Genomic DNA, 230686 nt, shown 5'->3' with positions numbered 1-230686 from the left:
CGTTTCGTCCACAAGAGAATGTTTCCCTGTTCCAGCCCGTTGCGTCGAAGCCTGCGAGGTAGGAGATCTCCGGGTACATGCCCTCCAGTACGTACAGACGATGGTGCAGGGTTCCCATGAGCTTGAGCGCTTCGGTGACATCGACGCCGGGATATGCGCAGTCCGGGCAAGCCGAGGGTACTACGCTCATATCCGTCAAGCTCGTGTTCTTGCGTATCCGGTGCAACAAGGAACGGTCAATCAATCGCTCGTGGCCAGCGGGACAGCGCACTTGAGCTGTGAGCTGGCCCGCTTCGTACCTGGGTGAACCGAGCACGGCAAACTTGAACCCCGCGAGCGCGTCGGAAAAATCCTTGACATACTCAGGAAACAACGTCGCATGGTTGACTGCGACGCCAGAACGGGCACTGATGCATGCCGGGCAATTGAAGACGCCGGCGCTGACATGCCGCAGGGCGGACGTGCAACTATGCAGGATGGTCAAGTGATCGGCCTCGCAGCGATACAGGTAGCGGTTTGAATCATCGAACTCCATCCGGTCAATCACCGAAGGGGGCAGGCCTTGAGCAACCCACGCGCTGAGCGCCTCAGCCCGGCGTTGTTGGGAAGTGACCGCGTCCTTGCATAGGGGACAGTACTTGCGCACCCTTCCCGCAACCAGGCCCTTCGCCTGAGCAGTGTTCAGTTCGTTGCAATGGCCGCATTGATATACGACCATGCAATCCTTGTTCACCTTTGCAATTTCGTGCGAAACCAGCTTGTGATGGCCAAGATTCCTTAGCAACGCCTGCTGAAATTCTTCGAGAGGATTCGCGCAAATCTCATTCCAACGGCTAGTGATCAGCTCCAGGCTTGGATTGGGAACCGTGGGCACGAGTCCTGCCTGGCCGACGAGCTCCTGGATACAGGAAAGGAAGGCTGCTGGAGCCAACGGTCTATCTTTCATCTCGATCAGCGTTACGCCTGCCTCTACGCACCGCGTCCGCTTCTCGGCGTCCCGCTGAACCTGCGCGACGTGGGCTGCCAGGTCCTCGGCGCTCTGAGAGCGCGGCTTGTAGTGGTGCATGCCGTGATATTCGAGAGCCAGCTGCTGACTGGGGCTGTAGGCGTCAAGTTCAAGTCGATGCCCGTTATCTCTCAGGAGGAAAGCCGGGCGAGAGGTGCGCCGCCAGTCATGGGCGGGGAACAAGTGGGAAATGACGATGAGAGCGAGTGACTCGCCGCGCCGAAACCCAGATTGCCCCCATGCCTTCTCCTCGGCGCGCCATCGCGTGTCGAGATGATAGAAACCCGTGCGGCTACGGTAGAAAATCAAAAATCCGCCACCTTTTCCTGGACTCCATTCGAACGAGACCTCTGTTGCCATGTGCTGCTTTGCTCGTTCGAGGAGGTGGGCGCGGAGTATCGAATCCTTGTCCTCTTGAAGCACTGCCTTGCGTACTGCTGCACGCGACATGCAGCTATCCTCAAGAGGTGCACGCAGTAGCCGCGGCCCGGACTTCATGCTGAAGAATGGACCTGGCGACGTGTTCTCTGGATGTTGACGATGGGCGAACCGAAGTGTCCCCAAAGGGAAGGCACGCGTGAATTCTGACTGCAGTTCCACGAAGTCCTGATAACGACCCTGCACCGCCTCATTCGGCAGACGATGTCGCCGCAGCGCGCTCCTGACGGCCGCGATACCGATTGAGGGCATGGTCCATTCGAAATCTTCAGGCAAGGCCCATATCAAGGGCCGCACGTTGAACCTCAATCCAGCGGGGTTGGGAGAACCGCTTTCAGGCGTGCACAACGTCAGCGTGTGGTCGGAGAACGCCGATTTGAATTGGTCGATCAGACGGCCGACGCTTTTGCAGACTGGGCAGCCTTGCGGCGACAGGCGCACGTTGTCGTAATAAGTAATCCAGCTACCGTCCTGGCCCGCTCCGCAATCCAAGCACTCTACCGACAACCTGCGCTTCGATCCGCGTTCCGCAGGTTCACGGTCATGCAAGCGAAGTCGTCCGGATCTGCCTGGCTTGCCATCGAGTGCGGCGAGGACCCGGTTTCTAGCGTCTCGCCAAGCATCCCAGTTGGCGGGGCCTGAACGAAGCAGGCGCGGCTTTTTCGATGTACATCTCGTGCGCTCGATACTTTCCGGCATTTTTTTTCGCGGCAAAGGGACTGTCGAAAGTGCTTTCGGTGCTGAACGAATGCATGACTGTTGGAGCTGCTGATACGCCGCCAGGCGGCGCGGTTGCCCGCGGGAAATTATAGGGATACGGGAAACCACGCCAGCCTCGCAGCTGCAATTATCGCTAGTCGCGCGCAAGCACCGTTGACCGCGGCGTGGCATCCACGGAGGGCCTTGGGCAAGGGGACTGTCAGTTGGCCACGACGGATTCTTTTCATGCCTGTTCAGCTGTTGCGCGGCTAGCGCCGCACCCCGTACCAGATCGGAAAAGATGACAGCTAGAACAGCACGCCATCCTGCGGCGACAACGGCGGCAGCAGATTCTTGTCGCCCAGCAACTCCCCGACGTTGATCTCGATGCCGCGGCACAGGGCATCCAGGGGCAGGTTGTTGGGCAGGCGGTCGAAGGGTTCCTCGATCTGTTCGCCCAGGGCGTCCAGCCCGAAGAACGTGTAGGACAGCACGCCCACCATGAAGGGCGTCACCCAGCCTATGCTGCCGACCAGGCAGAACGGCAGCAGCAGGCAATAGATGTAGACGGTCCGGTGCAGCAGCAGGATGTAGGCAAAGGGAATCGGCGTGCTGCGTATCCGCTCGCAGCCGCCGCCTATGTATGACAGCCGTGTGATCTGGCCATCGATGTCCGCGAGCAGGATGCTGTCCAGCCGCCCTTCTCGCCGCAACTGGGCATAGGCCTGGCTCAAGTCGCCCAGAAGCACGCTGGGCGGATTCGCCGCATGCATGATGCGGGCCGCAGTAGCGGCGGGCAACCAGCGCTGCAGGTCTTCCTTGGGATCGCTCTGCCTCAGCATGTGCCGCAAGGCATGGGCATAGGCGATGAGGCCATGCGCCAATTCACGCTGGCGCGCGGCGGGCAGGCCGTCGGGAAAACTCAGCGTCTGCCGCGTCAGGTTGCGGATGACGATGAGCAACTCGCCCCAGAGCTTGCGCGCCTCCCACCAGCGCTCGTAGGCCACGCTGTTGCGGAACCCCAGGAAGATGGCCAGGGTCAGCCCGACCAGCGTCAAGGGCACGGCGCCCAGCCCGACCCCGCTCAAGGGCAGCCGGTGCTCCGCCAGCACCACGGCGGTGGCCAGCAGCATCATGGCGACGACACGCTTCCAGATGATGGAGACAATGGATCCCTTCAGCGTGAACAGCAGCAGCCAGGGAGAGCGCGAGGCGGGGCGGACGATCATGACGGCTTACGCTTGGGCGCCCCCCTGCGCGGCTTTGCGGATGCGCACCGGTATCGACTTGTAGGAAGGCGTGCCGCATTCCTTGTCGATATAGTCCAGCGGAACCAGGACATTGGCCTCGGGATAGTAGGCCGCGACCGAACCTCGCGCGATGCTGTATTCAATCGCGGTAATGCCTGCCAGCCGCAGCGTCCGGTTCCGCGACACGGTTTCTATGTCCACCAGATCACCGTGTTCCAAGCCCTGCGCGGCCAGGTCTTCCGGATGCATGAAGAGCACGTCGCGGCGGCCGAAGACGCCGCGGTAGCGGTCGTCCAAGCCGTAGATCGTGGTGTTGTACTGGTCGTGGCTGCGTATGGTCACCAGCCGCAACACCTCGTCCGGCCAGGGCTCATAGCGCTCGCGCACGCCGGGGAACACCGAGAACATGGCCTTGCCGGTGGGCGTGTTCCACTTGCGCTCGGTCGGCGGCAAGGGCATGCGAAAGCCGCCGGGCACGCGGATGCGCGCGTTGTAATCGTCGAAGCCCGGAATCGTGCGCTCGATCAGGTCGCGGATGCGATCGTAGTTTTGCACCAGCCCCAGCCAGTCCACCTTGCTGTGGGGCAAGGTCGCCCGGGCCATGGCGGCGACGATGGCCGGTTCCGAGCGCAGCTCGGCGGATGCCGGCTTCAGCTTGCCCGCCGAGGCGTGGACCATGGACATCGAGTCCTCCACCGTCACTGATTGCGGGCCGTCGGCCTGGACGTCCAGCTCGGTGCGCCCCAGCACCGGCAACAGGAAGGTCTCGCGCCCCACCAGCAGGTGCGAGCGGTTGAGCTTGGTGCCCAGATGCACGCTCAGCGTCAGTTCCTTCATGGCCGCGAAACAGAGTTCGGGATCGGGCAAGGCCACGGCGAAGTTTCCGCCCAGGCAGATGAGCGCCCGGGCCGAGCCGTCGACCATCGCTTCCATGGCCTGCACCGCGTCATGGCCATGGCCCTGCGGCGGCGTGAAGCCGAACTCCGCTTCCAGCTTTGCCAGGAACTCCGGGCTGGGCTTTTCCGTGATGCCGACCGTGCGGTTGCCCTGCACATTGGAGTGACCGCGCAGCGGGCAGATGCCGGCGCCGGGCTTGCCGAAGTTGCCGCGCATGAGCAGCAGGTCGGCGATCAGCTTGACGTTGGCCGTGCCCGTGTTGTGCTGGGTGATCCCCATGCCGTAGGTGACGATGGTGGCGTTGGACTTGGCGTAGGCCTCGGCCACGTGCTCCAGGTCCGCGCGGTGCAGCCCGCTTTCGGTTTCGATGTCGGCCCAGGAGGTTGCCTCCAGGTCCGCGGCCAGCGCGTCAAAGCCCAATGTGTGTTGCGCGATGAACTGGCTATCCAGGACGTTCCCGCGCTGCGCTTCCAGCGCCAGCAGCGCCTTCATGATGCCCTTGAGCGCGGCCGCGTCGCCGCCCGCCCGGACCTGATAATAGGTCGAGGCGATATTGGTCGAGCTGAAGGTCGCCATTTCCACGATGCTCTGCGGATCGGCGAAGCGTTCCAGCGCGCGTTCGCGCAAGGGATTGAAGACGATGATGGGAACCTTGCGGCGCGCCAGTTCGTGCAGCGTGCCCATCATGCGCGGGTGATTGGTGCCGGGATTGTGGCCAATGGAGAGAATGAGCTCCGCATGGTCGAAGTCCTCCAGCGAGACCGTGCCCTTGCCGATGCCGATGGACTGCGGCAAGCCCACGCTGGTCGCCTCGTGGCACATGTTGGAACAGTCCGGGAAATTATTGGTGCCGAACTCGCGCGCAAACAGCTGAAACAGATAGGCCGCCTCGTTGGAGGCCCGTCCCGAGGTATAGAACTCGGCCTGGTCAGGCGCGTCCAGGCTGCGCAGCGCCTCGCCGATGCGTTCGAACGCGGCATCCCACGACACGGGAACGAATTTGTCGGTGGCCGCGTCGTAGGTCATCGGGTGAGTCAGGCGGCCGAAGTCCTCCAGTTCATAGTCCGACAGCGCCAGCAATGAAGACACCGTGCGCTGGGCGAAGAAATCCGGCGTCACGCGCTTGCTGGTCGCCTCCCAGGTGACCGCCTTGGCGCCGTTCTCGCAGAACTGGAACGTGGAGCGGTGTTCCTTGTCCGGCCACGCACAGCCTGGACAATCGAAACCCGCGGGCTGGTTGGTGCGCAGCAGGACGACGGGCGCCTCCACCACTTCCATCTGTTGCCGCACGGCCTGGGCCGTCGCCTTCAATGCCCCCCAGCCGCCCGCCGGCCCGTCATAGGGACGGATGCCAGGTACTTCACGTCGTTGTTTCATGGCTGGTCTCCTTCAAGCGCCCAATTCCCGCCAGCATGCGGCAACGACAAGAATTGATCTAATTTTTCCTGTGAACCTTTTGATAATCCATGGTTATCAAGGCTTCGTCGCCAGCGATTGGTTGAGGACGGCTTCCAGGTCCAGCTGGCCGGCGATCTGCCAGGCGGCGTTCGACAAGGCAGGCGGCTTGTCGCGCCGCAGCCTGACCAGGCAGACGTCCTCGGCGTGCTCCGGAGTGATGGGGTGCGCCAGCAGCCCGGCCCCTTCGTACTGGGCGGGCAAGGCGCTCAGGGGCATGATGGAGAACGCCCGCCCGCTCTGGCATTCCGCCAGCAGCACGCGGATGTCGTTGCTTTGCAGCACCACGCGCGGCTTGGCTTCCACGCTCTCGAAACATTTGTTCAAGGTCTGGCGGTTCTGCATGTCCGGGCTGAGCAGGCAGAGCGGAAGCTCGCCCACTTCCGACCAATCCAGCTGGCGCGGCAAGGAGGCCTGCTCGTTCGCCACCAGCACGTAGCGCTCTGCGTACAGCGGCATCACGTCGAAATCGGCGCTATCGAGCACGGACCGCTCATAGAGGATGCCCAACTGGATTTCCTGGGCCTTCAGCCGGCGCAGGATTTCCGGCGTGCTGAGCGAGGTGACTTCCAGCGTCAGCTGCGGAAGGATCTCCCGGTACTGGGCGCTGAGCAGCGTCGCCGCATGGTTGGCAGTGGGAATCGCGCCTATCGCCAGGTGGCCTTGCGGCACGCTGCGCACCAGGTTGGCCTCCTGCCGCAGCCCCTCCAGCGAAGCCATCACCTGCCGCACCCACTGGATCACCCGTTCGCCTTCAGGGGTAATGCCTTCGAAGGTCCGGTTGCGCTTGACGATGGTGATTCCGAGTTCGCGCTCCAGTTCGCGGATGCCATTGGACAACGCCGGTTGCGAGACATGGCAGCTTTCCGCCGCCCGTCCGAAATGCCGGTACTTGTCCAGGGCCAGGAGATAGGAGAGCTGACGGATAAACATAGACATTCCTGCATTTCATCGTCCACGGTAACGATCTATTTTGCAGAAAATCCGGGCCATCTCAAAGACATCGCGCACGCCGCCGCCTTGACGCCCGCGCTACCGCGCCGGCAGGTCTCCGAATGCCGCGGCAAAAGTAGTACGCTGGATTCAGCAGCGCCGGCGGCCCGCCGCCACGCGTTGCGTGTCGGAGGAAAGCAGCTCATGACCGCCCCGATCCTGAGCCTGATGTCCGGAACCTGTTCAATGCTGCGCAAGCTGCGCCGCGCGGCGGCGCTGTTGGCGGCAGCGACGCTCGTCGCGGGCGGCGCAGGCGCGCAGCCGGCCGGGGGCCAGCCGGCCGCCCTCTTGCTGACCCTGGACGGCATCGTCGGCCCCGCCACGGCGGACTACGTGATCCGCGGCCTGGCCGCCGCGCGTGAACAGAATGCCGCGGCGGTGGTGCTGCGCATCGATACGCCGGGCGGACTCGACGCTTCCATGCGCGACATCATCCGCGCGATCCTGGCCTCGCCCATTCCCGTGATTTCCTATGTGGCGCCCAACGGTGCGCGCGCCGCCAGCGCCGGCACCTATATTCTTTACGCCAGCCATGTCGCGGCCATGGCGCCCGCGACGAACCTGGGCGCGGCGACCCCGATTTCGCTGGGCGGCTCCTCCAAGCCGGCAGAGCCGCCAGACAAGCAGCCGCCCCCAGGGCACGAGGGCAGTCCTGGACGAACCGGGCAAGATCCGGCCGAAGCCAAGGCGATCAACGACGCCGTGGCCTACATCCGCGCGCTGGCCGCGCTGCGCGGACGCAATGCCGACTGGGCGGAACAGGCGGTGCGCGGCGCGGCCAGCCTCACGGCCGGCGAAGCGCACGCGCGTAATGTGATCGACCTGATCGCCGATGACCTGCCGGACCTGATGGCCAAGGCGGAAGGACGCAGCGTCCGTGTCGGCAACGGCATGCTAACCCTGCACACCAAAGACCTGCGAGTGCTGGCCAGAGACCCCGACTGGCGCACCCAGGTGCTCAGCGTCATCACGAATCCCAATCTGGCGCTGCTGCTGCTGATGGCCGGCATCTATGGACTGATCTTCGAATTCATGACTCCCGGCGCCCTGTTTCCGGGCATCTTCGGCGCCATCTGCCTGTTGGTCGGACTCTACGCCTTGTCGGCGCTGCCGCTGACCTATGCCGGGATCGCGCTGGTCCTGCTGGGGATCTCGCTAATGGTGGCGGAGATATTCGCGCCAACGCTGGGCGTCCTGGGCATTGGAGGCGCGGTGTCCTTCATCTTGGGCGCCCTCCTGCTCATCGACACCGATACGCCCGCCTTTGGCGTTTCCATTCCGCTGATGGCTGGCATCGCCGCGGCCAGCCTGGGAATGACCTTCCTGGTCGGCCGGCTGGCCCTGCGTTCGCGCCAGGCTCCCATCGTCAGCGGCGCCGAGTCGCTGATCGGCCAGCGCATCAAGGTGTTGAGCTGGGCGGACCGGCAGGGCTACGTGGCGGCCGCTGGTGAACGCTGGCGAGCGACGGGTCCGGCGGGCCTGGCTGCCGGCGATGCCGTCGTCATCACCGCCGTCCGCGGCGTGACCTTGCAGGTACGGGCGGACGCCGGCCCGCCGCCGTCGGGATGACGGCGTCCGCAACCTGAGCCCTCGAACCCTCCATGCGGAGCCTGCCATGTTGATGAACCTCGCCTTTTACGCCCCCATCCTGGCGCTGGCCGTCGCGCTGTTCGCCCTGTCGGTCCGAATCCTGCGCGAGTATGAGCGCGGCGTGATCTTTACATTGGGACGTTTTACCGGCGTCAAGGGTCCCGGATTGATCCTGCTGATCCCGCTGGTCCAGCAGATGGTAAGAGTCGACCAGCGCACCGAGGTCTTCGACGTTCCCAGCCAGGACGCCATCTCGCGAGACAACGTGTCCGTCAAAGTGAACGCCGTCATCTACTTCCGCGTGATCGATCCCGAGCGTTCCGTGATCCAGGTCGAGAACTTTCGCCAGGCAACCAGCGAACTGGCGCAGACGACGCTGCGCTCCGTGCTGGGCAAACACGACCTGGATGAACTGCTTTCGGAGCGCGACAAGGTGAACAGCGCGGTGCAGGAAATCCTTGACGCGCAGACCGACGCCTGGGGCATCAAGGTGGCGAACGTCGAGATCAAGCACATCGATCTGAATGAAGGCATGGTGCGCGTCATCGCGCGGCAGGCCGAGGCGGAACGCGAGCGGCGCGCCAAGATCATCCATGCCGAAGGCGAACAGCAGGCCGCGCAGATGCTGCTGAACGCGGCGCGCACCCTGTCGGAGCAGCCCGAGGCGATGCAACTGCGCTATCTGAGCACGCTGGCCATGATAGGCGCGCAGAACAGCTCGACCATCGTCTTCCCCTTCCCCGTGGAACTGGGCCGCCTGCTCCAGGGCCTGGCGGGCAAGGGCCAGGAACCGCCTGCGGCCGCCGCCAGCCAAGCGGACCCGGGGACGCGCTAGGCCGCCGCCTTGCCCTCTTCCTGCAACTGCCGCCACAAGATTTTGCCGGTGCTGGATTTGGGCAAGGCGTTCACGAACTCGACGATGCGCGGCGCCTTGTAGGCGGCCATGCGCGTCCGCGCCCAGGCGATCACGTCTTCTTCGCGCACGCTGCCGCGCGCCTCGTCGCGCAAGACCAGCAGGGCCTTCACCGTTTCACCGCGGCTGGCGTCCGGCACGCCGATCACGCAAGCCTCGTGCACCGCGGGGTGCCCGTACAGCGTGTTCTCCACCTCTGCCGGCCAGACCTTGTAGCCGGACACATTGATCATGCGCTTCAAGCGGTCGGTCACGTAGAAGTAGCCTTCGTCGTCCACCCGGCCCAGGTCGCCGGTACGGAAGTAGCGCTGCCCGTCCAGCATGAAGAAGGCTTCGTCGTCGGCCCGCGGATTGTTCCAGTACCCCAGCATGACCTGCGCGCCGCGCGTCACGAGTTCGCCGGTTTCGCCTTGGGGCAGTTCAGCCAGCGTGGCCGGGTCCACGATCCGCGTGTCCACGCCGAAGGTGGGGACGCCTATGCATTGGCGCTTGTTGCGGTCCAGCGGATTGCAGTGCAGGAACGATGCGGTTTCCGTCAGGCCGTATGCCTCGTTGTAGGTAATGCCGTAGCGGCTGGCCAGCATGCCCGCGACCGCCTCGGGCATGGGAGCTCCGCCGCCGCACAGCTGCGCCAGGCTGGAAAGGTCCAGCTTCTGGATGCCGGGTTGCGCGAAGAAATCCACGACCATCGCCGGCGGCGCGGCCCAGACGCTGACGCGATGACGCGCCATCAGCCGCCCGGCCGCTTCGCGGTCCCAGCGCGGCAGCACCACCACCGTGGCGCCCAGCAAGATGGGCGTGTTCATGCCGCTCTGCATGCCCAGCAGATGGAACATCGGCGCCACGCCCATGATGACCGCCTCGGAGGTCAGGCCGCGCCATAGCTGCGAGCCGGCCAGGGATGCGTTCATGGTGCCGTGGGTGTGGCGGCAGCCCTTGGGCCGGCCGGTGGTGCCCGAGGTGTAGGGCAACAGGCAGAGGTCCTTCGCCCCCGCCCGGTGCGGCGACGGCTGAGCGTTGACCGCCATCGCGCCGTACCAAGGCACGCCGCCGCGCACATCAGGTGCGCGCCGGGGCGCGGCGACCCAGTCGGGCGCGTCAGGAGCCGGGCCCTGCAAGTAGTCCGAATAGGTGTGGACGATGACGCGCTCCAGGCGTCCGTCAGCGGCGAAGCCGTCCAGCCGCGCGCACAGTTCCTGGGCCGCGAAGGCCACTCGTGCGCCGCTGTCCGCCAGGTAATGCGCCAGCTCGTCCGGCGTGCTCATCGCGTTGACCGGCACCACCACCGCATCGGCGCGCAGGATCGCGTAGTACGCGATGACGAACTGCGGACAGTTCTGGCTCAGCAACAGGACGCGGTCGCCCGCCTTCACGCCCGCGCTGTGCTGCAGGTAGCCGGCCATGGCATCGACCTCGCGCTTTAAGCGCGCGTAGTCGAGCACGGTGTCGTAGAACACGATGGCGGCCTTGCCCGGATAGCGCGCGGCGGACGCCTCCAGGTTGAAGTACAGGCTGGACTGCGGCGGGCTGATCTCCTTCGGCAACCCCTTGGGCCAGTACCGATAATGCGCTTGGTGCATCTTGTCTCCTCATCGTTGTTCTGACTGTCTGCCATGCGCTTCAGGCGGTCATGGCGCGCGCGATGATTTCCTTCATGATCTCGTTGGAGCCGCCGTAGATCTTGCCGACCCGCGCATCCGCGTACATCCTGGCTATCGGGTATTCAAGCATGTAGCCGTAGCCACCGTGCAATTGCAGGCACTCGTCGATCACCTGGCAGTTCATCTGCGTGGTCCACCACTTGGCCATGGCTGCGGTGGACAGATCCAGCGTGCCGGCCAGCTGGCGTTCGATGCAATCGTCAACGAAACGCGCCGCAATGGTGGCGACCGTCTCGCACTCGGCCAGCGTGAAGCGCGTGTTCTGGAGTTCGATGAGCGCCTGGCCGAAGACCTGCCGGGCGCTGGCGTAGGCCACGGTTTCCTCGATGGCGCGACGCATGGTGGCCACGGCGCCCACCGCGATCAGCAGCCGTTCGCGCGGCAGCTGCTGCATGAGCTGGGCGAAGCCACAGCCCTCGACGCCGCCCAGGAGGCAGTCCTCGCCCACGCGCGCGCCGTCGAAGAACAGCTCCGCCGTGTCCAGGCTTTTCTGACCCAGCTTCTCCAGCAGCCGCCCGCGCCTGAAGCCCGGCAGGCCCTGCGTTTCCACCATGATCAGCGACACGCCCCTGGCTCCGGCCTGGGTATCGGTCTTGGCGACCACGCAGACCAGGTCCGCGTGCAGGCCGTTGGTGATGAAGGTCTTGGATCCGTTGAGCACGTATTCACCACCTTCCTTGGCGGCGGTGGTGCGCACGCTCTTCAGGTCGGACCCCGCTCCCGGTTCACTCATGGCGATGGCGCCCACCAGTTCACCCGTGGCCATGCGCGGCAGCCAGCGACGCTTCTGCTCTTCCGTGCCGTAGTTCAGGATGTAATGCGCCAGAATGGCGCTGTGCACGTTGTTGCTGAAGCCATGCACCATGGCGCGCGCCTGTTCCGCCGCCACGATGGCCTCGTGGGCGAAGCTGCCTCCGCCTCCGCCATAGGCTTCGGGCATGCTCACGCATAACAGGCCCAGACGGCCGGCCTTGTTCCAGACCTCGCGGTCCGCGTGCTGCTGCTTGCGCCAGCGTTCTTCGTCGGGCACAAACTCCTTTTCGAAAAGACGCCGCGTCGAATCCTGGAACAGCGTCAGGTCTGCGTCCATCCAGCCTTGCCGTGGCGTGTCCATTGCGCTCCCCCCTTTCAAGGACGGCCGCCGCCGACGACCAGGACCTGGCCGCTGACGTAGTTGGACTCGGGCAGGCAGAAAAGGTACACCGCACCCGCGGCTTCCGCCGGCGTGCCGGCTCGGCCGATGGGGATCAGGCTTTCGGCGTTCTTCAGCACTTGCGGATTGACGCCCACCTTGATCTGCCGGCCTTCGATGTCCAGCGTGGCATCGCCGTCGGCCGGCGCTTCGGTCAGGCGCGTCTTGATCAGCCCGAAGGCCACGCTGTTGACGTTTACCTTGTAGCGGCCCCATTCCTTGGCCAATGCGCGCGTCAGGCCGTTGATGCCCGCCTTGGCCGCCGAATAGTTGGCCTGCCCGGCGTTGCCCATGACGCCGGAAGTCGACGAGATGTTCACGACCTTGCGAAACACTTCCCTGCCTTGCTCCGCCTCGGCCTTGGCCGCCACCCGGATGAAACCGGAGGCCGCCCGCAGGATGCGGAACGGCGCGGACAGGTGCACCGCCAGGATCGCGTCCCATTGTTCGTCCGTCATCTTCTGGATCACGTTGTCCCAGGTGTAGCCGGCATTGTTGACGATGATGTCCAGGCCGCCATAGGTATTCACGGCGGTGCCGACGAAACGTTCGGCGAAGCCCGCTTCGATCACGCTGCCCGCGCAGGCCTGCGCCTGGCCGCCCGCCCTGCGGATCAGCGCCACGGTTTCTTCCGCCGGCCCCGCGTCCAGATCGTTCACCACCACGCTGGCGCCTTCGCGCGCAAGCTTCAGCGCGATCTCCTGCCCGATCCCGCGCCCCGCGCCCGAGACCAGCGCGACCTTGCCTTCCAATGTGCCCATCGTCATCTCCTTTCCTGGGTTACTGAATTGCCAGCACCGCCACGCCGCTCAGGCGCGGTTCGCCGGTCTGGCTGCGCGCATGCAGTTCCACCCGCAAGCGGGTTTCTCCCTGCGCTTCAAAGCGTTCCACGACGCTGCCGGAACAGCGGACCTCATCGCCCACGTGCGTGATCGCCACGAAGCGCACGGCATACTCGCGCAGCGCCGATTGCGGCGCCCAGTTCGTCAGCAGCCGGGCCAGATAGGCGGCCGACAGCATGCCGTGGGCGAAGACGTCGTCCATGCCCGCGGCTCGCGCGAAATCCAGGTCCACGTGTATCGGGTTGTGGTCACCCGAAGCGCCGCAATACAGCGCCAGCCCCAATCGGCTGACCGGCCCCGCGGTAAAGCCGGGCAGCTCGTCGCCGGCCTTGGCGTCATGATTCATGGCCGCAGTCATTCCCGTCTCCTAGGTGTTGCGCACGACGGTCGTCGCGCGCAGTTCGGCGACCAGGCGCCCGGCGGCGTCGGTCACCCGGGTTTCACGGACGACGAACTCCAGCGCGCCGCCTTTCTTGGCGTAGATGTCGGCGATGCGCGGCTCGAAGCGCAATTCGTCGCCTGCGTACGCCATGGCGTGGTAGACGAAGCCCTGTTCGCCGTGCAGCACCCGCGCGATGTCTATGCCCAGCAGTTCACGCATGGCGGCGGGCCGTGGGCTGTCCATTTCCAGGCAGAAGAAGAAGGTCGGCGGCACCGGCAGTCCCGGGTAGCCGGCCGCCAGCGCGGCGGCCTCGTCGGTATAGACCGGATCGTCCTGGCCGGTGGCCTTGGCAAAGAAGCGCAGGCGGCCCGCCTCCACGCTAGCGCTGAACGCGGGCAGGGCGGCGCCGATATGGCTGGTGTCGAGCATTGCGTTCCCCTCAGGCCGCCTGGTACAGCGTCACCACGCAGGCGCCGCCCAGTCCCAGGTTGTGCTGCAGCGCCAGCCTGGCGCCTTCGACCTGGCGCAAGTCCGCCTGGCCTCGCAGCTGCCACACCAGCTCGGTGCATTGCGCCAAGCCGGTCGCGCCCAGAGGGTGGCCCTTGGACAGCAGCCCGCCGGACGGATTGGTCACGACCTTGCCGCCGTAGGTGTTGTCGCCTTCCAGGATGAACTTCTCGGCGCTGCCCTCGGGCGTCAGGCGCAGGCCTTCGTAGGTGATCAGCTCGTTGGCGGTGAAGCAGTCGTGCAGTTCGACCACGTCCACGTCGTCAGGGCCGATACCGGCGGCCTCATAGACTTGGTCGGCCGCGGCTCGCGTCATGTCAAAGCCCACTACTTTGCGCATGTCGCCAGCGCCGAAGGTGGACGGCGTGTCCGTCGTCATGGCCTGCGCGGCAATGCTGACGGCGGGCGCCAGACGGTGGCGGCGCGCAAACTCGTCCGAGCACAGGATGGCGGCCGCCGCGCCGCAGGTCGGCGGGCAGCATTGCAGGCGCGTCAGCGGATCGAAGATCATGGGCGCGGCCAGCACCTCGTCCAGCGTGACCGGCTGGCGGAACACCGCGTAAGGATTGCGCGCGGCATGCTGGCGCGCCTTGACCGCGATGCGGGCGAAGAGGTCGGCGCCGACGCCGTGCTCCTTCATGTAGTCGCGGCCCGCGCCGCCGAAGAACTGGGCTGCGCGCGGCTTGGCCGTGTCATAGCCCTGCATTTCGCTCATCGCCGAGACGAAATCCTGCAGAGGCGACGGGCGGTCTTCGTACACGCCTTTCAGCGCGCCAGGCACCATCTGTTCGAAGCCCACCGCCAGCGCGCACTCCACGGCCCCGCTTTCCACCGCCTGCCGCGCCAGGAACAGGGCCGACGAACCGCTTGCGCAATTGTTGTTGACGTTGAAAACCGGAATGCCGCTGAGCCCCACGCCGTAGACCACCGCCTGGCCAGCGGTCGAATCGCCGTAGACATAGCCCGCGTAGGCCTGCTGGACCGCGTCGTATTGCAGTCCGGCGTCCCGCAGAGCCTGGCGCACGGCGCTGGCGCCCATCACGGTATATGCCTCGCTGGCGCCGGGCTTGCTGAAGGGAATCATGCCGACTCCTGCCACCCATACTTTCCGATTCATGTCTGACTCTCCTGATGAGCGGGCGCGGCGACAGCCGCGCGCCTGGATTCATGGTCTTGCCTCAGCACGGACTTCAGCACCTTGCCGGCGGCGGACATGGGCAATTCGCTGAGGAACTCGTAGGTCTTGGGGCACTTGTAGGCGGCAAGCTGCAGGCGGCAATGCCTGTCCAGAGCATCGGCGTCGGCGGCCATGCCCGGACGCGACACGATTACCGCGTGCACCGCCTCGCCCCACCGCGCATGCGTCACGCCGATGACCGCGCAGCGCGCCACTAGCGCGTGGCGGGCCAACACGCCTTCCACTTCAGCGCCGTAAACGTTTTCGCCACCGCTGACGATCATGTCCTTGAGGCGGTCAACGATATACAGGTATCCGTCCTCGTCCTGGCGGGCCGCGTCGCCTGTCAGCAGCCAGCCCCGGTCGAATGCACGGCGCGTTTCTTCGGGCCGGTTCCAGTAACCCTGCATCACCATGGGTCCGCGCACCAACAACTCGCCGACCGCGCCGGGCGCCGCCTCGCTGCCGTCGGGCGCGAGAATCCGCGTCTCCACGCCTACCGCAGGCGGTCCCGCCGATTCGGTGCGCGCGCCGCCCTGGCGCACGTCTGCATTGATGGCGACCGTGGCGGCGGTTTCGGTCATGCCGTAGGCATGGACGAACTCCGCTTGCGGAAAGGCCGCCAGCGCCCGGTCGAGCAAAGCCCGGGAAATCGGCGAGGCGCCCCAGATCACACGCCTCACGCCGTCCAGCCTGTACTGCGCGAACCCGGGTTCGTCCAGCAGCATCTGGATCATGCTGGGCACCAGCAGTACTTCGGTTACGCCGTCGTCCTGCAGGGCCTGCAGTACCGCTCGGGGCTGGAAGCCGCGCTGGACCGCCACCGATGCGCCCGCGACAAACTGTCCGATCAAACGTCCCAATCCGGCAACATGAAACAGCGGTGCGACCAGCAGGGTGCGGCTGTCGGGCGGCGTGGGGACCGTAGCCATCCTGGCCACCGCAGCGCTCCAGAGATTCGCGTGTGTCAGCATGGCGCCCTTGGGCGCGCCGGTCGTGCCGCCGGTAAAGAGAATCGCGGCCAGCGCGTCGCCGCCCGCACGGATATCCTCCAGCGGCGCAGCCGCGGCGGCGTGCGCTTCCAGCACGTCGGCGGACAGCGGCGCCGTGCTGGCGGGAATGTCCACATCGGCCATGCGTGGCGCCATGGTCTCGTCCACCAACAGCAGGCGCGGACTGCAGTCGGCCAGTGCCTGCGCAAGCTCTGGGCTGCTCCAGCGTGTGTTCAAAGGCAGCACGGCCGCTCCCAGCCACCAGCACGCCAGGATCCACGACACATAGTCTGCGCCGTTGGCGCCCCAGAACGCCACGCGATCGCCCTGCAGTACGCCATGGCCGCGCAGCACGGCGGCCTTGCGTGCGGTCCAATCGATCAGCGCCGCGTAAGTCCAGCGCCGTACGTCTTCGCATAGCGCGATCTTGCCGGGGTGCAGCCGGCCTGCGCGATGCAGGCCTTGTGTCAGATACATGGTGCTCGTCTCCTGCGGCGCCGCGCTCCTTGCGCGGAGCAGCGTGCGTTCGTCCTCGAGCCCCTAGCTTCCCCCTTGGGGCAGGATCGCGGCAATGGCCGCAGGCGTCAAACCGATAGGCCAAAAGTGTCAGCGGCTTGCCGGCCTTCGGGGCCGCAGACCAGGCGGTTGCGGCGGTATTCTCCCGGCGACACGCCGGTCCATTTCTTGAAGGCGCGGTGGAAGGTGCTGGGTTCGGAAAAACCCAGGCGCTCGGCGATGTCCATCAGGGATAGATCGTGGCGGCCCAGGTATTCGACCGCGGCATCGCGCCGCAAATCATCCTTCAGGGCCTGGAAGCCCTGCCCCTCTTCACGCAAGTGCCGCCGCAGCGTCTGCGGCGTCATTGCCAGTTGCGCGCTGACCTGAATAAGCGACGGCAACTCCTTGGACAGATCGTTGCGCAACAGGCGGCGGATGCGATCGGTCAGGGTGGTGCGGTCCTGGTACTTCACCAACAGGTCGAACGGCGCATTGGCCAGAAACGGCTTTAGCGTCTGTTCGTTCTGCACCACCGGCAAGGCCAGCCAACGAGACTCCAGCCACAGGCCCGTCACCGGCTGGCCATAGCGCACCGGTGCATAGAACAGCCTGTGCGCATCGGCGCTGCGCGCGCCGCTGCTGTAGTCCACGCCCAGAATGGGAATGCGCCGCGCCGCCAGCCAATTGGCCACGCCAAGCGTGAAGAACAGAAAGGAGCGTTCACCATACCAGCGCGCGCAGCTGCTGGGCGCGCGCGAGTCGAGCACGATGCGCGCGCGCTCGCCGCTCACGCACAGGCGCGCGGTGAAATCCCGCAGCACGCCGTGGTAGTAGCGGAACGCCGCGCGCAGCGCCTGCCCGACCTTGTCTTCCTGCAAGGCAAGCCGGCAGGCATGGTCGAACGCCCCCATGGGAACCGGATGCTGGCCCATGCCCAGGAAGTCGTCGCGGGTGGCCCGGCGCAGCGTCCGCATTATCTGTGCGAGCTGCGCCTGCGATACCCGCGCCATCGGCGCCTGCAACAGGGACGGCGGCACGCCGGCGCGCGTCAGGACCCGGTCCACGTCCACCCCCCGGCTGCGCGCGCCTTGCAGGATTTGGGCGATATGTCCCACGGCAATGGTGTGATGGGTCATGAGGATATCCAGCGGCTGGCGTACGCCGATGGATCGATGGTAGCCAAAGCCTGCGCGCGCAGGAATGCCTGGCGTGAGCATTCTCGCCAAGCGCAATCAGCGAATCCGCCATTGGTCGGCCGGAAAGCCGCGCCTAGACTGGCGCGAGCCCCAGGCGGGCATGCCACTTCGTATTTACGGGAGTCCCTCTTTGGATACACCGAACACCGCTCCGCTCGCGGGCGTCAGGATCCTGGACCTTTCGCGGCTGCTGCCCGGTCCGCTGGGCGCGCAATACCTGGCCGACCTGGGAGCCGACGTCATCAAGATCGAGGATACGCAGGCGGGCGATTATGCGCCGCCGCCCCTGCGCGCCATCTGCAACCGCAACAAGCGCGGGCTGCGGCTGGATCTCAAACATCCCGAGGGACAGGCAGCGCTGGCGGCGCTGGCGCGCGGCGCGGACGTGGTGATCGAGAGTTTCCGTCCGGGCGTGGCCGCGCGGCTGCAGGCCGACTACGCCACCCTGGCGCGCCACAATCCCCGGCTGGTCTACTGCAGCATCACCGGCTACGGCCAGGACGGCCCGCAGCGCGACGCCGCGGGCCACGATCTGAACTACGCGGCCTGCGCCGGAGTCGCCGATCAGATGGGCTGCGGGCCCGATCTGCCGGCGCTGTCGAACCTGCCCGTGGCCGACATCCTTGGAGGCTCGCTTACGGCGGTAATGGGCATCCTCGCCGCGCTGTACGACGCCCAGCGCAGCGGGCGCGGACGGTACATCGATATCGCCATTGCCGACGGCCTGCTGGCTGGCGCCGTCGTGCCGCTGGCCACGCTCAATGCCCGCGGCGACACGCGGCCGGCGGGCGCCGATACCCTGTCCGGCGGGCTGGCCTGCTATGGCCAGTACCGCGCCGCGGACGGACGCTATTTGGCGGTCGCCGCGCTGGAATTGAAATTCTGGGAAACGCTGTGCCGGCGGCTGGATCGTCCCGATCTGGCGCCGCTGCACCGCAACGGCGACGCGGCGCAGCAGGCGCGCGTGCGCCGCGAATTGCAGCAGATCTTCGGATCGCGCCCGCTGGCGCATTGGCTGGAACTGTTTGAAGGCGCCGACTGCTGCGTGTCGCCCGTGCTCAAACTGGCGGAAGGCCTGACGCATCCGCAGTTCGTCGCCCGCGGCATGTCGCTGCAGACCGAGCACCCGGTCTACGGCCGCAACACCCATGTGGCCAGCCCGGTGAAGATGTCGGGCTTCCAGTTCGCCATACATCGCCAGGCCCCGCTGCCCGGCGAACACACCGATCAGATCCTGCGCGAGGCCGGCTACAGCGAGCCGGACGTCGCCAGCCTGATCGGGCGCGGCATTGCGCTGTAGGCACATACGGCCAGCCTCGCCCGCCCCCCAAGCGACCATAACCAGGACGGAGACAATCATGAACGATCCTCATCGCAGCCTTCCCTCGCCCCTGCGCCGCAGCCTGCTCAAGCTGGGCGCGGCCCTGCCCGCCACGCTGGCCTTGCCGCGTCCGGCCAGCGCCACGGGCTTTCCGGCCCGCCCTGTCACGCTCATCGTGCCATTTCCGGCTGGCGGCGCGACCGATACGCAGATGCGCGCGCTGGCGATCCCGGCCTCGCGCGAACTCGGCCAGACGGTCGTCATCGCCAACCGGCCGGGCGCGGGCGGCACGCTGGGCCCGGCAGCCATGGCGCAGACCGCCGCACCCGACGGCTATACGGTGTCGGTGGTGGTCGGCACCTTGTTCCGCTACCCCTTTCTGCAGCAGGTCAATTACGACCCGCTCAAGGACTTCACCTACGTCGCCTGCATGACCGCCTACTCCTACGCCATCGTGGTGCGCGAGGACGCGCCCTGGCGCACGCTGGACGAGCTGATCGCGGACGCGCGCGCCCATCCCGACAAGATCAGCTACGGCGGCACCGGCACCGGCGGCTCCGGGCGCATCGCGATCGAACGCCTGTCGCGGCTGACGAACACGCGCTTCAATTTCATCCCCTACAAGGGCGCGGCCGAAGAGACCACCGCGCTGCTGGGCGGCCATATCCAGATGATCTCGGACGCGGGTTGGGGGCCGATGATAGACACCGGCAAAGCCCGCTTGCTGGCGGTGCTGGGCGAAGCCCGCGCCAAGCGCGTGCCGGACGCGCCCACGCTGACGGAACTGGGCTATCCCATCGTCGCGGCCAATCCGGTCGGCATCGCCGGACCGAAGGGCATGGATCCCGAGGTCATACGCATCCTGCAGCAAGCCTTCCACCGCGCGTCCCGCGATCCGGAATACAACCGCGCGCTGGAAACCGCCGACCAGCCCCACATGCTGATGGACAGCGCCGCCTACACCGACTTCGCAGTCCGCCAAGTCGCGGAAGAAAGGAAATTCGTTGCCGAGCTGGGCCTGAAGAACTAGCCGCGCCGTCAGCCTGCGGGACTCAGCATGGAGTCGCGCAGGCGCAGCACCGACGCGCAAGACGTGTCGCGATGCGTCACCAGCGACAGGGACAGCGCATCGTGCGCGTCGGCGTCGGTCAGCGGCACGAAGGCCACGTGCGGGGTCGAATACGCGCGCGTCACGCCCGGCACCAGCGCCAGGCCCATGCCGCTGGCGACCAGGCTGATCAGCGTCTGCACCTGTATCGCCTCCTGGCTGATGCGCGGCGAAAACCCGGCCTTGAGGCATAGCGCCTGCGCCACGCCGTGCAGGCCCGGCACTTTCAGGGGCGAATACAGCACGAAGTTCTCGGCGCGGGCGCGCTCCAGGCTGACCGGCCCGCCCGCGGCCAGCGGATGCCCCGCCGGCACGGCCAGGATGAGGTCGTCGCGCTCCACCACCCAGGAGTCCAGCGCCGCGTCTTCCGCCAGCGGACCGCGCACCAGGCCTGCATCGATATCGTTGGCGCGCAGCATCGCGACCAGGCCGACCGTGCTGTCCTCGCGCAGGTCCAGTTGCACGTCCGGATACTGCGCGCGAAAGACCGGCAGGCAACGCGGCAGCAGCATGTAGGTAGCCGAGCCCACGAATCCCAGCCGCAGCGTACCCCACTCGCCCAGCGCCACGCGGCGGGCAGCCTGGCGCGCCTGGTCGGCGTGGAACAGCGCGCGGCGGGCGTCCGCCATCAGCGCCTGGCCCGCAGGCGTCGGCGTCACGCCCTTGGGGCCCCGCACCAGCAGCGGCGCGCCCACCGCGTGTTCCAGTTTCTGGATCGAGACCGACAGCGCCGGCTGCGCAATATGCAGCGTGTCCGCGGCGCGCCGATAGCTGCCCAGCTCCGCGATGGTGACGAACTGCCGGAGCTGCCGCAAATCGATAGCCATAATAAATTCCATATCGCCCAATACCGACGCCATATTAGACGTGTATGCCGACGGCCGATAGGATTTCCACCATGACAGCCACTCCCCTATCCCAAGCCAGCGCATTGGGCGGCGTGCGCATCCTGGACCTGACGTCCGTGGTGTTCGGCCCCTACGCCTCGCAGATACTCGCCGACTACGGCGCCGACGTGATCAAGGTGGAATCGCCCGCGGGCGATTCGACGCGGCATACCGGCCCCGCCCAGGAGCCCGGGCTGGCCGCCATCTTCCTGGGCCTGAACCGCAACAAGCGCAGCATCGTGCTGGATCTGAAGCAGGCGGCGGCGCGCCAGACGCTGTTGACGATGGTGGACCAGGCCGACGTGCTGATGCACAGCATGCGCCCGGCCAAGATGGCCGCGCTGGGACTGGATCCGGACACGCTGTGCGCGCGCAACCCGCGGCTGGTCTACGCCGGCCTGTACGGCTTCGGCGCGGGCGGCGCCTATGACGGCCTGCCGGCGTACGACGACATCATCCAGGGCCTCTCGGGCCTGGCCGACCTGGTGGACCGCCAGACCGGCGCGCCGCGCTACCTGCCCACCGTGGCCGCCGACAAGACTTGCGGGCTGATCGCGGCGCACGCCATCCTGGCCGCGCTGTTCCAGCGCGAGCGCACCGGCGCGGGCCAACAGCTGGAAGTGCCCATGTTCGAAAGCATGGCGTCCTACGCGCTGGTCGAGCATTACTACGGCAGGCACCTGGCCGACGAACCCGGCGAGGCCGGTTATCCGCGCGTGCTCACGCCCTGGCGCAAACCGTGCAAAACCGCCGACGGCCATGTCTGCCTGATGCCGTATACCGACGTCCACTGGCGCGACTTCTTCATCGCCGCGGACCGCCCCGATCTGGCGCAGGACGCGCGCTTTGCCGACATCGCATCGCGCACGCGGCACATCGAAACGCTCTACGAACTGCAAGCAGGCATCGTGGCCGGGCGCGATACCGCCTACTGGCTGGCGCTGTGCGCGCGCCTGGAAATCCCCGCCGCGCCCATCAACCGCCTGCAGGACCTGGAGGCCGACCCGCACCTGCAAAGCGTGGATTTCTTCGCGCCGCTAGCAAGCGCTTCCGGCAGCCGCTACCGCTTTCCCCGCAACCCGGTACGTCTGCAGCATTCCCATGTGCCGGCCGCGATGCCGCCGCGCCTGGGCGAGCACACGCTGGACGTGCTGCGCCAGGCCGGCCTGGACGACACGCAAATCGCCGGGCTTCTGGAATCGGGCGCAGCCCGCGACGCGCATCCCTCAACCCCGAACAACCGCAAGGACCCCGCATGACCGCCGACCACAACGCCGCCGACATCAAGCAGCTTGGCCAGGGCTATTACTGGCAGGACCTGGCCGTGGGCCAGCGCTTTCAGACGTTCCGCCGCACGGTGACCGAAACCGACATCGTCAACTTCATCAGCGTGACCGGCATGCTGGAGACGATCTTCATCGACGCCACCTATGCCCATGGCGCGATCCAGGGACGCCCCGCCCCCGGCGGCCTGACCTACGGCCTGATCGAGGGGCTGATCATGCAGGGCATGGTGCAAGGCACCGGGCTGGCGCTACTGGAAGTCCACAAGAAAATGCTGGCGCCCGTGGTCGCGGGCGACACCATCTGGGCGGAGATCGAAGTCACGAGCATACGCCCCACCTCGCAGCACAACCGGGCAGTGGTCGCCTCGGTGATCGAAGTACGCAACCAGCACGGCAAGCCGGTAATGGCCTACACGGCCACGCGCATGCTGGCCGGCAGGCCCTGAACTTCCATCAGGCGATCAAGCGCCCCATAGAGGGCGCTGGCGCCGGGACGCCATCCGCGTCACAAGAACAGCACAAGGAGACAAGCAATGAAGAAAGCACTGCTGGCAGGCAGCCTCGCCATTCTCGCGCTGGGCGCCGCCGCAAGCGCCCACGCCGCCTGGCCCGAACGCCCCATCACCATGGTGGTGCCCTTCCCGCCTGGAGGGCCGACCGATCTGGTCGCCCGGGTGCTGGCCAAGCAGCTGACCGACCAGTTGGGCCAGACCGTCGTGGTCGAAAACAAGGGCGGCGCCAACGGCAACATCGGCATGCAGTACGCGGCTGCCGCCAAGCCCGATGGCTACACCGTGCTGTACAACACCTCCTCCATCGCGCTCAGCCCCAATCTGTACCGGTCGCTGGCCTTCGACCCGGTCAAGGACTTCGCGCCGGTGTCCTCCACGGCGGTGATCCCGCTGGTGCTGCTGGTGCATCCTTCCGTGCCGGCGCCGGACACGCGGACCTTCGTGCAGTATGCGCGCGAGCATCCCGGCAAGCTGTCGTATGGGTCGGCCGGCGCCGGCAACGTCACGCACCTGGGCGCCCTGCTGCTGTTGCGCTCGCTCGAGATCGACGCGGTGCACGTCCCCTATCGCGGCAGCGCCCCGGCCATGACGGATCTGGTCGGCGGGCAGGTGCAGCTCATGACCAATACGCTGAACGATTCGCTGGGCTTCATCCGCGAAGGCAAGCTGCGCGCGCTGGCCGTGACCAGCGGCACGCGCAGCGAGCAATTGCCCGACGTGCCGACGGTGGCGGAAACGGTGGCGCCCGGATTCGAGATGGGCGCCTGGCAAGGCGTGGTGGTACCGGCAGGCACGCCAGCGCCGGTCATCGACAAACTGAACGCCGAAATCCGCCGCGCGCTGCAATCGCCTGAAATGACCAGGCAGCTCAAGGCACAAGGCGCGCAGGCGCTGGGTTCCACGCCGCAGGAATACGCTGCCTACATCAAGAGCGAAATCGCGCGCTGGGGAGAAGTGGTTAAGGCGGCCAACGTGAAGCTGGACTAATGGTTGCTGAAGACAAACGCAAAAACGCTCGCGAACTGAACCGCCCCCAGGTTTTCTAGTTGCACTAACCACCTTTGAACGAACTCACGCGGCGTCAGTCGGCTGAGCGAACAGTGGGGGCGATGATGCCTGCGTAAGCACCCGTGTCAAGCCTTCCACGCTGGGGGACCTTCTTTTATTTCGAAAACTCCTGTGCTTGCGCACTGCACCCGGAGCTCACACCGATATCTCATCTCGTGGATTTCCAAGCTATGAGTTTGAGGAGTTTTGTCCTCGCACGAATTTGGGAAAATAGCTCCCCGCGCCAGAAAGCAGTGAGATGAAGAGAGCAGGATATGCTGGAGGCCGTTGAGTGAATTTTCAGATGTCGACGCGCGCTATGCCACCATGATTGAGAGGCGCGGGTCCATCCTTTTCATTCATCTTGAAAGGACCTACCCATGAAGGACAAACTTTACAACCCAACTTCCGCACATTTATCCCGATTTGCGCCGTTATGCATCACGGTGGCTATGCAGGTATTGCCCTTGTCGTTGGCGCCGATCGTCGCAACGGCTCGGAATTTTGATGCGTCTGCACTTGATGCGGATCAATTCAGTCTGGGAATGGTCGGATTTGCTGGCGGCATATCCGGAGCCGAAAAGGAAATGGCGAAAATTCTCGAAAGACCGGATGCGGATGATTTCTTCTTGTCGGTCATCAATGATGACAACCGGAGCACGGTGGCAAAACTCTATGCGCTATGCGGTTTGAAGAAAGGCAAGAGCACAGCCTTTGGATATGCATTCGAGAAAATTCAGGCCATGAACTCGAGTGTATCTGTCATGCATGGGGATGTTATGAAAAAAGAGAGCGCGGGAGATCTTGCGGTGCAAGTAAAAAATGGTCGTTGCTGATTTCTTCAGAAAAATAGAATGAGAGAAATCTCGGCGAAAGACCTGCTCTTCATCGCCGACGGAATGGATTTATCGAGAGGAAATCGCGGCGAGTCGTTTGGCTTTCTTTGGGTAGCGGCGATGTCAGTGATCGGGCTGCCATGAACCTCCGACTTGCTGTCGGAGGCTGTATTTCCAGGGCTGCCGAACTGGCAGCAAAACTCAGCGGCCGTTGGCCTTGGCCGTGATGCCGTTGGCCGCGCCCATGTCGGTATTGGGCACGTCGCGCAGTAGCACGCGCACGTCCTGGCCGGAGATGCCGATGCTGGCGCACACCGCCTGGTTCAGCGCCGCGATCAGCGCGGCCTTCTTGGCTTCGTCGCGGCCCGAGATCAGCGCGACGTCGACACGCGCCATGGCCTTGCCGATTTCACCGCCCACGATCACATGCGCCGCCGGCACTTCCTGCAGCACGATGCGCACGCTGGGCAGCGGCGCAGCGATGCTTTCAACCACCGCGTTGGATGCGGCCTGCAGCAACGCAGCCTTCTGGGCGGCCGTGTGGCCTTCCATGATCTGGACATTCAAAATTGGCATGACTGATTCCGATGTTCCGAAAAAGGAGAAACCGGCCCAGGCGGCCGGCAAACCATCATATCCGGATCGGGGCGCCGCGGACGGCCGCGCGGCCCCAATCCGGATTAGGGTTTCTCCCTGTCAGGCCGCCTGGTCGCGGCGCTCGGGTTCGGACTGCTCCTGCGCGTCGGCGGCAGCGGCGGCTTCCGCCGCGGGCGCCGTTTCGGCCAGGGCCGGCGTCACCAGCTCCACGACCTTCTTGCGCGACAGCATGCCGATGAACTCATCGTCTTCGCCGGTCACAGCGACCGGCTGGTCGCTGTGCACCAGCTGGGCCAGCACTTCGCCCAGGCCGGCCGTGGCCGGCACGGAAGCCAGATCCTCGACGTAGCGCGAGATATCGCGCGCGCCTTCTTCGATGGCGCGCGTGGCGGCCTCGGCGGTCAGCACGCCGGCCAGCCGCTTGCCGTCCAGCACCGGCGCATATTCGTAGCTCAGGGCGCGCATGCGGTCCATGGCATGGGCGGGACGCGAACGCATGGTCAGGGTCAGGCGCGCCGGGTTCACGGCGTGCGTGGCGTTAAGCACCTTGGTGCGGTTCACGTCCTGCAGGAACGACTGCACATAGTCGTTGGCCGGGTTCAGCAGGATGTCTTCGGGCGTGCCTTCCTGCACCAGTTCGCCGTCCTTGAGGATGGCGATGCGGTTGCCCAGGCGCAGGGCTTCGTCCAGGTCATGGGTGATGAAGACGATGGTCTTGTTGAGCTTGGCCTGCAGCTGCAGCAACTGGTCCTGCATCTCGCGGCGGATGAGCGGATCCAGCGCCGAGAAGGCTTCGTCCATCAACAGGATTTCGGCATCGGTGGCCAGCGCCCGGGCCAGGCCGACACGCTGTTGCATGCCGCCCGACAACTGGTGCGGGTACTGGTTTTCAAAGCCCGACAGGCCCACCTGGTCCAGCCATTCGCGGGCGCGCTTTTCGCGTTCGGCGCGGCCCACGCCCTGCACGGTCAGGCCGTAGGCGGCGTTGTCCAGCACGGTGCGGTGCGGGAACAGGCCAAAGCGCTGGAACACCATGCTCATCTTCTTTTGGCGGAAGACTTCCAGGTCGCGCTTGTTCAGGCTGACCACATCCACGCCATCGACCAGGATGTGGCCGGCGCTGGGTTCGATCAGGCGGTTGAAGTGGCGGATCAGCGTGGACTTGCCGGAACCCGACAGGCCCATGATGACGTAGATGCTGCCTTCTTCGATCGACAGGCTGATGTCGCGCAGGCCCAGCGTGTGGCCGCTCTCGGCCAGCAGTTGTTCCTTGCTCATGCCGCCCTGGGCGGCTTCCAGCCATTTCTTCGGATGCGGGCCGAAGACCTTGTAGATGTTCTTGACCTCGATCTTGCTCATCGCTGGCCTCCCATGCGCATGCGCTGTCCATACGATTGCGTGATCCGGTCGAACAGCACGGCCAGCACCACGATACCCAAGCCCGCCAGCAGGCCGCGGCCTACTTCAAGACGGTTGATGCCGAGCAACACTTCATAACCCAGGCCGCGCGCGCCGATCATCGAGGCGATCACCACCATCGACAGGGCCATCATCGTGGTCTGGTTGATACCGGCCATGATGTTGGGCAGCGCCAGCGGCAGTTGCACGCCGAACAGCTGCTGGCGCGGATTGGCGCCGAAGGCGCGCGAGGCTTCCAGCACTTCGCGGTCGACCAGGCGGATGCCCAGGTCGGTCAGGCGGATCAGCGGCGGCACGGCGTAGATCACGGTGGCGATGATGGCCGGGATCTTGCCCAGGCCGAACAGCATGACCACGGGAATCAGGTACACGAAGCTGGGCATGGTCTGCATCACGTCCAGCACCGGCAGCATGATGGAGCGCAGCCAGTTGACCCGCGCCATCAGCACGCCCAGCGGGATGCCGATGATCACCGACAGGCCGGCCGCCATGATCATGAGCGCCAGCGTCTGCATGCCGGCGTCCCACAAGCCCAGCACGCCGATCACGCACAGCAGCGCGCCCATCGCCAGGCTCAGGCCGATACGGCGGCTGACGCCCCAGGCGATCGCGATCGTCACCGCGACCACCGCCCACCAGGGCGAATTGCGCAGTAGCTGCTCCAGCCACACCAAGGCATGCAGGACGGGCTGGGACAGGGTCTCCAGCGTGTCGGCATAGTTGGTGACCAAGTGATCGACAAAGCCGTCGATCGCCCCCCGGACCTGTCGGGCGGGAATAATTTCAGGAAACATTCGTTCTACTCCATTCTGGCGCACTCACCGCCCGGACCGCGCCCGCATGCCCAGGAATCGGGCGATGCGGCGCAAGCTTGCGGCTTCCAGCTAGAAAACGGCCGGCCATCCCGGCAGCGCCAGCGCATCTCGGTCCGGGCGCGAGCGCCCGGCCGGCGGCCATCCTGGCAAAGGAAACCGGCCCCATGAAGGGCCGGAGCGCGCCGCGACGGCGCGCAGCCAGGCACATGGCGGGTTACAGCGCGCTTTGGACGCGCCCGGCGACGTCGGCGGGGACCCACTTGGTCCAGACGTCGGGTTTGTTCTTCAGGAACCACTTGGCCACGGCGTTGGCTTCGTCGCCGGACTCTTCCATGTGGGCCAGGGTTTCGTTGATCACCGGCAGCGGCACCGAGACCTTGGACAGGAATTCGGTGAGCTTGGGCGCTTCCTCGGAGAACTTGGTGTTCACCGCCGTGAAGACGGGGTTGTCGGGATAGGCGCTGGGTTCGGGCTTGGCGCACTTGGGCGACGTCAGGCACTTGTGCTTTTCGGCGTCGTAGGGCGGCATGTCCAGCTTGACCAGGTCCATCGAACCCACCAGCGGCGTGGGCGACCAGTAGTAGAAGACCACGTTCTGCTTGCGCTTGTAGGCCGACATCAGGGCCGCCTTCTGCGCCGCGCCCGTGCCGGGCGAATACAGGGTGTAGCTGTCGTCCAGCTTCAGGGCGTGGAACAGGTTATTGCTGGTGATCTCGCAGCCCCAGCCCGCCGGGCAGCCATAGAAGCGGCCTTTGCCGGGTTCTTCCGGATCCTTGAACTTGTCCTTGAATTTCGGCAGGTCGGCCGCGGACTTCAATTCGGGCAGGCGTTCCGCCGTGTAACGCGGGATGTACCAGCCCTCGGCGCCCATGTAGAGATCGCCGATGCGCTTGACCTTGCCGGTCTTCTCGGCGCGGTCCCAGGGATCGGCAACGCTGTTCAGCCAGATCTCGGTATTGATATCCAGGTCGCCGCGCTCCAGCGCAGCCAGGGCGGGCAGGGTTTCGGTCGGCAGGGTCTCGGTTTTGCAACCGTAGCCCTTTTCCATGATGAAACGTTCGACGTCAACCAGGACCAGATTCGATTCCCAGTTCATCGCGCCGAAATTGACCGGGCGCTTGATTTCGCACTGGACGGCATCGGCGGCTTGGGCCGCGCCGGCGAAGGCGAAGAACACAGCCGCGGCGGCCAGGGTCTTGACAGGGGTAAAACGCATTGGCTTTTGCCTCCATAGGTTCAGGGACACACGCCAGGCTTGGGCCCGGAGGTGCCATGGAGCTAAGGGGGTTGTGCGGAAGACGGGCAGAACCGCCAATACAAACCGACACTAGCAACAAGACGGTCCGCGAGGGTGCGGCATCTTGCAAGACAGGAGCTTCAAAAACGCAGTTTTTGAAAACCCACAGAAAGTGAACAAACTGAACGAAGAAGCCAGCATCTTAAACGAAATTGATGCTCAACCCAACCCCACCCCGGAATTAATCAGATACATTTCCCGAAAAAATGGTCCGGGATTACCCGCAAGCGCAAGGAGTGAAACAGCGACTTTACCTAGGGGATTTTGATTCAGACGAACAGATACATTTAGTAAATAATAAATTCATATCCATACGCTTTAGCCGCTTCAAACGGGCCGGAAATCGCGGTTCCGGCCAGTGGATGGACGCGTTTCGGACAGTTTTCCGTCGCCAATTCCATTGAAATCGACCATCCTGCGGACATCTGCCGGCCGCTACTCGTTCTTGGCGTACATGTAATCCCGGCGCCAGGGGTAGGCAAGGTCCGGCGGATTGTCCAGCTCGTCGGAGCGTCCTGTCGCCGGGTGCTGTCCCAGGATCTGGTGCAGCGCAATCCAGCCGTGCTCGAACGCCATGGCGCAGCCAGCCAGGTACAGCCGGTAGGCGCGCAGCGAACGCTCGCCCTGCTCGCCGCCCAGGATGCGCGCCGCTTCAGGCAGGCGCGCCTCCAGCGCATCGCTCCAGGCCCACAGGGTGCGCGCGTAATGCGGCCGCAGGTTTTCCACGTCCACCTCTTCCAGGCCGCCGTTGGTCAGGGTTTCCATCACCACGCTGACGTGGGTCAGCTCGCCGCCCGGGAAGATGTATTTCTCGATGAATTCGCCCATGCCGTTGCCCAGCTCGGCGTTGTAGACGCCGGCCGCGGTAATGCCATGGTTCATGATCAGTCCGCCCGGCTTGAGCAGGCGGCGCAGCTTGGCGAAATAGCCTTCGAGCTGGGCCCGGCCCACGTGCTCGAACATGCCGACCGACGCGATCTTGTCGTAGGGCGCGGATTCGTCCAGCTTGCGGTAGTCCAGCAGCTCCATGCGGACCCGGCCTGCAAGCCCCTTCTCCTGGATCAGTTTGCTGACATGGGCATGCTGGTTGCGCGACAGGGTGATGCCGGTGGCGTCCACGCCATAATGCTCGGCGGCCCACAGCAGCAGGCCGCCCCAGCCCGCCCCCACGTCCAGGAACCGTTCGCCCGCACGCAGGCGCAGCTTGCGGCAGATGTGGTCCAGCTTGGCCTCCTGGGCCTGGGCCAGCGTCATGCCCGGTTCGCGGTAGTAGGCGCAGGAATAGACCCGGCGCGGGTCCAGCCAGAGGGCGTAGAAGTCATCCGACAGGTCGTAGTGAAATTCGATCTGCTTGGCGTCGCGCTCGACCGAATGGCGCCAGACCGACACCACCTTGCGCACCAGCTCGGTCAGCCAGCCGCCGCGAGCCGCGTCCACCGGCGACCCCGGCAGCAGCGCCGAAGCCGCGGCCATCACATCGCGCATATTGCCCTCGATGTCGATGCGGCCTTCCACATAATCCTGCCCCAGCACGCCCACCGCGCCTTCGGCCAGATGCGCCAGGGCAGTCTTGTCGTGCGTGACGAAACGGACACGGGGTTCGGGCGGCCCCAGCACGGCGCCGTCGGGCAGAACCAGCTGGACCGGGACCGGCAGGGCCTGGAGTTTGCGTTCCACAACAGACAACAAAGGATTCACGACTTCTCCTCTGGAATACGTACGGACCGCAATGACTTTATCGGAAAAAACTTGCAATTTGCTTGTAAGGTTGCCCGTGATACAGTCGTTTACTTGGCCCAAACCGTGCAACAAACCGCATCCGGGCCCTGCCACTGCGCTACCCCGCAATCGACATGCCCCCTTCACAGTCTTTCCGCAGCAGCCTGCCTGGCTGGCTGATACTCATGGGCGCGCTGACCGCGATCGGTCCGTTCGCCATCGACATGTACCTGCCCGCCTTCCCCACGATCGCGGCAAACCTGGGCGTGTCCCGCGGCGACGTCGAACGCACGCTGGCCGCCTACCTGATCGGCCTGGCGATGGTGCAAGTGTTCTATGGCCCGATGGCCGACCGCTACGGCCGCAAGCCGCCGTTGCTCGTCGGCCTGACGCTGTTCATGATCGGTTCCCTGGGGTGCGCGCTGTCCGGATCGGTGGAAGCGTTGACCGGCTGGCGCGTGGTGCAGGCCATGGGCGGCGCCGCCGGCATCGTGATCCCGCGTGCGGTCATCCGCGACCATTACGAAACCCATGAAGCCGCCCGCGCGATGTCGCTGCTGATGCTCATCATGGGCCTCGCCCCCATCCTCGCGCCCTTGGCCGGCGGCCAGTTGCTGGCCATCACCTCGTGGCGCAGCCTGTTCTGGGTCATGCTGGCCGGCGGTGCGATGCTGATGGCCGCCGTCATCCTGATCATGAAGGAATCGCTGGCGCCTGAACGCGTGGTGCCGCTGCGCTGGCACACCATACTGCGCAACTACCGCGACCTGTTCGCGCACCGCGGCTTCATGGCGCACAGCCTGGCCGGCGGCTTCGGCCAGGCTGGCATGTTCGCCTACATCATCGGCTCGCCGCGCGTCTTCATCGAACTCTACGGCGTGCCGCCCCAGTACTACGGCCTGCTGTTCGGCACCAACGCGCTGTCGCTCATCATCTGCTCGCAGATCAGCGCGCGCCTGCTGCGCGCCTACACGCCGCGCCAATTGCAGCGCCGCGCGCTGACCTCGCTGGCCTGCGCCAGCCTGGCGGCGGTCGCGCTGACGCTGGCCGGCTGGATGAGCCTGCCCCTGCTGATGCTGTGCCTCATCTGCTACATGGGCAGCCAGGGCTTCGTCAATCCCAACTCGGCGGCGCTGGCGCTGGCGGACCAGGGCAAGCGGCTGGGCGCGGCTTCCGCACTATTGGGGACGCTGCAATTGTCCTGCGGCGCGCTGGCCGGTTTTGCCGTCAGCGCCTGGCAGACCGACAGCGCCCTGCCCCTGACGACCACGCTGGCGGCCTGCGCCTGCCTGTCCTGGATCTCGGGCCGCGTGGCGCAATCGCACACCACATAGCGTCGCCGCTTGATTTAATTAGGCTTTTCATATTAGAATCTAAGTCTTCACATGAAGTTTCCCGTGCCGAACTACTATGCTTTGTAGTTCAGCACTCTGACCCCAACCGCGCGATGTCTGGCGATTCCTTCCGGGATTTCCAGAAATTCTTACAAGAATTCAGCGGGTGGCAGGCAGCGGGTATAAGCACTGGGGCGGACCAGACTGGGCTTTGATGGCCATTCCGATCCCCCCTCATCCACTAAGACTGGGTGGCCGGCTTAGGCAAGGTACAGCAGCAGCGTACGAAGCCTCTACAGCCCGGCGGCTAAAACCCTGTCTACCCCCCAAGCGATGCGCGCAAAAGAACGACCTAAAGAGGTGCATCCATGGCACGCGTATGCCAAGTGACCGGCAAAGGCCCGATGGTGGGCAACAATGTTTCGCACGCGAACAACAAGACCAAGCGTCGCTTCCTGCCCAACCTGCAATCGCGCCGGTTCTGGGTTGAAAGCGAAAACCGCTGGGTCCGTCTGCGTGTTTCGGCCAAGGCCATCCGCACGATCGACAAGAACGGCATCGACGCCGTGCTGGCCGAAATGCGTGCCCGCGGCGAACTGGCTTAATCAGCCTCCCCGCCAATCTACATACTAGGAGCACGACATGGCCAAAGGTATCCGCGAAAAGATCAAGCTCGAGTCGACTGCCGGCACGGGTCATTTCTACACGACCACCAAGAACAAGCGCAACATGCCCGAGAAGATGCTGATCAAGAAATTTGATCCGGTCGCTCGCAAGCACGTTGACTACAAGGAAACCAAGCTGAAGTAATTCAGCCGGTTTTCCCGCAAGACGAAAAGGCCCTGCACCGCAGGGCCTTTTTTCGTTTCCGGGCGGGCGCTGCGCGCCGCGCCTGTCTATTGCCCCGGGGCGAAGGCCCATGTTCCAATTGGGCCGCTGTCATCCGCCGCGCCTGCTGGCGCCAGATTCCTTCTCCACGCGATACCTGACATGTTCCGTCCCTGCCTCACTCTGTTGCGCCGCGCCGTGGCGCCGGCACTCCTGGCCCTGGCGCTGACTTCCGCCGCCTCGGCCAAGGACAAGGAGCCGCCCATCCGCATCGGCGAGATCAACAGCTACAAGGCCATCCCCGCCTTCCTCGGCCCCTACAAGAAGGGTTGGCAGCTGGCGCTGGAAGAGGTCAACGCAAGCGGCGGCGTGCTGGGCCGAAAGCTGGAAGTGATTTCGCGCGACGACAACGGCAACCCCGGCGATTCGGTGCGCGCGGCCCAGGAATTGCTGGCCCGCGAAAAGGTCGAGCTGCTGTTCGGCGGCTTTCTTTCAAATACCGGCCTGGCGCTGACGGATTTCGCCAAGCAGCAGCAGGTGTTCTTCCTGGCGGCCGAACCCCTCACCGACAAGATCACCTGGCAGGACGGCAACCGCTACACCTACCGCCTGCGCCCCTCCACCTGGATGCACGTGGCGGCGCTGGCCCCCAAGGCGCTGGCCTTGCGCAAGAAGCGCTGGGCCATCGTCTATCCCAACTATGAATATGGTCAGTCCGCCGTGGCCACCTTCAAGGCCATGATGACTTCGTTCCAGTCCGACGTGGAATTCGTCGCCGAGCAGGCCGTGCCGCTGGGCAAGGTCGATGCCGGCGCCGTGGTGCAGGCCCTGGCCGACGCCAAGCCCGACGCGATCTTCAACGTGCTGTTCGCCGCCGACCTGACGCGCTTCGTGCGCGAAGGCAATACCCGCGGCCTGTTCGATAACCGCGCCGTGGTGTCGGTGCTGTCCGGCGAACCCGAATACCTGGAGCCGCTGGGCGCCGACACGCCCACCGGCTGGATCGTCACCGGCTACCCCTGGTACGCCATCGACACCCCGGCCAATAACGCCTTCGTCGAAGCCTACAAGAAGCGCTACAACGAAACGCCCAAGGTCGGCTCGGTCGTGGGCTACGCGTCCCTCATGTCGATCGCCCAGGGCCTGAAGGCGGCGGGCGAAGTGGACACGGAAAAACTGGTCGACGCGTTTGCGGGCCTGAAGGTGGACACGCCCTACGGCCCCATCCAGTACCGCAAGATCGACCACCAGTCGACCATGGGCGTGTACGTGGGCGTGACCGCGGTGGAAGACGGCAAGGGCATCATGAAGGATTTCGCCTACATCGACGGCGCCCGCCTGCAGCCGCCTGACGAACAAGTGCGCAAGATGCGTCCGGCGCACTGATGAGCCTGTCCGGGCTGCTGCTGCAGCTGCTCAATGGGCTGGCGGACGCCAGCGCGCTGTTCCTGGTCGCCGCCGGCCTGTCGCTGATCTTCGGCGTCACGCGCGTGGTGAACTTCGCGCACGGCTCTTTCTACATGCTAGGGGTCTACCTGGCGTGGACCTTCACCAACTACTTCGGCGACGGCGCGGGCTATTGGGCCGGGCTGCTGCTGGCGGCGCTGGCCACGGGCCTCATCGGCGCGGCCGCCGAATGGCTGGTGCTGCGGCGCCTGTACCAGGCGCCCGAACTGTTCCAGCTGCTGGCGACTTTTGCGCTGGTGCTCATCATCGGCGACGCCGCGCTGGCCATCTGGGGGCCGGAAGACCTGTTCGCGGCGCGCGCCCCCGGCCTGTCCGGCGCAGTCCAGATCCTGAGCCGGCGCTATCCCGAGTACGACCTGCTACTGATCGCCGCCGGCCCCGTGGTGCTGGGCCTGCTGTGGCTGCTGCTGATGCGCACCCGCTGGGGCCGGCTGCTGCGGGCCGCGGCGGAGAACCGCAAGATGCTGGCCGCGCTGGGCGTGAACCAGGCCTGGCTGTTCACCTCGGCATTCACCCTGGGCGCGTTCCTGGCCGGCCTGGGCGGGGCGCTGGCGGCGCCGCGCGTGCCCGCCACCCTGGGCCTGGACCTGGAAATCATCGCCAGCGCCTTCGTGGTGGTGGTGGTGGGCGGCCTGGGTTCGATTCCCGGCGCCTTCCTCGCCGCCCTGCTGATCTGCTCGGTCAAGGCATTGTTCGTGTTCCTGGGGCAGGTGCAGATCGGCCCCTGGCTCTTCAATCTGTCCAAACTCACGCTGCTGGCGGAATTCGCCGTGATGGCCGTGGTGCTGGTCGTGCGCCCCTGGGGCCTGCTGGGCAAGCCGCCCGAGCCCGCGGCGCACGCCGCCGCGCCCGAGCGCCCGATCGCCCCGGCCGGCCGCGGGTTGCGGCTGGGCTATGGCGCGCTGCTGGCGCTCCTGCTGCTGGCGCCGGTGGCGGCCGCGCACAGCCCCTATCTGGGCATCCTGCTGACCGAAATCCTGATCGCCGCGCTGTTTGCCGCCAGCCTGCATTTCCTCACCGGACTGGCCGGCATGACCTCGTTCGGCCATGCTGCCTGGTTCGGCCTGGGCGCCTATGGCGCCGCGCTGCTCCTGAAGCTGGCGGCCGTGCCGATGGAAGCGGCGCTGCTGCTGGGTCCCTTCGCCGCCGCATTCGGCGCCCTGCTGTTCGGCTGGTTCTGCGTGCGCCTGTCCGGCGTGTACCTGGCGATGCTGACCCTGGCGGTGGCGCAGATCCTCTGGGCGCTGGCCTATCAATGGGATGACGTGACGGGCGGCAGCAACGGCCTGATCGGGCTGTGGCCGTCGGCCTGGCTCGCCCAGGGCCCATGGTTCTATTACCTGACGCTGGCGCTGTGCGTGGCCGGCATCGCCTGGCTGCGCCGCCTGGCGTTCTCGCCGCTGGGCTATGCGCTGCGGGGCGTGCGCGATTCGGCGCTGCGCGCCGAGGCGCTGGGCATGGATACCCGGCGCGTGCAATGGGCGGGCTTCGTGGCCGCGTCCTTTGCCGCCGGCCTGGCGGGCTCGCTCTACGCGTTTTCCAAGGGCAGCATCGCGCCCGACACGCTGGCCGTGAGCCGCTCCGTGGACGGACTGGTCATGGTGCTGCTGGGCGGGTTGCAGACGCTGGCCGGCCCGCTCGTAGGCGCGGCGTCCTACACCTGGCTGCAGGATGCCGCCGCGCGCAGCACCGAGTACTGGCACGCGGTGCTGGGGCTGGCCATCCTGGCCCTGGTCATGGCCTTTCCCGAGGGGCTGGCCGGCGCCGCCGCGCGCCTGGCCGCGCGCTGGAACAGGGGGCGCGCATGAATACCGCCCCCTTGCTGCAAGTCCGCGAACTGCGCAAATCGTTCGGCGGCATCGACGCGTTGGCTGGCGTGTCATTCACGCTGGAAGCCGGCCGGATGCTCGCCCTGATCGGCCCCAACGGCGCCGGCAAGTCCACCTGCTTCAACGCGCTGGGCGGGCAACTGCGGCCCGACTCGGGCTCGGTGCTGCTGGACGGCCGCGAACTGGTCGGCTTGTCGGCGGGCAAGATCTGCCGGCTGGGCGTGGGGCGCACCTTCCAGACCGCCGCCACCTTCCGCTCCATGACGGTGCGCGAAAACGTGCAGACGGCGCTGCTGTCGCGCGACCGGCTGCTGCTGAACCCCTGGCGCCGGGCCACCCGGCACGCGGCCGAGGAGGCCATGACGCTGCTGTCGCAGGTGCAGATGGCGGACAAGGCGCAGGAGCACTGCGGCACGCTGGCCTACGGTGACGTCAAGCGGGTGGAACTGGCAATGGCCCTGGCGCACCAGCCGCGCCTCTTGCTGATGGACGAGCCCACGGCGGGCATGGCCACCAATGAACGCCATGCGCTGATGCGGCTGACGCGCACGCTGGCGGACACCCAGCGCATTGCGGTCCTGTTCACCGAGCACAGCCTGGATGTGGTCTTCAAGCATGCCGACCGCATCGCGGTGCTGGTGCGCGGCAGCCTGCTGGCCGAGGGCGAGCCCGCGCAGATTGCGGCCGACGAGCGGGTCCGCGCGGCCTATCTGGGCACGGAAGCGCCGCAGCCGGCCTGAGCCGGCCGCGCACGCGGCCTCAGTCGTTCCTCAGCCCGTTGGGCTGGCATTCCCAGAAGATCTTGGCCTGGCATCCCTCGCAGATGCCACGGTCCAGCTTGGCGTAGATCGTATGCAGCGCCGTCGCCTTGTCGGGAAAGACATGGTCCTCGCCCAGGCGCTGCAGAAAGCCCGTGCGGCGCCACATGTCCAGCACTTCCGGCCGCGGGCGGTGGAAATACAAGTCCCCACCCATGGCCCGCCTGGCGGCGAGCTCGTCTTCCCAGACCTGCGCGCCGGCCATGTCGATGAAGTTCATGCTCTTGGCCATTACCAGCAGATGGCGCGGCGCCCCCGGCGCCGCGCGCAGCTCGTGCAGGCGCTGCGCCACGTGCGTGGCGGCGCCGAAATAGACCGAGCCCTCCATGCGCAGCAGCTTCAACTGCGGGCATTCTGGCAAGGCGTCCTGCGCATGCTCCAGCACCACGAAGCGCCGCTCCAGTCCGCGCGTATCGAAGCCCATGGTGCGCATTGCGGGCCGCGAAGTGCGGTGCAGATAGACCATCAGCGACAACACCGTGCCCAGCAGGATCGCCACTTCCATGCGTATGGTGATGGTGGCGGTCAGCGTGGCGGCGGCGATGACCGCTTCGCCGCGCTGGGTCCGGATCAGTTGCCGCCAGCGCGGGATATCGAACAGGGTCCAGGCCACCAGCAGCAGCAGTCCGGAGATCGCGGCGTGCGGGATCATGGCCAGAAGCGGCGCCGACAAGGCCACCAGCGCCACCAGCAGCAGGGCCGAGAACACGGACGCCAACGGCGTCTTGGCGCCAGCCTCGTAGTTGGGAATGGACCGGTTGAGCGAGCCGCAGGACAGGTAGCAGGAGAAGAATCCGCCCACGATATTGGACAGCCCCTGCCCCACGAACTCGCGGTTGGCGTCGATGCGCTGGCCCGAACGCGTCGCCACGGCCTTGGCGATGGAGATGGATTGCGCCAACGCCACGATGGTCAGCGCGAAGGCCACGCTCAGCAATTCGGGCAAGGCGCGCCAATCGACGCTGGGAATATGGAAAGGCGGCCAGGGCTGGGCCAGCGCGCCCAGCACGGACACCGGGGCGCCATCGGTCAGCGCGTTGAAGGCGGCGGCCGCCAGCGCCCCCGCCGCCAGGCCCGCCAGCATGTAGGGCTTGCGCTTGTCCAGCCGCCGCACCAGCAGCGCCACGGCCAGGGTGGTCAGCGTCACCAGCAAGGCGCCCCAGTGCACCTGCGCCAGATTCGCGGCCAGGCTGGCCAGCAAGGCGCCCGCGCCGTGCGCGTCCGGCGTCGGCATGCCCAGCGCGTCCTTCAGCGCATGCACGGCGATCAGCAGGGCCGCGCCGCTGGTGAAGCCGAACAGCGCCGATGGCGAGATGAAATGCGCCAGCGAGCCCAGCCTGAGCGTGCCCACCAGCCATTGCATCAGCCCGACCAGCACGGTCACGGCCAGCGCCAGCTGGATGTAGCCCTGGCTGCCGGCGACCGCCAGCGGCGTCAACACCGCATAGAGCGCCAGCGAGTTGGCATTGGTCGGGCCCGACATGACATGGCGGCTGGACCCGAAGAGCGCCGCGACGATACAGGGCACGATGGCGGAATACAGGCCGTACTCGGGCGGCAGGCCCGCCAGCATGGCGAACGCCACGCCTTGCGGCAGCACCAGCAGCGCGCCCAGCAGGCCCGCCGTCGCATCCGCGCGCAAGGTCCGCGCATTGACCTCGTCCACCCACGAGCCGAACAACCGGCGCGCGACGCTCATCCCCCCCTGCATCATTCTTTCTTGTCCCTCGGCATCTGCTTTCTGATTGGTTCCGCCTGCGGCGCACAGGGCTGGCGGCGGGTCGCCTAGCGTAATCGCTAGCGCCCCTTGCGCGCAACGCGTCCCGCTTACTTCAGGTAACGGCGTTCCAGCTCCCGCATGTGGGCGTCGCCCTGCAGCGCAATGATCTCCTTGACCGCCGGCAGCGCCGCGTCCACCTGGTGGATGCCGCCATCGCGGCGGATGCGGGCGAACACATCCCGCATCGCCCCCACCGCGGCGCGGATGGCGTGGTTGCCATAGATGACCAGGCCCACCTTGCCCAGCGCCTGGATATCGGCTTCGCGCAATTGGGGATAGGCGGTAGGCACCAGCACCAGCGGCGCGCGCCCTTGCCATGCGGCCACGAACGACAGGATCTCGTCGGGCGTGTTCTGCTTGGAATGGATCAGGATGGCATCCGCGCCGGCGGCCTCATACGCGCGGGCGCGGGCCAGCGCCTCCTGCTCGCCAGCGCCCGCGATCAGGGCCTCGGTCCGGGCGATCACGCAGAAATCCGCATCGCGGCGGGCGCCGCAGGCGGCTTCGATCTTGCCCTGGAATTCCTCGACCCGCACCAGTTCCTGCCTGCCGGCCGCGCGCAGGCTGGTGTCCTTGGGAAAGGTCTTGTCCTCCATCACCACCGCCGACACACCCGCGGCTTCATACTGCGGCACCATGTACGCGACATTGATCGCGTTGCCGAATCCGGTGTCGATGTCGGCGATGACGGGCACGTCCACCGCGGCGGCGATCGCCCGCATCATGTCCAGATGCTGCGAGGGCGAGAGTATGTTGGCGTCGGGCACGGCATAGCTGGCCGACAGCTCGAAGCCGCTGCCCCAGATGGCATCGAACCCGGCTTCCGCCGCCAGCCTGGCGGACAGCGGGTTGTGCGCCGACATGGCGTGCATCAGGCTGGGATCCTGCAATTTCTGGCGGAAACGGGCGTTTCTGTTCATGGCGGGCAGGTAGGCGAAAACCCGGCGCGCCGCGCGCCGGCTGCGGCCATCGTAGCGCCAATTCCCGCGTTGCCCGAAACTTCAGCCGGCCTCGCCGCCGCGTCGCGCCTTCATGGCTTGCCCGATGCCTGCCAACGCATCGTCCGGGATCAGCCGCGCCGCCATCGGCAGCAGTTCGCTTTCTTCACGCTGGATATGCGCGGCGTAGGCATCGGTGAAGTCCTGCACCTGCCCCGGGGGCAGATCGGCCTGGCGGCCCGCCGCGATCTCGGCGAGCACCCGGCGCAAGGGCTCCCAGCGCTGCGCCAGCTGCCGGTGCTCGGCCACCAGACCGTCCACCAGCGCGTGCAGGCAGACGGCGTCGGAGCCGGCCATGGACTCGATCAGGGCCGGGAAGAGGTCCTCTTCCTCGTCCTCGTGGTGGTGCGCGGCCGCGGTATCGAAGTAGCGCATGACGCTGGCCGCCGCGGTTTGCGCCGCGGCGTCGCTGCCATGCACCGGCAGGTGCGCGGCAAGGCGTCCCAAGGTCGCGCACTGGCGGGAAATGCGGCCGTGGCAGGCCGACAGCAATGCCAAGGGATCATCCGCGCCCGGCGCCGGGGCCGGACCTCCAGGAAAGCTCACCGCCATCGCACACCTCCGTTATCCGGCGTGGCCACGCCACCACAAGCGGATGGAATCCCACGCGCGTCCCGCGAATCCGGCCTCGGCCACCGGTTCCAGCGCCACCACCGGAAACTGCATGGCGGGCTTGCCGTCCACCAGCACACGCACCGCGCCGACTGCGGACTGGGCCGCGATCGGCGCAATCAGCGGATCCTGCGGCGTCCAGACCGGTTCGACCTTGGCGCCCGCAGGCACCGTCACATACGCATCGCGCGCGAATCCGGCCTTCAGGCTGTCCTGCTCGCCCTTCCAGACCTCGGGCGTGGCGACCGCCTGGCCGCGCGCATACAGCTTGATGGTATTGAACCCCTGAAAGCCCCACTCCAGCAACTCGCGGCTTTCCTGCGTGCGCAGCTTGTCCGACGCCGTACCCACCACCACCGTGATGAGGCGGCGCTGGTCAGCGCCGTTGGGCCGCTGCGCGGTGGCGACAATGCAAAAGCCGGCCGATTCGGTGTGCCCGGTCTTCAGGCCGTCCACGCTGGGATCCAGCCACAGCAAGCGGTTGCGGTTCGGCTGCGTGATCTTGTTGTACGTGAAATGCTTGGCCGAATCGTAGGTCTTGTAGAGCTGGGGAAAGTCGCGGATGTAGCGCGTGGCCAGCACGGACAGGTCGCTGGCGGTGGAGTAGGTCCCGGGATCCGGCAGGCCGTGCGGGCTGGCGAAATGCGTGGCGTGCAGGCCGAGCCTGGCGGCGGTTTCGTTCATCCGCGCCACGAAGGCCTCGACGCTGCCCGACACGGCCTCGGCCAGCGCGATGGCCGCGTCGTTGCCCGATTGGATCATCAGGCCGCGCAACAGATCGTCCACCGACACTTTCGAGCCCGGCTCCAGGAACATCTTCGAGCTGCCCGCCGGCACCTTCCAGGCGCGGGTCGACACCGTGACCATTTGCGCCGCGGACAGCTCTTTCTTGCTGAGCGCCTCGAACACCACGTAGGCCGTCATGATCTTGGTCAGGGACGCGGGCTCGATGCGGGTCGTCGCCGCATGCGACGCGATCACCTGTCCGCTGGTCTCGTCCAGCAAGAGCCAGGCCTTGGCCGACAAGGCCGGCGCGGGCACCGTTTGCGCCACGGCGCCCGACATGCACGCGGCCGCGACGATCAGGCTCGCCGCCAACTTCTTCATCAACATATGACTGCTTCGCTTCCATGCTTGGTTTTTCCCGCGCGGGTCTCGCGCAGGGCACGCAATTGGAACACGCTCGACGCAGTTGGTTCAGTGCCGCAGGCATTTGAAAAGATGCGCGATGAATGTCACGACATCTTGCTGGAGCCCTTCTACAAAGCACTTTCTGTGTCGAAAACAACAAACAAGGGCCAAAAACCCGCTAGAAAACCGCATTAATCGCCACTCTTCCGCTATCATCGGCCGCGTAGCGTCAAACGCCGATACCCGGCACGCGCTGCTCCATGACCTCAACATACGGATTTTGACCATGGCCACGAAAGCAAAAGCTCCTGCCAAGAAAGTCACCAAGCCCGCCGCCAAGGCGCCCGCAAAGAAGGCAACTGCTGCCAAACCCGCTGTGAAGCCCGCTGCAAAGCCGGCCGTCAAGAAGGTCGTCGCCGCCAAGAAGGTCGCTGCTGCCCCCAAGGCCATCAAGGCTGCTCTGAACAAGACCCAGCTCATCGCCTACATCGTTGAGCAATCCGGCGTTGAAGCCAAGTCGGTCAAGGCCGTCCTGGCCAGCCTGGAAACCTCGGTGCTGGGTTCCGTGGACAAGAAGGGCGCCGGCGAATTCACGCTGCCCGGCCTGTTCAAGGTTGCCGTGCAGAAGGTTCCCGCCAAGGCCAAGCGCTTCGGCAAGGATCCGTTCACCGGTGAAGAGCGCTGGTTCCCCGCCAAGCCGGCTTCGGTCAAGGTGAAGGTTCGCCCGCTCAAGAAGCTGAAGGACGCCGCGCAGTAATTCGCGCGTAGTTCCGGTCAAGCCGGAAGGGCCCGCCTCGCAAGAGGCGGGCCCTTCTTTTTTGGGCTGCGGCCGGCGCGCGTGCGGCGCATGGGCCTGCCCTCTCAATTTATCTTCATGTTAAGATACTTCACGTAAAAATAAATCCCCAAGCCCATGAATGACCTCGTCGATCTGGTGATCTCGCAATGGACCGCCGAATGTCCCGCCCAGGACTTCGCCGCCATGTCCGTCGTCACCCGCGTATTCCGCCTGAACGCGCTGGCGGCACGCAACGTGAACCGCAGCTTCCGCAACTATGACCTGCACCAGGGCGAATTCGACGTGCTGGCCACGCTGTACCGCAGCGGCTCGCCCTACGCGCTGAATCCGCAGAAGCTGGTGGAGGCCCTGCTGCTGACCTCCGGCGCGATGACCAACCGGCTCGACCGCCTGGAGCAGGCCGGCCTGCTCACGCGCAGCCCCAATCCGGAAGACCGGCGCGGCGTCATCGTGTCGCTCACTACCGAGGGCTTGCGCACCATCAAGCTGGTGCTGAAGGACTATCTGAAGGACCTCAACGAACTGCTTGAACCGCTGTCCGCAGCCGAGCGCAAGCAACTGGCCGGCCTCCTCAGGAAGCTGCTGATCAAGCAGGACCAGGAAACGCCTGGCGGCATCGGCGCCTGAGCCGGGCCTTCTTCCGCAGCCATCATCCCCGATCCAGATCCATGACTTCCGCTACCCAGTCCTCCCAGACGCCAGCCCTGACCGCGCCCATCCTCCTGCTGATGTCGGTCGCCACCGGCCTCGCCGTCGCCAGCAACTATTACGCGCAGCCGCTGCTGCATACGATCAGCGAGCAATTCTCGCTGTCCAGCGCCACGGCGGGCAGCATCGTCACCACCGCGCAGCTGAGCTATGCGGTGGGCCTGATGCTGCTCGTGCCCCTGGGCGACATGTTCGAGCGGCGCAGCCTGATCGTGCTGATGAACCTGCTGTCCTCGGGCGGCCTGCTGATTTCCGCCTTCGCCCCGAATATCGGCGTGCTGATCCTGGGCACGGCGCTGACGGGCATGCTGTCCGTGGTGGCCCAGATCCTGGTGCCTTTCGCCGCGACGCTGGCCGCGCCGCACGAGCGGGGCAAGGCCGTGGGCACCGTCATGAGCGGACTGCTGCTGGGCATCCTGCTGGCCCGCACCGTCGCCGGCGCGCTCGCCGACGTGGGCAGTTGGCGCACCGTGTACTGGGTGGCCGCCATCCTGATGCTGATCATGTCCGCGGCCCTGTGGCGCCTGCTGCCGCGCCACCAGAGTCCGGCCGGGCTGAGCTATCCGCGCCTGCTGGGCTCCATCCTGCGCATGTTCGTCGAGGAACCGCTGTTCCGCGCCCGTTCGCTGCTGGGCGGCCTGCTGTTCGCGGCCTTCAGCATGCTGTGGACTCCGCTGACCTTCCTGCTGGCCAGCCCGCCCTATCAATACAGCAACACCACCATCGGCCTGTTCGGCCTGGCGGGCGCCGCCGGCGCCTACGCCGCCAATCGCTTCGGCCGCCTGGCCGACCGCGGCCTGGGCAACCTGGCCACCCGCGTCGGACTGCTGTTGCTGCTGGGTTCCTGGGGACTGATCGCATTCGGCCAGGTGTCGGTGCTGGCCTTGCTGGCCGGCATCCTGGTGCAGGACTTGGCGATCCAGGGCGTGCACGTCACCAACAGCAGCGCCCTCTACCGGCTGCGCCCCGAGGCGCGCAGCCGGCTGACCGCCGGCTATATGACCAGTTACTTCATCGGCGGCGCATCCGGTTCGCTGGTATCGTCCTGGCTGTACGCCCATTTTGGCTGGCCCGGCGTGGTCACGGCGGGCGCCGTTCTCGGGGTGATTACGCTGGCTTATGGCGCCCTTGCGCCCAGCGCGCGCATCCCCGAAACGGCTCCGTCCCCTGCCCGCGCCTAGCACCTCCTATAATCAGGGGTTTTGGCCGCCTCCGCGCCCGCGCGGCGAGGCGGCTCACCCTTTTTTTGCCATCGTGCACGAGCCCATGCAGGAACGTTACCTCCCCAATACCGTTGAAGCAGCCGCCCACCAAGACTGGCAGGCCCGCGACGTCTACCTGGTCCACGAACACGCCAAGAACGCCGACGGCTCCGAAAAGCCGAAGTTCTACGCCTGCTCCATGCTGCCCTACCCCAGCGGCAAGCTGCACATGGGCCACGTGCGCAACTACACCATCAACGACATGATGGCCCGCCAGCTGCGCATGCGCGGCTATAACGTTCTGATGCCCATGGGCTGGGACGCCTTCGGCATGCCGGCGGAAAACGCCGCCATCAAGTCCAAGGTGCCGCCGGCGAAGTGGACGTACGACAACATCGCCTACATGAAGAAGCAGATGAAGGCGATGGGCTTGGCGATCGACTGGTCGCGCGAAATGTGCGCCTGCGATCCCCAGTATTACAAGTGGAACCAGTGGCTGTTCCTCAAGATGCTGGAAAAGGGCGTCGCCTACCGCAAGACCCAGGTCGTCAACTGGGACCCGGTGGACCAGACCGTGCTGGCCAACGAACAGGTCATCGACGGCCGCGGCTGGCGCTCGGGCGCGCTGGTCGAAAAGCGCGAGATCCCCGGCTACTACCTGCGCATCACCGATTACGCCGACGAACTGCTGGGCGCCGTCCAGAACGACCTGCCCGGCTGGCCCGAGCGCGTGCGCCTGATGCAGGAAAACTGGATCGGCAAGTCCGAGGGGCTGCGCTTCGCCTTCCCGCACCAGATCGCCGGCCAGGACGGCCAGTTGATCCAGGACGGCAAGCTGTACGTCTTCACCACCCGCGCCGACACCATCATGGGCGTGACCTTCTGCGCCGTGGCGCCGGAACACCCCCTGGCCACGCAGGCCGCCCTCTCCAATCCGCAACTGGCCGCGTTCATCGAGCAATGCAAGCTGGGCGGCACGACCGAGGCCGAAATGGCCACGCGCGAAAAGGAAGGCATGCCCACGGGCCTGTACGTCACGCATCCGGTCACGGGCGCCGAAGTCCAGGTCTGGGTCGGCAACTACGTGCTCATGACCTACGGCGATGGCGCCGTGATGGGCGTGCCGGCGCATGACGAGCGCGACTTCGCCTTCGCCAAGAAATATGACCTGCCCATCGTGCAGGTCGTGGACGTGGCTGGCAAGGAATACTCCACCAACGCCTGGCAGGAGTGGTACGGCGACAAGCAGGCCGGCCGCACCATCAATTCCGGCAAGTACGACGGCCTCTCCCACAAGGAAGCGGTCGACGCCATCGCCGTCGACCTGGGCGCGCAAGGGCTGGGCGAAAAGCAAACCACCTGGCGCCTGCGCGACTGGGGCATCTCGCGCCAACGCTATTGGGGCACCCCCATCCCCATCATCCACTGCGCGGATTGCGGCCCGGTCCCGGTGCCGGAAAAAGACCTGCCGGTGGTCCTGCCCGACGACCTCATCCCGGACGGCAGCGGCAACCCGCTGGCCAAGAACGAGGCTTTCCTGTCCTGCTCCTGCCCCAAATGCGGCAAGCCGGCGCGCCGTGAAACGGACACGATGGACACCTTCGTGGACTCGTCCTGGTATTTCATGCGCTATACCTCGCCGGGCAACGACCAGGCCATGGTCGACGCGCGCAATGACTACTGGATGCCGATGGACCAGTACATCGGCGGCATCGAGCACGCGGTGCTTCACCTGCTGTACGCCCGTTTCTGGACCAAGGTCATGCGCGACATGGGCTTGCTCAACTTCGACGAGCCCTTCACCAAGCTGCTGTGCCAGGGCATGGTGCTGAACCATATCTACTCGCGCAAGACACCGCAGGGCGGCATCGAGTACTTCTGGCCGGAAGACGTCGAAAACGTCTACGACGACCGCGGCGCCATCGTCGGCGCCAAGCTGAAGTCGGACGGCTCCGCCATCACCTACGGCGGCGTGGGCACGATGTCCAAGTCCAAGAACAACGGCGTCGATCCGCAATCGCTGATCGACACGCTGGGCGCGGACACGGCTCGCCTGTTCGTCATGTTCGCGAGCCCCCCGGAACAGACCCTCGAATGGTCGGACTCCGGCGTCGAAGGCTCCAACCGCTTCCTGCGCCGTCTCTGGTCCATCAGTTACGGTCAGCGCGAGGCCATCGCGCGCGGCCTGGCCCATGGCGCCGATTGGGCGCAGGCGCCGGCTCCGGTCAAGGATCTGCGCCGCGAAGTCTACGGCCTGCTCAAGCAAGCCGACTACGACTACCAGCGCATCCAGTACAACACCGTCGTGTCGGCGTGCATGAAGATGCTCAACGCCATCGACGACGCCAAGCTGCCCGAAGGCGCGACCGCGGACGCCGCCTACGCCGAAACGCTGGGCGTGCTGCTGCGCGTGCTGTATCCCGTGGTGCCGCACATCACCTGGCACCTGTGGCGCGACCTGGGCTACGCCCACGAGCTGGGCGACCTGCTCGACGCGCCCTGGCCGCACGTGGACGAGGCGGCGCTGGTCGCCGACGAGATCGAGCTGATGCTCCAGGTCAACGGCAAGCTGCGCGGCTCCATCCGCGTGGCCGCCAAGGCCGCCAAGGAAGACATCGAAAAGCTCGCGGCATCCCAGGAAGAGGTCGCCCGCTTCCTGGAAGGCCGTCCGCCCAAGCGCGTCATCGTGGTTCCGGGCAAACTGGTCAACGTCGTAGGCTGATGAGGTCAAGCATGCACTTCGCCGGGCAACAAACGCATTCCCCCCGCCAGTCCTGGCTGCTGCGCGGCGCCTGCCTGGCGCTGTTCATGCTGCTCTCCGCTTGCGGCTTCGCCTTGCGGGGCGTCACGCCGATGCCATTCGACACCTTGTATGTCGGCATTCCCGACACCACGCAGTTCGGCGCCGACGTGCGCCGTGCGCTGCGCGCGGCCTCCCCGGACACCAAGATCGTGTCCACGCCCAAGGAGGCGCAGGCCATCCTGCAGCAAGTGGCCGACACCCGCACTCTGCGGGAGGTGTCGCTGAACGCCCAGGGCCGCGTCGAGGAATACGAACTCGGCATCAACTACACGTTCCGCCTCATCGACGCCAAGGGCCGCGCCCTGATCCCGGACACCACGCTGTCGATCTACCGCGAAATGCCCTATGACGACCAGGTCGTGCAGGCCAAGCAAGGCCAGATCGAAACGCTGTACCGGGCCATGCAGCGCGACCTCGTATCCCGCCTGCTGCGCCGCATGACCGCGCCGGAAGTGCGCCACGCATTCGAGAATGCCGAAGAGCGCGCGGAAGACGGCGAGACCCCGCTGTACGACCCGACCACGCCGGATCAAAAGCGCACGCCCACGCCGTGGCAGACGCCGTCCACCACCGACCCGGCCATCCTGCGTTAAATGGCACAGCCCCTGGACGCGGATCGCCTGGCCGAGCACCTGCAGCGGCCAGGCAACCGCCTGGCGCCGCTCTATACGGTTTCGGGCGACGAACCCCTGCTCGTGACCGAGGCCGTGGACGCCCTGCGCGCGGCGGCCCGCAACGCGGGCTACACCGACCGCCTGTCCATGGTGATGGACGCGCGCAGCGACTGGAGTTCGGTCACCGCCGCCACGCAAAGCGTGTCGCTGTTCGGCGACCGCCGCATCCTTGAAATCAAGATCCCGACGGGCAAGCCCGGCAAATCCGGCGCCGACACCCTGGCCAAGCTGGCCGAACAGGCCGAGAAGCAGGCGGATCCCGACACGCTCGTGCTGATCGCCCTGCCCCGCCTGGACAAGGCCACCCGCGAAAGCCGCTGGGTGCAAGCCCTGAGCCGCGGCGGCATGATGGTCGATATCGCCAACATCGAACGCGGCCGCCTGCCCGCCTGGGTCGGCATGCGGCTGGCGCGCCAGAACCAGCGCGCCGACGGCGCCACCCTGCAATGGATGGCCGACAAGGTGGAAGGCAATCTGCTGGCCGCGCACCAGGAAATCCAGAAGCTGGGCCTGCTCTACCCCGAAGGCCAACTGGCCGCGGAGGACGTGGAGCGCGCGGTGCTGAACGTCGCGCGCTACGACGTCTTCGGCTTGCGCGACGCCATGCTCGCCGGCGACACCGGCCGCACCATCCGCATGATCGACGGCCTGCGCGCCGAAGGCGAAGCCCTGCCGCTGGTTCTGTGGGCGGTCGGCGAGGAAATCCGCCTGCTGGCCCGCATCGCCGAAGCGCGCGCCCTGGGCCAGGACGTCAACGGCCTGATGCGCCGTCTGCGCATATTCGGCGCGCACGAGCGGCTGGCGCTGCAGGCGCTGAACCGGGTGCAGCCGAACGTGTGGCCGGCCGCCGTGCAGCATGCCCATGAGGTCGACCGCCTGATCAAGGGCCTGTCGGTGCCGGGACGCCTGTCCGATCCCTGGGAAGAAATGACGCGGCTCGCGCTGCGCGTCGCCGCCGCGGGCGGACGACCGTGAAGGCGGCATAGCCGCCGCCTTCGCATCTCCCTCCGGCCCTGCGGCTGGAGTTCGCCCGGCCTAGCGGCCGGATATACACTGAATCTCCAGGCGGCGTCCGCGCCGCCCCATTCTCATGATCGACGCTGCCATGTCCACGTCCTCCATCGAACAAGCCATGCTCACCCTGGGCGAAAACGCCCGCCGCGCCTCGCGCGCCATGATGCGCGCCACCGGCGCCGCCAAGAACCAGGCCCTGCTGGCCATGGCCGACGCCCTGGCCGCCAGCCACGACGAACTCAAGGCCGCCAACGAGAAAGACCTGGCCGCAGCCCGCGGCAACGGCCTGGAGCCGGCGCTGCTGGACCGCCTGACGCTGTCGGACAAGACGCTGGCGCACATGGCCGAGGGCCTGCGCCAGATCGCCGCCCTGCCTGATCCCATCGGCAGCATCACCGCCACCAGCGTGCGCCCCAACGGCATGCGCGTGGCGCAGATGCGCGTGCCGCTGGGCGTGATCGGCATCATCTACGAATCGCGTCCCAACGTGACCATCGACGCGGCCGCGCTGTGCCTGAAGTCCGGCAACGCCGCCATCCTGCGCGGCGGCAGCGAAGCCCTGCATTCCAACATCGCGCTGGGGCGCATCGTGCAGACTGGCCTGGCCGCCGCGGGCCTGCCGCAAGACGCGGTGCAGGTTGTCGCCACGGCCGACCGGGCCGCCGTCGGCAAGCTCATCACCATGACCGAGCACATCGACGTCATCGTGCCGCGCGGCGGCAAGGGCCTGATCGCCCGCCTGTCGCAGGAGGCCCGCGTGCCGCTCATCAAGCACCTGGACGGCAACTGCCACGTCTATATCGACGCGGCGGCCGATCCGGACAAGGCGCACGCCATCGCCTTCAATGCCAAGACCTATCGCTACGGCATCTGCGGTGCCATGGAAACGCTGCTGGTCGACGCGGTCGCCGCCGTTTCCATCCTGCCCAGCCTGGCCGCGGCCCTCACCGAACATGGCGTCGAATTGCGCGGCTGCCCGCGCACGCTGGCCCTGCTGCCGCACGCCAAGCCGGCCACGGAAGAAGACTGGGCCACGGAATACCTGGGTCCCATCCTGGCGGTGCGCATCGTCGACACGCTGGACGACGCCATCGAACACATCGCGCGCTGGGGCTCCGGCCATACCGACGCGATCGTCACCGAGGACCTGTCCGCCGCGCAGCGCTTCCAGCGCGAGGTCGACTCCAGCTCGGTATACGTCAACCTGCCGACCTGCTTTGCGGACGGCTTCGAATACGGCCTGGGCGCCGAGATCGGCATCTCCACGAACCGTCTGCACGCGCGCGGCCCGGTCGGCCTGGAAGGCCTGACCACGCTGAAATGGGTGCTCAGCGGCGAAGGCCAGGTGCGCGGCTGACCCCAAGGCGCCGCGCTGCGCGCAGACTGACGCGGCCCTGAACACGGGGCCGCGGCAAGCCTTCTACAATACGGTCAGCGATTTTCCGCAGGCTTTCTTTTCATCCGAACGCGGCGCGCCGCGTCTTCCTGAGATCCCCATGTACTCACCCGCGATGGCCATGGCCTTCAGCCTCTTCCTGCTGTGCTTCATCACGTGCGCGCTCAGCGGCATCGTGCTGTTCTTCAAGAGCAAGCAGATCAACGCCGCGCTGAAGCACCCGTACCTGCAGCACCGCCCGTTCAATCAGTATCCGCTGGCGATCCAGGCGTCCATCATGCTGGATTATTTCTTCCGCCTGATGTTTCCCGGCACGCGCTTCTGGCTGATCGGCAACGCCAACGACCTGCTTACCCACGTCGATCCGAAGAAGACGCCGCTGTCGCTGAAATGGCCGATCGTCGGCTTCTGGGGTTCGTGCTGGCTCGGCCTGATCGCCATGATCGTCCTTTGGATCATGCTGTTCCTGGGAGCTTGAACCCATGCAGATCAGAATCGAAGACTATCCCGGCAGCCTCGAGGCGGCCCGCTATCTGGTCGCCGCGCGCGAATCCGGCGTCGCCGGCCCGCGCTTGCCCGCCGACTGCCGCCCCCAATCGCTGAACCAGGCCTTCGCCGTGCAGCAACGCACCGCGCAGCTGCTGCTTGAGAAGCATCGGGACGACATCGGCGCCTGGAAGAGCGCGTTGCCCACGCCCGAGAAAAGCGTGGTCGCGCCGATCTACGCCTCGACCGTCGCCTACGCCGAAGCCGGCCCTGTTGCGGCCCAGACCGAGACCGTGCGCATCGAACCCGAGATCGCGTTCGAAATTGCGCGGGATCTGCCCGCCCGTCCCGAGCCCTACACCGAAGCCGACGTGGACGCGGCCATCGGCGGCGCGCGCCTGGCCCTGGAAGTGCTGGGCTGCCGCTATGCAGCCCCGGAACATGCCAGCCTGCCCGAGCTCCTGGCCGACCATATGTTCAATCAGGGCCTGGTGCTGGGTCCGCGCATCGCATCGCCGCACGATGCGCCCGGCGCCTTGAGCATCACGCTGTCCGTGGACGGAGTCGAAACCGAGCAGCACGCGGGCATCCACCCGAACGATCACCCCAAGGCCGGGCTCTACTGGCTGGCCAATTTCCTGCGCGAACAGGGCCTGGGACTGCGCGCCGGCCAGCACGTCATCACCGGCTCCTACGCCGGCTTCCTGGACGTGCCCGCCAACCGCGACCTGGAACTCGCCTACGGCGACCTCGGCGTCCTGCGCCTGCGGTTCAGCAAGCCCTAGCCCGGCCGTACGCCGAGCTTGCGTCCCATGCCCGCCTTGTCCGCTCTCGCGGACTAGCGGGCCGCTGGCTGCGCGATATCGATGGGCGCTGCGCCCGCCTCGATGATTTCCCCCACATCCAGACACAGGTCCTCGCGGTAGCGTCCCGCCAGCACCTGCACGCCGACCGGGCTCGCGCCCGCCTCGCTCATCGCGCTCCCCATCGCCACCGACAGGCCCGGCAAACCCATGAACGGCACGCCGATCTGCGTCATCTGCGCGCGCCAGACGCGCGCATACGCGGCATCGCCTTGCAGGTCGAGCTTGTCCGGGAACGGCAGCTCGGCCGACACGGGCAGCAACAATACGGGATACTCGGCGAAGAACTGTTCCCACAGGCGGGTCAGCGTGGCGCGCCGCGTCAGCGTGGCCGAAAAACTGGCAAGGTCGGCCCCGGCCGCCTTGTCGCGCTGGCCGGCAAGCGCCACCAGCGCGCCGCGATCCCCTTCTTTCTCGGCGGCGGCCACCATGGCGTCGTAACCATCGGCCAGCCACATGCGGATCTGCAGGTCCGCCGCCTCCTGCATCGGCGGTACCGCATCCAGCGTGTCCACCGTCCAGCCTGCCTCGCTGAGCCGGCGCGCGGCTTCCTGCAAGGCCTTGACCACGGCGGGCTGGGTGTCCATGCCGTCCGGATTCAGGCACAGCGCGGCCCGTCGCGGCGCCTCGGCTCCCGCCAGGGGAGCAGGCACCCACCAAGGATCGCGCGCATCCCGCGCCGCCAGCGCGGCCAGGCCCAGCCTCAGGTCGGCGATGCTGCGCCCCAGGGGCCCGGACACCGCGGTCAACTGGCCGCCGATCGAGCGTTCCGGCAGCGCGGCGTTGTAGGCCGCCACGCGTCCCAGGGACGGCCGTAGGCCGTGCACGCCGCAAGCATAGGCCGGATAACGAATGGAGCCGGCGATATCCGTGCCATGCGCCAGATGCCCGATGCCGGCCGCCACCGCGGCTGCCGCGCCTCCCGACGAGCCGCCGGGCGTCAGCGCAGGATTGCGCGGGTTCAAGGTATCGCCATGCAGCGCATTGCCGGTGAACCAGCGCAAGGAAAACGCGGGCGTGTTGGTGCGGCCCAGGATCACGGCCCCCGCGCGCAGCAGATTGTCCACGACAGGGCTGTTCTGCGCCGCGATCAAATCCTTCTGCAGCTTCACGCCATTGGTCGTGGCGTAACCCGCCTGGTCCACGTTGATCTTCACCGTGACAGGCACGCCAGCCAACGGCCCCGGGTCTTCGCCACGCGCAAGCATCGCATCCACTTGCGCCGCTTGGGCCAGCACATCGTCCGGGCGGTGGTCCACCACGGCATTGATCGCGGGATTGACGGCATCCAACCGGCCCAGCGCGCTTTGCGCGGCCTCGTGGGCGGACACCTCGCGCTTGCGGATGCGGGCGGCAAGCTCAACTGCGGACAAACGCCAAAGATCGGACACGCGCGACTCCTGAATCATGGTTGCTTTGAAAGATCAGGCAAACATTAGCGCCTGCCGCGCCTGCCCACAAGCCGCCCCCGGCCAGGAACGCTACTCGTCTTCTTCGAAGACCTCGACTATCGCGTCGGCCACGGCGCGCACGCGGGCCGTGCGGTTCAGGTCGCCGTGCATCACCAGCCACAGGTCGTAGGGTTCGCTGCGCGTCGGCCAGATGCGTACCAGCTCCGGATATCCGGGCGCCATGTGCGTAGGCACCTCGCCGATGCCCAGCCCGGCCGCGACCGCTTCGAGAATCATCAGACCGGAGTTCAGCTCCATGCCGATGCGGCCGTTGCCCGTGGGTTCGCCGCAGAAGGTATCGGACCATCCCGGCAGCACCGCCTGCTGGTACGTCACCAGCGTGTGGCCCGCGAACGCCGTGCCCGGCCGCGGCTCGCCATGCGCGGCCAGGTAGGCCCGCGAAGCGTACAGGCCGACCTCCTTGCGCGTCAGGTGGCGGTGGATCAGATCCGGATTGTCCGGCTTGATGTTCCGTATCGCCAGGTCGGCTTCGCGGCGCGTCAGGTTGCTGATCTGGATGGCCGTGGACAGCACCACGCGGATGTCGGGGTGTTGGGCATGCACGCGCCGCACCGCTTCCATGATGTAGTAGCTGGCCACGGTTTCCGAGGTCGCCACGCGCACCACGCCGGACAGGCGATGATCCAGCCCCTGCATCTGGCGCTGCAATTGGTCCGCCGCCTGCTCCATGCGTTCCGCAGCCGCGAACGCCAGTTCGCCGGCCGCCGTGGGCACGTATCCGCCCGGCGTGCGCAGGAACAGACGCGCGTCCAGCGAGGACTCCAGCGCCGCCAGTCTGCGCCCGGCGGTGGCCTGGTCGATCTGCAGCAGCGCGGCGGCGCCCCGCAAGGTTCCTACCCGGTAGATGGCCAGGAAGATCCTGGCATTGTCCCAGTCCATGGCGATCTCTCCATCTATGCATTTTTGCATCACTGTAAAGCAATTATTCGGCTTTTTTGCATCAAAGCGCAGGTCTAAGCTTCAGTCCTCGACAGCCCTGCCACACCACCAGCCATGAGTTCCGCCTGCCCCAACCTCTCCGCGCCCTCGCTGGCCGCCAAACCCGCCGCGGCCGGCCTGCTGCCGCTTGTCACGCTGGCCATCGGATTCGTCATGGCCATGCTGGACGTCACCGTCGTCAACGTCGCCTTGCCCAGCATCGCGGTGCAGTTCACCGTCCCCCTGACGGACCTGGTCTGGATCGTGGATGGCTACACCCTCACTTTCGCGGCCCTGCTGCTGGTGGCCGGCGCGCTGGCCGACCGCTATGGCGCCAAGACGATCTATCTGGCCGGCTTGGGCGTCTTCACCCTGGCGTCCCTGCTCTGCGGCCTGGCGCCCAACGCCGACATGCTGATCCTGGCCCGCATGCTGCAAGGGCTGGGCGCTGCCCTGTTCATGCCCAGCTCCCTCAGCCTGCTGACCCATGCCTACGACGACGATCAGGTGCGCAACCGCATGCTGGCCGCCTGGTCCGCCATCGTGGCGGTGGCGGGCGCCGCCGGCCCGCTCCTGGGCGGCGTGCTGATCCACCAATTCGGCTGGCGCGGGATCTTCCTCATCAACATCCCGTTGGGGCTGGGCGGCTTGTGGCTGGCGCGCCGCCGCATCCAGGCGGCCCCACGCCGCCCGCGCGCACTCAATCCGCTGAGCCACCTGCTGGGCGTGATCGCCTTGTCCTCGCTGTGCTTCGTGCTGATCCAGGGCAATGCCTATGGCTGGTCCTCCAACCCCATCCTGGTCACGATTGCCCTGTGCGCGGCCGCTGCCCTGTTGCTGGTGCGGCGCGAGCGCCGCCATGCCGACCCCATCATCCCGCGCGTCCTGTTCGCAACCCCGCAATTCGCGGCCGCCAACGGCGTCGGCTTTCTGATCAATCTGGCAGCCTACGGCCAGCTGTTCTTGCTCAGCCTGTTTCTGCAGCATGCGCGCGGCGCGGATGCCCTGGAGACCGGCCTGCAGCTGGTACCCATGCTGGCCGTATTTTCCTTGGGAAATCTGCTGTCCAGCCGGGTGTCGGCGCGCTGGAACGTGTCGACAGCGCTGCTGGGCGGGGTGTCGCTGGCCGCGGCCATGAGCGCCGCGGGAATCGTCATGTTCTCGCCAGACATGGCCTACTGGCCGTTCGCCATCATCGTCGCAGTGGCCAATCTGGGCGTGGGCGTCGCCGTCCCCGCCATGACCAGCGTGGTCATGCAGGTATCGGGCAAGGGCCACGCCAACAGCGCCGCCGCCGCCCTGAATGCCAACCGCCAATCGGGCGCGCTGGTAGGCGTCGCGCTGATGGGTACCATCCTGCATCTGCTGCCGCAGTGGAGCGCCAGCCTGCCCGCCGCCTACGTCGTCATCACCTCAGGCTATCTGCTCGCTGCCGTGCTGGCATGGCGCTACCTGCAACGCGCGCGCAACGCCTGAACGCGGGCAAGGCGGCGGCCGTCACAGGCCATGAAGGCCGCAGCGCTCAAGCGTGCGCGGCCGGGAGTATCGCCACGCCGCGCCCCGCGAAGAATTCGTCGAAGACGGCCAGCGGCAATTCGACATCGGCCTGCGTGCCCGGCTCGCCCGAAGGATTGTGGAAGGTCACCGAGTCCGCCGTTGCACGCGTCACCAGCACCAGGTGCCCGCCCTTCCTGGGCGGTTGCCGCTCGGGCCAGCGTATCCAGGGATGCACGGACGCCATGAAGTAGGCGGCCTGCGCCATCAAGCCAGGCAGTTCTTCCGCGCGCAGATCGACATGCACCCGCGCCGCCAGGCCGAATGCCTCGTCCACGTAGCGCACGAACGGCGCGTAGACCATGCCCTTGATCTGTTCGCCTTCCACGGTATAGGCGCCGTAAGGCACGCTGCCCCGCGCCAGCTCCAGCGTCGGATAATGCCGCCCGTCGCGCGCCGCCAGCACCATCTTCAGGCAGGCCATGCCGCAGACGTGGCTGGCCCAGCGCGCGTACTCATCCACGTCGCGCGCGCCCGAGCCCCGCCAGGCCGGATCATCGGCCAGGGCCAGCTTGCCCTGGATGATCTCGCTGGCCAGATGCGCCGACTCCCATTGGCAAAAATACGGCACGGCGGATCGGGAGGCTGGCGTCGCGTTCATGCTGAACTCCTGGATTCTGCAGGTCGAAGAGAGCCGCTATCTTGCCCGCGCGCCCTGTGCGTGGCAACCAGTCGGCGTTTGCTTCACAATGCTCCTATCCGTGCTCACAGGAGACCCGCATGTCCAGCCCTGCCACGTCCAACCCGCCCGTCATCCGCCGCGTCGCCATTGTCGGCGCAGGCACCATAGGCGCCAGTTGGGCTGCGCTGTTCCTCGCTCGCGGCCTTGAGGTCGTCGTCAGCGATCCCGCCGCCGACGCCGAAGCGCTGACGCGCGCCCGCGTGCAAGCGGCATGGCCCGTGCTGGCGGAACTCGGACACGTGCTGCCCGGCGCCTCTGCCGAGGCGCTGCGCTTCGAACCGGACCTGGAGGCTGCGCTGGCCGGCGCAGACTTCGTGCAGGAAAACGCGCCCGAGCGCGAAGACTTCAAGACCACGCTCTTTGCGCGCATGGACGCCGTGCTGCCGCCGCAGGTCATCGTCGCATCCAGCTCCTCCGGCCTCATCATGAGCCGCCTGCAATCGCAGTGCCGCCATGCCTCGCGCTTCGTCATCGGGCATCCGTTCAATCCGCCGCACCTGATTCCGCTGGTCGAAGTGGTAGGCGGCGAACAGACCTCGGCCGACACCATCGATCGTTGCATCGCCTTCTACCGCGACCTGGGCAAGTACCCCATCCGCTTGAACAAGGAAGTCCCCGGCCACATCGCCAACCGGCTGCAGGCGGCCCTGTGGCGCGAAGCGATACACCTGGCGGCCGAGAACGTCGCCAGCGTGGCCGACATCGACGCCGCCGTGTCGCAAGGCCCCGGCCTGCGCTGGGCATTGTTCGGCCCGCACATGACCTTCAACCTGGGCGGCGGGGCGGGCGGGCTGGCAAACTTCATGGATCACTTGCTGGGCCCGGTCCAAACCTGGTGGGACGATCTTGGCGCACCGGAAGTCACCCCAGACCTGCAGCAGCGCCTGATCGCAGGCGTCAACGCCGAAGCCGGCGAGCGCAGCATCGCCGACTTGGTGCAGACGCGCGATGCGCAATTGACCGCGCTGCTGAAAGTGCTGCAACGCTGAACCCGGGCTGCAGCCCGGTTCAGGCCAAAAGGCCGGCATCCTCCGCAACCGGCAGGCAACGCCGCCTGCCCACTTCCATAGCAGGACTCCTCCGAATGATCTCCGTCACACACGACAGTTCGCTTTCCCGCTACACCGCCACCGTCGATGGCGTTCTATGCGTGCTCGACTACCAGTTGCAAGACCACACCATGGCGATCACGCACACCGGCGTGCCTAGCCAGGTAGGCGGCCGCGGCATCGCCGCGGCGTTGACCCAGTACGCGCTGGACGATGCGCGCGCCCGGGGTTGGAAGGTGCGGCCCTTGTGCTCGTACGCCGACGCGTATATCCGCCGGCACCCTGAATACAACGATCTGCTGGCCTGAGCGTCCTGGGCTTTTCGCATCGTGACCAAACCCTCCAAGCTCCCGGCCTCGGCCTGTCCTTGCGGCAATCCCACGCCCTACTCCGAATGCTGCGGCCGCTGGCATGAAGGCCCGCAAGCCCTGCAGGCGCCCAGCGCCGAGGCGCTGATGCGCTCGCGCTACAGCGCCTTCGTGCTGGACAAGCTGCCCTATCTGTTGGCGACCTGGCACCCCAGCACCCGCCCCAACGCGCTCGAACCCAATCCGCCCGACCTGAAGTGGCTGGGTCTGGCGATTAAGCAAACAGCTAGCCAGGACTCTGAACACGCCACCGTGGAATTCGTCGCCCGCAGCCGCCAGGCCGGCCGCGCCCACCGTCTGCACGAACTCAGCCGCTTCGTCCGCGAAGGCGGCCAGTGGTTCTACGTGGACGGCGACCTGTACTGACCAGGTCCGGCACTTTCGGACCTGGCCCTTCCCAACCCACACACCAGAAAAGGCAGACATGAACCAGGATTCTCGCCACGCCGAAGCGCTCTTTCACGCAGAATCTGTCGCGGCACTGCGCGCCGATCTTGCGCTCGCATTGCGAGCCGCCGCAGCGCACGGTCTGGGCGAAGGCGTGTGCAATCACTTCAGCGTGGCCTTGCCGGGCGACTCGGAGCATTTCCTCCTCAATCCTCGCGGGCTGATGTGGCATGAAGTGCAAGCGGACGACATCGTGCTGATCGATGCCCAAGGCAACAAGCTCGCGGGCCGCCATGCAGTCGAGCCCACGGCCATGTTCATCCATGCCGCCATTCACCGCATCGCCGGCAAGGCCTGTGTGCTGCACACGCACATGCCCTACGCCACGGCCCTGACACTCACCTCGGATCGCGCGCTCGACACCACGCTGTCGCAGAACGCCATGCGCTTTCACGGCCGCCTGGCGATCGACGAACGCTACAACGGCCTGGCGCTGGACGTCAGCGAAGGCGAACGCATCGCCCATGCAATGCAGGGCGCGGACGTGGTCTTCCTCGGCAACCACGGCGTCGTGGTCTGCGGGGAACGGCTGGACTATGCCTATGACGACCTGTTCTTCCTGGAACGCGCCTGTACCGCCCAGGTGCTTGCGCAATCGACGGGACGCCCGCTAGTGCCGGTCGATCCTGATCTGGCTGCCAAGGTTGCCGCTCAGGTCCAGAGCGAACGCCTGCAATCCGAGCTGTTCTTCGCCGCCTTGCGCCGTCAATTGCCTTAACCGCTGTCTTTGACGGGAAAAACAAAAGCCCTCGCAGGAGCATCCTGCGAGGGCTTTTTCATTGGAGGTTGCGGACCGCATGAGTCTAATCATCGACGCGGCGCCACAAAGACAAAACCCCACAGGGGTTACCTGTGGGGTTCTGCGGAATAAAAGCTTGACGATGACCTACTTTCACAGACGTCCGTCCACTATCATCGGCGCAAAGTCGTTTCACTGTCCTGTTCGGGATGGGAAGGAGTGGGACCAACTCGCTATGGTCGTCAAGCGTAACTGGTTGAGCGGCTGCGGTTGAGGCAACAGCTCCAATCTTGGAAGAAACACAACGCGTGGCGATCAGAGTCAGACTCGATGATCACGCACGGTGGGGTGTAATTGGTGTTGGCTGGCTGCCGACGGTGCAGCCAGATTTTGTATTGAACGACACTTGGAACGCTATATCACCAGGTCATAACCATCAGTGTTATAGGATCAAGCCTCACGGGCAATTAGTATCGGTTAGCTTAACGCATTACTGCGCTTCCACACCCGACCTATCAACGTCCTGGTCTCGAACGACCCTTCAGGGGGATCAAGTCCCCGGGATACCTTATCTTCAGACGAGTTTCCCGCTTAGATGCCTTCAGCGGTTATCTCTTCCGTACTTAGCTACCCGGCAATGCCATTGGCATGACAACCGGTACACCAGAGGTACGTCCACTCCGGTCCTCTCGTACTAGGAGCAGGCTCCGTCAAGTATCCAACGCCCACGGCAGATAGGGACCAAACTGTCTCACGACGTTTTAAACCCAGCTCACGTACCTCTTTAAATGGCGAACAGCCATACCCTTGGGACCGGCTACAGCCCCAGGATGAGATGAGCCGACATCGAGGTGCCAAACACCGCCGTCGATATGAACTCTTGGGCGGTATCAGCCTGTTATCCCCAGAGTACCTTTTATCCGTTGAGCGATGGCCCTTCCATTCAGAACCACCGGATCACTATGTCCTGCTTTCGCACCTGTTCGACTTGTCAGTCTCACAGTCAAGCACGCTTATGCCATTGCACTATCAGCACGATTTCCGACCGTACCTAGCGTACCTTCGAACTCCTCCGTTACACTTTGGGAGGAGACCGCCCCAGTCAAACTGCCCACCATGCACTGTCCCCGATCCGGATAACGGACCAAGGTTAGAACCGCAAACAAACCAGGGTGGTATTTCAAGGATGGCTCCACGTGATCTAGCGACCACGCTTCAAAGCCTCCCACCTATCCTACACAGGCCGGTTCACAGATCAATGCAAAGCTACAGTAAAGGTTCATGGGGTCTTTCCGTCTAGCCGCGGGTAGATTGCATCATCACAAACACTTCAACTTCGCTGAGTCTCAGGAGGAGACAGTGTGGCCATCGTTACGCCATTCGTGCAGGTCGGAACTTACCCGACAAGGAATTTCGCTACCTTAGGACCGTTATAGTTACGGCCGCCGTTTACCGGGGCTTCGATCAAGAGCTTGCACCCCATCACTTAACCTTCCGGCACCGGGCAGGCGTCACACCCTATACGTCGACTTTCGTCTTTGCAGAGTGCTGTGTTTTTAATAAACAGTCGCAGCCACCGATTCTCTGCGACCCCATCATGCTAAGCGCGCAGGCGCTTCACACTACCGGGGTATACCTTCTCCCGAAGTTACGGTATCAATTTGCCGAGTTCCTTCTCCTGAGTTCTCTCAAGCGCCTTGGAATATTCATCCCGTCCACCTGTGTCGGTTTGCGGTACGGTCTCGTACAGCTGAAGCTTAGAGGCTTTTCTTGGAACCGCTTCCAATCACTTCGCAAGCAATGCTCGCTCGTGCCACACCCTTGATTTACGCGCCCGGATTTGCCTAAGCGCCATCTTCGATGCAGCAACAGGGACATCCAACACCCTGATGATCTTCCGCGATCCGTCCCCCCATCGCACTGTACGACGGTGCTGGAATATTAACCAGCTTCCCATCAGCTACGCATCTCTGCCTCGCCTTAGGGGCCGACTCACCCTGCGCCGATGAACGTTGCGCAGGAAACCTTGGACTTACGGCGAGGGGGCTTTTCACCCCCTTTATCGCTACTCATGTCAGCATTCGCACTTCTGATACCTCCAGCAGCCTTTACAAGCCACCTTCGCAGGCTTACAGAACGCTCTCCTACCGCGTGCACAAAGTGCACACCCGCAGCTTCGGTTTATCGCTTAGCCCCGTTACATCTTCCGCGCAGGACGACTCGATCAGTGAGCTATTACGCTTTCTTTAAAGGATGGCTGCTTCTAAGCCAACCTCCTGACTGTCTATGCCTTCCCACTTCGTTTCCCACTTAGCGATAATTTGGGACCTTAGCTGGCGGTCTGGGTTGTTTCCCTCTTGAGTCCGGACGTTAGCACCCGGTGCTCTGTCTCCCAAGCTGTACTTGCGGGTATTCGGAGTTTGCCATAGTTTGGTAAGTCGCCATGACCCCCTAGCTATAACAGTGCTCTACCCCCCGCAGTAATACTTGAGGCACTACCTAAATAGTTTTCGGAGAGAACCAGCTATTTCCAGATTTGTTTAGCCTTTCACCCCTATCCACAGCTCATCCCCTAATTTTTCAACATTAGTGGGTTCGGTCCTCCAGCACGTGTTACCGTGCCTTCAACCTGGCCATGGATAGATCATCTGGTTTCGGGTCTACACCCAGCGACTGAATCGCCCTATTCGGACTCGCTTTCGCTACGGCTTCCCTATTCGGTTAACCTTGCCACTGAATGTAAGTCGCTGACCCATTATACAAAAGGTACGCAGTCACCCCACAAGGAGGCTCCTACTGTTTGTATGCATACGGTTTCAGGATCTATTTCACTCCCCTTCCGGGGTTCTTTTCGCCTTTCCCTCACGGTACTGGTTCACTATCGGTCGATCACGAGTATTTAGCCTTGGAGGATGGTCCCCCCATCTTCAAACAGGATTTCACGTGTCCCGCCCTACTTTTCTTACGCTTAGTTCCACACACAAGATTTCGCCTACAGGGCTATCACCTGCTACGGCCGGACTTTCCATTCCGTTCGACTATCTTGCGTGCTAAAACGTAAAGGCTCTTCCGATTTCGCTCGCCACTACTTTCGGAATCTCGGTTGATTTCTTTTCCTCGAGCTACTGAGATGTTTCAGTTCACCCGGTTCGCTTCCACTGGCCTATGTATTCAGCCAGGGATACCGCATTGCTGCGGTGGGTTTCCCCATTCGGACATCTACGGATCAAAGCTTGTTTGCCAGCTCCCCGTAGCTTTTCGCAGGCTACTACGTCCTTCATCGCCTGTGATCGCCAAGGCATCCACCATATGCACTTAGTCGCTTGATCCTATAACGCTGTAGGCTATAGGACCTGAGTATTAGCGTTTGTGCCGTTCATAAGTTTCAAAGCAGTCTGAGGTTATTCACCCCAGTCTTGAGAACTTGGAACAAAATTAATGCAATCACAACCCGTACTTATCTTCATCGACTTACGCCGAGTACTTGATAAGTACATTTTCGTTGTGCTTCTTCCAGATTGTTAAAGAACAAATATAGCTGTTGAGTAAAACCCAACTCATAACACTGCGAGCAGCGCTATGAGTTAGCCTCTACACGGCATCAAAAACATTGACACCAGCTACATCAAACAACCGATAAGTGTGGACGCTTAACACGAGCGCTAAGCTCTGAAAGGAGGTGATCCAGCCGCACCTTCCGATACGGCTACCTTGTTACGACTTCACCCCAGTCATGAATCCTACCGTGGTAATCGCCCCCCTTACGGTTAGGCTAACTACTTCTGGTAAAACCCACTCCCATGGTGTGACGGGCGGTGTGTACAAGACCCGGGAACGTATTCACCGCGACATGCTGATCCGCGATTACTAGCGATTCCGACTTCACGCAGTCGAGTTGCAGACTGCGATCCGGACTACGATCGGGTTTCTGGGATTGGCTCCCCCTCGCGGGTTGGCGACCCTCTGTCCCGACCATTGTATGACGTGTGAAGCCCTACCCATAAGGGCCATGAGGACTTGACGTCATCCCCACCTTCCTCCGGTTTGTCACCGGCAGTCTCATTAGAGTGCCCTTTCGTAGCAACTAATGACAAGGGTTGCGCTCGTTGCGGGACTTAACCCAACATCTCACGACACGAGCTGACGACAGCCATGCAGCACCTGTGTTCCGGTTCTCTTGCGAGCACTTCCAAATCTCTTCGGAATTCCAGACATGTCAAGGGTAGGTAAGGTTTTTCGCGTTGCATCGAATTAATCCACATCATCCACCGCTTGTGCGGGTCCCCGTCAATTCCTTTGAGTTTTAATCTTGCGACCGTACTCCCCAGGCGGTCAACTTCACGCGTTAGCTGCGCTACCAAGGTCCGAAGACCCCAACAGCTAGTTGACATCGTTTAGGGCGTGGACTACCAGGGTATCTAATCCTGTTTGCTCCCCACGCTTTCGTGCATGAGCGTCAGTGTTATCCCAGGAGGCTGCCTTCGCCATCGGTGTTCCTCCGCATATCTACGCATTTCACTGCTACACGCGGAATTCCACCTCCCTCTGACACACTCTAGCCCGGTAGTTAAAAATGCAGTTCCAAAGTTAAGCTCTGGGATTTCACATCTTTCTTTCCGAACCGCCTGCGCACGCTTTACGCCCAGTAATTCCGATTAACGCTTGCACCCTACGTATTACCGCGGCTGCTGGCACGTAGTTAGCCGGTGCTTATTCTGCAGGTACCGTCAGTTTCACGGGGTATTAACCCATGACGTTTCTTTCCTGCCAAAAGTGCTTTACAACCCGAAGGCCTTCATCGCACACGCGGGATGGCTGGATCAGGGTTTCCCCCATTGTCCAAAATTCCCCACTGCTGCCTCCCGTAGGAGTCTGGGCCGTGTCTCAGTCCCAGTGTGGCTGGTCGTCCTCTCAAACCAGCTACGGATCGTCGCCTTGGTGAGCCGTTACCCCACCAACTAGCTAATCCGATATCGGCCGCTCCAATAGTGCAAGGTCTTGCGATCCCCTGCTTTCCCCCGTAGGGCGTATGCGGTATTAGCTACGCTTTCGCGTAGTTATCCCCCGCTACTGGGCACGTTCCGATACATTACTCACCCGTTCGCCACTCGCCACCAGACCGAAGTCCGTGCTGCCGTTCGACTTGCATGTGTAAGGCATCCCGCTAGCGTTCAATCTGAGCCAGGATCAAACTCTTCAGTTTAATCTCTGTATTTGTTTCGTATTTCTTAACCCCCGAAAGGGTCGAGTCATACGTCGCTACTCAAAGGAAGTGAGGTATGTTCTTAAACTTGACGTCTAAGGTACTTCACTTCTAGTGAGCACTTGATTTCATTGTGCTTGTGACCGAAGTCACACTGCACTCGCATCAAGCGCCCACACTTATCGGTTGTTTAATTGTTAAAGAGCGGTACTGCTAAATTCTGTATTGCTTACTGCCTGCTCGCTTCGCTACGCCGCTTTCGCTGGCGCCGCGTTGTTTGCAGCAGAGAAACGAGATTATGAAGAAGTTTTTTTCGCTTGTCAAGTCGGCGCCACATACTGCGTTTCGCTTTCTTGCTTGCGACCTCTTCAGGCCTGCTTCTCTTAGCAGCTATCGAAATATCAGGGTTAACCCTAAGCTTTCGACAACTGCCAAGCCCAAGACTATAACACGATTTTTGCAGATTGTGCAACTGGCTTTTGCCTAACTTGCTGCAATCCTTGCAATAACCGCGCGGCGTTCATTTCTGACTGCTTTGCGGCAGGCCTGACTCGAATCTTCTTGCCCGACCTGTTGTGCTTGCTTGGCTTCGCGCGTCAGAACTGTCCGAACTGCGAAGGAGCGAGACTATAGCACAAGTTTTCCGTCTGTCATGCCACGCGGCCAAATATTTGTTCCAGATGCATCCACCATCTGCGACGCCTCGCCAGCCGCGCGCTCTAGCGCCCTCCGCCTCGCTATATATAGAGAGCTAGAGACAGGCCATCTTCCTGGCAAGCGCGCGGCCCCGCTCCTGCCTAATAGGAGACGGGGCCGCGAAGGGGAATCGGCAAGGACGCCGGGCCGCTTACCAGAGGCCAAAGCTCCACCTACCAGCGCAGGTAGTCCACGTCGCGCAAGCGCGCCAGGTCGCGCTTGACCGCGACCTCGTTCATCAGCCATCCGGGCGCGCCCAGATCCTGCAGCATGTGCTCATCCAGATCGGCAGCCAGTTGGCGCAGGCGCGCTTCATTGCGGCGCTTGCGATAGGCGGCCGCAAGCATCGCGATGAATCCCGCGCGCGGCGCCGCCAGCTGGGCGGGCTGCGCCGCGACCGGCTGTGCGGGGGACTGTTGGCGATCCCTGGCAATGGCGGCCAGGGCGGAAGAAGACGGGGTGCAAAGCTGTGCAGACATGATGGGCTCCAGGTATTTATGCACTTTGGTAAGCGTAGTCGCCCAATACCTCGCTGAAAATCGAATTGTTTTGGGGTTATCGGTAAGCTATGATGACCAATCTCTCCCTGGGTCCCCATCATGCGCCTGCCGCTCAGTACCCTCCCCGCCTTCCGTGCCGTGGCCGAGCTGCAGAATCTGCGCGCGGCCGCCGAACGGCTGCATCTGACCCACAGCGCCGTCAGCCAGCAGATCAAGGTGCTGGAAACCCAACTGGGCTTTCCCCTGTTCGAGCGCAGCGGCCGGGGCATCGTCCTGAATTCGGCCGGCGCCGCGCTCTTGTGCAGCGTGCAGGGCGCCATGGCGCTGCTGGATGAAGGGACGATGGCGGCGTCAGCCGCAGCCTCTGGCAGCGAGCAGCGCTTGCGCGTGTCGGTGCTGCCCTCTTTCGCGCAACGCTGGCTGTTGCCGCGCATGGCGCGCTGGCGCGAGCGCAATCCGGGTCTGACGCTGGAAATCGAAACGTCGCAGCAGGTGGTGGATCTGTTGCGCGACGGTTTTCACGCCGCGCTGCGTTTTGGGCGCGGCCCCTGGGCGGGCGTGGAATCGGAACCTTTGTTCAACACGCCGCTGCCCCTGATCGTCCTGGCGTCGCCCGAAACCGCGGCGGCGCTTCCAGACTACTCGCCCCAGACGCTGGCGCGCCAACCGTTGCTGGGCGAGCGCGAGCTCTGGCAATCGTGGTTCAGCGCCGCCGGGTTGGACACGCCCGTCACGCCGGTGGCTTCCTTCAACGATGCCGGCATGATGATGCAGGCCGCCGAGCAAGGGCTGGGCATCACGCTGGGACGCCAACTGCTGGCCGCGGACGCGCTGTGCTCAGGCCGGCTGGTGCAGATTTCTCCGATCAGCATCGAGTACGAACAGGCGCAGACCTATCACCTGGTCTACCGGCCCAGCCTGCGCGACTGGGCGCCGCTGGTGGAACTGAAGCAGTGGCTGCGCGACGAGCTGGAGATGTCGCGCGAAAACCTGACCATCCCCAAGTCCGGCCCCGGCAAGAAAACTCAGGCAAAAAAAAGGTAAGACAGCCTCCGCTGCCTTACCTCTACCAAATCGCGACGCCAGCGAAAACCACGATCCGCAAGCCGGGATGCGCTACGCACGCAAACCCGGCAGGCGTCGCGGCGGCGGCAGGCTCGCGTCGCGGTGGACCTCAGGCTACCTTGCGCGCAGCCGGGCTGGCCGGCCGCATCGTGTCGGTTTCATTGAAGCGCTGGTGCCAGGAGAACGCTTCCTCCAGCAGATGCGGCGTCTGGCCGCCGCGTTCGCAGGCACGGTCGAAATAATCCTGCAGGGCGTCGCGGTAGGACGGATGCACGCAGTTCTGGATCACCGCGCGCGCGCGTTCGCGCGGCGCAAGGCCGCGCAGGTCCGCCAGGCCGCATTCCGTGACCAGCACATCGACATCGTGCTCGGTGTGGTCGACATGGGACACCATGGGCACCACGCTGGAGATGTCGCCGTTCTTGGCCATGGACTTGGACACGAAGATCGCCAGGTGCGCGTTGCGCGCGAAGTCGCCCGAACCGCCGATGCCATTCATCATGTGCGTGCCGCCCACGTGGGTGGAATTGACATTGCCGTAGATGTCGAACTCCAGCGCCGTATTGATGGCGATGATGCCCAGACGGCGCACGATCTCGGGCGCGTTGCTGATCTCTTGCGGGCGCAGCACGATGCGCTCGCGGTAGTGCTCCATGTTGGCCAGGATCTTTTCGTACACGGGCTTGGACACCGTGATCGAAGAGGCCGACGCGAACGCGAGCTTGCCCTGGTCCAGCAGTTCGATGGCGCTGTCCTGCAGCACTTCCGAATACATCGTCAGGTTCTCGAAGCTGGACGACTCGAAGCCGTGCAGCACCGCGTTGGCGATGGTGCCGATGCCGGCCTGCAAGGGCAGCAGCTCGTTGGGCAGGCGGCCGGCGTCGACCTCGCGGCGCAGGAAGTCATTGATGTGGCCGGCGATGGCATTGGTTTCCTCGTCGGGCGGCAAGGCGTTGGACGGGCTGTCCGGCTCTTGCGTGATGACGATGGCGGCGATCTTGGCCGGATCCACTTCGATGCAGGACTGGCCGATACGCTGGTCGGGGGAAACCAGACCGATGGGCTGGCGCGCCGGACGGGCTTCGGGCACGTAGATATCGTGCAGGCCCTCGATGGCGGCGGGCACGCCCATGTTCAATTCAATGATGATGACGTCCGCCTGCTGCGCAAAAGAGGCGGAGTTGCCTACCGACATGGTCGGCACGATGGCGCCGGTCTCGGTGATGGCGGCGGCCTCGATGATGGCGACGTTGATGGGGCCGATATGGCCCGCGCGCAGCTGTTCGACCGTTTCCGACAGGTGCTGGTCGATGAAGGCGATTTCACCTTGGTTGATCTTGCGGCGCAGGGTCGTGTCGACCTGGAACGGCATGCGGCGCGCCAGCGCGTTGGCCTGCGCCAGCATCTTGTCCGTGTCATGGCCCAGTGATGCGCCGGTGATCAGGGTGATGGAGAGCGGCTCGCGCTCGGCGCGGGCCGCCAACGCCGCCGGCACCGACTTACAGTCGCCTGCGCGGGTGAAGCCGCTCATTCCGACGGTCATGCCGTCCTGAACCAGCAAAGCCGCCTGATCGGCGGAAGTGATCTTGGCGCGCAGCCCAGGGTGGCGGATACGGTCGAGATGCATGGTGTCTCCAGATTCAAGGGCCTACGTGCGGCGGGGCGCGGCGTTGCCGCTGTGCGCCCAGGCGCCGTCTGACGCGGCGTTTCCCGAGGTTCCCGGGCCGACTCGAAGCGGTCCGGGAACGAATTTTCGGCAGTATAGGAAGGCCGGCTCAAATCTCGTAATGACTTAAAATCATCCAAATAAGTCATTTTTTTCATCGTTTGAGAGTTTTGCGCATAACGCGCGAGGGAGTCCCGGTCCATGGACGTGCGCGCATTGCGGTACTTCGTCGAAACCGTCAAGCACGCCAGCTTCACGCAGGCGGCCAAGACGCTGTTCGTGACGCAGTCGACGGTAAGCAAGATGATCCGCCAGCTGGAGGAAGAGGCCGGCACGCCGCTCTTGATCCGCGACGGCCACACCGCCCGCCCCACCGACACCGGCCGGGTCATGTACCAGCGCGGCCTGCAGGTGCTGGAAACGATGCGCCAGCTGTCCGAAGAATTGCGCCAGACCGCGGACCTGCGCCGCGGCGCGCTCGAGGTCGGAATTCCGCCCATGATCAACTTGCTGTTCACGCCTGTGGTCAAGCGCTTCCGTGAACTGCATCCGGGCATCCACCTGACCCTGCGCGAAGGCACCGGCCAGGCCGTGGAAGGCCTGGTCGCCAGCGGCGAACTGGAGGTGGGCGCAACCATTCTTCCTATTGCGCCAGACGGCGGCCTGGCCGCCCAGCCCTTCGGCAGCTACCCGATCTGGGTGATCGGCCCGCCCGACGCGCCCTGGGCCGGCAAGACCTCGCTGCCGCTCTCCGCCCTGCGCGATGCGCGCCTCTTGATACCCACGGACGACTTCGCCATCACCCGGCGCTTGCGTCAGGCGTTTGCCGATGCCGGCTTCCAGCCCGGCATCGCGGCCCAGAGCGCGCACTGGGACTTTCTGGTGGCGATGGCCTCGGCGGGCCTGGGCGTGGCGCTGCTGCCGGAACCCCTGATGCAGCGCATGAAGACGCGCGGCCTGAGCACCGCCAAGCTGGCCAAGTCCGGCATGCAATGGGAGGTCGGCCATATCTGGCAGCGGTCCGGCTATCTGTCGTATGCCGCCCACGCCTGGCTGGAGGTATGCGACGCGGTGCTGGGCAAGCCGAAAAAGCGCGCCGCGCCGAGCGCCCGTCCTGTTTGAGTTGAATCCAAACGTTGGCCGCGTAAATAGGGTTTGCGGACGCCGCCCGCAGCAGAGCCTGCCTGCGGCGTCCGATCGCCTATCCGGCCCTATTTCTACCCTGGGTCCGCGCCGCCACAACGGCCGTCGGGCGCACCAAAAAAATAGGGCCGCAGCGCTCGTTTTTGTTGCAACGGATGAGGCGGCGGCTTGCTATGCTCCCGCCTCGAATGCGAGCGACTCGCCCCAGAACATGACACAGACTTCCCTAACCCTGCGCGCGCAGCCTGGCCGCGCCCGCGCCTCCATTTTCACTGCGCTGATCGCGGCGCTGCTGCTAGTGCTTGTCCTGCTGCCGGCCCATGCCGCGGCGCCGCCCACGCCGGCGGACACGGAAGCGGCGCTGGCGACCGCGCGCAAGCAGATCGACGACATCCGCAAGCGCATCGCCGACGAAACCGATGACGCCACCCTGGTGAAACAGCGCAGCGACGCGCTGGACATCCAGTCCAAGGCCGACGCCGCCGCCGAGGCCCTGACGCCTCAGCTGGCCAGCGTGACGGCCCGGCTGAGCGAGCTGGGCACGCCGCCCGAAGGCGTCAAGGAAGCCTCCGACGTCGCCGCCCAGCGCATGCAGCTGGACAAGACCAGCCGGGCGCTGGACGCGCAGATCAAGCTGGCCAGGCTGCTGTCCGTGGACGCCGGGCAAACGGCCGAGCAGATCTCGGCGCAGCGGCGCAAGCAGTTCCAGGCGCGCTTGGGCGAGCGGCGCGATTCCTTCCTATCCGACCAATTCTGGACCGAGTTCCGGGAGGAGTTCCCGCGCGACCTGGAACGCCTGGAAGCGCTACGCGACGACCTCGCGACCGCGGTCGGACAGACGCCGAAATGGGGCTGGCTGCTTTTGGGCGCGGCGATCGCGCTGACGATCGCCCTGCGTGTCGCCATCGGCCGGGTGCTGCTGCGGATAACCGCCACACGCGTGCCGCCGGGGCGCCTGCGCCGCTCCTTTCTAGCGGTTACGCATGTGGTCCTGGCCGTCGCCACGCCGGGTGTGGTCGCGCTGTTGATCCATATGGGGCTGGATTGGAATTCGCAGCTGAGCGACAACACCTCGTCGCTGCTGGCCAACCTGGTGGGAACGGTGTGCTTCGGCGGCTACGTGTCCGGCCTGGGCTATGCGCTGCTGTCCGCGAACCGGCCGTCGTGGCGCCTGCCGCCCGTCAGCGACATTGTGGCGACGCGGCTGCGCTGGCTGCCCGGCGTGCTGGGCGTGCTGGTGGTGATGATCTGGCTGGCCGAACGCCTGCCAGTGCTGTTGAACGCCAGCCTGACCACCACCATCACGCTGACCGGCATCGTCGCGGTCCTGACCATGGCGACGCTGGGCGCGGTGCTGGCCATCAGCCGCCGGCTGCGGCGCCAGGCCATGCAGGAAAACGAGGCGCCGATCCCCTTCTGGGTGTCGCTGCTGCTGGGCGCGGTCTGGACCGTGCTGATCCTGAGCCTGGCCAGCCTGCTGGCGGGCTATGTGGCGTTCGGCAGCTTCATGGTCAAGCAGGTGCTGTGGGTGCTGATCGTGCTGGCCTCGGCCTATCTGCTGTCCACCTTGATCGAGGACGGCTTCAGCACGCTGCTGGGCACCTCGCACCGCGACGGCGGCGAGCACGAAGCGCCCAGCATGCGCGACCAGGCTGCCGTGCTGCTGTCGGGCGTGGGCCGCGTGGCGGTCGGCCTGCTGGCCGTGATCCTGCTGCTGGCGCCCTTCGGCGAAGCGCCGATGGACCTGCTGCAGCGCTTCGATCAGTTGCGCAAGGGGCTCGCCATCGGCGAAGCCCAGATCCGCCCCGGCGCGGTGCTGCAGGCGCTGATGGTGCTGGGGCTGTCGCTGCTGGCCGTGAAGATGCTCAAGCGCTGGCTGTCCAACCGCTACCTGCCCACGACCGAGCTGGATCCGGGCATGCAGTTGTCGGCCGCCACGCTGTTCGGCTATGCCGGCTTCGTGATCGCCGTGGCGCTGTCGCTGTCGGCCGCGGGCATAGGACTGGAACGCGTGGCGTGGATCGCGAGCGCACTGTCGGTGGGTATCGGCTTTGGCTTGCAGGCGGTGGTGCAGAACTTCGTGTCCGGCCTGATCCTGCTGGCCGAGCGCCCGGTCAAGGTGGGCGACTGGGTGTCGCTGGGCGGGGTCGAGGGCGACATCCTGCGCATCAACGTGCGCGCCACGGAAATCCAGATGGGCGACCGCTCCACGGTGATCGTGCCGAACTCGGAGTTCGTCACCAAGACCGTGCGCAACGTGACCCGTTCGAATCCGTTGGGGCTGGTGCAGATCAAGCTGCCCTTGCCGCTATCCACCGATGCCGAGCAGGTGCGCGAATTGATTCTACGAGCCTTCTCGGACCACGAGGACGTGCTGGACACGCCCGCTCCCAACGTCTTCCTGGACGGCATCGAAGGCGGCAACCTGATCTTCAACGCCAAGGGCTACGTGTCCTCGCCCCGGGCGGCCTACGGCGTGCGCAGCGCCTTGCTGTTCACCCTGCTCAAGCGCCTGCATGACGCGGGCCTGGAGGTGTCGTCGCCGCCCACCATGCTGCTGGCCTCGGCCCCGCCGCCGGCGTCGGCCCCTCTCGCCGTCCCGCCGCCCGCGCAATCCTAGCGTCCACACATCCTGGCTTCGTCCCGCCCCGCGCGGGACGCACAGGACTCCCGCCTCAGCCCGGCGTATACAGATCGGTATAGGTGCGGTTGCGCAGCGGCGGAGACGCCAGCGCGGCGCTCTGCACGCTGCGCACCGGATAGGCCTGCGCCTCGGGCGCGGGAGGCGCGGGCGGCGCAGGCCGGTCGGCCAGCACCGGGCCGCCTGCGGGCGGCGCCGCCTGCGCCACCGCGTTGCTGTCGAAACGGTGATCCGCCGTCGTCAATGCGGGATTGGTGCACAGCCCCTGCGCCACCAGCGCCGCCTTGGTGCGGTCGTCGGTCTGGCACAGGATGTCGATGGCCGCGGTCTCCAGACGGCGCGAACGGTCCGCATCCTTGGTCGAGGCGGCCGCCTGCATGGTCCGCTCGAAGTTGCGCCGCAGGCTGCACTTCTGGTCCTCGATCGGAATCGCAACGTTCATGCCGAAGCCAACCACGGCGCCGCCCCCGCCCGCCGAAACCATGCAGCTGTCGGACGAGAATGAACCGTAGAAACTCTGTCCGCCCAGCGGCGGCACGCTGCGCAGCGTGCTGGTCCCGCTGTTGCTGGAGTTGAGCGTGATGCCCTGATTGTTGCCGGCGTTGGTCGATCCCGAGGACGCCGATGTCGTCGCGCTGGAACTGCTGGTCTGGGCGCCGGCGGACACCGCCGCCAGCGACAGGGAAATGGCAAGCACTATGGTCTTCATGATGTCCCCTCGCCCGGACGGCCGAAGCCGTCCGGATAACTGGGTCAGTGATTGAAACCGCCGACATGGCCCACCGGGCCGATGCCGTGTATCGACCCGAACGCACCCACATTCACCGCATGGAAGGAGCCCGTCGCCGAAGCGCTGGTATCCGTCTTGGCGAACGTGGCGCCGCCATTGGCGATGCTGTCGCCCACCATGATGGGCGCATTGCCCGAGACATGGCCGTACGAATCGCTATTGGCGTACTGTCGCGTGCTGGTGACCACTTGCGTGCCATCGCGGCTGAAGGTACCCCCCACCTCCGCAACGCCGCCCGTCATGCCGAACGACACCTGGGTGGATGAACCGTAGCCATTGATCTGGGTGGCGGCCACGGAACTGCCCGTGGAGATGGATGACGCGGTGCCATTGATTGCCCCCGCGTGACCCGTGATTGAGCCACCAGGGTCCGCATAGGCCGAGACAGCGAACAAGGACAACGCGGCGACTGCCATGAGCTTTTTCATTTCAGCTCCTCCTGCTCCGTGCATGCACGGATTCACGATTACCGGCGACCGACCGGCGCGGACCGTTACCGCTCAGCGCCACGCCTGGACAATGACGAAAGGCGTGGGACTTTCGTATTGGTACGGAATGATTGCGCCGTCCTAGGCAAGTCGATATCGCCTAAACGGGCGACCGGGTCCCGATGGACGACGCCTGGCTGTAAAACAATCGGCCAGATTTGCGGCAATCTTGCGCGGCGCCCGTGCGTATGGACGAGGGAAACCGCGCCTGCCGCGCCGCGCGCGCATGCGGGTTCAACTCTATGGATGGGAATGAGCGTCGCCGCCTCGGGCAATTTCCCTAACGCGCACAACTGAAGCGGCAGGGTCCTGGGCGCGCCCGGTCCGGGAATTTCAGCGATACTACGGCGGCCGGCCGGGCGCTACCCGGCCTCATCTGTTTGGAGACCAGACCATGATCCAGGAGATTGCCAGCATCCATGTCCGCGAAGGGCAGGAAGCGCTGTTCGAAGCAGGCGTCGCGCAGGCGAAGCCGCTGTTCTTGCGGGCCCGCGGCTGCCACGGCATGGAGCTATACCGCAGCATCGAACAACCGCAGCGCTATACGCTGGTGGTGGACTGGGAAACCGTCGAGAACCACATGGTGGATTTCCGCGAATCCAGCGATTTCCAGGAATGGCGCAAGCTGGTGGCGGGCTTTTTCGTTGAACCGCCGCAGGTGCATCACGAGCAAAAAGTGCTCTGAGGCGGCCGGCCTGGCCGCGTCGCGCGCGAGTCAGGGCTGTTCGGGCGGATCGTCGTACTTGCGCGCGCTGCCGCGAAAACGATCCGCCGGATACTTCCGCGCATTCTTGACCATCTTGCCTGCGACCGCGTCGGCGATATCGATGCCGAGCTGGTCGGCCAGGGCCACCAGGTACATCTGCACATCCGCGATTTCGTCCGCGGCATCCGCCAGTTTCTCCGGCGGCATCTGGCGCGACTCGGCCTCGCTCAGCCACTGGAACAGGGACACGAGTTCGCCCGCCTCACCGGCCAGCGCCATCGCCAGGTTCTTGGGCGTATGAAAGGGCTGCCACTCCCGCTCTTCGGTAAACCGGCGCACGGCCAGCCGGATCTGTTCCAGGTCGGACATCGAAACTCCTAGCCCGCGGCCAGGCGGGAACTCGCCGCCAACGCCACGGCCACGGTGGTGCGCACGTCGGCCAGCGCGCGGTGGGTGGGATCCGAAGCGCCCACATGGCGCGCCAGGATCTCCAGCTTGTGCGAGGGCAGCTCCGGCCATGCGCGCCGCGCCAGCGCCAGCGTGCAATGGGTCGAGTTGGCAAACGGCAGGCCGGTCAGATCCGCCGCCGCGCCCAGGAAACGCCGGTCGAACGAGGCGTTGTGGAAGAACACCGGCAGGTCTTCGACGAAATCCAGGAAGGAGGAAAACGCCTGCGCCACCGGCACGCCGTCGCGGTCGACCTCGGCCTGCGTGATGCCGGTCAGGCGGCTGATGAAGGGCGGCACCGGCCCGCGCGTGCGCACGACCTGCGTGTACTCCCGCTCGAGCGCGCCTGCCGCGCCCACGCGCACCGCCGCGAACTCCAGGATCTCGCAAGTGGCGGTGGACAGGCCGGTGGTTTCCAGGTCGGCCACGATGAACGGACCGCGCAACGCCTGCAACGCGGCGGCCAACGCCTCGCCGCCCGCCTTGCCGCCCGTCGCGCGGGCAGGCGCAGCGCCGCTTGCGCGCGGCCGCCGGTAGTAGAACGCCACGGCCTTACTCCGCCGGCCGCAAGGGCGCGAAGCGGGGCGTGCCGTCGGGCAGCTGACCGAAGAACATATCGGCCGGCCGCACCCACAAGCCCCGCTCGTGAGGCCAGAGGTGTTCATAGACCACCAGGGATTCCTCGGTTTCGGAGTGGCGGGCGGTGCCCACATAGAGGTAGAGGCCGCCCTTGTAATGGCGGTGCGAGGCGAGAGCCAGTGCTTCGGATTCGGTCATGGACGGTGGCTGCAAATGACGCGGCCCGGGCAGAGGGTTCCTGCCCGGGCCTGCGGGTTCAGATCAATACCGTCTTTATAGCGCATCGGACCGGCGGCGCCGGCTCAGTAGCGCACGTACTGCCGCTCGGCCTGCGGCTGCAGCGGTCCATTGGCGGCCGGCCTGGCCCGCAGCGCTGGCGCCACGGGCCTGACCGCGGCGGCCGCCGGCGCCGCGCCGCGCGCAGCCTCTCCCGCCCGCTGCGTGATGTCCTCGGTGACTTCGCCGAGCCTGGCGGACTGGGCCAGCGACACTTCCACCACCTCCGCCATGATTTCAGTCACGCGGCGCGACGATGCCACGATATCGTCCATGGTAGAGCCTGCCGACTGGACCTGGCGCGCGCCGCTTTCGACCTGCTGCACCGAGGAAGTGATCAGGTCCTTGATCTCCTTGGCTGCCGCCGCGCTGTTCTGCGCCAGGCTGCGGACCTCGGCCGCGACCACGGCGAACCCCTTGCCGTGCGAGCCGGCGCGCGCGGCCTCGACCGCGGCGTTCAGCGCCAGGATGTTGGTCTGGAAGGCGATGCCGTCCATGACTCCGATGATTTCCGAGATGCGGCGCGAGCTCTGGGTGATGCCGCCCATGGTCTGCACCACTTCCTGCACGGTATGGCCGCCCTGCTCGGCCACCCTGCAGGCGTCCAGCGCCAGCGTATTGGCCTGGCCCGCGCGCTCGGCGTTTTCGGTCAGGCCCTGGACCGCGACGCGCAAGGTCTGCGCGGCGGTGAAACGCCGCGTGATGTCGGTCGCGTATTTGACGACTTTGACCGGGCGTCCCTCGGCATCGAAGATCGGGTTGTAGCTGGCTTCGATCCAGACCTGGCGACCGCCCTTGCCGATGCGCAGGTACTGCCCGGTGTCATGTTCGCCGTTGCGCAGCCTGCGCCAGAATTCCTTGTATGCCTCGCCGCGCGCCTCTTCAGGCGGGACGAACATGCTGTGGTGGCGCCCCTGGATCTCGTCCGCGCGATAGCCCACCGCGCCCAGGAACAGATCGTTGGCGCGGATGATGGTGCCGTCGAGCTCGAACTCGATGATGGCCTGCACCTTGGAGATCGCGGCCAGCTGGCCTTCCACGTCCGCCTGCCGCTGTTGCTGCGCGGTGATGTCCACGGCGTACTTGACCACTTTCACCAGCCTGCCGCGGCGGTCGCGAATCGGGTTGTAGGACGCTTGCAGCCAGACGTCGCTGCCGTCCTTGCGGATGCGGCGGTAACGCCCCGCATCGCGCCCGCCTTGCCGCAGGCGGCTCCAGAATTCCGCATAGGCTGCCGATGCACGCTCTGCCGGATCGACGAACATGCGGTGGTGCTGCCCCGCGATCTCGTCCAGCGCATAACCCATGGTGTTCAGGAAGTTCGGGTTCGCCGCCAGGACGTGCCCGTCCAGGTCGAACTCGATGACGGCCTGGGCGTTGTGGATTGCCGCGACCTGCCCAAGCATGTCGGCCTTCTGTATGCCACGGTCCATGCGCAGCAGTTGGCTGAGAGTGATCCATTTCATCTTGACGTCTCCTGCCCGGAGTCCGGGTGGTTTGATGCCGTTCGACCTATCTGCCGCGAGACAAATGGAAATATTTATTAAACAATTTGCAAATATTTAATCTTAAAAATCAGCGGACCTCAAGATTTTCAAGAAACCGATCAAAAAAATCGGGATTCAGCAACACCAGGGTTTGTCCGGACTCAAGCCGCGTCCAATTCGCGATATTGGCGAAAGATCCCTTCCCCGAAAGGCAAGCGCCTGCCGCTGTCAAAGTAAGGCTGCAATTCCGCCAGCGCCGCCACGCGCGCATGCAGCGCCATGACGTTCGGATAACGCACGGCCAGGGTTGCCATGCGTTTCGGAAAAGCGTAGAGCAGGCCATCCACGAGGTGGAACAGCGACAGGTCCACGTAGGTCCAGCGCTTGCCGCCCGCCAGCCAGGCCTGCGGCCCGCCCAGCACGCGTTCGAAATAGCCCAGGAACTTGGGCATGCGCTCCTCGCGAAAGCTGCGTGCTCGGCGCGCGGCCTCGACCTTCTGGTCTTCGTAGTACTCGCTGGCGGATATCGGATGATGCGTGTCGTGCGCTTCGGCCACCATGTCGGCGATGGTGAGCTGCAGCTGGTTCACCCACAGCCGCCCTTCCAACGAGTCCGGCGCCAGGCCGTGCTTTTCGCCCAGGAACAGCAGGATGTTGGCGGTCTGCCCCAGCGTCATTTTGCCCGCGACCAGATACGGCGGCGCGAACGGCGGATGCTTGCGCGCCGAACTCAGGTCCGCGGCCAGCGTGCCTTCATCCGCGCCGGGCTCGCGCGCGCATTCGCGGTAGGGAATGCCGCCGGCCTCCAGGGCCAGGCGCACGAACTCGCCGCGCCCGGGGATGCCGTCCCAGTACCAAAGGTCATAGGTCATGTCGTCTCCTTCCGTTGATAAGCCCATGGCTTGCCGGCGCCGGAACGAGCCGTGCAGAAGCCTCAGGCGGGAAACACGCTGACTCCGCCATCGCGGCCGGCGGCCTGCTGATACTGGCGCGGCGACTGGCCGAAATGCGCGCGGAAATCGCGCGAGAAATGCGCGCCATCCGCAAACCCGCAGTCCAGCGCGATCTGCGTGATGCTGCTGGGATTGTTCAAAAGCAGCCAGCTGCCGTATTCCAGCCGCAACTGCCGCTGGAACGCCATCGGCGACATGCCCGTGGCCATGCGGAAGGCGCGTTCCAGCTGCCTGCGCCCGACGCCGACGTAGCGCGCGATCGCATCCAGCGGTGGCGGATTGTCGATGCGCTGCTCGATGAAGTGCGCGGCCTGGCGCACGCGCAGATCCTGGATGCCCGACAGGTCCGTGTGGAAATGTGCCTGCGGCACGCGCCCCGGGCGCACGCCTTGCAGCATCATGTGCCGCATCGCCTGCTGGGCCTTGTCGCGCCCGCAGTGCCGGGCCACCAGGTACAGCGCCAGGTCGATTGCGGCCGTGGAGCCCGCGCAGGAAATCAGGTCGCCTTCATCCACGAACAGCCGGTCCACCACCGCCCGGGCCTGCGGAAAGCGTTCGCGGAAAGTATCCAGCACGTTCCAGTGCACGCAGACCGTGCGCGGCCCGATGACGTCGGCCTGCGCCAGCGCGAAGGTGCCCGTACAGATGCCCAAGAGCCGCACGCGCTGCGCCGCCGCCAGCCGCAGCCAGTCGCGCAGGGGCTCGGGCAGGCGGCCATTGAAATAGTCGTTGCCGCCGCAAACCGCCACGTAGTCGAACTGGGTCGGGTCTTCGGGCAGGCCGTCGGCCACGTCTATGGTCAGGCCCGCACTGGAGCAGCGCGGCTTGCCGTCCCAGCTCATGACGCGCCAGGCGGTATGGATCTGGCGGCTGCGTCCGCCGTGGTCGCCCGCCAGCCGCAAGACGTCCACCAATCCGGCAAAGGCGGCCAGCGTGAACTGGTCCAGCAGCACGATGCCTACGGTCAGTGCGGGTTTCCCCTGAGGCAGGCCGCTGTACTCATCGTCATAGGAGAAAGACGGTGCAGCGGCGGACGTAGCGGTTTCCATGTCGCAATTATTCAAGTTTTTGTCCCAGGCCTTCAAGCTGGTTTTCCCGGGGATCGCCCAAGATGCACCTATGGCACCGTCCCGCAGCGCCCGCCGGCGCAGGCCGATCGGAGCCGATAAATCGACAAGGGGAATCCGACATGGCAACACCTACCCGCCGCGCCCTGCGCGCCGCATTGCTGGCAGCCGGACTGCTGAGCGCCGGCCAGGCGCTGGCCCAGCAGCAGAAGATCACCGTCGCCTGGTACGGCGGCAACTGGGGCGACGCGTTCCGCGCCTGCGTGGCCGAGCCCTACACCAAGGCCACCGGCGTGACCGTGGTGCCGGAAGTGGGCACCTCCACCACCACGCTGGCCAAGCTGCAGCAGCAGAAGGACGCGCCCACCATGGACGTGGCCTGGATGGACGGCGGCATCAGCGAACTGGCCGCCGCAGCCGGCGTGCTGGACGCGCTGGATCCCGCCGGCATACCCAATCTGAAGAACGTCATCGACCAGGGCGTGTACCGCAATGGCGGCAGCGCCTACGCGGTCAGCACCGGCTACTACTCGCTGGGCATCGCCTACAACACCAAGGAAGTGCCCCAGCCGCCGACCAGCTGGAAGGACTTGTGGAAACCCGAGTACGCCGGCGCCGTGGCCATACCCTCGCCGGCGAACTCGTCGGGCGTGCCGTTCATCTTCTTCCTGGCGCGGGTGTTCGCGGTCGACCCGTCGAACCTGGAGCCGCTGTACGCCAAGTTGGCATCGCTGGACACCGCGCTGTTCTTCGACAGCTCGGGCGCCGCCACCAACGCCTACCAGAGCGGCGAGGCCATCATCGGCGCGCACTTCAACGTGGGCGCCTGGGATCTGATCGACAAGGGACTGCCCATCGGCTTCGCCGTGCCCAAGGAAGGCGCCTGGGCCACGGATGCGCGCCTGCATCTGGTGAAGAACGCGCCGAACAAGGCCGCCGCGCAGAAGTTCATCGACACCGCACTCACGCCGGATGCCGCCGCCTGCCTGGCCACGCGCCTGTACCTGGGCCCCGCCGTCAAGGATGTGCAGGTGCCGAAGGACGTGGCGCGCAAGCTGCCCTGGGGCGCGGAGGGTTCGGTCAAGAACCTGAGCCTGTTCGACTGGAACCTCATCAACAGCCGCCGCGCCGAGGTCACGGACGCCTGGAACCGCCAGGTTGCCCGCAAGCGCTAGACCGGGATCGAACATGTCCGCTTTGCTTACCATCGAAGGCGTGTCGATGCGCTTTGGCGCCTACCAGGCGCTGGACCGCATCGACCTGGAGATCCAACAGGGAGAGTTCGTGGCCCTGCTTGGTCCCAGCGGCTGCGGCAAGACCACCCTGCTGCGCTCGATCGCCGGATTTCTCAGGCCCGAATCGGGCCGCATCCTGATTGAAGGCCAGGACATCAGCCGCCTGGCCGCGCACCACCGGCCGCTGAACACGGTGTTCCAGAACTATGCGCTGTTTCCGCACATGAGCGTGCTGGAAAACGTGGCCTACGGCCCGCGGCGACAAGGCGCATCGAAGCAGGCAGCCGCCGAACGCGCCCGGTCGGCGCTGGACATGGTGGGCCTGGCGGACTTCGGTGCGCGCTATCCCCGCGAAATGTCCGGCGGACAGCAGCAGCGCGTGGCGCTGGCGCGCGCCATCGTGAACCAGCCCAAGCTGCTGTTGCTGGACGAGCCGCTGTCGGCGCTGGACCTCAAGCTGCGCAAGCGCATGCAGCTGGAACTCAAGCACCTGCAGGCCAAGCTGGGCATCGCCTTCATCTTCGTCACGCACGACCAGGAAGAAGCCATGACCATGGCCGACCGGGTGGTGGTCATGCATGCGGGCAAGATCGAACAGGTGGGCGGCGGGACCGAGATCTACCGGCATCCCGCCACCCGCTTCGTGGCCGAGTTCATCGGCGACGCCAACTTCATGCCCTACACGGCCAGCGGCGATGCGCTGCAGCTGGATGCCCAGGGACTGCGCGTGCCGTTCCCCGGCAAGGCCGCGCCCGCGCGCGGCTTGGCGGTGCTGCGGCCCGAGGATTTGCGCCTGGCCGATGAATCGGCGGCGCATGGGTTGAACGGCACGGTCACCGACGTCATCAACGTGGGCAGCCACTGCATGATCCACGTGGACATCGGCGGACAGATCCTGGTAGCGCGCCACGGCGGCATTGCGCCGTCGGGGCTGGGCCCGGGCGCCGCGGCGCGCCTTGCCTTCGCGCCGGAGCACCTGCACCTGATCGGTGAACAGCCATGAACGCGCGCGCCTGGCGTTCGCCCTGCCTGCTGCTGGCGGCTCCCGTGCTGTTCTTCGCGGCCTTCTTCCTGGCGCCGCTGGCGGTGGTGGCGCTGGCCAGCGTCACAGGCGGCGCCGATGGCTTGACCCTGACTCCGCAGCAGTACCTGCGCGTGCTGGGCGACCAATACCACTGGGACGTGATCCTGGTCACCTTCCGGCTGGCATTCTTCACCACGATCGCCTGCGTGATCCTGGGCTATCCGCTGGCCTGGTACCTGGTGCGCGTGGTGCGCTGGCAGGCCTGGCGGCGCTTCTGCGTGATCCTGCTGGTGGTGCCGCTGTTCACCAGCAATATCGTGCGCGCCTTTGGCTGGATGGTGCTGCTGGGCCGCAACGGACTGGTCAACCAGGCCCTGGTGGGCGCGGGCATCGCCGACCGTCCGATGCGTTTCATCGGCACCGAGCTGGGCATCCTGATCGGCATGGTCTACGTGCTGCTGCCTTTCGTGGTGCTGGCGGTCGGCAATGCGCTGGCGCGGGTCGATCCGGCCTGCGAACAGGCATCTGCCGACCTGGGCGCCAGCCCCGCTGCCACCTTCTTCCACATCACCTGGCCGTTGACGCTGCCCGGCGTGGTGTCGGGCGCCATCATGGTCTTCACCCTGGCCGTCAGCGCCTACGTGACGCCTGCGCTGCTGTCCGGCGGGCGCGTGTCGGTGCTGTCGATGCTGATCTTCCAGCAGTACAGCACGGTGTTCGACTTCCATTACGGCGGCGCGCTGAGCATGGTGCTGCTGGTGTTCACCCTGATCCTGGTGGCGCTTGCCAACCGCGCCGCCGTCCTGCCGGGAGCCGCGCGATGATTGCCCGCAACCTGATCCGCCTGGTCGCCCTGGGAGTGCTGGCCTACCTGGCCCTGCCGCTGGTGGTGATCCTGGGTTCCTCGTTCACGTCCACGCCCTACCTGGCGTTTCCGCCCAAGGGCTTTACGCTGGAGTGGTACCGCACGCTGCTGATCGAGGCCGGCTACGTCGCCGCGTTCACGACCAGCACGGTGCTGGCCCTGGCGGCGACGGCCGCGGCCGTGCTGCTGACGGTGCCGGCCGCGCTGGCGGTCGCGCGCTACGAGTTCCCGGGCAAGGCCGCATTGACTTCGGTGTTGATGTCGCCGCTGGTGCTGCCGCACATCGTGCTGGGCGCGGCGCTGTTGCAGTACGGCGCCTACTTCGGCCTGACGCGCAGCTTCCTGTCCCTGCTGATCGGGCACATCGTCATCATCGCGCCCTTCGTGCTGCGGTCCACGCTGACCCTGCTGACGCCCGAACAGCGCGCGCTGGAGGAGGCATCGGCCGACCTGGGCGCGAATCCCTGGACGACCTTCTTCCTGGTGGTGCTGCCTCAGATCCGGCCAGGCATCGTCACCGGTTCGATCTTCGCGTTCATCTCTTCGTGGATCAACGTGGAGCTGTCGATTTTCAACACCACGGCGGACCTGAACACCATCCCCGTGAAGCTCTTCAACTACGTGCAATACACGATAGATCCGACCATCGCAGCCGTATCGGGCGCCACGATCGTGGTTGCGGTGATCGCCATCGTCATCCTGGATTTGACCGTCGGGCTGGACATGCTGTCCGAACGCGGCAAATAACCTTTCTTCCCTACCTTACTGTCTGGAGCCACAGTCATGCGCAAGCAAGACGCGTTCGATGTCATCTATACCCATACCGAAGGCGAGCCCCTGTGCATCGTGCACAGCGGCATCCCGTACCCCGCCGGCTCCACCATCCTGGAGAAGCGCGCCTTCCTGGAGCAGAACTACGACTGGCTGCGCAAGGCGCTGATGCGCGAGCCGCGCGGCCACAAGGACATGTTCGGCGTGTTCCTCACGCCGCCGTCCAGCCCCGAGTACGACGCCGGCCTGATCTACATCGACGGCACCGAGTACTCGCACATGTGCGGCCACGGCACCATCGCGGTCAGCATGGCCATGGTGGCCAATGGCCTGGTGCCGCGCGGCAAGGACGGCATCACCAAGATCCGCTTTGAAACCACCGCCGGCCTGGTGGTGTCGGAAGTGGCGTCCGAGGGCGACAACGTGCTGTGGACGCGCTTCGAGAACGTGCCGGCCTACGTGGCCGCGCAAGACATTCCGGTGGAACTGCCCGGCTACGGCAAGCTGTCCGCCGACATCGTCTGGGGCGGAAACTACTTCGGCATCGTCGACCTGTCGGGCTGCGACCTGCGCATCTCGCCGGACAACGGCACCGAGCTGTCGCGCATGGGCCTGATCGTGCGCGAACAGCTCAATGCCCGTCACCGCATCCAGCACCCGACCGAGGCCCACATCAACAACCTGAACTTCATCACCTTCTGGCACCAGCCGACCATCGAAGGCGCGTTCTACAAGAACGTCCACGTGTTCAGCGCCGGCCAGCTGGACCGTTCGCCTGGCGGCACCGGCACCAGCGCGATGATGGCCATGTTCGAAGCGCGCGGCAAGATGGGCTTGAACCAGCCGATCAAGTCGGAAGGCCTGTTGGGCAGCGGCGTGTTCGAAGGCTGCCTGCTGGGCGAGGTGGACCTGAACGGCACCCGCGCTGTGCGTCCCACGGTCAAGGGCACGGCCAGCATCCTGGGCACGGCGCGCTGGGTGATCGACAAGAACGACCCCGTAGGCGCCGGCTTCCTCATCCGCTGAAGTGCAAAGGCGCACGGGCCGATTGGCCACGTGCGCCTTTTTCCGTGACGGATACGGCTAGGCCTGCGCCGCATCCTCCAGAATCATCTCGGCCCCCCGCTCGGCCACCATCATGACGGCACCCTGCGTATTGCCGGACACCATCTTCGGCATCACCGACGCATCCACCACGCGCAGGCCGGACAGGCCGTTCACCCGCAAGCGCACGTCGGTGACGGCGGCGGCATCGGAACCCATGCGGCAGGTACCTATGGGGTGGTAGATGGTCTGGCCGTTGCGCCGCGCGAAGTCCAGCCATTCGTCGTAGCTGTCCACCGCCGCGCCGGGGCTGATCTCCGATTCGACATAGCGCCGCATGGCCGGCTGGCCGACGATGCGCCGCGCCGCCTGCATGCCGCCCACCAGGCTGTCGCGGTCCACCTGGGCGGACAGGAAGTTGGGCCGGATCGCAGGCCCCGCCTGCGGATCCGCGGACTTGATGTGGATGGATCCGACCGACTCGGGACGCAGTTGCGCCACGCCTATCGTCATGCCCGGCTGCCGGTCGAGGATACGTTCGGCCGCATTGGCGTAGCTGGCGTGCACGAAGAAGTACTGCACGTCAGGCGCCGGCAGGTCCGGCGCGCTTTTCACGAAGCCGTGCACCAGTCCCGTGCCCAGGGTCAGGATGCCCTTGTGGCTGGCGTAGTAGCGCGCCACCTGCTGCGCCAGGCGCCAACCGCGCGACATCTCGTTCAGCGTCACGGTGCCCTTCACCCGCCAGTTCATGCGGGTCGCGAAGTGGTCGATGTAGTTTTCGCCGACCTGCGGCTGCGCCAGCACCGGCGCGATGCCGAACGCTTGCAGCAAGGCGGGATTGCCGACGCCGGACAGTTCCAGCAACTGCGGCGACTGCACCGCGCCCATGCACAGCAGCGTCTCGCGCCGCGCGCGCACGATGTGCTCCTGTCCGTTCTTGCGATAGGCCACGCCCACGCAGCGCTTGCCCTCGAACACCAGCCGCGTCACGTGCGCGCCGCATTCCACGGTGAGATTCTTGCGGCCGGAAGCGGGTTTCAGGTAGCCGTCCACCACGCTCCAACGCCTGCCCCGATGCTGCAGCACCTGGTAGTAGCCCACGCCCTCCTGGCTGCCGCCGTTGTAGTCGGGATTCAAGGGCTGGCCGTCCTCTTGCGCCGCCTTCAGGAAGGCATCCGATATGGGAAAGCGTTCGGACACCTCTTCCAGATGCATCGGGCCGCTCTTGCCGCGGCTGGCGTCGCCGGGTTCGTAGCATTCGATCTTGCGGAAGATGCGCTCGGCCTGGCTGTAGCCCCAGCCGGTCGCGCCCGCCGCCTCCCAGCCGTCGTAGTCCTGCGGCTGGCCACGGACGTAGATCATGCCGTTGATGAGCGTCGACCCGCCCACGCCCTTGCCGCGCGGCACGGCAATGGTCCTGCCGTGGACGTTGTCTTCCGGCTCGGTGGCGAAGCGCCAGTTGTATTCCGGGTTGACCAGCAGTTTGGAAAAGCCCGCCGGGATCGAGATCCACATGCTGCGGGCCTCATGTCCGGCCTCCAGCATCAGCACGCGATACTTGCCGTCGGCGCTCAGGCGGTTGGCCAGGATGCAGCCCGCCGTGCCGCCCCCGGCAATGATGAAGTCGTAGTCGCTCATACGGATCAGCGTCCCGCGTCGGCCGGCTTGTCCGCCGCCACGCCCAGCATTTGCGCCATCAGTTCGATCTGGCAGGCCAGCATCGGCGCGCCATAGTGCACCTTGCAGCCGCGGGCCTGCGCCGCCAGCAGCAAGGCCGTGTCCTTGGGCTGCATGATGACTTCACAGACCAGTTGGTCCGGCGTCAGGCGGCTGGCGTCCAGCGGCAAGGCGTCGTCCGGCTTCATGCCCAGCGAGGTGCCGTTGACCACCAGGTCGTGCCCCGAGGGGTCGGCCGTGCCCACGTCGATCCGGGCGCCGGGATGCAGCGACAGGATGCGCGCCTTCAGATCCTCGGCCTTGGCCGTGGTGCGGTTGGCGATGGTCAGCCGCGACACGCCGGCCTGGACCAGCGCGAAGCCGATTGCATTGGCCGCGCCGCCCGCCCCCGCCAGATAGGCGCTCTTGCCCTGCGGCGACACGCCTGCGCTTTGCAGCCCGCGGACAAAGCCTTCGCCGTCCAGCATGTGCGCCACCAGCTTGCCGTCCGCCTCGCGGCGCACCACGTTCGCCGCGCCGATCTTGCGCGCCACCGGAGTGGCGTCGTCGACCAGCTCCAGTATCGCGGTCTTGTGCGGCACCGTGACAATGACGCCGCCCAGGTTTTCCAGCCGCCGCAGTCCAGCGACCACCTCGGCCAAGTTATCCGGCCGGGCGTGGAACGGCACGCACACGCCGTCGAAGCCGATGGCGGCAAAATGCTCATTCATGCGCTGCGGCGTCTTCACGTGGTGAATGGGATCGGCCAGGATGCCGAACAGGCGCGTGGTGCCGGTGATTTCCTTCATGTCTGTCTCCGTGTCTCAGGGCTGGAGCGTAGCGCGCGCGACGTCGGCGATGCCGTCCGCGTCCAGCTTGTAGTGCGCATACAGGGTGGTGGGCGGCGCGATCAGGCTGTATTCGTCGTAGATGCCATGGCGGCGCAAGCGCGTGCCTGTGCCCGCGTCGGCCAGCACCTCGGCCACGGCCGAACCCAGCCCGCCCAGCACGTTGTGCTCTTCCACCGTCATCAGCACGCGGGACTTGCCTGCCGCGGCCAGCACGGCGTCGCGGTCCAGGGGCTTGATGGTGGGCATGTCGATCACGCCCACCGACAATCCTTCGCCGCGCAGTTGTTCGGCGGCCGCCAGGGCCGCGTGCACAGTGATGCCGCAGGCGATGATGTTCAGGTCCGAGCCGCTGGAATGGACAATGGCGCGGCCGAACTGGAAAGGCGCGCCGTCTTCATAGACCTGCGGGTCGCGGCCGCGGCCGATCCGGAAGTAGATCGGCTCGGGCCAGTCCACCGAGGCCTTGATGGCGGATGCCAGCTGCGGGCCGTCGGCGGGCGAGACCACCGTCAGGCCGGCCAGCGCCCGCATCGTCGAGATATCTTCGGTGGCGTGGTGCGAGGTGCCATAGAAGCCCAGGCTGATGCCGGTGTGGTGGCCGATCAGGCGCACGGGCAGCTTGGTATAGGCCACGTCCATGCGGATCTGTTCGCAGCACAGCAGGCCCAGGAAGGACGCGAAGGTTGCGACGAAGGGCATCATGCCGGTGGTCGCCAGGCCTGCCGCGGCCGACACCATGTTCTGCTCGGAAATGCCGAACTGGACATAGCGGTCGGGATAGGCCTGGGCAAAGCGGTTCAGGCCGTTGGAGTACTGCAGGTCGGCCGAACCGGCGACCACCGGATGGCCGGCCGCAGCCAGCTCGATCAGCGCGTCGGAAAGATAGGACAGCCCGGGGTTCACCGCATTCAGCGCGCGGTACTGCCAGGAATCGGGAGAGAGGACTTGTGCCTGTGCCATTCAGATCTCGCGGGAAAGGATTTCTTCAACGGCGCTTTGCGCGTCTTGCGGCGCCAGGTAGCCCAGATGCCAGCCCGGCTCGGTTTCCATATAGGACACGCCCTTGCCCTTGATGGTCTTTGCGATCACGCAGGCCGGCCTGGCGCGCGACTCGTCCGCGCGCAGGCGGCGCAGCAAAGCGGTCAGTTCCACCAGGTTGTGGCCGTCCACCTCATGCACTTCCCAGCCGAAGGCCAGCCATTTTTCCTTCAGCGATTCCACGCCCATGACCTCGTCGACCTTGCCGTCGAGCTGGTAGCCGTTGCGGTCGACGATCGCAACCAGGCGCGACAGGCGGTTGTGGGCGGCGAAGAGCGCCGCCTCCCAGACCTGGCCTTCCTGCATCTCGCCGTCGCCCAGCAGCACGAAGACGTTGAAGTCGCGCCCGCTCATGCGCCCGCCCACCGCCATGCCCACGCCGTTGGACAACGCGTGGCCGATGGAACCCGAGCTGAAGTCCACGCCCGGCACCTTGCTCATGTCGGGATGATCGCCCAGCGGGCTGCCCAGGCGGGTGTAGCCGTCCAGCAGCTCGCGGGCGATGAAGCCATGGTCCGCCAGCACCGGGAAGAGACCCACGGCGGCATGGCCCTTGCCCATCAGGAAGCGGTCGCGGTCGGGCCACTGCGGCTCGCCCGGACGCAGCCGCATCACGTCGTAGTACAGCGCGGCGAAGATTTCCGCGCACGAGAACACTGAGCTGTAGTGCCCGACCTTGGCGATCTCGATCAACCTGATGGTCTCCAGCCGGATATGGCGGGCCTTTTCCCGCAGCAGCCCGACCTCCCCTTCGGTGGGGACCTCCCTATCACTCCTCATGGCGCTTCCTTTTTGCTGTTAGGATATATGATATATAATATACCCATCGCGCTCGAATTTGCCATGGCGGGATAGAATTCATCCCGAATCCACCCGCCCCCATCAATACAGCAAGCCTGAGCCTGTCATGTCCAGCCTTAAACCGGTAAAGAAAGAGAACCTCTCCGTCAGGGTCTACAACGAAATCCGCAATGCCCTGATCAACGGGCAGTACGAACCCGGCGAACGCCTGATCATTGGCGAACTGGCCCAGGAAATGGGCGTCTCCATCACGCCTGTACGCGAGGCCATCTTCCGGCTGATCAGCGAGCAGGGACTGGAAATGCAGGCGGCCACCGCGGTCTACGTGCCTTACGTCAATTCGGAAAAGCTGCGTGAAATCCAGCAGATCCGCTTCCACCTGGAAGGCATGGGCGCGGCCGAAGCCGCACAGAACATCACGCGCAAACAGCTGGACAACCTGATCGCGCTGCAGCGGGATTTCATCTCCTGCACATCCAGCGATCCCAAGCGCGCCAGCTACCTCAACCGCAAGTTCCACTTCGGCATCCTGGAAGCCAGCAACAAGCCCATCCTGCGCGCCACGGTGGAATCGTTCTGGGTGATCACCGGCCCCATCCTCAAGGTGTTCCACGTCAAGACCTCTGGGCTGGACTATTCGCAGAACGAGCACCGCCACGAAGCGGTATTGGAAGCCCTGGAAGCGCGCGACTCCGAAGCCGCCAGGCAGGCCATCCAGGCCGATCTGGTCTGGGGCGGCAAGATCATGATCGACTGGCTGGTCGAGCGCGAAAAGGAACTCGACTACCGCCCCCCCGCTGCCCGCAAGTAGGCAAACCCGAAGGAATCCCCCATGCTGAAGATTTTTGGCGCGCCCAGCCGCTACATCCAGGGCGCCGGCGCCCTGGACACCCTGGGACAGTACGCAGCCCTGTTCGGCCGCCGCGCCGCCCTGGTCATAGACAGCTATGTGCATGGCGTGCTGGGGCCAAGAATCGAAGCCTTGTGCGCGGCGCATAACGTGTCGCTCGCGCCGCTGATCGTCGAAGGCGACCTGACGCCCGCGGCGATCACGCAATTGCGCGCGCAGGCCGCGCCTGCCGGCATCGACATGGTGATCGCGGTGGGCGGCGGCAAGGCGCTGGACGCGGGCAAGGCCGTGGCCAAGTCCTCGCACTGCCATCTCATCACCGTGCCGACCGTCGCCTCCAACGACGCGCCCACCAGCAAGAACTACGTCCTGTACGACGCCCATCACAACCTCCTGGCGGTGGAGCACATGCTGTTCAACCCCACCATCGTGCTGGTCGATACCGCCGTCATCGCCACCGCGCCGGCGAATTTCTTTCTCGCCGGGCTGGGCGATGCGGTCTCGAAGAAATTCGAAGCCGAGCAATGCAGCCGCAACGGCGGCCGCAACATGTATGACGGCGCGCCGCCCCTCACCGCCCAGTTCATCGCCGACGGCTGCCTGCGCACCCTGCTGGCCGACGGCGCGGATGCCGTGGCGGTTGCCGGCAGCGGCCAGCCCACGCCGGCCTTCGAACGCGTAGTGGAAGCGATGATCCTCATGAGCGGCCTCGGTTTCGAAAGCGGCGGCCTGTCCATCGCCCACGCGCTGACGCGCGGGCTGCCCAGGATCAGCGGCCTGGCGAGTGCCCCGCATGGCCTGCAGGTGGCGGTCGGACTGCTGGTGCAGCTGGACCTGGAAAACCGGACGGACGGCATGCTGGCCGAGCTGACCCGCTGGTATGCCCAGGTGGGCCTGCCCACCACCTTGCGCGAACTGGGTGCGGCCGACATGCCGGACGACACGGAACTGCGGCTGGCTGCGGAGCTGAGCCTGAAGGCCCGCCACGCCGCCAACTTCGACCGCGCGCTCGATACCGAAACGCTGGCCGCCGCGCTGCGCCGCCGCGCCTGACGCGACAAGGGGCCGGATAGCTGCCGGCCCCTGGCCGCATCAGAACGCCACGTTGTCCTTGCCCTTCAAGTCGAGCTTGGCGCGCGCCTCTTCGGGCGTGGCGATTTCCAGGTTCAGCGCCTCCAGGATGGTGCGGATGCGCTCCACCTGGACCTGATTGGATTGCGCCATCTCGCCCGGCCCGATCCACAACGAATCCTCCAGCCCCACCCGCACGTTCGAGCCCATGGCCGCGCCTATGGTGGCCAGCGGGATCTGGCCGCGGCCGGCGCCCAGGATCGACCATTCATAGTCGTTGCCGAACAGGCGGTCGGCCGTGCGCTTCATGTGCATCAGGTCTTCCGGGTGCGGGCCGATGCCGCCCAGGATGCCAAACACCGATTGGATGAAAGGCGGCGACTTGACCAGGCCGCGGTCCACGAAATGCGCCAGGTTGTACAGATGGCTGATGTCGTAGCACTCGAACTCGAAGCGGGTGCCGTTGGCGTTGCCCAGCGCGAGGATGGACTCGATGTCCTGGTAGGTATTGCGGAACACCAGCGAGCGGCTGTTTTCCAGATGTTCGCGTTCCCAGTCGTGCTTGAACTCCTTGAAGCGGCCCAGCATCGGGTACAGGCCGAAGTTCATGGATCCCATGTTCAGGGACGCCAGCTCCGGCTTGAAGGTGGTGGCCGGACGCATGCGCTCTTCCACCGTCATATGCGGGCTGCCGCCGGTGGTGATGTTGATGATGGCGTCCGTTTCCCGCTTGATCCGCTCCAGAAAGGGCTTGAACAGCGCCGGGTCCTGCGACGGCTTGCCGGTCTGCGGATCGCGCGCATGCAGGTGCAGCACCGCCGCGCCCGCCTTGGCCGCGCCGATGGCCGCTTCGGCGATCTCGTCGGCGGTCACTGGCAGGTGCGGCGACATGCTGGGCGTATGGATGGCGCCCGTCACGGCGCAAGTGATGATGACTTTCTGCTTGGGCTTAGCCATTGTTGTCTCCGTTGTCCTGTTTATGGCGCATGAGGCGCATCAGTTTTTCATCGCGCCAGAAGCGGCGCTTGGCAAGATCTTCCTGCGGCAGCAGGCCGCGGCGTTCCTCCGACAGCGCGTCGACCAGCGCGCCGTCCCAGGCGACGGGTTCGCCCTGGGTCGCGCCGATGGACTGGTACAGCCCGCCGTAGCGCGCGCAATAGTCGGCAATGCCGCCGGGTGCGTTAAGGTCTATGGTTTCGAACGGTCCCATGAACGACCAGCGCAGGCCCAGGCCGTCCTTCACCGTGGCGTCGATGTCCTCGGCGCTGGCGATGCCCGCGCTGGCCAGGCGGAACGCCTCATGCAGCAGCGCGCCCTGCAGGCGGTTCAGGATGAAGCCTTCGATTTCGCGCCGCACCAGCACGGGCTTCTGGCCGATGCCGGCCATGACGGCGCGGGCGGAATCGACGGCCTCCGGGCTGGTCCAGGGCGCGGGGCACAGTTCCACCACCGGGATCAGGTACGGCGGATTCACCGGGTGCGCCACCAGGCAGCGGTGGCGTCCGGCCAGATGCCCGGTGAATTCGCTGGCGGGGATGCTGGATGTGGAGCTGCCGATGATGGCGTCGGGTTCGGCCGCCGCGTCCAGTTCAGCAAACAGCGCCCGCTTGATTTCCAGATTCTCGGGCGAGTTCTCCTGGATGTAGCGGGCGCCCTTCAAGGCATCGGCCAGGCTGCTTGCCACATGGACGCGTCCGCCTATGGCTTCGGCGTCCGTCAGCAAGCCCTGGGCTTCAAGTTCCCGCAGCTGCCGCAGGATCAGGCCGCGGGCTTCGGCCAGCATGGCGGCGTTGACGTCATACAGGTGCACTTCCCAGCCCATGCGGGCGAACACGATGGCCCAGCCCTGGCCGATCAGGCCGGTTCCGATGATGGCGGCGCGCTGCGCCTTGGACCCGGCGTCCATCAGTAGAGCTTCTGCGTGAAGCCGTCCACCACGATGGCCTGCCCTGAAACGCTGCGGGCGGCCTCGCTGGCATTGAACAGCACCATGTTGGCGATATCGCGCGCCGTGACCATGCGGCCCAGCGCGGCCTGGTTCTCGTACTGCGCGGCGATCTCCTCCACCGGCCGGCCCAGCGTATCCGCCTTGGCCGCGATGACGGCGCGGATGCGCGGCCCTTCCACCGCGCCCGGCAGGATGGCGTTGACGCGGATGCCATAGGGACCCAGCTCGATGGCCAGGGACTTGGTAAAGCCGATCACCGCCCACTTCGAGGCGGAATAGACGGAGCGCCCGGCAAAGCCGAGATGGCCGGCCGCGGACGACAGATTGATCATCACGCCGGCCTTGGACTCCTTGAGCAGGCCGATGGCCTGGCGCGCGCACAGGAATTGCCCGGTGATGTTGACGGCCAGCGTGCGGTCCCAGTCCGCCTTGGACAGGGTTTCGACGTAGCCGGTGGGACCGGCCACGCCCGCGTTGTTGACCAGGATGTCCAGGCCGCCCAGCTTGGCGCGGACCTGGTCGAACAGCGCGGCGACGCTGTCTTCGTCCGAGACGTCGGCCAGGGCCGCATGCACGCCGGGCAATTCGGCCGGCAGCGCGGCCAGGCGCTCCTGGTTCACGTCGCATACGAACACGGAGGCGCCGGCATGGCGGAACACCTTCGCCATCTCCAGGCCCAGCCCGTCCGCGCCGGCGGTGATGAGCACCTTTTTCCCGGCGAAATCCACTTCCTCGAACATGCCTCTGTCTCCTGATTCTTATGAAAAACGGCCGATTGATGATATACGATATATGAAAAAAACAGCTATTTTCTAGCGTTTGTTGCAACCGTTGCAGCCACCGGAATGCTTCATCCCAAAGCCGTAAAACCCCCGCCATTTGTTTGATATCAGCCCGCTAAGTCTTTATTCATGCGGCTTTAGGGAATTCCCCGATTCGGCGGGTTACGGCCCCAACTAGAATCCAAGGCGGGGTTTGCTACCCGCCCGGCCGATATATCATATATTCAAAAAAACGGACCAAACAAGAAAGTCCGCATCCCATACCGACAAAGGAGCGTAGACAGTGTTCAAGTTCAACAAAATTGCTTTGGCGCTGGGCCTGTGCGGCGCGCTGGCAAGCGGCACCGCAGCGGCCGACATGAAGGTAGGCGCCCTCTTCCCGTTCAGCGGCGCGCTCGCGCTTCTGGGACAAGAGAGCTATCGCGGCCTGGAACTGGCCGTCAATGAGATCAATGCCGCCGGCGGGGTCAACGGCGAAAAGATCGAGATCATCAAGGCCGACGCCGTCGATCCGACGCAAGCCGTGTCGGAAACCAAGCGCCTGATTTCCTCCAACGTGGTCGGCGTGTTCGGCAGCTACGCTTCCGGCATCTCCTATGCCGCCTCGCCCGTGACCGAGCTGGCCGGCGTGCCCTATTTCGAACTGGGCGCCACCGCGCACAAGATCACCACCCGCGGCTACAAGTACCTGTTCCGCAGCAACCCCAACACCGCGCTGTACGGCGTGTCGGTGGTCAACGCGCTGCACGACACCATCGCGCCGGGCATGGGACTGAACCCCAAGGACATCAAGATCGGCATCATCCACGAGGACGGCCCCTACGGCACCGACGTGGCCGCCACCGAGAAGAAGCGCGCGCAGGAGCTGGGCTATACGGTCGCGGAAGTGCTGCCGTACTCGGCCAAGACCGTGGACCTGTCCTCGCTGATCCTGCGCCTGAAGGGCGCCAAGGTCGACGTGGTGCTGCAGACGGCCTACCAGAACGACGCCATCCTGTTCTTCAGCCAGGCGCGCGCCGCGGGCTTCAAGCCCAAGGTCGTGATCGGCGCGGGCGGCGGCTATTCGCTGGCGGACACCGCCAAGGCCGTGGGCGCCGACATGAACGGCGTGTTCGACCTGGACTTCCCGCAATCCTCCATCAACCCCGCGGGCGCGCCCGGCCTGGACAAGTTCCTGGAAGCCTACAAAGCCACCTACAAGAGCGACCCCCAATCCGGCCACAGCCTGACCAACTACGTCGGCGCCAAGGCCTTCTTCGAAGCCATCGGCAACGCCAAGTCCACCGACAAGGACAAGATCCGCGCCGCGGTCCTGGCCTACAAGAAGCCGGCCGGCCAGACCGCCAACGGCTGGGCCTTCGACTTCGGCGAAGACGGCCAGAACAACGCATCCACGTTCTACGTGATGCAGTGGCAGGACGGCAAGCTGGTCACCATCGCACCCAGCAACCTCGCACTCGGCAAGCCCGTCTTCAAGAAATAAGCGCCACGCCAGTGCTCAGGCGCTCGGGGGCGCCTGACGTTTCCCGGGGTCCGCGCGCCCCGGTTCGGCCGACGACACGGCCGGGCCGGGGCCGCCACCCGTTCTAAGAGGTTGCAACATGGAACTATTCATTCAACTGGTCATCAACGGCCTGTTGCTAGGCGGCGCGTACACCATCATCAGCCTGGGGCTGACGCTGATCTTCGGCGTGGTGCGCGTCGTGAACTTCGCGCACGGCGAGTTCCTGATGATAGGCATGTACATGGTCTATCTGATCGCGGCGCAATTCGGCGTGCATCCCTATGCCGGCCTGGTACCCGTCGCCGTCATCCTGTTCGCGCTGGGCGCGCTGACGCAGAAGGGCATCATCCAGCCGCTGCTCAACGCCGACCAGCACATCCAGATCTTCGCCACGGTGGGCGTGTCCACCATCCTGCTGAATCTCGCCCTGGTGATCTTCGGCGCCAACGTCTACCGCGCGCCGGTGGAGCTGGGCACCAATGCCATCGACATCGGCCCCTATTCGATGGTGACCGGGCAGCTCGTTACCTTCGTGATCGGCCTGACCCTGGCGGTGCTGCTGCACCTCTTCATGCACCGCACCTACCTGGGCCGCGCGCTGCGGGCCGTGGCGCAGCACCGCTACGCCGCGACCCTGATGGGCGTGAACGTCAACAACGTCTACGCCATCGCCTTCGGCCTGGGCACGGCCTTCGTCGGCATCGCCGCCGGCCTGCTGGCGCCGCAATATCCGGTGTTTCCCACCGTGGGCACGTACTTCGTGCTGACGGCGTTCGTGATCGTGGTGCTGGGCGGCCTGGGCAGCCTGTACGGCGCGGTGGCCGGTTCCATGATCATCGGCATCGTGGACACGCTGGCCGGCTTCTACATCGCCCCCGACCTGAAAGAGGTCGTCTATTTCGGGATCTTCCTCTTGATCCTGGTGCTGCGTCCGAACGGCCTGTTCGGCGTCGGCACAGAGTGATCAGAGCAACAAGGAGCGAGATGTGTTTCCCGATATCCGACACCCCAAGACCTACGTCAGCCTCATCCTGCTGATCGCGATGTTCCTTGTGCCCGTGATCATGGGCACGCCATTCTGGACCAACCTGTTCGTGCTGCTGTTCGTGTTCTCGGCCCTGTCCGTGGCCTGGAATATCGTCGGCGGCTACGCCGGCCAGCTGTCCCTGGGCCACGCCGTGTTCTACGGCATCGGCGGCTACACCGCCACGCTGCTGACGCAGAACTTCGGCATTTCGCCGTGGTTCGGCATGCTGGCGGGCGCGGCGATCTCGGGCGCGGTCGCCATCCTGATCAGCTACCCCACCCTGCGGCTGCGCGGCCCGTTCTTCGCGCTGGCCACCATCGCGATCCTGGAAGTGGTGCGACTCCTGGTGATCCACGAGGAAAGCTGGACGGGCGGCTCCAGCGGCATCAGCCTGCCGCTGAACATAGGCTGGACCTGGATCGTGTTTCGCGAGAAGGTCAATTACGTGATCATCGCCTTCGGCCTGTTCCTGCTGGTGACCTGGGCCTCCTGGTACATCCGCAAGTCGCGCATCGGCCACTACCTGATCGCGATCCGCGAACGCGAGGATGCGGCGCTGGCGGTCGGCATCCATACCGTGCGCATGAAGATCATCGCCGCGGTCGTGTCGGCCATGCTGACCAGCATCATCGGCACCTTCCACATCACCTACCTGACCTTCGTGGACCCCAGCTCGGCGTTTTCGCTGGAACTGTCGATCCAGGTGGCCATGTTCGCGCTGATCGGCGGGCTCGGCACGGTGGCCGGCCCCATCGCCGGCACCTTCCTGGTGCTGCCCATCGCCGAACTGGCGCGCGGCTGGCTCAGCAGCGTGGGCAACGGCATGCACGGGCTGATCTACGGCCTGATCCTGGTCGCGGTGGTGCTGACCATTCCGCGCGGCCTGGCCGGCGCCTTCGGCCCGGCCATCGAACGCTGGCTGTCGCGTCTGCCCTATCTGGGCGCACCTCGCGCCAAGCTCAAGCTGGCCGATGAACTGCGCCTGCACAACGCCGAACGCACGGATCAGCCGGTGCTCAAGGCCGACAAGCTGTTCAAGAGCTTCGGCGGCCTGCGCGCCACCAACGACGTGTCGCTGACGCTGAACCAGAACGAGATCCTGGGCATGATCGGCCCCAACGGCGCGGGCAAGACCACCGTGTTCAACCTGCTGTCGGGCTTCCTGTCGCCGGACAAGGGCGGCATCACCATGCTGGACGCGCAAGGCAAATGGGTCACCTGCAAGACGCCCGACGAGTTCGCGCACCAGGGGCTGGGCCGCACCTTCCAGATCGCCAAGCCGTTCACCGGCCTGACCGTGCTGGAGAACATCATGCTGGGCGCCTTCATCCGCACCTCGAACCGGGACGAGGCCGAACAGATCGCGCTTAAGGTCGCCGAGCAGACCGACCTGGTGAAGTACCTGGACATCGAGGCGCGCAACCTGACCGTGGGCGGCATGAAGCGCCTGGAGGTCGCCCGCGCGCTGGCGATCAAGCCCCGCATCCTGCTGCTGGACGAGGTGATGGCCGGGCTGAACCCCACCGACATCGAGAAGTCGATCCAGATGATCCGGCGCATCCGAGATTCCGGCGTGTCGGTGCTGCTGATCGAGCACATGATGCAGGCCACCATGGCGCTGTCCGACCGCATCATCGTGCTGAACGAAGGCGCGGTGCTGGTCAGCGGCGCGCCCAAGGACGTGGTGGAGAACCCCGCCGTCATCGAGGCCTATTTGGGCAAGGAGTACCAGGATGCTTAAGGTTTCGAATCTGTCCTCGGGCTACGGCAAGAGCCAGGTCCTGAACGGCCTGAACTTCGAGGTCCATGCGGGCGAGATCGTCACGCTGATCGGCGCCAACGGCGCCGGCAAGACCACCACCTTGAAGACGCTGTGCGGCGTCATCGCCGCCATGGACGGCAAGGTCGAGTTCGAAGGCCAGGACCTGACCAACCGCAAGCCCTACGACATCGTCGACGCGGGCATCACCATGATTCCCGAAGGCCGCCAGCTGTTCCCGCACTTCACGGTGCGCGACAACCTGCTGATGGGTTCGTACAAGCGCGCCGCGCGCCCCATCGTGCAGCGCAAGCTGGACGAGGTGCTGGGCATCTTCCCGCGGGTGCAGGAACGCTTGAACCAGTACGCCGGCTCGCTTTCCGGCGGCGAACAGCAGATGGTGGCAATCGCCCGCGGCATGATGGCCGATCCCAAGCTGCTGGTGTTCGACGAACCCTCGCTGGGCCTGTCGCCGCTGCTGGTGCAACAGATGTTCGACATCATCCGCGGCGTCACCGCGCACGGCGTGACCGTACTGCTGGTGGAGCAGAACGTGTTCCGCACGCTGCGGCTGGCGGACCGCGGCTACGTGCTGGAGAACGGCGCCATCGTGCGCACCGGCACCGGCGCGGAGCTGCTGAGCGACCCGCATGTGAAGAAGGCCTATCTGGGCCATTGATACCAAGGATTCCTTATGTCTTTACGCTGCACATACATCGACCACGGCCAGGGCGGCGCGCCCGACTGCATGCGCCTGGCCGAACGCGACATGGAAGCGCCCGCCGGTCGCCAGGTGCTGATCGAGGTCGCCTACGCCGGGGTCAACCGCCCCGACGTGCTGCAACGCTCGGGCTCCTATCCGCCGCCTCCGGGTGCCTCGCCCCACCTGGGGCTGGAGGTGTCCGGCACCGTCATCGCCGCCGGACCCGACGCCAGCCTCTGGAAAGTCGGCGACCAGGTCTGCGCGCTGACGCCGGGCGGCGGCTACGCCCAATACTGCCTGGCGGACGAACGCCATTGCCTGCCCGTGCCGCGCGGCCTGGACTTGCTGACGGCCGCCGCCATCCCCGAGAACTACTACACCGTCTGGACCAATGTGTTCGACCGCGCCCGTCTGGCGGCCGGCGAGCGTTTCCTGGTGCACGGCGGTTCCAGCGGCATCGGCCTGACCGCGATCCAGCTGGCGCGCGCCTTTGGCGCCGAAGTCTGGACCACGGTGGGCAATCAGGAAAAGGCCGACGCCTGCCTGGCCGCCGGCGCGCACCATGCCGTGCTGTACCGCGAGGCCGACTTCGAGGCAGCGGTGCGCCAGGGCAGCGGCGGCGCGGGCGTGGACGTGATCCTGGACATGGTGGGCGGCGCCTACATGAACAAGAACCTGCGGCTGCTGGCGCTCAATGGCCGGCTGGTGCAGATCGCTTTCCTGGAGGGCAGCAAGGCCGAGATCGACGCCATGCCCATCATGCTCAAGCGCCTGCAATTCACCGGCTCCACATTGCGCCCCCGCTCCGACGAGGACAAGGGTGCGATCACCCGCGCGCTGGCGGAAAAGGTGCTGCCGCTGATGGAACAGGGGCAATGCCTGCCGCGCATCCACAAGGTGTTCCCGCTGGCGGAAGCGGCCCAGGCGCATGCGCTGATGGAAAGCAGCAAACACATCGGCAAGATCATGCTGAAGGTGGCCGCATGAGCGGGCGCTTCAAGGACCAGGTCGCCATCGTGACCGGCGCGGTCGGCGGCATAGGTTCGGCCATCGTCGAAGGCTTCCTGGCCGAAGGCGGCCGCGTGGGCCTCATCGATTTCAATGCGCAGGGCGGCCAGGCTTACGAAAAGGAACTGCGCAAGCGCGGCCACGGAGTCTGCTTCGTGCACGCGGACGTCGCGCGCTTCGAGGAGTGCCAGGCGGCCTACGAACGCATCAGCGCGGAGCTGGGTCCGGCCACCATCCTGGTCAACAACGTCGGCATTTCACCGAAGACCGATGGACGCGCGCTGAAGGTCTGGGAGATGCCGCCCCGGGAATGGGAGAACGTGGTCGCCGTCAACCTGAACAGCGTGTTCTACATGACGCACCTGGCCACGCCGCACATGGTGCGCGAGCGCCAGGGCCGCGTGATCAACATGTCGTCGGTGGCCGGCCGCGCTTACTGCGACATCGTGGCGGCGCATTACGCGGCCACCAAGGCTGGCCTGATCGGCCTGACGCGCCACTGGGCCGCCGAACTGGGCGAGCATCAGGTCACGGTCAACGCCCTGGCGCCGGGACGCATCAGCACGCCCTTGCTGAAGACCGTGCCCAAGGAGATCAATGACGCGGTCGCGCAGGTGACCGCGCTGCGCCGCCTGGGCACGCCGGAGGAAGTGGCGGATGCCTGCCTGTTCTTCGCGTCGGACCAGGCCCGCTTCGTCACCGGCCAGGTGCTGGACGTGGCCGGCGGCTGGCTGATGACCTGAGAGCATCGCAGGCAGCGCCCGCCCGAACGCAGGCGGGCGCTTTCTTCACTCGTGCGCGCCCAGGTGGTAGACCACCGTGTCCAGCCGGCTGACGCCGGCCGCCAGGAACTTCGGTTCCTTTTCCAGGATGTCGCGGCGATCGATGATCCTGGCGGGCGACACGCCCGCAAAGATGTTCTGCACTTCGCTGTCCACGACAGAGAACGGCGGCCCCGGCATTTCTTCCTGCGGATAATCCAGCGTGATCAGCAGTCCCTGGTAGGCGGGCGACAGATTGCCGTAGACGTGGCGCACGTAGTCCGCGCGCATGGTATCGGGCAACGCCACCAGCGCGGCGCGGTCATAGGCGCCCACGCAATGCGACAGCAGTTGCGCGTCTAGTTTGAAGATGTCGCCGCAGATGATTTCGATGCTGCCCGCCACGTAGTGCTTGCCATAGACGGACACGTGCGTGAGCGGCTTGAGCTCGTTTTCCTCGAAGAATTGTTCGACCGCGAGCTGCGACAGCTCGACGCCCAGCACGGAATGCCCCTGGGCCGCGATCCACACCATGTCCAGCGACTTGCCGCAAAGCGGCACCAGCACCCGGCCGTCCTTGGGTACGCCCAGCGTCGGCCAATACTTCTGCAATAGCGGCGTGACCCGCGATTGATGAAAATGCGTGCGCCCTTCGCGCCAACGCTCCAGCCAGAATTCCGCGTCCATGCCCGGTCTGCCTCCTGTGTATCGGTGCGGGGCATTGTAGTTCGCCGGCGCGGCGGCGGGCGTCCCGGCCCTACATGCGCGGCAGCAGGCTGCGGATGTCGTCCACGATGGGCACCGCGGCCAACGCCATGAGCATCAGCGCCAGCGGCACCGTCGAGCCGAACCCGAAGTTGAAGAAGGAATACGCGCCCGTCACGCCGCCGACGAAGAACAACGACACCAGCACGGTGAGCACGACAAGCTTGCTACGGTCCGCGCGCACCGGCCGCATGGATGCGGGATCCCCCTTGGCCATGTTCCAGTAAAACAGCTTGCCCAGTTCTATGCCGATATCGGTGACCATGCCCGTCACGTGCGTGGTGCGAATCTCGGAGCGCGACAGCTTGGTGATCATGGCGTTCTGCAGACCCATGATGTAGCAAAGCAGCATGACGGTGCCCGGCACATAGAACCAGCGCAGCGTCTCCAGGTTGGCGCCCAGCAAGCCGAAGCCCAGCAGCAGCACGGCTTCGTATAGCAGCGGCATGGCGTATTCGCTGGTCAGGCGCGAGCGGCGCCCGAAGTTGATCAGGAAGGCCGAGCTGGCGGCGCCGGCCAGAAAGGACAGCAGCGCCGCCAGGCCCTGCAGCACCACGATCACCCCGCCCAGCGCCAGGTTATCGGCCATCATGGAGACGATGCCGGACATGTGCGAGGTGTATTGCTGCACGGCCAGGAAGCCGCCGGCGTTGACCGCGCCGGCGGTAAAAGTCAGGACGTAAGCCAGGTGCCTGTTGGCCTGGGGGCTGCGGCTGACGGCCGTCAGGCGGCGTAGATACGGAATGGCCACGCGTGTCCCTTCAAGACAAGAATCCATACACAGCAAAGTGCATGACATTCTAGTCGCCGCGGCACGGCGCGAGGCCCGGCGCGCCGGACGCCAGCCATGCCGGCGGCGGCCCCGCCCGCCTCCGGCGTTTTACGCCGCGCCGGATTCGCTCAGCTGCTTGCGCCGGTATTCGCCCTGGCGCACATGCATCCAGCCCGGATACTCCGGCGGCAGGGCGCTGACCTGGTCGAGTTCGGCCAGTTCGTCCGCCGTCAGGCGTATCGCCGTGGCCGCCAGATTGTCGTCCAGCTGCTCCACGCGCTTGGCGCCGATGATGACGCTGGTCACGGCCTGCTGGTGCAGCAGCCAGGCCAGGGCTACCTGCGCCACCGATACGCCGCGCGCGCCGGCGACGCGCCGCAGGACCTCGATGCTGTCATAAGCGCGTTCCTGATCCACCGGCGGGAAGTCGAAGGCGGCGCGGCGGCTGCCGGCTTCGGCCTGCCCGTCGCGGCTGTACTTGCCGCTGAGCAGGCCGCCCGCCAGCGGACTCCATACCATCAGGCCCACGCCTTCGCTTTGCAGCATGGGCACGATCTCGCGCTCCAGGTCGCGGCCGGCGATCGTGTAATAGGCCTGCAGCGATTCGAAGCGCGCCAGCCCCAGGCGTTCAGCGATGCCCAGCGCCTTCATGATCTGCCAGGCGGCCCAGTTGGACACGCCGACATAGCGCACGTGGCCATGCTGCACCAGATTGTCCAGCGCCCTGACCGTTTCTTCCACCGGCGTGGCGGGATCGAAGCCATGGATCTGGTAGAGGTCGATATGATCCAGCTGCAGGCGCGACAGGCTCTTCTTGACGCCGTCCATGATGTGCGAGCGCGAGTTGCCGCGCGCATTGACGCCGGCGCCCGTCTGTCCGAACACCTTGGTCGCGATCACGACGTCCTCGCGCGCCACCTTCAGGTCGCGCAGCGCCTGCCCGGTGATGACCTCCGAGCGGCCCTCGGAGTACACGTCGGCCGTGTCGATGAAATTGACGCCGGCATCCAATGCGCGGCCCACCAGCCGGTTGGCGTCTTCCTGCTGCAGGCTGCCGATCTTGCTCCACAGTTCGCCTTCGCCGCCGAAGGTCATGGTACCCAGGCAGAGTTCCGACACGAACAGGCCGGTGCTTCCGAATTTCTTGTACCGCATGGTTGCGCTCCTTCAAGGGCTGGGCGGGAGCCGGCGCTCCGGGATGGAATGGCCGCGGCTCGCCTGCCGGGATGAAGGCAAGTATGCGTCCAGGGACCGGCGCGGACGCTGCTTGATCCTGCCCTTTTTTTGCCCAATCCTGCAGCGCTGCCCCGCCTGTGGCGCCTGGCCGCTCATTCCTCCGAGTTTTCTGCCCATTTCTCCATGAAAAGCGCCACCGCCTGGACGCAGGCTCGCTTAGGCATACACTGAAAGCCACCCAATCCTCCGACTTTCTGCCGCTCTATGCCTACCCGGCACGGCGCGCCACGGGAGCCCCCATGACCATCACATCCGCACTTGCCGCCAGCGTCGCCGTCCCGGCCCTGGACGTCGCCTATGAGCCGGCGCGGCGCGAACTGCTCTGCACGCTGGAACGCATGACCGGAGACCTGGAGGGTTCGCTGGACACGCCCATCGAGGGCCTGTTCCTGCACCGCATTTCGCAGCCCACCGGCGCCAAGCCCGGACTGCAGAAAGCCGCCCTGGGCGTTATCGCCCAGGGATCCAAGCGCCTGCTCATCGGCGATGAAGCCTACGAGTACGACCCCTTCCATTACCTGATTTCCTCGGTGGATCTACCGGTCGTGGCCAAGGTGTCCGTCGCCAGCCCGACCCTGCCCTATCTGGGCTTGCGGCTGGACCTGAACGTAGAGGAGATCACCGCGCTGATCAGCGACGACAGCCTGCCGCCGCAACCGCCGGCCGAGGCCGCGCGCGCGCTTTGCGTCAATCCGCTGGGCGGCGCGCTGCTGGACGCGGTGCTGCGCCTGTTGCGCCTGCTGGACACGCCGCGCGACATTCCCATCCTGGCGCCCCTGGTCAAGCGCGAACTGCTGTACCGCCTGCTGATGAACGGCCAGGGTGCGGTGCTGCGCCAGTCGGTGCTGCAGGACAGCCAGCTCAACCGCGTGGCCAAGGCCATCCGCATCCTGCGCGACAACTATGCCCTGCCCCTGCGCGTGGAAGAGATCGCGCGCGACGTGCACATGAGCGTGTCCTCGCTGCATCATCATTTCAAGCAGGCCACCGCCATGAGCCCGCTGCAATACCAGAAGCACCTGCGCCTGCAGGAAGCGCGGCGCCTGATGCTGACCGATGACGCCGGCGTGGCGCTGGCGGCCCATTCCGTGGGCTACGAAAGCTCGTCGCAATTCAGCCGCGAATACAGCCGCCTGTTCGGTTCGCCACCTTTGCGCGACAAGCAGCGCTGGAAGGACGAAACCGCCTCGGCGCCAGCCTGAGCCGCCCGTCCGGCATCCCTAGGGGATTGCCCTAATCCTAATTTGACAACGTTACCATTAGACTGCCGCCATCAAATGATAACGTTGTCATAACCCTGATTTTTTCTTCGGCGGCCACATGAATCCCTTCCTGGAAACCCTGCTCGATACTCCACTGGACGACACCTACCGGGGCATTCCTCCGGGCGAACCCGCCGTCCCGCTGCGCGGCGTCGCAGCCCGGGGCTGGCAGCCCAGGAGCGGCAACATGGCCCTGCCCGTCCTGACGCTGGATGAGGCCGCCTTCGCCCACAACGTCGAGCAGATCTTCCAGTACGCCCGCAGCCACGGCGCGGCGCTGGCGCCGCATGCCAAGACGCCGATGTCGCCGCAGATCGTGCAGCGCCTGCTCGACGCAGGCGCCTGGGGCGCCACCGTCGCCAACCTGCAGCAGGCCGCCGTGCTGTTGCGCGCCGGCGTATCCCGCCTGATGCTGGGTAACGAGATCGGCGGCGCGGCCAGCGGCGCCCGCCTGGGCAAGCTGCTTGCAGGCTACCCCGACGCGCGCCTGCTGGCGTTCGCGGACTCCGCCGACACCGTGCGTTCGCTGGCCGCCGCGGCCGCTGAAGCCGGCCGGCCCGTGGAGGTGCTGGTGGAAGTCGGCGGCGGCCGCGCGGGCGCGCGCGACGATGCCGCGGTCGCGGCCATCCTGGCCGCGATCCGCGAGCAGGGCGACAAGCTCGCGCTGGCGGGCGTGGCCACCTACGAAGGCGCCGTCGCCAGCTCGGACGCGGCGCTCACCGCCAGCAATATCGCCGCGCTGATGGAGCGCGCCGCCCGCGCGTTCAAGGCAGTGCGCGCGCTGGCGCCGCACGCGCCGCTGGTGTTCACCGCGGGCGGCTCGGCCTTCTTCGACCATGTCACGCAGGCGGCCAAGGGCTGGCTGGCCGAGGACGGCAATGCCCAGCTGGTGCTGCGCAGCGGCGCCATCTTCTTCCATGACCACGGCACCTACCAGCGCGCGCTGCAGGCCATGGACGCCCGCGCGGGCTTCCAGGTCAACGGCCAGGCGCGCAACGCCGCCGCCGACTTCCGGCCGGCCCTGCGCCTGTGGGGCGAAGTCCTGTCGCGCCCGGAATCGGGCCTGGCGATCTGCGGCTTCGGCATGCGCGACGTGTCCTACGACCAGGACCTGCCCGCGCCGCTGGCCGCCTTCCGCGGCGGCGCGGCCCTGCCCGGCTGGGATATGCAAGCCCGCGTCACGCGGCTCAACGACCAGCACGCCTTCCTCGCCATCGCGCCGGACAGCGAGCTGGCGCCAGGTGACGTGATCGAGTTCGGCATCTCGCATCCCTGCACCTGTCTGGACCGCTGGCGCGTCTTCTTCGGCCTGGACGCGGACGGCCGCGTGCAGTCGGCCTACCGCACGTTCTTCGGATAAGCCATGCAACAGCTGAACTTCCAACAGATCTGGCGCTACCGCGAACAGCTCTGGGACGGCATCCAGGTCACGCTGGAGCTGACCGTCATCGCCGTGGTCGCGGGGCTGGCCATCGGCCTGGCCGGCGCCCTGCTGACGCGCCATGGTCCCAGGCCGGTCAAGCTGGCGCTGCGCGCCTATGTCGAGGTGTTCCGCAACACGCCGTCGCTGATCCAGCTGTTCGTCGTGTTCTTCATCCTGCCGGGGCTGGGCCTGCGCATGCCGCCCTTCGTGGCCGCGGCGCTGGCACTCAGCCTGTATTTCGGGGCCTACGCCATCGAGATCCTGCGCGCCGGCCTGGACTCCATTCCACGCAGCCAGATCGAGGCCGGCCATTGCCTGGGCCTGAGCACCTGGCAGGTGTACCGCCACATCGTGCTCGCGCCCGCCTTGCGCAACGTCTACCCCGCGCTGGGCACGCAGCTGGTCATCCTGCTGCTCGGCACCTCGCTGGCCTCTCAGGTATCGGCCGAGGACCTGTTCCATGCCGGCAGCTTCATCGAAAGCCGCACCTACCGCAGCTTCGAGGTCTATGCCGTGATCTGCGGCATCTATTTCACGCTGGTGCTGATCACCAAGGCCTTGCTGGCCCTGGCCGGCAGCCTGGCCTTCACCTGGCCCGTGCGCCGCTAGGAGTCGCGAGCATGCGTACGTTTACCCTGAGTGATTTCGCCTCCCTGCTCAGCGCGCTGCAATGGACCGTGGCCCTGGTGCTGATCGCGCTGGCCATCGGCGCGCCGCTGGGCCTGGGGCTGGCGCTGCTGCGCGGCCACCGTTCGGCGCCGCTGCGCTGGCTGGCCGCGGCCATGCAGCAACTGGTCCAGGGCGTGCCGCTCCTGGGCCTGCTGATGTTCTTCTACTTCGGCATGCCGGTGTTCCTGGGCATCGAGGTGCCCGCGCTGACCGCCGTCAGCGTCGCCTTCATCATCTACACGGCGGCCTTCCTGGGCCAGATCTGGTACGGCGGCATCCAGGCCGTGAAGCACGAGCAATGGGAAGCGGCCGCCTGCCTGGGTCTGTCCAAGTGGCACCAGTTCCGCCACGTGATCGCGCCGCAGGCGTTTCGCCTGTCGCTGCCGCCCACCGTGGGCTTCCTGGTGCAGCTCGTCAAGGGTACCTCGCTGGCCTCGGTGGTGGGCTTTGTCGAACTGGCGCGCGCCGGGCAGATCGCCAGCGCGGCCACCTTCCAGCCCTTGCTGGTCTATTCCTGCGTCGCGTTGCTGTACTTCGCGGCGTGCCTGCCCCTGACGATGTGGGCCCGTAACCTGGAGGGCCGCTTCCATGGCGCTCGTTGAAGTCTCCAACATCCACAAACGCTTCGGCGCCAACGCGGTGCTCAACGGCGTCTCGCTCGAGGTCAACGAAGGCGAGATCGTCACCATCATCGGCCGCTCCGGCTCGGGCAAGTCCACCCTGCTGCGCTGCCTGAACGCGTTGGAGACGGTGGACGACGGCGACATCCGCATCGGCGGCGAACGGATCCACGCCGGCATGCCCGGCCTGCGCCAGTTCCGCCAGCGCGTGGGCATCGTGTTCCAGCAGTTCAACCTGTTTCCGCACCTGAACGTGGAGCGCAACATCACGCTGGCGCCCACGCTCAACGGCAAGATCGCCAAGTCGCAGGGCCGCGCGCTGGCGCTGGACGTGCTGCGCCGCGTCGGCCTGGCCGAAAAGATCGACGCCTATCCGGCCCTGCTGTCGGGCGGCCAGCAGCAACGCGTGGCGATCGCGCGCTGCCTGGCCATGGCGCCGCAACTGATGCTGTTCGACGAAGTCACCTCGGCGCTGGACCCCGAGCTGGTGGGCGAGGTGCTGAAGGTCATGGAAGACATGGCGCGCCAGGGCATGACCATGGTGCTGGTGACGCATGAAATGGCCTTCGCCCGCAACGTCGCCTCCAAGGTCGTGTTCATGCACCAGGGCCGCGTCTGGGAACAAGGCCCGCCCGCCGAACTCTTCGCCAACCCCCAAACCCCCGAGCTGCGCCAGTTCATCGGCACGGCCGCGCCTTCCTCCCACTAAGTCATCCGCCACTGGAGTCATTGCATGAAACTGTTCGCCAAGCTGGCCGCCGCCGCGGCCGTCTGTCTCTCCCTGGCCGCGCCCGCCTCGGCCGCCGACAAACTGCAGGACGTGCTGGGCGCGGGCAAGCTGCGCGTGGGCGTGCTGATGGACGCCGCGCCCTGGGGCTTCAAGGACGCCAAGGGCGAGGCCGCGGGCCTGGACATCGACCTGGCCAAGCTCATGGCCGCCGACATGGGCGTGAAGCTGGAGCTGGTGCAGGTCACCGGCGCCAGCCGCATTCCCAGCCTGCTGGCCGGCAAGGTCGACGTGCTGATCGCGGCCGCAGGCGCCACCCCGGAACGCGCCCAGCAGGTCATGTTCTCGCAGCCCTATGCCGCGGTGAACCTGGGCGTCTACGGCGGCGCCAGCATGCCGCAGGCCAAGACCGTGGACGAACTGAAGGGCCACAGCATCGCCGTCGCCAAGGGCTCCACGCTGGACATCTGGCTCACCGACAACGCGCCGGGCGCCAAGCTGGTGCGCTTCGAGGACACGCCTTCGGCCGTGGCCGCCTATCTGGCGGGACAGTCGGAATCGTTCGCCGAGAACAGCGCCATCGCGCTCAAGGTGGCCGAGGACAACGCCGCGAAGGCGCCCGAACTCAAGTTCCTCATCCGCCAATCGCCCGCCCACGCCGCCGTGCAGCAGGGCCAGCAGAACCTGCTGAACTGGATCAATACCTTCCTCTTCACCAACCGCCTGAACGGCAAGCTGCCGGCGCTGCAGCAAAAGTGGTTCAAGGAAGCCCAGACCCTGCCGCAGATGTAAACGGCTTCATCAAAGGACTCGCATGATCAAACGCTACAAATCCGGCTCGCGCATGAGCCAGGCCGTCTCGTACAACGGCTTCGTGTTCATCGCCGGCCAGGTGGCCGACAATCGCCAGGGCTCGCTGGAATCGCAGACCCGCGAAGTGCTGGCCAAGATCGAAGCGCTGCTGGCCGAGGCCGGCAGCGACAAATCGCGCCTGCTGGCCGTGGACGTGTTCCTGCCCGCCATCGGCGACTTCGACGCCATGAACCGCGTCTACGACGCCTGGGTCGACCCCGCCAATCCGCCGGCCCGCGCCTGCGTCGAGGCCCGCCTGGCCGACCCCGACCTGCGGGTCGAAATGACCGCGGTCGCCGCGCTGCGCTAAGCGCGCCTTGCTGCGGCCTTCCGATCCCTCTTCGCGCCGCCTCGCGCGGCGCTGTTGTATCTCCCCATGCATACCGGCCTGTTTCACGACATAGATTTCGATGCCGACGGCAAGGCGCTCAGTTTCCTGGGCACCCCCTATTCGGTGGACCGTTCGCCTTACTACCAGATCAAGACGCCCATCTGCCGCATCCGCAACGGCAGCGGCCCGCGCGTGCTGCTCATGGCGGGCAACCATGGCGACGAATACGAAGGCGAAGTCGCCCTGGGCCGGCTGATCCGCCGCCTGGATCCCGCCCGCATGCGCGGCGAGGTCACCATCCTGCCGCTCGCCAACCTGCCTGCTGTGATGGCGGCGCGGCGGCGCTCGCCGCTGGATAACGGCAACCTCAACCGCGCCTTCCCGGGCGTGCCCGGCGGCACCCCAACCGAGCGCCTGGCGCACTTCCTCGAACACGAACTGTTCCCGCGCCACGACGTGGTGTTCGACATCCATTCCGGCGGCACCTCGATGGCGCACCTGCCCACCGCCCTGATCGAGCTCCAGGACTCGCCCGGGCGCATGGCGCGCGCGCTGGACCTGATGGGCTCGCTAGGCATGGGCCACGCCTTCGTCGCCGCCAATGGCCGCGATGCGCCCACCTCCATGGCGGCGGCCGCGCGCGCCGGCGCGATCGGCATCAGCGGCGAGTTCGGCGGCGGCGGCACGCTGACGCCCGCCACGCTGGCCGCCACCCAGCGCGCCATCGACAACCTGCTGCAGAAGCTGGGCGTGACCGACGCGCCCGTGCTCGGCCCGCACCAGCCCGGCGCGCCCGCCATGCAGCTGCTGGAGCTGGACAGCCACGAACAGAACATCTTCGCCACCCGGCGCGGCTGGTTCGAGCCGGCGGTGGACATCGGAGCCAGCGTGCGCGCGGGCGACGTCGCGGGCTACTACCATGACCTCAACCAGCTGGACGCGGAAGAGGAAGTCCTGCGCTTCCGGGTATCGGGTATCGTGATTTCGCGGCGGCTGCATACCGACTGCGAATCCGGCGACAGCCTGATCCAGGTTGCGCGTCCCGTCGGCCAGGCTGATATCCTGACGCCTGCCGCCTGATCCCGGAACAATCAAAAGAAACCGCATGACCCACCGGCCCGCGCCTCCTTCCGCCCCCACCTACGACGACGTGCTGCGCGTGCGTCCCGAGGGCGCCGCCGCGCCCGCGCGCGCGGCCGCCCCCGCCAAGCCGCCGCGCATCGAGGAAGTGGCCAGGCTGGCGGGCGTATCGCCCATCACGGTGTCGCGGGCCTTGCGCCAGCCCGAGAAAGTGGCTCAGGAAAAGCGCGACCGCATCCTGCAGGTGGTGGCGCAGACCGGCTATGCCTCGAATCCGCACGCGCGCGCCCTGCGTTCCGGGCAGTCCAGCGTGGTGGCGGCGTTCGTCTCCAACATCCTCAGCCAGCAGTTCGCGCTGGCCGTGCAGGGCTGCGCCGAAGTGCTGGAGCCGCAGGGCTATCAATTGATGGTCGGGCAGACCTCGTATTCCTACGCCAAGGAAACCAGCATGATCGCGTCGCTGCGCGCCTTGCGGCCCGCGGCGGTGCTGTTCACCGGCGTTATCGAGCTCGAGGAAAACCGCCAGTCGCTGCGCGAGCTGGGCATCCCCATCATGGAGACCTGGGCCTATCCGCGCGACCCGATCGATATGCTGGTGGGCTTTTCCAACTATGACGGCGGCGTCATGGCCGCGCGCCATCTGGCCGAACGCGGCTATCGCCGCGTCGCCTTCGTGGCGCGCCAGGGCGGCCGCGGCGAACTGCGGCGCCAGGGTTTCAATGCCGCCGCTGCCGAACTGGGCCTGCAGGTGGTGGCGGAACTGGCCGTGGACAATGCGCAAACCATCGCCGACGGACGCGCGGCCCTGGGCCGGTTGCTCGCCATGGGCCAGGCCTTCGACGCCGTGTTCTGCGCCAACGACCTGCTGGCGGTGGGCGCGCTGTTCGAGGCGCGCGACCGCAAGCTGGCGATTCCGCGCGACATCGCCATCCTGGGTTTCGGCGATACCGACATCGCCCGCGAAATCGAGCCCGGCCTGAGCACCATCGGCGTGGACAGCCGCAAGCTGGGCGCCCGCGCTGGAGAACTGCTGCTGCAACGCCTGAATGGCGGCGCGCCCGCCGCGCGCCAGGAAGTGTTCCCGCTGACCTTGAACCAGCGCGCCAGCGCCTAGCGTCCCCTGCGCGTCGGCAACCGGCGCGGGCTCACTCGTCGAACACGATGCGCAGGCCCGGCAAGCCGATGCCGTCGAGCCTGGTGCTCCAGGTTTCGCCCGCGTGCACCGGATAGGCCTTGGTCAACGTGCCGGTCGTGACCAGTTCGCCCGCCTGGATCGCCTCGTCGGCCGGGCGTTCCCCGACCACCTCCAGCAGATGGGCCAGCGCCGCCAGCGGACTGCCCAACACGTTGGCGCCGGTACCGGTTTCACGGCGGATGCCGTTGCAGGACAGTTCCACCCGGAAGTCCGCCAGCCGTTCGATCAGGCCCGGGCCGAGCTCGGCCGGCTCCATCAGCGGCCCGATGTACAGCGCGCCATGCAAGGCGTTGTCCGCCACGGTATCGGCGGCCTGGAACTGCCAGGCGGGATAGTGCGACTGCACCAGTTCGAACCCATGGGCGATCCAATCCACGCATTCCAATATGGCGGCCGGCTCCCGCGTGCGCGGCGGTGCACAATGGAAATGCAGCACGATCTCGGGTTCGATGCGCGGCTCGACATAGCGGCCCAAGCGGCAATGGACTTCGCCGGTGTCGTCATAGACCGCGCTGTGTTCATAGACGCGCCCCCACACCGGAAATTCCACGCCCAGCGCCGCCCACATCGCGGCGTTGGTGAAACCTATCTTGCGGCCGACCAGCAGCGCGCCTTCGGCCAGCCGCGCCTGATGGATGCGAGCAGCCACGTCATAGGCGGCATCCAGGTCGAAGCGCGGACGCCGTGCCGTGACCGGCGCAATGTAAGAGGCATGGTCCTGCGCCGCCTTGATTTCGCGGGCAAGCGCGGCGAGGTCGGAAGCTGGCATTGTGGCTCCTGAGGGTACGCTCAAATGTAAAAGAAAACCTGCCCGCACGGCGCCGCAGCCGTTATATGCTCCCCTTGACGTCCTATTTTCAGAACAGCGGGGAAGCGATGCATGACTTGAATGACCTCTATTACTTCGTCCAGGTCGTCAAGAACGGTGGCTTCGCACCCGCAGGGCGAGCGCTGGGCATACCAAAATCCCGCCTGAGCCGGCGCATTGCGCTGCTGGAAGACCGGCTGGGCGTGCGGCTCATCCAGCGTTCCACGCGCAGCTTCGCCGTGACCGAATTGGGTCAGGAATATTACGAGCAATGCCTGTCGATGCTGGCAGGCGCGGAAGCCGCCCAGGAAGTCATCGACCGCACCCGCGCCGAACCTGCCGGCACCATACGCTTGAGCGCGCCGCCTGCGCTGATCTACTACTTCCTGGGCGACCTGGTGGCCCGCTTCATGGTCCGCTGCCCCAAGGTCCACGTTTACCTGAAGAGCTTCAGCCGCCCCGTGGACGTGCTGCGCGAGGGCTTCGATATCGCCGTGCGCGTGCGCTTCGGCCCCATCGAGAGCAGCGACCTCATCATGAAACCGCTGGGCATGAGCTGCCAGTGCCTGGTGGCCAGTCCGGCGCTGGCGCGCAGCATCAAGCTGCCTGCGGATCCGCAAGCCCTGAACGAACTGCCCACGCTGGCCTTGGGAACGGAACAGCGCGAATCCCATTGGCGGCTGGACGGGCCGGACGGCGCGCGCATCGTCGTGCCGTTCACGCCGCGGCTGGTGACGGATGACATGCTGGCGCTGAAGCAGGCCGCCTTGCGCGGCGTGGGCGTGGTCGCCCTGCCCCTGCTCATGATTCGCGACGAACTGGACGCAGGCACCCTGGTGGACGTGGGCGCCCCCTGGCAGCCGGAAGCGGGCAGCGTGCACGCCATTTTCCCGTCCCGCCGCGGCCTGCTGCCCGGCGTGCGGGAGCTGCTGGATTTCCTGAGCTCGGAGTATCAGGACGTGGCCAAGCGCGAACACGACACGCAAGTACGCCACAAGCTGCCAACCTTGAAGTAGCAGCATGCTCGCGCAGCGTCCGACGAGTGGGACGCAGAAACCCATTTTTCCTGCCTACCCAGCCGCCCGCGTTGCTCCTAGGATGATTAGCCCCACGTCACCAGGAGCACACCATGAGCGTCCCCGCCAACTTCAATGGCCAGCGCCCCGTCATCGATCCCAACGATGCGGTCATGTTGCTGATCGACCATCAAAGCGGCCTGTTCCAGACGGTTGCCGACATGCCGATGACCGAGCTGCGCTCGCTCGCCGGCGCGCTGGCTTCCATGGCCACCCTGGCGAAGCTGCCCGTCATCACCACGGCCTCCGTGCCGCAGGGCCCCAACGGCCCGCTGATTCCCGAAATCCATGAAAACGCCCCGCACGCGAAATATGTCGCGCGCAAGGGCGAAATCAATGCCTGGGACAATCCTGAATTCGTTGCCGCGGTCAAGGCGACCGGCCGCAAGACCCTGATCATTGCCGGCACCATCACCAGCGTCTGCATGGCGTTCCCCGCCATCAGCGCGGTGGCCGAGGGCTACAAGGTCTTCGTGGTGGTCGACGCCTCGGGCACCTACAGCAAAATGGCCCAGGAAATCACCCTGGCGCGCGTGGTCCAGGCCGGCGTCGTGCCCATGGACACGGGCGCCGTCGCAGCCGAACTGCAAAAGACCTGGCACCGCGAAGACGCGGCCAAGTGGGCCGAGGTCTACACCAAGATCTTCCCGCCCTACCAGTTGCTGATCGAAAGCTACAACCGGGCCCAGGAAGTCATCAAGAAGGGCGAACAGCTCGACTCGCAACGTTGAGTCCGCCCGGATGTTCCCCGCGCGCCGCAGGGCGCGCAATTCCCTCATGGAGTATGCAATGACCAAGCCCTATGTGAAACTCGACAAGACCCAGGCCGCGGTGCTGCTGGTCGACCACCAGGTGGGCCTGCTGTCCCTGGTCCGGGACTTCCAGCCCGACCAGTTCAAGAACAACGTCCTGGCGCTGGCCGACCTGGCCGACTATTTCAAGCTGCCCACCATCCTGACCACCAGCTTCGAAGACGGCCCCAACGGCCCGCTGGTGCAGGAACTGAAGGACAAATTCCCCAAGGCGCCCTACATCGCCCGCCCGGGCAACATCAACGCCTGGGACAACGAGGACTTCGTCAAGGCCGTCAAGGCCACCGGCAAGAAGCAGCTGATCATCGCCGGCGTCGTCACCGAGGTCTGCGTGGCCTTCCCGGCGCTGTCGGCCCTGGAGGAAGGCTTTGAGGTGTTTGTCGTGACCGACGCGTCCGGCACCTTCAACGAGGTGACCCGCAATGCCGCCTGGAGCCGCATGGAACAGGCTGGCGCGCAACTGATGAGCTGGTTCGGCGTGGCCTGCGAGCTGCACCGCGACTGGCGCAACGACATCGAAGGCCTGGGGACGCTGTTCTCCAACCACATTCCCGACTACCGCAACCTGATGGCGGCCTACTCCACCGTCAAGGGCAGCAGGTAAGGTCCCCGTCGGCCGCGCCCAGGCGCGTGACCGGCTGGCGCGGACTTCCACGGCGGCGCGCACCGGGCGCGCCGCCGTTTCATTTCTTGCGGGCGAACGGGTAGGCCTGCTGCGCCAGGAACGTGCCTGGCATGTCGTTGTCCAGGATGCCGTAGTTCTCGGGCAGGCGCTTGCTCACGCCGCGCACCGCCGTGCCGAACGCGTAATCGATGAACGAGAAGTGGGCGGCGTAGTTGCGGTCGATGGCCTCGGTATCCGAGGAGTGGTGCCAATGGTGGAAGTCCGGCGTCACGATGATGTAGCGCAGCCAGCCCCAGGGCAGCCTCACGTTGGAATGGATCAGCACCGCCTGGAAGCCGACGATGATGATGTAGGCGTCCAGCACCGGCTTGGAAAAGCCCAGCGCGAACAGCACGCCCAGCACCGCGACCCGCGTGATCAGCAATTCGACGATGTGCAGCCGCGAACCGGCCAGCCAGTCCAGGGTGCGGGTGCTGTGGTGCACCGCATGGATGCGCCACAGGAACGGCACCTCGTGATAGGCGCGATGCGCCGCGTACTGCACCAGGTCAGCCACCAGCACGGCCAGGAACAGCTCCACCAGGTAAGGCAGCGACACGATGGCCTGTTGCAGCGGCTCGTAGGCCGCCCAGGAAAACAGCCGGTGCACGAAGAAGTTGATGCACAGCAGCACCGCCCCCACCGACAGGTGGTTGAACAGGAAGTGCTTCATGTCCACCTGCCATTCGCCGCGGAACACCGGCTGGCCCGGATACAGCGGGAACAGCTTCTCGAAAATGATGAAGACGGTGCTGGAAGCCAGCAGGTCCAGGATGAACCAGTCCAGGCCCAGGTAGGGATGGTGGCCGGTGTTGGACGTGGTCACCACCACGTTGCTGCCGCCGGCGGCCACCGCGCCGCACACCAGCACGAAAGCGGCGATGTTCAGCCAGCGCTGCCGGCCCAGCACGGTGTTGGCCAGCGCGATGGTGCCCGAAATCAACAGCGCGGTGAACAGCAGGCCCCGCATCGCGTCCACGTTGTAGAAGCTGCGCAGCTCCGGCGTGGTCAGGTAGGCGGGGAAGTGAAACGCCAGGACGCCCAGGACCGCCAGGATCGCCAGGAACAGCGCGATCACGCCGCTCATCATGCCCGTACCCGGGTGGATCCTGCCGTCCTGCTTGAAAAGCTGTAAGACCTGGCGAAGGATGGACGCGCGCTGATTCATTTCAAATTTATGGCAGACCACGGGGAAGCGAGTTTATCGCCGGGGACGGATCTCAATGTAATAAAACGTGATCAGGCGCGACAGAATGGCGTCCCTGCCCCCACTTTGCGCGGTATCAATTCTCAGACGGAAGGCATGCACCCGGATGGTTGACAAGGGCGCGGGGTTGGCGTGTCATGGAATCGAAAGCTTTATGGATCATCAGGTTCCCCGGTTTCCCGCAGTGCCCATCAACCGGTTCTTTAAAGAGGCCCCTATGTTCCCTGAATACCGCCACCTCATTACCCAACTGAAATCCGAAAACGCGCATTTCTCCGCGCTGTTCCAGCGTCACAATGACCTGGACCAGGAAATCAAGAACATGGAGGCCGGTATCCAGCCGGCGTCGGGCAACGAGGTCGAAGTGCTCAAGAAGGAAAAACTGCACCTGAAGGACAAGCTGTACGGCATCCTGCGCGCTGCCGACCAGGGCGGCAGTTGAACTGTTCCACACCGGCTCCAATCCCGCCCCCTTGACGACCGCCGCGTACTTCGCCATTTCTGTCCGGAAGTACGCGACCGTCTGCTCTGGCGGCATCAGGACGATCCTGTTGTTCTGAGCCGCCATCGCCTGCCACACCTCTGGCGAGTTGACTGCGCCCCGCCCGGCTAGGGCTCCACCAGCGTAAAGGCGTCGCTGCCCGCCATGCGCGACATCTCGTCGATAATGCGGCGCGACAATTCCAGCACCAGCGGGCTGCGCGGCTCGCCCGCAATCGTGACCATGCCCAGGCTGTAGCCGATGCGCGGCGCAAAGGGCTTGCAGATCACGCCCATGTCCTGGCACAGGCGGGCGAACAGACCATTGACCACGGACACGCCAATGCCGCGCGCCACCAGGCGGCAGGCCATTTCCACCGCGTGCACTTCGGCGCGGATCTGCGGCACCATCCCGCCCTGGCGGAACACGTGGTCGATCTGCTGACGCAATAGGCGCTGGCGTCCCAGCAGCACCATGTCGACGCCGATGAGATCGCCCGGCCCGACCTCGGGCAAGGCTTCCAGCGCATGGCCCGGCGGCACGATGCACACGGCATCCGTGTCCAGGCGCGCCACCGTTTCCAGCCCCGAATTAAGGGTTGGCGAACGCACCAGCGCCAGATCGGCCTCGCGCCCCAGCACCGCGGCCTCGCTGGTTTCGTAGGTGCCGACCAGCACTTCCAGCGCCACATCGGGATGATCGTTCAGAAAGGACTCGGCCACGGCCGGCATGACGGTCTGCGCAACCGAGCTGGGCAATTGCACGCGCATCAGCGTGCGCCGCAGTCCGCCCAGGCGCAGCTGGTTGACGTGGCGTTGCAGTGAATTGGCATCGAGGATCATGTTCTGCACATCCGGCAGCAAGGCTTCGGCCTCGCTGCTCGGATGCAGGCGCCCCTTGCGCCGCAGGAACAACGGCAGCCCCAGATCGGACTCGAACTGGCTGAGCAGGCGGCTGACCGCTGGCTGTGACGTTCCCAGCCGCTGCGCGGCCTCTATGGTCGATCCGGTGGTCATGAAGGCCACGAAGGCCTCTAGCTGCTTGAAATTCATTGTTGTCGCGGGCGCGCCGGCGGCGACGCGTTGCCCAATACCTAGGGTTAGCACCAAATTTGGCGAAATTCACATAGACGCATGCCGGCCCGGCATACGGTTGCCAAGGCCCCATGTTGATTGGAACATGCCGGCAACCGCGGATTCTGCCCATACACGAATCCGCAATCAATCCGTATTAGCGCCGAATCGCAAGGAGCCAAAATGCGCGCTGCTGTCCCACGCCCCTCCTGTCGCCGCGCCGCGCCATGACCGCGTTCATTATCCGCCGGCTCTGCCAAAGCGTCGTGATCCTGGCCTTGACGTCGCTCATCGTGTTCGCCGGCGTCTATGCCATCGGCGACCCCATCGAAATCCTGGTGCCGGCCGACGCCTCGCAAGCGGAAATCGCCCAGGCCGTGGCGTCGCTGGGCCTGGATCTGCCGCTCTATCAGCAGTACCTGAAATTCGTCGGCAACGCGCTGCATGGAGACCTGGGCACGTCCTTCGTCTACAACCAGCCCGCCATCCAGCTGATCCTGCAACGGCTGCCCGCCACGCTGGAACTGGCTTTCGTCGCCCTGCTGCTGGCCCTGGCCATCGGCCTGCCGCTGGGCCTGGTCGCGGGCCTGAAGCCTGACTCGGCGCTGGACCGCGGCATCATGACCGGCTCCATCCTGGGCTTTTCGCTGCCCAACTTCTGGCAGGGCATCATGCTGGTGCTGATCTTCTCGGTGACGCTGGGTTGGCTGCCATCCACCGGGCGCGGTCCCACCGGCGAACTGCTGGGCATCCAGACCAGCCTGGCGTCCTGGGACGGCATCCGCCACCTGATCCTGCCAGCGCTGAATCTGGCGTTGTTCAAGATCGCTCTCATCGTGCGCCTGACGCGCAGCGGCGTGCGCGAGACCATGCCGCTGGACTACGTGAAATTCGCGCGCGCCAAGGGCCTGCGCGAATCGCGCGTGATCTACATGCACGTGCTGAAGAACATCATGATCCCCATCGTGACCGTCGTCGGCATGGAGTTCGGCTCGATGATCGCGTTCGCCACGGTCACCGAGACCATCTTCGCCTGGCCGGGCGTGGGCAAGCTCATCATCGACAGCATCATGAAGCTGGACCGCCCCGTCGTGGTCGCCTATCTGCTCATCGTGGTGACCATGTTCATCCTGCTCAATCTGCTGGTGGACATCATCTACTCCGTCCTCGATCCCCGTGTCCGCGTGGGGGCCGCCGAATGAAAGCCGCCGTCATGAAACTCAACCGCGAAACCACGCTGGGCCAGGCCCTGTACGGCGTGCTCGACAGCCGCGCCGCCAGCATCGCGGCCGCGATCCTCGGCGTGCTGGTCCTGGCCGCGCTGTTCGCCAGCTGGATCGCGCCGCAGAACCCCTACGACCTCGCCGCCATCACCATCCTGGACGGCCGCCTGCCGCCTGGCAGCGTCGGCGTCTACGGCGACACCTACTGGCTGGGCACCGACGCGCAGGGGCGCGACATGCTGTCGGCCATGATGTACGGCTTGCGCACCAGCCTGGGCGTGGGCGTGCTCAGCGGCCTGTTCGCCATGGTGGTCGGCACGGTGCTGGGGCTGGCCGCCGCCTACTTCGGCGGCCGCGTGGACACCCTGATCATGCGTCTGGTCGACCTGATGCTGGGCTTTCCCACCATCCTGGTCGCGCTCATGATGCTGGCGATCCTGGGACAGGGCCTGGACAAGGTCATCTTCGCCCTGGTGGTGGTGCAGTGGGCCTACTTCGCGCGGGCGGTGCGCGCCACCGCCGTGGTCGAACGGCGCAAGGAATACATGGAGGCCGCGCTCTGCCTGGGCCTGAGCCACCGGCGCGCGCTCTTCAGCCAGTTGCTGCCCAACTGCGTACCGCCCGTCATCGTGATCGCCATGATCCAGACTGCCAACGCCATCGCGGCCGAGGCTACGCTCAGCTTCCTCGGCATCGGCCTGCCCGTCACCGAGCCCTCGCTGGGCCTGCTGATCGCCAACGGCTACCAGCAGATGCTGGCCGGTCTGTACTGGATCAGCGTCTATCCGGGCGTCCTGCTGCTGACGGTGGTCTTCACCATGAACATCGTGGGCGATCGCATCCGCGAAGCGCTCAATCCCCGCCTGCAGAAATAGGAAGTCCCATGAATCCGGCAATCCCCACGCTTTCCGTCAGGAACCTGCGCACCTGGTTCCACACCCGAGCGGGTGTGGTGCGCGCGGTCGATGACGTGAGCTTCGACGTCCACCCGGGCGAGATCCTGGGCCTGGTCGGCGAGTCCGGTTCGGGCAAGTCCATCACGGGCTTCTCCGTGCTGGGCCTCATCGACCCGCCAGGACGCATCGACGGCGGCCAGATCCTGTTCAAGGGCCGCGACCTGGCCACGCTGTCGGCCGAGGAACTGCGCGAACTGCGCGGCAACCGCATCGCCATGGTGTTCCAGGACCCCATGATGACCCTGAATCCGGTGTTCCGCATCGAAACCCAGATGGTCGAAACGGTGCAGGCGCACGAGCGCTGCAGCCGCAAGGCCGCCTGGGCCCGCGCCCGCGACACGCTGGCCGCGGTCGGCATCCCCGCGCCCGAAGAACGCCTGAAGGCCTACCCGCACCAGCTCTCCGGCGGCATGCGCCAGCGCGTGGCGATCGCCATCGCCATGCTGCACAAGCCCGACCTCATCATCGCCGACGAGCCGACCACCGCGCTGGACGTAACCATCCAGGCGCAGATCCTGGCCGAGATGCAGAAGCTCTGCGCCGAAACCGGCACCGCCATGGTCTGGGTCAGCCACGACCTGGCCGTGGTCGCCGGCCTGGCTGACCGCGTCTGCGTGATGTATGCGGGCCGGGTGGTGGAGTCCGGCCCCACCGCAGACATTCTCGACCATCCCCGCCATCCCTACACCGTCGGCCTCATCGGCTCGGTGCCCAGCAACGACCAGGGCGGCGCGCGCCTCTATCAGATTCCCGGCATGGCGCCCTCGCCGCTCGCGCTGCCGCAAGGCTGTGCCTTCTCCCCGCGCTGCGCGCACGCCACGCTGCGTTGCCGCGAAGAACAGCCGCAGATCACGGCCGGGCAGGAACGCACGCTGCGCTGCTTTCATCCCCAGACAGGAGCCCTCTCTTGAACACGCCCATCCTGATGCAGGCCCAGCAGGTATCGCGCCTGTTCGTGAAGCGCCCCGACTACGCCGAAAGACTGGCCGGGCTGCTGGGCGCGCGCGTGGCGTCGCACACCGTGCACGCGGTGGACGGCGTGGACCTGGCCATCCATGAAGGCGAAGTGGTGGGCCTGGTCGGCGAGTCCGGCTGCGGAAAATCCACGCTGGGCCGCGTGCTGGCCGGCATCCTGCCGCCCACCTCCGGCACCCTGCTGACGCCGGCCGGCGAGCTGTCCTCCCTGACCGGGCAGGCCGCGCATGCCCAGCGCATGTCCACGCAGATGATCTTCCAGGACCCGATGTCCTCGCTGAATCCGCGCAAGCGCGTGCGCGACATCATCGGCGAAGCGCCGCTGGCCCACGGCATCGTGGCGCGCGCCGACTACGACGACTACGTGGTCGAGGTCATGCGGCAGGTGGGCCTGAACCCGGATTTCCGCAATCGCTTTCCGCACCAGTTCTCCGGAGGCCAGCGCCAGCGCGTGGGCATCGGCCGCGCGCTGGCGGTCAAGCCGCGCTTTCTCATCTGCGACGAATCCATCGCCGCGCTCGACGTCTCGATCCAGGCCCAGATCCTGAATCTCTTCATGGACCTGCGCGAGACGCTGGGACTGACCTATCTCTTCATCAGCCACGACCTGGGCGTCGTGCAGCGCATCAGCGGCCGCACCGTCATCATGTATCTGGGCCGCATCGTCGAATCCGGCGCCACCGCCGAGATCTTCAAGACGCCGCTGCATCCCTACACCCAGGCCCTGCTGGAAGAGGTTCCGCGGCTGACCAACCGCAAGCGGCGCTTTCATGCCATCAAGGGCGAAATCCCCTCGCCGCTGAACCCGCCGCCCGGCTGCCATTTCCATCCGCGCTGCCCCCACGCCATGGCGCGCTGCAAGACCGAGCAGCCCATGCTGCTGGAGCAGGGCAATGGCCGCCGCGCCGCCTGTCATCTGCTGGATGCGCCAGCACTAGGAACGATCCGCCCATGAAAGCCGCAAGCCTCAAATCCTCCCTGCTACGCAGCGGCCTGCAGGCCCTGCTCGCCGCTGCGCTGCTGGCGGCGGCCGCGGGCGCCTACGCCCGCCCGCTGCTGACCATCGGCCACTCCAGCGAGCCCTCGTCCATGGACCCGCTGTTCTCGCGCACGGGCAACAACCAGGCCGCGGCCGAAAACATCTTCGAGCGCCTGGTATCGACCGACGAGAACATGCAGATCCGCCCCGGCCTGGCGGTGTCGTGGAAGGCGCTGGAGCCGACGCTCTGGGAAATCCAGCTGCGCCCCGGCGTGCGCTTCCATGACGGTACGCCGTTCACGGCCGACGACGTGGTGTTTTCGCTGCAGCGTGCGCCCAAGGTGCCGAACAGTCCCGCGCCCTTCACCGGCGCGGTGCGCTCCATCGCCGGCATCGAGGTCGTGGACCCGCTGACGCTGCGCATCCGCAGCAAGCAACCCACCCCTGACCTGATGGAGCAGATCGGCCTGGTCTACATCCTGTCGCGCCGCGCGGCCGAAGGGCGCAGCTCGGAAGACTTCAATGCCGGCCTGGCCGCCATCGGCACCGGCCCCTACAAGTACAAGCGCTGGCAACCGGGCGACAGCCTGGAACTGGAGCGCAACGAGCAGTACTGGGGCAAGCGGCCGGATTTCGACCGCGTCGTGATCCGCTATATCTCCAACGACGCCGCGCGCCTGGCCGCCTTGCTGTCGGGCTCGGTCGACCTGATCGACAGCGTGCCGCCCACCGACACGAAGAAGCTGCGGAGCCGGCCCGGCTATGTCCTGTACCAGTCCGCCTCGGCCCGCCTGATCTACCTGGCGCTGGACTCGGCGCGCGACAAGAGTCCGTACGTCACCGACGCCCAGGGCAAGCCCATGGACGCCAACCCGCTGAAGGACCTGCGGGTGCGCCGCGCCATCTCCATGATGTTCATGCGCGAGCCCATCACCGACCGCCTGCTCAGCGGCGCCGGCGCGCCCGCGGGCCAGATGGTGCCTGAAGGACTGGGCGGTTACTCACCCGCGCTGGCGCCGCCCGCCTATGACCCGGAAGGCGCGCGCAAGCTGCTGGCCGAGGCCGGCTACCCCAAGGGCTTCGGCCTGACCGTGCATTCCTCCAACGACCGCTTCGCTAGCGACGGCGACCTGGCGCAGGCGCTGGCGCAGATGATGGCGCGCGCCGGCCTGCGCATCAACGGCGTGGTCACCCAGCCCTACAACGTCTATGCCGGCGCCAGCAGCAAGCAGCAGTACAGCGCCTTCATCTTCTCGTACGGCAACAGCACCAGCGATTCGTCCAATGGATTGACCAACGTGCTGGCCACCTATGACAAGGCCGCCGGCACGGGCGCCTTCAACCGCGCGCGCTACTCCAACCCCGAAGTGGACCGCCTGCTGGCGCGCGCTGCCACCGAATTCGACAAGAACGCCCGCAACCAGCTGCTGCGCGAAGCCGCCGAGGCCGCCTTCAACGACGTGGGCATCGTGCCGCTTTATTTCCCGGTGGTCTTCTGGGCCGCCCGCGACGGCATCGTCGTGCGCGCCAACAAGCTGGAACGGACCTCCATGGTCTACATACAGGAAGCAAAATGAGCCCCTCCCGCCCCCTCGCGGACCTGCCCAACCAGAAAGTGCGCATGCGCGACGGCGTGCTGCTGGCCACCGACGTGTACTTCCCCCCGGGCTACCTGCCCGGCACGAGCGCGCCCCTGCCCGTAATTCTTGAGCGCACGCCCTACGGCAAGGCCGATATCTCCCGTTCCGAGCAGATCGACGGCGTGCAAGGCCAGCCGCGCCCCGGCATCGCGCGCTATTTCGCGCAGCACGGCTTCGCCGTCGTGTTCCAGGACTGCCGCGGCCGCTACGATTCCGAGGGCCAGTTCACCAAGTACCTGTCCGAAGGGCCGGACGGCTACGACACGATGGCGTGGATCACCGCCCAGCCCTGGTGCAACGGCAAGGTGGGCACCATGGGCCTTTCCTATGGCGCGCACACGCAGATGGCGCTGGCCTGCATGAACCCGCCGGGCCTGGCCTGCATGGTGCTGGATTCCGGCGGCTTTTCCAACGGCTACCAGTGCGGCATCCGCCAATCCGGCGCCTTCGAGCTGAAGCAGGCGACCTGGGCCTACAAGCAGGCCAAGCTCAGCCCGGCCGCCCAGGAAGACCCGGTGGTGCTCGCCGCGCTCGAAGCCCAGGACATCCGCCAGTGGTTCGCGCGCATGCCCTGGCGCCCAGGCCATTCGCCGCTGTCGGCCGTGCCGGAGTATGAAGACTATCTGTTCGAGCAATGGCGCGCCGAGTCCTTCGACGAATCCTGGCGCCAGCTGGGCATCTATGCCCAGGGCTACTATGACGCCATCCCCGACATTCCGGTGGTGCTGATGTCCAGCTGGTACGACGCCTACGTGCGCACCACCATGGAGAACTTCGAGGGGCTGGGCGCCGGCAGAAACGCGCCGCTGCGGCTCATCATGGGCCCCTGGCTGCATGGCGACCGCAACATCACGCATAGCGGCGACGCCGAGTTCGGATCGGCAGCGGCGTTCGACGGCCACATCGCCCGCAACTGGCTGGAGTTCCGCCTGTCCTGGTTCCGCCGCTGGCTGCAGCAGGACGCCAGCCCCGCCGCTTGCGACCCGGTCGCCCGCCTGTTCCTGATGGGCGGCGGCAGCGGCCGGCGCGATGCGGCGGGCCGCTTCGAGCACGGCGGCCAGTGGGTGCAGGCCGAGACCTGGCCGGTGCCGCAGGCCCGCGCCACGCCCTACTTCCTGCATGCGGACGGCAGCTTGCGGCTGGAACCGCCGCAAGCCGCGCACGCCAGCATCCGCTACCAGGCCGATCCGCGGCGTCCCGTGCCCACCATCGGCGGCGCGCTCACGTCCGGCCAGCCGGTGTTCGTGGGCGGCGGCTTCGACCAGCGCGAGGATGCCCGCTTCTTCGGCATCGAGCAGGCCGGCCTGCCGCTGGCCTCGCGCGATGACGTCGTCGTGTTCCAGACCGAACCGCTGGAGCAGGATCTGGCCGTCGTCGGCCCGGTCACGGTCAAGCTCAGCATCTCATCCGATTGCCCCGACACCGACTTCACCGCCAAGCTCATCGACGTCTATCCCGCCAACCCCGACTATCCCGAAGGCTATGCCCTGAACCTGACCGACGGCATCTTTCGCTGCCGCTTCCATGAGTCCTGGGAGAAACCGGCGGCGCTGGTGCCTGGCAAGGTCTATGAAATCAAGATCGAACCCTTCGCCACCTGCAATCTGTTCAAGCGGGGGCACCGGATCCGCCTGGACATATCCAGCAGCAACTTTCCCAAGTACGACGTCAATCCCAATAGCGGGGAAACGGCGGCCGATGCCCGCGAGAAGCGCATCGCCCTCAACGCCCTGCATCTGTCCTCGGTCCATGGTTGCAGCCTCACGCTGCACATCGCCGATCCGCAAGCGCTGACGCCCTTGCCGGCGCCCTGACCCGGCCACCCGTGTTTTACCCCCTGCCATCCGCGCACCGCGCGGGCGGCAGAGGTCGTTCGTCCATCCGCAACACAACATCAATGGGGATCACCTTGAAAAAAAAGCTGAGACAACGCAAATTCCTGGGCGCGGCGCTGGCCCTTTCCTGCATGAGTCCGGCGCAGGCGGCCGAAACCAGCACGGTCACGCTGTACGGCCTGGTCGACCTGGGCATGCTCTATGAGCGCAAGGATGGCGAATCCAGCCTGCGCCAGAAGAGCGGCAACCAATCCGGTTCGCGCTGGGGCCTGCGCGGCAGCGAAGACCTGGGCAACGGCTACAAGGCGGTCTTCCGCCTGGAAAGCGGCTTCAATGCCAACAACGGCACCCAGGCGCAAGGACGCATGTTCGGACGCTGGGCCTACGTCGGCCTGGCGGGCGGCTTCGGTGAAGTGCGCCTGGGCCGCCAGTGGGTCTACGGCTTCGAGTGGGCTGGGGTAGGTTCGCCCTTCGGCACCGGCTGGAGCCAGAGCTCCAACAACGCCGTGCTGGGCTACAACGACGGCGATTTCGGCGCGGGCGGCCGCGTCAACAATGCCGTGTTCTACGCCACGCCGCGGATGAACGGCTGGCAGGCCGGACTGGGTTACAGCTTCGAAGCCAACGACGGCAACGAATTCGCCACGGACAACCACGACCGCGTCCTGACTGCAGGTCTGCGCTACAACAAGGGCCCCATCGCCGCCGCGCTGACCTATGAACGCCTGAACCCCAACGCGCTGCAGCCCAGCAAGAAGAACGCCACCAATTTCCAGGCCGCGGGCTCCTATGACTTCGAGTGGATCACCCTGCACGGCACCTACGGCAATCTGCGCAATGCCAACAGCGGGCCCTCGGCCGGCTATGACAACGTCAACTCCTACATCGCCGGCGTGACCGTACCCACGGGCAAGGCCGGCAAGGTGATGGCCTCCTACCAGCGCGCCACGACTTCCGACATCACCGGCTGGGCGCTGGGCTACCAGTACGACCTGTCCAAGCGCACCAACCTCTACGCCTACGTGAACCGGCTGGACATCCGGGAATCCCATACGCTGCAGACTTCGGCGGGCATCCGCCACATGTTCTAAAGCCTGAGGGATCAATGCGCCCGGGACCTTCCGGGCGTGTCCACCGGAAAATTAGAGGAACTGAATATGGGTTAGGATAATTAGCTGTCCTAATCATCCAGACAAGGCTAGTCTGTCGCCCTACGTTCAAGGGTATCGATGACCACCGCCTACATTCCCGGATTCCTGCTCGGCCTGAGCCTCATCATGGCGATCGGCGCGCAAAACGCGTTCGTACTGCGCCAAGGCCTGCGCCAGGAACATGTCTTTGCCGTCTGCCTGACCTGCGCCCTGTCCGACGCCATCCTGATCAGCGCCGGCGTGGCCGGCTTCGGCTTGGCGGTAGGCGCCCTGCCCTGGCTCGAGTCCGCGCTGCGCTACGGCGGCGCGCTATTCCTGTTCGCCTATGCCGCGCGCAGCCTGATATCGGCGCTGCGCGCCCGCCACGACAGCCTCACGCCCTCATCCACCCAGACCGCGGGACGCGCCGCCGCGCTGGCGACCTGCCTGGCCCTGACCTGGCTCAATCCGCACGTGTATCTGGACACCGTGGTGCTGCTGGGCTCGGTCTCCAGCCAGTACGACGGCCACAAGACCGCCTTCGCGCTGGGCGCGATATCGGCGTCGTTCGCCTTCTTCTTTGCGCTGGGCTATGGCGCGCGCCTGCTGCGGCCGGTCTTCGCCAATCCCAATGCGTGGCGGGTGCTGGACGGCTGCGTCGCCGCGGCCATGTTCGCGATCGGGCTGAAGCTGGTGCTCTGAACGCAGGGGCCGCGGCCCCTGCGCGGCCTAGCGGCTCTTGCCGGACCCGGCGGACGCGTTCACATAGTCCTTCACCGTGCGGTCCTGGTTGAAGATCACGGTCAGCGTCTGCTGGTTGTCCATCGCGCCATAGGCGCTATTGTCGAAATAGAACCACGTGGCCGTCGTCAGCCCATCGCGGCCGACGCCCTGCGAGCGGGGCGGGCCGTAGTCCCGGACCATCTCCTCGTAGGTGGTGACGTTGAGCTTGATGGCGGCCACCTTCGATTGGGTCAGCAGGTCGCTGGAACCGCTGGCGCAGCCCGTCACGATGGCGGCCAGGAAAAGCAAGGATGTTCTCATTGTGTGTTCCTTTTCAGGCGTCGTGCAGGTCTTCGACCCCGTCCAGGTAGATCCGGGCCAGCCCTTGCGCGATCGATTCCTTGATCTGTTCGGTACGCTTGGAAATATGGCTGCGCAGGTTCCGCTGCGCGGCGGCGAGATCGCCCGCGCGCAGGGCGGCCAGTATCGCAACATGCTCAGCCTGGGTCTTGTCGCGCCCTATGCGTTCCATGTTGATCCAGCGGATGAAACGGATGCGTTCGTTCACGTTGCCCAACACCCGCTGCAATTCCAGATTTCCCGACATCTCCGCCAGCATCTGGTGGAAAGTTTCGTCCAGGTGCACGAGCTGCGTGACCGGCAGGTCCGGCGACTTGCTACGGCTGTCCGCCAGGAAAGCCTCCAGCGCATCCAGCTTCTGCGGCGTGGCGCGCTCGAAGGCCAGTTGCAGACAGGCGAGTTCCAGCACCTCGCGGGTCTCGTAGAGATCGATCATTTCCTTGAGATTCAGCTGGCGCCGCACATAACCGCGTCCGGCTTCCTCCAGGAAACCGTCTCGCGCCAGCAGATGCAAGGCCTCCCGCACCGGCGTGCGGCTGACGCCCAGGCGTTCGGCCAGGGCGACCTCATTGAGGCGTTCGCCGGGTTTGATTTCATAGGAAATCACCATCTCGCGCAGCTTCTCCAGCACGTGCGAGAAAGCGCGTCGACCTTTTTCCGCCGGTTCAATGCTTGTCATGTTCATTGTTTTCGTCTTGGGCTGCGGAAGCCTGCGCCGGCCGCCGGGCATCACGGCGGGAGACGGCGCGGCGGCGAGCGGATCGCGTTCGCCGCGGCTGCGAATTCGGCCTCGATCAGAGGGGGGCAAGCGTTGATGATTGTAATGGCTCCGGACGCATCGCGGCCGGCGGCCCGGCGGGCCGCCGGCCGCGTTCAGGATGGCGTGGCGTAGTTGGCGCGGCCTACCGCCACCAGCTTGTCGGCATCGTCGCGCACCTCCACATCCGACACGCATATGCTCTTGCCCATGCGCAGCACCCGGCCCACGGCGCGCAGGCTGGTGTTGGTGGCCGGACGCAGATAGTCCGTGCGGAAGTTGATGGTCGCCAGCGGCTTGCCCAGCATCATCATCAGCACGTACTGGCCGACCGCGTCTATCATCGCCGCGATCACGCCGCCATGAAATTGCCCGCTGCCCGCCATGCGCTCGAATTCCGGACGCAGCTTCATCTGCATCACGATCTCCTGCCTGTCGTAGTCGGCGGACAGCACGGTAAGCCCCATGAAGCTGTTGAAGGGGGCCCGCTGCAGACGCTGCTGCATTTCTTCGATCGTCATCACTTCGCTCATGGCGTCACCACCACTTTGCCCATGACTTCGCGGTCCTCGATCAGGCGCAGCGCCTCGCCCGCCTCATCCAGGCTCAGCACGCGGTCCACCGGAACCTGCATCTTTCCCGACTGCACCAGCGCCAGCAAGGCATCCAGATCCTCGCGCATCCAGCCGTTGGAGCCGCGGATGTTCAGCTCGAAGGTCCAGATGAAACGCAGATCGGTCTGCGGGTCGTAGCCCGCGGTGGCGCCGCAAGTCAGCAGCCGGCCGCCGCGCCGCAGGCAGCGCATGGACTTGACCCAGGTATCGCCGCCGGTGAAGTTCACGGCGACGTCGACGCCGCCATCGAACTTGCGACGGTGCGGCTTGCCATAGAGTTCGTAGATGGCGCGGGCGAAATCCGCCTGCGAGTAGTTGATGACATGGTCGGCGCCCAGTTCGCGCAGGCGCTGCATCTTGGACTCGCTGCTGGCGCAGGCGACGACCTCGGCGCCCGCAATCTTCGCCAGCATCACGCAGCCCACGCCCACGCCGCCGCTGGCGCCCAGCACCAGCACTTTTTCCCCGGCCTGGACCTGTCCTATGGTGTGCATCATCCGGTAGGCCGTGCCGAAGGCCACCGGCAAGGCCGCCGCCTGCTCGTAGCTCACCCCGTCCGGGATGCGGATCAGCTGGTGCACGCGCGCCTTGCACAGCTCCGCCAGGCCGCCGTGGACGGTTTCCCCCATCAGGCCGCCCTCGGCCCGGTTGATGGGATCGACCAGCACCCGGTCGCCCACCGCCCAGCCCTCGACGCCCGAGCCGACCTCGACGATCTCGCCGGCCACGTCCAGGCCCATGATGACCGGGAAATCCAGCTTGATGCCCGGCATGCCCCGGCGCGTGAAGACGTCGTGATAGTTGATCGACGTCGCCTTGACCCGCAGGATCACGTCGCCCTCGCCCGCCTTCGGATCGGGGAACGCGGAGTCATATTGCATGACCTCCGGACCGCCATGTCCGTGAATGACTACTGCCTTCATGGATGCTCCTTGCTCTGATTGAGGATGGTTGGGTTGAACATCAGCTCGGCGGCCAGCTGCGCGGCCGCCTTGCGGTTGACCTTGCCCGTGCTGCTGACGGGCATCTCGTCGACAAAGCGCACCGCCCGCGGGTGCTGATAGGCCGGCCCATGAGCCAGCGCGTGGTCCTTGACCTCCCGTTCGGACAAGACCGCATCGGGACGCAGCACCACCAGCGCAACCGGCTTCATGCCCTTGAGCGCATCGGGCAGCGGCACGACGCAAGCCTGGAAAATGGCGGGATGACGCTCCAGCATCTTCTCGACCTCGCCGGGATAGATGTTTTCGCCGCCGCAAACGAACATGTCATCGGCCCGGCCCACGAAGTAATGGAAGCCGTTCTCGTCGCGACGCATCACGTCGCCGGTGATATAGAAGCCGTCCTCCGTCATGGCCGCCGCGGTCTGCTGCGGCAAGGCGTGATAGCCCAGCATCAGGGCCGCGGAGCGGACTTGCAACACGCCTGCCGCGGCGTCGAGGTTGTCGCCGTCGGCCAGCCTCACCTGCACCGCCGGGTGCGGATACCCGACGGACAACACCGGCTGTGCCAGCCCGTCGGGATGCGGGCCGAACACCAGCGCGCCGGTTTCGGTCGCGCCGTAGCCGTTGCCGATGGCCGCGCGCGGGAACATGGCGCGCGCGCTGTCGGCGATGCGTTGCGTAAGCGGCTCGGACCCCAGCCGCACCATGGCCACCGAGGACAGGTCCGCCTGCGCCGCCAGCGCGGTCTCGCGGGCCAGCAACGCGATCATGGTGGGTATCGCGGTCAGCCAGGTGCAGCGGTAGCGCGGTATCGCGTCCAGATAGCCCGCGGGTTCGAACTGCGGCATCAGCACCAGGCTGCCCCGGCCCGCGAGCGCCAGCTTGACGGTGTTGAGCGCATTCATGTGATACAGGGGCGCCGCCACCAGGAAGCGGTGGCCTGAGTAATCCGTCGCCGCGATGCGCTGGCGCACCGTCCAGAGGTAGCCAGCGTGCGACAGCATCACGCCCTTGGGACGACCGGTGGACCCGGACGTGTAAAGGAACAAGGCGGCCTGCCCCGGGACCACGGGCTCTGCCTCCCAGGGGCCAGGAACAAGGAACGCGGCATAGCCTTCAGGGCCGTCCGCCCCGAACTCGACCATCGGCAATTGCGCCGTGCAGAGTCCGCGCCGCAACGCGTCGCAGAACACCAGGCTGGCGCCGCAATCCTGCAGGATGAACTCGATGCCTGCCGCTGGCAGCCGGTGGTTCACCGGCACCGCGACCAAGCCGGCGCGCATGATTCCCAGATAGGCGGCCAGGAACTCCATGCGATTGGCCGACAGGATCGCCACCCGCGCGCCCGGGGCCAAACCGCGCGCCCGCAGCCCGCGCGCCACGCCGTCGGCCTGCGCATCAAGCTCGCCATAGGTATAACTGCGCGGTCCGGCCTCGCCGCCCAGGTCGATCAGGGCGACGGCGTTCGCGTCATGGTCCGGCGAAAACAGCACGCCCAGGTTGGCGGATGCGGCCATCATGCATCCTTCCAGCCCGTCAGCCCCTCCACCGCCTGCCGCGTGATCTCCTGCGAGTGGCGCAGCGTACCTTCGCGCCAGATCTGGTCCACCGGGCAGAACGAGTCCAGCAGGTCCGCGCGCAGCATCTCGTAGCGCTCGCTCTCCGGGTCCGCCTTGAATTTCAGCCACAGGTCCAGACGCAGCAAGCGGCGCATGTGCCAGCCGCGCGTGCCGAACTCGATCACGGCGCCGCACATCGGCACGTCGCCCAGGAAGGATTGCACGCCATAGAACAACAGGCCTTGATAATTCGGGCGCGACTTGCCGTGCGGCCGCTGGCCGACGATGCGCTCCTTGCCCCACCACTGCACCGCCAGGTCATGCAGCGGCCCGCCCTCCTCGTTGAAGCACAGGAAGAACGGCTCGCCGTATCCGCCTATGCCCGTATGCCAATCGATCAGGGCGACCTTGCCCGCGCCGGCCAGGTGGTCGCGGACAATGCGCTCCAGCGTCAGGTTGGACCATTCCCGTCCCTTGCCGCCGTAGTTCAGGCCGTCCGGATGGGAGTACTGGCCGCGCGCCAGCGTGTCGTACAAGCGATCCTCGCCATGGCTGGCCGCGAAATCCTCCATGGCCTGCTGCGCGGCCGCAACCTCCGCGCGGCTCCATTCGTCGCGCAGCAGCAGCGGATGCAGCAGCGCATAGTCGGGGTTGGCGGGCGGCGCTCCCTCATGTCCGATGAAGTTTCGATTCAGGTCCACGTTGTTTTCAGTGGTGCGGCTCAGGTGCGCGAAGCCCCAGGGGTTGATGGCATGCACCATGACCACCGCCACGTCCGGGTCGAGCGCCGCGGGGCCGCCGCCCAACATCCACGCGATCTGCGCGGCCGAGCCGAAGAAGCCCTCGAGTCCGTGCGTGCCGCTGATCACCAGCAGGCGGCGCGGCGCGTCGGCGCGGCCGAAGCAGGCCACGTCGGTCACCAGCGCCGTGCCGCCCGGCGCCCGCGCGCCTGCGTGCGTGTACTCGGCCAGGCGTCCGCCTGCGCCCGCGGCTGCCGCCCGGAACTTGTCGCGCGCCCGGCCATAGTCGAGCGCGTAGCATTGATGGAATTCCATGGATGAGTTCTCCTGTGCGCCTACTCGGCCTGCACGGTGGCCGAGGTCGATTTGTCCCAGAACACCAGCTTGCGGTGCAGGTAGCGGATCAGGTTGGTGCCCGTCAGGCCGATGAACACCAGGCTGAACAGGCAGGCGAACATGGTGGCAACGTCCATGTTGACCGAGGCCGACTGGATCAGATAGCCGAGCCCCTTGCTGGACGAGATGAACTCCGACACCACCGCGCCGATCAGGCTGAGAACCACCGAGATCTGCAGGCCGGCGAAAATGTGACCCGAGGCCGCGGGCAGCTTGACGTGGAAGAACACGTGGCTGCGCGAGGCGCCAAAGGCCTTCATCAGATCCAGCATGGCCGGGTCGGCCTGGCGTATGCCCACCACCGTGTTGATGAACATCGGGAAGAAGCTCATCAAGGCCACCATCACGACCTTGGAGGCCATGCCGAAGCCGAACCAGACCAGCAGCAAGGGCGCGATCGCCACTTTCGGCGTGGACTGCAGGGCGATGATGTAGGGATAGATGAACTGCTCGAAGGTCTCGGACTCGGCCAGGATGGTTCCCACCACCAGAGCCAGCCCGCAACCTATCAGGTAGCCGTACACGGTGCTTTGCAGCGTGAACAGAAAGTGCGGCCAGTATTGCCCGTCGATATAGCCGGTCTTGAGCGCCTGCAACACGGATTCGGGCGCGGGCAGCAGGTAGTTGGGCACCGAGAACACGCGGATGCTGACGAACCACAGGATCACCAGCAGCACCCCGGTGATCAAGGGATAGAGTATGGATTTGATGGATCGGGACACGAACGCCTCCGCTAGTCGAACTTCACCAACTGATCGAACAGTTCCCGCAGTTCGGCGCACAGGCGCGTGAACTCGGGGTCGTTGAGCGTCGCCAGCGTCCGCGGCCGCGGCAGGTTCACGGAAATCTCGCGAATGATGCGGCCCGGGCGCGCCGACATCACCACGATCCGGTCCGACAGGAACACCGCTTCGGCAATGCTGTGCGTGATGAACAAGGCCGACTTGCGCGTGGCCATCCAGATGCGCTGCAGCTCTATGCTCATGCGGTCGCGGGTCATGGTGTCCAGCGCGGAGAACGGCTCGTCCATCAGCAGCAGCGCCGGGTCATGCACCAGGCCGCGGGCGATGCCGACGCGCTGCTGCATGCCGCCCGACAGCTCGCTGGGGTAGTTGCTCGCGAACTTTTCCAGGCCCACCAGCCGCAACAGTTCCAGCGCCCGGGCGGTGCCGGCCTCGGTATCCTTGCGCAAGGCGCGGATCGGCACCAGCACGTTGTCCAGCACCGTTTTCCAGGGCAGCAGCGTGGGTTGTTGAAACACGATGCCGACGTCGCCGCGCGGCTTGTCGATAGGCGTGCCGCTGAGCAAGGCCTTGCCGCTGGAAGGCGTCAGCAGACCGCTGAACACCTTGACCAGCGTGGACTTGCCGCAACCAGACGGCCCCAGCACCGACACGAATTCACCAGCGCCCAGCTGCAGCGACAGATTGTCGACGGCGGTGATCGGTCCTTTGCTGCTGCGGTAGACCACGCTCACATTGTCGGCCGTCAGCAAGGGGCGGCCGGCGGCGTCCGAACGCGCTGACGAGCGCCCGCCTTCAACCAGGGATAGATTCAGGGAGTTCATAGGGATTCCGGCTCGCATCTACTTGAGCTGCTGGGCCGCTGCCACCACGGCCGCGGCGTCGAAATCATTGATGTCCTTGACGAACTCGTTGGTGTAGAGCGGCTTGACGTCCACGTTGCCGGTGCTCAGCTGTCCGCCTTCGTGCAAAACCTCTACATAGTCCTTCCAGGACTGCTCGGTGTAGTAGCCCATCTTCCCGGCGCCCTGTTCCGGCAGCATGGTGGCCAGGCGCACCTTCAGGATCTGCACGGCGTCCGCCAGCTTTTTCTCCTCGCTCCCCTCGGCCGGCTTGGTGGCCGGATACAGGGTCCAGAAGTTCTTCACGCAGGCTTCCGGATTGGCGTTGCAGGCGACCACGCCCTTGGCCGCGGCGCGCGCGAACGCCACCACCAGTTGCGGCTTGTCGCGCAGGGTATCCTCGTGCGCGATCCAGCCGCTGGAGAACAGTTCGCGATAGTTCTGGCCCATGGGCAGGCGGCGCAGCTCGACGCCCATCTGTTCGATCTGCACGTGGAAGGTATCGAACAGATTCAGCGCCTGCACCTTGTCATCGCTGACCGCGCGCAACGCCGTCGCGCCCACGCCCACGGGCACGAACTCATAGTCGCGCTGCAGTTCCAGCCCGATCTTCTTCATCATCGCCTTGGTGACCGCCAGGTTGCCCCAGGACATGGCGCCCACGCCGATCTTCTTGCCTTTGAGGTCGGCAAGCGACTGGACCGGACTGTTCTTGGTGACGACGACGTCGAACGGCGACAGGTAGATGCCGTTGTAGAACATCTTGACCGGCAGGGGATCGCGGCCCGGCTGGCGCGAGATCACCAGCGGATCCGGCGTGATCCAGCCGAAAGTGATGTGCTTCTGCGTGACCTGCGGCAGCATCACCGCGGCCCCCTGAAAGAAGGTCGCCTGTACGTCCAGGCCCGCTTCCTTGAAGTAGCCCATGCCCACCGCCATCAGCGTGGGAGCGTTGGAAAGCGAAATGTTGGTGCCGTAGGCGAACGTGACTTTCTCCGCCGCGTTCGCCGCGCCGCCAGCGGCGCTCAGCGTTACCAGCGCTGCGGCTGCCAGGATCCCCCGCCGGACGCGGCGCTTCGGATTTGCGATACCTATCATGCTGCTGCTCCTGTTTTATTTGAAGTACTAGCTGGATATCGGTACTGCAGACTGCCCGCCGGATCAGCGCCCCGCGCAATCCCAGGGCAAGGCCGCGCCGGCGCCGGCGCAGAAAATGAGGCTTGCGCCGCCCGCATGTTCGGCCGCCACCCGCAATTGATCGTTGGCGCGGAGGTAGGGAACGCGACTGGCCTCGAGCACGGCAGCGGTGCGGGACAGGTCGGCCACTTCCACGGCAAGCGCGGCCGGGCGCGGCAGCACCGGAATCTCGCATCCTGGCAGGCGCGCCTGCAGCGCGTCGCGTGTTGTCAGCCCCAACCATCCCGAATGCAGTCGGAACCAGGCCTCGCCCTCGCGCCGTGTGCTGGCCACGCCCAGATAGCGCTCATAGCGCGCCGCCGCCTCGTCCAGATCCTCCACCGCGACGATGGCCGCCGCCAGCGCGCGGGCGCCGTTGGGATGGGACAGGTAGCGTTCCTGCCAGAGCAGTTCGGGAGTCTCGTGGCGCAGGGTCAGGATCAGGCCTTCAGGCATGGCGTCGCGCGACGTGCGCACCTGGCTGAACCGCGCCAATTTGGGGCCTTGCGGCGTGCCTATGTAGCGTTGCAGCACGCCGGGTTCGGCCGCAAAGCCGGCCTCGCGCAGCGCGGCGATGCGCTGCTCGGGCTGGGCAGTATCGAAGGCGATGATGTGCATGCCCGCATAGCGGGCCAAACCGTCGGGAATACCGCGCAAGTCCAGCGCCGGGTCCACCACCGCGACCAACTCGATGTAGCCGTGGCCGAGCATGGCGCAACGGTTGGCGATGCCGGCCTTGACCACTTCGCGCGTGACGGCGTGGGTGCCGGAGTGCTGTGACAGCGGCGTCAGCTGAAACCCCAGCCGTTCGTACAAGGCGGCGGCCGCCCCCATGTCGTGCGCGTACAGCCCCACGTGATCCAGTCCGACCGGATCCGGGCCTGCCGATTCCGCGTTCGCCCGGATGCGGGCGCCGTGGAGCTGCGTCATGGATATTCCTTCTTCTCTCTGAATGGGCGGGAACCAACTCGGGAAGGCAAGAAGCGGCACGGGCAGGCCCGACTTCTGTTCACATCAATGCATACATTGATATATACATCATTGAATATTCAAACGGCAATCGTTTTACGGCCTGTCCGCATGAGGGATTTCACGGGGTCGCGCAGGCATGCGCAGCCCCTGCCGCGAGGCGCCGGCGGCCTGGCGGATCGATTTGGAAGATGGTTCGAACCGTTGGCGTGGGCTCAGCCCGCCCCGCCCCGCTGCGCCATGTACGCATGCCGGAAATAGTCCCGCACCGCCTGCATCGCGGGCGATACTTCCGCGCCCCGGCGCCAGGCCAGCCCCACGTTCATCGGCGGAATCGGGTCCTTGAGCTGGACCGTTTCTATGCGCCGGCCTTCCAGCGACCAGGGCCGGTAGACCATGTCCGACAGCAGGGCCACGCCGCTGCCGTTGGCCACCATGCTGCGCACCGCCTCGACGGATGAGGTGCGCAGCCGCACGTCGGGCTTGAAGGGGGTTTCGTTCCAGTAGCGCAAGGCGGTGTAGGCCGCCTCGTCCACGGTCAGCATGATGAAGGGTTCGCGCGAAACGTCCTCCAGGGTCACGGCGTCCGCCGCCAGCAAGGGATGCCTGGCCGGCAGCCAGAGGCGTCGCGGCGAGCCGAAGAAATGCTCCACCGCCAGATCCGGGTTGGCGACGTTGGAGGTCAGCAGCACCGCCATGTCATAGCGGTTCGCGATCAGGCCTTCCTCGATGGCGCTGCGGTTCAGTTCGTGCAGCTGGATGTCCAAACGGGGATACAGCTGCGACAGCCGCTGCAGGTGATACGGCAGGAAGTAGCCGATCACCGTATAGGACGCCGCCAGCAGCAGGCGGCCCGATACCTCTTCCGCCGCCGCCGGCATGCGCAGGGCTTCGTCGACCGAGGACAGGATGTTGTACGCGTGGTTCAGGAAGGTGCGGCCGCTGTGGGTCAGCGTCACGCCGTGGGCGCCGCGCTGGAACAGCGCCGTGCCCACCGTTTCCTCCAGTTCGCGGATGGCGCTGGTGATGGCCGACTGGGATATCGCCAGCTGGATCGCCGCCTGCGAAATCTGGCCCAGTTCGGCCGCGGCGATGAAGTATTTGAGCTGGCGTAGGGTAATCGACATGTCTAGCCTTATCTGTTTAATAGATATCTTCCCCTCAGGATATCTGCATATTCTTTGCGCATCCCCATCCGCCCCATCAGGGGTATCCCTTATTTTTCATAGAGAAATCTTCGAAACGCGGCCGCCAACGGGACGGACGCTTATCTAAAAAACAGATATCCATAGATCAATAAAAAGATCTTTTTATCCCCTTGAGGCTTGGCTAATGTTCACGTCACACGCCGCGCCGGATGCGGCGAGCGACAAGAAGGAGCCTCCCGCAATGAGCAAGCGCAGCATCGACCTCAACTCGGACATGGGGGAAGGATTTGGCCCATGGACCATCGGGGACGGCGTGGACGAAGCGATCATGCCCTTGATCAGTTCGGCCAACATCGCAACGGGCTTCCATGCCGGCGACCCGCGGATCATGAACCGCACGGTGCTGCAGGCCCGCGAACACGGCGTCTGCATCGGCGCCCATCCCGGTTTTCGCGACCTGGTCGGCTTCGGCCGGCGCGACATGCGCGAAAGCGCCGAAGCGCTGGTGCACGACATCGTCTATCAGCTGGGCGCGCTGCGCGAATTCGCCCGGCTGCACGGACTGCGCCTGCAACACGTCAAACCGCATGGCGCGCTGTACATGCAGGCCGCCCGCGACGAAGCCCTGTCGCGCCGCCTGATCGAAACGCTGCAGGAACTGGAGCCCACGCTGGCGCTGTACTGCATGGAAAGCTCGGTCACCTACCGCCTGGCGCGCGAACTGAACCAGCCCGTGGTGCGCGAGTTCTACGCCGACCGCGACTACGACGCCGGCGGCTCCATCGTCTTCACCCGCTACACCCAGCCGCTGGACCCCGCCCTGGTCGCCGAAAAGGTGCTGCGCGCCTGCACCGAGGGACGCGTGCGCACGGTCGAAGGCAAGGACATCGCCATCGACTTCGATTCTGTCTGCATACACAGCGACACGCCCGGCGCCCTGTCCCTGGTGCGCGCCACCCGCGAGAAGCTGGAAGCCCACGGCATCCGGATCGCGCCGCCCAGCGTGACCGGCCCCTGAACCGCCTGCCGCCCAAACAACATTCCAAGGAGAAACCCATGCCGTTGCACGATATTCCCAGCCCCCTGCCCGGAACCTTCTATCGCCGCCCCAGCCCCGACGCGGCCCCCTTCGTGGAGCCTGGCGCCACGGTCGCCGCCGGCGCCGTGATCGGCATCGTCGAAGTCATGAAGCAGTTCAACCAGATCGAAACGCCCACCGGCGGCGTGGTGGCGGAAATCCTCGTCGAAGACGGCGAACCGGTGGAAGCCGGGCAGCCCCTGCTGCGCATCGAGGGATAGGCCGCTCCATGTCCGATATCCATCTCCCCTACCGGCCGCGCCGCATCCACAAGGTGCTGGTCGCCAACCGCGGCGAAATCGCCTTGCGCATCATCCGCGCCGCCCGCGAACTGGGCATGCGCACCGTCGCCGTGTACAGCGAGGCGGACCGCGACGCGTTGGCCACGCGCATGGCCGACGAGGCGGTACTCATCGGCCCCTCGCACGCGACGCGCAGCTATCTGAATACCGAAGCGCTGCTGGACGCCGCCCGCAGCACCGGCGTCCAGGCGGTACATCCCGGCTACGGCTTCCTGTCGGAAAACGCGGCATTCGCGCAGGCCGTGAGCGACGCCGGCCTGATCTTCGTCGGGCCCGATGCCGCCACCATCCGCACGATGGGCGACAAGGCTGCAGCGCGCGCCTGCGCCCAGAAGGCCGGCGTGCCGACGGTACCGGGCAGCGAGGGCGTGCTGTCATCGCTGGATGAAGCCCTGACCCATGCCGCCGTCATCGGCTACCCGCTCATGATCAAGGCGGCCGCAGGCGGCGGCGGACGCGGCATCCGCGTGGTGCGCGACGAAGCCGAACTGCGCGCGCAGATGCCGCAGGCCCAGGCCGAGGCACAGGCGGCCTTCGGCGAAGCCGGCGTGTACCTGGAACGCTATCTGCCGCGTGCCCGCCACATCGAAGTTCAGGTCCTGGGCGACGGCAGCAACGCCGTCCACCTGTACGAACGCGAATGCTCCCTGCAACGGCGCCGGCAGAAGGTGCTGGAAGAAGCGCCCTCGCCCGCCCTGGCCCCCGCCACCCGGCAGAAACTGTGCGAATCGGCGGCGCAACTGGCGCGCTCGGTCGGATACCGTGGCGCAGGCACGCTGGAGTATCTGTATGACGACAGCCGCGGCGCGGGCGAGTTCTATTTCATCGAGATGAATACCCGCATCCAGGTCGAGCACCCCATCACCGAAGCCATCACGGGCGTGGACCTGGTGCGCGAAATGCTGCGCATCGCCGACGGCGAGCCGCTGCGCTGGCGCCAGCAGGACATCGCCATCCGCGGCGCGGCGATCGAATGCCGCATCAACGCCGAAGACCCCACGCGCAACTTCGCGCCCAGCCCGGGCCGGGTCGAACACGTGCGCTGGCCCGGCGGCCCCGGCGTGCGCGTGGACTCGATGCTGTATCCGGGCTGCGCCGTACCGCCCTACTATGACTCGCTGCTGGCCAAGCTGATTGTCTGGGACGAGGACCGCGCGGCGGCGCTGGCGCGCATGGCGCGCGCGCTCGACGAAGTCGAACTCGCCGGCGTGCATTCGACGCTGGCGCTGCACCGCGAGCTGCTGGAGGATGCGGACGTGCTGGCGGGCCGCTACCACACCAATTATCTTGAGGCCTGGATGCAAAGGGACCGGGAGGACAACCAATGAGCTTGCGCTACACCCACGGCGGCGACGAGTTCATCTTCGTCGAGATCAGCGAGGACATGTCGCTGGAATCCTTTTTCAAGGGCATGGCGATCACGCGGGCGCTGCGCGAACGCGCGGTCGACGGCGTGACCGAGATCTGCCCGGCCAATGCGTCCTACCAGGTGCGGTACGACCCCGACCGCATCGCGCCGGACGCCCTGCTGGCCTTGCTGCGCGAACTGGAGGCGGGCATGGACCTGGCCAACCTGACGCTGGCGACCCGCATCATCGAAGTGCCGGTGTATTACAACGATCCCTGGACCCACGAGACCCTGATGCGGTTTCGCGAAAGGCATCAGGATCCGGCGTCCACCGATCTGGAATACGCGGCTCGCATCAACGGCCACGACTCGGTGCAGGGCTTCATCGACGCCCATTCCGGCTCGCCCTGGTTCGTGTCCATGGTGGGCTTCGTGGCCGGGCTGCCCTTCATGTACCAGATGGTGGAGCGCGAGCGCCAGCTGCAAGTTCCGAAGTACCTGCGCCCCCGCACCGACACGCCCAAGCACACGGTGGGACACGGCGGCTGCTTCGGCTGCATCTACTCGGTGCGCGGCGCGGGCGGCTACCAGATGTTCGGCGTCACGCCCGCGCCGATCTTCGAGCCGGCCCAGCGCCAGGCGCATCTGCGCGATTCCATGGTGTTCTTCCGCCCGGGCGACATCGTGAAGTTCAAGCCCATCACCCGCGACGAGTACGACCAGGCCGCGGCGCAGGTCGAGGCTGGCAGCTTCGCGCTGCGCATCCGGCCCGTGTCGTTCTCGCTGGCCGAGTTCCAGCGCGCCCCCGATGCCTGCAACGCCCAACTGCTGGAGACGCTCCATGCCTAACGATCCCATCATCGAAGTCATCAAGCCCGGCCTGGCCACTTCGGTGCAGGACACGGGCCGCCAGGGCTACTACCACCTGGGCATACCGCCGTCCGGCGCGCTCGACCAGTACGCGCTGGCGGCCGCCAACCTGCTGGTGGGCAACGCCGCCGACGCCGCCGTACTGGAATGCACGCTGCTCGGCCCCGAATTGATGTTCCACCGCGCCGCCGTGATCGCCGTGACGGGCGCCAGCATGATCCCCAAGATCGACGGCGTGGCGCAGGCCTGCAACGTGGCACTGGCGGTGCAGGCCGGCAGCCGGCTGTCGTTCGACTTCGTGCAGGCCGGCGCCCGCGCCTGCCTCGCGGTCGCCGGCGGCATCGACGTGCCTGTGGTCCTGGGCAGCCGCTCGACCTATGCGCTGGGCGCCATCGGCGGCCATGAAGGCCGCAAGCTGCAGGCCGGCGACCGGCTGGCGGTGGGCCGGGCCTCCATCCGCACGCGCGTGGGCCGCGAACTGCCGGCTGCGCTGGCCGAGGCTCCGCCTAAGACGCAAACGCTGCGCGTGCTGCCGGGCCTGTACGACCACCGGCTGGAGCCCGAATCCGCCGCCGCCTTCTATGAAGACGTCTGGACCGTGACCTCGGAAGCCGACCGCATCGGCTACCGCTACAAGCAGGGCCGCCCGCTGCGCTTTCGCGCCCGCGAACAGCCGTTCGGCGCGGGCGCCGACCCGTCGAACATCGTCGACGCCTGCTATCCCATCGGCTCCATCCAGGTGCCTGCTGGCGTGGAGCCCATCATCCTGCACCGCGACGCGGTGTCCGGCGGCGGCTACGCCATGATAGGCACGGTCATCAGCGCCGACCTGGACAAGGTCGGCCAGATGCAGCCCAACCAGAGCGCCCATTTCGAGCGGGTGACGCTGGAGCAGGCGGTGGCCGCAAGGCGCGACTACCGCGCCCGCTTCGAGCGGCTGCATCAGGCGCTCAGCGGCTGACACCCGGGGCGCGGCCAGGCCGCGCCCTTCCCCCGTTTTCGTGTATTCCGGCCTCGCCCACTGGCAAGGCCGGTGGGCGACGCGCGCCCGTTCCGCAGTCGAACCGCAGCATCCGATCCCGCCAGGAGATCCGACATGGCCAACATGACCTCACGCAAACCGTCCGATGAGACGGACAACTCGCTGCATGCCGTCGCCGACAGCGACCGCATGCCCCGCTACGCCCTCACCATGGCCTGGTGGGCCGTGTGCAGCGCCGTCTTCTACATCGTCGTCGGCGCCACGCTGGCGCTGAAATACGGCGCCCGCAACGCCATCATCGGCATGGTGCTGTCTGTGATCAGCTACGGGCTGATCAACGGCGTCATCAGTCGCTATGCCATCCGCAGCGGCCTGTCGGTGGCGCTGTTCTCGCGCCGGCTCTTCGGCACCTCGGGCGCGGCGCTGGCCACGCTGATCTTCTTCGCCACCGCCATCTACTACGCGGTGTTCGAAGGCGCGGTGATGTCGGTCGCGGCGCATCATCTCTATCCGGCCGTGCCGTACTGGCTGGTGGCGCTGGTGGTGGTCATCTACAGCGTGCTGCTGATCTTCGGCAGCGTGCAAAGATGGCTCGACAAGTTCAACGGCGTGCTGCTGCCGTTCTATCTGCTGGGCCTGCTGCTGGCCGTGGTGATGGCGACGCAGGAATACGGCTACAGCGACGCCTGGCTGTCGTTCGGCCCGCCCGAAGGGCCCGTCCCGGGCGGCTGGTGGGACGCCTTCGTGTACTACATGGGCGTGTGGGTCCTGATGATGTTCACCTTCGACTACGCCCGCTTCGGCAAGCGCGAGGACCAGACCTACCATAGCCGCTACAACTTCGGCATGCCGTTCTACCTGGTGACCTTCCTGCTCAACGGCGTGGCCGGCATCTATCTGGTCAGCACGATTCCCAGCGACGCCGCGCTGTCGGAGGTGTCGGTGGTGCTGGCGCTGCTCAAGCTGATGGGCCTGGGCGGCTTGCTGTTCGTCTGGATCACGCAGACCCGCATCAACACCGCCAACTACTACCTGGCCACCATCAACATGCAGGCGTTCTTCGCGCGCTGGCCGGGCATGCGCTGGCCCAAGGCGATGTGGGCGGTCATCGTGGGTGCGGTGACCTATGCACTGATGCTGCTGGACGTGTTCTCGTACCTGCTGCAGGCGCTCGCCTACCAGGGCATATTCGTGGTGTCCTGGGTGGCGGTGGCGCTGGTCCACATCCTGGGCGGCCAGGAATCCGCGGCGCCAAACGAAGGCGGCGCGGCCTTCAACCGCGCCGGCCTGGCCGGCTGGTTCGCGGGCGCGATCTGCGGCCTCGCGCTGATGCATACGGCCGGCTTCGCGGCGACGCTGGCCGCGCCGGCCAGCTTCGTGGTGTCGGCGCTGGTGTACCGGATCTGCTCCACGGCCGCGGGACGGATGCAGGCGCAGGGCGGCTGATGCCGCACCCGGGCCGCGCGGCATCAGCCGCGGCCCGGCCCGAAGTGTCCTGTGTACACTTTCCACTGATCCCCAGGCAGGTGGAAGGAAATGAACATGCGCGTAGATTTGGCGGCATTGCGGCCGCAGCTCATACAGATCGCCCAGAGCGCGGATACCGGCGACGGCGCCCATGACCTGAGCCATCTGGAACGCGTATGGAAAGCCGCCGCCGGCATGCTGGCGCACCACCCCGAGGCCGACGCCGTGGTGGTCATGGCCGCCAGTTACCTGCATGACTTGGTCAACCTGCCCAAGAACCATCCTGACCGGGCACGCGCCTCGGCCATGGCGGCTGACCAGGCCGTGCGCGAGCTGCGGGCGGCCGGATATCCCTCAGCCAAGCTCGAAGGCGTCCATCACGCCATCGAGGCCCACAGCTACTCCGCCAACATCCCGCCGCGGACCATCGAGGCCCGCATCGTGCAGGATGCCGACCGCCTGGATGCGCTCGGACCGGTGGGACTGGCCCGCATGTTCCACGTCGGCGGGCAATTGGGGCGGGCGCTGGCGCACCCCACCGACCCCATGGGCGAGCATCGGCAACTGGACGATGGCGTCTATACGCTGGATCACATCGAATTGAAGCTCGCGCGCATCGCGCAAACCATGCAGACGGAAGGCGGCCGCGTGCTTGCAGCCACGCGGCTGGACTGGATACGGCGGTTCCGCGACGACTTCGTGGCGGATTGGGCGGCCTGAAACGGCGCTATCTTCGATCGGCCGGTGTTCATGCTATATAATAAGAACCATTCTCATAAACACTGATGCCGGCCGAATCCAGGCCCGATGCGCGGTGGGGGGGCTTGCCGTGCCGGCCAATAAATTCGCGTTACCGCAGCAGGACATCGAAGGCCTGTACATCGACCATGGGGGTTGGCTGAAAGGCTGGCTGCGGCGCAAGCTCGGCGATGCCTGCAGCGCCGCCGACCTGGCGCATGACACGTTCGTGCGCCTGCTCGCAAAGGATGCCCTGCCCGAGATACGCGAGCCGCGCGCGCTGCTGACGACCATCGCACATGGGCTGGTACTGAATCTGCGTCGGCGCCAGCGTCTGGAACAGGCTTACCTGGAGGCGCTGGCGCTCCTGCCGGAGCCTCAGACGCCTTCGCCGGAAACCCAGGCCATCCTGCTCGAAACCCTGCTCGAGATCGATCGCCTGCTCGACGCCCTGCCCCGTTTGATGAGACAAGCTTTTCTGCTATCCCAGATCGATGGCAAGCGCCAAAGCGAGATCGCAGTCGAGCTCGGCGTGTCGATGCCCACGGTCAAACGCTACATCGCCAAGGCTTTGGCGCACTGCTGCTTCGCGTAACCCGATTACCTGGAACCCGGCCCGATGCCCCCCATCGCCTCCAGCGTCCGTCTTCAGGCAGCGCATTGGCTGGTCGAACTGCAAGGTGACAGCGTGGCCAGCGACACGCTTCGGCGCTGGCGCGAATGGCGCGCAGCGGATCCTGAACACGAACGCGCGTGGCAGCATATCGAGGGCTTCCAGGCCAGGCTGCAGGGCGTGCCCGCGCCCCTGGCGCGCGCAACGCTCACCGTTCCCGATTCTCCCGCGCGCCGCAGGCTCGTCAAGGCGCTGGCGCTTGCCGTCTTCGCGGGCGGCGCGGCCTCGATGCTGGACGAGCAGCGCGCCTGGCGGCGCTGGACTGCCGACAGCCGGACCGGCGCGGGCGAACTTTTGAACCGCCTGCTGCCAGACGGCACCCAGGTCGCGCTCAATGCCGGCACCGCCATCGACATCCAATTCACGCAGACGGAACGCGCGCTGCGCCTCATCAGCGGCGAACTGCTGATCACCACCGCGCCGGATCCCGCGGCGGACCCGCCTCGCCCCTTCCTCGTGCGCACCGGCCAAGGCAGCATCCGCGCCCTGGGCACGCGTTTTTCCGTACGCGACCTGGACGGACGCAGCAGCGCCGAAAGCCTGGTCGCCGTCTTCGAGGGCGCCGTCGAGCTGGCTCCCGCCAGCGGCGCGCCAGCCCTGCTGCGGGCCGGGCAGCAAGGCTGGCTGGGACGTCATGCTGCTACCGCGGCGGGTTCCGCCAACGAAGATGCGCTGGCCTGGACCCAAGGCATCATCGTCGCCCAGGACATGCCTCTGCCGGCATTCCTGGCCGAGCTTGCGCGCTATCGCCCCGGCCGCCTGGCCTGGGACGATGCGGTGGCACACCTCAAGGTCACGGGCACCTATCCCACCGCCGATACCGACCGCGTCCTGGAAATGCTCGTCGACACCCTGCCCGTCACGGTGAGCTACCTCACGCGCTATTGGGTCACGCTGCGGCCCCGTCCGGCCCGGACTACAGAAAAATTCCGCAACGGTTGATCCCTTTTCGTTTTTCGCGGGGCAAGAAGAGTAGGACCACACATTGCCTTCATTCTTGCTCCGGGGAACTGCATATGGGTTTAAACCGCCCGAAACCAACGACTTCCATTCCAGCGGCCGGCCGCCTGCGCCTGCACGCCCTGGTCAGCATGGCCACGCGTGGCCTGCGGGGTTGCGCCGCCATCGTCCCGCTAGCCGTGTGCGCCCCAATGGCGCATGCGCAGGCCGCGGAGGAAGCACGGTACTACGACATTCCCGCCGGTCCGTTGACCGCCGCGCTCAACCGCTACGGTCGTGAGTCCGGCCTGATGCTGTCTTTCTCGACCGAGCAGACCAACGGCCTCCAGAGCAAGGGAATCCAAGGCCGCTACACGGCGCAGGATGGCTTGCAAGCATTGCTGGCGGGTACCGGCTTCGAGGCCGCCGTGCGGCCCAGCGGCGGCTATGTATTGCGGCCTGGCAGCACTCAGCAGCTCGCTCCCGTCGAGGTGGTCGGCGCGCACGAGACCGCCACCGGCCCTCTCTACGGCTATGCCGCCACGCGCAGCGCCACCGGCACCAAGACGGACACCGCCCTGATTGAAACGCCGCAGTCGATCAGCATCGTCGGCGCCGAGGAAATCGAAATGCTCAAGCCGCAGAACCTGCAGGACGCGCTGGGCTATGTCGCCGGGGTCAACCGCTCGGAAGGACTGGACCGGACCTCGGACACCTTGATCGTCCGGGGTTTTCAGCTCGATGGCAACGGCAACCAGTACCGCGACGGCACCAAGTACACAGTCAATATCTTCAACGGCCAGCAGGAACCCTATGGCCTGGAACGCATCGAAGTCCTCAAAGGCGCATCCTCTGTGCTCTATGGCGCCGCCGCGCCCGGCGGCATCATCAACACCATCAGCAAGCGGCCCCCGGCCGCGGCCCTGCGCGAGCTGAACGTCGAAACCGGCAGCTTCGACCGCAAGCAGGTATCAGGCGATTTCGGCGGGCCGCTGGACGAGGAAGGCGTCTGGTCATACCGGCTTACCTTTCTCGGCCGCGATGCGGACACCTTCATCGACCACATTCCTGACCGGCGCGCCTACTTGGCGCCCGCGATGACCTGGCGGCCCAGCGCAGCCACTTCCCTGACCTTGCTCGCCGATTATCAGAAAGACAGGACAGGCTATGTCTACGGCCTGCCCGAAAGCGGCACGATCCTGCCCAACCCCAACGGCAGAATTCCCCGCGAACGCTTTACCGGCGAACCCGGTTACGACAAGTTCGACCTGGAGCGCTACTCGGTCGGCTATTTGTTCGAACATGCCTTCAACGACCAGGTGAAGCTGCGCAACAGCCTGCGCTACATGCATGCCAGCAACGAATACCGCTCGGTCTGGATCAGCGGACTGCAGGATGACGGCCGCACGACCGCCTATCGCGGCGCGGCGCCGCGTTGGGACCGCTCTTCAGGCGTCGTCTCGGACACCTCGCTGCAATACCAGTTGCGCACGGGTCCGGTGGAACACACCTTTCTTGCCGGTCTGGACTATTCCGTCGCCCACCACGAATCCGAACGCTACCAGCGCGAACTCGGCAACATCGATATCTACAACCCCGTCTATGGCAGTCCGATAGGCGGCATCGAGACGCAAAACCCCTACTCCTGGAAAAGCGATACCAAGCGGCTGGGCCTATACCTCCAGGATCAGATGAAGATTGCCGACCGCTGGGTCGTGCTGCTGGGCGGACGGCAGGATTGGGTACGGTTCGACTCGGGTAACTTCTTCACCGGCGAAAAGACCGCGGACAATGAAAAGAACAAGGCCTTTACCGGCCGGGCGGGCCTGGTCTACCTCGCCCCCAACGGCCTCGCCCCCTTCCTGAGCTACAGCGAGTCCTTCGAACCGACCGAGGGCAATGACCGCAGCGGCGGCCGCTTCAAGCCCACCACCGGCCAGCAATACGAAGCCGGCCTGCGCTATCAACCGCCGGGCTCCCACACCATGGTGTCGGCGGCCGTTTACCAGATAACCCGCAAGAATGTGCTGGTCGCCGATCCCTCCGATCCGTCGATGACGTACTCGATACAGGCTGGCGAGGTGCGCTCGCGCGGCTTCGAACTGGAAGTCCGTTCGGCTCTCACCCGCGACATCAACCTCATCGCCGCCTACGCCTATACCGACGCCCGCACCACGCAAGCCAGCCCCTTGCAACCCGAACAGGAAGGCATGCGCACTCCCGGCGTGCCGTACAACCAGCTCTCGCTCTGGGCCGACTACAGTTTCGGCAGTCTCGGGCTGCCCGGTCTGAAGGCGGGCGCCGGCATGCGCTATGTGGGCAGCACGCGCAGCCAGACCAACGCCGAAGTGCCGGCCTTCACGCTGTTCGACGCCATGATCAGCTACAGCACCGGCCCGTGGCGCTTTGCGCTCAATGGCACCAACCTGGCGGACAAGACCTATATCGGGAATTGCACCTATGGATGCTTCTACGGCGAGCCCAGGCGGGTGATCGGGACGGTGAGCTATCGCTGGTAGGCAGGCTCAGAACTTCACCGAGCAGCGGATGCCCGACGGAATCACATTGCCCTCGTTGGGCACGCGCAGCAGCACGGTAAAAGTGCCGCTGGCGGCGTCCATCACCCGGTCGATGCGCCAGACCTTCGCTTCCAGCGGCTTGTCGGTGATCGCCTGATTGACGCTGACCTGCGCCTGCGCATCGGCCTTGATCTGGCCATACAGGCCTTCCGGCACCACCACCCTCACCAGCAAGGGATTGATCTGCGCCAGCTTGACGATCTTGTTGTCATTGACGCGGTCGCCCGGACCTGCATAGCGCTCGGCGACGACGCCGTCGAAGGGGCTCTTGATGCTGCGTTCGGCCAGAATCGCCTGCTGCAGCGCCACCTGTAACTGTGCCTGGCGGCTGCGCGAGGTCATTTCGTCGTAATCCCCCGCAGGCAGCAGCTGGCGCTTGAACAGATCGGTGTTGCGGTCGACGACGCGGCTCAGGTAGGCCGCCTCGGCGCGGCGCAGCCCCAGCGTGGCCTCGTCGACGCTGGTGTTCAGTTCGGCCACCACCTGGCCTTTCTTGACCACGTCGCCGCGCTGCACCAGCACGCTGCTCAGCACGCCGGCCGACGCGCTGCCCAATTCGGACACCTGGAAGGGTTCCATCAGGCAGGCCATGGGCGCATGCAGATTGCCGGCCTGCGCGGACAGCGCGGGCTCGGCCAGCACCGGCAGGCGGGCATCGGGCGGCAGCCCCTGCGCGCCTGCGGCAGTGGCGAACAGGCAGGCCAACAGGGCCGGGCGGACAAAGCGATGGCGGGTCGTCATGGGATCGGGTCTTTGCATGTCAGTCGCCCTGCCCCGAGAAGGACAGGGAATTCTCAAGTTCTTCATCCGCGGCCACCATCTGGCGGCGCTCGCGGGCCAGTTTTCGTTCGGTGCGGGCCTGGGCGAAACGCAGCCAGCGCGCCGCCAACCCGTTGCGGTCCTGCCCGCGCCGTGCGCGCAGCAGCCGCGAAAGGGCGGCCCAGACGCCGCTGGCGACACTGTCCAGCACTGAGTCTTCCAGCGACAGGATGGCTTCGACATGGCCAGGATCGCCCTGGCGGCCGCTGCGTCCTTCCAATTGGCGGTCGATGCGGGCGGATTCATGCCGCTCGGTCAGGATGACGTGCAGGCCGCCGGCCTCGCGCGCGGCCTCCGACAAGGGGATATCCGTACCCCGGCCAGCCATGTTGGTGGCGATCATGATGCTGCCCAATTCACCAGCGCGCGCGATCATATCGGCCTCGTCGGCGTCCTGCTTGGCATTGAGCACCACGGCGGGCAGGCCGGCCTGGGCCAGCACCTGGGCCACCTGCTCGGACGCGGCGACCGAACGCGTGCCAATCAGGATGGGCACCCCTTGCCGATGCAGGGCGCGCGTGCGGTCGCGCACGGCGGCCCACTTTTCTTCCAGAGTGGGGTACACGGCATCCGGCGCATGTCGCCGCCGCGACTTGCGATGGGTGGGAATGCGGACCACCGGCAGGTCGTAGACGCGGCCCAGCTCGGCGCGGATTTCCGCGGCCGTGCCCGTCATGCCGGACAGCAGCAGATAGTGCTTGAAGAAGCGCTGGTAGCTGATGCTCTTGAGGGTGGCGCGCGGTTCGCTCAGTTCCAGCCCCTCTTTGTGTTCCAGCATCTGGTGCAGGCCCTGGCCCCAGGACCGGTCCGGCATCACGCGTCCGGTGAACTCATCGACCACCATGATCTTGCCGTCGCGGATGATGTATTGCTCGTCCAGCCTGTACAGATGCAGCACGGTCAAGGCACTGAGCATCAGCTCTTCGCGCCGGAACGGGATACTCCATGGCGCCGGCAGCGCGGCGCACAATCCGCGCAGATGCTCGCGCCCCAGTTCGGTCAGAATCGCGCGGCGTTCGCCGCGGTGCAGGCGGTAGTGTTCGGGCGTCAAGCTTGCGGCCAGTTCCATGGCCTGGCGCGTCACGTCGGCGGTGTCGTCCTCCTGCACGCCGGAAATGATGAGCGGCGTGCGCGCCTCGTCGACCAGCACGCTGTCGGCCTCGTCCACGATCGCATAGCACAGGCCGCGCAGGTACAGCTGGGATAGCCTGCCCTGCTCCCCCCGCAGCCGTTCCAGGCGCAAGGCGTCTTCGTCCTTGTCGCTGTCCAGCACGATCAGGTCGCGCAGGTAGTCGAACACCAGGGTCTTGTTGGAGCAGTACACCACGTCCGCCTGATAGGCCTTGCGCCGCGCGGGTATGTCCATTTCCATGCTGACCCAGGCCACCGACAGGCCCAGCGCTTCGTAGATGGGCCCCATGATCTGCGCATCGCGCTCGACCAGGTAATCATTGGTGGTGATGACATGCACCGGCAGGCCGGCCATGGCGACCGTGGCGGCCGGCAAGGTCGCCGTCAGCGTCTTGCCTTCGCCCGTGTTCATCTCCGCCACCATGCCTTGCAGCATGGCCCAGCCGCCCAGCAGCTGGACGTCGAAATGCGCCTTGCCCAACGCCAGCCGGCCCGCCTGGCGGATCAGCGCAAAGGCGCGCGCCGCGCTTTCCTGGTTGATGCCGTTGGCGCGCAGGTCGAACGCGATCTCGTCGGCCCGCCGGCGCACGCCCGCCAGGTCGATGTCGCCCAGCGCCTGCGTTTCGCGCCGCACCCGCGCCAGGATGCGGCGGGTGCGCCACAGGGGCTGGCGGCGCTTGCGGCTCAGCCAGCGCAGCGCAGCCGTGCCCCATGCCTCCAGCTTGTTGGCATGGCGCTCGCTCTCCTTTTCAGGATAGAGCGGGTCGGGGTGGAGAGCGTCGAAGGCGCGCATATCAGAGGCGGAACTGGCGCAGCACCATCTGCCGCACCGCGTCGTAGGCCTGCAACGCCAGCGGCCTGGGCTCGTGCGAGAACTTCACGTAGACCCGGGCGCCAAGATAGGCGCGCGGCGCATCCTGGGGCAGCGCCAGGTCCATCACGAACAGGTTCTCCGCGGATTTGGCGCGGCCTTCCTGCGACTTGCGCGGATCCACGCCTATGCTGCCCCCGCCCTGCAGGCTGAGCGCCAGGCTGGGCAGTTCATCGGTAGCGGCCGGCACCTCGCGCGAGATCACCGCCTTGAACTCCTCGCCGCTGTCCTGCACCAGCCGCACGCGCACGTTCCTGAGCGAGCGGTGGATGCGCTCCAGGCTGGATTGCGGCACCACCACGCGCACGGTTTCGGCGTCGGTCAACACATAGCCCAACAGTTCGCCGCGCTGCACGTAGCGGCCCGTCATGTCCTCCGGCTGCGCCGGCACGTAGCGTCCGGCGTGCGGGCTGCGCACCTGCTGCGCCTGGACCTGTTCCTGGATCGCCCGCCGCTCGGTCTGCAGGCTGGTCCATTGATGACGCATGATGGCCGCCTGCACCTGGTTCTGCGCATAGGCCTGCACGTAGCGCGCCTGGTACTCGTCGACCTGGGCGGCCAGCATGGCATCGCGGCGCAGCAGCTCGTCGTTTTCCAGCGTCAGCAGCGGCGCGCCCTGCCCCACCGGCGCATCGTCGGCCGCCTGCCGCGCACGCACGAAGCCGGCCACCGGCGCCCTGACCTGGGCGGAAGGCGGCACCCAGACCACGCCCTCCGTATCGGTGGACGAGGGCAGCGGCAGCGCGCCCGCCAGGCCAACCGCGCCCAGCACGCACAGCCCGCAGATCAGATAGGAGCGCAAGCGGTGCGCCTGGATCTGCGGGTCGGCATAGAACTGCCGGCCCAGGCGCCACAGCGGCATGACGATGGTGTTGAACAGCGCCCACATGGCCAGCAGCACGCCGAAGAAGAAAAACTGCCCCGCCATGATGAAGATGGCCAGGAACATGATGAACATGCGGTAGCAGAAGGACAGCACGGCGTAGCTCGCGAACCAGGCGCGTTCGCCCGGCGTAGCGCGCGGCGCTTCCACGCCGCGCAGGCCCAGCGCATAGCGCTTGAACAGATAGCCCAGATAGCCGTTGGCCCGCTGGCCCAGGTTGGGTATCTCGATGGCGTCCGACAAGACGTAGTAGCCGTCATAGCGCAGCAGCGGATTGCCGTTCATGAACAGCGTGGAAACGCCGCACAGGACGATGACGGTATAGGCCAGCGAACGCCCCAGCCCGGGATCCAGCTGGGTCCAGACGATCATCGCCACGGCTGCCAGGAACAACTCGACCAGGATGCCCGCCCCGCCCGCCAGCATGCGCCAGCGCTTGTCGGCAAAGGCCGAGGCCGCCGAGGCATCCACGTAGGGAATGGGCACCAGCAGCAGGAACATCAGGCCGATCTCGTGCACCTCGCCGCCGCGCGCCTTCACGGCGCAGGCGTGGCCGAGTTCGTGGATGGCCTTCACCACCGGATAGACCAGCGCCATCGCCAGCACATTGCCCGTGGAGAACACCTGGTCCCAGATATTGTGGGTCAAGGCCTGCCAATGCATGGCGCCCAGCGCCGCGCCCGCGCCCACCACGCCCAGCCAGAGCAAGGCGCCCAGCCAGGTGAACAGCCAGCGGTAATACGGCAGCGCCCGCGTCAGCCAGCGGTCCGGATCCAGCAGCGGCATCTTCAGCGCGCTGGGATTGCCGATGTACTGCTTGATCTTCTGCATGCGCTGGCGCTTGCGGCGCTCGACCAGGTCGCGCACGTCCGGCGCGCGGTCGGTGGTCAGCACATCGGCCCGGTGCAGCTGGGCCATCAGGCGGATGACCTCGTCCTGCGGCATGGCGTCGCCCTCCAGCTGGCCGCAGGCGATCTCCCAGATCTCCTGCACCGTGCGGCGCCCGTCCATCAGGCTGATCATCAGATTGGCCTCGGGCGTATAGCGGTGGAACTCGCCATTGCTCTGGTCCTGCATCACATACCAGACCTGCCCCCGGTAGACGTGGCGATGGATATGGATGTGCGAGCGCAGCCGCGGGCGCAGCGCGCTGACCCGGTGCCAGGAATTGCTATAGAGCGCGGTACCAGACATCTTCTGCTCTTCAGCCGAACCAGGCCCACCATTTCAGGTGGAGCCAATCGAAAAACCCGTGCGTCCAGATCCAGGCGTAGCGGCGCTCGTCGATATCGATGCGGCCCACGCCTTCCATGCCTGGCCGCAGCGCGGGCGCCGCCTTCTCATCCAGGCTGGCCTCCAGCCGGAACACCGTCTTGCCCTCCTGCACCTGGGCCAGCGGCACGATGCGCGTGACCGTGAAAGGAATCTGGCGGTCGGGCATGGCGGCAAGAGCCACCCGCCCCGTCTGGCCAACTGCCACGTCATCGATCAGCCGGTCTTCCACGTCGAGCCACAGCCGGTAGCCGTCCGGCGGCGACAGCTTGAACAGCTCCTGCCCGCGCTTGACGGCTTCGCCCAACTGTTGGCTCAGGTCGCCGCTGACTATCGTGCCGTCGAACGGTGCGCGCAGCGTCGAACGCTGGATCTGTTCACGATGGAACTGCATCTGCGCCATGGCCTGGCGCGCCTGCGCCTGCGCAATCGCGGCCGCCGCGCTATCGCCGCGCGCCGAGGCTTCTTCGGCCTGGCGGCGGTACTGCACCTCCAGATTGCCCGCGCGCAGCAGCTCCAGCTCGGTTTCGCGCGTGTCCAGGGCGGCCAGGGCGTCGCCCTGCTTCACCTCGTCGCCAGCGCGGCGCGTCGCATCGCTGATGTAGCCGTCGAACGGGGCCGCCAGCACGCGCTGCACCACGCCCTGCACGGTGGCGGTCGCGCTGATGCGGTACGGCCCGTGCGCAAACACGCCCAGCGCTACAACGGTCACCAGCGCCAGCGCGGCCAATTTCCGCCCGATGTAGCGCGGTCCCAGCAGACGGCCCGCTTCGCGCAGCGCGCCATCGCGCCACTTGCGCCAGAAGGGGCGCTCCTGCCGCAGGCGCTGGTACAGCACGCGGCCGGCCAGCAGCACCACGCTCTGGCATAGCTCGACGCTTTGCCGGTCGAAGGGCTGCTTGTCAGGCCGTTCGAACACCAGGGCGCCGCGCGCCTCGTCCTCGGGCGCGAACGGCACGGTCAGCACATTGCCGTTGCCAAACTCGCGCGCCAGCTTCTGATGCGCGCGCAGCTGGATGGTGCGCGCTTCGTCTTGCGGCAAGCACAGCGTGGTGTTCTGGTCGATGGCCTCGTCCATGGCCTCGGCCACGGCGCGCATCAGATTCATGTTCTGCACCAGCCGGCTGCTGTGCGACAGCGCATACACCTTGGAGCGGCCGTCCTGCCGAAAGCCGATGCTGACGCGGTCGCACTCCAGGCGGGTCGCCAGGTCCGTGACCAGCGTCAGCGCCACATCCTTGAACTGCCCTTCCTTGAGCGCTCGCGCCACGCTGTTGATCACCACCATCAGCCGCTCGACCGTCTGCGCGCTGTCGGCTTCCTGCCGCTGCAACAGCCCGAGCTCCAGCACGCCCGCGCCCCAGCGCAACGCCTGCACCAGCGGCTCAGGCGCCTGCATGGCGGTCTCGAATGCGGCCACGCCATGGATGCGTCCATCGAGCACGATGGGATAGGCAACCACCAGTCCGAGCGCGTCGGCCGACACCGCGACCTCCCGTCCCTGCAGCGATTCGTCGACTGCGCCATAGAACGCCGCGCCGGCCCGGCTGCCCGGCGGGTACTGGGACGCCGCCTCGAAGGGGCCGGCATCCGGTTCACCCAGGATCAGCGCCGCATGACGCACACCCGTCAACTGGCCGGCCTGCAAGGCCAGCCAGGCGTCCAGGAAGGACTGGCGGTCGCTGGCGGCCGACAGCGCCGACCACCAGGCCAGGTCCGCGCGCTTCACCTGCGCGGGCACGACTGCATCATTCATCCTCGCTTCCAGTCTCCGTCAGCTCGGGTTCCCGGCGGCGCACGCTCAGTCCGCGCTTGCGGGCTGCCTTGGGTTCCCACGTGTTGGTCTTCGAATTGAACACGACCGTACCCTTGGAGGCCGCGCCCAACGCCCCGCTCAAGCCCAGCAAGCCCACGCCTGCGGCCAGCGCCGCCCGCTCGGCCGCTGATGAACCGGACAGCGGCGCTTGCGCATCCGCCCTGGCGTCCGGCTGCCCGGTTTGCGCCGCGCCCTCGGCTGCCGGCGCCGCGTCCGGCGGCACGGCATCCTCGACCGGCGCCGACGTCGGCGACGCAGCCTGGGCGCCGCCGGCATAGCCTTGGCCCCCGTCCTGCACCGTCTGATCCGTGCGCATCGACACCTGGTGCGGCGCGGCCGACGAAGCATAATCGGAAAGCCCGCCGTCGTGGCGCTCGATTACGATGTCGGGCCGAGCCACGCCCAGGCTGACGCGGGCGGCCAAAGCCTGCCCCTGCGCATCCGTCTGGCCATCCGCCGCTCCCCAGCCGGCCAGCGCACCGAACGCGGGCCGCGGCCAATCGCCAAAGTTGCCGTTCCAGGAGAACAGGTTCTCCATGGCGCGCGTGATCAGGTCGGGTGTATTGCCGCCCTGGCCGAAGCGGGTCAGGTTGATGACGCGGCCGCTCGCCGGGTCGATGTAGATCGCCGCGAAGTCGCCCACCATCACATCCTTGGAGAAGTCGCCGCGGAACTTGTCGGCGCCCAGGCCGCCCAGCATGTAGTTGCTGCCGGTCCCCGCCAGCAGGATGTCGTCGCCGCCGAAAGCGATATCGGTGGTTTCGATCAGGCTGACGCGGTCGTTGACGAAGGCCACGCGGCCGTTGTCGCCCAGCATGACGTTGTTGCCCGCGCCGCTTTCCAGCTGGTCCGCGCCCATCCCGCCCAGCATCACGCCCTCGCCATTGTTGTAGAGGCTGTCCCGGCCGCCCGTCGACGGGTACGAGGTTTCGAACATGGCGATGCGCCCGGCGGCGGTGTACAGCGCCCGCGCGCCGTCACCGGCGATCAGATTGAAGCCGCCTGCGCCCGTCGCGCGGATGACGTCCTCGCCCATGCCGCCGAACAAGGCATTGCGGCCCGCGCCCACGGTGATGGTATTCAGCCCGCCCGCCGGCAGGTTGATCGTCTCCAGCATCCGCAGTCCGGCGCCCGCCAGATAGCGCGCACCGGCGCCCGGCGCCGCCGTATCGATGAAGTCGCCGCGGTCGCGCAGGTAGTTCACCGGGTCCACGGTCACGATGCGGCCAAAGTTGGCGAACACGATGTTGTTGCCGTCGCCTGCCATGATCGTGTTGCCGCCTGCCGCCAGCCTGTCCGCCGACCCGCCCACGGCCAGGCCTGCGGCCTGCTGCGGCGTCAGCACCAAGGTCAGCGCCGCCAGCGATTGCAGATCCGCCCGCGCCGCGGCGCCCATGTCCATCGGCGCGCCCAGGTCTATGTTCATGCCGGCATTGCCGAACACGATGTTGTTGCCCTGGCCCGCGTCGATGACATTGCTGCCGCCGCCGCCCGCGATCAGGTCGTTGCCCAGGCCGCCCAGGATGCGGTCATTGCCCGCGCCGCCGTACAGGATGACACCCTGCGTGGTCGTGCGCGCATCCAGCACGTTGTTGCCGGCCGCGCCGAAATGCAGCGCCTGGCCCGCCTGGCGCTGGCCTGGCAGCGCGGTGTAATAGGCGTCGTCCTGGCTGGTCGAGCCGAACAGCAGCACCGGACGGTCGGCGCCGCCCACCGTGCCGCCCTCGGCCACCAGCAGATTGTTGCCGCCGCCGCCCTGCACCAGCGTCACCGTGCCGACCGTGGCGTGACGCACCGTGTAGGTGTCGTCGCCCTGGCCCAGCATGGTGTTGACCGACTGCACGCCATGGAAAATGACGCCGCGGTCGTACACGTGAGTGCCGGCCTGGCCGGACAGCGACACCGTGCCGCCCGCGCCGCCCAGTCCCGGCGTCATGCCCAGCCCGGTGATGCGGCCGAAATCGGCCGCCTGCGCGTTGCCGTACAGACGGCCCAGTCCGCTCAGGTTGTCCACCTGGTCCTGCATGCCGGTCTTGCCCGCCGTGGCGCCGTCGTCGAAGATCCGAATGCGGTCATTGACGGGCGCCGTCGAGACCGCCCCCTGATCGCGCGCGCCCAGGACGCCATCCGACTCGCTCGGCAGGCCCACACCCGCGTGCAACGCACTGTCGTAGCCCGGGCGGTCCAAGGTTGCGCCTTCAATCAGCAAGCTGCCCTGGATGCCCGATACGTCGTGCGGCTGATCGCCATAGTTGGCGTAGCTGACGCCCGTGGCCGGATCCACCGTAATGACGGGCTGATCGGTGGCCCGCGGGCTGCGGACCTTGCCCGGCTCGTTGGCCGCGCCGGCATAGGCCGGATCCGCCACGCGCACCAGGATGGGCGGCAGCGCCACATCCTGCAACCCCGGCAGGGTGGTGAAGAGCGAGGCCGACAGATGCAGGTCCAGGCCGGCCAAGCTCACTGGCGGCAGGCCGACGCCGGCTCCGCCCTCGACCTTGATCAACACTTGCTGCGCCACGCCCCAGGCGTGCGCGCCTGTGCCATTGGCGTCGAAGGCCAGCACCACGCTCTGATGCCAGGTCTGGCCGCCGTCGGTCGACAGCAGCACGCCGCGCCCTTGCAGACCTTGCATGGCCGCAGCCAGCGCATCCGCAGAAGACAGGCCCGCGCCCTGCGACACCGACCCGTACAGCGCGGATGCCACCATGGCGCTGCTCAGGGAAACGTAGGCCTGGCCGGATGCCGGACGCGGCAGCACGCTGGCGTCCAGGCTCACCGACAACGACAGGGTATTGCCGCCATCGGCGTCCAGTTCGCCCGGCTGCGCCGTGATGCTGACCGGCTGCGCGCCATCGAACACGTCGCGCGAACCGTCGCGACCCGTGACGATGGTATTGCCCGCCACATCTCCCGACAGATCGAAGGTATCGCTGCCGCTGCCGCCGATCAGGGTCGTGATGACGTTGCTGCGAGTCGACAACACGTAGATGTGGTCATTGCCTTCGCGCGCATCCAGATTGACGCGCTGGATGTTCTGGTAGCTGGTGTTCAGCCCCGCGCCGCGTATGCCTTCCTGCGTCAGCGCAAACGCGTCGGCGTCCTCGGAACCCAGCATGGTGTAGGTATTCAGGCCCGCACCGCCGTCGATGGCAACCGGCCCGTTCACGACATAGCCGCGCCCGCCGTCCGCCTGCGCCTGCGCTTGCTTGAAGGCATAGACCATGAACTCGTCGTCGCGCTTGCCGCCATGCAGGGCCAGCGGCGCGGCGTTGCTGTAGACGCGGAACACGTTGCTGCTGTTCTCGGCGCCGTACAGCGTCATGCCGTAGCTGTTGCCGCGCGACAGATAGCCCTGCGTCGTCAGCACCGTGCCGATCTGGTCGCCGGCAGCCACTTGCGGCAGTTGGCGGTCCAGCGCGTACAGCTGCCCTACCTGGTACTCGTTGTGCTTGGCCGGATCGCTGCCCAGGCCGCCGTCGATGACCACGTGGGTGCCGGTGTCGTCGATATAGAAGCGGTTGCCGCCATCCACCGCATTCAGGCGCAGTCCGCCCGTCATGCTGCGGTCGTAGTTCACGCGCTGGACCGAATCGGCATAGCCCGCGCCTTGCGGCGTGATCTTGGCGACATGGTTGGCGCGGACCAGGAAGCTCTCGTCCTGCGTCGTGCCGTTGATAGTCAGCTTGTTGACGTCGGCCAGATTTTCGCGGCCGTGGTCGTCGGAATCGTGAACGTTGACGATGATGGAGGTCAGCGCCGCGTTCAGGTTCACGACGATGTGATCGGCGCCGCGGCCCCCATCCACGTCCACCCGGTCCGTCGCGCCTGGCGAGCCTTGCTGGCTGGTCAAGGAAGGCAGTTGATCCAGCACGATGAGATCGTTGCCGTCGTTGCCGCGCAGCGAAATCCCGCCCGCCAGCGCGCGCGCCGACAGGTAGATGTAGTCGTCGCCCTCTCCGCCCTGCACGGTGGCGCCCCGCGCCAGCAGGATGCGGGACATCCAGATCTTGTCGTCGCCCGCGCCGGCATCCACGGCCAGATGGCCGAGGAAATCCGACTCCGATAGGGTAATCAGGTCGGCACCGGAACCGGTCGTGATGATGGTATTGCCGCCCACGGTCGCGCGGTCCAGCACAACGATGTTGCCGCCCTCGCCTGCGTCCACCGTCAGTGCGCCGGCCAAGCCGCTGGCCAGCACGGTGATCTGATCAAAACCAGAACCGGTCGTGATGACGGTATCGCCGCCCACGGTCGCGCGGTCCAGTACAACGACGTTGCCGCCATCGCCTGCCTCCACCGTCAGTGCGCCGGCTAAACCGCTGGCGAGGACGGTGATCTGGTCGACGCCGGAACCGGTCGTGATGACGGTATTGCCGCCCACGGTCGCGCGCTCCAGCAAAACGATGTTGCCGCCATCGCCTGCGTCCACCGTCAGTGCGCCGGTCAAGCCGCTGGCCAGCACGGTGATCTGGTCGACGCCGGAACCGGTCGTGATGACGGTATCGCCGCCCACGGTCGCGCGGTCCAGCAGAACGATGTTGCCGCCATCGCCTGCGTCCACCGTCAGTGCGCCGGCCAGACCGCTGGCCAGCACGGTGATCTGGTCGACGCTGGAACCGGTCGTAATGACGGTGTTACCGCCCACGGTCGCGCGGTCCAGCACAACGACGTTGCCGCCATCGCCTGCGTCCACCGTCAGTGCGCCGGCCAAGCCGCTGGCCAGCACGGTGATCTGATCAAAACCAGAACCGGTCGTGATGACGGTATCGCCGCCCACGGCTGCCGCTTCCAGCAGCACCGTGTTGTCGCCTTCGTCTGCCAGCACGGTCAACGCGCCCGCGATCCGCGTATTCAACACAGACACCGCATCGTCGCCCAACCCAGTCTGCACCAGGGCGTTGCCGCGCAGATCGGATGCATCGAACACCACCGCGTCGTCGCCGTCCAGGGTACGCACGACGGTGTCCTGCTGGTCGATCAACTGCGCCCGCAGCGTTACGCGGTCCCGGCCAGAACCGCCGGTGACGTCCAGCAAAAGGCCTTGGACCAAGGCCCCATTGCCATCCACCCCGCCGCCGATCTCGGCGCTGGCGCCGAACGTGATGGCGTTGTCGCCCGTTGCACTGCCGTAGACATACACCTGCGGCGCCAGCAGGCGGCCATTGATGTCCGCCACCGCGGCTTTGCCGTAGCCCGCCTGGCCACGGTCATCGCGGTCCACGCGCAGATTCATACGCTGGCCCGCCTGGATCAGCGCGCCCGGCATGAGGCCGCTGCGGCCCGCCACCGACAGGTTGTTGCCCGCCAGCAGACTGAGCGCGCCCATGACGCTGATCACGGAGTCCGCCGCCAGGACGATGTCGCCCGAGGCCGCCGTCTGTCCGGCTTCGTGGCGCGCCACCAGCCATGCGTTGTTCGCCTCGATGCGGCCGATGTTCATGGACAACGCCTGCGACACGCCTTGCGCGTCAGTGGCAGCACCCGCCTGCACCAACGCCACGTCGCCGCCCGCCAGGGCGTTGATCGTCGCCTGCGGCCCGACTGCCGCCACGATCAGGGCATCGTTGACCTGCACGCCGGCGACGTCGGACTGCGCATAGCCGCCAACCGAGCCGCCCGCCGTGAAGTACAGGCTGCCGCCCGTCACGACCGCGTCCGTCCGGCCGCTGGAAACTCCCGGATGCGCCGTCTTGTCGTTGACGATGCTGGCCTGGCTGGCCAGATGCACCTCATCGCGCGAGCGCGACTCCACACGAGACAGCGTCAAGTCATGGACGCCCAACTGACTGAGCGATATCGAGCCTTGAGCCGAGGCCACCAGATGGCCGGACAGGTCCGTCAACAGCGGCGAGCCCAGCCCGCCTATCGTGCCGGACAGGGTTTCCAGCCACACGTTGCGCGCCGTGATGGCGGCCTGGCCGGACGGCGTGCCGTTCAGGATCGAATCCAGCGCATAGATGCGCGCATCCCCGCGGACCCCGTTGGCATCGACCACGTCGATGCCGCCCAGGCGCAGGCTGTGCATGCCGTACAGATTGACGCCTTGCGCCGCCGAGGCGCGCACCACCGCCTGCTCGTCGCCCTGCGAGATGCTGATCAGCAGCGGCGTGCCCTGCTGCGACAGGTCCGCGCCCAACTGGCCCACGGACTGGCCGGCGATCAAGACCACCTCCCGCGTGTAACCCAAGGCGGCGAGGTCCGCCGCGCCCAGATCCGACAGCACCACGTTCGCATACTGCCGCTGCCCTTGGGCCGTGGCGTTCAGGATCGATTGCCCCGCCTGCAGCGTCACGCTGCCGGCCGACACCACCTGGCCGACCAGCAGATTGGCGTCCGCCTGGTAGGACGAACCTCCTGCCGCCGTGCCCTTGGTGTGCGCCAGGACCAGGTTCAGGTCCTGCGCGCCCACCTGCGACACCCGCGCCACGCCGCCCGCTTCCACGTACAGGGAATGGCCCGCGGCGAGATTCAGCTGCAGGTGCTTGGCGCCATCGTATTGATAGATGCCGTTGGCGTCGCGCGTGCTGCCCACGACGTCCTTGTCCGCCACCAGGCTGACCTGGCCGGCGCTCTCCAGCGTGCCGGCGTCGGTGCCGATGATGGAGCCGCCCTGCGCGCTGACCGTGATGGTGATGCCTTCCTTGGCATGGATGTCGCCCAGGCGGATGCTGCCCTGCGGCGAGTCCAGGCCCACCGTGGTGTCGCTGTATGCGGACACCACGCCGTTGACAGCCTGCACCGCGAGCGAGCGCGTCAATTTCAGCGTCAGATAGCGCGGGTCGCGCATATCGCCCACCAGCATGCCGGTGCTCAGCGCCTGCGGGCTGGCGCCATCCTGCGCCATGTACGGCACGCTGATCTGGCTCCAGACCGGATCCAGGAAGCCGCTGCCGATATCCACCACCTGCACGCCGCTGGCGCGCGCGGCATCGATATTGGCCTGCAGCTGGCTGCGCTGGCCCGCCGTTGCGCCTTCCAGCATCTTGCTGTTGTAGATGAAGACGTCGCGGCTGTTCTGGTACAGGTCGAAACGCTCGGCAAACAGGAACTGCACGGCGCTGTTGGCCGCCAGCGTCCTGCCCAGCATCAACGAGGCATCGTTGGAGAACAGCGGTTCAAAGCGCTGCCACAGCGACGTATCGGAGAAATCGACGCTGGCGCGGTCCAGCGGCATGGTGCCGGCCGGGCCGATGTAGCGGTAAAGCGTGTGGTATACGCCCGCCAGGTTGACCGCGTTGGCGCGCGACAGGATGGCCTTGTCGGCCTCCGGCAGCGAGTCGAACACGTTGGCTCGGTCGGCTTCCGACAGTCCGCCCAGGTTGGGCAACTGCAAGGTGTAGTCGCCGAGTTCGGCGCCGATCGAGCCCTGGCCGGAAGTTCGCAGCACGATGTCCGCGCCCGCCTTCACGTTCAGGAAGCGGTCGGCGGGCGGCGCGCCCTCGCCGCTGACCTCCAGGTCGAAGACCTGTTCGTTGATGGCCGCCGACACCGGATACAGCAGGTTGTTCTCGATATTGCGCAGCGTCGCCGTCGAGAAGTAGAAGAAATGGCCCGCATCATAGGTCTGGCCGTACAGGGCGATCTCCTGCGCGGTCTGCGGCGGCGCGTCGGCGCGCACCGAGTAGACGCGCGTATACGCCTCCACCCCTGCCCCATTCAGGCTGGACGCGTCGAACGTCAGCGTGATGGCCTGGCCCAGGTTCGGGTACAGGGCCAGCAAGCCGTCATTCTGCCCTGCGCCGGTCTGGTAGAGCATGGCGTCGGCCAGCGATGCCGCCAACCGGATCGTGCCGTCCGCGCCGACGATGGCGTAGTAGGCCGTATCGGCCCGCACGTCGCCCACGGAGTGCCGGAAGTAGATCTCGTCGCCGGTGCGCAAGGCGCGCAATTGCCCGCTGCCGTCGTCGACGATGTTCATGTCGGCCAGCTTGAAACTGCCATCGGCCACGGCCGTCAATCCGGACACCGCGGTTCCGGCAACGGATTCCAGCCTATCGCGCCAGTAGTTGTGATACTCGGCCGTCTGCGCCAATTCCTTGTCGACCACGTAGTCGTAGACGACCTGGTTGCGCGTCGACTTGACCAGGTCCTTGGCAGCGGCGATGTCCAGCGCGGCCGGCAGGTAGTTGGGGTCGAAGCCCTGGTTGCGCAACTGTTCATGCAACGCTTGCAGCTGGGCGCTCAAGCCTTCGGTGGAGCCCGCCGCCTGCGTCTGGAACAGGTGCGTGGAGACGGTGAACATGCCGCGCACGTCCGCCGCCGCGAAGCCGCGCAGCAGTTCGCCGGTGATGCCGGCATCCGTGAACAGCGCCTTGGCCAGCGCCTGTCCCTCCGCCGTCTGGTTCAGCGCCTGGATCTGCTGGTACAGCACCGCCTGTTCCTTGGAGGCGAACAGCTGGATCGTATTGTTGGCGCCGACCAGCACGTAGTAGGCCACGTTGGTCTGCAGGCTGGACACCTTGCCCGTCTGCAGGCGCACGTCGTTCAGGTACACGCGGTCGAAGTCCTGCAAGGCGCGATAGCCCGTCACCTGGCCGCTGGCGTCAGTGACCGGCACGATGTTCATGTCGGTCAGCGTAATGACGTTGTCGGCCTGTACCGAAGCGCCGCTGGCGGCTGCGTCCAGCAGCCTGACGGTGACCGCTCCAGGAGAATTGCCCGCGAGCGCAAGGATTTTGCCGACGGTGACGGGGTCGCCGCCATTGAAGGCGCCGTCCACGCTGTCGGACAGGGTCACCACGCGGCCGTTCACGCTTTGCACGTAATAGATGACCGTCTGCGTCGAATTCGCGAAGCTCAGCTCGATGCGCTGGCCCTGCACCAGGCGGTCGGTGCCCGGCAATGTCAGCGTGGCCACGCCGAACTGCGTCAGGGACTGTTGCGCGAAGCCCGAGTCGACCAGGCGGATGCCGGCGTTGACGGTCTTGCCCTGCAAGGTCGGCGTATAGGCGCCGGTGGCAACCGGGTCGTGGACGTTGGTGTTCTTGTAGACGTCCAGGTCCATCAATTGCGACTTCTGCGCGTAGACCTTGCCGCTGAAGGTGATGCGGCCGGTCAGCCAGTCGCTGTCGGAGCTGGCGGCCGTCAGCGGATTGCCGTTGGCATCGACGATGGTCAGGATGTGCAGCGTGCCGTTGTCGTAGACGCCCAGCTCATGGCCCTGCAAGGCGCCGTTCTGGTTCGTCATGTACAGCTCCAGGCCCGCCAGCGAGATCGATTGCCCGCTCTGCAACAGCGCCTTGATGCTGTTGGCCAGCTGCGTGCGCGCGCTGTCGCTCAAGCCCGCGCCGGTCAGATCCCAGCTGAAGCTGTTGCCCATGTCCACGTACTCGGCGTAGCCCGCGCCGACGCCCGACTTCTCCGTGTAGGTGTGGAAGGGCAACAGGTTGCTGCCGTACCAGCCCCAGTAGGACGTGGGGATATCCGACGTCAGCACGCCCTGCTTGAGCGCCGACGCGCCGAAGCCGCGCTGCACCGTGTAGGCCACGGCCAGCGTAGCCGCGCCCGAACTCGCGCCCTTGCCCAGGCCGGTCAAGCCGTATGCCAGTTCCGTCGGCAAGCGGGTCGAGACCACCGTACCCGCGCCGTTGCGGATGTAATAGTTCTTCGTCTCCACCGCCGCGCCCGAGAAAGTCACGGACACGTGGTTCTGCGAGTTGTACAGGCTGGTGGCGGGCGAGCCGTCCGCCTGGACCAGGCTCAGGGACTCGATGCGGCGCGTGTAGCTCACGCCGTCTATCGTGAAGGTGATCTCGCTGCCGATCAGCCCGTTGCCGGCATTGTTCATCCACTGGTTGTAGGCTGCCACCGAGGAGACGCCGCCTGGCATGCTCCAGCCCAGCTGCGTGCCGGAAAGCAGCAGCTGATTGGAGACAACGGAGCGTTCGATGACGGACCATGCGCTATTCGGCGCGGTGGAGGTCAGGTTCGCGTACAGCGAGCCCGCGCCCGTGGCGATCTGGTCGTTCGGGTTCGCCAGGTTGTGCTGCAGGATCGCGTTGACGATGGCCGAGCTGATGTCCTGATCGCCCGCTTGCGGCGTGCCCACGGCGCCCGCGGCCGGCACAGCGGGCCGCACCGTGTCGGTGGTTCCGGTGTAACTGGCGGCCCCGGCCGTATCGGCGCCATTGCTCAGCACGATGTTCAGTTCGCGATGGCCATTGGGATCGGCGGTGGTCAGATCGCCCACATACGGCGACTTGAGCCGGATGAGGACGGTATCGAAGCTGTTCGACCCCCACCACGATTCCGTGGGCAGGATCTGATCGATCGCCAGCACCTGCCCGCCCACCAGTATGCTGGTGTAGCTGCGCATTCCCGCCAGCACGCGCTGGGCGTAGTCGACGATGGACGGATCCGCCTTGGCGGCGAACTGCGTCATCTGATCGGCGGTGAGCTGCAGGCGCAGCGTATCGGAACCCTGCTGCGTGGTCAGGGCACCCGTGGGCAGCGTGAAGCTGATCGGCAGATTGGCGTTGGACTGCTCCGTTGCGCCCGCAAGCGCATACGACGGTCCGTACAGCACGCCCTGGCTGCCGGCGGTATAGCCCAGCGAGGCCAGCGACACCGGGCCCGCGCCCGGGTTGGACGGATCGTACAGCGTGAAGCTGAACCGATAGACGCCATTCGCGCCGCTACCCGCCACCAGCCCCAGATATCCCAGGATCTCGGTGCGGGCGTTGCCGTTCAGGCTGTTGTTGTACGCCAGGCGCACCAGGCGATGGCCGTCGACCGCCGCCTGCAAGACCGCGGCATACTCATCGGCCGTCATGCCGATAGCCAGGTACTGGCCGCCCTCGGCCTGCGTGCTCAGGTAGGTGCCCGCGCCGCCCAGCGTCACGGTGGCGGTTTGCAGCGAGCGCACTCCCGACCAATAACTGTCGTACTGCGCCAGCTGCGCGCTCAGTTCAGCCAGGATCTTGGCCGTGACCGTGGGGTAGGCCTTTTCCGTCGCGGTGCGCGTGTCCGCCAGTTCGCCGTCCAGCAGCGAACCGCCGTTCAGGCTGATGTGCACGCCACCCAATTCCGCGTACACGGCGGCCTGCGGGTTGCTCCAATTCACCGGCTTGACCAGGGTCAGGTCGGCGTTCAGGACGTTCTGCGCCAGATAGATGCTCTTGTCGGCGCCGGCGGGTCCGCCCGCCAGGCCCGCCTGGGCCGCGAAGCCCTGGCGCGCATGGATGACCAGCGCCTTGGATGCCGTGCCAATGGCGCCGTAGCCGGCGTTCAACTCGATCCGGTTGCCCGAGACCACCGTGTCGTTGCCCGCGGACGCGTGGCTGAAGATGCCGTTGAGCGCTTCGATGTAGACCGTGCCAGCGGACGAGGCGACCTTCTTCAAGGAAGCCCAGGAGCTGGCGCCGCCATCCGAGAAGTAGTTCAGGCGGATGTCGTTGCGCGCCTCGGCCCGGGTGTAGCCGCTGGAACCCATGATGTTCAGGTTGATCGCGCCACCCAGCGCGATGGCGTCGACATTGACCACGGCGGATGCGCCGGACGGCATCTGGCCGTTGGCATCGCGCGCCATGATGCCAACCTCGCCCTGCATCGTGATGGAGGTCGGCGTGGAGGCCGACACGGCCTCGATACGCACGGTCTTGCCATTGCCGACGATCAGGTTGCCAGCCAGCGTCACGTTGCCGTTGCTGCGGATGTAGATGGCGTTATCGCTGTTGCTGGAGCCCATGAAGCTCAGCGTGATCTCCTGCGATGCCGGCACATAGAAGGTGAACAGCTCCTGCTGCTTCTTCTCGACCACTTGCGTGAGCGTGGTGGTCTTGGTGCGCAGCCAGCCGCCCCCGCTGGTGTGCGGGCCGTCGTTGCGCACGATCACGCCGGTATTGAACTTGCGGTAGGCCACGCTGAACGCGGACGTGTCCAGCGCCGTGCCGCCCGACGATTCCAGGCGGTAGTGCTTGCCGTCGGGGCCGACTATGTCGCCGTTGGCGTCCTCGACCAGGCTCTGCGTGCCGCTGCCCTCGATCGTGGACGGCAGCAGCGCTTCGTTCAGCTTGCCGCTGGCCGCCAGCTGCTGCTTGAGCGCATCCGGCACCGAATTGATGCCGTCGTAGGCAAGCACCGTGGATACCAGCACCGGGCGCGGCGTCTCGTAGACCGTCACGGGGCCGGACTTGGTGGTGTCGTTGTCGGTCAGCCAGCCCAGCGGATCCCAATCCCCGAACAGGTTGAAGCGCTTGGTGGTGTAGACCGTGGTGGTGGTCTCTCCCGAGGTCCAGCCCATGACCCACACCATCATCTGGCCGGTCTGCGGCTTGTATGAAAGGGTCAGCGTGCGGCCGTCCTGCAGCGTGCCGGCGGAATTGCTCAATCCGCCAGCATCGCGCTGGCCGGCGGCGTTCTCGTAGACCCAGATCCAGCTCAGCGCCAGCGGATCCGCCGGGTCCGGCGTGACCTGCACGAACTTGTTCCAGACCGTGTGCACGACATTGTTCAGGCCCTGCAGTTCATACAAGTCCTTCTGCCCGCGCGACGTATCGATGATTTCGATGCGGCCGCGGCGATAGGTGCTGACGTCGATATCGTGCGTCACCAGCGCGTAGGTGGTCTGGTTGTCGATATGGACCGAGGCGTAGCCGTTGGCCACGACCAGGTTGCCGTTGCCCACCGACACGATCTGCCCGGTCAGCGAAATGCTGCCGCCCGCCAGCCTGACCGGATCCAGGATGATGGTCTGCGTGGCGTAATCGAAACGGCCCGTGATGGCGCCATAGCGGTTCAGGGAACCGTCCGCGCTGAACGACACGCCGTTGATGGCGTAGCCGTTGCCATCCTGCAAGGCCTTGTCCTGATCGCCGCGGAAAGAGCTGTCGATCTTGATGTAGGCATCCGTGACGCCGCTCTGGATCTTGCCGTCGATGTTCAGCGTCAAGGCCGAAATGCTGATCGCGCCCAGGGCGAAAATGCGCGAATCCCGCGCCGCCGGGTTGTCGTTCAGGTATTTCGAGAAAGGCTCAAGCTTGGTATAGCCCCACTTCAGCAGCACGTTCTGCATCGTGTCGTCGATGCCGGTGCTGGTGCCGCTGTTCTTCAGCGCGTTGATGACGTTCTGCCACTTGTCGTTCAGGAAGGTGGGATCGGCGCCCGAGTTGTACCAGCCCTCGCTCTGCAGGCTGAAGTTGCCCTTGGCCACGATGTCCAGGCTGAGCGCCTGGATGGTTCCCGACACATTGATGCTGCCCAGCGCGTTGATCACCGACACCTTGCCCAGCGGGTTGACCACCGCGCCCATCAGGCTCAGGTCGACCGGCGCGTTCGCAATCATCTTCGCCACGCTGTTGGTCGGATCGTCTGGGTCGTTCAAGGCGCCGCCGAACGGGTCCGCGGCCCAGCCGTTCTTGATCTGGCTGATGCTGACCTCGGCCGTGTCGGCGCCCGACGCGCCCTTCACGGACACGTCGTTGACGTACAGGTGTCCGGTCTTGAAGACCTTGAGCTGGCCGTCGGATCCCGGGCGGATGATGGTGCCGTCCAGCACCACCGCGTCCCGGACGTTCATCAGCATCGGCGAATCGTTGACGATATTGATCTGGGTGTTGGCGCGGGCATCGATGCCCGACCGGTACACGCCGCCGGTATCGGTCGCGTTCACATAGACCGAGCCGCCGGACGCGTACATGTCCGGCATGTCGATGAAGAAGGTACTGAAGGAATCCAGGTAGCGGATCTGGCCATTCTGCAGCTTCACGCCCATCTGGATGCTTTGCAGCTGCTGCTGCAAGGCGGCGATATTGGCCTGATAGCGCGCCACGGCCTGCGGATTCGACGCATGCTCGGCCTGCATCCGCGTCAACGTGCGGATCTGCTCGCTGATGACGTTCTGCTGGCTGGCATAGCGCAGCGTAGGCTGGGCAATGTCCACCGTCTTCAGTACGAAGTACAGCTTGCCGACGTTACCGGCGGCAAAGCTCCCGAAGTTCGACTTCATGGCATCGCCGACCTGGGCGGCCGTCGGATTGCTCAAGTACATCCAATAGCTGCTGTTGGCGTAGTCCTCCGCCGCCAGGTCCAGGTCGCGGCTGTTGGGACTGTTGTAGCGGTAGTAGCTGCCGTTGTGCTCAATGATCATCCCGGCCGTGACGTTGACCTTGATGTCGCTGGCGCTGAACGCGGTCAGTTCATAGCGCACGTCGATGTTGACCGTGCCTGGCGCTCCGTCCAGGCTGGTCTTGCCCGCGCCCAGCAGCTTCTCCAGGATCGCCCTGACCGCGGGCGAATTCGAGTCGAACCGCAGCGGCGCCCCCGCAGCGGGCAGCGTGGCGCTGGTGTAGCCCAGTTCCTCCAGCAGTTCGGCCGGGATGACGAACAGGTTGGCCGCATTGTTCACGCCCGCGATGATGCGCGTGGCGGCGCCCGTGGCCACCTTGCTCGACGTGGTATCCACCACGCCCTCGGCCAGCTTGACCGTGGGATTCAGGTTCAGGCCGATCACCTGCACCGAACCGTTCACGCGCGCCTGGTCCAGCTTCGACGGATTGGTCTCCAGCCGCACGTTGCGCTGCGCCTTGAGCACCGAACCGTTGGCCGCCACACCGTCGATCAGCACGGTGTTGATCTGGCGCGCCTTGGCGCCGCTGTCCACCGCCGGCACCTGGGCGATGCCCACCAGGGTGAACGACACGTTGTCGTTGGCCAGCAGATAACCGGTCGACAAAGGATCGGTCGCCTTGCCGTTGCCCGCCAGCGCCAGGATGTTGTCGCCTTCGATCGAGGCGTTGTCGATCTGGATGGCGTTGCGCACCGTCAGATTGTTGTTGCTGTCCGACTTGCTGAAGCTGGACACGGAAACCACCAGCAGATCGCTGATCGTGGTCGTCACGCCGCGCGTGTTGGCGGCCATGACCACGTCGCCGAAGGCATTGCGCAGGAACGCGCCGTTCACCTTGACCTGGGCCAGCGCGCCGTCGGTGCTGAGCTTGTTGGTCGACAGCGTCACCGACACGCCCGCCACGCCGGTGATCTTGTTGCGCTGGGTGTAGATGATGTCGTTGGTCGCGACCAGGTCCAGCATGCCCGGCGTATCGAAATTGCCCCGCGCCTGCACCACGGTCATGCCGGCCGTATCGAGGGTGCTGTTGGCCTGCCGCGCGCCGGTAACGGTGATGCTCGACTCCGGCTTGATCGTGACCGTGTGCTTGCTGACGTCGGCGCCCGCCACCCTGACCGAATAGCCGCTCAGGGTAGAGGTGCCGCGCACGGTATTGTTGCTGCGGATATCCAGCTTGTTCCCGATCACGTGCGCGCCGCCGCCGATCTCGATGGCGGACTTGCCGCCCAGATCGACGTCTATCTTGCCTTGCCGTCCCGCCACCAGCGCGATCGTGCCGGCGTCCATCTTGACGTCCACGGACTGCACCTGGTCCGCCGTGATGCTCAGCAGGGTGCCGTCGATGCGGGCGTTGTTGCCGATCTGTACGCGCGTGTCCAGCGAGGTCGTCAGCGAGGCGCTGTCTATCGATACCGTCACGCCGCCCACTTCCAGCGAACGGGCCTCGGCCAGCAGGCCGGCCTCGCCATTGCGCTCCGTGGTTCCCTTCGCGGTCACGCCGATGATGGCGCCCTGCAGCGTCGCATTGTCCACCGACGCCTTGAGCGAGCCGCCCAGGCGGGTTTCGGCGTTCATCACGCCCACGCCGATCACGCCGCCGGTGATCGCCTTCGAATAGGCCCGGCCGTAGTACGTGCCCTGGGCATTGATATTGACCATGCCCGGGGTTTCGCCCAGGCCCGGCGTGGTAACCGACAGGCCCTGCAAGACCGCGCCGTTGCGCGCTTCGGCCAGCGTCGTCGTGGCAATGTCCACCAGCGCCTTGTTCACGTTGACGGCCAGCCCGGTGGTGGCCGCTACGCCGGCCGTCTGGGTCTGGCTGAAGTCCACGCTGACCAGCGCGTTCAGGTCCACCAGCGGCGCGCTGACGGTCGTGGCGTCCACGGTCGCCGTGGTCGTGTCGCGCGCGATGTTTTCGGCAATGCCCACGCCGATCGCCGCGCCCACCATGCCCACCGCCACGCTGACTTGCGTCAGGTCGATATCGGCGCGGACCTGGGTATCGGCCTTGACCTCTACCTTGCCCAGCGCCCCCACCTTGCCTGCGCCCGAGACCCGGGCGCTGACGGCATTGCGGGTGTTGTTGGTCACGCGCACTCCCGCGCCCGACGCCGCGATACCGCCGCCGACCGCCACGGAGGCGGTGACCGCGTCCAGACCCTTGAATTCGGTTTTCTCGACCGCCACGACCGAGACTGCATCCTGCGCGCCGACGTTCTTGCCGTTGGCCGTATTGATATAGGCGCTGACCTCGTTGGCCGCCACGCTATCCACCAGCGTCACGGCCAGGGCCAGATTCAATCCAAAATTTCCCGGCACGGGCAGCGACGCCGCCACGGCGACGCCATAGGCGCCGGACTTCAGGATGGTGCTGCTGTCCTGGGCGCGCACGTTCACCGAGCCCGCCCCGCCGATGATGCCGGCGATGGCTTCCGAGCCCTGGATATAGGCGGAGGTGGCCGTCGCAAAGCGGTTGCTGACCTGCACTCCGGATCCGGCGGCCGACCCGCCGAAGCCCGCCACCGCCACGCTGCCGGCGAAGTTGACGCTGGTAAGCGTTTCGCTGGACGTGGCCAGCACGTCCACATTGCCCTTGGCGACCGAGATCGTGCTGTTGTCGATATAGGCCAGCGCCCGGTTGGCGCGGTTGACGCCGTCGTCCGAATGGACGCCGAACGTGTTCTTGGCGATTGTCACGCCAATGCTGGCGCCCAGGCCCGCGCCCGTGGCGCTGACCGACACCGCGCCAGCCACGGCCGAGATGCTGGAGGTATTGTCCGCCTTGACCGACACGCCGGTACCCGCCGTGACCGTCGAGCCGCTGATGTAGCCGCCCACGTCGTTGGCGACAGTCTGCGTGCTCTCCGCCCCCGCTCCCGACACCGCCACGCCCCCAAAGCCCGCGGCAACCGAGGCCGCGACCGACACGCCGTCCAGCGTCGCAGTTTCCTTGGCCGACACCGCCACGGCGTCCGACACGTTCAGCGTCGATCCGGTCACGGACGACTGCACGCTCATGGCTGCCACGTTGCGCGCCACCGACGCGCCCACGGACAGGGATCCGCCCTGCATTGCGAACGCCAGCGACGCGCCGATGGCCTTGGCCTCCAGCGTCGTCGTGTCTTCGGCCGTAACCGTCGCCCGCGTCATCTGCACGCCTGCGCCGGCGCTCAACACCGAGTTCGACAGCGCCGCCTCGACCGCGCCCAGCGCCTTGTTGCTGGCCAGGGCCACGCCGACCGACAGCGCCAGCCCCTGGGAGGTACCCGCCAGACTCGCGCCCGCGGCGGTCGCCTTGAGCGTGGACTTATTCGACGCCTTGATGTTCAGGCTGGCCGCGCCCCGCACATTGGGGTCGATCTGCGTCAGGCCGTTGACCTCGGCGCGCGTGACGGCGCGCGAGGTGTTGTAGGCCGACGACCCGGCGGCCGCCAGCGCCAGCCCCTGGTAGGCGATGCCCACCGCGCCCGCCACCACCACCGCTTCCAGCGTCTGCACGGTATCGGCGGTGACGTTGATGGCGCCCAGGTTGGACACCTGCGTATTGGCGAGGCTGGCGCGCGCGCCCGCCGCCTGCGTAATCTCGTTGTCGGCCAGCGAGGCACCGATGGCCAGCGAGCCGCCCGCGGCCGTGAAGGCCACGCTGGCGACCACTACCGTGGCCTTGATGGTGCCGCTCATGTCGGCGTCTATCGTCAGCGCGTTGGCGCCGTTGCCGCTGACGCGCGAGTTTTCCATGATCGCCACCGCGGACGAGCCGATCACGTTGCGCGCATCGGCGCCTCCGCCCGCCAGCGAAACCCCGCCCAGGCTGACGCCCGCCGCGATCGACACCGCCACCGCCACGGTGTGGATGTCGGCCTTGCTGTCGGCCTTGACGGTTATGACCGGCGCACCGGTGAAGTTCACGCCATCCACCTTGGCCAGCGTGTCGTTGGCGACTTCGTTCTGCGCCAGCGATACGGCCACCGACAGCGACGCGGTCGCACCCAGCGACACCGCCACCGAGATCGCCACGGCGGCGATCGTGCTGTCTATGCGTGACTGGTCTGTCGCCGTAACGGACACGCTTCCCGCATCCCAGGCATGTGCCTGGCCCTGGTCCGTAATGCTGGCGGTGATGGAGGTCTTGATCTTGTTGACCGCCCTGGCGCCGGCGCCGGCGCCCGAGACCGCCAGGCTGGCGCCGTCGACGATGGGCGGCGCATAGGCCACCGACACCGCCACCGCGCCCGCCACCACCACGGCATCTATGCTTTGCTGCCGGTCGACGCTGCCGTCGGCCTTGAATTTCACATTGCTCGCATCCACCGTGACCGCGCCCGCGATGACGGCGCTGCGGTCGATCGACGCCGCGATCTCGTTGACCGGCCTGCCCGCGCCCAGCGCAACCACCTGGCCGGCGCTATTGACGTCGTAGCCGATGACGTTCTCGGCCATGGCCACGCCCACGGATGCCGAAGCGGCCGCGTAATGGCTGACAGAGACCGACGCCGACATGCCCAACACCACCGCATCGATCTGCGACAGGCCCAGCGCCCGCACATCGAGCGCGCCGCGCGCCCCGCCCGCGTCCCGCGTATCGATGACGGCATCGGCAATACCCGCCTTCACGCTGGCCGATATGACGTTGCGCGCCAGCGCGCCGCCGCCACCAATGGCGGCGTTGGCGCTATCGCCCACCGACACCGCCACCGAAGCGCCCAGCACCACCGACAGGATGTCGGCCTGCTGGATCGCGCTGACCGACAGCCTGGCGCCGCCAGTCTCGATGCGCCCGCCCCGGATCTCGGCCTGCACCGTGTTGAAAACCTTGTTGACCGCGACGCTGGTGCCGACCGCGATCGCCACGCCGGCGCTGCCGGCCTGCACGCTGACCGCGCCGCCGACCGCAATGGCGGTAATGGCGGCGCGATCCGACGCCGACACCGTCACGCCCTGGCTGCCGCCACGCGTGCGGAGGATGGAATCGTCGACCCGCGCGCGCACCGTCGTGCTGATTTCGCTGATGGCCACCGATACGCCCACCGAGGCGCCGGCGCCCATGCCGCCCGCGGATACCGCCACCGCCAGCGCGCCCGCCACGGTCACGATGGTTCCCGTGTTCTCGGCGTTGACGCGCACATCGCCGTCCAGATAGCCATTGTTCAGCGGCGACACGTTCTTCAACGTGGCTTCCACCGACCCGCCTATGGTGTTGCCGCTGCCCGCGCCGGCGCCCGCGCCGGCAAAGCCCTGCCCCACCGCGACCGCCGCCGCCACGCCGATCGATACCGACACGATGCGCGAGTCATTGATCGCGTCCACCGCCAGGCCATTAGCCGAACCGATCTCCGTACGCAGGCTGCCATTGCTGGCGCTGCTGCCGTCGATATAGGCCCGGGTCTGGTTGTTGACGGTGTTGTGGGTGGCCGACACGCCGGCCGCAATGCCCGCACCGCTGCCCGGCGACACCGCCACACCCAGCCCGCCCGCCACGGCCAGCACGTAGCCGTCGTCGCGCGCCTGCACGGCCACGCCCGGCGCGCCGCCCGCCGACAGCGCCTCGACCAGGCGCGCGTTGCGGATGCCGGCCTCGTTCTTGCTGTTCAGCCGGTTCACCGACACCGCACCGCCCACCGACACCGCCGCCGTGCCCACGGCCACGCTGCCCGCCACGGTCACGTTATGAATCTGCCCCTTGAAGAGCGAAGCCACCTGCACGTGCGCGCCGCGCACGGCGCCCTGCGTATCGCGGATCTGCGCCGAGATCGAGTGTTCGCGCGCGTTGCCCGCGGGCGCGCCGCCCAGGTAGTTATAGGACAGGCTGGCGCCCACCGCGACGCTCGCGCCCTGCGATCCCAGCCCCAGCGCCACCGCGCCCGCCAGGCTGTTGATCGTGGATTCATCGCTGGCCCGGACCACGATATCGCCGCCCGCCGTCACGTCCTGCCCGGCCGCGGTCTCGCCGATCTCGGCCTTGATGCTGTTGGCGATCCAGTTCAGGACTGCCGATCCACCAAAGCCCACATTGGCCCCAGACCCGCCGGCCGCGACCGCGCCGCTGACCGCCATGGCCGAAATCTGCGCGTTCAACCCCGGCGACAGGTCATCGGGCTTGGCAAAACTGGCCAGCACCACGATATCGCCCGTGGCGGACAGGGACGAACGCAATGCGCCCGCGTACACCGTGTCGAATATCTGGTTGACCGCGAATGCCATGCCCGCGGCCACGCGGCCGCCCACGGAGACCGCCACATTGCCGGCCAAGGCCGCGATGCTGGCCACGTCGCGCGCGGCGATGCGGATATCGCCCGAGGTCGCCGTCACCGACGAATCGCGGATCTGCGCATGCACCGTGTTCTTGATCGTGTTGACGGCCAGCGATCCGCTCACCGCCACGCCCGCGCCGCCGGCCAGGCCGACCGACACGTTGTAGATGCTGGCGCGCTCCTCGGCGCGCACTTGCACGGCCTGGGCCTCCACGGTCGCTTGCGCGATCGCCGCGCGCACGTCGTTGCGCATGTCCGCCACGCTCACGGATGCGCCAATGGCGGCCGATGCGCCCTGGGTAGTGGAGATGCCCAGCGCCCCCGTGGCCGTCACGATGCGGCTGGCATCCTGTGCCGATACCGACACCGCGCCGGCCTCGGCGCGCACTTTCTGTCCCGCCGCCGCCCCCGTGTTGTCGATGATGGCGCTGACCTCGGAACGCGAGATATTCACGCCGACGGCGCCCGCGCCGCCCAGCGACTTGCCGCCCGCGCCCGCCACCGTGATGCTCAACATGCTGTTGCTCAGCGCATGGCCTTGCGTCAGCGTACCGATATCCAGCGAGATCAGCCCTCCGGACGTAATGCGGTCCACCGCCTTCTGCAGGCTGATGCCACCCGTACCCGTGGCCGCGCCCAGCTTCATGGCGATGCCGTCGCGGGCGTTGTCCAGCGAGCTCGCCAGCTGGTAGCGGAAGGCGCCGCCTTGCGAGGCGTTGATCACGTAGTAGCGCTGGCCGTCCACCAGCCCGGCGATGTTCGCGCCCTGGCTGCGGTAGATGACCACGTCGCCCGTCGCCAGGCCAGCATCGCTGGCGAAGGAGAAGCTGTTTTCGCCGATGACCTGGCTCTGGGCCGACGAAGCCGACAGCGTCGCATCGGTCGGCGTACCCTGGGTGATGCTGGTGTTCTGGGTGCCGTCGCTGCCCGTGCTGGTCGAGGTCTGCGAAGTCTGGCGCACCAAGGCAACCTGCGTGAACGCGATCATCGCGTCCGGGTTGACCGAGATCGGCTTGTTCTGCGCGTCCAGCAGCTTGACGCCGTTGGCGTCCGCCAGGAAATACTCGTAGCGCTTGGTGCCCGCATTGAACTCCGACACGTAGCCCAGCGTCCCCAGCGCCACCGGCGTGCCATTCACGTCCTTGAAGCGCAGCGTGGTGCTGTTGACCACTTCAACCACATAGACGTGATCATTGGACAAGCCAGTCAGCACGCCGTTTGCCGCCAGGTTGACGGCCACCTTGTCGCCCGTGGCCAGACCGTGGGCCTTGGGCAGCGTCAGGCTGCCGTCCGGGTTCAGGGCTGCGCCTGCGGGATTGTTGACGCTGAAGCGCTGCAAGGCGCCGCCCACGGCCGCGCCGCTGAAGTCGACCAGATTGCCCTGGCCGTCGCGCAGCTGGAACGAGCGCTGGTCGGCGCTCAGGTTGAACACGTAATAGGTGACGCCGACCTTCAGCACGTCCTTGCCTTGGGCCAGGATGCGGTTGGCCAGCACGTCCTCGATCTGGCCGTTGCCGCCGACAGAGCCGCTGTAGACGATGGCCGAGCCCTCCTGCACGCCCGCGAACGGCTGCGTCAGGGTCAGCGTATGGGTGGCGGCATTCACCGTCACGCCAGCGTCCACGCCATGGAAGGGCTGCAGGTTGACGCTGGTGGCCTCCTGCATGCGCACGTGCGCAAAGCCGATGGCCGCCAGGTTGGCGACGCTGCCGAATTGCAGCGCCTTGCCGCGCAGCGCGTCTTCCTGGGTATCCGCCAGCTGGATGATGGCCTGGCCGTCGGGGGCCGCGCGCCGGATCACGTAATACACGCGGTCGTTGCGCAGGGCGGAGCCGTCGGCCAGCGTGATGTTGCCCGCGCCCGAGCTCAGGTAGACGCCGTCGCCGGTCTGCCAGCCTGAAAACTCGCCGCCCGCGGCGCCGGTTTGCGCCGGCATGCCGGCGTTGCCGCTGTCGTCCTTGGCGCCGTTGATGACGGCCGCCGCATCGCCCGTGAAGGTCAGCGTGCTGCCGCCCTGGTCCACGCGGATGTCGCCGTCGCCCACCGGCAACTGGCTGCCGCCGTTGAGCTGGGCATTGCCGCCCGCGGCCATCGGGTCCACCAGGCCGGCAAATACGTTGACGTTGCCCTGCACCGCATGCACGTCGCTGCGCAGGATGGCAGCCGCGACCTTGGGATTGGCGGCGGCGCCGCCGTTGTCGGCCACGCCCACCGTGGTGACGGCCGCGCCCGAATCGGCCAGCGTGGTGTTGTCGAAGGCCAGCAGATTGCGGTCGAAAGCCGTGTTGCCGCCCATGATGTTGACGGCCACGGCCAGTCCTACCGCCGCGCCCTGGGTCGCGATCGCGCCCGCCACCGTAATGGCATAGAGCGCCGAGGCGTCCGAGGCATTGACGCGCACGGCGTCGCCCGTGAAGCCTGCCCGGCTGCCCGCCTTGACGGTGCTGTCGCTGATGCGGGCCTCGGTGGCCGCGCGCATCATGTTGACATTGACCGCGCCGGCCAGCGCGAACTTCTTGGACAGCGCGCCCGCCGCCCCCACCGACACCAGCAGCGGCGACGAATGCGCCGACACGTCCACCTTGCCGCTAACGTCCACATCCGCGTACTCGATCAGCGCGCTGGTGCGCGAGCTGAATTCGTTGACGCTGACCGACGCGCCCACGGCCACCGAACCGCCCGCCGTAACCGCGACGCCGCCCGTCACCGCGACCAGCGTATTGTTCTCTATCGCCTCGACCGTCAGCGACGAGGCGTCGATGCGGCTGCGCGCCGTGACCGCGCCGTTGCCGTCGCGGCTGGGCAGCACATAGGCCGCCACCGCGGAGCCGACGCGGTTGACCTGCACCGAGCCCGCGCCCGCGAACTTCGCCTCGCCCATGCCCACGCCCACGCCGACCGCCCCGCCGCCCAGGGACGAGGTATCTTTGGCGCTGACCTTGACCGCGCCATGCCCGCCAGTATCCACGGTCGAACCCTGGATGCCGGCCATGACGGCGTTGCCGATCTCGTTGTAGCTGACGGCGATGCCCACGCCCGCCTTCTTGCCCACGCCCGCGGCGCCGGTCACCGCAACCAGCGTGGTCTTGTCCTGCGCCCGCACAGTCACGTCGTGGCTGCCGCTGGCGGCGCCGTTGTAGACGATCTTGCTGTTGACCAGATAGCTTTCGATGCGGTTGGACATGACATTGACGGATACCGATCCGCCCGCGCCCGTCCCATCGCGCGCCGCGCCCAGCGCGCCCGCGAAGCCCACCGCGACCTGGGTGGATTCCGCCGACACGTCGACACGGCCCGTATACAGCAGCTCGGTCACCTGGCGGATGCCCGCCTCGACCTTGCTGCTGCTGACATTGACCGCGACCGCCGCACCCACCCCCGCCTTGCCGTCGGAACTGGCGACCGCGCCCGCCACGGTGGCCAGCACGCTCAGGTCGCGGGCCTCCAGCGTCACGTCGCGCGCGCTCACCTTGGCCGCATTGCCCAGCAAGGCAATGTTGGCGTAGTCCGCCACGCCGACGGCGGCCGAACCGGCCACCGCCACGCCCTTCTGCCCCTTGGCGCCGGCCATGCCGGCGGCGATGGTCACGGCCACGCCGGTGCGCCGCGCCGCCAGCGCAAGATCCGCAGCCACCACCAGCTCGCCCACGGCCAGCACCTGGGCGCGCGCCTCGCCGCCCATCATGTTCATGCTGTAGGCGCCCGCCACGGCCACATTCGACTTGGCCGTATCCGATTGCGCCAGCGCGGCCGAGCCCGACAGCGCCAGGCTGTGGGTGCCGTTCAACGCCTCGATCTTGGCGTCGCCGCCGATCGTGATATTCATGCCGGCCGCGTTGATGTAGCCCTGCGCGAAGTCATTGACCATGTTCACGGCCACCGCGCCGGAAATCGCCACGCCCGCCTTGGACTGCTGGCTGGCGCCGCCTGCCGGAGCCGGACTGCCTGGCGCCGCGCCCGCGTCCTGGGTCAGTTGCGTGGCTTGGCCGCTCAGGCCTTCCAGCTTGGAGCCCAGGCTCGTAGTCGGCGCAGGCGCGGGATCGTTCGCCCCCGGAGCCGCGTCGCCCTGGCCGGTGGGCAGCTTGATGTCATCGATGCTGGTGCCCGTGCCTCCCGCGCCGCCCGTGCCGCCGGCGCCCGCGCCGGTGCCGCCGCCCGCGCCCGCCACCGGGCTGGACACGCGCGAACCCGCCACGGCCAGATTGCCGACGAAGCCCTTGTTCTCTGCGCGGATCGTCAAGGAAGCGGCCGAGAACGAGCCTACCGGCAAGCCGGTGGGTGCGCCATCGGCCACGCGCAGCGTGTCGCCGATCAGCGCCTGCGTCCAGCGGTTGACGTCATTGATGGACACGCTCATGCCCACGCCCACCGCCTGCGATCCGGCGGCGGCGCCCGCCACTGTGCCGACCCAGGTCGCGTCCGTCGCCTGGATGTCCGCCGCGCCCGCGGCCGCGATCCGCGCGCCCCGGCCGACCTGGGCCAGGGTGGTCGCGCTGGTGGAGTTGACCAGCACCACGCCGTTGAGCGCCAGGCTCTTGGCCTGGCCGCCCGATGCGCCCAGCGTGACCGAGATCAGTTCATTGTCCGCATCGACCGTCAGCTTGCCCGAATTGATCTCGGCGGTGTCGCTGACCACGGCGCGCGTATCGTGCTTGGCCGCGTTCACGTACACCGACACGCCGATGGCCGAGCCTTCCTTGGAGCTGCTGCCGTAGTCGAAGCCCTGGAATTTCGGTGTCAGGAATCCCTTTACCCGGTCCTTGCCATAGCTGTAGCGGCTCTCGGCCGCGCCGCGCGGCGCGGCCTGCTGGAGCGACTTGGCGCCGCCCAGGGAAATCGACGGCAGGATGATGTTGCCCACCAGGTTCAGGCGCTGCGAGGAGTTCTCCGCCTGGACGGTCACATCGCCCGCCGTGCCGCCGGACAAGGTCGTATTGATCTTGCCCGCCACCTGCGCCTGCGTCTTGGTGTCCTGCACCAGCACCGTGAATGCGCCCGACAGGGCCAGTTTCTTGCTCTTGGCCGTGGCGCTGGCCCAGCTGCTGAAGCTGGACGAGATGCCGCCCGTGCTGGTCAGCGTGGCCTGCAGATTGTTGAGGAAGGACGCGGCCGCCTTGCCGGCAACCTCGGCCTTGGCCTTGGTGCCGTCGGCGTCATTCCACTTGGCGTTGATGCCGTCGAAGGGCGCGTACAGATTGACCAGCCACAGCTTCATCGGGTCGATCTGGTTCAGGGTGTTGGCGGTAACCGCCACGTCGCCGCCCTGGGTGTTGATCGCGGCCAGCTGGCTGACGGTCGCTCGCGTCGCAACGTCGTCGATGCCAATGACCACGGCCGCCGCCGCGCCAAAATCGGAACCGTCCGGCCCGGGCGCGCGCTCGGGCTGATTGGTCGTCAGGTTGTTCTTCTTGTTCAGGAACGCCTGCTTGTCCGCAATCGCCTGATCGTCCACCCCGCTCATGATGGTGAGCCGGGTGTTGTATTGCGTCTGTGCCTTGACGGTGACGTCGCCGCCCGCGGTGTTGACCGTGGCCGCCACCACGCCGTTGCCGATGCGGGCGGTCGTGGTGATGTTGTTCATCGCCATGCCCAGCGCCGCGCCCACCTGGAACTCGGTGGAGGGATTGTCGATTTCCTTCTGGATGTCCGAATCGTACTTGGCGCGATCCTCGAAATCCTTCTCTTGCTTGATTTCCTTGATCTTGGCGCCGAACTTGCCGCCCCGGCTTTCCGACACCAGCGCGCTGAAGAAACTCTTGACGTACTGCACGCCCGTCCCGAGGCCGCCCAGGGCGCCGCCCACGATGGGGCTGACGGTCTTGGCGATGGCCGCGTTCTTGGCTTCGGTCTGCGCCGACGTCAGGAAATCGCTGCCGGTGGCCGCGCGGCCGCCCAGGATGGTCTTGACGGCAATGGCGCTGCCGGCGTCCTGCGCCTTTGCCTCGACCGTCACCTTGCCCGCATTGCGCGTCACCACCGTGCCGTCCATATAGGCCTCGGTGGTCAGCTGGTTGTACGCGAATCCCACCGCCACGCCGACCTTGGCGTAGCCAGCCTTGTACTTGCCCGTCTCCTTGGACGGATCGATCTTGCCGTCGGCCCCGGTCACCGGCTTGGTGTCGTCGCTTTCGGCCATGGCGCCCGCGGCCGATATCGAAATCGTGCTCTTGTGGCTGGTCAGTGCCTGGATCGTGACGTCGCCGCCCACGCCGCTGACGGTGCCGGTATCCGGATTGGCGGTATGCAGCAGACCCGTTTCCAGCCTGGCGCCCGTGCCTATGTGCACGCTGGATTCGCTGATCACCACCGCCACGCCCACGCCTATCACCGCCGGCACCGCGCCAATTTGGCCCGGCAGCAACGCGATCTCCATCTCGTTGGTGAGGTCGGACTTGATCGTGATCGAGCGGGACGCGATCACCGTGCCCTGCACGTCGATAGTGGACTTGTTCTGCAGCACGCCCACGGCAATGCCGGCAATCTTGGCGACCAGCGGGCTCAGCTTGACCGTGGCCGACGTCGTGGACGTGATGGTCACGTCGCCATTGGACACCAGGCGCGCCTGCGCGCCGACCTTGATCGACGAGTTGTATTCGATGCCGGCCCAGGCCGCCATGGCGCCGGCGCCGTCCAGGAACTTCATCAAGGCGTCGAAGGCCGAGTTCACGCCGCCCGCCAGCGTGCCCAGCACGCCGCCCTGGTTCGCGCCGTTCTTGATCAGCGGATCCAGGTCGTAGTCCTTGCTGTCGATCTTGCTGGTCAGGCTGACGCCGGATCCGCCCGTGTCCTTGGCCCACAGGGTCGCGTTGTTGATCGTGATGGCGGCGTCCAGCTTGTAGATCTGGGCCACCGCGCTACGCCACGGACGGTAGCGCTGCGCCGCCAGCTCGACCGCTCCCGCGGCCAGCACGATGTTGGCGCCGCTCGTGGCGCCGACGGTGATCTTCTCGCCTTCCAGACGCAGGGCGTAGCCCGCATCCAGCGTGATGTTGTGCAGCACCGAATACGACTGGCCGCGGATGATCACGTTGCGGCCGCTGACCGTCAACGCCTGATCGAGCGCGCCGCTGCCGATGTCCAGCACATAGTCCAGCTTGTTCGTATTCGCGCCCAGCGTCACCCCGGCGATCGTGCCGGTGGTGGAGATCAGGTTGGACAAGGCGGCGCTGCCGCCCAGCGCCATCACCTGCAGGCTGTTGCCGCTGCCGCTATTGGACGCCAGCGTTACGGTCACGGTGCCGCCGGCGGTGTCCGCCGGTTGCGTCACCATGAAGGAAACGTTGTTGGTGTTGCCCTTGAGCGTGTCGTAACCGCCGCTGCTGCCCAGGGTGACGGCCTGGGTCCAGGCGCTGGCATCCAGCGTGGTCGCGCCGGTGGAGCTGGTGGAGATGACGGTGGCGTCCGCGAACACGCCGCCGTTGAGCGCCACCTGGCTTGCGGCCGAGCCACCGCTGACGAAGTGGACGTTGGTATTCGACAGCACTGCGCCGACGCTGGTGTTGACCACCAGGCTGTTGCGCGCGCCGGCCTGCGCGGCGATGCTGTTGCCTGCACCGGTGTTCAGCCCGCCCTGGCCGTAATTCACGACGAAGGTGTTGTCGCCGCCGCCGGAGCGGATCGTCGAGTTGGACCCCGCCAGCACGAACTGCGTTTGATGGCCGATCGCCAGCGCCGCGCCGGTCAGCACGCCCGCGCCATCAGAGCTGCTTTGCACCTGTCCGGCCGCGATCAGGCCCAGCTTGTAGGCCGCATCCGACAGGCTGACCGTGGAGTTCGACACCGTGCCGTCGGCGTTCAGCGCCGCCTGCATGCCGGGTGCCAGCGAGAACGCGCCGGAATAGCCCGCCGCGATCGCGTCCTGGCTGTAACGGATCTGCAGGCGGCCCTGCCCGTCCAGGCTCGCCGTCAACGCATAGAGATAATCCCAGGGCGTGGTGCTGTCGCTGGCCGGAATCAGCTTGCCGGCATTGGGGCCGCCGACCGCAACGCGCAGCGGCTCGCCCGCCGCGTTGACCATGATGCCGGCGCCGATGGCGTCCAGCAGATCCTGGATGGTGCGCACACCTTCCAGGCCAACATCGACCCGCGCATTGCCGTGATTGGGAAACACGAACGCCAGCGCAGGCCCTTCCGCCGGCGTGTAGCCCGAGGTCAGATCCGACAGATAGGTCCGCGTGGTCACGCCCGTGTAGGCCGTGGTATCCACGGTATTGGCGCTGCTGCCCTCCACCACGAAGCGGAAGTCTTTGACGTTGGTGTGGACGCTGCTGATCTGCGCCCCGCCCGAACCGATCTTCACCTGGCTGTTGTCCAGCGCCACGCTCTTGCCGCCCGTGGACAGCTCTATCGTGTTCGACCCGGCGGACCCGATCACCTGGGTGGCATAGGCATTGCTGATGATGAAATAGTTGGACAGGCCGGCGATGCCGTCCAGCACCGCCGTCCCGGCAAAGCGAGAGGTATCGATCCAGTTGCCATACTCGCCGCTGATCACGCGCACGCTGGAGATGCCGGCATAGGTGGAAGCGGTGGCCTGGGTCTCGTTGGCCGTGCGCTGGATCCAGCCCGTGGCGCCCGTCTGCTGGAATGACACATAGCCCACGCCGCCGCTGGCCGCCATCTGCGACTGGTAGCCTGCGCCGTCCGTGCCGGTCAGGCCGTCGGCCGCCACCACCAGTTCGGTGGCCGCATTGGCGCCCGTGCCGCCATAGAGGTTGTAGCGGCCTCCCAGCAGCATGATCTGGTGCCGGGTGTTGTCGCCCGAGCCCGCGCGGATCACGCCGCCCGCCATCAGCCCGCTGACCAGCACCGTGTTGCCGCTGAAGGCCGAGGCGTCGATCAGGGTGGAACCCAGGCCGCCGTTCAGGCGCGCGTCGCTGAAAGCGCCGTTCAGCGTGTTGCTCAGGGTCGGGACCGGCACCCCGGCGCCCAGGGGAGTGCCGTCGGAGGCGTAGCTTGCCGACAGCTGATTGTTGGTGAGCGTGAAATTCCACTGGCCGTTTTCGTCCAGCGTGTTGCTCTGCGCGCCCGCCTGCGCCCACAGCTGGTTCGCGCCCTGGTAGCCGGTAAAGGTATTGTGGCCCAGGCCGCCCAGCAGGACGTTGGCGCCCGCGCTGCCGATCAAGGTCAGGTCGCCGCGGTAATTCGTGCCGTCCAGCGTGACGCTGGTGGCGGCGTGATAGGCGCTGCCCGCCGCAGCGGCGGCGTCGATGGTGCGATAGTCCTGCAAGGTCACGGCGTTCACGCCGCGCAGGGTCACCGTGCTTGCGGCGCCCGCGCCCAGAGGCGTGTTCGTCAACGTGGCCGAGGTCTTGTCGCCACTGAGCGAGGCGTTGCTTTCCACGCCCGCGATGTATTCGGTTGCGCCGCCCGCGGCCAGGTTGCCGATCACCAGATCGTTGCCGCCGCCGCCGCTGATGCGGTTCTGTCCGCGGCTATTGGCCACGGTGATGATGTTGTCGCCCAGGCTGCCGACGATGTCGTTGCCATAATCGCCGCCCGCGCCGATGACGTTGCTGATGTTCAGCACTCCGCCCAAGCCGCTGGCATCGTAAAGGCCGGTATTGCCGTCCTGGAAGTTCAGGTTGACGGTGACGTTGTCTTCATAGGCCGAGTAATCCAGCGTGGTCCTGCCCGCCACGCCGAAGAACATCTGCACGTCGAGATTGCTGACCAGCGCGGCCGCCAGGCCGTTGACGCTGCCGTCGGCCGCCACGCCCGCGCCCATGTAGACGCTGATGCCCCCGCCGGTCTGCACGCGGGCCGTGACGTCTGCGCCGAATTGGGAAAGGTCCAGTGTGTTGCCGCTCTGGCCGGCCTGCTGGGTCAGGTTGAAACCGAGGGTGCCGGCGGCGGCGATGTAGGTGTTGCCGCCGCCGCTGCCCTTGATGATGTCTTGCGAGCTGTTGATCGTGACCGTGGTGTCGCCCACCACCGTGATCCTGTTGCCGCCCTGCGTGGAACCCTTGACGCCGCTGATCGCCCGCACATAGCCGAACCCGGTCGGCGGCGGCGGCGGAATCTCTTCGCCATTGGCGTCCGCCGTGGGGCCGGACAGGTCCACCGTCACGCCGGTGGCGTAGCCGCTGTAGTCCAGTATGGTCTTGCCGCTTTGCGCCGTGCCGATCAGGTTGAAGGTCTTGTCGCCGATCTTCAGGTTTTGCGAGCCGTCGGCGGACTTGAACACCACGTTGACGACGCGCTGGGTCCAGTTGTTGCCGGCGTCCACCGTCGAGTACGTGATCTGATAAGCGTCGTTGTTGCTGATTATGGCCGTGACGTTGCCGCGGATGCCCGAGAAATCCAGCGTGTTGTTGCTGTTGTCGTCGTCCTCGTTGCGCACCCAGACGCCGTTATCCAGCTTCATGCCCTGGCGCACTTCGATCGTCGTCACCGCCGCGGTCGAATTGTTGTCGAACACGAATGTGTTATTGCTGCCGTAGCCGATCAAATGATCATTGACCGCCACGCCCTGCAGGGTCGAACCGCCGCTTTGCAGGCCGGTGGCGCTGGCCATCACGCCGTTCCAGCTGGCGACCGTCACCGTGCCGGCCTCGATCGCGCCGTGACGGTAGTCCAGCACCCAGTCGCCGCCCAGCGCGGCGCTGCCCACGGTATGGGTGGCCGCCGCCACGTCGGCGCGCGTAATCGCCGCGAGGCTATCGACGAAGGCGATGCCGCCGCGGCCGGCCGCCACGTTGCAGCCATAGAGCAGGATGTCGCCGTCTTCCGACATGGCGTCGCCCCAGGCGCGCAGCTGGTCCTTGTAGGCATCCAGCTGGCCCGAACCCAGGGTGGCCGTGCCCAGCTTCAGGGATCCCACGCTGCCGTGGCTCATGATCTGCACCGCCGCCAGGTCCTGGTGCTGGCCCAGCACCTGCGTAATCTGGTCCACGCCGTCGTAGCGGCCGTCCAGCACGATGATCTCGGTGTCGTGGCTGCGCAGCACCTGCAATTGCGGGCCGTCGCCTGTGGGCCTGGCCAACCCGTCCAGGCCTTCGGTCTTGCCGCTGATCAAGCCATACAGGCCCTGGACGATCTGCTCGGCATTGTCCACCGCCGGATCCACGAAGATGATCTGGCGCACCGGCGTCTGTTCGGAGTTTGTGGTGTAGCCGGGGATGTTGGCGGCCGGCTTGGGCTGGCTGGCTTCCTGCCCGGGCAGCCAGGCCTTGGCGTCGCCCTGGCGCGTGGCGTTGGCCTTGGCGTACTGCTCCAGCGTCAGCATCTCGCTGTGCTGCGTGACGGCCTTGAAGGCCGCCCGTTCCACCAGGTACGGATGCGAGCCGGGCGCGCTGGGTTTCTTGCCTTGAGCGCCGGCGGCGGGATCGGCGGGCGCCACCACGGGAGCCTGATCGCTTGCGGGCGGCGGCGGCGGCACCAGCAGTTCGGCCGACATGAGATAACGGCGCTCCAGCGCCTCGAAGAGCGGCCGCCTGCGGAACAGGGACTGCTGCACCTCGCGGGAGGAACGGCCGGTCCAGAGTTTGCGCGCCAGTTTCTTCATGCTCATATCGTCGCTCGACATTTCTTGTGCGGGCGCTGGAAACGCCCTGATTTAAACGATTCCGAGCCATCCGGCTGATCGCCGGATAGCTCCGCTGTGGTCTTGCCTGCGTACTGCCCGGCCTGCGCGTCGTGGCGCAGGCCCCCTCCGGTCCTACAGCATCTGCTGGCTGATCGCCGCGATGTCCGCCGCGTTCAGCGTGCCGGCGGCCTGCTTGAGCTTCAGGCCATCCAGCAAAAAGTTGTATCCAGCCTCGGCCTGCTGGCGCTTGGCGTTGTACAGGTTGCGCGTCGCGTCCAACACGCTGACGATGTCGTTCAGCCCTGCCTGGAAGCCCTCTTCCTTGAGCTTCAAGGCCAGTTCGAACGACTCCACCGAGCTGTTCAGCGCCTTGATCCGGTCCATGCCGATCACGATGTTCTGGAACGACGAGAACACCTGGCGCTGCACCTTGCGCCGTGTCAGGCTCAGGTCGGACGAGGCCGCGCTCAGGCGGCTGGCCGCCGCGTGACTCATGCCGTAGGTGTAGCCGCCCTGGAAGATCGGCACCGACAGGTTCACCGTGAAGCGGGTATCGGCCACCGTGCTGCCGCCGCCGAACAGGCTGCCGCCCGTCTCGTTGCGGCCGGTGGAGGCGCGCAGATTGACGCTGGGGTAGTAACCCGCCTTCTGCACCGACACTTCCTTTTCCGCCACCGCCACGCCGGCCGAAGCCGCGCGGATCGACCAGTTCTGGTCCAGCGCGGTGCGCAGCCAGGCCTGGGGATCGTTGGGCACGGGCAGCGTCATGGGCAGGTCCTTGCGCACCGGACGCAGCTTCAGGTTGCCGTAGCCGACGATCTCCTGCACAGCCTGTTGCTTGTCCAGGTAGTCGTTCTTTGCCAGCAGCGTATTGGCGTCCTGGATATCCAGGCGCGCCTGCACTTCGCTCAGGCCCACGCGGGTTTCCTGGCCGCTGTGAAAGCGCGCCTGCACCAGTTCCTGCTGCTTCCGCGTGGTGCGGCGCTCGGCCTCGGTCAGCTCGATCTGATCCTGCGCCGCCAGCACGCTGAGATAGGCGGTTGCCGTGCGCAGCATCAGGTCTTGCTGCGCGTAGGCGTAGCTGGCCACTTCCTTGCGCTCGGCCTCCTGCGACTGGCGCCACTTGTGATACGCGCCCAGTTCGAAGATCGGTTGGTTCAGGGTCAGCGCCCAGCCGTTCTCGGCCCAGTTGGCGCGGCCGGTCTGGTAGACGGTGTTTTCGCTGTCGACCACGTTCTGGCGGACGCGGCTGCGATTCATTTCGCCGCTCACGCTGGGCAGCAGGCCCGCGCGCGCGGAGATCACGCCATAGCCCACGGCCTGCAGTTCCTGGTAAGCGCCTTGCATCTGCGGATCGTTCTGCAGCGCCATCATGTAGACCTGGTCCAGCGTCATCGGATCGCTCTGGTCCGGCAGCTGTGCGCCGTTGTACGCCGGCATGTCTTGCGCCAGATAGGACGCTGGCGCCGGAAACACGGTGTTCTCATCAAAGCGCGGCGCGGGCGCGGGGGCCACGTCGTCCATCTGGGCGCTGGGCGTGGTCTTGCCGAAGCCGGAATCCTCCTGGGGAGTGGACTGCCCCAGCTTGAGCGGGCCGCTTTCGGTTTGCGGCGCCGTCGCGGCAGCGGCCGGCGCGGAGGCGGCCGGCGCGGAGGAGGCCGACACGGACGTGGCCGGCGTCCCCTGGCCGGACGAGGCGCAGCCCGCCACGTTCAATGCGGCCATAACCGCCGCCGCCAGCATGCCCTTGCGCGCGAACGCCGGAGGAAAGTGAAGCTTGTTGTAGTCAGTCATAGTAGACAGTCAGGAACTCGTGCCCGTCCCGCGCTGCGCCCGCAGCCAGGCTATAGAGGCTGCGGGGTTCGTCGGGCAACAGGAAACCAAGAACATCGCTTTCCGCCAAAGCGAGACTGGCGGCCAGACGCAGAAGATCGGGGATGAACGCCCGCAACGGCAGCTCGGCCCCACGAAAAGTCACCGTGAACGAATCGCGCCGGGTGTCGGCCTCGTCCACTTCCAGGAACATGAAGCCGGCCGGATCGGCCTGCCCGCAAGCCTGCGCCACGATGCGCTGCGCAACCTGCCGCAACACCGGGTTGCCGAGCCGGGCCAGATAAGGCTCCAGGTGCGCATCGAACGCCGCGCGGTCTTGCAGATGGCGCATGCGGTAAGCCGTCACCGCCGCCTCGCGCTGCGTCGCCGGGTGCCATTTGTAGCCGCAGCCCAGGGGCAGCACGCCATGCTGGCGCAGCGCCTCCGGCGTGGGCATGAACTCCAGATAGACGCGGTACGTGCCGGCCGCGCCATCGGGTTCATAGGCGAAGAACATGGCGCGCGCATGCTCCATGTCCTGCGCCACCCGCATCCATAGCGCCTGCGGCATGGCAAGCGCGCGCGACAAGGTGGCCAAATCCAGCTGACGCCAGTTTTCGCGCTGTATGCCCAGCATGAAGCGGTTGCCGACCAGGCCTGCGGCCGAGAACTTCATCGACCATTCGACCCCGTCGATCTGCCGGTTCTTGAAGACCGACAGCAAACGGTCTGCCCAGATCCGTTGCTCCCCCCGCAGCGTGTGCAGGGGGATATGGATCTCGGGTTCGGCGCCGGCTTGGCTGGGGGCCTGGCCGATCGCGGGAGTCAAGGTTGCGGTCAGCATGGCCCTGCGGCGGGAATCAGGCCGCGGACTCGGCGGGCGCGGCGTCCTGCTGCAGCGCCTTCAGGCGGCGCTGCTCGTCCAGCTGCATGGCCAGGCGCTGGACGTTGCCCAGCGACGCGCGATGCAGTTCGATCAGGCGCAGAATGCCGGCGCGATGCAGTTCGAGCACGCGGGCATCGTCGATGCCGGCGAACTTCTGCTCGTCCACGACCCAGAAGCCGCTCAGATAGCGGTCGCCGTCGGCCTGCGAAATCGTGATCGTCTTGGCCGTGAGCAAGCCCAGCTCGTTCAGGCGCTGGGCCATGTTCTTGGTCAGTTCCATTTCGCCCTGGAACACGCGCAGGAATTCCATCATCTGCGTCAGGTAGCCGGTTTCCTTGCCGTCCTCGAACAAGGCCACGCCCTCCGCGGCATTGACGCCGGGATAGGACTCGTCGATGCACACGGCCAACCGGTCGGCCTCGGCCGTGGTGCCCAGCACGAAGGGATAGCGGCGGGCAAAGGCGGGAACGTAGGTATCGGCCTTCCAGGTGCCCAGCTCGGTCACGAACAGATTGGACTTGTCTTCCAGGCCCAGCAGCACGGCCACGTGGAAGTTGCCAGCGTCGTCGCCCACGAACACGATCGGATAGTGGCGGCCGGCATCGGCGAATTCGCTGGCGGCGATGGGCAGAGCATTCGTGTCCTGCGCAAATGCGTAATGATCCGGCTGAATCTGGATCTTGGTGTCCTGGTGCGCTGCCCGATCCAGCGCCACAGCCCGTTCATAAAACACAGTCGCTGACATGCCTCTAGCCCTCCTTGCCTTTTTCCAGTTACGGACCCGAGCATCATGTAAAGCTTGCACACACTGTTGCTGATATGCCGGCTTTTTCGCTCAAGTCAATGCATCATTTTGTCTATTGACTGCAAGCATTAGACGAGGATTGAAACTCTTCGTCTATACCTGAAACTAGGTATATCTTCTTATGGCGAAAGGGAATTTTCTGGGTTACAACTGATAACATCGCAATAAACTGATGTATTTCGCATTAATGCGAAGTCTTCACGGCGGACCGATAGCTGTCAGGCGGTGCGCATCGCGAAGTTGCTCTCGGATGGCTCCGCAAGAAAAAGCCCGCCGGGTCAGGGCGGGCCTTGGTTAAATCTTCGCGGCCAGGTTCCTGGCCGCACTGTCAGATGGCTGCTTGGCAGGCCGGCCGTTGCAGGCCGGTAAACGCCGTTTCCTTCAAAGCACGAAGCAATCCGCCGAAGCGCGCACCGTCATGTCGCTGACCGAAACGCCCCAGGGTTGATCGATGGCCAGCAGGACCGCGTCGGCGATCGATTCAGGCTCCAGCGGCATGTGCGATATGCTCTCCGGATCGCGGGCATGGGGCGGCAAGGACCCATCCTGCAGGCCCTTTATCATCGCCGTGAATTGCTCCATGTTGTTCCCGACTATGCCAACGGCGGCAGCGTGGTTGACCACGGAGCCGCCCAGTCCGGTGCTGGGCACGCCCGTGGGTTTGATCGTCGTCACCTTGATCTTTCCGCGCGCCTCCATTCTCACGGCTTCCGACATGAAGTTGACTGCCGCCTTGGTGGCCCCATAGATCGCCGCGCCCACCACGGGAAAATTCCCGTAGATGGACGAGATGTTGACGAAGTGACCGCGTCCCTGGGACATCATGGCGTCGTGGGCGGCGATCATGCCGTTGAACACACCCTTCATATTGATATCGATGCAGCGCATCCAGGCATCGTAGGCAAGCGCGTGATCGGCGACAAAAGCCAGCGGCATGATGCCCGCGTTATTGAGCATCACGTCGATCGAACCGTATTCGTGCACGCTGGCCGCGACGAGGCGCTTCAGGTCATCCAGAATGCGGACATCGGCGGCTAAGGCCTGCGCCCGCCCCCCGGCCGCAATAATGCCCGCGACGGTTTCCTTGGCCGCCGCCGCATTGACGTCGCCACACGTCACCAACGCACCGCGCGCAGCGGCCTTCTGCGCGACCAAACGGCCGAAGCCTCCGCCTGCGCCGGTAATGACGATGGTCTTGCCTGAGATGTAGTCGTTCATGGTGTTTTTCCTTGTATGCCTCGATGTAGGCAAGCCGCTTGCGCAGAGCCGCATGGCTGCCATGTGCGTACCTTGCCGTCGTATCGGTCTATCGGTGCAATGACGCGTCAGGAGCCGCCCTGCGTTCGATGCGGCCGCTTCACCGACACCGTCCTGGGCACCGTGTACTCCAGCAAACCATCGACCCCGTTCTCGATGCCTATACCCGATTGCTTGTGCCCGGCCATGGGCTTGGAGGGCTTGAGAGTGTGGATCTGATTGACCCAGACAGTGCCGGTGTTCAATCGCAGTGCGACCCTGGTCGCGGCCGCGTGATCGCACCCCCACACCGACCCGCCCAAGCCATACTCGCTGTCGTTGGCCCGCGCAATCACTTCTTCCTCGTCGCGGAAACTGAGCAGCGGCAGGATCGGACCGAAAGGTTCCTCGCGCACCACGCGCGCCGTATCTGGCGGGTTGTCCACCAAGGTGATTGGAAAGAAATAGCCCTTCCCTTCGGGGACTTCTCCGCCGGCCAGAAAGCGGCAACCCTGGCTGCGCGTGTCCTCAAGCAAACGCTTCAGCCGCTCGAACTGACGGCGATTCTGCACGGGACCGAGCTGGACGCCCTCGACGTTGCCGGCCCCGAGCCGGGTTTCACGCGCCAGCCTCGCCAGCGCCTGCGCCATCCGGTCGTAAACATCTTCGTGGATGTACAAGCGCTTGATGGCAAGGCAGTACTGCGCGCTGTTGGCGAATGCCCCCCAGAAGATAAGGGGCGCAATCGCGTTGATATCGGCATCGGCCATGACGATGGCCGCGTCGTTTCCGCCGAGCTCAAGTGTCAGCCGCTTCAGGTTGCCTGCTGCGCTAGCCATCACAGCGCGACCGGTTTGCGTCGATCCGGTGAAGCTGATCTTGTCGATGCCCGGATGCTCTGACATCAGCGGACCCAGCGCGTCGGACCCGCTAATGACGTTCAGCACGCCCGGCGGCAACACGTCGCGCAGCAACTCGCCCAGCTTCAATGTCGCCAGCGGTGTAAACGGCGAAGGCTTCAGCACCATGGTATTGCCCGTGAGCAAGGCGGGCGCGATCTTCCAGATGGCCAACACCAGCGGGAAATTCCAGGGCACGATGCCGCCGACCACCCCTAGCGGCACGCGCAGCACCCTGACCAACTCTTCGGGCGACTCGGTGCTCACGTCGGCGGGAAAATCCAACCCAGCCGTCGCCGTGCACCAGAATGCGGCGGCCATTACCTCCTGGCGCGCGGCTGCAAGCGGTTTGCCTTGCTCCCGCGTCAACAACTGCGCCAACGTTTCCTGATTGGACACGATGACTTCACCCACCCGGGCGATCAACTTTCGCCGTTCTTCCAATGGCAGTCCGGCCCAGGCGGGCGCCGCGCGCCGCGCGCTGGCCACGGCTTCGTCCAACTGCCGCGGCGCAGCGTCGGGCGCGCGAGCCACGACCTGCTCCGTGGCCGGATCGAGCACCTCGATGCGCCTTGACGCATCTACGGCCTTGCCATCTATGGTCATACTGAATTCAATGGGATTTCCCATGGTGATTCGGACCTCAATGTTGCGGGCCTGGCAAAGCGTCCATCGGCCGCGCGTTGGCTGACGGCGCTCGCTACCGAGCGCCGTGACGAACAATCAGAGATCAAGCACAAGCAGCGGCGACTTGGCGCGCGAGCAACACGGGGTGAACTGGTCGCCGCTTGCATGCTCTTCGTCCGTAAGGAATACGTCGCGATGGTCCGCCACCCCTTCCACCAGCCGCATGACGCAAGAACCGCAGGAGCCCTCGCCGCAGGAGGTATAGATGTCGACACCCGCAGCAAGCAGCACGGACGCCACTGATTGGTCCGCGGGCACATGGAACAACTGGCCGGAACCGGCGAGCTTTACGTCGAAGGCAGTGTCCTGCGAGACATCCACGGCCTTGGCGCCGAAGTGCTCATACCGCACCCGATGCTTCGCGATGCCAGCCCCATCCGCCGCCCGGCAGACCCATTCGATGAAGCCGGCGGGACCGCAGACGTAGATCTCTTGCGTTGCGCCCGTTTGGGAAAACAGTTCATCCGGACGCAATCTCTGCTCATCGGGCTGGTCGTCATAGTGGAAGATGACGTTTGCGCTGAAGGCGGACTGGGCGATGCGGTCAAGAAAGGCCGCTTTCGATTGATTGCGAACGCAATAGTGCAAGGAAAATTCCGTCCCCGCCGCATGCAGGGTTTCCGCCATGCACAGCATGGGCGTAATGCCTATGCCTCCCGCGAGCAGGATGCTCGGGGCCTGCGGCTTGAGCGGGAAGTGGTTGCGCGGCATGCCGATCACAACGATGGCCCCCGGTTGCAGGGTTTCATGAATCGCAACCGAACCGCCACGCGACTGGGGATCCCGCAGGATGCCGATGACGTAGCGGTGCCGTTCCGACGGCGCGTTGCACAGCGAATACTGCCGCACAATGCCAGGAGCGATGTGTACATCTATGTGGGCTCCTGCCTCGAAAGGCGGCAGGTTGCCGCCGTCCAGAGCTTCCAGTTCCAGACTGATGATGTCGTCGGCTTCCTGCCGCCGGTGCGTAACGCGCACTGAACTCGTTACTTGAGATTGCATCGCTAATGCTCTACGGAATGAGGGGAAGAACCGCTAGTTCATGAAGCATCGAACAGGTAGATGCTTGGGGCCGCCGACGAAACGCGAGGCGCTCATGGTCATCTCGCCTGCCAGCTCTACACGCTGCAAGCGCGGAATCATCTCTTCGAACAGCAGGCGCATCTCCATCTTTGCCAGGTGTTGCCCCAGACAGATATGCGTTCCCAGCCCGAAGGCCAGGTGCCGATTCGGCTTGCGGTCAATGTCGAAAGCAAAGGGATTCTCGAAGGCTTCCTCGTCACGGTTGGCCGAGCCGTAGCACAGCATCAACCAGTCGCCCTTGCGAATCTGGCGGCCGCGGATTTCGGTGTCTGCCACGGCGGTACGCATGAAATGCCGCACCGGGGACGCCATGCGCACCGCTTCGTCAATGAACTGCGGGATCAGGCCAGGATTGGCTTGGAGCCTGGGCAAAAGCTCCGGATACTGGCCGAGCGCCCACATGGCAACCGCGGTCGACGACGAGGTCGTGTCGTGCCCTGCCGTGGCGATGATCACGTAGTAGCCCAATCGGCTGTCCTCGCTGATGGGGACGCCGTCTATGACCGCATTCGCAAGCAGCGTCGCCACATCATTGCGCGGATTCGCACGCCGGTCGGCCGTGACCTTTTCGAAGTACGCGCGGAAGTCGGCCACGATGGCCAGCGTGTACTTGGCCAGCGCCTCGGGATCGCTGGCGCGCGCCTGCCCCGCACGTTTGAGTTCGGGGTCTTCGCTGCCGAACAGCTCCTGCGTCAACAGCAGCATCCTGCTTTCGTCCTCGGGCGGCACGCCCAGGATGTCCATGATGACGTGCAGCGGATAATGCAGCGCAATCTCCGTGGCGAAATCGATGACCTCGCCGTCGGCGGCGGCAAGCTTGTCGACGGTACGGGCGGCCAGGTCGCGGATCCGCTCATCCAGCTTGAGTATGCTGTTCGGCATGAACCACGCCTGCGTCAGTGATCGCAGCCCCTTGTGCTCCTCGCCGTCGACATGCACCAGCGACCTGATGCCGCCGTTGTGGCTCCCGCTTACGGCCACGAGCTGCTGAATCGTCGCCTTGGGGGAACAGATAATGGCGTAGTCGCCATTGCGGAAAGTCTGGGTGTCGCGCGATATCGCGGACACGTCCGCATGCTTGGTGACGACCCAGAAAGGATCGAAGCCGTCGTTGATCGCTCGCCCCAACGGGTTGTTGGCACGCGCCCATGTGTAAGTGGCATGCAGTTCATCAATGTCGGCATAGACCTGAGCATCAACCAGGACTTTCGAGACATGGCCGGGCAGATCGAAATCGGTATGGTTCATGATGTGGGGCGGGAAGGTGGAAGGGTCGATTCGAGGGGCGATGCATTACTGGACGGCTGCGATCGTCCAATAGGCATAAACCACTCAATAAATCAGAATTCAAATTCTGATTCTATTATTGAGAGGCGCCGGCCCCTCTTCAATGCGGGGTTTCCCTAGGCCCGCTCAGCGCCAGGCAAAGCGCTCGTTACCGCCGCGCCTTCGGCAAACGGCGTCCGCCATAAGAGAGAGCAGTGACCTCGCTTGATTGTTAAGAGAGATATCGCCTGCTACTGCATAATGTTGCACTTCAGGTTGGATAGATGTTGCCATGGCCACCTCTCGATCACAGAAAGCAATTACCAAGACGACACGCGCCTCCGGGGAGCGAAAGGCTCCCCGCGCGGCTCCGAAATCACCAGCCGCTCCCCGCCCTCCCCAGCAATTGCGCAGCGAGGAGTCGCTGGCCAAGATGATTCGCGCTGGCAGAGAGTTGATAGAACGACATGCGAACCTGGACCTGGTGCTGATCAATGACGTAATACGTCTGGCGGGCACATCCATCGGCGCGTTCTATGGCCGCTTCCAAGACAAGGAAACCTTTCTAGCGGCAGTCCTGGACGCCGCGGTCGCGGAAACCCAGGCGGAAGCCGACAACCTGGTCTGGCAGGACGCCGTCTGGACCGAAGGCACCGCCTCCGATATGGTCGCGGCCCTAGTCGATTACTACGTCCGCGGCTGCCGCCAAAACCGGGGAATCTTCCAGGCTCTGCTAAAGGTTTTTTCGATGGACCGCCGGGAATCGAGTCCGCTGGTCGCCCTGAATCGCCATATGAGTGCCCTGTTCATACCCGCTCTGGCGCGAAAAATGCCGGTCCGGCCAGGCGAGGATGTCGAATTGGATATCCAGATCGCCATGCAGATGCTGTCGGGAACGCTCAGCGTCATGATGCTGACGGACCCGGGGCCGCTGCACCTCGCGGACGATGCAATCAAGCAGCAATTGACGGAAAGGATGCGGCGGATACTGCGCTTGGCCTGAAGACGGCCGCTTCGTGCGGCAGCCCGGCCGCACGCCTGTGCCAGCAGCAAAAAGGCCGTCAGCGACATGTCGTTGACGGCCTTTCTTTATTGGTCGGGGCGGTGGGATTCGAACTCACGACCCTCTGCTCCCAAATTAGAAACGCGCGAACATCAGCGAACGTCAGCGAACGAACAACCAACTGATTCATAAGGCTTTATCCAAATTTCCTTGTTCGTCGACGTTCGCTAATGTACGCTGACAGCCGCAAAAATGTTGTCCCATATGTTGTCCCATATGGCGCTTGAGGCAGAAGAACGGAGAGATTCGAGGAAATATGACGAGATACCCAAAACGCGGAAAAGGTGCGCGGTGGACCGTCAAAGAGCTGGAAGCGGTACCGGCGGAATGGGTCGGTGATCACCTGGCCGATGGAGACGGCCTAACTGGGGAGATCCGCATTCAGCGCGGCACGATGGCCGTGGTGTGGCGATACGCCTATCGCATGGGCGACAAGGTAAAGCGATTCTACTGCGGCTCATGGCCGGAGCGCACACTCGACGAGATCCGCTCCGCCAGGAACAAAGCGCGGGCGGACATTAAGGCGGGCCGCAATCCGTCAGACGTCCGCGACTTGGAAAACGCCCAGGTGCGGGAAGCTATGGCAGCTGAATCTGCCGCTGTAACCGCCGCTGAAGAAGAGGCCGCGACCGACGCCCTTTCGTTCCAAGAGATATATAAAAGCTGGCTGGAATCGGGAGTGAAGCGAGCAGATGGCAACACCGAAGTGAAGCGCATCGTTGAAAAAGACGTGCTTCCCTTGATCGGTGATACTCCCGTGCGATCAATTCGCGAGAAGGATATTGAGCGAGTGATCCGCTCGATTGTCGGCCGCGGTTGCAATCGGCTTGCCGAGGTGACCTACCAAATACTGGGCCAGATGTTCCATTGGGCAGAAAAGCGCCAACCATGGCGAAAGCTGCTTTCGGAAGGAAATCCGGTTGAGCTGGTTGAGCTCGGGGTGCTCCTGGCGGACGATTACGACCCGGATAACCCGCGCGAACGCGTTCTCCCGCCTATTGAGATTGTCGAGCTCCAGACTCGATACCGCGAGTTGGAGGAGCAGTATCTCGCTTCGGATGACAAGCGAAAGAGGAAGCCTCCATCCAAGGCGTTGCAGGCAGTTTCCTGGATCTGTTTGAGCACGCTATGCCGGATAGGGGAACTGCACCTAACCGAAATTACGCATCTCGATCTCCGAGAAGGTACCTGGTTCATTCCCAAGGCGAACGTCAAGGGCAGAAAATCACAGAAGCGCGACCATCTGGTCTTTCTGTCACCCTTCGCAGTCAAGCATTTCGAGACCCTTGTCAACCTGGCAGGATCATCCCGCTGGCTCCTACCTTCGCGCGACAATGATGACGCGGGGGTAGACCAACCGATGTATAAGCAGGCCTTTACTAAGCAAATCAAAGATCGGCAAGCCATGTTCAACGGAAAGCCCAAAGCACGTCGCGCTTCGGACAACTCCCTGGTGCTCGGCAAAGGCCAAAACGGCAATTGGACACCTCATGATTTACGGCGAACGGGGTCGACGATCATGGAGTCGCTAGGAATCGATCCAAACATCATCGACCGCTGCCAAAATCACGTCATTCACACGGGCAAGAACCGAGTCAGGCGGCACTACCAGCTCTACGACTACGCCGACGAGAAACATGCAGCATGGGCGAAGCTCGGCGAATATTTGGAAAGACTGCTGTCGGGAGCCGTGGCGCCGGCCGAGCTTCAAAAGCGGCTAACCGCCAAGCAGCTACTCGCAGCGTAAAAAAAACCGAAGACCGTTCGGTCTTCGGTTGTTGGACGCATGCGCGCAAGTCTAGATCCAGCCCATCTTGGCCATAGAGTGGCCGCTACCCGCCGCCACGATCACGTGGTCGACCAGCGAGACATTCACCAGAGCAACCGCTTCCTTCAAGCGCCGCGTAACCTGAACGTCCCCCTTGCTTGGCTGCGACGAGCCAGAGGGATGGTTGTGGGCAATCAAGATGGAGTGCGCGTTGTGCCGAATTGCCGCCTTCACGACCTCACGTGGATACACGCTGGTCTCCGACAGCGTGCCTCTGAACATTTCCTCGAAGGCGATCATTCTCAATTGCGCATCGAGGAACATTACGCCGAACACCTCGACGTCCGACAGCGCCAGCCGCGTCACGATATAGTCGATGGCGGCGGATGGCTTGGCCACTGGCAAGCGGCTACCCAGCGCCCCCTCCAATTGCTGCGCGGCCGCACGTAACAGCTCTTCCGGGCTTGCGACTCGATAACGGCCGCCCGCCTCGCGTACCACTGGTGCGTCTTGGACATCTTCCTGCACCCGCCTTTCTCCTGCCCACGCACTACTGAAACTTAGTTGCACTGCTCTCTCCAAAAGCGAGGGTCGCCAACCAACCCATTGGCGATCGGTCGTCAACAAAGGAAGGTGTCGAAACTGGCGTGACCATGCGCTGTTGGCTGTGGTCAGTGGTCAATGGCCAATGGTCAATGGTCATTATCTGGAGCCCACCACAAGAAGCCAGTGCCCAAGCTCTACCTGGCCGCCACGCTGCCGGGCATCCTGCTCACCGGGCTCTTCATCGCGCTGATCGTGGGCCTGTGTCTGTGGCGCCCGGGCCTGGCCGGCAAACGCCCCACAGTGAGCTGGGCCTAACGCATCGCGGCCCTGCCGCACCTGGTGCCGCCGCTGGCGATCTTCGCGCTGGTGATTGGCGTTATCTACGGCGGCGTCGCCACCGCCAGCGAATCGGCCGCGCTCGGCGTGGTGGCCGCCACCCTGCTGTGCGCCTACAAGCGCGTGTTGACGTGGGAAATGCTGGGCCGCGCCTCCGAAGCCACACTGCGCACCACCGGCATGATCATCCTGATCACCCTGGCCGCGTTCTTCCTGAACTTTGTGCTGTCCTCGATCGGTCTCACCACTCTGCTGGTGAACGCCGTGACCAGCCTGGACCTGCCGCCGCTGGGCATGATGCTGGGCATGATGCTGGCCATCATCCTGTTCTACATCCTGCTCGGCTGCTTCATGGACACGCTGGCCATGCTGGTCACCACCGCCCCGCTCACCGTGCCCATCGTCATTGCACTGGGCTACGACCCGGTGTGGTTCGGCGTGATGCTGATCGTGCTATGCGAAATGTGCCAGCTCACGCCCCCCTTCGGCATGAACCTGTTCGTGGTGCACAGCGTGCGCGGCCAGGGCAAATTCATGGACGTGGTGATGGGCGTGCTGCCGTTCCTCGCGATGCTGTTGCTGATGATCGTGCTACTTCTGGCAGTCCCGCAACTGGCTATGTGGCTACCCGACCAGATGGCCCACCTGTGAGCCCAGTTCCGTTAAGCCTAGTCCCGAGTTGGGGCGATGTTGAGCGAAACCGGTCGAAGTCCGCCTACGCAGATAAGAAAGGGCTCACGAAGCAGCCCTTTTGCCACCGGTAACGCAGTAAAACTGGACGGCAGCCGGTCGCCACAGTGGCGTATCATGCCTAAAATAGCGGTTCTACAGCTATATATCTATTTTGAGCGGATATGAAACTCTGCCACGCGCACAACCCTTTCCACCATCCCCACCGAACTATCTGGTTTTGGTGTCCTAGGTGAACGCTTAAAGCTATTTAGGGGCTGGCACGAAGTGGTGATCGCGTCTATGTGGCTTGCGACACCCGCAGCATCGGTTTGCATGCTTCTCAGCGGACGGTCGCCACTTCCGGCGAGGCCCGCACCCAATCGGTTCTGGGCTCTGCTTTACAATCAATTAGTGAGTGGTTGTGGCGCTTCTGCGCGCTCATTCTCACGCCTGTTTGCTGACCGAGTGGATAATTGACGACGGGAACAGCACAAAATTTAGGCTGCGCCGACACGTGGAACCAGTAAAGCAATTGGAAGTAGGAGTGGTCCTCTATCCCGCCGTCCAACAGGCGTCGGTGTTGGGGCTGACAGATCTGTTCTGTGTTGCTAACGCTTGCGCCGCCTCCTACGGAGCCCAATCCAACATCCCGCTAAGAGTCACCCATTGGGAGCAACCCGCGCCAGGAGTTGCGCCGGTGCGTGTCTTCGATAACGGAGCCAGTAGGGTGTCGATTTTGTCAGCATTGATACTACCGCCCTCCTTGGCCGAGCCAACGGGAGGAGCATCGGATTCGTCGCTCACTGCTTGGCGATGCGAACAGCATGGCAGAGGCGTCGTGATCGGTTCGGTATGCGCCGGCGCCTTTTTATTGGCGGAGACCGGGTTGATGACCGGCCGGCCCATGACCACCCATTGGACGTATGCCGACCTGCTCAAAAGTCGCTTTCCAGACGTCAACGTTGACGTTAACCGACTCATTATTGATGACGGCGATGTCATATCCGCCGGCGGCCTGATGTCTTGGACGGATCTAGGGTTGCGTCTAGTAGACAGGCTGCTGGGCCCAACCGTGATGCTTGCCACGGCGCGCATGATGCTAGTCGACCCTCCCGGTCGAGAGCAGCGTTACTACAGTGTGTTCTCGCCAAGACTTTCACATGGCGATGCCGCCGTATTGAAAGTGCAGCATTGGCTGCAAGCAACTCAGGGGAAGGAGACTAGGCTTCAAGTACTCGCCGAGCAAGCCAATCTTGAAGAGCGCACATTGCTTCGACGCTTTCAAAAGGCCACCGGCATGACGACCACTGAGTATTGTCAACATTTACGCGTCGGACGGGCTAAAGAACTGCTCCAATTCGACTCAGCGCCTATTGATCGGGTAGCGTGGGAAGTAGGATACAGCGACCCTGGCGCGTTTAGGAAGATTTTTGCGCGTATCGCCGGGCTATCCCCGAGCGCCTATCGCCGCAGATTTAGTGTCGGCAACGTCGGGGGGGCGGGCGGTACATCCAGAGAGTCGTAGGGCCAAGCCATACTTCAATTGGTGAACGTCTCACAGATAAATGTCGGTATCACCGCGGAATTTGTCGGCACTGCCACTACTCTCGGATATGCGCTTTGGGCGAACATGTCGACTCACTCTAGACCTTTCGGAGACGACCATGACAAAGCGCGGATTAATCGTTGTCGACCTGCAAAACGAATACCTATCTACTGGGAAGCTGCCCCTTTCCGGCATTGAAGCGGCGTCAACAAATGCAGCACGCGTGATCGCTCACGCACGGTCGAACGGCGAGCCCATCTTTCACGTCCGGCATGAATTCGCAAACAACGAAGCGCCGTTTTTTTTGCCTGGCACTGAGGGGGTGGAAATTCAGTCTGCCGTCGCCCCGCATGACGGGGAGCCCGTCATCGTGAAGAATCATATCAACTCGTTCCGCCAAACCGACCTCAAGCAGCAACTCGACAATCGAGGGGTCGAAGAAGTGGTTGTCGTCGGCGCTATGAGTCACATGTGCGTGGACGCGGTCGTTCGCGCTGCGGCCGATTTGGGTTACCCCGTCACCGTACTCCACGATGCTTGTGCCACGCTAGATCTGGAATTCAATGGCGTGAAGGTTCCCGCAACCCAGGTACATGCCGCAATGATGGCCGCCTTCGCATTCGGCTATGGCCAAGTCAAGTCGACTGACGAATACTTGGCGAACTGACTTAGCCCCTGTCTGCCATGATGGCATGATCTTGCTCGGTTCCGAGCCTCGGGAACACTAGCTGACTACGTTAGGCGCCAAAGAGGGCTCCAAACGCGGTTCATCTGAAGTAAGCCCCCTACAATCCTTCCGTAAGCGCCTGCTGAACACACCCTTGACGGTTCTGCTTATGCAGCAGGTTGCCACCGATGCGGCAGCAGCTCAGCGATCTGGCTGTTTTTCTGCGTGGGCAGGCGCGTGAGCACGTCCTTCAGATAGGCGTACGGGTCGTGCCCATTGAGCCGCGCCGACTGGATCAGGCTCATAATGGCGGCCGCACGCTGCCCGCCGCGCAGCGAGCCTGCGAACAACCAGTTCGAGCGCCCGATCGCCCAGGGCCGGATCTGGTTCTCCACCCAGTTGTTGTCGATCGGTGCATCGCCATCATCAAGATAGCGCGTGAGCGCCTCCCAGCGCTTGAGGCTGTAGTCGATGGCGCGTGCGGTACCCGAGCCATCGGGCACGCGCTGGCGCTGCGCGATCAGCCATCGATGCAAGGTCTCGGCGATCGGCCTGGCGCGATCCTGACGTATCCGCCTGCGCTCGTCGGCAGGCAGGTCGGCTACGTCCCGCTCTACGCCGTAGAGCGCGCCGAACAGATCCAGTGCCTCTCCGGCGATCTGGCTCTGGTGGCTCGCATGCAGGTCATGGAACTTGCGCCTGGCGTGCGCCATGCAGCCAAGTTCCTTGATGCCGGCAGCGAAGCCGGCCTTGTAGCCCACATAATCGTCGGTCACCAGTTTGCCGCGCCAATCTTGCAGGAACGTGCGGCAGTGCTCACCGGCCCGGCTTGGCGCGAAGTCGTAGAGCACTGCACGCAGGCTGTCGAACGAGGTCGGTGTGTATGCCCACAAGTAGGCCCGGTGCGTCTTGCCCGCGCCCGGATTGAGCATCTGCACTGGCGTCTCGTCGGCATGCAGCACGGGTTTGCCCAGCACCTCGGCCTTGAGCGCATCGACCAGCGGCTGCAACCGCAGCCCGCATACGCCGACCCACTCGCCCAGCGTCGAGCGCGGCAGCGCCAGACCGGCGCGCGCAAAGATGCCTTCCTGGCGGTATAGCGGCAGGTGGTCGGCGAACTTGGCCACCAGCACCTGCGCCAGAAGTCCCGCCGTCGGGATGCCCTTGTCGATGACCTGCGCGGGGACCGGCGCCTGCGTGAGCGTCTCGCAGTGCTCGCACACCCATTTGCCGCGGATGTGACGTTCGACCGTAAAGACGCCCGGCAGGTAATCCAGCTTCTCGCTGACGTCCTCGCCGATGCGCTTCAAGCCGCAGCCGCAGCGGCACGTCGTGGACGCCGGTTCGTGATGGATGTCGGTGCGCGGCAGTTCGGGCGGCAACCGCATGCGGCGCGGCGCTTGCGGCGGCGCAGGCTTGGCGGATATCGCCTCGCGCAGCGCGTTGACTTCCTCTTCGATAGCCGCCATGTCGGCATCCATCGTTTCTTCCAGAAGGCTTGCCTGCGCAGGGTTCAGTTGCTCGCTGCGCTTGCCGTAACGCCAGCGCTTGTACAGCGCCAGCTCCTGCATGAGCTGGTCGATGTGCGTCTGTTTGAAGTGCAGTACGCGATCCCGCTCGGCAACCACCGCATCGTGCGCCGCTATCTGGGCGTCACGCGCGGCCACCTCGCCCATCAGGCGTTCGGCCAACGCGCGCAGTTGCTGTGCGTCGAGGTGATCCAGGGATGCGGTACTCATGGCCCACAGTATGCCGCAGGGTTCGCAGCGGCGATATTGGCGTCTTGCCGGATTGTCCGGCGCTACAACACCGAGATCGCGCCTGCCGCGCCCACATGCTGCCAAGGCAGGCCCAGCACCAGCGCCTGCCACTGCTCACTGTCGACCGCGACGTGTGGGCCGCGCAGCGCATCGGCCCACACGAACTTGCCGCGGTTCAGCCGGCGCGCGGCCAGCCACACGCCGATCCCGTCATGTACCAGCACCTTCATGCGGTTGGCGCGCCGGTTTGCGAAGCAATAGGCGTGGTGCGGACGGGCCGAACCGAACACGGCCACCACCCGGGCCAGTGCCGTCTCGGTGCCGGCGCGCATGTCCAGCGGCTCGGTGGCCAGCCAGATCGCATCGACACGGATCACCGCAGCCACTCGCGTAGCCACGCCACACATGCGCCCGCTTCACTCACGGGCCATTGCACCGTCGCTTGCGCGGGACCGCGCGACAAGTGAATCTCGATGTGACGGCCTGACGAGGGCACCGCAGGCAACGCGACCGGCACGAACGTCGGCGCTACAGGGGCCTGCCGTTCGGCCTGGCGAATCCACTTATGCACCAGGTTCGCGTTCACGCCGTGTGACAGCGCCACGCCGGCAATGGAGGTTTCTGGCTGGCTGCACTGGGCCACGATCTGGGCCTTCAGCGCCTTCGGATAAGACCGACGCTTAGGAACCGGCGCTAATTCTGTCTTCGACATGGTGTCCACCTAAAAGTGGTGGACACTATCGAGGACAACGCACGCGCTCAATATGTGTTCGCCGGGCGCTTACGCCCAATTCCTCCTGGCTGATCCCGATCTGACTGACTTGTGCCCAGGAGGTGTGTTTTGACCGCGCTTGGACTGCCACTACTCGAGCAAGGAGATGCCGAAGCCGTAACTCAGGTTCGTCACTGCTGTATTGGAGCAGCGCCTCGGCAATGCCGCCCAGAAAGCGCATCCGCCATAAGCGAACACTTGATTCCGATTGTCAGAACCACTTGAACCGACATTGATAATGCGCCGTAAAATCAGCAACTTGAAAAATGCCTCACTTGAGGCTCAATTGTTGGCGCGGAGCGCCTGGTGTGGATCCGTGAAATGGTGCACGGGCTGTATCGGCCAGTCTGGGCGCAAGCACGTTTGGCGGATGGGCGTCGGGTTTCGGTCATCGCTTTCGTCGCCGAAACGACGCACCCCCAATATCGTGCGACAGATGAACTCAACGCGGTTGCCGCCGATGTCGCCATGGCAAGCGGCCCACTCGGGAGTAATCGTGAATATTTGACTCGTCTGGACGACGCGCTCGCCCGCTGGGGGATCCACGACCCACATGTGAGCGACCTTGTGCAGCGGGTCAAGGTGCGAGTTTGGTAACGGAATGCCAAAAACCACGCGAACTCGGCAATGGGCTGCCAAGCCACCCGCTTAACAAAGCCCCAAGCGCAACCCGATTTCACAGCCGATTGGGCATACTTCCATGCGTTCTGTCGCGACGTTCGAATTCTTCGGACGACTGTTGATGTGCAGCGCGCCAATCGCATCAACAGTCCTGTCTGGGCCGGCTGCCGGAAGGCATCGGTCTAGGCGTGGAGGTCGACTTCGGGACAAAGACGTTCTATCAGTCGCCTCCTCGCGCCTAGATCGGCTATCCTAGTGCAAACACCAGGCGAGGCTCCGACTTTTCCTGCAATGCCTCGCGCGTAACGCCGGGCGCCAGCTCTTTTACAACCAGCCCTTCGTCGGTGATGTCCATCACCGCCAGGTCGGAAATGATCCTGTGCACCACGCTACGACCGGTCAGCGGCAAAGAGCACTGATCCAGAATTTTCATCGCACCGTCACGCGTGTTGTGTTCCATGAGCACAATGACCCGGCGCGCGCCACCAACAAGATCCATGGCCCCGCCCATGCCTTTGACCATCTTGCCGGGGATCATCCAGTTTGCAAGGTCTCCCTGCGCGCTGACCTGCATGGCTCCCAGGATCGTAAGGTCCATATGGCCGCCTCGGATCATGGCGAACGACATGGAAGACGAACAGATGGATGCGCCAGGCGCTGTTGTCACCGTCTGCTTGGCCGCGTCGATAAGGTCCGGGTCGATTTCGTCCTCATAAGGGGGCGGCCCGATGCCGATCAGTCCGTTTTCGGACTGCAACCATACTTGCATGCCGTCAGGCACGTATTGCACCACTTTCGTGGGTAAGCCTATTCCCAGATTCACGTAGTCGCCGTCGTGCAGTTCCTGTGCGGCGCGCGCTGCCATTTGGTCATGTGTCCAAGCCATCGCAAATTCTCCTTACTGCGGCCGTGAACGGAAACTCTTGCGCTCGATGCGCTTTTCCGGGTTGGGTACGACGACGATACGATCGACGAAGATTCCTGGCAGATGCACATCGTCAGGATCGATCTCGCCCTCTTCCACCAGTTCTTCCACTTCGGCGATCGTCACCGCTCCCGCCATTGCCACGTCGGGATTGAAGTTTCGAGCTGTGCGTGCAAAGACAAGGTTGCCTGCTCGATCTGCACGCTTTGCTTTCACCAGCGAGACATCCGGCCGGAGCGCCAACTCCATGATGTAGGTCTGGCCACCGAACTGCCTGGTCTCTTTGCCTTCCTCGACGACAGTGCCGACGCCAGTCCTGGTGAAAAACGCGGGAATTCCGGCGCCGCCTGCGCGCAAACGCTCCGCAAGCGTCCCTTGAGGGTTGAACTCCAGCTCCAGTTCGCCACTCAAGTACTGTCTTTCGAATTCCTTGTTCTCGCCAACGTACGACGCGATCATGCGCTTCACCTGGCGCGACTGCAGTAGTAGCCCCAGACCGAAGTCATCAACGCCAGCGTTGTTGCTGATGCAAGTCAGATTGCCGACGCCGCTGTCACGCATCCCTTCTATCAATGCTGAAGGAATGCCGCACAGGCCGAAACCCCCGACAGCTATCGTTTGGCCGTTCGTGATGACCCCGTCCAGGGCGTCGGCCACATCTCCATATATCTTTCTCATTCTCTAACCGAAGTAAATGGGGTTGAGTGGGTGGTAACCCCCCAGATACTAGGGATTCGATGCGGCCGGAACAATGGATTTGCCGCAACCTTATTGTGCAATTCTGCACAGCGATCAAGCGGACGGGTGGAACAGCTCCGGCTGCGATTCGACCTGTTCACGGATAAATCGCCAAGCGAACTGGTAGCGTTTGATCCGCAGCAGATCTTCGGGCGCCGCAATCCATAAGCTCCGCGTAATGAGGGGCTTATCAGGAAAAACGCTGATGAGGTCGCCGCTATTCACGTTTGCGACATAGGGCGTAAGCAAGACAAGCCCCAGCCCAGCCGCTGCGGCCGAGCGCTGTGCAAGCACGCTGTTCGAGCTGAAACATCGATTCGGTTCCAGGACGAGCTCTTCAAGCACGCGATAGCGCTCACTGACCGAACCATCATGGATGTAGTCCAGGAAATCGTGCTGAGCGACGTCGCTGAGTTCACGTATTGGAGGATGGGCGTCCCGGTAGGCAGGAGAGCAATAAAGGAAGTAGTCGATCTGCGCCAGCTTCGCGACCTTGTATCGCCCCATCTGCGGCGGATCAAGCGTCACCAGGATTTCGACTTCCCTGGTCACAAGGCTGGGGAATTGGGGCTGGGCCATCAGTTCAATGCGCAGTCCGGGATGTTTCTGGCGCAACTGCGCCATCCCCGGGGCAAGCACGTGGATACCAAATGCTTCCGGTGTTCCAACGCGAACATTGCCTTTGATGAAGTCGGCCGCCTCCAGGCTTTCTTCCACAGCGGCCAACAGCGCGCTTTCCATTTTTTCCGCGTGAGGAATCAGCGCATGGCCAGCATCGGTCAGCGAATAGCCGCTGCGGCGTCGGTCAAACAAGACCACGCGCAAGGTCGCTTCCAGCCGGTCGATCCGCCGCGAAACAGTGGAGTGCTCGATCCCGAGCTTCTCCCCCGCATCGGAGATCGTGCCCAGCCGTGCGACAGCCAGAAAAACTTTGAGGTCGTTCCATTCGGGGTGCGTATCCATGGCTCATTGTGCATCAGCGCACACTAAGGGTGCAACGGTGGTCTTTGATAAAGCAAGTGCGGATCGCACAATTGCGCCAGCAGTTACGCAGAAAGGCACGCGTCATATCGGCGCAGAAGAACGCGGACGGCCGACAAACGGCCGCCCAATCACGTACCTGAAGTTGGAGTCGAGGATGACAGAAAACCTTCGTTATCAGAACTACACGGCGATTGAATTCGACCGTCCGCTTGACCGTGTTCTGCGCCTGACGCTGAACAACCCCGAGCGCATGAATTCCCTGGATTCCCGGGGGCACGCCGAACTGGCGGAGGTATGGCGCGAGATCGACACCGATCCCGAGGTCAGCGCCGTGATCATCCGCGGAGCCGGGCGTGCGTTCTCGGCTGGTGGTGATTTCCGCATGCTCGAAGAGATCAACGACGATTTCAAGGCCAGGGCCCGTGTCTGGCGAGAAGCCCGAGACCTGGTCTACAACATCATCAACTGTTCGAAACCTATCGTCTCCGCCATTCATGGCCCGGCGGTGGGCGCGGGTCTGGTGGCGGCTCTGCTGGCCGACATCTCGATTGCAGCGAAATCGGCCCGCATTGTGGACGGCCACACCAAGCTGGGCGTCGCCGCAGGCGACCATGCGGCCATCATCTGGCCCTTGCTTTGCGGGATGGCCAAGGCCAAATACCACCTGATGTTGTGCGAACCCGTGAGCGGCGCGCAGGCCGAAGCGCTGGGTCTCGTGTCGTTGTGCGTTGAGGACGACGCGCTTCAAGACAAAGCCCTTGAGATCGCCGGGAAGCTCGCGGCAGGCGCGCCGGGTGCGATGCGGTGGACCAAGTACGCCCTGAACAATTGGCTGCGTCAGGCCGGACCCATTTTCGATACCTCGCTGGCGCTGGAGTTCATGGGCTTCGGAAGCCCCGAGGCGCGGGAGGGAGTGAGCGCATTGCAAGAGCGCCGCGCTCCCCGGTTCGACCTGGACCTGGGTGTCTAGGCGGAGCAGCGCTCATGAAATCCATCAAAACAGTCGCCTTCATCGGCGCCGGCAACATGGGTGCGCCAATGGCGCGCTGCGTTCGGCGTGGAGGTTTTGACCTCATCATCTGCGACCGCAGTGCCGCCGTACGCGAGAGCTTTGCCCGTGAAGGCGTCGCCACAACTTCTGAAGTGAAGGATTGCGCTGGAGCGGACGCGATCATTGTGCTGCTCGCCAATGACGCTCAAATTACAGACGCCCTGCTTGGCGACGGCGGACTGGTTCACGCCATTCCCAGCGGCCACCAGCCCATCGTGTGCATGATGAGCACCACGCTGCCCGCTACCCTGCGCACGCTGGAGGCGCCGCTCGCTGTAGCCGGCGCCCACCTGCTCGACGCGCCGGTGAGCGGCGGCGTCGTGGGCGCACAAGAAGGAACGCTCACGATCATGGTGGGCGGAGCCGTATCCGACGCCGAACTGGCCAGGCCATTGATGCAGGCTATGGGTAGCCGAATTTTCCACTGCGGCGCGTTGGGATCTGCGCAGGTCGCCAAGATCATCAACAACATGGTCTGCGTGGCAAATATCTATTTGACCGCTGAAGCCATCGAACTGGCTCAGGCGCATGGCGTTTCCCTTGAGAGCTTCGCGCCCATCCTGGACGTCAGTACCGGAAGGAACTTTCTGACTGCCAACGCGGCCCTGGGCCGCGCGCAATTCCGCGCGTGGTCGCCGACGGAAGACGCCTACCCGGACATCCACCGAATCGTCGCGAAGGATCTGCACCTGGCCTTGGCACTGAGCGAGCAGGCAGGCATTGCGCCCGGACTGCTCAAGCAGGTGTCGAGTTACGTGGACAACCACGGCCCCAACGAAGCCACGCGCTGGACCAGCGCCGGACGTACACCTCAGTCGGGCTAAAGACATACCGGGAATCCGGTAAAAGCCGGCACGCGCCGGGAATCACTACACCTATAAATACGGAGAAGACAAGATGAAGAACCTCAACTGCGTTCTTACGGCTGTGACTTTGGCGACGGCGTCGCTCACGTCCGGCGCCGCATTCGGACAGGACACCAAGACCTTGATATTGGGCGTATCTGCGCCGATGTCAGGCGCCGCTGCAACGTGGGGGCTTGGACAGGAATGGACCGCCAAGCAGGCCGCCAAGGAAATCAATGACGCCGGCGGCGTGAAGATCGGCGGCACCACCTATAAATTTGAAGTCCGTGCCTACGACAACAAATACAACGCCGCGGAAGGGACCAAGGTCGCGCAGAACATCGTGAATCGCGACAAATCCCGCTACGTGGTCGGCAGCATCGGCACCGCGCCGATTCTGGCTTTGCAGTCGCTCACCGAGCGGAACCAGGTCATTCTGTTCACCTCGGCCTGGGGCAAGACCGTCAAGGGACCAACCAAGCCCTACACCTTGACCCAATCGACCACGCCGTTCGAAATCCTGGAACCCCTGTATGCCTACGTAAAGGCCAAACACGGCTCCATCAAGACCGTTGCCATGCTCAATCCCAACGACGCGACCGGCAAGGAGACCGAACCGGTCGCCCAGAAGGCTTGGGAAAAGCTTGGCGTGAAGGTGGTGTCAGTCAACTGGTACGAACGCGGCACCACGCAATTCCAGCCCATTGCGCAAAAACTCGCGGCGGTGATGCCGGACGTCATTGACCTGGGCGTTGCTCCCCCGGCCGATGCAGGCGTGCTCTTCCGCGAACTGGCCGTACTCGGATGGGACGGTGTCAAGGTTCAGCCGGTGGGCACGGGGGCAGCGCAGCTCGTGGACATTGGCGGTCAAGCAGCTAACGGGGTGTACATGGGCTTTTCGGGCGATTACGCCGGACAGCAGGCAACCAGCAAGCAACGTGAGCTCAACGAAGGCATGAAAAAGGCCGTCGGGGAATCACTCAACCCGCTGCAGCTCGCACCCTACGACTCTGTGTACGCCCTCAAGGCGGGCATGGAAGCCGCGCAAAGCATCGAACCTGCCGAGATTCTGAAGGTCATGCCCAAGATCGTCTTTGACACGTCGTACGGCAAGACGGCGTTCGGTGGCGAGGCGACCTACGGTTCGCCTCAGCAGATGCTCATCCCGGTCATGATCACGCAGATTCAAGACGGAAAGCTCGTGGAAGTTGAGCGCGTGGTGCCGGAAGAGCTGCAAAAGCGCCTGGCGCAAGGCAAGTAATCAGAACGCTGGACGGCGATAAGTCGGGGGAGACAAGTTGGACGTTTACATGCAATTAATCATGAACAGTATGCAGATCGCCGCGGCGTACATCCTGTTCTCGTTGGGCTTGACGCTGATCTTCGGCGTCATGCGAATCGTCAACTTCGCACACGGAGAGTTCTTTACGCTGCCGCTGCTGGTGATGGGAGTGACAGTCCCGTTCCTGATCAGCGAGCAGTTGCCGCTTTTTGCGTCCTATGCGCTGAGCGGAGTGCTTGGGATCGCCTTGACGCTGCTACTGGGGGGGGTGATCTACAAGTTCGCCCTCCAGCGGTTCCAGCGCGACATGACCGGCTCCTTTGTGGTGTCGGTCGGCCTCTCGCTGTTGCTGCAAGGCATATTCCTGGAATCCTTCGGCGGCGTTCCCAACAAGCTCCCCGCGCTGGTCGAAGGAACGGTGAACATCATGGGCGCCTACATCACCATCCAGCGCCTGATCATCACCTGCTGCGCACTGCTGGTGGCCGCTCTCATGTGCTGGACCATCGCGTCAAGCCGTCTGGGAAAGGCACTGCGCGCGGTCTCGGAAGACCATGAGGCTGCGATGCTGCAGGGCATCCCGTACCGACGGATCGCCCTGGCCGGCTTTTTCATCGCGACCTCGCTCGCGGCGATCGCCGCAGTACTGCTATCGCCCGTGACCGTTTCCAGCCCGATCATCGGCAGCGACTATCTCATCCGGGGTTTCATCGCGATCGTCATCGGCGGGCTGGGCAGCATACCCGGCGCAATCCTGGGCAGCCTGCTGATCGCCGTCATCGAAAGCCTGGGCGGCTACTACTTCGATCCCACCTGGGCCACGATCACGATGTTCGTCCTGACCATGTTTGTACTTCTCGTTCGTCCGGAGGGAATTCTCGGCAATGGCTAAATCGCTACTCACCCCTGCAATCGCCTCGGTCGGCCTGGTGGCGATCGCCGCCAGCCTGCTTCAGGGCGGCGGCCTGGCCGCCAGCCTGGTCCTGTGGCTGGCCGTCAACGTGCTGATTACCGCCAGCTTCCGCTTTGTCACCTTGATCGGTGAACTGAATTTTGCCGTCGCCGGCTTTGTGGGCCTAGGCGCCTATATGGCGGGTGTCGGGAGCGTCACGTTCAACTGGCCCTTCCTGCTCACGCTGGTGGCAAGCGCAGTCTTCGCCGGCCTGATCAGCCTTGTGTTCGGCTACATCACGCTGCGCGCCAAGGGCCCCTATTTCATGCTGATCGGCTTCGCTTTCACCGAAGTGATCCGCATGATCTACACCAAGACCGAAGCCATCGGAGGGAGCTCCGGCATGGTGGGTATCTTTCCGCCGGCCTACCTGGACGGCTACTTGCCCGCCCTGGTCGTCGCCGTGGTGCTCGCACTGCTCTGGGCGCTCTGGTTCATCGAGAAATCCGATTTCGGCAAAGTCCTTGTGGCCATCCGCAATAACGACGCCATCGTCGAGACCGTCGGCATCAACGTGCATCTGACCAAGGTGCTGTGCCTGGGTGTTTCTTCGTTCGTTGCCGGCATTGCCGGTGCGCTACTGGCTTACTCGAACAACGTCATCAGTCCGGGGGATTTTGGCTTCCTGCTGGCGGTATACGCGCTGGCCTATCTGAAGGTGGGCGGCGAATCCCACATCCTGGGCGCGGTCGTCGGCGCCATCGTTTTGACGCTGCTCGGCCAGTTCGCCCTGAGCTTCGGCCCCTACGAGCACATCTTCTACGGAGCCGCCATCGTGATCTCGGTGCTGCTGATGCCGGGGGGCCTGATCGGCCTGGGCCGCCACCTCAACAAGCGCGCGCCTGGGCTGACTGCCGCGGCGAAGCCCCACGCCTGAGGTCTTCATGGAAAACCAAGTACTACTTAAAGTCGATGGCCTGAGCCGCCGCTTTGGCGGCCTGGTGGCAATCAAGGATTTGAGCTTCGAAGTCCGCAAAGGAGAAATCCTTGGACTCATCGGCCCCAATGGCGCCGGCAAAAGCACCACGTTCAACGTGGTAAGCGGCTACTACAAGCCGTCTGGCGGCAAGCTGACCTTCATGGGCCAGGACATCACCGGCCAGAGCGCCGCCCGGATCTCCCGGCAGGGCCTGGTCCGCACGTTCCAGCACGACAGCATGCTGCGCGACATGACCGTCTACGACAACATCGTCGTCGGTACGTTCGCGACGATGCGCCATAAAGCTGAACGGGACGCACGCGTACGAGAAACCGCGGCGCTTATGGGCCTGTCGGAAGTCCTGAGCGAAGTTGCGGGGAACCTTTCGCACGGCCTGCAGCGCCTGGTCAGCATCGCCATCGCTTTCGCCGCCCGGCCAAGCCTGCTCTGCCTGGACGAACCGTTGACCGGTCTGAACCAGACCGAGGCATCGTCAGTGTTGGCGATCTTCCGCAGGATGCGCGAGGAGTACGGCGTTTCGATGCTGCTTGTGGAACACAACATGAAGGCGGTCATGGATATCTGCGATCGCATCGTGGTGCTGGACTATGGCGTGTTTCTAGCCACCGGTACCCCGGCCGAGATCCAGCGGGATCCGCGCGTGATTTCGGCCTATCTGGGGAAGCGGCATGAACAATAACGAAAATGTGCTCGACGTCGAGCGACTGTCGGTGATGTATGGCATCGTGCCGGCGGTGAGCGCGGCGAGCTTCACGGTGAAGCGGGGATCCATCTCCACCATCGTCGGTTCCAATGGCGCCGGAAAATCGACCATCATGAAGGCCTTGACCGGCCTGGTCGCGCCCTCTTCCGGACGTGTCCGCCTTTATGGAGAAGACATCACCGGACTGGCACCCGATGCCCTCGTCTCCAGGGGCCTCGTCCTGGTGCCCGAAGGCCGGCGCCTGTTCAAAGCCATGACGGTAGGGGAAAACCTGGAACTGGGCGCCTACCGCGAGAAAAGCAAGAATGCCATTCAGCAGGGAATGGCAGACGTGCTGGAACGCTTTCCCGCTCTGAAGACAAGGCTCAAGTCACCGGCGGGTAGTCTCAGTGGCGGCCAGCAACAGATGGTTGCTGTCGGCCGCGCCCTGATGGCCAAGCCGCGGCTACTGCTGCTTGACGAGCCCACAATCGGGCTTGCGCCCGCCATCGTCGACACCATCGCCCAGATCATCCAGGACATCGCGGCGGAAGGCGTGGATGTGATGCTTGTGGAACAGAACGCAGAGATGGCACTGGAGATTGCGACCCACGCCTTCATCCTCGAGCGCGGTGAGATTCAGTTGCAAGGCCTGGCGTCGGAGCTGGCCAGCAGTGAATCGGTGCGCAAAGCCTATCTGGGCATTTGACCCCCACGCATCCCTCATCCACTTATCCGTTTTTTGCGAGGTATTTATGCATCGACTCGAAGGAAAAGTCGCCTTCATCACGGGCGGCGGCGCCGGTATCGGCTGTGCCAGCGCATTGCTATTCGCCCAGGAAGGCGCCCAGGTCGTTATCGCCGAGCGTGACACCGCCGCGGGCGAGCAGACCGCCGCCATCGTCGAAAAATCGACGGGCCGCCCTGCCCGCTTCATCCACACCGACGTCACCGAACCCGAAAGCCTGGAGGCGGCCGTCAAACGGACCGTGGCGGAGTTCGGACGATTTGACGTGCTGTACAACAATGCCGGAGGCTCGACCGTGCGCGACAGCCGCGTGACGGACGCTCCGGTGGACGAGTTCTGGTCCAAGATGAAACTCGACCTGTTTGGCACCTGGTTGGGATGCCGCTACGGCATCCAGGCCATGATGGACGCGGGGAACGGCGGGTCCGTCATCAACAGCACATCCATCTTTGCCCTGATCGGCACTCACGGCAAGGACGCCTACACGGCGGCCAAGGGCGCAGTCAGCGCGCTGACCCGGTCGATGGCTGTGGAATATGCACAGTACCGAATTCGCGTGAATGCGGTGGCTCCCGGAGCGACGGCGACAGAGCGCGTGCTAAAGCTGCTGAAAGACGATGGCGTCACCAGCAAATCGCTGGACGGCCAGCTTTTTGGGCTGGTGCAGCCCGAAGATATCGCCCACGCCGCGTTGTATCTGGCTTCCGACGAGTCCCGCTCCACGACCGGCCACATCCTCGCCGTCGACGGCGGGTTGACCATTTCCTGATCGATCGGAGCCATCATGTTTCGACATATTGTCATGCTCAGCTTCAACGCCCCGCTCACCAGAGAAGACCACGAAGACATCGTCGGCATGTGCCAGACGATCAAGAAAGAGATCCCGGGTATCCTGGACCTGCGCATTGCCACCAATGCGTCGGATCGCGCCCATTCCTACACCCACGCATTCGTGGCGGACTTCGTGGACTCAGCCGCCCACGACCACTACCAGCAGGCTCCCGCCCACGTGCCGCTGAAGCAGAAAGTCGCGGCACTAAGCCGGCAGCTCATCGTGCTGGACTACGAAGCCTGATCCTCCGCCATGACACAACGATCCGAAACGAGGAACCTCATGCGGGACACCAAACTGTTTACCCCGTTCAAACTGCGCGGCGTCGAGTTGCCCAATCGCGTACTCATCTCTCCGATGAGCCAGTACTCCGCCATCGACGGACTGGTCCAGGACTGGCACCGGTTCCATACCGCCGGCCTGGCCCGGGGCGGACCCGGCAGCGCAATGATTGAAGTCGCGGCTGTCACCCGCGATGGCCGGGGAACCCTTGGCGACCTGGGAATCTGGAGCGATGAGCAGATCCCAGGACTTGCGGAACTAGCACGCATCATGACCACGCACGGCGTGGTGCCGTCGATTCAGATCGGTCATGCCGGCCGCAAGGCAAGCACGGGCAGGCCCTGGGAAGGCAATCGGCCGTTGGCACTGTCTTCGGAAGATCAGGCCTGGGAGACCACGGCGCCCTCTTCCGTGCCGGTACAGGAAGGCTGGCCCGTGCCTCGCGAACTTGAGGCCAGCGAACTGGCTGGCATCGGCGCCAGCTTCCGCGACGCGACAGTCCGCGCAGTCAGCGCGGGATACCGGTTTGTCGAAATTCACGCCGCGCATGGCTACCTGCTGCACAGCTTTCTTTCGCCCGTCACCAACAAGCGGCAGGACGAGTATGGCGGGTCGCTAGAGAACCGGATGCGCTTTCCCCTTCAGGTCGCGGCCGCCGTCCGGGACGCCCTGCCCTCCGACATTCCGGTATCTGTGCGGATATCGGCCGTCGACGGTATTGAGGGCGGGTGGCAGTTGTCAGACAGCATCTTGTTTTCCCGCGAATTGAAAGCACTGGGCGTTGATCTGATCGACTGTTCATCCGGTGGCATACAGGCGCCTGCCACGGCGGGACAAGGTCCGCAGGCCGTCAAGCGCGGGCCGGGGTTCCAGGTTCCCTTTGCGCAGGCGGTCAAGCAGGAGGCTGGCATCGGGACGATCGCAGTGGGGTTGATCGTTGATCCGGAGCAGGCCGAGGCGATTCTGGTTGGGGATAAGGCCGATTTGGTGGCTGTCGGGCGGGAGGCCCTTCTCAATCCGAATTGGCCCCTGCACGCCCGCTTGGCTCTGCAGGCCGATCCAGAGTTTCTGGCTTGGCCAGAACAATACGGCTGGTGGCTAAAGCGTCGTCCGAAGGTCTTTTAGGGAGCGTTCGACGGTTAAACCAAGCCCATATCACGGGGCTTGCCTGTAGAATCGAGTCTAATTTCATTTTGATGACTCGATGAATACATCCGCTGATTCGTACTCCGAAAAGCCAGGCATTCGCCAAGTCCGGGTGCTGTCGCGCGGGTTGACCGTTCTCTCGGCGTTCGAACCGAACAATGACTGGTTGAGCAACTCCGAAATCGCGGCGCTCACCGGCCTGCCCAAGCCGACAGTATCCCGCCTCACGGCCAATCTGCTGGAAGCAGAATACCTGCAATATTCGGCCCAGCGAGCCGCCTATCGCCTAGGCGCGGCCGTGCTTGCGCTTGGGTTCATCGCGGCCTCGCACCGGGACTTTGTCATGCTAGCGAGGCCGCTGATGCAGCAGTTCGCCGACCAGCATCAGGTCTCCGTCGTGCTCGCCTCACCCGATGCCAGCAGCATGGTCTGCAACGAGGTTGCTCATAGCCGAGACATGATTTTCACCTTGCGGGTGCGCGCCGGTTCGCGCCTTCGCATTGACCGCTCGGCCCTGGGCAGGGCACTGGTCGGCGCAATGGGCGATGCCGAACGCACGGCATTCCTCGAAAAGCTTGGCACGGCTGACCCGCAAGCTTGGGAGCTCTTGAGCCGCGAAGTGCCGACCGCCATTTCTCAAATGGCGAGCGACGGCTATTGCATCGCGGCCGGCACCCTTGAGGCCGGCACCAACGGCGCCGCAGTGGTCGTCGACACGCCAGAAGGTCCACACACCTATGCCCTGGGCTGCGCCGCACCGTCGAATTCCCTGGAGTTGCCGCGGCTGAAGCAGGAAGTTATCCCGGACCTGCTCGCCCTCAAAAACCGACTTGAAGCCGAACTCAGCAATATGCAGGCGGAATAATAATGGTACGGACTCGCCAATTGACACCGGGCACGCCGCGCGACGACGCCCAGGTGGATTCGCTGCGTCGGGGCCTGGAGGTGCTGCGTCTGTTCGACCTGCGCCACCGCAAACTCACGCTGGCAGACATCGCTCGCAAACTTGAGCTGTCCCGCCCGACGACCGAAAAGCTCGTCCAGACGTTGCAGGCCCAGCATTTTCTCCAGGCCACAGGCGACAGCTACGAACCCCATATTGCCTGCCTGGCGCTGGGTCGAGCTGCCAAGAAGGGTCTGGCGGTTGGCCAGGCAGCCAGGCCGCTTATGCGCGAGCTGTCGCAGCGCTTCGGCGTCCATGTCACGCTGAGCACGCGCGACCGGCTGCATATGCTGGTAGTCGAGCACTGCGTTCCCGCCGGCCGGGTACAGCTGGGCCTGACTAGCGGCGCTCGTTTTCCTATGGCCGTCTCGGCCTCCGGCCGCGCCTACCTATGGGGACGACCGAAGGAACAACGCGATGAATTACTCCGCATGATCGAGGCTGACGCGCCCTCCGGCGTGTCGCGACCGCTCGACGAAGTCTACGCCGCGTTCCGAGATCTGGAAAAAACGGGCTGGTGTTACCTGGCCGCGCCCGTGGCCACGCACACCGCCTCCATCGCCACCCCGGTAAAGGCGGGCTCGGAGTTCGCCCTGGCCGCCATGGCCGTGAGTGTGGATGTCACGGAAGCGGTGTTGCGGGGCCAGGTTGCAGCGTCGCTGCTGGCCATCGCCGAGCGTATCGCCCTAGCCGCCGAAGACGAAGACTAACGAGGTTTCCCCAGGGCGCCAACCGCGTCGCGCACCGCCCGCAGGTGGTCTTCAGATGCGTGTGCGATCGCTTGAAATGCGGCCACCACGTCCAGATGAGTTGCCAGTGTGTGCTGTTCGGCGTCTCGCAGCAGGCGTTTGTGCATGCGCAACGCCGCGGAAGGATGCCGCGCAATCTTCCGCGCCAATTGCGCGGCGCGCTGGCCCAGCCGATCGTCCGGCGCCACATCCGACACGAGACCGATGCGTAGCGCCTCCCGGGCATCGATGGACTCCGCGGTGAAAGCCAGTTCCATGGCCTTGGAACGGCCAACGAGCCGCGGCAACATCCAGGCTCCACCATCGCCAGCCACAATGCCAAGGCGGGCAAAACTGACCGAAAAGCGCGCGCTCTCTGCGGCGATCCGGATATCGCAAAAGCACGCCAGATCGCAGCCCACCCCGTAGGCCGCGCCATTCACTGCAGCAATGGTCGGAACATCCGCTTCGGCCAGCGCTGCTGGCAATTGGTGCACGGTTTCGCGGTAGCGCGCTTGCACCTGGGCAACGTCCCCGGCGGAAAACCCCTCTCGTTCCGCCATGTGCCGCAGATCTCCGCCCGCGCAAAACGCCTTCCCCGCTCCCGTGATGAGCAGGACACGAACCGCCGGATCCGCATTGGCCCTGCGCACGTGCGCAGCCAATTCAAGGAACTGCGAACCATCAGAGAAGCGATTGAGTGTGTCGGGATGGTTTAGCGTGAGCGTGACGACGCCGTCATCGTCGTCGCGCCGGACAAAAGCCGAAGCGCCGTCCATCGTCACGCCCCGATCCAGCGCGGCGCCCTTTTCTCGGCGAAGGCCCGAGGCCCCTCGATTGCGTCAGCGCTCGAATAAACGCGCTCATGGTACCGGCAGGCCGCCTCCAGACCGCGCTCGCAGCCAAGGTCCATTGCCGCCCCGATGCTCTTCTTGGCTGCCCAGACGGTAAGCGGCGCATTGTTGGCGATGGTGCGCGCTATAGCCTGGGCCCGCTCGCGCACGGCATCGGGCGCGGCCTCAACATAGTTCACGAAACCTAATTGGTAAAAGCGCTCGATGGGATGCATCTCGCCGGTAAGCATGAGTTCCATCATGAAGGGCTGCGGAAGCATCCACAGCATGGGCACTCCCCAGGGCGACCCTCGCCCCACCTTGGCCTCGGAGATGCCGCCGAGGGTCCCCTGCAAGCCGATCCGGATATCGCTGTTTGCAGCCAAGACCATACCCCCGGCGGTGAAGTGGCCCGTCATGGCGGCGATGATCGGCTTGGGAACCTGGCGCATGCGTTGGTGGAAGGGATCCCGCAGCATCTCCAGCATGTCCTTGCCGGTTTCGGCGCGCACCTGGGCGGCCTCCTTAAGATCCATGCCGGCAGAGAACACGCCGCAGTCGGCGGAGGTCAGGATCACCACTCGCACGGCGTCGTCGCGTTCGACCTCGTCCCACAGATCCAGCAGGCGCTCGCAGATAGCGATGGACAACGCGTTGCGCTGAGCCGGGCGGTCTATGCAGATCGTGGCGATGCCGTCTTGCACGGAGTACAGAACAGGGGCGTCGGGTTTATTCATGATGCAGGGCGACTCGCTAATCAGGAAAATCAAGGAAGTACATGCCGCGCGCGAACGGCGCGCGGCCCGATACTCATTCAGGTTTGATGCCCGCGGCCTGGGTCAACTTGCCGTAGTGCGCACTCTCCTCGGCAATGTATTTTCCGAACGCCTGGGGCGCCATGGGCGGCAGCAATTCATAGCCTGTGCCATCGATCTGCTTACGTACCTCCGGCTGCTCAAGCGCGCCGGTGATTTCCCGATTGAGCTTGTCAATGATCTCAGGCGGCGTTCCCTTTGGCGCGAATAATCCGTTCCAGTTTCCGATCTCGAAGCCTGGCAACGCCTCCTTCATAGCGGGCACGCCGGGAAGTTTGTCCGACCGGGCCGGGGTGATGGCCAAGGGCTTGAGCTTGCCCGAGGTCATGTAGGCCAGGCCAGTCGAAAAATCGATGAACATCATTTGTGTCTGCCCACCCAACAGTTCGGACACGGCCTGGCCATAAGCCTTGTAAGGAATCTCCGAGATATCGGTATGCGTCATCACGCGAAACGTACTGCCGGTGATGCGCGTGGTGCTGTTGGCGTAGGGAAACGAGAGCTTGCCCGGGTTGGCCTTCGCATAGGCGATGAGTTCCGCCACGGAACTGACCGGCACGGACGGATTGACGACCAACGCATGCGGCACGCCGCCGACGATGGCGACTGGCGCGAAATCCTTCAGACCGTCATAAGACACGTTCTTGAAGAAATATTTGTTCGCTACCTGAGTAGTGTTAGTGCCGAACAGCAGGGTGTAGCCATCCGGCTGCGCGCGCGCCACATACTCGCTGCCGATCATACCGGTGGCGCCCGGACGATTCTGCACGATCAGCGGCTGCCCCAGTCGCTTGGAAAGCGAGTCAGACAGCACACGGGCCACTGCATCGGTAGGACTGCCCGCAGCGAACGGAACAACGACCGTAATAGGTTTCTCGGGAAAGGCGGAGGCAGGCGCCGCTACTGCGCCCTGGGCGCACACAGTTAACGCTAGCAACCCGAAAAGCAGGGAAAATTTCATTGATGTCTCCTTGAGTGAAACGGGGCCGTCTACGCGTCCCTCGTGTGAAAAATTTGTGGGGCTTCGAGCTACGGGCGGGTTTTGACCATACGCAGGGGGTTATAGGTAAGCACCACCTCCCCTCGCTGGTTGACCACCCGATTTGAGGTCCGCACCAGGCCGCGCTCTGACTTGCTAGTCCCCCGGGCTTCGACCACTTCGCACTCGACATGGATGGTGTCGCCTGCGTTCGTGGGCCGGTGGACATTGATATCCGCCTCCATGAACGCCATGCCGGTGCGCTGCATCGTGCTCTGCATCAACAGCCCTTCGGCCATGCAGAAAACAAGCGAACCAGGAGCCGGACGCGAGCCGATGATGGATTGCGACGCGACATAGTCCAGATTGGTGAACATTTCCTCCACCATGCCCACCGTACCGATGAACAGAGTGATGTCGGCCTCCGTAATCGTGCGGCCCAAGGTGCGAAAGCGGTAGCCGGGCTCGACGTCGTCCCAGTAAAAGCCCAGGCCCAGCACCTCCAGCCCGTTCTCGTCCACGTTGATTGATCTGCGCATACTGTCTTCTCCTGGTTGTTTGGTTATCTTGATGGTCGGTCAGAGCACGCCGGCGGCACGCAGCTCCGCCATCTGCTCCGTTGCAATCCCAAGTGATTGCAGTACCTCTTCGTTATGCTGGCCCAGCGATGGTGGCGCGCCGGCCGGGTCCAGTGGCGTTTCTGAAAAACGGATGGGGTTGCGCACGGTCGGAACCGGTCCGTACAGCGGATGCTCCAACTCGGCGCGCATGCCACGCGCGACTACGTGCTCGTCGGCAAAGACCTGGTCCATGCCATTGATGGGTCCGCCAGGGACCTGCGCCCGTTCCAGCAGCGCCGTCCAGTCGGCAAGCCGGCGCGAACGTGTGACGGGAACCAGCCAGGCATCCAGTTCGGCCCGGTTGTGCACGCGGTCGGCGATGGTGGCGAAGCGCGGATCCGTGCCAATCTCGGGCTGCCCGACCGCTTGGCACAGGCGGCGGAACTGGGTGTCGTTGCCGACCGCGAGCACCAGATGCCCATCGGCAGCCGGATAGACCGCATAGGGCGCGATATTGGGGTGGCCGCTACCCATGCGCTGGGGCACGCGCCCGCTGACCAGATAGTTCATCGACTGGTTCACCAGCGAACCCACCATGCAGTCCAGCAAGCTGATGTCGATATGCTGGCCTCCATGGCCGCGATCGCGATGCTGCAAGGCGGCAAGAATGGCTGTGGTGGCGTACATCCCCGCCAAAAGATCAGCCACAGCGACACCCGCCCGCTGCGGCCCCCCGCCGGGCAGGTCGTCGCGTTCGCCCGTCACGCTCATCAGACCACCCATACCCTGTATCAGATAGTCGTAGCCCGCGCGGTCCTTGTAGGGTCCCGTTTGCCCAAAACCCGTCACAGAACAATAGACCAGTTGAGGGTTGATCTCACGAAGCGAGGCGTAATCCAAACCGTAGCGCTTCAATGCTCCGACCTTGTAGTTCTCGACGAAGACATCGGCCTTACGCGCCAGCTCTCGCAAGATCTCCTGCCCTCTAGGGTTCGAGAAATCGATGGCAAGGGACTTCTTGCCACGGTTGCAGCTCATGAAATAGGCTGCGTCGCCGTTCTCACCGCTCTGCCGGTCTTTGAGAAAAGGCGGCCCCATCTGCCGGGTGTCGTCTCCGACATCCGGCTTCTCCACCTTGATTACTTCTGCGCCGAGATCGGCCAGGTTCTGCGTGGCCCAGGGGCCGGCCAGGATGCGGGAGAGGTCCAGCACACGGATATGGCTTAGCGGTTTCTGCATGATGATCTCGGTCCTAGCGGCTGCTGCCGGCCTGAAACTTCGGTTCGTCGATTTGCCTGCCCTCATCGATCGCCGCAGCGTCGTCCTGGACGATGTCGGCAATGAGTTCGCCCTCCCGCACGCTGTCGCCTGGGCCGTAGCGCAGATTCGCCACTGTTCCATCGACATCGGCAACGATCGAATACTCCATCTTCATGGCCTCGATCACGGCCAGGACATCGCCCGGGGCCACCCGGTCTCCCGGTTGCACCGCCACGGCTGCGATAACGCCTGACATCGGTGCCGTCGCCCCGCTGGCGTCCCGAGCGGAGGCGTTGCCTTCGTGAAGAACCGGGCGCACCGAGTAATGGTCGCCCGCCACCTGCAGATGCCACCCTTCGGCCGCGAGGCAGGCGTCCCAGCGCCACCCGTCCACAACGCCGCCCAAGCTGGACGCATCGCGCGACACGTTCCAGCTTTGCGGGTTGTCGCCCGCGCGGACATCGCTTCCGTCCACGGCGTGAAGAGCCACCGATGTCGCCTCGGCGTCCAGCAGGAAACGCACGCGCCCCAAAGGCGCGCCGGGATCCAGGAACACCCGGTCCATCGCGCCGCAAGCCGCGCCGGCATGCCAGGGCGAGGCTGCCATGGACTGCACAGGCAAGGGCAGCGTGGCGCAGACTGCTGCGGCAGCCGGGCGGCTGCACGGAGTTTGCAGCGATTTGTGTTCGTCCAGGTAACGGGTGTGCACGCGCCCGTTCAATACTCCCGGGTCGTCCAGCAGGCGCAACAGGTAGCCGAGGTTGCTGGAGACACCTAGCAACGATGTCTGGCCCAGGCCCGACTTCAAGGCGGCAATCGCGGTCGGACGATCGCCCGCGCTGGCGATGATCTTTGCCACCATCGGGTCATAGAAAGGCGGAACGTCGCCCGATTCATCCAGCGCGGCGTCCACGCGCAGGGCAGACGGCCAGCGAGCGTGCACCACGGTGCCGGGCGAAGGACGGAAGTCCTGGGCCGGGTCTTCCGCGTAGATTCTCGCTTCGATAGCGTGTCCGTGGCAGGCGATTTCGGACTGCGCCAGCGGCAGGGACTGGCCCGCCGCCACGCGCAACTGCCATTCAACGAGATCCAGCCCGGTTACCGCCTCTGTGACAGGATGCTCTACCTGCAGGCGGGTATTCACCTCCAGGAAGTAGCAGTTGTAGTCCCGGTCCATGATGAACTCGAAGGTGCCGGCGTTGCGATAGTCCAGGCTGCGCGCGCCCTGCACCGCCGCCTCCAGCAGTCGTTGACGCGCACGCTCCGGCAGGTGCGGCGCAGGCGCCTCCTCCATGACCTTCTGGTGTCGGCGCTGCAACGAGCATTCCCGCTCGAACAGGTGCACTACATTCCCGCAGCCATCGCCGAACACCTGTACTTCAATGTGGCGCGGCTCCTCGATGTACCGCTCCACGATCATCCGGCCGTCGCCGAAACTGCTGCGGGCGACACGGATGGCCGACTCAATGAGCCCAGGCAGGTCGTCGTATTGGGTAATTATCTGCATGCCCTTGCCCCCGCCGCCGGCGGAGGGTTTGAGCAAAATAGGCAGTTCAATGGCGTGCGCCAACGCCTCTATGGTGGCGGGATTGTCGCTGGCCTCGTCGGTGCCCGGCACGACCGGCACTCCAGCCGCGCGCATGAGCGCCTTTGCCCGCGCCTTGTCTCCCAACGCCGCAATAGTGGCGGGCGACGGTCCGATGAACGCCATGCCCGCGGCCTCCACGTTCGCCGCGAACTCGCTGTTCTCGGACAGGAAACCGTAGCCGGGATGCACTGCCTCGCAATCTGTTTCGCGCGCAGCCTGGAGCAGCTTCCCGGCATTTAAATAACTGTCCGCTGCAGACCCCGCGCCCAGGCAAACGGTCCGAATGGCGCCGCGCAGATGCGCAGCGCCAACGTCAGCTAGGGAATGCACCGCAACGTATTCGATGCCCAGCCGTTGGCAGGTGCGCGCGATGCGGCGAGCGATCTCCCCCCGGTTCGCAATAAGGATTCTCTTGAACATGGGCTACATCCTGAACACGCCGAAGCGCGTGGGTTCCTTCGGTCCGGCGGCTGCGAGCGCCAAGCCAAGCGTCAGCCAGTCGCGGGTGTCGGCGGGTTCAATCGCGCTATCTACCCACAAGCGGGATGCTGCGTTCAGGGCGGTGCTTTCGGCACCATAGGTATCGCGGATAGGCGCCTTGTAGGCCTCTGCCTCTTCGGCGCTGAATTCCTTGCCCTGACGGGCCAGTTGCTCGCCGCGCACCAGCGCCAGCACCGTGGCGGCTTGTTCCCCGCCCATCACAGAGGTCCTGGCATTGGGCCACATGGCCATGAACCGGGGTCCGAATGCTCGTCCGCACATGGCATACGCGCCCGCTCCGTAACTGCCGCCGACAATGACGCTGAACTTGGGCACCCGGGCCGTGGAAACCGCGTTGACCATCTTCGCCCCGTCCTTCGCTATACCGCCCTGCTCGTACTGCACTCCCACCATGAAGCCACTGATGTTGTGCAGAAATACGAGCGGGATGTTTTCCTGGCAGCACAGTTCGATGAAGTTGGCTGCTTTCTGGGCACTCTGGCCAAGAAGAACGCCGTCGTTGGCGAGCACGCCCACCGGATAACCGCCAATGGCGCCGGTGCCGCAAATAAGGCTGGTGCCATAGCGTTCGCGGTACTGCACCAGTTCGCTGCCGTCCAGCAGGCGCGCCAGCACGTCCAGCATAGGCATTGCCTGCTTGGGATTGGCGGGAATGAGTCCGGGCAATTCCGCCGCTTCGTAGCGGGGAGGCCGGCACGGACGGGGCGGCGGCGCCAGTGCCGGGGCCTCGCAGCGTCCAAGAATGCCGCGCACCAGTTCGAGTGCGTGCAACTCATCGTTCGCGAAATGGTCGGCCACGCCGGACAGGCGGGTGTGCGTGTCCGCACCCCCAAGCTCCTGGGCGTCAACCAATTCGCCGGTAGCGGCCTGCACCAGCTGCGGTCCGCCCAGGTAGATCATGCCCGCCTTGTCGACGATCACGGTTTCGTCACACATCGCTGGGATATAGGCGCCGCCGGCAGTGCAAGCGCCCAGCACCGCCGCAACTTGTTTAAGCCCAAGGGCCGACATCTCGGCGATATTGCGAAAGATCTTGCCGAAGTGCTGCTCGTCCGGAAATATGTCGCCCTGCAAAGGCAGAAAGGCACCTCCCGAATCCACCAGATAGACGCAGGGCAAGCCGTTCTCACGTGCAATGGCCTGGGCGCGCACCTGCTTCTTGATGGTCAGCGGGTAATACGTTCCACCCTTGGCCGTCGCATCGTTGGCCATGATCATGCAGGCCCGGCCGGACACAATGCCGACACCAGTAATGATCCCGGCTCCCGGCGACTGGCCATCGTACGCGCCATCGGCAGCTAACTGGCCGACCTCCAGGAACGGCGTGCCGGCATCCAGCAGCGTATTGATACGCTCGCGCGGTAACAGCTTTCCGCGCGCCAGATGCGCTTGGCGCGCGCGTTCGCCGCCGCCAGCAATCGCTCGTTCTCTTGCAGCGAGCAGCGGCGCGCGCAATGCTTCATACGCCGCCGAATTCGCGGCGAAGTCCGGGCTGCCCGGCCCGGGGCGGGAAGAAAGAATAGCCATTTGTTGAATACCGTCGGTGGGATTACAGGGATTCAGCTCGGATCACGCACGGGCAGGCGCAAAAGCGCATGCCCCAGCGATTTTCCCGTCTGATCCAACCGCAAGGTGCGCGTTGCCCCGCCTCCCAGCGCATGACGCATGATCACCATCATGGCGCCGATGTTGTCCATGGGGTGGCACTCCACCTCGCCCTGGACCCAATCGCCGTAAAGCGCCTTGACGTCGGCGGGCTTTACGCTCGCGAGCAGTTGCGCGTACTCATGCTGTCCTCGGGCCACCAGTCCCACGCTGCACACGTCCCCCTTGTCACCGGAGCGCACATAGGCGATGTCTTTCACTTGAAGCGTCATCAGAGCCCTCCTTAGGCCTTCAGGATTTCGGTTTTCTGTTCGACGGCGGCCCGCGGGATCAGGGTCGGCCACAGGGAGATGACGGGGCGCGGCTTCATTGGGGTGCCGAAGGACGTGCCGCCCGGGCCCATAATCCAGAGGTTCGTGCCCGCGCGGCGCACCTTGTCGGCCTCTTCGGCCGTGCGTGTACGCACCGCGCAACGCAGCCCGACTTCGGGCAGCTCGTTGGCCTGTTCGCGCCCCGGGAAGGTGGCGGCGGGACCGTGCAAGGTGTTGAGTCCAACAAAATCGAAGTGAATCTGTTCGGCGGCCAGTCCCATGCGCTCGAAACGTTCGAGCATGGTTTCGCGCGCCTTTACGGCGCGGTCATAGGCGTATGGCCATGGGAAAAACGCCATGGTCTCGCCGATCCAGCCGTCTTGGTAACCGACCACCAGCTTCCACAGGTCGGGCGCTGCCTCACCGCGCACGCCGCTGACGCGTACGCGGTCCTCTCCCTCATCGATCAGTTTCAGGGAAGTGAAGTCTGCCACGGCGTCGGGCATAAGATAGCGGCGCGGATCGCCCACCTCGTAGACCAGATGCTCCTTGATCGTCCATTCATCGACACGGCCGCCAGTGCCCGACAGCTTGGTGACGATGGCCTCGGCATCCGCGCCCACTTCAAGAATGGGAAATCCTGCTCGCCCCATGTGCGGCATCTCCGCGAACCGGGAAGACATCCCGCCCGAGCAGCCTGCCGCGCATTCGACGATGTGGCCCAGTGTCACCGCAGCAGCGTAACGGTCGATGTGTGCGGTGTCGCGGCGCCAACCAAACTCGTGGGCGAGCGGGCCGACGTAAAGCGCGTTGTCCGACACACGTCCGGCAATCACCACATCCGCGTCGCCTTCCAGACCCGCGGTGATGCCCGAACTGTCGGTATAGACATTGGCGCAAACGACGCGGTCGCGGATGGCCGCGAAGTTTTCGTCGCCGGTATCCATACTGCGGAGTGGCACCCCCTGCCCCATCAGGTCGTCGAGCTTGTCCAGCATGTCGTCGCCTTCAATCAGCGCGATGCGCGTGCCAGCAAGTCCCGCTTGGCGCGCGCCTTCGGCGATGCGCTGTGCCGCAGCTCTAGGATTCACCCCGCCACCGTTGGAAATCAATTTCGTTCCTACTGCGGTAGCGCGGGGCAAAAGATTAATCATGGTCTGAACCGCATCCGGCACGTAGCCCGCATCCGGCCGTTTCAGCTTCTGCCGCTGCAGTAGCGCCATCGTCAATTCGGCCAAGTAGTCGAAGCACAGGTAATCCAGATTGCCTCGCTCCAACAGCTCTTGTGCCGGATCTTGAGCGTCACCCCAAAATCCCGAGCCCGCACCAAGCCTTACACGTTTGGCCATGCCCAGCCTCCTATTTCCGTTTCTCTAATTTCGTTTTAATCATTTGAATTTCATTTTAGATGCCGATGTTGAAGGTCGTCAAGCGCTGAACAGGGTTGCGCCTTGAAAGTGCCCGTGGATCATTTGAAGGAGTGAAGTCGCGATGTGCCGGCGACCGTCGTTCCGTGTACAGGATCTCAATGGCCGACTGGGGGGCTCGCGACGATGAACGACTAATGGGTGGGTCAACGGGTCGGCATAACGCTCGAACCGATAGGCGCAATGTATGGGCTCACACCGGAGCCCCTCGACACGCTAGGCTCAACTAGACTCTTTCCATCCAACGGGAGGTCACATGGACGAGAGCGTCGTAGCGGCTATTCAGGAACTGGCGAATGCCCTGGCCGGACTGGGAAGCTGGCAGCAGCAACTGGTGTCGATGACGGTCCTGCTAGTTGTCGCCGCTGCCGGTTCTTTCTTTGGTGCCTATCTCAAGACCCGAGCAACGAACGCAGCGATGTCGGACGATCTGGACGACATCAAGAGGCAGCTGCGCGAAACTACGGATACGACCGAGACGATCCGTTCGCAAATTAGCAAGCGCGGGGAGCTTCACAGCTTGAATCACACCGGGTTTTATGGAGGCCATTTCGTTTAAGTCAGGCCGCCATGGCCTGACCGGATTGTTGCTGGTAGAAGTTTGCCTCAGCTTCTGCCGGGGGTATATACCCAATCGAGCTCAGCAACCGCTGGTGGTTGTACCAGTGAACCCATTTTAAAGTGGCGATTTCCACGGCTTCGCGACTACGCCAGGACTGCCGATAGATCAGCTCCGCTTTGTATAACCCGTTGATGGTTTCAGCCAAAGCGTTGTCATAGCTATCGCCTTTGCTGCCTACAGAGGGCTCTATGCCGGCCTCAGCGAGACGCTCCGTGTATCGGATGGAGACGTATTGGCTACCCCTGTCGCTATGGTGTATTAGGCCGTCCATGCGGCTCGGCTGTCGAGCGTGCAGCGCTTGCTTCAGGGCATCCAGAACGAAGTCTGTTCGCATCCTGTTGCTCACCCGCCAGCCAACGATTCGCCGGGCAAAGACATCGATCACGAAGGCGACGTAGAGCCAGCCTTGCCACGTTGAAACATAAGTAAAGTCGGACACCCATAGCTGATTGGGTCGATCCGCATGGAACTGTCGCTGGACCATATCCAGCGGACAGATCACGCTTCCATCAGGCGTCGTGGTACGGATCACAAGACCGCGACGAACACCCTGCAGGCCCAGCTGACGCATCAGCCGCTGTACCGTGCATCGAGCAATATCAATGCCCTCCCGCTTGAGCTGCTTCCAGACTTTCACGACGCCATAGCACTGCATATTGTCATCCCAGACGCGTTGGATTTCATCGCTCAACAGCTCGTCCTGCTTGGCACGGGCGCTTCGCAGTTCGGGTTGACGGGCTTTGGCGGCATGCAGGTAGTAACCGGACGGAGCGATCTGGATAACGCGACAGATCGACTCGACTCCGTACTGGTCCCGGTACTCGTCGACAAAAGCGTTCAGGGTTTGTTGCAGCGGTCGAGCTCCGCCTGGGCAAAATACGCACTGGCCAGGCGCAGAATCTCGTTCGCTTTGCGCAGTTCCCGGTTCTCGCGTTCCAGCGCCTTGATCCGCTCCCGTTCCTCAGTGGTCTGCCCGGGCTTGCGCCCCAGGTCAGTTTGATACTTGCGCACCCAGCTGTGCAGCGTTTGCGGAACACAACCGATCTTGGGCGCAATGGATTCGATCGCTGCCCATTCGGATGGGTAGTCGTTCACGTTCTCCAGAACCATGCGCACGGCGCGTTCACGGACTTCTGGGGAGTAGCTGTTGGATTTTTTCATGCCTCATTCTCTCAAGAGTTGAGGCCTCCACGAAACCCGGTGTGATTCAGTCCATTACCGCGCAATGGCCACATTCCAATCCTAGGGGCTATACCAAGTGGTTTCGTTCAAGGATGGCGATTAACTATCGTCAAATCAGAGCCGCCATGGCCCTAGAGGCCCAAGCCAACGTTGAAGAAATCCCGTCGTACGCAGTCAAGACTCCACTACAACAAGCGGTGCAGATTCTAAAGCGGCACCGCGATGTCATGTTCGCGGGAAGGCCTGAGCACAAGCCGATTTCGGTCATTATTACAACGCTGGCTGGCCTGTCCTACTTTGGCGAAAGAACTGCCGTAGAAGCCGTATTAGGAATTCTCCAAAGGATGGAGTCACACATTTCCTTTGATCCGGCGGGCAATGTGCGGATCTGCAATCCTACAGATCCGCAAGAAAATTTTGCTGATCGTTGGCAAAATGCGCCGGAGAAGCGCGCAAGCTTTTATGCCTGGCTTCGCAAAGTCCGCGAAGACATTTCCATAATCGCCGCGCAGCAAAACCCTCAGAGAATTGTCGAGGCAGCTAGCCAGTCGTTCGGCGAACGTCAAGCCCGCGCCGCAAGCGGAGGGGCAGGCAGACGATCGACCAGTCTCGCAAGAATCTATGGTGCTGCCGTTAACCTTTTCGCCGCCGCTCACAAGCAGTCGGCACCGTGGCCCAAAGGACAGGTCGGAAGCGTGTCGATCTCTAAAGTCACATGGACGGGTCAAGGATTTTCCAGGCCCATGCGCTTGCATTCGAACGGCCAGCCGCTAGTCAAAGGGGCTTCCTTGAGTTTTCAAGTGACAACTGACATACCGCAACCATATGAAGTGTACTGGCAGGTCGTAAATACGGGGGCCGAAGCTACTGCTGCGGGAAAACTCCGAGGAGGATTCGACCAAGGCAAGGTGGAGCGCGGGGACATTACTCATAAAGAAGACGCCGCGTATGTTGGATCACACACCATAGAGTGTTTTATCGTCAAGAACCGCCATTTGGCAGCACGCAGCGGCGCTTTTGTCGTTAATGTTAAGTAGGTACCATGAGACAACTCATTCATAAATTCTTCAGTCGTCTCATTGACTACGTTTTCTATCGGCCGCGGACGTTTGGACCCAGGCTGGTTGGATTTGGGGTAGCCATAATTTTGGCGACAATTGGCGTGAGCTGGATCGCGAAGCTCTCGTATCGAAGCTCCGACGCGGAGTGGTCATTCGCTGTTTCAACGGGCGACAGCGTTTCTCAATTTCTATCAAACTTCGCTTATTGTATTGGCGCCCTTCTCATCGCAATTGGACTAGTCGTTTACCTACTCGATTTTTGGCGCGAGTCGAGGAAGAACTCGCGTCAGATTGCCATTGTGGTTGAGCTCAGAGGACTCCATTTAAGTCCTGATACGCCAGCGAAAGATGCGGACCTTGGCCCGCTACCCAGCAATCGAAATTGGGTGTTGCTCGACTTCAGACCGAGTGCGGAAGGTGAACGAGTGAGTCCAAAACTTCTTCTTCAAAAGCTCTCGACACTTAGATCTTCAGTGGAAACGCTTTCCGCCGGTCGCGACAGTAGCGACGTTTCCGTTGCGGTAGGCGGCCTCGCAGCGGTCCCAGCATTATTTTTGGCCGGAATGCTGTTAGAGGATGAGTCTAGAATCGCGATTTACGACTGGGATCGAAATACTGGCCATTGGCGCGGAATTGATGGCCCGGACGACAGTCATCGAACGCTACCGTTAGATGTCAGCGAACTTACGTTGAATCAAGACGAAGTAGTTCTGGCGGTTTCGCTCTCTTATCCGGTGGACATACCTGCCGTAAGAAAAGCGTTCCCCGGTATTTCCGTTTCCCATCTGCAAGCGGTACTTTTACGCACAGATGTTTATTGGTCTGAAGAGAAGCAACGGGCAATCGCCGCGTCGTTCAGAGACGCGATCCAACAGTTGATGGAAAAGGGCATCAGGCGAATCCATCTCGTATTGGCTTCTCCTGCGAGCTTGGCAATTCGATTGGGTACGACTTACGACGAGCGCTTGATGCCGGAACTACTCGTGTACCAATACGAACGTACAGACCCCGTACCCTATCCATGGGCGGTGCGGATGCCAGATCATGGAAACGCGATCCCCGTTGCAATTTGCACGCTGACAGGAGCCCCCATTTAATTTGGAGCAACTAGGGCCCAACCATCCCGATGACTGTTACGGAGTTTATTTCCGACGG

The 230686-nt window shown here is 65.3% G+C and carries 186 protein-coding genes, 3 rRNA genes, 1 pseudogene and 1 other annotated feature (1 of these 191 running past the window's edge); of the genes and pseudogenes, 99 read left to right on the top strand and 91 right to left on the bottom strand.

Going from position 1 to position 230686, the window contains the following annotated elements; genetic code table 11:
- From IAG39_RS08550 to IAG39_RS08535, 4 genes are all read right to left on the bottom strand, one after another.
- A protein-coding gene (locus IAG39_RS08550; RefSeq protein ID WP_124260415.1) for a hypothetical protein crosses the window boundary here: on the bottom strand, positions 1-1993 show its 5' portion. It extends 491 nt beyond the left edge of the window; the window shows 1993 of its 2484 coding nt (coding positions 1-1993); its start codon is at positions 1991-1993; its stop codon lies off the left edge, out of view.
- Between the two features lie 458 nt (positions 1994-2451).
- On the bottom strand, positions 2452-3372 hold the full coding sequence (locus IAG39_RS08545; protein ID WP_118934985.1) for a bestrophin family protein: 921 nt from the start codon (positions 3370-3372) through the stop codon (positions 2452-2454).
- Positions 3373-3378: 6 nt separating this feature from the next.
- Complete coding sequence (locus IAG39_RS08540) at positions 3379-5667, bottom strand: FdhF/YdeP family oxidoreductase (RefSeq protein WP_118934984.1); 2289 nt, start codon at positions 5665-5667, stop codon at positions 3379-3381.
- Between the two features lie 96 nt (positions 5668-5763).
- Positions 5764-6684, bottom strand: coding sequence for a LysR family transcriptional regulator (locus IAG39_RS08535; RefSeq protein ID WP_118934982.1), 921 nt, complete (start codon positions 6682-6684; stop codon positions 5764-5766).
- A 198-nt stretch (positions 6685-6882) separates the two neighbouring features.
- Here IAG39_RS08535 and IAG39_RS08530 point away from each other — a divergent pair, with 198 nt between their 5' ends.
- Together IAG39_RS08530 and IAG39_RS08525 are read left to right on the top strand one after the other, a co-directional pair.
- Positions 6883-8307 carry an NfeD family protein gene (locus tag IAG39_RS08530; protein WP_187524036.1) on the top strand — a complete coding sequence of 475 codons (1425 nt, stop codon included), beginning with the start codon at positions 6883-6885 and terminating at the stop codon, positions 8305-8307.
- A gap of 46 nt (positions 8308-8353) precedes the next feature.
- Positions 8354-9163, top strand: coding sequence for a slipin family protein (locus tag IAG39_RS08525; protein ID WP_059371768.1), 810 nt, complete (start codon positions 8354-8356; stop codon positions 9161-9163).
- Here IAG39_RS08525 and IAG39_RS08520 read toward each other — a convergent pair.
- From IAG39_RS08520 to IAG39_RS08485, 8 genes are all read right to left on the bottom strand, one after another.
- Positions 9160-10821 (bottom strand): long-chain fatty acid--CoA ligase, encoded by a 1662-nt coding sequence (locus tag IAG39_RS08520; RefSeq protein WP_118934530.1) that lies wholly within the window; start codon positions 10819-10821, stop codon positions 9160-9162. The two genes, IAG39_RS08525 and IAG39_RS08520, sit on opposite strands and share 4 nt — an antisense overlap.
- 40 nt (positions 10822-10861) lie before the next feature.
- On the bottom strand, positions 10862-12016 hold the full coding sequence (locus IAG39_RS08515; protein ID WP_059371766.1) for an acyl-CoA dehydrogenase family protein: 1155 nt from the start codon (positions 12014-12016) through the stop codon (positions 10862-10864).
- Positions 12017-12030: 14 nt separating this feature from the next.
- Positions 12031-12855 carry an SDR family NAD(P)-dependent oxidoreductase gene (locus IAG39_RS08510; RefSeq protein ID WP_059372763.1) on the bottom strand — a complete coding sequence of 275 codons (825 nt, stop codon included), beginning with the start codon at positions 12853-12855 and terminating at the stop codon, positions 12031-12033.
- Positions 12856-12874: 19 nt separating this feature from the next.
- Complete coding sequence (locus IAG39_RS08505; protein WP_118934528.1) at positions 12875-13294, bottom strand: MaoC family dehydratase; 420 nt, start codon at positions 13292-13294, stop codon at positions 12875-12877.
- A 9-nt stretch (positions 13295-13303) separates the two neighbouring features.
- Positions 13304-13747: a MaoC family dehydratase N-terminal domain-containing protein gene (locus tag IAG39_RS08500; RefSeq protein WP_118934526.1), complete on the bottom strand. Its 444-nt coding sequence runs from the start codon at positions 13745-13747 to the stop codon at positions 13304-13306.
- 10 nt (positions 13748-13757) lie between these two features.
- A complete protein-coding gene (locus tag IAG39_RS08495; RefSeq protein WP_118934524.1) occupies positions 13758-14942 on the bottom strand; it encodes a lipid-transfer protein in 1185 nt (394 codons plus the stop codon).
- Positions 14939-16471 carry a class I adenylate-forming enzyme family protein gene (locus IAG39_RS08490; protein WP_118934522.1) on the bottom strand — a complete coding sequence of 511 codons (1533 nt, stop codon included), beginning with the start codon at positions 16469-16471 and terminating at the stop codon, positions 14939-14941. The genes IAG39_RS08495 and IAG39_RS08490 overlap by 4 nt, the downstream gene beginning before the upstream one ends.
- A 107-nt stretch (positions 16472-16578) precedes the next feature.
- Positions 16579-17628: an AraC family transcriptional regulator gene (locus IAG39_RS08485; protein WP_059371761.1), complete on the bottom strand. Its 1050-nt coding sequence runs from the start codon at positions 17626-17628 to the stop codon at positions 16579-16581.
- A 190-nt stretch (positions 17629-17818) separates the two neighbouring features.
- Between IAG39_RS08485 and IAG39_RS08480 the strand changes: the two genes are divergently transcribed.
- Positions 17819-18988 (top strand): CaiB/BaiF CoA transferase family protein, encoded by a 1170-nt coding sequence (locus IAG39_RS08480; protein ID WP_187524035.1) that lies wholly within the window; start codon positions 17819-17821, stop codon positions 18986-18988.
- Positions 18989-19046: 58 nt separating this feature from the next.
- The gene (locus IAG39_RS08475; RefSeq protein ID WP_118934520.1) at positions 19047-20039 is read left to right on the top strand and encodes a Bug family tripartite tricarboxylate transporter substrate binding protein; all 993 of its coding nucleotides are present in this window, start codon (positions 19047-19049) and stop codon (positions 20037-20039) included.
- Positions 20040-20047: 8 nt separating this feature from the next.
- Here the strand turns inward: IAG39_RS08475 and IAG39_RS08470 are convergent, their stop codons facing one another.
- Complete coding sequence (locus IAG39_RS08470; protein ID WP_251881277.1) at positions 20048-20944, bottom strand: LysR family transcriptional regulator; 897 nt, start codon at positions 20942-20944, stop codon at positions 20048-20050.
- 71 nt (positions 20945-21015) lie between these two features.
- On the opposite strand from IAG39_RS08470, the gene IAG39_RS08465 reads away from it, so the two are divergent.
- The 5 genes from IAG39_RS08465 to IAG39_RS31525 all read left to right on the top strand — a co-directional run bounded on the left by IAG39_RS08465 (position 21016) and on the right by IAG39_RS31525 (position 24829).
- Positions 21016-22263, top strand: a complete 1248-nt coding sequence (locus tag IAG39_RS08465) for a CaiB/BaiF CoA transferase family protein (protein WP_118934518.1) — start codon at positions 21016-21018, stop codon at positions 22261-22263.
- Positions 22260-22736 carry a MaoC family dehydratase gene (locus IAG39_RS08460; RefSeq protein ID WP_118934516.1) on the top strand — a complete coding sequence of 159 codons (477 nt, stop codon included), beginning with the start codon at positions 22260-22262 and terminating at the stop codon, positions 22734-22736. Before IAG39_RS08465 ends, IAG39_RS08460 begins: the two co-directional genes overlap by 4 nt.
- Positions 22737-22823: 87 nt before the next feature.
- A complete protein-coding gene (locus IAG39_RS08455) occupies positions 22824-23789 on the top strand; it encodes a Bug family tripartite tricarboxylate transporter substrate binding protein (RefSeq protein ID WP_059371757.1) in 966 nt (321 codons plus the stop codon).
- Between the two features lie 440 nt (positions 23790-24229).
- Positions 24230-24685, top strand: a complete 456-nt coding sequence (locus IAG39_RS08450) for a hypothetical protein (protein ID WP_124260409.1) — start codon at positions 24230-24232, stop codon at positions 24683-24685.
- A gap of 18 nt (positions 24686-24703) precedes the next feature.
- A complete protein-coding gene (locus IAG39_RS31525; protein ID WP_262422097.1) occupies positions 24704-24829 on the top strand; it encodes a hypothetical protein in 126 nt (41 codons plus the stop codon).
- A gap of 57 nt (positions 24830-24886) precedes the next feature.
- Here the strand turns inward: IAG39_RS31525 and IAG39_RS08445 are convergent, their stop codons facing one another.
- The 5 genes from IAG39_RS08445 to IAG39_RS08425 form a co-directional block, all read right to left on the bottom strand.
- Positions 24887-25261 (bottom strand): tautomerase family protein, encoded by a 375-nt coding sequence (locus IAG39_RS08445; protein WP_054451217.1) that lies wholly within the window; start codon positions 25259-25261, stop codon positions 24887-24889.
- Positions 25262-25381: 120 nt separating this feature from the next.
- Positions 25382-26641: a glycine betaine/L-proline ABC transporter ATP-binding protein gene (locus IAG39_RS08440; RefSeq protein WP_059371756.1), complete on the bottom strand. Its 1260-nt coding sequence runs from the start codon at positions 26639-26641 to the stop codon at positions 25382-25384.
- The gene (locus tag IAG39_RS08435; protein ID WP_054451215.1) at positions 26638-27495 is read right to left on the bottom strand and encodes an ABC transporter permease; all 858 of its coding nucleotides are present in this window, start codon (positions 27493-27495) and stop codon (positions 26638-26640) included. The genes IAG39_RS08440 and IAG39_RS08435 overlap by 4 nt, the downstream gene beginning before the upstream one ends.
- A 235-nt stretch (positions 27496-27730) precedes the next feature.
- Entirely contained in the window at positions 27731-28732 is a 1002-nt protein-coding gene (locus tag IAG39_RS08430; protein WP_054451214.1) for an ABC transporter substrate-binding protein, read from the bottom strand.
- 516 nt (positions 28733-29248) lie between these two features.
- Positions 29249-30511 (bottom strand): class I SAM-dependent methyltransferase, encoded by a 1263-nt coding sequence (locus IAG39_RS08425; RefSeq protein WP_118934512.1) that lies wholly within the window; start codon positions 30509-30511, stop codon positions 29249-29251.
- A 206-nt stretch (positions 30512-30717) separates the two neighbouring features.
- Here IAG39_RS08425 and IAG39_RS08420 point away from each other — a divergent pair, with 206 nt between their 5' ends.
- From IAG39_RS08420 to IAG39_RS08395, 6 genes are all read left to right on the top strand, one after another.
- Entirely contained in the window at positions 30718-31866 is a 1149-nt protein-coding gene (locus IAG39_RS08420; RefSeq protein WP_118934510.1) for a Bcr/CflA family multidrug efflux MFS transporter, read from the top strand.
- Between the two features lie 368 nt (positions 31867-32234).
- On the top strand, positions 32235-32471 hold the full coding sequence (gene rpmB / locus IAG39_RS08415) for a 50S ribosomal protein L28 (protein ID WP_006385639.1): 237 nt from the start codon (positions 32235-32237) through the stop codon (positions 32469-32471).
- A gap of 37 nt (positions 32472-32508) precedes the next feature.
- On the top strand, positions 32509-32676 hold the full coding sequence (rpmG, locus tag IAG39_RS08410) for a 50S ribosomal protein L33 (RefSeq protein ID WP_003810296.1): 168 nt from the start codon (positions 32509-32511) through the stop codon (positions 32674-32676).
- 180 nt (positions 32677-32856) lie between these two features.
- On the top strand, positions 32857-34080 hold the full coding sequence (locus IAG39_RS08405) for an ABC transporter substrate-binding protein (RefSeq protein WP_118934508.1): 1224 nt from the start codon (positions 32857-32859) through the stop codon (positions 34078-34080).
- Positions 34080-35969, top strand: a complete 1890-nt coding sequence (locus IAG39_RS08400; protein WP_187774089.1) for an ABC transporter permease — start codon at positions 34080-34082, stop codon at positions 35967-35969. The genes IAG39_RS08405 and IAG39_RS08400 overlap by 1 nt, the downstream gene beginning before the upstream one ends.
- Positions 35966-36730, top strand: coding sequence for an ABC transporter ATP-binding protein (locus tag IAG39_RS08395; protein ID WP_059371752.1), 765 nt, complete (start codon positions 35966-35968; stop codon positions 36728-36730). Before IAG39_RS08400 ends, IAG39_RS08395 begins: the two co-directional genes overlap by 4 nt.
- A gap of 19 nt (positions 36731-36749) precedes the next feature.
- On the opposite strand, the gene IAG39_RS08390 is transcribed toward IAG39_RS08395, so the two are convergent.
- The 4 genes from IAG39_RS08390 to IAG39_RS08375 all read right to left on the bottom strand — a co-directional run bounded on the left by IAG39_RS08390 (position 36750) and on the right by IAG39_RS08375 (position 41311).
- Positions 36750-38507 (bottom strand): SulP family inorganic anion transporter, encoded by a 1758-nt coding sequence (locus IAG39_RS08390; protein WP_118934662.1) that lies wholly within the window; start codon positions 38505-38507, stop codon positions 36750-36752.
- Positions 38508-38635: 128 nt separating this feature from the next.
- Positions 38636-39508, bottom strand: a complete 873-nt coding sequence (locus IAG39_RS08385) for a phosphonopyruvate hydrolase (protein WP_118934664.1) — start codon at positions 39506-39508, stop codon at positions 38636-38638.
- A gap of 81 nt (positions 39509-39589) precedes the next feature.
- On the bottom strand, positions 39590-40138 hold the full coding sequence (locus IAG39_RS08380; protein ID WP_118934666.1) for a hemerythrin domain-containing protein: 549 nt from the start codon (positions 40136-40138) through the stop codon (positions 39590-39592).
- 12 nt (positions 40139-40150) lie between these two features.
- Entirely contained in the window at positions 40151-41311 is a 1161-nt protein-coding gene (locus IAG39_RS08375) for a D-alanyl-D-alanine carboxypeptidase family protein (RefSeq protein WP_118934668.1), read from the bottom strand.
- A 304-nt stretch (positions 41312-41615) separates the two neighbouring features.
- On the opposite strand from IAG39_RS08375, the gene IAG39_RS08370 reads away from it, so the two are divergent.
- The 9 genes from IAG39_RS08370 (at position 41616) to IAG39_RS08330 (ending at position 51196) form a co-directional block, all read left to right on the top strand.
- Positions 41616-42086, top strand: a complete 471-nt coding sequence (locus IAG39_RS08370; protein ID WP_054451206.1) for an HU family DNA-binding protein — start codon at positions 41616-41618, stop codon at positions 42084-42086.
- A 156-nt stretch (positions 42087-42242) separates the two neighbouring features.
- On the top strand, positions 42243-42755 hold the full coding sequence (locus IAG39_RS08365; RefSeq protein ID WP_118934670.1) for a MarR family winged helix-turn-helix transcriptional regulator: 513 nt from the start codon (positions 42243-42245) through the stop codon (positions 42753-42755).
- A 41-nt stretch (positions 42756-42796) separates the two neighbouring features.
- The gene (locus IAG39_RS08360) at positions 42797-44017 is read left to right on the top strand and encodes an MFS transporter (RefSeq protein WP_059371748.1); all 1221 of its coding nucleotides are present in this window, start codon (positions 42797-42799) and stop codon (positions 44015-44017) included.
- An 85-nt stretch (positions 44018-44102) separates the two neighbouring features.
- Positions 44103-46760: a leucine--tRNA ligase gene (leuS, locus tag IAG39_RS08355; RefSeq protein ID WP_118934672.1), complete on the top strand. Its 2658-nt coding sequence runs from the start codon at positions 44103-44105 to the stop codon at positions 46758-46760.
- Between the two features lie 11 nt (positions 46761-46771).
- Positions 46772-47434 (top strand): LPS assembly lipoprotein LptE, encoded by a 663-nt coding sequence (gene lptE / locus IAG39_RS08350; RefSeq protein WP_059371746.1) that lies wholly within the window; start codon positions 46772-46774, stop codon positions 47432-47434.
- Positions 47435-48490: a DNA polymerase III subunit delta gene (holA, locus tag IAG39_RS08345; protein ID WP_054451201.1), complete on the top strand. Its 1056-nt coding sequence runs from the start codon at positions 47435-47437 to the stop codon at positions 48488-48490.
- Positions 48491-48605: 115 nt separating this feature from the next.
- A complete protein-coding gene (locus tag IAG39_RS08340) occupies positions 48606-49886 on the top strand; it encodes a glutamate-5-semialdehyde dehydrogenase (protein ID WP_118934674.1) in 1281 nt (426 codons plus the stop codon).
- A gap of 139 nt (positions 49887-50025) precedes the next feature.
- Positions 50026-50403 (top strand): hypothetical protein, encoded by a 378-nt coding sequence (locus IAG39_RS08335; protein ID WP_187524051.1) that lies wholly within the window; start codon positions 50026-50028, stop codon positions 50401-50403.
- A 4-nt stretch (positions 50404-50407) separates the two neighbouring features.
- A complete protein-coding gene (locus IAG39_RS08330) occupies positions 50408-51196 on the top strand; it encodes a 2-keto-4-pentenoate hydratase (protein ID WP_118934678.1) in 789 nt (262 codons plus the stop codon).
- A gap of 53 nt (positions 51197-51249) precedes the next feature.
- On the opposite strand, the gene IAG39_RS08325 is transcribed toward IAG39_RS08330, so the two are convergent.
- Both IAG39_RS08325 and IAG39_RS08320 read right to left on the bottom strand, forming a co-directional pair.
- Complete coding sequence (locus tag IAG39_RS08325) at positions 51250-52665, bottom strand: amidase family protein (protein ID WP_118934690.1); 1416 nt, start codon at positions 52663-52665, stop codon at positions 51250-51252.
- Positions 52666-52755: 90 nt separating this feature from the next.
- Positions 52756-53625, bottom strand: coding sequence for a LysR family transcriptional regulator (locus tag IAG39_RS08320; RefSeq protein WP_059371741.1), 870 nt, complete (start codon positions 53623-53625; stop codon positions 52756-52758).
- Positions 53626-53739: 114 nt separating this feature from the next.
- Between IAG39_RS08320 and IAG39_RS08315 the strand changes: the two genes are divergently transcribed.
- Positions 53740-55140 carry an MFS transporter gene (locus IAG39_RS08315; protein ID WP_118934680.1) on the top strand — a complete coding sequence of 467 codons (1401 nt, stop codon included), beginning with the start codon at positions 53740-53742 and terminating at the stop codon, positions 55138-55140.
- Between the two features lie 46 nt (positions 55141-55186).
- On the opposite strand, the gene IAG39_RS08310 is transcribed toward IAG39_RS08315, so the two are convergent.
- Positions 55187-55819: a hypothetical protein gene (locus IAG39_RS08310; RefSeq protein ID WP_118934682.1), complete on the bottom strand. Its 633-nt coding sequence runs from the start codon at positions 55817-55819 to the stop codon at positions 55187-55189.
- 119 nt (positions 55820-55938) lie between these two features.
- Here IAG39_RS08310 and IAG39_RS08305 point away from each other — a divergent pair, with 119 nt between their 5' ends.
- The 4 genes from IAG39_RS08305 to IAG39_RS08290 all read left to right on the top strand — a co-directional run bounded on the left by IAG39_RS08305 (position 55939) and on the right by IAG39_RS08290 (position 58482).
- On the top strand, positions 55939-56889 hold the full coding sequence (locus tag IAG39_RS08305) for a 3-hydroxyacyl-CoA dehydrogenase NAD-binding domain-containing protein (protein ID WP_118934684.1): 951 nt from the start codon (positions 55939-55941) through the stop codon (positions 56887-56889).
- A gap of 95 nt (positions 56890-56984) precedes the next feature.
- On the top strand, positions 56985-57257 hold the full coding sequence (locus IAG39_RS08300; RefSeq protein WP_118934686.1) for a GNAT family N-acetyltransferase: 273 nt from the start codon (positions 56985-56987) through the stop codon (positions 57255-57257).
- 21 nt (positions 57258-57278) lie between these two features.
- Positions 57279-57683 (top strand): YchJ family protein, encoded by a 405-nt coding sequence (locus IAG39_RS08295; RefSeq protein ID WP_118934688.1) that lies wholly within the window; start codon positions 57279-57281, stop codon positions 57681-57683.
- A 58-nt stretch (positions 57684-57741) separates the two neighbouring features.
- Positions 57742-58482, top strand: coding sequence for an aldolase (locus IAG39_RS08290; protein ID WP_059371735.1), 741 nt, complete (start codon positions 57742-57744; stop codon positions 58480-58482).
- A 155-nt stretch (positions 58483-58637) separates the two neighbouring features.
- Here IAG39_RS08290 and rrf read toward each other — a convergent pair.
- The 4 genes from rrf to IAG39_RS31520 form a co-directional block, all read right to left on the bottom strand.
- Positions 58638-58750: ribosomal RNA gene (rrf, locus tag IAG39_RS08285) — 5S ribosomal RNA — on the bottom strand.
- A 199-nt stretch (positions 58751-58949) separates the two neighbouring features.
- A 23S ribosomal RNA gene (locus IAG39_RS08280) occupies positions 58950-61832 on the bottom strand.
- Positions 61833-62175: 343 nt separating this feature from the next.
- A 16S ribosomal RNA gene (locus IAG39_RS08275) occupies positions 62176-63706 on the bottom strand.
- The 16S, 23S and 5S rRNA genes sit together here, the layout of an rRNA operon.
- 869 nt (positions 63707-64575) lie before the next feature.
- Positions 64576-64881 carry a hypothetical protein gene (locus IAG39_RS31520; RefSeq protein ID WP_223283520.1) on the bottom strand — a complete coding sequence of 102 codons (306 nt, stop codon included), beginning with the start codon at positions 64879-64881 and terminating at the stop codon, positions 64576-64578.
- Positions 64882-65001: 120 nt separating this feature from the next.
- Here IAG39_RS31520 and IAG39_RS08265 point away from each other — a divergent pair, with 120 nt between their 5' ends.
- Entirely contained in the window at positions 65002-65946 is a 945-nt protein-coding gene (locus IAG39_RS08265; protein ID WP_118935206.1) for a LysR substrate-binding domain-containing protein, read from the top strand.
- Between the two features lie 130 nt (positions 65947-66076).
- On the opposite strand, the gene IAG39_RS08260 is transcribed toward IAG39_RS08265, so the two are convergent.
- Positions 66077-67594, bottom strand: coding sequence for an acetyl-CoA hydrolase/transferase family protein (locus IAG39_RS08260; protein ID WP_118935208.1), 1518 nt, complete (start codon positions 67592-67594; stop codon positions 66077-66079).
- A 240-nt stretch (positions 67595-67834) separates the two neighbouring features.
- Here IAG39_RS08260 and IAG39_RS08255 point away from each other — a divergent pair, with 240 nt between their 5' ends.
- Complete coding sequence (locus IAG39_RS08255) at positions 67835-68755, top strand: LysR family transcriptional regulator (RefSeq protein ID WP_059379515.1); 921 nt, start codon at positions 67835-67837, stop codon at positions 68753-68755.
- A 232-nt stretch (positions 68756-68987) separates the two neighbouring features.
- Positions 68988-71396, top strand: a complete 2409-nt coding sequence (locus tag IAG39_RS08250) for a DUF3772 domain-containing protein (protein WP_118935210.1) — start codon at positions 68988-68990, stop codon at positions 71394-71396.
- 55 nt (positions 71397-71451) lie between these two features.
- On the opposite strand, the gene IAG39_RS08245 is transcribed toward IAG39_RS08250, so the two are convergent.
- Both IAG39_RS08245 and IAG39_RS08240 read right to left on the bottom strand, forming a co-directional pair.
- Positions 71452-72126 carry a hypothetical protein gene (locus tag IAG39_RS08245; RefSeq protein ID WP_059379517.1) on the bottom strand — a complete coding sequence of 225 codons (675 nt, stop codon included), beginning with the start codon at positions 72124-72126 and terminating at the stop codon, positions 71452-71454.
- A gap of 44 nt (positions 72127-72170) precedes the next feature.
- A complete protein-coding gene (locus IAG39_RS08240; RefSeq protein WP_059379518.1) occupies positions 72171-72635 on the bottom strand; it encodes a hypothetical protein in 465 nt (154 codons plus the stop codon).
- A gap of 454 nt (positions 72636-73089) precedes the next feature.
- Here IAG39_RS08240 and IAG39_RS08235 point away from each other — a divergent pair, with 454 nt between their 5' ends.
- On the top strand, positions 73090-73380 hold the full coding sequence (locus tag IAG39_RS08235; RefSeq protein ID WP_059379519.1) for an antibiotic biosynthesis monooxygenase family protein: 291 nt from the start codon (positions 73090-73092) through the stop codon (positions 73378-73380).
- Between the two features lie 30 nt (positions 73381-73410).
- Here the strand turns inward: IAG39_RS08235 and IAG39_RS08230 are convergent, their stop codons facing one another.
- From IAG39_RS08230 to IAG39_RS08205, 6 genes are all read right to left on the bottom strand, one after another.
- Positions 73411-73770 carry a nucleotide pyrophosphohydrolase gene (locus tag IAG39_RS08230; protein ID WP_059379520.1) on the bottom strand — a complete coding sequence of 120 codons (360 nt, stop codon included), beginning with the start codon at positions 73768-73770 and terminating at the stop codon, positions 73411-73413.
- A gap of 8 nt (positions 73771-73778) precedes the next feature.
- A complete protein-coding gene (locus tag IAG39_RS08225) occupies positions 73779-74396 on the bottom strand; it encodes a PolC-type DNA polymerase III (protein ID WP_118935259.1) in 618 nt (205 codons plus the stop codon).
- Positions 74397-74400: 4 nt separating this feature from the next.
- A complete protein-coding gene (locus IAG39_RS08220; protein WP_059379521.1) occupies positions 74401-74625 on the bottom strand; it encodes a DUF1653 domain-containing protein in 225 nt (74 codons plus the stop codon).
- Between the two features lie 104 nt (positions 74626-74729).
- On the bottom strand, positions 74730-76169 hold the full coding sequence (locus tag IAG39_RS08215) for a methyl-accepting chemotaxis protein (RefSeq protein ID WP_187774088.1): 1440 nt from the start codon (positions 76167-76169) through the stop codon (positions 74730-74732).
- Between the two features lie 182 nt (positions 76170-76351).
- Positions 76352-77062, bottom strand: a complete 711-nt coding sequence (locus tag IAG39_RS08210) for a glutathione S-transferase (RefSeq protein WP_059379523.1) — start codon at positions 77060-77062, stop codon at positions 76352-76354.
- A 62-nt stretch (positions 77063-77124) separates the two neighbouring features.
- Positions 77125-78192: a GlxA family transcriptional regulator gene (locus tag IAG39_RS08205; protein WP_118934479.1), complete on the bottom strand. Its 1068-nt coding sequence runs from the start codon at positions 78190-78192 to the stop codon at positions 77125-77127.
- 140 nt (positions 78193-78332) lie between these two features.
- Here IAG39_RS08205 and IAG39_RS08200 point away from each other — a divergent pair, with 140 nt between their 5' ends.
- From IAG39_RS08200 to IAG39_RS08180, 5 genes are read left to right on the top strand one after another with little or no spacing between them, the layout of a single operon-like run.
- Entirely contained in the window at positions 78333-79385 is a 1053-nt protein-coding gene (locus tag IAG39_RS08200) for an ABC transporter substrate-binding protein (protein WP_118934482.1), read from the top strand.
- A 13-nt stretch (positions 79386-79398) separates the two neighbouring features.
- Positions 79399-80448, top strand: a complete 1050-nt coding sequence (locus IAG39_RS08195; RefSeq protein WP_118934484.1) for an ABC transporter ATP-binding protein — start codon at positions 79399-79401, stop codon at positions 80446-80448.
- Positions 80445-81293: an ABC transporter permease gene (locus IAG39_RS08190; RefSeq protein ID WP_118934486.1), complete on the top strand. Its 849-nt coding sequence runs from the start codon at positions 80445-80447 to the stop codon at positions 81291-81293. The genes IAG39_RS08195 and IAG39_RS08190 overlap by 4 nt, the downstream gene beginning before the upstream one ends.
- Positions 81290-82081 carry an ABC transporter permease gene (locus IAG39_RS08185; protein WP_054457808.1) on the top strand — a complete coding sequence of 264 codons (792 nt, stop codon included), beginning with the start codon at positions 81290-81292 and terminating at the stop codon, positions 82079-82081. The genes IAG39_RS08190 and IAG39_RS08185 overlap by 4 nt, the downstream gene beginning before the upstream one ends.
- 36 nt (positions 82082-82117) lie before the next feature.
- Positions 82118-83131, top strand: coding sequence for a proline racemase family protein (locus tag IAG39_RS08180; RefSeq protein ID WP_059379528.1), 1014 nt, complete (start codon positions 82118-82120; stop codon positions 83129-83131).
- Between the two features lie 57 nt (positions 83132-83188).
- Here the strand turns inward: IAG39_RS08180 and IAG39_RS08175 are convergent, their stop codons facing one another.
- The 4 genes from IAG39_RS08175 to IAG39_RS08160 are packed head-to-tail and all read right to left on the bottom strand — an operon-like array spanning position 83189 to position 87474.
- On the bottom strand, positions 83189-84787 hold the full coding sequence (locus IAG39_RS08175; protein WP_118934488.1) for a GMC family oxidoreductase: 1599 nt from the start codon (positions 84785-84787) through the stop codon (positions 83189-83191).
- 5 nt (positions 84788-84792) lie between these two features.
- A complete protein-coding gene (locus IAG39_RS08170; protein ID WP_059379530.1) occupies positions 84793-85614 on the bottom strand; it encodes a shikimate dehydrogenase family protein in 822 nt (273 codons plus the stop codon).
- A 15-nt stretch (positions 85615-85629) separates the two neighbouring features.
- Positions 85630-86616, bottom strand: coding sequence for a transketolase family protein (locus IAG39_RS08165; RefSeq protein WP_059379531.1), 987 nt, complete (start codon positions 86614-86616; stop codon positions 85630-85632).
- Positions 86617-87474, bottom strand: coding sequence for a transketolase (locus tag IAG39_RS08160; RefSeq protein WP_118934490.1), 858 nt, complete (start codon positions 87472-87474; stop codon positions 86617-86619). It abuts the gene before it with no gap.
- 127 nt (positions 87475-87601) lie between these two features.
- Here IAG39_RS08160 and IAG39_RS08155 point away from each other — a divergent pair, with 127 nt between their 5' ends.
- Together IAG39_RS08155 and IAG39_RS08150 are read left to right on the top strand one after the other, a co-directional pair.
- Positions 87602-88306 carry a GntR family transcriptional regulator gene (locus tag IAG39_RS08155; RefSeq protein ID WP_059379533.1) on the top strand — a complete coding sequence of 235 codons (705 nt, stop codon included), beginning with the start codon at positions 87602-87604 and terminating at the stop codon, positions 88304-88306.
- Between the two features lie 21 nt (positions 88307-88327).
- The gene (locus IAG39_RS08150) at positions 88328-89398 is read left to right on the top strand and encodes a glycerol dehydrogenase (RefSeq protein WP_118934492.1); all 1071 of its coding nucleotides are present in this window, start codon (positions 88328-88330) and stop codon (positions 89396-89398) included.
- 39 nt (positions 89399-89437) lie between these two features.
- Here the strand turns inward: IAG39_RS08150 and IAG39_RS08145 are convergent, their stop codons facing one another.
- From IAG39_RS08145 to IAG39_RS08135, 3 genes are read right to left on the bottom strand one after another with little or no spacing between them, the layout of a single operon-like run.
- Positions 89438-90373, bottom strand: a complete 936-nt coding sequence (locus IAG39_RS08145) for a 3-keto-5-aminohexanoate cleavage protein (protein WP_013395474.1) — start codon at positions 90371-90373, stop codon at positions 89438-89440.
- On the bottom strand, positions 90366-91322 hold the full coding sequence (locus IAG39_RS08140) for a 3-hydroxyacyl-CoA dehydrogenase (protein WP_118934494.1): 957 nt from the start codon (positions 91320-91322) through the stop codon (positions 90366-90368). Before IAG39_RS08140 ends, IAG39_RS08145 begins: the two co-directional genes overlap by 8 nt.
- On the bottom strand, positions 91322-92104 hold the full coding sequence (locus tag IAG39_RS08135; protein WP_054457818.1) for an SDR family oxidoreductase: 783 nt from the start codon (positions 92102-92104) through the stop codon (positions 91322-91324). The genes IAG39_RS08140 and IAG39_RS08135 overlap by 1 nt, the downstream gene beginning before the upstream one ends.
- 325 nt (positions 92105-92429) lie before the next feature.
- Between IAG39_RS08135 and IAG39_RS08130 the strand changes: the two genes are divergently transcribed.
- The 6 genes from IAG39_RS08130 (at position 92430) to IAG39_RS08105 (ending at position 98890) form a co-directional block, all read left to right on the top strand.
- Entirely contained in the window at positions 92430-93629 is a 1200-nt protein-coding gene (locus IAG39_RS08130) for an ABC transporter substrate-binding protein (protein ID WP_118934496.1), read from the top strand.
- A gap of 118 nt (positions 93630-93747) precedes the next feature.
- Complete coding sequence (locus tag IAG39_RS08125; protein WP_054457820.1) at positions 93748-94614, top strand: branched-chain amino acid ABC transporter permease; 867 nt, start codon at positions 93748-93750, stop codon at positions 94612-94614.
- 22 nt (positions 94615-94636) lie between these two features.
- Positions 94637-96418, top strand: coding sequence for an ABC transporter permease subunit (locus tag IAG39_RS08120; RefSeq protein ID WP_118934498.1), 1782 nt, complete (start codon positions 94637-94639; stop codon positions 96416-96418).
- Complete coding sequence (locus IAG39_RS08115; RefSeq protein ID WP_118934500.1) at positions 96411-97115, top strand: ABC transporter ATP-binding protein; 705 nt, start codon at positions 96411-96413, stop codon at positions 97113-97115. The genes IAG39_RS08120 and IAG39_RS08115 overlap by 8 nt, the downstream gene beginning before the upstream one ends.
- A gap of 15 nt (positions 97116-97130) precedes the next feature.
- Positions 97131-98126 (top strand): NAD(P)H-quinone oxidoreductase, encoded by a 996-nt coding sequence (locus IAG39_RS08110; protein ID WP_118934502.1) that lies wholly within the window; start codon positions 97131-97133, stop codon positions 98124-98126.
- Positions 98123-98890, top strand: a complete 768-nt coding sequence (locus tag IAG39_RS08105; RefSeq protein WP_059379540.1) for an SDR family oxidoreductase — start codon at positions 98123-98125, stop codon at positions 98888-98890. The genes IAG39_RS08110 and IAG39_RS08105 overlap by 4 nt, the downstream gene beginning before the upstream one ends.
- A gap of 45 nt (positions 98891-98935) precedes the next feature.
- On the opposite strand, the gene IAG39_RS08100 is transcribed toward IAG39_RS08105, so the two are convergent.
- The 3 genes and pseudogenes from IAG39_RS08100 to IAG39_RS08090 form a co-directional block, all read right to left on the bottom strand.
- Complete coding sequence (locus IAG39_RS08100) at positions 98936-99595, bottom strand: thiopurine S-methyltransferase (RefSeq protein ID WP_118934504.1); 660 nt, start codon at positions 99593-99595, stop codon at positions 98936-98938.
- Between the two features lie 91 nt (positions 99596-99686).
- Positions 99687-100424, bottom strand: a pseudogene (locus IAG39_RS08095) (YoaK family protein); the annotation flags it as partial.
- A 129-nt stretch (positions 100425-100553) separates the two neighbouring features.
- Entirely contained in the window at positions 100554-101600 is a 1047-nt protein-coding gene (locus tag IAG39_RS08090; RefSeq protein WP_118934506.1) for an aldo/keto reductase, read from the bottom strand.
- Between the two features lie 320 nt (positions 101601-101920).
- Here IAG39_RS08090 and IAG39_RS08085 point away from each other — a divergent pair, with 320 nt between their 5' ends.
- The 9 genes from IAG39_RS08085 (at position 101921) to IAG39_RS08045 (ending at position 109759) form a co-directional block, all read left to right on the top strand.
- Positions 101921-102883: an AraC family transcriptional regulator gene (locus tag IAG39_RS08085; protein ID WP_059379544.1), complete on the top strand. Its 963-nt coding sequence runs from the start codon at positions 101921-101923 to the stop codon at positions 102881-102883.
- A 118-nt stretch (positions 102884-103001) separates the two neighbouring features.
- Entirely contained in the window at positions 103002-104303 is a 1302-nt protein-coding gene (locus IAG39_RS08080) for an alanine racemase (protein WP_187523976.1), read from the top strand.
- A gap of 3 nt (positions 104304-104306) precedes the next feature.
- Positions 104307-104975 (top strand): amino acid ABC transporter permease, encoded by a 669-nt coding sequence (locus IAG39_RS08075; RefSeq protein WP_118933731.1) that lies wholly within the window; start codon positions 104307-104309, stop codon positions 104973-104975.
- Positions 104976-104986: 11 nt separating this feature from the next.
- A complete protein-coding gene (locus IAG39_RS08070) occupies positions 104987-105637 on the top strand; it encodes an amino acid ABC transporter permease (RefSeq protein WP_054457830.1) in 651 nt (216 codons plus the stop codon).
- Positions 105624-106364, top strand: a complete 741-nt coding sequence (locus tag IAG39_RS08065) for an amino acid ABC transporter ATP-binding protein (protein ID WP_118933730.1) — start codon at positions 105624-105626, stop codon at positions 106362-106364. The genes IAG39_RS08070 and IAG39_RS08065 overlap by 14 nt, the downstream gene beginning before the upstream one ends.
- A gap of 24 nt (positions 106365-106388) precedes the next feature.
- Positions 106389-107174, top strand: coding sequence for a transporter substrate-binding domain-containing protein (locus tag IAG39_RS08060; RefSeq protein ID WP_059379547.1), 786 nt, complete (start codon positions 106389-106391; stop codon positions 107172-107174).
- A gap of 22 nt (positions 107175-107196) precedes the next feature.
- Positions 107197-107544: a RidA family protein gene (locus tag IAG39_RS08055; protein ID WP_054457833.1), complete on the top strand. Its 348-nt coding sequence runs from the start codon at positions 107197-107199 to the stop codon at positions 107542-107544.
- A gap of 66 nt (positions 107545-107610) precedes the next feature.
- Positions 107611-108645 (top strand): succinylglutamate desuccinylase/aspartoacylase family protein, encoded by a 1035-nt coding sequence (locus tag IAG39_RS08050; RefSeq protein WP_118933729.1) that lies wholly within the window; start codon positions 107611-107613, stop codon positions 108643-108645.
- Positions 108646-108670: 25 nt separating this feature from the next.
- Complete coding sequence (locus tag IAG39_RS08045; RefSeq protein WP_059379550.1) at positions 108671-109759, top strand: LacI family DNA-binding transcriptional regulator; 1089 nt, start codon at positions 108671-108673, stop codon at positions 109757-109759.
- A gap of 31 nt (positions 109760-109790) precedes the next feature.
- On the opposite strand, the gene IAG39_RS08040 is transcribed toward IAG39_RS08045, so the two are convergent.
- A complete protein-coding gene (locus IAG39_RS08040; RefSeq protein ID WP_059379551.1) occupies positions 109791-110609 on the bottom strand; it encodes a 2-keto-4-pentenoate hydratase in 819 nt (272 codons plus the stop codon).
- Positions 110610-110716: 107 nt separating this feature from the next.
- Here IAG39_RS08040 and IAG39_RS08035 point away from each other — a divergent pair, with 107 nt between their 5' ends.
- The 3 genes from IAG39_RS08035 to ycaC all read left to right on the top strand — a co-directional run bounded on the left by IAG39_RS08035 (position 110717) and on the right by ycaC (position 113140).
- Positions 110717-111664 carry a LysR substrate-binding domain-containing protein gene (locus tag IAG39_RS08035; RefSeq protein WP_059379552.1) on the top strand — a complete coding sequence of 316 codons (948 nt, stop codon included), beginning with the start codon at positions 110717-110719 and terminating at the stop codon, positions 111662-111664.
- A gap of 113 nt (positions 111665-111777) precedes the next feature.
- Positions 111778-112455, top strand: a complete 678-nt coding sequence (locus tag IAG39_RS08030) for a hydrolase (protein WP_054457838.1) — start codon at positions 111778-111780, stop codon at positions 112453-112455.
- Between the two features lie 58 nt (positions 112456-112513).
- Positions 112514-113140: an isochorismate family cysteine hydrolase YcaC gene (gene ycaC / locus IAG39_RS08025; protein WP_118933728.1), complete on the top strand. Its 627-nt coding sequence runs from the start codon at positions 112514-112516 to the stop codon at positions 113138-113140.
- A gap of 79 nt (positions 113141-113219) precedes the next feature.
- On the opposite strand, the gene IAG39_RS08020 is transcribed toward ycaC, so the two are convergent.
- Positions 113220-114368, bottom strand: coding sequence for a sterol desaturase family protein (locus tag IAG39_RS08020; protein ID WP_059379554.1), 1149 nt, complete (start codon positions 114366-114368; stop codon positions 113220-113222).
- Positions 114369-114624: 256 nt separating this feature from the next.
- Between IAG39_RS08020 and IAG39_RS08015 the strand changes: the two genes are divergently transcribed.
- A complete protein-coding gene (locus tag IAG39_RS08015; protein WP_013395499.1) occupies positions 114625-114849 on the top strand; it encodes a YdcH family protein in 225 nt (74 codons plus the stop codon).
- A gap of 167 nt (positions 114850-115016) precedes the next feature.
- On the opposite strand, the gene IAG39_RS08010 is transcribed toward IAG39_RS08015, so the two are convergent.
- Positions 115017-115940 carry a LysR family transcriptional regulator gene (locus IAG39_RS08010; protein WP_118933727.1) on the bottom strand — a complete coding sequence of 308 codons (924 nt, stop codon included), beginning with the start codon at positions 115938-115940 and terminating at the stop codon, positions 115017-115019.
- A gap of 248 nt (positions 115941-116188) precedes the next feature.
- Here IAG39_RS08010 and IAG39_RS08005 point away from each other — a divergent pair, with 248 nt between their 5' ends.
- The 8 genes from IAG39_RS08005 (at position 116189) to IAG39_RS07970 (ending at position 125401) form a co-directional block, all read left to right on the top strand.
- Complete coding sequence (locus IAG39_RS08005; protein ID WP_059379556.1) at positions 116189-117163, top strand: ABC transporter permease; 975 nt, start codon at positions 116189-116191, stop codon at positions 117161-117163.
- 11 nt (positions 117164-117174) lie between these two features.
- Entirely contained in the window at positions 117175-118059 is an 885-nt protein-coding gene (locus tag IAG39_RS08000) for an ABC transporter permease (RefSeq protein ID WP_223283369.1), read from the top strand.
- A gap of 8 nt (positions 118060-118067) precedes the next feature.
- Positions 118068-119051: an ABC transporter ATP-binding protein gene (locus IAG39_RS07995; protein WP_059379558.1), complete on the top strand. Its 984-nt coding sequence runs from the start codon at positions 118068-118070 to the stop codon at positions 119049-119051.
- Complete coding sequence (locus IAG39_RS07990) at positions 119048-120070, top strand: ABC transporter ATP-binding protein (RefSeq protein ID WP_410469173.1); 1023 nt, start codon at positions 119048-119050, stop codon at positions 120068-120070. The genes IAG39_RS07995 and IAG39_RS07990 overlap by 4 nt, the downstream gene beginning before the upstream one ends.
- Positions 120067-121671: an ABC transporter substrate-binding protein gene (locus tag IAG39_RS07985; RefSeq protein WP_118933725.1), complete on the top strand. Its 1605-nt coding sequence runs from the start codon at positions 120067-120069 to the stop codon at positions 121669-121671. Before IAG39_RS07990 ends, IAG39_RS07985 begins: the two co-directional genes overlap by 4 nt.
- A complete protein-coding gene (locus tag IAG39_RS07980; protein ID WP_118933724.1) occupies positions 121668-123548 on the top strand; it encodes a CocE/NonD family hydrolase in 1881 nt (626 codons plus the stop codon). The genes IAG39_RS07985 and IAG39_RS07980 overlap by 4 nt, the downstream gene beginning before the upstream one ends.
- Positions 123549-123643: 95 nt before the next feature.
- On the top strand, positions 123644-124660 hold the full coding sequence (locus tag IAG39_RS07975) for a porin (protein ID WP_059379586.1): 1017 nt from the start codon (positions 123644-123646) through the stop codon (positions 124658-124660).
- A gap of 138 nt (positions 124661-124798) precedes the next feature.
- Entirely contained in the window at positions 124799-125401 is a 603-nt protein-coding gene (locus IAG39_RS07970; RefSeq protein ID WP_118933723.1) for a LysE/ArgO family amino acid transporter, read from the top strand.
- Positions 125402-125428: 27 nt separating this feature from the next.
- Here IAG39_RS07970 and IAG39_RS07965 read toward each other — a convergent pair whose 3' ends face one another.
- The 11 genes from IAG39_RS07965 to IAG39_RS07915 all read right to left on the bottom strand — a co-directional run bounded on the left by IAG39_RS07965 (position 125429) and on the right by IAG39_RS07915 (position 135649).
- The gene (locus tag IAG39_RS07965; RefSeq protein WP_118933722.1) at positions 125429-125743 is read right to left on the bottom strand and encodes a hypothetical protein; all 315 of its coding nucleotides are present in this window, start codon (positions 125741-125743) and stop codon (positions 125429-125431) included.
- 13 nt (positions 125744-125756) lie between these two features.
- Positions 125757-126467, bottom strand: a complete 711-nt coding sequence (locus IAG39_RS07960) for a GntR family transcriptional regulator (RefSeq protein WP_118933721.1) — start codon at positions 126465-126467, stop codon at positions 125757-125759.
- A gap of 188 nt (positions 126468-126655) precedes the next feature.
- Complete coding sequence (locus IAG39_RS07955; RefSeq protein ID WP_059379564.1) at positions 126656-127072, bottom strand: PaaI family thioesterase; 417 nt, start codon at positions 127070-127072, stop codon at positions 126656-126658.
- Complete coding sequence (locus tag IAG39_RS07950) at positions 127069-128076, bottom strand: zinc-binding dehydrogenase (protein WP_118933720.1); 1008 nt, start codon at positions 128074-128076, stop codon at positions 127069-127071. Before IAG39_RS07950 ends, IAG39_RS07955 begins: the two co-directional genes overlap by 4 nt.
- Positions 128073-129617 carry a class I adenylate-forming enzyme family protein gene (locus IAG39_RS07945; RefSeq protein WP_118933719.1) on the bottom strand — a complete coding sequence of 515 codons (1545 nt, stop codon included), beginning with the start codon at positions 129615-129617 and terminating at the stop codon, positions 128073-128075. The genes IAG39_RS07950 and IAG39_RS07945 overlap by 4 nt, the downstream gene beginning before the upstream one ends.
- Complete coding sequence (locus IAG39_RS07940; RefSeq protein ID WP_059379567.1) at positions 129614-130711, bottom strand: M14 family metallopeptidase; 1098 nt, start codon at positions 130709-130711, stop codon at positions 129614-129616. The genes IAG39_RS07945 and IAG39_RS07940 overlap by 4 nt, the downstream gene beginning before the upstream one ends.
- A 20-nt stretch (positions 130712-130731) precedes the next feature.
- Positions 130732-131514 carry an ABC transporter permease gene (locus IAG39_RS07935; protein ID WP_118933718.1) on the bottom strand — a complete coding sequence of 261 codons (783 nt, stop codon included), beginning with the start codon at positions 131512-131514 and terminating at the stop codon, positions 130732-130734.
- An 11-nt stretch (positions 131515-131525) separates the two neighbouring features.
- Positions 131526-132359 (bottom strand): ABC transporter ATP-binding protein, encoded by an 834-nt coding sequence (locus tag IAG39_RS07930; RefSeq protein ID WP_118933717.1) that lies wholly within the window; start codon positions 132357-132359, stop codon positions 131526-131528.
- Positions 132360-132377: 18 nt separating this feature from the next.
- Positions 132378-133475: an ABC transporter substrate-binding protein gene (locus tag IAG39_RS07925; protein ID WP_118933716.1), complete on the bottom strand. Its 1098-nt coding sequence runs from the start codon at positions 133473-133475 to the stop codon at positions 132378-132380.
- 63 nt (positions 133476-133538) lie between these two features.
- Positions 133539-134483, bottom strand: coding sequence for a VOC family protein (locus tag IAG39_RS07920; protein WP_118933715.1), 945 nt, complete (start codon positions 134481-134483; stop codon positions 133539-133541).
- A gap of 254 nt (positions 134484-134737) precedes the next feature.
- The gene (locus tag IAG39_RS07915; protein ID WP_118933714.1) at positions 134738-135649 is read right to left on the bottom strand and encodes a LysR family transcriptional regulator; all 912 of its coding nucleotides are present in this window, start codon (positions 135647-135649) and stop codon (positions 134738-134740) included.
- A gap of 262 nt (positions 135650-135911) precedes the next feature.
- On the opposite strand from IAG39_RS07915, the gene IAG39_RS07910 reads away from it, so the two are divergent.
- From IAG39_RS07910 to IAG39_RS07865, 10 genes are all read left to right on the top strand, one after another.
- Positions 135912-136688: a 5-oxoprolinase subunit PxpA gene (locus tag IAG39_RS07910; protein WP_118933713.1), complete on the top strand. Its 777-nt coding sequence runs from the start codon at positions 135912-135914 to the stop codon at positions 136686-136688.
- A gap of 38 nt (positions 136689-136726) precedes the next feature.
- Positions 136727-136969, top strand: coding sequence for an acetyl-CoA carboxylase (locus IAG39_RS07905; protein ID WP_013395528.1), 243 nt, complete (start codon positions 136727-136729; stop codon positions 136967-136969).
- A gap of 8 nt (positions 136970-136977) precedes the next feature.
- Positions 136978-138378 carry an acetyl-CoA carboxylase biotin carboxylase subunit gene (locus IAG39_RS07900; RefSeq protein WP_118933712.1) on the top strand — a complete coding sequence of 467 codons (1401 nt, stop codon included), beginning with the start codon at positions 136978-136980 and terminating at the stop codon, positions 138376-138378.
- Entirely contained in the window at positions 138375-139247 is an 873-nt protein-coding gene (locus IAG39_RS07895) for a 5-oxoprolinase subunit B family protein (RefSeq protein ID WP_118933711.1), read from the top strand. The genes IAG39_RS07900 and IAG39_RS07895 overlap by 4 nt, the downstream gene beginning before the upstream one ends.
- Positions 139240-140229, top strand: a complete 990-nt coding sequence (locus IAG39_RS07890) for a biotin-dependent carboxyltransferase family protein (protein WP_059379576.1) — start codon at positions 139240-139242, stop codon at positions 140227-140229. Before IAG39_RS07895 ends, IAG39_RS07890 begins: the two co-directional genes overlap by 8 nt.
- Positions 140230-140364: 135 nt before the next feature.
- Positions 140365-141696 (top strand): purine-cytosine permease family protein, encoded by a 1332-nt coding sequence (locus tag IAG39_RS07885; protein ID WP_118933710.1) that lies wholly within the window; start codon positions 140365-140367, stop codon positions 141694-141696.
- Positions 141697-141786: 90 nt separating this feature from the next.
- Entirely contained in the window at positions 141787-142437 is a 651-nt protein-coding gene (locus IAG39_RS07880; RefSeq protein ID WP_118933709.1) for an HD domain-containing protein, read from the top strand.
- Between the two features lie 109 nt (positions 142438-142546).
- Positions 142547-143050 carry a sigma-70 family RNA polymerase sigma factor gene (locus IAG39_RS07875; RefSeq protein WP_118933708.1) on the top strand — a complete coding sequence of 168 codons (504 nt, stop codon included), beginning with the start codon at positions 142547-142549 and terminating at the stop codon, positions 143048-143050.
- A 24-nt stretch (positions 143051-143074) separates the two neighbouring features.
- Complete coding sequence (locus IAG39_RS07870; RefSeq protein WP_118933707.1) at positions 143075-144070, top strand: FecR domain-containing protein; 996 nt, start codon at positions 143075-143077, stop codon at positions 144068-144070.
- A gap of 74 nt (positions 144071-144144) precedes the next feature.
- Complete coding sequence (locus IAG39_RS07865; RefSeq protein WP_118933706.1) at positions 144145-146586, top strand: TonB-dependent siderophore receptor; 2442 nt, start codon at positions 144145-144147, stop codon at positions 146584-146586.
- A gap of 6 nt (positions 146587-146592) precedes the next feature.
- Here the strand turns inward: IAG39_RS07865 and IAG39_RS07860 are convergent, their stop codons facing one another.
- The 12 genes from IAG39_RS07860 to IAG39_RS07805 form a co-directional block, all read right to left on the bottom strand.
- Positions 146593-147405, bottom strand: a complete 813-nt coding sequence (locus IAG39_RS07860) for an efflux RND transporter periplasmic adaptor subunit (protein WP_118933705.1) — start codon at positions 147403-147405, stop codon at positions 146593-146595.
- Between the two features lies 1 nt (position 147406).
- The gene (locus IAG39_RS07855; protein ID WP_059379579.1) at positions 147407-149389 is read right to left on the bottom strand and encodes a preprotein translocase subunit SecA; all 1983 of its coding nucleotides are present in this window, start codon (positions 149387-149389) and stop codon (positions 147407-147409) included.
- Between the two features lies 1 nt (position 149390).
- On the bottom strand, positions 149391-151544 hold the full coding sequence (locus IAG39_RS07850; RefSeq protein ID WP_059379580.1) for an efflux RND transporter periplasmic adaptor subunit: 2154 nt from the start codon (positions 151542-151544) through the stop codon (positions 149391-149393).
- 10 nt (positions 151545-151554) lie between these two features.
- Complete coding sequence (locus IAG39_RS07845; RefSeq protein ID WP_118933704.1) at positions 151555-153378, bottom strand: HlyD family secretion protein; 1824 nt, start codon at positions 153376-153378, stop codon at positions 151555-151557.
- Complete coding sequence (locus IAG39_RS07840; RefSeq protein ID WP_187774087.1) at positions 153371-185269, bottom strand: DUF4347 domain-containing protein; 31899 nt, start codon at positions 185267-185269, stop codon at positions 153371-153373. Before IAG39_RS07840 ends, IAG39_RS07845 begins: the two co-directional genes overlap by 8 nt.
- 147 nt (positions 185270-185416) lie before the next feature.
- Positions 185417-187078 (bottom strand): TolC family outer membrane protein, encoded by a 1662-nt coding sequence (locus IAG39_RS07835; protein WP_118934701.1) that lies wholly within the window; start codon positions 187076-187078, stop codon positions 185417-185419.
- Entirely contained in the window at positions 187071-187940 is an 870-nt protein-coding gene (locus IAG39_RS07830; RefSeq protein ID WP_059380150.1) for a hypothetical protein, read from the bottom strand. Before IAG39_RS07830 ends, IAG39_RS07835 begins: the two co-directional genes overlap by 8 nt.
- A 16-nt stretch (positions 187941-187956) precedes the next feature.
- Positions 187957-188727: a SapC family protein gene (locus IAG39_RS07825; RefSeq protein WP_059380151.1), complete on the bottom strand. Its 771-nt coding sequence runs from the start codon at positions 188725-188727 to the stop codon at positions 187957-187959.
- Between the two features lie 441 nt (positions 188728-189168).
- A complete protein-coding gene (locus IAG39_RS07820; protein WP_118934703.1) occupies positions 189169-190005 on the bottom strand; it encodes an SDR family oxidoreductase in 837 nt (278 codons plus the stop codon).
- A gap of 107 nt (positions 190006-190112) precedes the next feature.
- The gene (locus IAG39_RS07815; protein WP_118934705.1) at positions 190113-191552 is read right to left on the bottom strand and encodes an aldehyde dehydrogenase family protein; all 1440 of its coding nucleotides are present in this window, start codon (positions 191550-191552) and stop codon (positions 190113-190115) included.
- 93 nt (positions 191553-191645) lie between these two features.
- Positions 191646-192611, bottom strand: a complete 966-nt coding sequence (locus tag IAG39_RS07810; protein WP_118934707.1) for a PDR/VanB family oxidoreductase — start codon at positions 192609-192611, stop codon at positions 191646-191648.
- A 33-nt stretch (positions 192612-192644) separates the two neighbouring features.
- Positions 192645-193940, bottom strand: coding sequence for a cytochrome P450 (locus tag IAG39_RS07805; protein WP_118934709.1), 1296 nt, complete (start codon positions 193938-193940; stop codon positions 192645-192647).
- Between the two features lie 310 nt (positions 193941-194250).
- Between IAG39_RS07805 and IAG39_RS07800 the strand changes: the two genes are divergently transcribed.
- Both IAG39_RS07800 and IAG39_RS07795 read left to right on the top strand, forming a co-directional pair.
- Entirely contained in the window at positions 194251-194961 is a 711-nt protein-coding gene (locus tag IAG39_RS07800; protein WP_223283370.1) for a TetR/AcrR family transcriptional regulator, read from the top strand.
- 316 nt (positions 194962-195277) lie between these two features.
- Entirely contained in the window at positions 195278-196768 is a 1491-nt protein-coding gene (locus IAG39_RS07795; protein ID WP_050731162.1) for a tyrosine-type recombinase/integrase, read from the top strand.
- A 51-nt stretch (positions 196769-196819) separates the two neighbouring features.
- Here IAG39_RS07795 and IAG39_RS07790 read toward each other — a convergent pair whose 3' ends face one another.
- Positions 196820-197317 carry a JAB domain-containing protein gene (locus IAG39_RS07790; RefSeq protein WP_158218690.1) on the bottom strand — a complete coding sequence of 166 codons (498 nt, stop codon included), beginning with the start codon at positions 197315-197317 and terminating at the stop codon, positions 196820-196822.
- A gap of 201 nt (positions 197318-197518) precedes the next feature.
- Between IAG39_RS07790 and IAG39_RS31515 the strand changes: the two genes are divergently transcribed.
- The 4 genes from IAG39_RS31515 to IAG39_RS07775 all read left to right on the top strand — a co-directional run bounded on the left by IAG39_RS31515 (position 197519) and on the right by IAG39_RS07775 (position 200556).
- On the top strand, positions 197519-197650 hold the full coding sequence (locus tag IAG39_RS31515; protein ID WP_255593405.1) for a hypothetical protein: 132 nt from the start codon (positions 197519-197521) through the stop codon (positions 197648-197650).
- Positions 197651-197674: 24 nt separating this feature from the next.
- On the top strand, positions 197675-198322 hold the full coding sequence (locus IAG39_RS07785; RefSeq protein WP_050731214.1) for a TRAP transporter large permease subunit: 648 nt from the start codon (positions 197675-197677) through the stop codon (positions 198320-198322).
- 436 nt (positions 198323-198758) lie between these two features.
- Positions 198759-199868, top strand: a complete 1110-nt coding sequence (locus tag IAG39_RS07780) for a GlxA family transcriptional regulator (RefSeq protein WP_313389332.1) — start codon at positions 198759-198761, stop codon at positions 199866-199868.
- 139 nt (positions 199869-200007) lie between these two features.
- On the top strand, positions 200008-200556 hold the full coding sequence (locus tag IAG39_RS07775; RefSeq protein WP_088591327.1) for a cysteine hydrolase family protein: 549 nt from the start codon (positions 200008-200010) through the stop codon (positions 200554-200556).
- Between the two features lie 167 nt (positions 200557-200723).
- Here the strand turns inward: IAG39_RS07775 and tnpC are convergent, their stop codons facing one another.
- From tnpC to tnpA, 3 genes are all read right to left on the bottom strand, one after another.
- Positions 200724-202295 carry an IS66 family transposase gene (gene tnpC, locus IAG39_RS07770; protein WP_026385305.1) on the bottom strand — a complete coding sequence of 524 codons (1572 nt, stop codon included), beginning with the start codon at positions 202293-202295 and terminating at the stop codon, positions 200724-200726.
- A gap of 62 nt (positions 202296-202357) precedes the next feature.
- Complete coding sequence (gene tnpB, locus IAG39_RS07765) at positions 202358-202714, bottom strand: IS66 family insertion sequence element accessory protein TnpB (protein WP_158218705.1); 357 nt, start codon at positions 202712-202714, stop codon at positions 202358-202360.
- Entirely contained in the window at positions 202690-203028 is a 339-nt protein-coding gene (tnpA, locus tag IAG39_RS07760; RefSeq protein ID WP_050729651.1) for an IS66-like element accessory protein TnpA, read from the bottom strand. Before tnpA ends, tnpB begins: the two co-directional genes overlap by 25 nt.
- Before the next feature lie 366 nt (positions 203029-203394).
- Between tnpA and IAG39_RS07755 the strand changes: the two genes are divergently transcribed.
- Positions 203395-203685 carry a gamma-glutamylcyclotransferase gene (locus tag IAG39_RS07755; protein WP_234818441.1) on the top strand — a complete coding sequence of 97 codons (291 nt, stop codon included), beginning with the start codon at positions 203395-203397 and terminating at the stop codon, positions 203683-203685.
- A 271-nt stretch (positions 203686-203956) separates the two neighbouring features.
- Here the strand turns inward: IAG39_RS07755 and IAG39_RS07750 are convergent, their stop codons facing one another.
- From IAG39_RS07750 to IAG39_RS07740, 3 genes are all read right to left on the bottom strand, one after another.
- Complete coding sequence (locus tag IAG39_RS07750; protein WP_012248168.1) at positions 203957-204595, bottom strand: CoA transferase subunit B; 639 nt, start codon at positions 204593-204595, stop codon at positions 203957-203959.
- 12 nt (positions 204596-204607) lie between these two features.
- The gene (locus tag IAG39_RS07745) at positions 204608-205312 is read right to left on the bottom strand and encodes a CoA transferase subunit A (RefSeq protein ID WP_012248167.1); all 705 of its coding nucleotides are present in this window, start codon (positions 205310-205312) and stop codon (positions 204608-204610) included.
- Between the two features lie 114 nt (positions 205313-205426).
- On the bottom strand, positions 205427-206335 hold the full coding sequence (locus IAG39_RS07740; RefSeq protein ID WP_050729652.1) for a LysR family transcriptional regulator: 909 nt from the start codon (positions 206333-206335) through the stop codon (positions 205427-205429).
- 175 nt (positions 206336-206510) lie between these two features.
- Here IAG39_RS07740 and IAG39_RS07735 point away from each other — a divergent pair, with 175 nt between their 5' ends.
- From IAG39_RS07735 to IAG39_RS07680, 12 genes are all read left to right on the top strand, one after another.
- Positions 206511-207326 carry an enoyl-CoA hydratase/isomerase family protein gene (locus IAG39_RS07735; protein WP_050729653.1) on the top strand — a complete coding sequence of 272 codons (816 nt, stop codon included), beginning with the start codon at positions 206511-206513 and terminating at the stop codon, positions 207324-207326.
- Between the two features lie 14 nt (positions 207327-207340).
- Positions 207341-208231 (top strand): NAD(P)-dependent oxidoreductase, encoded by an 891-nt coding sequence (locus tag IAG39_RS07730; RefSeq protein WP_012248164.1) that lies wholly within the window; start codon positions 207341-207343, stop codon positions 208229-208231.
- A gap of 73 nt (positions 208232-208304) precedes the next feature.
- Complete coding sequence (locus tag IAG39_RS07725) at positions 208305-209513, top strand: ABC transporter substrate-binding protein (protein ID WP_050729654.1); 1209 nt, start codon at positions 208305-208307, stop codon at positions 209511-209513.
- 49 nt (positions 209514-209562) lie between these two features.
- Positions 209563-210426, top strand: a complete 864-nt coding sequence (locus IAG39_RS07720) for a branched-chain amino acid ABC transporter permease (RefSeq protein WP_118932920.1) — start codon at positions 209563-209565, stop codon at positions 210424-210426.
- A complete protein-coding gene (locus IAG39_RS07715; RefSeq protein ID WP_088591536.1) occupies positions 210419-211363 on the top strand; it encodes a branched-chain amino acid ABC transporter permease in 945 nt (314 codons plus the stop codon). The genes IAG39_RS07720 and IAG39_RS07715 overlap by 8 nt, the downstream gene beginning before the upstream one ends.
- A gap of 7 nt (positions 211364-211370) precedes the next feature.
- Positions 211371-212105, top strand: coding sequence for an ABC transporter ATP-binding protein (locus tag IAG39_RS07710; protein ID WP_050729656.1), 735 nt, complete (start codon positions 211371-211373; stop codon positions 212103-212105).
- Positions 212095-212817, top strand: coding sequence for an ABC transporter ATP-binding protein (locus tag IAG39_RS07705; protein WP_088591535.1), 723 nt, complete (start codon positions 212095-212097; stop codon positions 212815-212817). The genes IAG39_RS07710 and IAG39_RS07705 overlap by 11 nt, the downstream gene beginning before the upstream one ends.
- Positions 212818-212863: 46 nt before the next feature.
- Positions 212864-213625 (top strand): SDR family NAD(P)-dependent oxidoreductase, encoded by a 762-nt coding sequence (locus IAG39_RS07700; RefSeq protein WP_012248158.1) that lies wholly within the window; start codon positions 212864-212866, stop codon positions 213623-213625.
- A gap of 15 nt (positions 213626-213640) precedes the next feature.
- On the top strand, positions 213641-213931 hold the full coding sequence (locus IAG39_RS07695) for a Dabb family protein (protein ID WP_012248157.1): 291 nt from the start codon (positions 213641-213643) through the stop codon (positions 213929-213931).
- Between the two features lie 39 nt (positions 213932-213970).
- Positions 213971-215095, top strand: a complete 1125-nt coding sequence (locus IAG39_RS07690) for an NADH:flavin oxidoreductase/NADH oxidase (RefSeq protein WP_012248156.1) — start codon at positions 213971-213973, stop codon at positions 215093-215095.
- Positions 215096-215174: 79 nt separating this feature from the next.
- On the top strand, positions 215175-215981 hold the full coding sequence (locus IAG39_RS07685) for an IclR family transcriptional regulator (RefSeq protein ID WP_012248155.1): 807 nt from the start codon (positions 215175-215177) through the stop codon (positions 215979-215981).
- A gap of 20 nt (positions 215982-216001) precedes the next feature.
- Positions 216002-216769, top strand: a complete 768-nt coding sequence (locus IAG39_RS07680) for an IclR family transcriptional regulator (RefSeq protein ID WP_223283382.1) — start codon at positions 216002-216004, stop codon at positions 216767-216769.
- On the opposite strand, the gene IAG39_RS07675 is transcribed toward IAG39_RS07680, so the two are convergent.
- The 9 genes from IAG39_RS07675 to IAG39_RS07635 form a co-directional block, all read right to left on the bottom strand.
- Positions 216766-217566 carry an enoyl-CoA hydratase-related protein gene (locus IAG39_RS07675; protein ID WP_088591534.1) on the bottom strand — a complete coding sequence of 267 codons (801 nt, stop codon included), beginning with the start codon at positions 217564-217566 and terminating at the stop codon, positions 216766-216768. The genes IAG39_RS07680 and IAG39_RS07675 overlap by 4 nt on opposite strands.
- A gap of 2 nt (positions 217567-217568) precedes the next feature.
- Positions 217569-218357: an enoyl-CoA hydratase/isomerase family protein gene (locus tag IAG39_RS07670; protein WP_012248152.1), complete on the bottom strand. Its 789-nt coding sequence runs from the start codon at positions 218355-218357 to the stop codon at positions 217569-217571.
- Positions 218358-218430: 73 nt separating this feature from the next.
- The gene (locus IAG39_RS07665; RefSeq protein ID WP_050729659.1) at positions 218431-219396 is read right to left on the bottom strand and encodes a Bug family tripartite tricarboxylate transporter substrate binding protein; all 966 of its coding nucleotides are present in this window, start codon (positions 219394-219396) and stop codon (positions 218431-218433) included.
- A gap of 68 nt (positions 219397-219464) precedes the next feature.
- Entirely contained in the window at positions 219465-219953 is a 489-nt protein-coding gene (locus IAG39_RS07660) for a MaoC family dehydratase N-terminal domain-containing protein (protein WP_118932902.1), read from the bottom strand.
- Positions 219954-219992: 39 nt separating this feature from the next.
- Entirely contained in the window at positions 219993-221213 is a 1221-nt protein-coding gene (locus tag IAG39_RS07655; protein WP_191295211.1) for a CaiB/BaiF CoA transferase family protein, read from the bottom strand.
- 13 nt (positions 221214-221226) lie between these two features.
- Positions 221227-223242 (bottom strand): acetyl/propionyl/methylcrotonyl-CoA carboxylase subunit alpha, encoded by a 2016-nt coding sequence (locus IAG39_RS07650; protein ID WP_118932903.1) that lies wholly within the window; start codon positions 223240-223242, stop codon positions 221227-221229.
- Positions 223243-223245: 3 nt separating this feature from the next.
- Complete coding sequence (locus tag IAG39_RS07645) at positions 223246-224850, bottom strand: carboxyl transferase domain-containing protein (RefSeq protein ID WP_088591532.1); 1605 nt, start codon at positions 224848-224850, stop codon at positions 223246-223248.
- Positions 224851-224882: 32 nt separating this feature from the next.
- Positions 224883-225200 (bottom strand): hypothetical protein, encoded by a 318-nt coding sequence (locus IAG39_RS07640; RefSeq protein ID WP_012248146.1) that lies wholly within the window; start codon positions 225198-225200, stop codon positions 224883-224885.
- An 11-nt stretch (positions 225201-225211) separates the two neighbouring features.
- Complete coding sequence (locus tag IAG39_RS07635; RefSeq protein WP_088591531.1) at positions 225212-226588, bottom strand: acyclic terpene utilization AtuA family protein; 1377 nt, start codon at positions 226586-226588, stop codon at positions 225212-225214.
- A 334-nt stretch (positions 226589-226922) separates the two neighbouring features.
- Here IAG39_RS07635 and IAG39_RS07630 point away from each other — a divergent pair, with 334 nt between their 5' ends.
- A complete protein-coding gene (locus IAG39_RS07630; RefSeq protein WP_088591530.1) occupies positions 226923-227225 on the top strand; it encodes a hypothetical protein in 303 nt (100 codons plus the stop codon).
- 1 nt (position 227226) lies between these two features.
- Here IAG39_RS07630 and IAG39_RS07625 read toward each other — a convergent pair.
- Positions 227227-228449, bottom strand: a protein-coding gene (locus IAG39_RS07625) for an IS3 family transposase (protein ID WP_118932904.1) whose coding sequence is annotated in 2 segments (ribosomal slippage) — positions 227227-228164 and positions 228164-228449 — 1224 coding nt in all. Because the reading frame shifts where the segments join, the coding sequence is not laid out codon by codon here.
- Positions 228055-228171, bottom strand: a sequence feature (AL1L pseudoknot). It overlaps the preceding gene by 117 nt.
- 41 nt (positions 228450-228490) lie before the next feature.
- Between IAG39_RS07625 and IAG39_RS07620 the strand changes: the two genes are divergently transcribed.
- Together IAG39_RS07620 and IAG39_RS07615 are read left to right on the top strand one after the other, a co-directional pair.
- Entirely contained in the window at positions 228491-229507 is a 1017-nt protein-coding gene (locus tag IAG39_RS07620; RefSeq protein ID WP_124260368.1) for a nucleotide-binding domain-containing protein, read from the top strand.
- 5 nt (positions 229508-229512) lie between these two features.
- Entirely contained in the window at positions 229513-230628 is a 1116-nt protein-coding gene (locus IAG39_RS07615) for an SAVED domain-containing protein (protein WP_108627538.1), read from the top strand.
- Positions 230629-230686 lie beyond the last annotated feature (58 nt).

The sequence above is a fragment of the Achromobacter xylosoxidans genome, from assembly GCF_014490035.1.
GTDB classification, from domain to species: Bacteria; Pseudomonadota; Gammaproteobacteria; order Burkholderiales; family Burkholderiaceae_B; genus Achromobacter; species Achromobacter bronchisepticus_A.
The sequence above is the reverse complement of the archived record's forward strand: the minus strand, read 5'-3'. Positions and strand labels throughout refer to the sequence as shown.

What these genes read in the sequence shown, in the direction of transcription:
- IAG39_RS08165 (WP_059379531.1), bottom strand. Translation starts at nt 86,616, where the DNA reads ATGGCACAGGCACAAGTCCTCTCTCCCGATTCCTGGCAGTACCGCGCG.
- IAG39_RS08065 (WP_118933730.1), top strand. Translation starts at nt 105,624, where the DNA reads ATGGCGCTCGTTGAAGTCTCCAACATCCACAAACGCTTCGGCGCCAAC.
- IAG39_RS07820 (WP_118934703.1), bottom strand. Translation starts at nt 190,005, where the DNA reads ATGAACGACTACATCTCAGGCAAGACCATCGTCATTACCGGCGCAGGC.
- IAG39_RS07860 (WP_118933705.1), bottom strand. Translation starts at nt 147,405, where the DNA reads ATGCAAAGACCCGATCCCATGACGACCCGCCATCGCTTTGTCCGCCCG.
- IAG39_RS08320 (WP_059371741.1), bottom strand. Translation starts at nt 53,625, where the DNA reads ATGGACTGGGACAATGCCAGGATCTTCCTGGCCATCTACCGGGTAGGA.
- IAG39_RS07635 (WP_088591531.1), bottom strand. Translation starts at nt 226,588, where the DNA reads ATGGCCAAACGTGTAAGGCTTGGTGCGGGCTCGGGATTTTGGGGTGAC.
- IAG39_RS07870 (WP_118933707.1), top strand. Translation starts at nt 143,075, where the DNA reads ATGCCCCCCATCGCCTCCAGCGTCCGTCTTCAGGCAGCGCATTGGCTG.
- IAG39_RS08395 (WP_059371752.1), top strand. Translation starts at nt 35,966, where the DNA reads ATGAATACCGCCCCCTTGCTGCAAGTCCGCGAACTGCGCAAATCGTTC.
- IAG39_RS08085 (WP_059379544.1), top strand. Translation starts at nt 101,921, where the DNA reads ATGACCATCACATCCGCACTTGCCGCCAGCGTCGCCGTCCCGGCCCTG.
- IAG39_RS08150 (WP_118934492.1), top strand. Translation starts at nt 88,328, where the DNA reads ATGCTGAAGATTTTTGGCGCGCCCAGCCGCTACATCCAGGGCGCCGGC.
- ycaC (WP_118933728.1), top strand. Translation starts at nt 112,514, where the DNA reads ATGACCAAGCCCTATGTGAAACTCGACAAGACCCAGGCCGCGGTGCTG.
- IAG39_RS07660 (WP_118932902.1), bottom strand. Translation starts at nt 219,953, where the DNA reads ATGCGCAGATCAATCAACGTGGACGAGAACGGGCTGGAGGTGCTGGGC.
- IAG39_RS08545 (WP_118934985.1), bottom strand. Translation starts at nt 3,372, where the DNA reads ATGATCGTCCGCCCCGCCTCGCGCTCTCCCTGGCTGCTGCTGTTCACG.
- IAG39_RS07650 (WP_118932903.1), bottom strand. Translation starts at nt 223,242, where the DNA reads ATGTTCAAGAGAATCCTTATTGCGAACCGGGGGGAGATCGCTCGCCGC.
- IAG39_RS08180 (WP_059379528.1), top strand. Translation starts at nt 82,118, where the DNA reads ATGCGCAAGCAAGACGCGTTCGATGTCATCTATACCCATACCGAAGGC.
- IAG39_RS07640 (WP_012248146.1), bottom strand. Translation starts at nt 225,200, where the DNA reads ATGACGCTTCAAGTGAAAGACATCGCCTATGTGCGCTCCGGTGACAAG.
- IAG39_RS08360 (WP_059371748.1), top strand. Translation starts at nt 42,797, where the DNA reads ATGACTTCCGCTACCCAGTCCTCCCAGACGCCAGCCCTGACCGCGCCC.
- IAG39_RS08365 (WP_118934670.1), top strand. Translation starts at nt 42,243, where the DNA reads ATGAATGACCTCGTCGATCTGGTGATCTCGCAATGGACCGCCGAATGT.
- IAG39_RS07980 (WP_118933724.1), top strand. Translation starts at nt 121,668, where the DNA reads ATGAGCCCCTCCCGCCCCCTCGCGGACCTGCCCAACCAGAAAGTGCGC.
- IAG39_RS08255 (WP_059379515.1), top strand. Translation starts at nt 67,835, where the DNA reads ATGGACGTGCGCGCATTGCGGTACTTCGTCGAAACCGTCAAGCACGCC.
- IAG39_RS07725 (WP_050729654.1), top strand. Translation starts at nt 208,305, where the DNA reads ATGAAGAACCTCAACTGCGTTCTTACGGCTGTGACTTTGGCGACGGCG.
- IAG39_RS07735 (WP_050729653.1), top strand. Translation starts at nt 206,511, where the DNA reads ATGACAGAAAACCTTCGTTATCAGAACTACACGGCGATTGAATTCGAC.
- IAG39_RS08375 (WP_118934668.1), bottom strand. Translation starts at nt 41,311, where the DNA reads ATGTTGATGAAGAAGTTGGCGGCGAGCCTGATCGTCGCGGCCGCGTGC.
- holA (WP_054451201.1), top strand. Translation starts at nt 47,435, where the DNA reads ATGGCACAGCCCCTGGACGCGGATCGCCTGGCCGAGCACCTGCAGCGG.
- IAG39_RS07855 (WP_059379579.1), bottom strand. Translation starts at nt 149,389, where the DNA reads ATGCGCGCCTTCGACGCTCTCCACCCCGACCCGCTCTATCCTGAAAAG.
- IAG39_RS07850 (WP_059379580.1), bottom strand. Translation starts at nt 151,544, where the DNA reads ATGTCTGGTACCGCGCTCTATAGCAATTCCTGGCACCGGGTCAGCGCG.
- IAG39_RS08420 (WP_118934510.1), top strand. Translation starts at nt 30,718, where the DNA reads ATGGGCGCGCTGACCGCGATCGGTCCGTTCGCCATCGACATGTACCTG.
- IAG39_RS07840 (WP_187774087.1), bottom strand. Translation starts at nt 185,269, where the DNA reads ATGAGCATGAAGAAACTGGCGCGCAAACTCTGGACCGGCCGTTCCTCC.
- IAG39_RS08000 (WP_223283369.1), top strand. Translation starts at nt 117,175, where the DNA reads ATGAAACTCAACCGCGAAACCACGCTGGGCCAGGCCCTGTACGGCGTG.
- IAG39_RS07895 (WP_118933711.1), top strand. Translation starts at nt 138,375, where the DNA reads ATGAGCTTGCGCTACACCCACGGCGGCGACGAGTTCATCTTCGTCGAG.
- IAG39_RS07950 (WP_118933720.1), bottom strand. Translation starts at nt 128,076, where the DNA reads ATGAAGGCAGTAGTCATTCACGGACATGGCGGTCCGGAGGTCATGCAA.
- IAG39_RS08050 (WP_118933729.1), top strand. Translation starts at nt 107,611, where the DNA reads ATGCATACCGGCCTGTTTCACGACATAGATTTCGATGCCGACGGCAAG.
- IAG39_RS08005 (WP_059379556.1), top strand. Translation starts at nt 116,189, where the DNA reads ATGACCGCGTTCATTATCCGCCGGCTCTGCCAAAGCGTCGTGATCCTG.
- IAG39_RS07745 (WP_012248167.1), bottom strand. Translation starts at nt 205,312, where the DNA reads ATGAGAAAGATATATGGAGATGTGGCCGACGCCCTGGACGGGGTCATC.
- IAG39_RS08195 (WP_118934484.1), top strand. Translation starts at nt 79,399, where the DNA reads ATGTCCGCTTTGCTTACCATCGAAGGCGTGTCGATGCGCTTTGGCGCC.
- IAG39_RS08515 (WP_059371766.1), bottom strand. Translation starts at nt 12,016, where the DNA reads ATGGACACGCCACGGCAAGGCTGGATGGACGCAGACCTGACGCTGTTC.
- IAG39_RS07645 (WP_088591532.1), bottom strand. Translation starts at nt 224,850, where the DNA reads ATGGCTATTCTTTCTTCCCGCCCCGGGCCGGGCAGCCCGGACTTCGCC.
- IAG39_RS07690 (WP_012248156.1), top strand. Translation starts at nt 213,971, where the DNA reads ATGCGGGACACCAAACTGTTTACCCCGTTCAAACTGCGCGGCGTCGAG.
- IAG39_RS08240 (WP_059379518.1), bottom strand. Translation starts at nt 72,635, where the DNA reads ATGAAAAAGCTCATGGCAGTCGCCGCGTTGTCCTTGTTCGCTGTCTCG.
- IAG39_RS08310 (WP_118934682.1), bottom strand. Translation starts at nt 55,819, where the DNA reads ATGAACGCGACGCCAGCCTCCCGATCCGCCGTGCCGTATTTTTGCCAA.
- IAG39_RS08080 (WP_187523976.1), top strand. Translation starts at nt 103,002, where the DNA reads ATGAATCCCTTCCTGGAAACCCTGCTCGATACTCCACTGGACGACACC.
- IAG39_RS08305 (WP_118934684.1), top strand. Translation starts at nt 55,939, where the DNA reads ATGTCCAGCCCTGCCACGTCCAACCCGCCCGTCATCCGCCGCGTCGCC.
- IAG39_RS07985 (WP_118933725.1), top strand. Translation starts at nt 120,067, where the DNA reads ATGAAAGCCGCAAGCCTCAAATCCTCCCTGCTACGCAGCGGCCTGCAG.
- IAG39_RS07670 (WP_012248152.1), bottom strand. Translation starts at nt 218,357, where the DNA reads ATGAATAAACCCGACGCCCCTGTTCTGTACTCCGTGCAAGACGGCATC.
- IAG39_RS07945 (WP_118933719.1), bottom strand. Translation starts at nt 129,617, where the DNA reads ATGATGGCCGCATCCGCCAACCTGGGCGTGCTGTTTTCGCCGGACCAT.
- IAG39_RS07915 (WP_118933714.1), bottom strand. Translation starts at nt 135,649, where the DNA reads ATGTCGATTACCCTACGCCAGCTCAAATACTTCATCGCCGCGGCCGAA.
- IAG39_RS08235 (WP_059379519.1), top strand. Translation starts at nt 73,090, where the DNA reads ATGATCCAGGAGATTGCCAGCATCCATGTCCGCGAAGGGCAGGAAGCG.
- IAG39_RS08155 (WP_059379533.1), top strand. Translation starts at nt 87,602, where the DNA reads ATGTCCAGCCTTAAACCGGTAAAGAAAGAGAACCTCTCCGTCAGGGTC.
- IAG39_RS08335 (WP_187524051.1), top strand. Translation starts at nt 50,026, where the DNA reads ATGTACTCACCCGCGATGGCCATGGCCTTCAGCCTCTTCCTGCTGTGC.
- IAG39_RS07685 (WP_012248155.1), top strand. Translation starts at nt 215,175, where the DNA reads ATGAATACATCCGCTGATTCGTACTCCGAAAAGCCAGGCATTCGCCAA.
- IAG39_RS08405 (WP_118934508.1), top strand. Translation starts at nt 32,857, where the DNA reads ATGTTCCGTCCCTGCCTCACTCTGTTGCGCCGCGCCGTGGCGCCGGCA.
- IAG39_RS08260 (WP_118935208.1), bottom strand. Translation starts at nt 67,594, where the DNA reads ATGCATCTCGACCGTATCCGCCACCCTGGGCTGCGCGCCAAGATCACT.
- IAG39_RS07615 (WP_108627538.1), top strand. Translation starts at nt 229,513, where the DNA reads ATGAGACAACTCATTCATAAATTCTTCAGTCGTCTCATTGACTACGTT.
- IAG39_RS08125 (WP_054457820.1), top strand. Translation starts at nt 93,748, where the DNA reads ATGGAACTATTCATTCAACTGGTCATCAACGGCCTGTTGCTAGGCGGC.
- IAG39_RS08205 (WP_118934479.1), bottom strand. Translation starts at nt 78,192, where the DNA reads ATGGAAACCGCTACGTCCGCCGCTGCACCGTCTTTCTCCTATGACGAT.
- IAG39_RS08340 (WP_118934674.1), top strand. Translation starts at nt 48,606, where the DNA reads ATGATCGACGCTGCCATGTCCACGTCCTCCATCGAACAAGCCATGCTC.
- IAG39_RS08435 (WP_054451215.1), bottom strand. Translation starts at nt 27,495, where the DNA reads ATGTTTCCTGAAATTATTCCCGCCCGACAGGTCCGGGGGGCGATCGAC.
- IAG39_RS07720 (WP_118932920.1), top strand. Translation starts at nt 209,563, where the DNA reads ATGCAATTAATCATGAACAGTATGCAGATCGCCGCGGCGTACATCCTG.
- IAG39_RS08090 (WP_118934506.1), bottom strand. Translation starts at nt 101,600, where the DNA reads ATGCGGTACAAGAAATTCGGAAGCACCGGCCTGTTCGTGTCGGAACTC.
- IAG39_RS08110 (WP_118934502.1), top strand. Translation starts at nt 97,131, where the DNA reads ATGTCTTTACGCTGCACATACATCGACCACGGCCAGGGCGGCGCGCCC.
- IAG39_RS07805 (WP_118934709.1), bottom strand. Translation starts at nt 193,940, where the DNA reads ATGAACCATACCGATTTCGATCTGCCCGGCCATGTCTCGAAAGTCCTG.
- IAG39_RS07705 (WP_088591535.1), top strand. Translation starts at nt 212,095, where the DNA reads ATGAACAATAACGAAAATGTGCTCGACGTCGAGCGACTGTCGGTGATG.
- IAG39_RS07925 (WP_118933716.1), bottom strand. Translation starts at nt 133,475, where the DNA reads ATGATAGGTATCGCAAATCCGAAGCGCCGCGTCCGGCGGGGGATCCTG.
- IAG39_RS07900 (WP_118933712.1), top strand. Translation starts at nt 136,978, where the DNA reads ATGTCCGATATCCATCTCCCCTACCGGCCGCGCCGCATCCACAAGGTG.
- IAG39_RS08250 (WP_118935210.1), top strand. Translation starts at nt 68,988, where the DNA reads ATGACACAGACTTCCCTAACCCTGCGCGCGCAGCCTGGCCGCGCCCGC.
- IAG39_RS07655 (WP_191295211.1), bottom strand. Translation starts at nt 221,213, where the DNA reads ATGCAGAAACCGCTAAGCCATATCCGTGTGCTGGACCTCTCCCGCATC.
- IAG39_RS08115 (WP_118934500.1), top strand. Translation starts at nt 96,411, where the DNA reads ATGCTTAAGGTTTCGAATCTGTCCTCGGGCTACGGCAAGAGCCAGGTC.
- lptE (WP_059371746.1), top strand. Translation starts at nt 46,772, where the DNA reads ATGCACTTCGCCGGGCAACAAACGCATTCCCCCCGCCAGTCCTGGCTG.
- IAG39_RS08520 (WP_118934530.1), bottom strand. Translation starts at nt 10,821, where the DNA reads ATGCACCAAGCGCATTATCGGTACTGGCCCAAGGGGTTGCCGAAGGAG.
- IAG39_RS08135 (WP_054457818.1), bottom strand. Translation starts at nt 92,104, where the DNA reads ATGTTCGAGGAAGTGGATTTCGCCGGGAAAAAGGTGCTCATCACCGCC.
- IAG39_RS08215 (WP_187774088.1), bottom strand. Translation starts at nt 76,169, where the DNA reads ATGAAATGGATCACTCTCAGCCAACTGCTGCGCATGGACCGTGGCATA.
- IAG39_RS08060 (WP_059379547.1), top strand. Translation starts at nt 106,389, where the DNA reads ATGAAACTGTTCGCCAAGCTGGCCGCCGCCGCGGCCGTCTGTCTCTCC.
- IAG39_RS07800 (WP_223283370.1), top strand. Translation starts at nt 194,251, where the DNA reads ATGGCCACCTCTCGATCACAGAAAGCAATTACCAAGACGACACGCGCC.
- IAG39_RS08170 (WP_059379530.1), bottom strand. Translation starts at nt 85,614, where the DNA reads ATGAAGGAAATCACCGGCACCACGCGCCTGTTCGGCATCCTGGCCGAT.
- IAG39_RS08290 (WP_059371735.1), top strand. Translation starts at nt 57,742, where the DNA reads ATGAACCAGGATTCTCGCCACGCCGAAGCGCTCTTTCACGCAGAATCT.
- IAG39_RS08445 (WP_054451217.1), bottom strand. Translation starts at nt 25,261, where the DNA reads ATGCCAATTTTGAATGTCCAGATCATGGAAGGCCACACGGCCGCCCAG.
- IAG39_RS08525 (WP_059371768.1), top strand. Translation starts at nt 8,354, where the DNA reads ATGTTGATGAACCTCGCCTTTTACGCCCCCATCCTGGCGCTGGCCGTC.
- IAG39_RS08055 (WP_054457833.1), top strand. Translation starts at nt 107,197, where the DNA reads ATGATCAAACGCTACAAATCCGGCTCGCGCATGAGCCAGGCCGTCTCG.
- IAG39_RS08535 (WP_118934982.1), bottom strand. Translation starts at nt 6,684, where the DNA reads ATGTCTATGTTTATCCGTCAGCTCTCCTATCTCCTGGCCCTGGACAAG.
- IAG39_RS08200 (WP_118934482.1), top strand. Translation starts at nt 78,333, where the DNA reads ATGGCAACACCTACCCGCCGCGCCCTGCGCGCCGCATTGCTGGCAGCC.
- IAG39_RS08035 (WP_059379552.1), top strand. Translation starts at nt 110,717, where the DNA reads ATGCATGACTTGAATGACCTCTATTACTTCGTCCAGGTCGTCAAGAAC.
- IAG39_RS07920 (WP_118933715.1), bottom strand. Translation starts at nt 134,483, where the DNA reads ATGACGCAGCTCCACGGCGCCCGCATCCGGGCGAACGCGGAATCGGCA.
- IAG39_RS07775 (WP_088591327.1), top strand. Translation starts at nt 200,008, where the DNA reads ATGACAAAGCGCGGATTAATCGTTGTCGACCTGCAAAACGAATACCTA.
- IAG39_RS08210 (WP_059379523.1), bottom strand. Translation starts at nt 77,062, where the DNA reads ATGACCTATGACCTTTGGTACTGGGACGGCATCCCCGGGCGCGGCGAG.
- IAG39_RS08175 (WP_118934488.1), bottom strand. Translation starts at nt 84,787, where the DNA reads ATGAGCGACTACGACTTCATCATTGCCGGGGGCGGCACGGCGGGCTGC.
- IAG39_RS08505 (WP_118934528.1), bottom strand. Translation starts at nt 13,294, where the DNA reads ATGACTGCGGCCATGAATCATGACGCCAAGGCCGGCGACGAGCTGCCC.
- IAG39_RS08540 (WP_118934984.1), bottom strand. Translation starts at nt 5,667, where the DNA reads ATGAAACAACGACGTGAAGTACCTGGCATCCGTCCCTATGACGGGCCG.
- IAG39_RS07830 (WP_059380150.1), bottom strand. Translation starts at nt 187,940, where the DNA reads ATGCTGACCGCAACCTTGACTCCCGCGATCGGCCAGGCCCCCAGCCAA.
- IAG39_RS08460 (WP_118934516.1), top strand. Translation starts at nt 22,260, where the DNA reads ATGACCGCCGACCACAACGCCGCCGACATCAAGCAGCTTGGCCAGGGC.
- IAG39_RS08450 (WP_124260409.1), top strand. Translation starts at nt 24,230, where the DNA reads ATGAAGGACAAACTTTACAACCCAACTTCCGCACATTTATCCCGATTT.
- IAG39_RS07710 (WP_050729656.1), top strand. Translation starts at nt 211,371, where the DNA reads ATGGAAAACCAAGTACTACTTAAAGTCGATGGCCTGAGCCGCCGCTTT.
- IAG39_RS08245 (WP_059379517.1), bottom strand. Translation starts at nt 72,126, where the DNA reads ATGAAGACCATAGTGCTTGCCATTTCCCTGTCGCTGGCGGCGGTGTCC.
- IAG39_RS07890 (WP_059379576.1), top strand. Translation starts at nt 139,240, where the DNA reads ATGCCTAACGATCCCATCATCGAAGTCATCAAGCCCGGCCTGGCCACT.
- IAG39_RS07795 (WP_050731162.1), top strand. Translation starts at nt 195,278, where the DNA reads ATGACGAGATACCCAAAACGCGGAAAAGGTGCGCGGTGGACCGTCAAA.
- IAG39_RS07630 (WP_088591530.1), top strand. Translation starts at nt 226,923, where the DNA reads ATGGACGAGAGCGTCGTAGCGGCTATTCAGGAACTGGCGAATGCCCTG.
- IAG39_RS08330 (WP_118934678.1), top strand. Translation starts at nt 50,408, where the DNA reads ATGCAGATCAGAATCGAAGACTATCCCGGCAGCCTCGAGGCGGCCCGC.
- IAG39_RS08510 (WP_059372763.1), bottom strand. Translation starts at nt 12,855, where the DNA reads ATGGGCACATTGGAAGGCAAGGTCGCGCTGGTCTCGGGCGCGGGGCGC.
- IAG39_RS08370 (WP_054451206.1), top strand. Translation starts at nt 41,616, where the DNA reads ATGGCCACGAAAGCAAAAGCTCCTGCCAAGAAAGTCACCAAGCCCGCC.
- tnpA (WP_050729651.1), bottom strand. Translation starts at nt 203,028, where the DNA reads ATGTCGAAGACAGAATTAGCGCCGGTTCCTAAGCGTCGGTCTTATCCG.
- IAG39_RS07715 (WP_088591536.1), top strand. Translation starts at nt 210,419, where the DNA reads ATGGCTAAATCGCTACTCACCCCTGCAATCGCCTCGGTCGGCCTGGTG.
- IAG39_RS07695 (WP_012248157.1), top strand. Translation starts at nt 213,641, where the DNA reads ATGTTTCGACATATTGTCATGCTCAGCTTCAACGCCCCGCTCACCAGA.
- IAG39_RS08140 (WP_118934494.1), bottom strand. Translation starts at nt 91,322, where the DNA reads ATGGACGCCGGGTCCAAGGCGCAGCGCGCCGCCATCATCGGAACCGGC.
- IAG39_RS08185 (WP_054457808.1), top strand. Translation starts at nt 81,290, where the DNA reads ATGATTGCCCGCAACCTGATCCGCCTGGTCGCCCTGGGAGTGCTGGCC.
- IAG39_RS08190 (WP_118934486.1), top strand. Translation starts at nt 80,445, where the DNA reads ATGAACGCGCGCGCCTGGCGTTCGCCCTGCCTGCTGCTGGCGGCTCCC.
- IAG39_RS31525 (WP_262422097.1), top strand. Translation starts at nt 24,704, where the DNA reads ATGAGAGAAATCTCGGCGAAAGACCTGCTCTTCATCGCCGACGGAATG.
- IAG39_RS07810 (WP_118934707.1), bottom strand. Translation starts at nt 192,611, where the DNA reads ATGCAATCTCAAGTAACGAGTTCAGTGCGCGTTACGCACCGGCGGCAG.
- IAG39_RS07845 (WP_118933704.1), bottom strand. Translation starts at nt 153,378, where the DNA reads ATGAATGATGCAGTCGTGCCCGCGCAGGTGAAGCGCGCGGACCTGGCC.
- IAG39_RS07905 (WP_013395528.1), top strand. Translation starts at nt 136,727, where the DNA reads ATGCCGTTGCACGATATTCCCAGCCCCCTGCCCGGAACCTTCTATCGC.
- IAG39_RS08230 (WP_059379520.1), bottom strand. Translation starts at nt 73,770, where the DNA reads ATGTCCGACCTGGAACAGATCCGGCTGGCCGTGCGCCGGTTTACCGAA.
- IAG39_RS07885 (WP_118933710.1), top strand. Translation starts at nt 140,365, where the DNA reads ATGGCCAACATGACCTCACGCAAACCGTCCGATGAGACGGACAACTCG.
- IAG39_RS08145 (WP_013395474.1), bottom strand. Translation starts at nt 90,373, where the DNA reads ATGGCTAAGCCCAAGCAGAAAGTCATCATCACTTGCGCCGTGACGGGC.
- IAG39_RS08265 (WP_118935206.1), top strand. Translation starts at nt 65,002, where the DNA reads ATGCGCCTGCCGCTCAGTACCCTCCCCGCCTTCCGTGCCGTGGCCGAG.
- IAG39_RS07740 (WP_050729652.1), bottom strand. Translation starts at nt 206,335, where the DNA reads ATGGATACGCACCCCGAATGGAACGACCTCAAAGTTTTTCTGGCTGTC.
- IAG39_RS08440 (WP_059371756.1), bottom strand. Translation starts at nt 26,641, where the DNA reads ATGAGCAAGATCGAGGTCAAGAACATCTACAAGGTCTTCGGCCCGCAT.
- IAG39_RS08490 (WP_118934522.1), bottom strand. Translation starts at nt 16,471, where the DNA reads ATGTATCTGACACAAGGCCTGCATCGCGCAGGCCGGCTGCACCCCGGC.
- IAG39_RS08045 (WP_059379550.1), top strand. Translation starts at nt 108,671, where the DNA reads ATGACCCACCGGCCCGCGCCTCCTTCCGCCCCCACCTACGACGACGTG.
- IAG39_RS08430 (WP_054451214.1), bottom strand. Translation starts at nt 28,732, where the DNA reads ATGCGTTTTACCCCTGTCAAGACCCTGGCCGCCGCGGCTGTGTTCTTC.
- IAG39_RS08485 (WP_059371761.1), bottom strand. Translation starts at nt 17,628, where the DNA reads ATGACCCATCACACCATTGCCGTGGGACATATCGCCCAAATCCTGCAA.
- tnpC (WP_026385305.1), bottom strand. Translation starts at nt 202,295, where the DNA reads ATGAGTACCGCATCCCTGGATCACCTCGACGCACAGCAACTGCGCGCG.
- IAG39_RS08455 (WP_059371757.1), top strand. Translation starts at nt 22,824, where the DNA reads ATGAAGAAAGCACTGCTGGCAGGCAGCCTCGCCATTCTCGCGCTGGGC.
- IAG39_RS07995 (WP_059379558.1), top strand. Translation starts at nt 118,068, where the DNA reads ATGAATCCGGCAATCCCCACGCTTTCCGTCAGGAACCTGCGCACCTGG.
- IAG39_RS08475 (WP_118934520.1), top strand. Translation starts at nt 19,047, where the DNA reads ATGAACGATCCTCATCGCAGCCTTCCCTCGCCCCTGCGCCGCAGCCTG.
- IAG39_RS08385 (WP_118934664.1), bottom strand. Translation starts at nt 39,508, where the DNA reads ATGAACAGAAACGCCCGTTTCCGCCAGAAATTGCAGGATCCCAGCCTG.
- IAG39_RS08470 (WP_251881277.1), bottom strand. Translation starts at nt 20,944, where the DNA reads ATGGCTATCGATTTGCGGCAGCTCCGGCAGTTCGTCACCATCGCGGAG.
- IAG39_RS08020 (WP_059379554.1), bottom strand. Translation starts at nt 114,368, where the DNA reads ATGAATCAGCGCGCGTCCATCCTTCGCCAGGTCTTACAGCTTTTCAAG.
- rpmG (WP_003810296.1), top strand. Translation starts at nt 32,509, where the DNA reads ATGGCCAAAGGTATCCGCGAAAAGATCAAGCTCGAGTCGACTGCCGGC.
- IAG39_RS07865 (WP_118933706.1), top strand. Translation starts at nt 144,145, where the DNA reads ATGGGTTTAAACCGCCCGAAACCAACGACTTCCATTCCAGCGGCCGGC.
- IAG39_RS08010 (WP_118933727.1), bottom strand. Translation starts at nt 115,940, where the DNA reads ATGAATTTCAAGCAGCTAGAGGCCTTCGTGGCCTTCATGACCACCGGA.
- IAG39_RS08160 (WP_118934490.1), bottom strand. Translation starts at nt 87,474, where the DNA reads ATGAGGAGTGATAGGGAGGTCCCCACCGAAGGGGAGGTCGGGCTGCTG.
- IAG39_RS07955 (WP_059379564.1), bottom strand. Translation starts at nt 127,072, where the DNA reads ATGAGCGAAGTGATGACGATCGAAGAAATGCAGCAGCGTCTGCAGCGG.
- IAG39_RS08075 (WP_118933731.1), top strand. Translation starts at nt 104,307, where the DNA reads ATGCAACAGCTGAACTTCCAACAGATCTGGCGCTACCGCGAACAGCTC.
- IAG39_RS07700 (WP_012248158.1), top strand. Translation starts at nt 212,864, where the DNA reads ATGCATCGACTCGAAGGAAAAGTCGCCTTCATCACGGGCGGCGGCGCC.
- IAG39_RS07965 (WP_118933722.1), bottom strand. Translation starts at nt 125,743, where the DNA reads ATGAGAACATCCTTGCTTTTCCTGGCCGCCATCGTGACGGGCTGCGCC.
- rpmB (WP_006385639.1), top strand. Translation starts at nt 32,235, where the DNA reads ATGGCACGCGTATGCCAAGTGACCGGCAAAGGCCCGATGGTGGGCAAC.
- IAG39_RS07880 (WP_118933709.1), top strand. Translation starts at nt 141,787, where the DNA reads ATGAACATGCGCGTAGATTTGGCGGCATTGCGGCCGCAGCTCATACAG.
- IAG39_RS08105 (WP_059379540.1), top strand. Translation starts at nt 98,123, where the DNA reads ATGAGCGGGCGCTTCAAGGACCAGGTCGCCATCGTGACCGGCGCGGTC.
- IAG39_RS08500 (WP_118934526.1), bottom strand. Translation starts at nt 13,747, where the DNA reads ATGCTCGACACCAGCCATATCGGCGCCGCCCTGCCCGCGTTCAGCGCT.
- IAG39_RS08040 (WP_059379551.1), bottom strand. Translation starts at nt 110,609, where the DNA reads ATGCCAGCTTCCGACCTCGCCGCGCTTGCCCGCGAAATCAAGGCGGCG.
- IAG39_RS08070 (WP_054457830.1), top strand. Translation starts at nt 104,987, where the DNA reads ATGCGTACGTTTACCCTGAGTGATTTCGCCTCCCTGCTCAGCGCGCTG.
- IAG39_RS07750 (WP_012248168.1), bottom strand. Translation starts at nt 204,595, where the DNA reads ATGGCTTGGACACATGACCAAATGGCAGCGCGCGCCGCACAGGAACTG.
- IAG39_RS31520 (WP_223283520.1), bottom strand. Translation starts at nt 64,881, where the DNA reads ATGTCTGCACAGCTTTGCACCCCGTCTTCTTCCGCCCTGGCCGCCATT.
- IAG39_RS08220 (WP_059379521.1), bottom strand. Translation starts at nt 74,625, where the DNA reads ATGACCGAATCCGAAGCACTGGCTCTCGCCTCGCACCGCCATTACAAG.
- IAG39_RS07940 (WP_059379567.1), bottom strand. Translation starts at nt 130,711, where the DNA reads ATGGAATTCCATCAATGCTACGCGCTCGACTATGGCCGGGCGCGCGAC.
- IAG39_RS07930 (WP_118933717.1), bottom strand. Translation starts at nt 132,359, where the DNA reads ATGAACTCCCTGAATCTATCCCTGGTTGAAGGCGGGCGCTCGTCAGCG.
- IAG39_RS07970 (WP_118933723.1), top strand. Translation starts at nt 124,799, where the DNA reads ATGACCACCGCCTACATTCCCGGATTCCTGCTCGGCCTGAGCCTCATC.
- IAG39_RS08400 (WP_187774089.1), top strand. Translation starts at nt 34,080, where the DNA reads ATGAGCCTGTCCGGGCTGCTGCTGCAGCTGCTCAATGGGCTGGCGGAC.
- IAG39_RS08315 (WP_118934680.1), top strand. Translation starts at nt 53,740, where the DNA reads ATGAGTTCCGCCTGCCCCAACCTCTCCGCGCCCTCGCTGGCCGCCAAA.
- leuS (WP_118934672.1), top strand. Translation starts at nt 44,103, where the DNA reads ATGCAGGAACGTTACCTCCCCAATACCGTTGAAGCAGCCGCCCACCAA.
- IAG39_RS07910 (WP_118933713.1), top strand. Translation starts at nt 135,912, where the DNA reads ATGAGCAAGCGCAGCATCGACCTCAACTCGGACATGGGGGAAGGATTT.
- IAG39_RS08300 (WP_118934686.1), top strand. Translation starts at nt 56,985, where the DNA reads ATGATCTCCGTCACACACGACAGTTCGCTTTCCCGCTACACCGCCACC.
- IAG39_RS08495 (WP_118934524.1), bottom strand. Translation starts at nt 14,942, where the DNA reads ATGAATCGGAAAGTATGGGTGGCAGGAGTCGGCATGATTCCCTTCAGC.
- IAG39_RS08465 (WP_118934518.1), top strand. Translation starts at nt 21,016, where the DNA reads ATGACAGCCACTCCCCTATCCCAAGCCAGCGCATTGGGCGGCGTGCGC.
- IAG39_RS08390 (WP_118934662.1), bottom strand. Translation starts at nt 38,507, where the DNA reads ATGAGCGTCGCGCGCCGGTTGTTCGGCTCGTGGGTGGACGAGGTCAAT.
- IAG39_RS08015 (WP_013395499.1), top strand. Translation starts at nt 114,625, where the DNA reads ATGTTCCCTGAATACCGCCACCTCATTACCCAACTGAAATCCGAAAAC.
- IAG39_RS07675 (WP_088591534.1), bottom strand. Translation starts at nt 217,566, where the DNA reads ATGGACGGCGCTTCGGCTTTTGTCCGGCGCGACGACGATGACGGCGTC.
- IAG39_RS08100 (WP_118934504.1), bottom strand. Translation starts at nt 99,595, where the DNA reads ATGGACGCGGAATTCTGGCTGGAGCGTTGGCGCGAAGGGCGCACGCAT.
- IAG39_RS07835 (WP_118934701.1), bottom strand. Translation starts at nt 187,078, where the DNA reads ATGACTGACTACAACAAGCTTCACTTTCCTCCGGCGTTCGCGCGCAAG.
- IAG39_RS08530 (WP_187524036.1), top strand. Translation starts at nt 6,883, where the DNA reads ATGACCGCCCCGATCCTGAGCCTGATGTCCGGAACCTGTTCAATGCTG.
- IAG39_RS07730 (WP_012248164.1), top strand. Translation starts at nt 207,341, where the DNA reads ATGAAATCCATCAAAACAGTCGCCTTCATCGGCGCCGGCAACATGGGT.
- IAG39_RS07960 (WP_118933721.1), bottom strand. Translation starts at nt 126,467, where the DNA reads ATGAACATGACAAGCATTGAACCGGCGGAAAAAGGTCGACGCGCTTTC.
- IAG39_RS08030 (WP_054457838.1), top strand. Translation starts at nt 111,778, where the DNA reads ATGAGCGTCCCCGCCAACTTCAATGGCCAGCGCCCCGTCATCGATCCC.
- IAG39_RS07815 (WP_118934705.1), bottom strand. Translation starts at nt 191,552, where the DNA reads ATGGGAAATCCCATTGAATTCAGTATGACCATAGATGGCAAGGCCGTA.
- IAG39_RS07665 (WP_050729659.1), bottom strand. Translation starts at nt 219,396, where the DNA reads ATGAAATTTTCCCTGCTTTTCGGGTTGCTAGCGTTAACTGTGTGCGCC.
- IAG39_RS07825 (WP_059380151.1), bottom strand. Translation starts at nt 188,727, where the DNA reads ATGTCAGCGACTGTGTTTTATGAACGGGCTGTGGCGCTGGATCGGGCA.
- IAG39_RS08380 (WP_118934666.1), bottom strand. Translation starts at nt 40,138, where the DNA reads ATGGCGGTGAGCTTTCCTGGAGGTCCGGCCCCGGCGCCGGGCGCGGAT.